Source organism: Rhizobium sp. RAF56 (assembly GCF_052113965.1).
GTDB lineage: Bacteria > Pseudomonadota > Alphaproteobacteria > Rhizobiales > Rhizobiaceae > Rhizobium.
Genome location: NZ_JBFRDU010000009.1, coordinates 1 through 187,247, shown reverse-complemented (window position 1 = coordinate 187,247; position 187,247 = coordinate 1). Strand labels below are relative to the sequence as shown.

Below are 187,247 nucleotides of genomic sequence, written 5' to 3'. Positions count from 1 at the left end.
ATGCAAGCCGGCGCGACAATGCTTCGGTGCAGCGAGACGAGGGGTTCATCTCAAGGGACCGGAAGTCCCGAAGAACGCCGAAGGCCACGCAAATGCGGAGCCGCAAGTATTCATATCAGTGAGGTTCCGCATTTGCGTGCGCCCTCCTGCGGAGGCTTTTTGAAAAACGCGGGAGGTGCGCAATCCTCCAGCGACCGTAAACCTGCGCGCTGCAGCTCCGAACGAGAAGCGCGAAATTACAGATGCGGGTTGCGTGGCCGGTATTTCCTCACCAGTTCCTGGTTGATCTCCTTGGCGCCGGGCATATTGGCGCTGAGGTATACGGGGGGATTGCCGGACTTTGCCAATTCCGCCGCGACATCCGCAAAGAGAGCATTGAGGATCGCGGCCCCGACGGCGGTCGATACCGGACCGGTCTTCAGCGCGCTTCCCGGCAGATCGACGACCGCATCGCCCGGCGGAAGGCCGTTGTCGAAAACGATGTCGGCGAGGTCGGCAAGCCGCGTGCGGCCGTTGGCGACCGCCGCGGAATAGGCGACCGATGTCAGGGCGATGACCGTGGCGCCGAGTTCGCGGCCGTATTGCGCCGCTTCGATGGGGGCGGCATTGACGCCGGAATTCGAGGCGATGATGAGTACGTCTCCGGCCTGGATGCCATAGCGTTCGAGCATCGGGCGCACCAGGCCGGTCGTGCGCTCGTAGACCGAACTCATCACCGCGCCCTCATGCAGCATCGTCGAGCCGGCGAGCACCGGAACGGTGATCGCGAGCCCGCCGGCGCGATAGTGCACCTCTTCAGCCAGCATATGCGAATGGCCGGTGCCGAAGACATAGACGCGCCTATCGGCACGCGCGGCCTCGACGATGACGGCCGACGCCCGTGCCAGCGGCTCGGCAAGCGCCTCGCTGAGGGCGGCAAGCCTTTCGATCAGGGCGGAGAAATAAGCATTCGTAATCGCGGTCATCGTCATTCTCCCTGCGGGCGGGACGTCAGCGTCATGCCGGCTCGCCACCGAGCCAGGTCGCCCTCGCCTCGATCGCGTCGTTGATGTGGACGAGGTCGGCACGCGCGCCGGGCGTCAGGTGTCCCCGGTCGGCAAGCCGCAGAAATCGCGCCGGATAAGCCGTCGCCATGCGCAGCGCCTCGGCAAGCGGCAATTCCAGAATGTTGACGCCGTAGCGGATGGTCGCGGCCATATCGACGTCGGAGCCGGCAAGCGTGCCGTCGTCGAGCACCAGCTTCGAACAATAGCCGCCGGCGCGCCGATAGACCGTCCGGCCGTTCAGCGTGAAGCTTTGAAGGTCCGTGCCGACCAGCGACATCGCGTCGGTGACGAAGAACAGGCGGCCCTCGCCGCGCTTGGCGCGCAGCGCCATGCGAAGCGCCCGCGGATCGACATGATGGCCATCGGCGATGATGCCGCACCAGACGGCGGGGTGATCGAGCGCCGCGCCGACGAGGCCCGGGGTGCGATGGCCGAGCTGGCTCATGGCGTTGAAGAGGTGCGTGACGCCGCGCGCGCCGGCATCGAAGCGTGCGTCCGCCGCTTCGGCCGTGCAGTCGGAATGCCCAAGGCTGACGATCACGCCGCCCTCGCTCAGTGCCTGAACCTGGCGCTCCGTCACCTGCTCGGCGGCCATCGTCACCAAGAGCACGCCGATCGCCTCGCGGGCACGGATGAACACCTTGACGTCGTTGTCCTCGACGGGCCGCATGAGCTGGGCGAGATGGGCGCCTTTGCGGGCTGGCGCCAGATGCGGGCCTTCGAGATGCAGGCCGACGACGCCGCGATTGCTTTTCACCGCCTCGGTTGCCGCCTCGATTGCCGCCGCGGACGCCGCCGCCACGTCGGTTATCAGGGTCGGCAGCAGCCCCGTCGTCCCGAAAGGCCGGTGGCCCTTGGCGATCGTGTACATGGCGTCGGGCGAGGGGCCGTCGTTCAGCATCCGCCCGCCGCCGCCGTTCACCTGCGCGTCGATGAAGCCGGGAGAGAGCACGCCGCCTTCGAGTTTGACGGTCTTGGCGCTTGCCGGGACGGCATTCAAGGCGGTGATCGCCTGAACGCGGCCGTTGCCGATGACGAGCGCGCTATCGTCGTGAAACCGGTCGCCGTCGAAAATGCGGGCGCCCGTGAAGACCGTATAGTCCATCACATGGTCTCCGTCACTTTAAGAAGGTTAGCCGGCTTATCGGGATCAAAGCCCTTGCGGCGCGTGACCTGTTCAATCACGCGATAGTAGCAAAGCAGCGAAACCAAGGGATCGATCAGCCCGTTGCCGGTGGAGGGCATGCGGGTGTTGATGCCGGCAAGCGGCGTCGTGGAGAAGGGTGCCGTGGTCGCACCGAGCTTCTGCAGGCGTTCGAGCGCCTGCACGTTGTTGTTCAGGGCAGCGTCGTCCGGAAGGAAGGCGACGATGGGGAAGCCGGGCTGAACGAGACGCATCGGTCCGTGCATCAGTTCGGCGAGCGAAAAAGCCTCCGCATGCAGACCGGCGGTCTCCTTGGCCTTCAGCGCCGCCTCGAGCGCGATCGCGAATGCCGGTCCGCGACCGGTGGTATAGAGCGAAGTGGCGCTGAAAAGCACGTCCTCTACCTCACGCGTATCGATGCCGCTCGTCGCCTCCAATGCGGTCGGGAGACCGGCGAGCGCGGATGCCAGCGCGCGGCTTCCGGATATGGCTGCCGTGACGCCTGAGAGAGCCGCGACCGATGCGATGAAGGATTTCGTCGCAGCGACGCTCTTTTCGGGTCCGGCGTTGAGGCCGATCACGATGTCCGCCTGCTTCGCAAGCGGGCTGTCGGTCACGTTGACGACGGCGATCGTCGTTGCCCCGCCGCGCTTGGCGGCATCCTGCAGGGCGACGATGTCGGGGCTGGCACCCGATTGGGAGACGGTGAAATGCACACCGTTCTTCAGGTGCAGCGAGGAGCCGTAGATCGAGGCGATCGAGGGGCCGATCGATGCGACCGGAACGCCGCAGGAGATTTCGAAGAGGTATTTGAAGAAAGTGGCCGCGTGGTCGGAGGATCCGCGCGCCGCCGTGGTTACCACCGAAGGCGCGGCCGCGGAAAAGAGCTTGGCTATTTCGTCGAAGGCAGGCTTTTCCTTGTCCAGCAGGGTTGCCACCACCTCAGGCGACTGGCCGGCTTCCATCAGCATCAGGGACTGGCTCATAAATCGTCTCCAACTTTCAATTCTGTCACGAAATCATAGGCGTCGCCGCGATAATGCGAACGTGTGTATTCGACGACGCGGTCGTCTTCGAGGCGCGAGACGCGCTCGATCAACAAAGCGGGCGCTCCGGCCTTGACGTTCAGCACGGCGGCCGAGGAGGCATCCAGCGTCACCGCCGTCAGCCGCTGCAGGGCGCGCACGGGCCGAAAGCCGTTTTCCGTCAGCGCATCATAGAGCGATCCCGTGTCGGCCGCATCAACTCCGAGGAATTTCGTCGGAATCAACGCCCGCTCGATCGCAAGCGGCAGGCCGTCGGCAAGCCGCAATCGGTCGAGACGCAGCACCGTCTCATCCGCGCCGAGGCCGAGGAGAAAGGATTCCTCCGGCGCCGGCCGCGCGACGCTGCGCGACAGCACCCTGGCAGACGGCGTCCGGCCGCGCGATCGCATATCGGCCGAGAACGAGGATAGCCGCCACAGGGACTGCTCGATGCGCTCGACGCGTTGCGAAACGAAGGTGCCGCTGCCGTGCCTCGATTCCAGCGCGCCCGCCGACATCAGGTCCCGGTAAGCGGTTCTCACCGTGACCCGTCCGACCTGCAGGGCTTCCGCGAGCTCGCGCTCCGGCGGCAGCGCCGCCCCGGGCTTCAAGAGCCCTTCCTCGATCAATCCGGTCAGCGCCAGCGCCAGCCGCTTGTAGAGCGGCCCGCTCATGGCCTCGCCCCTCAAGCCGCGACTGCCGAGTTCGGCGATCAGATTGGTTTTATCCATGGCTGTGAATTAGAACCTATTTGGAACCAGTTGGCAAGTATGACCACAGAAAAAGCCCCGCTCGTGGTGCCGGCTTAAACTGTTGACAAACTCCACCGGCTTACGGGACTGCGCCGCTATCCGCCGTCACCCCGGACTCGATCCGGGGTCCAGCGCGCGCAAGTCCTTGCGCGCAAAAGACTCTTTCGCGCCGCCGACGCGGCGCGGCTGGATCCCGGCTCAAGGCCGGGAAGACGGAGAGAACGGACGCGCTCGCAAAAAAAAAGACTGCTTTGTCAGCAAGCGACCTGGGCTCATGGAGCCCGGCTTAAAAGAGAATATGCTCAGCTTCGCGTGAATATGTAGTCCGTCTCCTGCCGCAGTACTTCGCCGGGACGCAGTACCGCTCTCGGGAAACCTTCATGGTTGATGGCATCAGGCCATACCTGGGTTTCGAGGCAGAAGCCGGCGAAGGGGCCGTATTTGCGGCCTTCGAGGCCGGGGACGGGAACGTTGAGTTTGAAGGCAGCGTAGAACTGGACGCCGGGCTCGGTGGTGCGCACCTCGAGCGCTACGCCGGAATTGACACTGCGGGCGAGCACCACGCTGCGCTTGGCTGTGCGCTCGCGCGACAGGCAGAAATTGTGGTCGTAGAGCGCCTGTTCGCCGTCATGGAAACGCTTCATCGGCGACATCTCCCGGAAGTCGAAGGCAGTGCCCTCGACGGGGCGCTCTTCGCCGGTCGGTATCTGCTGCTCGTCGGTCGGCAGATAGTGGTCGGCCGCAATCATCAGGTCGTGGCCGAGTGCCGTCTCCTCGCCGTCGAGATTGAAGTAGGCGTGCTGGCAGACGTTGGCGAGCGTCGGCTGATCGCTGATCGTCTCGTAGGTGACCGAGAGCTCGCCATCGCCGTGAACCCAATAGGTCGCCTGGATGGTGCAGTTGCCGGGATAGCCGGCGCGGCCGTCGGGATCGACGATCTTCAGGATGACGCGATCGGTGTCGTGCTCGACGATGGTCCAGTTGCGCTTGGCGACGTTGTCGCTGCCGCCATGCAGATGCGTGACGCCCTTTTCGTTGCGTTCCAGCTGATAGGCCTTGCCGTCGAGCGTGAAGCGTCCGCCGGCGATGCGGTTGGCGCAACGGCCGGGCGTGGCTCCGAAATAGGAGGAATGGTGCAGGTAGTCGTCGAAATTGTCGAAGCCGAGCGTCAACGGCGGCGCGTGCCCCGCAAGCCTGAGATCCTGGATGACCGCGCCCCAGCTAAGCACATGCGCGGTTAGCCCGCCGCCGGCGATCTTGACACGGTGCACCGTTTTGCCGTCCGCGGTCTTGCCGAATACTTCCCGTTCCAAAGTCGCCTTAGCCATCGCCGCTGTCCGTTCGTCGCTGAATACTGGATGGCAGACCCTGCCTCCATTTGTCGCAATCCGCAATCGCCTGAGGAAGAGAAATTCTGCCTGACAACGGGTCGCCCAACGCGGCTGCCCTCAGCGCGAAAGTTCCCGCGTCGCGCGCTCGAGCCCGCCGAGTGTCAGCGGATACATGCGCCCACCCAGGAGATTGCGGACGAGCGATATCGAGTTGGTGCCGCCCCAATAGTCCTCGGGAACCGGATTGAGCCAGACACAGCGGCGGAAATGATCGGTCACGCGATTGAGCCAGATGCCGCCCGCCTCAGGGCTCCAATGCTCGACCGAACCGCCGACATGGGTGATCTCGTAGGGGCTCATCGAGGCATCGCCGACAAATAAGACGCGATAGTCCGAACCGAAGGTGCGCACGAGGTCCGTGGTTGCGGTCACGTCGACGCGCCGGCGGCGATTGTCCTTCCATACGCCTTCGTAGATGCAATTGTGGAAGTAGAAATATTCCATATGCCGGAATTCGGACCGTGCGGCCGAAAAAAGCTCCTCGACGACGCGAATATGACCGTCCATCGAGCCGCCGACATCGAAAAACATCAGGAGTTTTACGGCGTTGCGCCGCTCCGGCCGGGTCTTGACGTCGAGATAGCCATGCTCGGCGGTCGAGCGGATCGTGCCTGAAAGATCCAGTTCGTCGGCGGCTCCCTCGCGCACCCAGCGACGCAGCCGCTTTAGCGCCACCTTGATATTGCGCGTTCCGAGCTCGACATTGTCGTCGAGGTTCTTGAAGTCGCGCCGGTCCCAGACTTTGACCGCGCGGCGGTGGCGGGAGGTCTCCTGGCCGATGCGCACGCCTTCGGGATTGTAGCCATGGGCGCCGAACGGCGATGTTCCAGCCGTGCCGATCCATTTCGATCCGCCTTGGTGGCGGCCCTTCTGCTCGGCGAGACGCTGCCGCAAGGCCTCCATCAGCTTGTCGAAGCCGCCGAGCGCCTCAATGAGCCTCTTCTCCTCGTCCGTCAGATGCTTCTCGGCGAGTTTGCGCAGCCAGTCTTCCGGGATCGGCACCGCTTCCGTCCCGGCGCCGCCGCCGATCGCCTCGACACCCCTAAAATAGGCGGCGAAGACCTGGTCGAAGCGATCGATGAAGCGCTCGTCCTTGACGAGCGTCGCGCGCGCCAGATAGTAGAACGCCTCGACATCGTCGTCGGCGATCCCTTTCTCCATTCCTTCCAGAAGCGACAGGAATTCCCGCAGCGTTACCGGGATCTTCGCTTCCTTCAGCTTTAGGAAGAAGGGGATGTACATGACGTCAGTCCCTGTCGGTGCCGATCTCTTCCAGGTCGTAGGGCGTGGTCTGGTAAATCTCGTTGATCCAGTTGCCGAAGAACAGATGCGCGTGGCTGCGCCAGCGATTTTGCGGCGGCAACTCCACGTCGTTGTGCGGGAAATAGTTGTGCGGCATCTTGATCGGCGTCCCCGCGTTCACGTCGCGGAAATACTCGTCGGCAAGCGACGTCGAGTCGTATTCGACGTGGTTGAACATGTAGAGCCGGTTGCAGGCCTGCTCCCGCACCAGGCAGGGGCCCATTTCGGTGGATTCCATCAGGATTTCGAGGCTCGGCTGCTTTTCGATGTCGGTACGGCGCACTTCCGTCCAGCGCGACACCGGAATGGCGAAATCGTCCGAAAAGCCGTTGAGGTAGACCGACGCCGGCTTGAGGTTCCTGTGCGTATAGACGCCAAAGGCTTTCTCCTTCAGCGTATGTTTCGGCACCCCATGGAAATGGTAGATTGCCGCCATCGCGCCCCAGCAGACGTTGAGCGTCGAGTGCACATTGGTCGCGGTCCAGTCGAAGATCTGCCGCATCTCGTCCCAGTAGCTCACCTCCTCGTAGTCGAGGAGCTCGATGGGGGCGCCGGTGATAATGAAGCCGTCGAACTTGCGGTGCCTGATTTCATCCCATGTCTGGTAGAAGGAGAGCAGATGATCCTCGGAAGTATTCTTGGCCTTGTGGCCGCCGATGCGCACCAGCGACAGTTCGACCTGTAGCGGCGAGGCGCCGACAAGGCGCGCCATCTGCACTTCGGTCTTGATCTTGTTCGGCATGAGATTGAGCAGGCCGATCTGCAGGGGCCGGATATCCTGACGGATCGCGACCGTTTCCGTCATCACCCGCACGCCCTCGTTGAGAAGGGTTTCGAAGGCGGGCAGCGTATCGGGAATCCTGATGGGCATGGCTATACTCGACAAATGCAAAAAACCGGCCGCGAAAAAATCGCTACCGGTCCGCACGCGGCCCTTTAGCGAGTTGTTTAACGTGGCTGCAAGCCGGCCGGCCAAATCACCACGGGCCTTAAATAGCGCCGGATTGGCGCAAAATCAACCGGGCGCGGGGAGCGGCTGTTACTGCCTGCGCGCCATGAAGGCGAGCCGCTCGAAGAGGTGCACATCCTGCTCGTTCTTGAGCAATGCGCCGTGCAGCTTCGGCAGCGCGTTTTTCGCGTCGGCGCCGAGCGTCAAAGGGTCGACATCGTCGGCGACCAGCAGCCGGATCCAGTCGAGCGCCTCCGAGGTCGACGGCTTCTTCTTCAGGCCCGGCACGTCGCGGATCTCGAAGAAGCGGGTCAGGGCGGCGCTGACCAGGGAACGCTTGATGCCGGGATAATGCACTTCCACGATCTGCGACAGCGTTTCGGCATCGGGAAAGCGGATGTAGTGAAAGAAGCAGCGGCGCAGGAATGCGTCCGGCAGTTCCTTCTCGTTGTTGGACGTGATGATGACGATGGGGCGATGGAGCGCGCGGATGGTTTCGTCCGTCTCGTAGACATGAAACTCCATCCGATCGAGTTCCTGCAGCAAATCATTCGGGAATTCGATATCCGCCTTATCAATCTCGTCTATCAGCAGTACGCATTTTTGGGGTGTCGTGAAGGCCTGCCAGAGCTTTCCTTTTCGGATATATTGGGACACGTCGTTGATTCGAGCGTCGCCGAGTTGGCTGTCGCGCAAGCGCGAGACTGCATCATACTCGTAGAGGCCCTGCTGGGCCTTGGTGGTCGATTTGACGGCCCATTCGATGAGGTCGAGGCCGAGGGCGGCGGCGACTTGGCGCGCGAGTTCCGTCTTGCCGGTTCCCGGTTCTCCCTTGACGAGGAGCGGACGCTCCAGCCGGATCGCGGCGTTGACGGCGACCATGAGATCCTTGTCGGCGATGTATTGAGACGTGCCTTTAAACTGCATTGGAAGGTTTTCCTAACGTTTGGGGCGCAAGCTAGCGATCTGAGGAGTACGGTTCAAGGGCTAAGAACCGCAGGCGCGGATGCGCTTCTGGGGGGCATGGATGGACATGCGGGTTGGCCATGAGTATGTGAGTGGGAGAGCGTTGCAGGAAAGCGTGATGGCCGTTGATACCAAAGGCAAGCCCGGCATTCTTAAAAGTGATCGCGTTGGTTACGATCTGAGTGTCTTATCTCGCCTGAAAATGATGTTCTCGGCCTTCTGGAATTCTCCCGTTCGCCTCAAGCTGATCGCACTGGTGGTCGCACTGCTGGCCGTCATTCTGTTGACGGCCTACGTCCAGGTGATGCTGAACGAATGGAACGCGCCGTTCTACGATTCACTGGCGCGACGCGACGGCTCCGAGTTCCTTCATCAGCTCGGCGTCTTCGGCATCATTGCCGGCTCGCTACTGGTCCTCAATGTGATCCAGGCCTGGTTCAACCAGATGGCAGCGCTCTACATGCGCGAAGGTCTGGTGCGCGATCTCGTCAATCAATGGCTGCAGGCCAAGCGCGCGCTCAGGCTCGCCGCCTCCGGCCTCATCGGCGTCAATCCCGACCAGCGCCTTCACGAAGATGCGCGGCTGCTGTCCGAGAGCACGACCGGGCTTGCCATCGGGCTCGTGCAGTCGACGATCCTGCTTGTCAGCTTCATCGGCGTGCTCTGGGAGCTGTCGAGCGGTTTCATCTTCCATCTTTACGGCAGAAGCTTTTCCATCCCCGGCTACATGGTCTGGGCGGCGATCCTCTACGCCGCGTCCGCGTCGTTCCTCAGCCAACTCGTCGGGCGCCGGCTCGTGCGGCTCAATGCCGATCGCTACTCCAAGGAGGCGGAGCTGCGCTTTTCGCTGATGCACGCCAGCGAGAACATGGCGGCAATCACGGTCGCGGGCGGCGAGGAAAACGAGCGCCGGCGCATCAATACCGATATCTCCTCCGTGCTGTCAGTCATTCGCCAGCTGGCGATCGCCAACACCAACCTGACCTGGGTGTCGGCAAGCTATGGCTGGATGGTGCTCGTCATCCCGATCCTGGTCGCCGCGCCCGCCTATTTCACTGGCGGCCTCACCTTCGGCCAGCTGATGATGGTGGTCGGGGCGTTCAACCAGGTGAACACCGCGCTTCGCTGGTATGTCGCGAATTTCGGGCCTATCGCCGAATGGCGTGCGACGCTGATGCGCGTGACCGACTTTCGCCAGGCGCTGCTGGAGATGGATACGGGTGCACAGCCTGCCAACACCATCGCCGTCGACCAGTCCGATCCCGGCAAGCTGACGCTTGAAGATCTCGTCGTTTCGACCAGGAGCACCGAGGATATCGCCGAAAACGGTTTCCGCATTCGCGAGGGAACCGTGACGATCAACGAAGGCGAGCGGATCATGGTCAACGGCGACCACGGCGTGAACAGGAAGCTTCTGTTCCAGGCGTTGGCCGGATTGTGGCGCTGCGGCAGCGGCAAGATCGACCTCCCTTCGAGAGAGAGCATGCTCTTCGTCCCGCACACCGCCTATGTGCCCGGCGGCACGTTGCGCGAGGCGGTGGCTTTCCCCGAGGATCTGAGCACCTATCCCGACGCGGACGTCGAAGCGGCGATAGAAAAGGTCGGCCTCGGACGCCTGAAGGGCAAGCTCGATACGCGTGCCCGCTGGGACCGTACGCTCGATGCCGACGAACAGAAGGCCGTCGCCTTTGCCCACGCGCTGCTCGCCCAGCCGCGCTGGATGATCCTCGACGAGACGCTGGAGGGCCTCGAGCCCGACATTCAGCAGCGCTTTGTTCAACTGCTTGCCGGCATGAAGAACACCACGACGATCTATATCGGACGTTCCGAAGCCTATCTTTCGGCTCTGTCGCCGCGCGTCCTGCATCTGCAGGCACTCGTCCCGCCACCTCCGGCGCCGCTTTCCTCCACCCGGCATACGCCGGCACAGACACCGTCGGCCGCCGGCAAGACCAAGCCGATGTCCATCTCCTCCTCCGCACCGCGCAGCCGCGCCGTGAGCGGGCGGCGCTGATCCAACTCGCACATCTTTGAAGCTGACCTGATCGCGCCTGCCCAAGAGGGCTATGCGCGAGGCTCAAATGTCGTCAGGCCGGCTGCGCGACGGGGTTCGAGCGGCGGTCGAGGGCGCCGCTCAGGATGGTGAGGGCAAGGGCGCCGCCGACCAGCAGGGCGCCGACCCAGGGCGTGGCGCCAAGGCCGAGCGGCGATTGCACCACGAGGCCGCCGATCCACGCGCCGCCGGCAATGCCGAGATTAAAGGCTGCAATGTTCAAGGCAGAGGCGACGTCGACCGCGGCGGGGCGGAACTGCCTCGCCAGCTGAACGACATAGAGCTGCAGGCCCGGCACGTTGGCGAACGAGAGGAAGCCGAGGGCAGCGAGCGTCGGGATGGCGAGCCATGGCGAGGGCGCGGTAATGCTGAAGAGGACGAGCACCAGCGCCTGCAGCAGAAACAACCCGGTCAGCGCCTTGACGGGGCTGCGGTTGGCCAGCCGGCCGCCGACGATGTTGCCGATCGCGATCGCGACGCCATAAAGCATCAGGATGAAGCTGACGGAGGATGCGGCAAAGCCGGTGATCTCCTGCAGCATCGATGCCAGGAAGGTGAAGGTGACGAAGGTGCCGCCGTAGCCGAGCGCGGTCATGGCAAAAACGATGAGCAGGCGACCGCTTCCGAGCACACGAACCTGCTCGATCATGCCCGCCGGCGGTGCCTTCTTCAGATTGTTCGGCAAGAGCAGGGCAATGCCCGCGAGCGCGACCATGCCGAGCCCTGCCACAGCGGCGAAGGTGGCGCGCCAGCCAAACGTCTGGCCGATGAACGTACCAAGTGGAACGCCGGTCACGATCGCGACGGTCAGGCCCATGAACATCATGGCGATCGCCGAAGCGCGGCGGTTCTGCGGCACGAGATCCGCGGCGATGGTGGAGCCCACGGAGAAGAAGACGCCATGCGCGAAGGCCGAGAGCACGCGGGCGACCAGCAACATGGGATATCCGGTGCTCAACGCCGCCATGCCGTTGCCGGCAATGAACAGGGCCATGAGGCCAAGCAACAGGCCCTTGCGCTCCAGATTGCCGGTCAGCGCCGTCAGCACCGGCGCGCCGAAGGTGACGCCGAGCGCATAGACGCTGACGATGAGGCCAGCGAGCGGCAGGGTGATGTGAAGATCGGAAGCAACGGTCGGCAGCAGGCCGACGATGACGAATTCCGTTGTCCCGATCGCATAGGCCGCGATGGTCAGCGCAAATAGCGCCGGCGGCATGGCAGACATATTTTTTCCGGCCATTCTCAGGCTCCTTGAAAGGATGGTTGAGCGCCCGGCGCTCGACCGGATCGTGCCGTCTATATGGCTCGCCGCGATTGGCTTGATAATGCCATGGAATGGAACGATACTCGTGAATGTATTTCACGAAGAGGATACAATCATGGACAACCGCGCAGGCGAGATGGAGATCTTTGTCGAGGCGGTGCGGCAAAAAAGCTTCGCCAACGCGGCACGAGCGCTGCAACTGTCGCCGTCGGCCGTCAGCAAGGTGGTCACGCGGCTTGAGGCGCGGCTCGGTGTGCGGCTGTTGATGCGCTCCACCCGTGCGCTGCAACTGACCGCGGAGGGGGATCTCTATCTCAGGCAAGCGGCCCGCATCCTCGAAGACATAGACGAGGCCGAGCGGATGGTGGCGTCAGGCGCCGCTGCCGTGCCGCGCGGGCTTCTCCGGGTAAGTTCGACCGTCGGCTTCGGTACGCGCCATGTCGTGCCGTTGGTGCCGGATTTTCTGGCGCGCTATCCGGAGATCCAGCTTGATCTGTCGCTGAGCGACGGCGTAATCGACCTCTTGGGCGAGCGTACGGACGTTGCCATCCGGGCGGGGTTGCTGCGCGATTCCGGGCTGAAAGCGCGAAAACTGACCGAAAATCGCCGGGTATTGGTCGCGTCTCCGGCCTATCTGGCCGCACGCGGCCGTCCGCAGCGGCCGCAGGACCTTGGGGACCACAATTGCCTCGGCTACAATTTCAGCCAGGCGCTCGGCCTATGGCCTTTCCGCGATCCTGACAGCGGTCAGCGGATCGAGGTGCCGGTGAGCGGCAATTTTCAGACCAACAACGGTGCGACGGTGCGCCAGCTCGCGCGCGCCGGCCTCGGCATAGCCCGCATCGGCCGCTTTCATGTCCAGCAGGATATCGAGGAGGGAAAGCTCATCGCGCTTCTGGAGGCATGGAAACCGGGGGACCGCGAGCCGATACACGCCGTGTTTCTCGGCCATGCCCACCTCGCGATGCGTATTCGCGCCTTTATCGATTTTCTGGTCGAACGGATACCGGCTCAGACCGGAGAGGATTGAGCCCGTCAAACAAAAACGCCCCGAACACGAGCGTTCGAGGCGTTTTGAAACAGCTGCGGTCTGTCGCGCGGATCAGTCCTTGGCGCGCTCGACGTAGGAATTGTCTTCCGTCATGATCACGACGCGGGTGCCGGCGTTGATGTGTGGCGGCACCATGGTGCGCACGCCGTTCGACAGCATGGCGGGCTTGTAAGACGAGGACGCGGTCTGGCCCTTGACGACCGGTTCCGTCTCCGTGATCTCAAGCGTGACGTGGCGCGGCAGTTCCATAGAGAGCGCAATGCCTTCATGCATCGAGAGGATGACGCTCATGCCTTCCTGCAGATAGGCCTTGTCATCGCCGACGGTGTCGGCGCCGACCGCGACCTGGTCGTAGTTCGCCGGGTTCATGAAGTGGAAGCCTTCGCCATCTTGATAGAGATACTGGAACGTGGTGTCCTCGACGAAAGCGCGCTCGACCTGTTCCGTGGTGCGCCAGCGCTCCGCCACCTTCACGCCGTCGACGATGCGGCGCATATCGACCTGGGTGACCGGGGTGCCCTTGCCGGGGTGAAAGTTCTGCGCGGTGAGGACGACGTAAAGCTTGCCGTCGACATCGAGAACGTTGCCCTTGCGGACGGAAGAGGCGATGACCTTGACCATAAGACTTCCTTGTAACTCTGCTTGCGGCGGCGTAGATGAGGCCTGAACATTCCCCCATAAGCGCGCGCGTGGTTTTTCCTTGGGGGCGGCACTAACCTAAAATCGCGGAAATAGCCAGCCTCGTGTTGGCGCTCGCGGCGAAGAAAGCTGCAATGACGGCAACGACGATAAAGGCATCTCCTTGGTGGACCCGCAGCGTCCATGCGGATCGACGCCCGTTCCTCATCGGCCGCAATGCCATCCAGGCGGCGCTGCGCGGCTACTTCGCCTCGCGCGATTTCGTCGAGGTGGACACCGCGACGCTGCAGGTCTCGCCCGGCAACGAGGCGCATCTCCACGCCTTCGCCACCGAAGCGCTGACCACGGACGGACGGCCGGCGCCGCTCTATCTCCACACCTCGCCGGAATTCGCCTGCAAGAAGCTGCTCGCCGCCGGCGAGACGCGCATCGCCTGCTTCGCCCATGTCTATCGCAACCGTGAGCGCGGGCCGTTGCATCACCCCGAATTCACCATGCTGGAATGGTATCGGGCCGGAGAGCCCTACGAGAAGCTGATGGCTGACTGCGCCGAGATCCTGGCGCTCGCCGCCGAGACCGCGGGCGCCAGGCAGCTGACCTATCGCGGCGCGACGACCGACCCGCTCCTTGAGCCGGAGCGGCTTAGTGTTGCCGCGGCCTTCGATCGCTATGCCGGTGTCGATCTCCTTTCCTCGGTTGCAGCCGACGGCACGACCGATCGTGACCATCTGGCGGCCGAGCTATCGCGGGTTGGCATGCGGGTTGCGGAAGACGACGGCTGGGCCGATCTTTTCAGCCGCGTGCTGGTCGAGAAGATCGAGCCGCATCTGGGTTTCGGTCGCCCGACCATCCTTGACGAATATCCGGTCTCGGAAGCGGCACTTGCCCGCCCCGCAGCCCATGACCGCCGTGTGGCCGAGCGTTTCGAGCTCTATGCCTGCGGCGTCGAGCTCGCCAATGCCTTCGGCGAGCTTACCAATTCGGTTGAGCAGCGCCGACGTTTCGAGATCGAAATGGCGGAAAAGGCGCGCATCTACGGCGAAATCTACCCGCTCGACGAGGATTTTCTGGCAGCGCTTGCCTCCATGCCTCAAGCGAGCGGTATCGCACTCGGCTTCGACCGGCTGGTGATGCTGGCGACCGGCGCTTCGCGCATCGATCAGGTGCTCTGGGCGCCCGTCGCGGAGACCGACCGATGAACGCTCGCCGCGCCATCCGCAGCGTCGAGGATATGCAGAAGGCAGGTCTTGTCGATGGCGCTTCGGTCGCGTCGCTCGACGCCGTCGCGGCGCGTTATGCGATCGCGCTGACGCCGACGGTGAGCCGGCTGATCGATCGCTCCGATCCGCACGATCCGATCGCCCGTCAGTTCGTACCCGACCCCGCCGAACTGCTGGTCGCTCCAGAAGAGCGCGCCGATCCGATAGGTGACGCAGCGCACAGCCCCGTCGAGGGCATCGTTCACCGTTATCCAGACCGTGTGCTCCTGAAGGCCGTGCATGTCTGTCCGGTCTATTGCCGCTTCTGCTTCCGCCGCGAAATGGTCGGGCCGCAGGGGCTCGGCACGCTGGACGAGGCCTCGCTTGCCGCTGCTTTCGACTATATCCGTCAGCATGACGAGATCTGGGAAGTGATCCTGACCGGCGGCGACCCGCTGATCCTCTCGCCCCGGCGGCTGGAACAGATGCTGCGGGAGCTGGCGTCCATCGATCACGTGAAGATCGTACGCTTCCATACGCGGGTGCCGGTGGTGGATCCTGAGAAGGTCGATGCCGCCCTGATCGATGCGTTGAAGGCGAGCGGCAAGACCACCTATGTGGCACTCCACGCCAATCACCCGCGCGAGTTGACGCCCGAGGCACGCGCGGCTTGCGGGCGGCTCGTCGATGCCGGCATCGTCATGGTTAGCCAATCGGTCCTGCTGAAAGGCGTCAACGACGATCCGGATGTGCTGGCATCGCTGATGCGTGCTTTCGTGGAGGCGCGGATCAAGCCCTACTATCTGCACCACCCCGACCTTGCACCCGGCACCAGCCATTTCCGTCTTTCCATCGAGGAAGGCCAGACGATCGTCTCGGCCCTGCGCGGCCGCATTTCCGGCCTCTGCCAGCCTGCCTACATCCTCGATATTCCCGGTGGGCATGGCAAAGCGGTGATTGGAGAAGGGTCTGTCCGGCAGATCGGCGAAGGCTGCTACTCCGTGTCGGACTATCGCGGTGGGCAGCACATCTATCCGCCGGTTGAATAGTGCCGCACGCATGGATCGCCTGTTCCATTGCGGGGCGCGTTAAATCGTATTCTAATTAAGCAGTTAGCGAAATATTCCACTTTCCTCGCTAGGAGAAGAGCCCGGACGCGGCGGCCAGCACGGTTGCCGAATGGGATCTGCAGCGAGGAATGTGGGAATGAACGAGACGATACGCGCCCTGTTGTCAAAACTCGGCGGATTGCCGATGCCTGTGGCCGATCTTGCTGATGATGCCGATCTCTACGCGGCTGGCCTTTCCTCCTTCGCTTCGGTCCAGCTCATGCTCGGCATCGAGGAAGCCTTCGACATCGAGTTCCCGGATAACCTTCTCAATCGCAAGTCCTTCGCCAGCGTCGCGGCCATCGAAAAGACGGTCGCCATTATCGTGGACGGCAGGAAGGTCGCCTGATGAACGTGGCGGTCGCGATCACGGAAGACAGCCTTTCGCTCCGTGCCGGCCGTGTCGCCGCCGTCGCGGGCGCACATGCGGACGCGGTCGATAGCGAGGGCCGATTTCCACACGAGGCGGTCGCGGCACTCAGGAAAGAGCGGCTGCTCTCGATCCAGATCCCGCCCGAACTCGGCGGCGAGGGCGCCTCGATCACGGTGATTGCCGAACTCTGCTCAATCCTGGCGCAGGCCTGCGCGGCCACCGCCATGGTCTTCGCGATGCATCAGATCAAGCTGTCGAGCCTTGTCGAGCATGGCGCCGACGCCGACTGGCACCCCGGCTTCATGCGGCGCATTTCCGCCGAACAGTTGCTGCTTGCCTCGGCGACGACCGAAGGCGGGATCGGCGGAAACCTCAGAAACAGCATCTGTGCCATTGTGGTCAACGGAGATCGCTGCCGGCTCGAAAAGGACGCCACCGTCATCTCCTATGGCGCGCATGCCGACGCGATCCTGATAACCTCGCGCAGCAATCCCGAAGCGGCTACCTCAGACCAGGTGCTGACGGTCTTTCTCAAGGACCAGTACAGCCTCACACGCACCGTCGAATGGGACACGCTCGGCATGCGCGGCACCTGCTCGGACGGCTTTCTGTTCAAGGGAGAGGCACCGGTCGCGCAGATCGTGCCAAAACCCTTTGCCGAGATTGCGGCGCAATCGATGCTAGCGGTCTCTCATCTTCTCTGGAGCGGCGTCTGGTATGGCATAGCGGCCGATGCTGTCGCCCGCGCGCAGGCCTTCGTGCGTGCAGCCGCGCGCAAGTCGCCCGGCGCTTCGCCACCAGGCGCGTTGCGGCTTGCGGAAGTATCGAGCCTGCTGCAAGTGGTGCGGTCGAATGTCGTGGCGGGCCTCAAGGCCTATGAGGAAGCCAAGGCTGACGCCGACCGGCTGTCCTCGATCGCCTTTGCGGTCGCGATGAACAACGTCAAGATCGCGTCCTCCGAAATGATCCTGCCGATCATCAACCACGCCATGCTGATGTGCGGCATCCTCGGCTACAAGAACGGCACGCCCTATAGTCTCGGGCGCCATCTGCGCGACGCCCATTCCGCGCAACTGATGATCTCCAACGATCGTATTCTCGGCCACACCTCGACGATGCTGCTCATTCACAAGCAAGACACTAGCCTACTGGGATAATCGCCATGGATATGCAGACTTCGTTCCTCGACCGCCTGTTCGACGCCGGTCTCCTGATCGACACCGGCGTCGACGGACTTTATGGCCGCAGCGGTCAGTTCGAGGATGTGATCGCTGCCTTCGAACGGCTGATCGATCGGTTTGCCGACGACAACGCCGAAGTCATCCGCTTCCCGCCAGGCATGAGCCGCGCCATCTTCGAAAAGAGCGGCTACATGAAGAGCTTTCCGCAGCTGGCCGGAACGGTGCACAGCTTCTGCGGCGGCGAGCTCGACCATATGAGCCTGTTGAAATGCATGGAGGTCGGCGACGACTGGACCAAGGACCAGAAGGCGACCGATATCGCGCTGACGCCCGCCGCCTGTTATCCGCTCTATCCGACGATTGCCAGACGCGGTCGTCTGCCGGCAACGGGCGGCCTCTTCGATCTGCAGTCCTATTGCTTCCGTCACGAGCCTTCCAAGGATCCCGCCCGGCAGCAGCTGTTTCGGATGCGCGAATATGTCTGCATGGGGACGGAAGAGCAGGTCACAGAGTTCCGCCAAAGCTGGATGGACCGCGGCGTAAAGATGATGGAGGCGGTCGGTCTTGATGTCGTCATCGACGTAGCCAACGATCCGTTCTTCGGCCGCGCCGGAAAAATGCTCGCAAACAACCAGCGCGACCAGAACCTCAAATTCGAGCTGTTGATCCCGATCACGTCAACTGCCCAGCCGTCCGCCTGCATGAGCTTCAACTACCACCAGGATGCCTTCGGCACGAAATGGGGCCTTGAGCTTGACGACGGCAGTGTCGCGCATACCGCCTGCGTCGGCTTCGGCCTGGAGCGCATCGCGCTCGCGCTCTTCCATCACCATGGGCTCGATGTGACGGAATGGCCGGTGGCGGCGCGCAAAGCCCTCTGGGGTTGATCGTGCCAATGCCGTCCGTCTTCGAAGGGCTTGATTCCGACGCCTATGTGCCGCATGCGCTGCATGCGAGCGAGCGCGCGTGGCCGGAAACCAATTGCTACGTCGATCTATGGATCGAGGTTCTGAACGTCTTGAGACTGCCGGCGGAGGCAATGCTTGCCTTCACGCTCACGCAGGACTTCGAGGGCGATCAGTTCACCTTCTTCAAGGTACCGCTCGAGGATCTCGAAGCGCTCTACGGCATTCGTTGCACGGAACTGGCGATCTATGACCGCCTGGAGCGGCACGTGGCCACGCAGATCGCCCGCGGCCGGCTTTGCCTCGTCGAGATGGATAGCTTCTTCATGCCGGACACGGCCGGCATCGGATACCGGCGCGAGCATGGCAAGACGACGGTCGCGATCAACCGGCTGGACATCGAAAGGCGCGAACTCGACTATTTCCACAATGGCGGCTTCTTTCGCCTGGGCGGAGAGGATTTCGAGGGACTGTTTGCGCTGAACCTGACGGCAGACGACGCGCCCTTTCTGCCATACACCGAGTTTGCGCGCTTTCCCGAGCGCCTGCCGGATATCGATCAGCAGCGAAAAACTGCCCGTCGTCTGCTCGGCGTCCATTTCGGGCGCCGCCCTCGGGCGAACCCGATCCGCGCCTTTGCGGAAATCTTTCCGGCGCAGGTGGAAGCCATCGCCGAACGGCCCTTCGGCTTCTTCCACAAGTATGCGTTCAATACGTTGCGCCAGCTCGGCGCCAATTTCGAGCTCGCCGCCAGCCATCTCGATTGGCTGGCGGAGGATTTCGCCACTGCAAGCGTCGAGGCGCGGCGCATATCGGATGCTGCCAAGTCGGTACAATTCCAGCTGGCGCGGGCGATCACCCGGCGAAAATTCGAGCCGTTGCAGACAGCCCTTGATCCGGCGGCGGATGCATGGGATGCCTTGATGGCCGACCTGAAGGGGCAGGCCTAGGCTGGGGAGGGCGAATGCAGCGACGTCTGGCAGGCATCGGCGCGCGGGAAACGCAACTCACCGATGGCTGGAACCTCGTGCTGACGGAGGCGGGCGCCTGCGCCCATCCGTCGTCGGTGGCCGCGCTATCCCAATTCCTGCCGGCGCCGGTGCCGGGAACGGTGGCGGAAGCGCTGGAAAAGGCGGGTTTGTTCGACCGCGAGAACCCCGAGCCGCTCGACGGCAAGGATGCCTGGTATCTCTGCCGGCTGTTCGACGAGGAGCCCGGTGAGGCGACCTTGCGTTTCCTGGGGCTTGCCACGCTCTGCGATGTTTTCCTTAACGGCGAAAAGATCCTGTCCACGGAAAGCATGTTCGAGGCGCATGACGTGGCCGTCTCCCTCTTGGGCGGCGATGAGCTTGCGCTCTGCTTTCGCGCACTTGCGCCGCGTCTGGCGGAACCGGGGCCGCGCGCCCGTTGGCGGCCGCAACTGATCACGCCGCAGGGTCTTCGTAACGTGCGGACCACGCTGCTCGGCTATATGCCGGGCTGGTGTCCGGAAATCCATGCGGTCGGACCATGGCGGCCAGTTTCGATACTGCGGCCGGGCGTGGCGGCGATCCACGACCTGTCCATCCGCTCCGACGTGACCGGGGAGGGAGAAGGGCGGCTCTACGCATCGCTCCATCTTAGTCAGGACGTCCATTCGCTCGTTCTTCGCTGCGGCGAGATCGAGCAGGAGTTCGAGCGGAACGGCGGCGGACAATACGTGGCGGTTGCCCGGCTGCCGGAGGTGCAGCGATGGTGGCCGCATACGCACGGTGAGCCCTATCTCTACGATGTGGCCATCGTCATCGACGGTGTTGCGTGCGACGTCGGGCGCATGGGCTTCCGCACGATCGCTGTCGACTACGGCGAAGACGGCAGCGATTTCGCGCTGATCGTCAACGGCGAGCGCATTTTCTGCCGCGGCGCGGTGTGGACGAGCGCGGACATCGTGCGGCTGCCGGGCGACAAGCAGGACTATGCCCGTTGGCTGACGTTGGCCGCCGAAGCCGGCATGAACATGCTCCGCATCGGCGGCACCATGGCCTATGAAACACCGGCCTTCTTTCAGCTCTGCGACGAGTTCGGCATCCTCGTCTGGCAGGATTTCATGTTCGCCAATTTCGACTATCCGAAAGCCGACAAGGGTTTCTTTGCGCACGTCGAAGCGGAGGTCACCCTGTTTCTTGCGCAAACGCGTCGCTCGCCGTCGCTTGCTGTCATCTGCGGCGGCAGTGAGATGTACCAGCAGGCGGCGATGTTCGGGCTTCCCGAGCGCTATTGGGCAAGCGCTGTCACCGAGGAAACCATTCCCGCTGTTGCGGCCGAGATGCGCCCGGACGCTGCCTATGTCGCCAATTCGCCGCTGGGCGGTGCCATGCCATTCTCTCCGAACGCAGGCGTGACGCATTACTACGGTGTCGGTGCCTATATGCGACCGATCGAGGATGCCCGCCGCGCCGATATCCGTTTTGCCGCCGAAGCGCTCGCCTTCGCCAATGTGCCGCAGGATCGTACTCTCGCCGCGCATCTGCCGGCCTCGACGATGAATAGTCCGCTATGGAAATCGCGGGTACCACGCGATCGCGGCGCGTCCTGGGATTTCGAGGACGTGCGCGATCACTATCTCAGCGAATTCTACGGTTTCGACCCGGCCCGCCTCAGGCGCGAGGATCCCGGTTTCTATCTCGATCTGTCGAGGGCTGTCAGCGGCGAGGTGATCGAGGCCGCCTACGGCGAGTGGAGACGCGCCGGCTCCGGCTGCAATGGAGCGCTCGTGTGGACGCTGCAGGACCTCCTGCCCGGCCCCGGCTGGGGCGTCATCGATTCGACCGGCGCGCCAAAGCCCGTCTGGTACGCGCTCCGCCGCGCCTTCCGTCCGCTGCAGCTTCTCTTCGTGGACGAAGGCACCAACGGGGTGGATGTCCATATCGTCAACGAGCATGATCGTTCGCTGGCGCTCGATCTCGATGTCGTCTGCCTGCGCGACGGCCGGCAGACTGTCGTGAGCGGGAGGCGCGAGCTGGTAATTTCGGCGAGAGCCAAGGAGAGGATCGCCTGCACCGATCTCTTCGGAGCCTTTTTCGACACCGGCTACGCCTTCCGCTTCGGTCCGCCTTCGCACGACGTCGTCGTCGGGCGGCTCAGGGCACGCGACACCGGCGCGCTGGTGGCCGAAGCCTTTCATTTTCCGCTCGGACGCGCGGCGGCATTTCATCCTGCCGAGTTGATGGCGACCGTATCCGGCGGCGATGGCGACTGGATGCTGGAACTGCAGACCGACCGTCTAGCGCAATCGGTGCATATCGACATCGAGGGATTCCGGCCGGAAGACGACTGGTTCCACCTTGCCCCCGGCATCGTCCGTCGCTTGAAGCTCTTGGCGCAGGGCGAGCGAAACGGTGCGCCGCCGTCCGGCCAGATCAGGACGCTTGGAAGCCGGCGTATCCTCGAGGTCTGACGGCGTCGTCCTCTGAGGTGGCCACAACGCGAGCGTGCTCGCCGCCGATGCTCAACGCCACCAGCCGGATTTCCTTGAAATAGACGTCCTGCGCATGCGGGGGCGTCAGATTGTGATCGGCGTCGCTAACAACGGTTACTCGCAGGTGGGGATAATTCTTCAGGCGGGCGCGTTCGCTGCCGAAATGCTTGCGGGCGTATTCCAGACCGATGTCCTCGGCGCTGTAGACTAACGATACGGGGACGTTGCGGGTGCCGAGCGTTCGGAAGCCGTCGACGATTGCCGCGTGCTCCCTCGACAGGAAAGGAAAGAGATCGAGCATGGGCCGGCATAGGTGCGACAAACGCCCTGCGAGCGATGTCATCACGTTCCGTCCGGCACCGGCCATATCGATCCTGCCGGAGATAAGACGCTGCAGCGTTTCACGTCTGAGAAGTTTCCGCCGGTAGGTCGCGAGCGAGCGCGGTACGCCGCGCAGGGTCATGTCCACCGATTGCGCCGGATCCCAATGAAAGGTCGGGGCGTTGGCCGCGACCAGGCCTCGGCAGCGGGCATCGTGGAGCGCGGATTGAAAAGCAAGATAGCCGCCGCTGCAGCGGCCCACCACGAAGGCAGGCAGGAGGTCGCGATCTTCGAGAAGCTGCAAAGCGTCCGCGACGTCCTGCAACTGGCTCTCCGCATAGAGAACCTGATCGGGCGCGCCCGGCCGCGGCGGGCTGTCGGCGACATTTGCGGTGTCGAAGCGAAGTGAAGCGATACCGTGGCGGGCAAGACGACGCGCCATCGTCACGGACGAACGCGCCCAGCCCGCGCTCCGGTCATAGGCGGTGGTCAGAAGGAGGGCGGTCGCACCGGTCGTTGGGCCGTCGGGCTGGCAGAGAACGCCGAATAGCCGGTCGTTGCCGCCAAATCGCAGAGGTGTTTCGCAGAAACCGTCACCGCGCACGGGCGCCGCCGAGGACTTCGAAATCGGCTTGCGCGCCGGTCCATCAGCATGGCGGGCAAGGACCGATCGAACCCAGTCAATGATCACCGCGCCCGCGTGACCGGGCATTTCGGCGGTCGTGGGGTTGGAAACGAGCCCGTCATAGCCTTCGTAAACCTCTTCCCGCACCTTTACGCCGACCGCCGTAAGCTTGCGTGCAAGGGTGGAATCGGTCGGACGTCCCGGGCGGGTCAGAACGAGGCTATCGGCTGCGGGGAAGCTTTCGCAAGTCATCAGGTCGAGCCGCCGGAGATCGGCTGCAACCGCATCCGGCATGACCAGACCCGCGACCGAGACCCCCTCTGACGATCGGCCATGGTCGCTCAGCCCAAGGCTCTCATCGATCATTTTCGACCAGAAGCCGAGTTCGCGAAGGTAGAGCCGGCCGGATGTGACGGGCGCAAGGAGCGCGATCCCCGCTACCCCCGGCAGGCGCGCGCCAGTCTCGACAGCGATGGCTCCGCCGAGCCCCTGGCCGACGAGAATGACACTCTCGCAGCCGGAGAGCGATTTCAGGTAGTCAGCAGCCGCGTCAGCGGTTTCGTGCCAAGCGGAAAGTCCCTCGCTGCCGCCCGTATCGAGGGCGTCGCCAGTGCCGATGTAGTCGAAACGGAGGCTGGGGATCCCCGCGTCGCTCAATTCTTCGGCGAGGATGCGCCAGAACTTGCGCGTGCACATTTCCTCGAATCCCCAAGGGCTCAAGAAGAGCACGGCGGTCCCCGAGGGCTTACCGGCCGCAGGCTTGAATAGGCCGACCGTGCCGGCAAAGGTAACCGGCAACGCTGCCGCCCTGCCGCAGATTGCGGACGTCTCTTCGTGGAAACGGTTCTGAAAAGCCATGGTGATCTCGCTCACGCTCGACGCGGCGCGAGGAGATCCAGCGCATGAATGGCGAACGGATGGGCCCGCTTCGGCAAGCGGCCGGCGATCTGTTGCAGGACGGCGATATCCTGTGGCGGAACGGCGCCGAAGAGCCTCAGAGCTGCGAGATAAGTGAGCGCACCGGCAAGGATTCCGCCGACAAGCCCCAAGCGCCCCGGCACCACGTGAACGAAGGCGTAGGCTGAGGCCGCGCAAAGGGCGGCGGCCGCGCCGACTTTCAGAATGGTGACGAGCATGCCACGCATGGAGCCTTCGAACTCCATGCGCCAGACGATCGCCGCGCACATGACGGTGAAGGCGACGAGCCGCACGAGAGCGGCGCCCTCGCCGCCATAGAGGGGGACGGCCGCGAAACACCCCACGACCATGATGACGCTTGCCAGCACGCCGATGACGGTGCGGTCGGTAATGCGCCCGATCGAATAGAGATACTGCGTCGAGATCTGCATGAGGACGTAGGGAGCCGCCGTCAGCGCCAGCAGCGCCACCATGTTTCCGCTCGGTTCGAAGGGCTTGCCGAAGATTGCGACCACCAATTCGCTTGCAATCGCCGCAAGTCCGAAACTCATCGGCAAGGTGATGTAGGAGAGGCTACGCACCACCCCCTCGAAGACGCTCACGGGCAGCCGGCCGGTCGCATGGGAATGGATCTGCTCGGAGTAATAGGGCAGCAGGCTGCCGCTCAGCTGCACCGGCAGCTGCAGGGCAAGATTGGCGATCGAAAGGCCGACGGCATAAAAGCCGACTGCTTCGACCCCCCAATATTTCTGCAGAAACACGAGTTCGATGCGGTTGAGGAAGATCGAACTGTTGATGAACTCCACCGACAGGATCAGGGAGGAGTGGACGAGGTAACCGAGCCCGACGCCGCAGGCCCGCTTTCTGGCGGCGGCGACACCCAGCGAATAGAGGAACATCGGCAGTCCGCCCGCCACATAGCCGGCGAGCGCCCCCGTCACGCCGAAGAGAAGCGCACCCGAGAGCACCGCCGCCAACTGCAAGAGCGAGCTTGCGACGGTGAGACGGAAAAACGCGGAAAGGCGTTGTTCGCCGATCAGGTAGTTCTTGGTGTATATCCCGAGCGACTGGGTAAGAAAGAGGAGCCCCGTGACCACCAGCACGGCTGGCGCATCGCCCGCCCAGTGCAGCCGTTCGGCCTCCCAGTAGTAGGCGGTGTAGCCCGCGAGCAACAGGATCGTCGAGACGATCGTCGGCTGCATCAGATAGGAGGCAAAGCCGCGCCGGTCCTCCGGTGAAAAGCCCTTGGCTTTCAGTTCGGGCAGGAGACGCAGCAGCGTGACGCCCGTTCCGAATTCCGCGACCAGCGCGCCTGTCGTGACCAGCCACAGAGAGAAGGCGATGATACCGCTCGCCTCCGGTCCGAGCAGGCGGGCGGCGATGATCGAGCAGGCAAATCCGGTCGCCAGCAGCGTCAAGCCCGCCGCCGCGTTCAACGCGGAATTCGCCATGATGTTCTTGGCCATTCGCCTGTTTGCCCAGTGCCAGTTTCGGATGGAGTGACTTCGCGAAACCCCTATCCGAGAAAGCTTAATGTTTGATCGATGGGACCGTTCAAGAGTTCGAGATGGCTCTTATGCTATATTAGGATTTCTTTGCTAAATGTGCGGCGTTGAATACGTCCAGAGGCCCCACGAGGCGTCCGGCGGGGCAGGGGAAATCGGGAATTGAATATCGTGCTCTTGGTCGCCTCGGCTCGAGGCGAGATGTGCGGCGTTGCCGACTACACAGAGCGGCTGGCTGCCGCGATGGGGGAGATCGGCGCCAATGTCCGCCTGGAGATGCTCGACCGCTGGTCGTTTTCGACAATGCGTGCGCTGCGCCGCCGTTACGGCGAGCCGCAGACGATCTTCCACATGCAATACCCGTCGCTGAAACTCGGGCGGTCGGTCGCACCGGGCCTTGTTCCTTTCATACTGCCGAACTCGTTTGTCACCTTGCATGAATTCGGGCTCTTCAACGTGCTGCGCAAACTGATCTTCGTCTTCCCGAGCTTCCTGTCGCGGCGCGTGATCTTTTCGAACGAAACCGAAAAGCACCTTTTCCAGCGCTATTTTCCTTTCTCCCGACGGCGCCTGTCGGTGCTTCCGATCGGCAACAACATTCCGCGTACGTTTGAGCCCGCGGCCGACAGGACGATGGAGCGCCTCGTCAATTTCGGACAGATCTCCCCCAACAAGGGCATCGAGTTCTTCCTCGAGACGGTCGCGCGGCTGCGCGCCTCGGGGTCGTCGATGCAGGTGGAAATGATCGGCGCGATGGTTGAGGCGGAAGCCGATTTCGCCGCCATGGTGAAGAACGCCGCCGCACTTCAGGGCATCCGTCTGAGGCTTAGTCTCTCACCCGCCGACGTTTCGGCAGCGCTCAGCCAGGCGACGCTGGCGCTCTTGCCTTTCACCGACGGCGTTTCGAACAAGCGCGGCTCGGCGCTTGCCTGCCTCGATCACGGTCTTTCAGTGCTGACCACGCATTCGCAGAAGACGCCCCCCTGGCTGGCGGATGTGACGCATGGCGTCGCCTCGCCGCAGGAGGCGGCCGTGCTCATCGAAAAGATTGTCGCTGGCGATATCGCCCGCTCGCGCTCCCCGGAGATCCTTGCAGCAGAACTCGGCGCTCGCGACTGGCGTCAGATCGCCCGGGAGCATCTGGCGCTCTACCAGGCCGCGCTTAGGCGGTGACGGCCATCTCCTGCCGCTCGCCAAGCACGGCGGCATAGACCTCGATGTAACGCTCTGCGACGCGCTCCCAGGCATACTTCTGCGTGCCGCGCGCCAGCCCTTCCCGCAGGTGGCCGCCATCCGTTTCAGCTTCCTGGAGACGGGCAAACGCCGTTTCGAGGGCGTCGGCCGCGACTGTCGCGCTGGAGAAGTCGGCAAGCAGGATGTCGTGGTGCGACTCCGCCAGTGCCTCATAGGCCTCGTTCGGATGAAGCACCGGCAGCAGGCCGGCGCTCATGGCCTCGACCGCGACCAGCCCAAACCCCTCGTAGGTGGAGGCAGAGGCGAAAAGCGAAGCCCGGGCGATCACGTTGCGAATGTTGGCGTTGTCGATCGACACATGTAGCGAGACATGACGGCTAAGGCCGCGTTCGGCGATCTCGCGCTCGAGCGTCTCTTGGTTCATGTCGGAGGCAGCGCCAATGATGTCGAGATGCCAGTCGGGATGGCGCGCCGACAGCACCTGCATGACTGCGAGCAGGCGATCGAGCCGCTTGTTAACCGAAAACCGCCCGATGGTGACGATCCGGCGCCGCGCGTCGAGAGCAGCACAGTTGGCGAATTTACCGATGTCGGCGCCATTCTCGATCAGTGTGGTGCGGCCGCCGGCAATCGTTGAAAACAGTCTCTGGTCGGGCAGGCTGCAGGAGATCAGGCGATTGTAAGCGAGAGCCGAAAGACGTGTCGCGGTCTGGAACCAGATCTTCTTGAGCGCGGCATATTTCGCCGTATGGAAAAAGCCGCCATGGGTGGTGGCGATCATCGGCCGGCCATGCAACGGCTTGCCCCAGGCGAGCGCATCGAAGAAAAAGTCGACGGCATGGACGTGTACGAGGTCGGCGTCGGAAAGGTGGCGGAAGATCCGCGGCGCAAGCGGATAGCGGCTCGGCCCCGACCAGGGGATGCGGACGATCTCGATGCCGTCGATTGTCTCGGTGGCATCGAGCCGGCCATCGGGAGAGGAAAACAGGCGGTCGAGCGTTACCACGCGGGCGCGATAGCCGCGAGCGACGAGCTCCCGGCAGAGATTGGCGACCACGTCCTCAAGGCCGCCCTTGTTCGGCAGGAACTGGCGCACGACATGGACGATCAGCGGGCTTTGGCCCTCCCGATCAGGCGTTTCGGATGTCCGCGCCTCCTGCAATGTCATCGCTCTTTCCTCGAGAAACGCCTGCACGATCGCATGAAAGGGTGGCGAGCGCGCGGCAATGCGCCTTGCCGGTCCACTACCGCAAGAAGAAACCACCAATACAGTTAAGGAGTTGCTAACAGTTGGCGCGGGTGCCTTGAGGCGGCAGCCAGCCGGCAGACGCCGGCCTTGAGCGGGCTTAGAAAGCCCGGAAGGTCAGGGTGGTCAGCGAGCGCACGATGCCCGGGATATTGGCAATGTTGTCGTTGATGAATTTGCCGATGTCCTGGCTCTCCTCGATATAGACTTTCAGCAGCAGGTCGTAGTTGCCGCTGGTGGAATAGAGCTCCGAGACCAGTTCCGTCTTGTAGATGGCGTCGGCAACCTCGTAGGTCTTGCCGGGGGCACATTGGAGTTGGACGAAAATGGGCTTCATGAGGGTATCCTGCAACGGTCGTGGCGCTTTCGGCGCATAATGATCGAAAGGCGGTTGCCCGCGCAAGTCATTCCGTCAGCTGGACGGGATGGGAGGCGGCTGCCTCGGCGACGATCCAGCTTCGAAAGGCGGTGAGCGGCGCATAGTCGAGCCGCTCTGTGGGGCAGGCGAGATAGTAGCGCTCCGCACTTTCCATCTCGTGGTCGACGGCGGTGACGAGTTCGCCGCGCCTGAGTTCTTCTTGAATGAGAAAGGTCGGCAGCAAGGCCACGCCGAGCCCGGCGGCCGCTGCCTGCGCGGCGGTCGCGAACTGATCGAACAGCATGCCATGCACGCTTCCGAAGGCGACGCCATTGCCGGCAAACCAGGTTTCCCAGGCATCCGGGCGGCTTGTCAGATGCAGAAGCGGCAGGCCGAGAATGTCGGCCGGTTCCTTGATGCCATGGGCTTGCCGGAAGGCGGGGCTGCAGGCCGGCACCGTACGCTCGGACATCAGGAAGGTGAGTTCGGCACCGGGCCACTGCGGATGGCCGAAATGTATGGCGGCATCGAGCGAGTCCAGCCTGAAATCGAACGGTGAAAGCCGCGTTGCAAGATTGATCGTGATCCCCTTGTTCGCGTCGAGAAACCTGGGGAGGCGCGGCGCCAGCCAGCGGGCGCCGAAGGTTGGCAGAATGGCGAGGTTCAGCGATCCGCCATGGGGATTGGCTCTCAGATTGAGCGACGCGCTGGAGATGCGCCGCAGCGCTTCGCGTATTTCGCGCGCGTAGCCGTCGCCGGCAAGCGTCAGGCGGATGGTTTGGCGCTCGCGCACGAAAAGTTCAACGCCGACCTGCTCCTCCAGCGCGCGGATCTGGCGGCTGACCGCGCTTTGCGTGAGATTGAGCTCCTTGGCAGCGATTGTGACGCTTCCGGTGCGCGCCGCCGCCTCGAAGGCGGCAAGCAGCGAGATGGACGGCAGAAATCGGCGTGGGGGCAGCATGGTCATTCCCTGATAGAATGAGCTATTGAGAAACCAAGCTTATTCACCCCCGTTTGGCGCTTGTAAAGAGGATGCTCGCGCGCGATGGGAATGAGATGGCGCTTAGAACCTCTCGCTTTGCGCGCTCTTTCACTGCTCGGCAGGCAGCGTTAGATTGCGAATTGCCGTACCAATGGATTGACCGATGCTGAACGACCCGCGCTCCCATGGCCTTTGGGAAAAAACCGCCCCGCAACCGCCGAAAACCAAGCCCCTGTCGGACGCAACGATAGCCGATGTGGTCATCGTCGGCGGCGGCTATACGGGTCTGTCTTCGGCGCTGCATCTGGCCGAGGCCGGAAAGAAGGTGGTGCTGCTCGAGGCCAACGAGATCGGCTTCGGTGGCGCGGGGCGCAATGTCGGCCTGATCAACGCCGGCATGTGGGTCATGCCGGACGATCTGCCGGGCGTGCTGGGTCCCGTCTACGGCGAACGCCTGCTCGACGTTCTCGGCAATGCGCCGCGCCTGGTGATGGCGCTGATCGAGAAGCACGGTATCGCCTGCGAGTTGGTGAAGAACGGTACGCTACACGTGGCCGTCGGCGAGACCGGCTTGAGAGAAATCGAGGACCGTGGCCGCCAATGGGCAAAGCGCGGCGCGCCGGTCACCGTGCTCGACGCCGCCGAGACGGCTCGCCGCGTCGGCAGCTCGGCCTATGCCGGTTCGCTTCTCGACCTGCGCGCCGGTACGCTGCAGCCGCTCGCCTATGCGCGTGGATTGGCGCATGCGGCCGTCAAGGCGGGGGTCACGATCCATACAGGCAGCCGCGTGACTGAAACCCGGCGCGACGCAAGCCGTTGGCAGGTCAAGACTGCCGGCGGCAGCGTCACCGCCGAGTGGATCATCGTTTCGACGGATGCCTACAGCACCGGCCCGTGGGCTCAGGTCCGCACCGAACAGGTGCATCTGCCCTACTTCAATTTCGCAACCGCGCCCCTCGGCGACAGGCTGACCCGCTCGATCTTGCCGAACCGCGAAGGTGTGTGGGACACGAAGGAAGTTCTTTCCTCCTTCCGCATGGACCAGGCCGGACGTCTGGTTTTCGGCAGCGTCGGTGCGCTCCGAAACACTGGTCTTGCCGTTCATCGGGGATGGGCGAAGCGCTCGCTGAAGAAGCTTTTCCCTGAGATCGGCAATGTCGAGTTCGAATGCGAATGGTATGGCAAGATCGGTATGACCACCGATGCCCTGCCGCGCTTCCACAAGTTCGCCCAGAATGTCGTCGGCTTCTCCGGCTATAACGGCCGCGGCATCGCGCCGGGCACGGTGTTCGGCAAGGCGCTCGCCGAACACATCCTCGGCCAGGTATCGGAAGAGGACCTGCCGCTGCCATTGACCGCCCCGCAGGAGCCGTCTTTCCGCAGCCTCAAGGAAATGTGGTACGAGGCAGGCGCACAGGTCGCCCACTTTGCCGGCGAGCGTTTCTAGCGCAATTCCAGGAAAAGCGTGACGCGGTTTTCCGTCGGGAATTGGCGAAAGCCGCGTTGTTCGCTCTCAGGCGACGGCAGCGGCGGGTTCGTCGAGCCAGCCACCGATGAAGCCGGCACGGGCAAGGCCGGCGCGCATGATGGGCGACTGCCGCATCAGGTCCCAGAGAAGACCGTTGCGGTCGTTCTCGATCATCATGACCAGCAATCCCTGGTCGATGCCGACCGAGCGGTCGTCGACCCAACCCTCGGGGCCGGGGCCCGCTACGCTCGGGTTGAAGCCTCCCGGGAAACGGCCGTCGAGCAAAAGGTTCGGATAGGCGGCAAGCAGCGCGCGCGTTCCGTCCAGAGCGGCCTGCCGGTCGTAGGGCAGGCAGGCAAGCGGGCACCAGGGCGCGATCGTTCCGTCATCCGGACCGAGCGGCGCGCCGCGTGCCGCATAGCCCAGCACCTTCGGACGGTGGTTGCGGCTGTGGCGTCCGCCGGTCGGGATCGGGCCGTCGCAAGCCGACAGCCCCCAGATATCGCGGCCATAGCCGACGAAGCGTCCGGGATTGCGCTCGGCGTAGTCGCGCTGCACGTCGATGGCGATCTGGGTATTGCTGAAATAGTCGGTGTTTCTTTCCGCCATGTAGCGGTCGTTGATGCCGCGAAAATCGATCCAGGCATGCGAGAACAGGTGAATGAAGAGCGGGCCGGCATAGAGGAAGGGCTGCTGCTTGTACATCATCCACGTATAGGTGGATGCAAAGGCATCATAGCTGGTCTTCGGTATCGGATGCGTGGGCGAGCCCAGCGCCAGGGTGTAAAGAAGAATTGCCTCGTCATAGCCCTGATAGCGCCAGCGCAGGAAACCGCTGCTCGGCTTCCAGCCCATGGAAATGGTCTCGCCTTTGTTGAGCGCCCAGCGCCAGTCGGCGCGCTCGTAAAGCACTGTCGCCTGCGCGCGGATATCGCTCTCGGTCTCGTCTTCGCCGGTGAAATAGGCGGCGGCCGCAAGCACGCCCATCAGGAGCAAGGCGGTGTCGATCATCGACAGTTCGCTGTTCCAGGCGCGGCGGCCGTGTTTCATGTCGAGGAAATGATAGTAGAAGCCGCGATAGCCGGTGGCATGCCGCTCCTGCCCCTGGTGGCTGTCGGCGAAGAAGTTGAGCGTGGTGGCGACACGGGCGGCGGCATCGGCTCGGCTGATCCAGCCGCGTTCGACGCCGACGGGGTAGCTGGAAAGCGCAAAGCCGACGGCAGCGATGCTGCAATGGCTGGTGCGGATCGACGTGTCGGCGACGAGACCGTTTTCAGGGTTCGTATACAGCAGAAAATAGTCGAAGGCCGCCTTCTGCAATCCGTCGATCAGTGACGCGTCCGCGTCGTTGTTGCGCTGGAGCATTGCAAACCCATCCATTCCGCACCCCCATGCCCTGCTCCGGTGCCGACTGCCCGGGCGTCCCGGCGGAACGCGCTAGCGACGCAGCAACTCACCGATTCTACGCATATTTCTCCCTCAAATCGATTCCGATTTAAGGGTTATACGCGAGCGGATACCGCAGCAAATCAGACACGTTTGATGCTGGCACGCATTGGTGGATGATTAATTAAGAAGAAAACGGGGCCATTTGTGGATAGAAATGCGGAAATCTACCCCTTTTTGTCAGAACGAGCCAAAAAGCGATCCGAGCACGATCACCGCCGCGAGCGCAATCAGCGCGCCGAGGATGCCGACGACGACGATATCGCGGTAGCTTTCGCGGTGCGTCGATCCGCAGACGGCAAGCAACGTCACTACCGCGCCGTTATGCGGAAGGCTGTCCAAAGTGCCAGAACCGATGACGGCGACGCGATGCAGGAGTTCGGGGTTCAGGCCGATTTCGGCGGCGCGTGCCATGTAGGTGCTGCCGAGCGCGTCGAGCGCAATCGTCAGTCCGCCGGAGGCCGATCCCGTCAGCGCCGCCAGGATGTTCGTGGCGACCGCGAGCGACACGAGCGGGCCGCCGCCGATGCCGAGCACCCAGTCCCGCACCGCCTCGAAAGCCGGCATGGCGGCCACAACCGCACCGAAGCCCACGAGGCTTGCGACGCTGACGGCCGGCAATACCGAGGCGTTGGCCCCGGCATCCATGGTTTCGCGGACCGTCGGAAGCCGCCGGTAGTTGAGCGCGAAGACGGTGACGATGGCAGCCGCAAGCGCGGTCACGACAGCCCAGACGCCGCCGACGGCCGAAAGCGTGGTTCCGCCCCAGCGCGGTTCGTTCAAGAAACCGACGTCGAGGCGAGGCAGGATGAAGAGGGACATGGCGAGGTTGACGATGACCACGACGATGAGGGGAAGGGCGGCGGCAAGGATTGAAGGCGCCGTGGCAGCATGGCCGCCGTGGGAAAGTTCGGCCGGGTCGAATTCACGCGCGGCGGTCGCCCGCTCGCGAAGTGCCTCGTTGCCGGCAAGGCTATCGGCGGAGGCAATAATGCCGTCGCCGAAATCCTCCCCCGCCTGTTTCGCCGTTGCTGCCTCGCGGGTGAGCCACCACATGCCGAACAGGATCATGATCGCCGAGGCGATGATGCCAAGGCCCGGAGCGGCAAACGGGGTGGTGCCGAAAAACGGCATCGGGATAGCGTTCTGGATCGACGGCGTTCCGGGCATGGCCGACATGGTGAAGGTCGACGTCCCGAGCACGATCGCGGCCGGCATCAGCCGGCGCGGGATGGCGGCGTCGCGAAACAGGGCTTCGGCCATCGGCGCCAGCACGAAGAAGGCGACGAACAGGCTGACACCGCCGTAGGTGACGAAGGCGCCGGCGAGCACGACGGCGAGGATCGCGCGCTCCTTGCCGAGCTTCTCGGTCATGAAGGCGGCGATGGCCGAGACCGAACCGCTCGCTTCCATAAGCTTGCCGAACAGTGCGCCCAGCAGGAAAAGCGGAAAGAACTGTGCGAAGAAACGCGCAGCGCTCGTCATGAAGGTTTGCGTCCAGTGGGCAAGCAACGGCTCGCCACCGAAGACGGCGGCGACCGCCGCGGCGGCCGGCGCGAGCAGCAGCACGCTCCATCCGCGGAACGCCAGCCAGATCAGGACGGCGAGCGCAAAGAGAATGCCGAGCAAGCCCATGCTCAGACCCCTTCCAGGAGCGTTTCGAGATCGAGCGAGGAGCGCGTTCCGAGATCGTCGGCATGCTCTTCGAGGAATGCCTCGGCCGACCGGCGGCCCTCGTCGCGCAGCAGCGACAGGAACGCCCACTCGGCATTGAGCTTCGAGGAATAGCCGAAGTCCAGCATGGCGTCGCTGGCAACGCGGTGGATGCGCATGGAGGCCCAGCGCATGCTTTCATCGTCGTCCGACCGCGCCACCCGGCGCAGCAGACCCATCATCCGGAGCTCCTTCAAGAGGACGGCATTGAAGGACACTTCATTCAGGCGGTTGAGGATGTCGCGAGCCGATCGCGGCGTGCCCGGCCGTTCGACAGGATTGATCTGGACGAGGATCGTATCCTTCGAATCGCATTCGCGGATCAACGGCGTCAGCGTCGGGTTGCCGGCATAGCCGCCATCCCAATAGGTGTCGCCGTCGATCTCGACCGCCTGGAACATCGTCGGCAGGCAAGCGGAGGCGAGCAGGACGTCGGGAGTGATCTCGGCGTTGCGGAAGATACGGCCGCGCCCGGTGCGTACATTTGTCGCGGTAATGAAGAGCTTGATCGGGCTTTCCGCCAGCTTCGTGAAATCGACCATGTCGGCGAGGATGGCACGGAGCGGATTGGAACCGCCGGGATTGAGGTCGTAAGGCGAAAACAGGCGCGCCGCCATATCCATGGCGACGAAGATCGGCGAGTTGTCGAGCGTCCAGCGCCCGAGCAGAACATCGAGCGGACCGCGTTGGAACGGGCTGTACTGGGCCGCCTCGGATACCTTTTTCCAAAAGCCTTCGAGCGCTTCGCGCGCGCCATCGGCGCCGTCAAGGGCGTGGCCATGGGCAAGCACCACCGCGTTCATCGCGCCCGCCGAGGTGCCCGAAATACCCTCGAGTCTCAGCCATTTCTCTTCGAGCAGACGATCGAGCACGCCCCATGTGAACGCGCCATGCGCGCCGCCGCCCTGAAGCGCGAGGTCGACCTTGAGGTCGTCACGCTGCTTGGTTTTCGCCTGCATGCCGTCACCCCGTCCGCCGATCTAGAGGATATCTCGCAACCGCAATATACACATCGCCCACCGCCACGAAAGCCCGACTGGTTCCGATTATGGGGGCGTCGATAGAAAGCGGAAAAGGAAGGCAGGGATCGTGCGCTCGGCCAGCAGCACGCAAAGAAATGAGAAAACGCCCCGAAAGGGCGTCTGCTAACGTCTTGAATTCTTAGGAAAATTGGAGCGGGCGAAGGGATTCGAACCCTCGACCCCAACCTTGGCAAGGTTGTGCTCTACCCCTGAGCTACACCCGCTCATTCCGCATCGGTCCGGGGTAGTGAAGTGGACCGTGGGTGCCACCTTGCGGCGACGGGCGCTATATGGCCTAACCATTTTTCAAATGCAACAGGGAAATGACGAAAGAGCGAAGAAAAATGCTCGACCCCCCTGTCGTGGCGCGGCATATCCCTGGAAATGTAAGGGCTTTCGGCCCGTATTCCCGGTGGCGATTGCAAAAAACCAGCGTGCGACGTATCAGGAAGCCCGCGTTTTTCAACACAGTGCGCAGTGAGTCGACCATGCTTGCACCAGATGAAACAGTTCGGCCGCCGAAGACCCGCGAGGATCTTTGCCGTTTTCTCGACGATCTCGGCATCAAGCACAGCACCAGGGATCACGCGCCGGTCTTTACCGTCGCGGAATCGGTGGCGCTGCGCGACGAGATCCCCGGCGGGCACACGAAAAACCTGTTCGTGAAGGACAAGAAGGATAATTTCTTCCTGCTGACGGTCGAGGAAAACGCCGCCGTCGACCTGAAGACGGTCCATGGCCTGATTGGTGCCGCGAGCAAGGTTTCCTTCGGCAAGCCGGAAAAGCTCTTGGAATTTCTGGGCGTCATTCCGGGTTCGGTCACCGCCTTCGGCGCGATCAACGACACGAGCAACAACGTCACCTTCGTGCTCGACGCGGATCTGATGGAGCATGAGATCGTCAACTGCCATCCGCTGACAAACGATGCCACGACATCGATCGCAGGCGCCGATCTCATCCGCTTCATGGAGGCGACGGGCCATACGCCGCTCGTCTTGAAAGTGACGGCTTGAGGCACGATTTTATGCGGCGGATGCGGATTTCGGTCAGCGGAACGCCCGAGAGAAATTATGGAGCGACGCGTGCGAAGGCATGCGCGATACTGTAGCCTAACCATCACCATATAGATCGGCACCGATCTCTATGCGCAAATTCAAACTGCTTAAGCGTCTTTTGCGCGGCAAACGCGCGGCGCTTCAGACAAGAAAATATGCCGGACAAGGCGGGAGATACTCATGAGCGGCTCAGACAACCCCTATCGCAGCTCTTTCGGCGGCCAGATGACGGCGAGCGCGAACTACGGCGCGGCGCCCGCGGCAGCGGAGGCAGGCTCCCCCATCAAGGACACGACAACGGCAACCTTTGCCCGCGATGTCATCGAGGAATCGCGCCGCCAGCCGGTGCTCGTGGATTTCTGGGCGCCTTGGTGCGGCCCGTGCAAGCAGCTGACGCCGGTGATCGAAAAGGTCGTCAACGAGGCGGGCGGCAGGGTGAAGCTTGTCAAGATGAACATCGACGACCATCCCTCGATCGCCGGCCAGCTTGGAATCCAGTCGATCCCGGCCGTCATCGCCTTCGTCGACGGCCGGCCGGCCGACGGCTTCATGGGCGCGGTGCCGGAAAGTCAGGTCCGGCAGTTCATCGACCGGCTCGCCGGCCCCGGTGGGGCTGGCGGCGACGAGGCCGAGCAGATCTCCGCCATCCTGGAAGAAGCGGGCACGCTTCTCGGTGGAGGCGACATCAACGGTGCCGCCGAGCTTTTCGGCGCGGTGCTGCAGGCGGATCCGGAAAATGCAAGCGCGCTCACCGGCATGGCCGAATGCATGATTGCCGCCGGGCAGAACCAGCGCGCCCGCGAAGCCCTCTCCGATCTGCCTGAAACGCTGGCGAAGGAACCGGGCATCCAGGCCGTCCTGAAAAAGCTCGACCAGATCGACGAAGCCCGCAAGCTTGGCGACCCCGTCGAACTCGAGCGCGAGCTCGTCAGCAATCCCGACGATCACGCCGCCCGGATAAAGCTTGCCAAGATCCGCAATGTCGAAGGCAAGCGTGACGAGGCGGCCGACCAGCTGCTGACCGTGATGCGCCGCGACCGTGGTTTCGACGATGACGGTGCGCGTCGCCAGCTGCTGGAGTTCTTCGAAGTCTGGGGCCCGAAGGATCCGGCAACCATTGCGGCGCGCCGACGTCTTTCCTCGATCCTGTTCTCTTGACGTTTAGGCATCGAAACCCTCTTGCGTTTTTGCAGGAAGGGGCCACATTTCGTCGAGGGGAGAACGCGTAAGGGGCGTGCGCGTGAAGCGTCACGAAAGCCGGGATTTTCGTTCATGCAGGTTGGCAATGCCCGATATCTCAAGCCGAACGATTTGCCTGAGTGCGTCGCCGTGTTTCCCCTGTCAGGCGCGCTTCTGCTTCCCGGCGGCCAGTTGCCGCTGAACATATTCGAGCCGCGCTATCTGACGATGTTCGATGCCGCAATCGCCGGCAACCGGCTGATCGGCATGGTTCAGCCGGCGCTTGGCGAGCCGCCGAACACGTCTAATTTGGCGCAGGTCGGTTGCCTGGGGCGGATCACCTCCTTCTCGGAGACCGGCGACGGCCGCTACATAACGTCGCTCACCGGCATCTGCCGCTTCCGTCTGATCGACGAGATGACCGGCCATAATGCTTATCGCACCTTCCGCATCGCTCCCTTCGTTTCCGACCTCAAATCGCGCGACGAAGAGGATACTGTCGACCGCGCGGCACTGCTTGGCGCGTTCAAGGCCTATCTTGAGGCCAACAAGCTTGAGGCGGACTGGGCGAGCGTGGAGCGCGCCAGCAACATGACGCTCGTCAACTCGCTGGCGATGATGGCGCCCTTCGAACCGGCTGAAAAGCAGGCCCTTCTCGAAGCGCCGGACCTGAAGACGCGGGCGGAGACCTTCATCGCGATCACGGAAATTGTGCTCGCCCGCTTCGGCGACACCGATTCCGTCCTGCAGTAGAACGCGCCATGGACGACACCGTCAGCAAGGTAGACCCGAAGCTTCTCGACTTGCTCGTCTGCCCGCTTTCCAAGGGACGGCTGACCTACGACCGCGAGAAAAACGAGCTGGTCTCGGAAAAGGCGCGTCTCGCCTATCCTATTCGCGATGGCATTCCGATCATGCTGATTTCCGAGGCCCGACGGCTGGACGACTGAGCAGGCTCCTGGGCGTCAGAGCAGATCGGCTTTTCTTTGAACCGCAGATCGGCTCCATCTTTTTGTTGTCACGCAATTCCGGACGGAAAACCGTTTCACACTTTTCCTGAAATTGCTTCAGATCGCTTCGCCGGAAAGCAGCCGCGGCTTGCCGTGGGCTGCGGTGCCCGCCGCCTGACTGATGAAATAGGACTTCAGGCGCGGCATGCGGTCGACGAGGCCCAGCCCTATGTCGCGCATCACGCGGATCGGGCCGACGTCGTTGGAAAACAGCCGGTTCAGCACGTCGGTGGTAACGCCCATCCGGAATGTGTCGAAGCGGCGCCAGGTCTGGTAGCGTTCAAGGATGTTGATCGAACCGAAGTCGAGGCCGAGACGGTCCGCTTCGACGATCGTTTCGGCGAGCGCCGCCACGTCCTTGAAACCGAGATTGAGGCCCTGACCCGAAATCGGGTGGATGCCGTGGGCGGCGTCGCCGGCAAGCGCGAAACGCGGTGCGACGAAATCGCGCGCCAGCGTCAGGCCGAGGGGAAACGCGCGGCGTTCGCTGGTTGCCCTCAACGCCCCAAGCTTGTGGCCGAAGCGCCGCTCCAATTCTTCTTCTAAGATAAGCTCGTCGGCGGAAACCAGGCGCTCGGCGTCGCCCGTCCTTTCCGTCCAGACGAGCGAGGAACGGTTGCCCTTGAGCGGCAGAATGGCGAAGGGGCCGGCGGGGAGGAAATGTTCTTCCGCGCAGCCCTCGTGCGGACGTTCGTGGTCGACGGTGGCGACGATGCCCGACTGACCGTAATCCCAGTTCACCGTCTTGATGCCGGCCATGTCGCGCAGCTTCGAGCGCACGCCGTCACAGGCCACCAGAAGCCGTGTCTCGACAGTGCTGCCATCGGAGAGCGACAACGCCACGGAGGCGTCGCTCGTGGTGAAACCGGTCGCGCTCAGGCCGTGGCGGATGGTGACGCCGAGCCGCTCGCAGGCGCCGCGCAACGCCCCGACCATCACTGCGTTCTCGATCATGTAAGCGAAGGGCTCGCCGTTTTCGACTTCGCCGTCGAAGGTGAGAAAAACCGGCCGCACCGGGTCGCCGGTGCGCGAATCCGTGACGATCATCCGGTTGATCGGCTGCGCTTCGCCGCGGATTTCTTCCCAGATGCCGAAAACCTCAAGCATCTTGACGGCCGCGGCGATGATCGCCGAGGCGCGCATGTCCTTTTTCCAGACGGTTTCGGGGGCGGCCTCGATCACCTCTACGTCAAGGTGCGGCGCTGCCTGCTTGACGGCGACAGCCGCGGCGAGGCCCACGTAACCGCCACCCACGACCAGCATGTCCTTCATCGCCTTGCCCCCAGTGTCTCTCGTCCAAAGTGTCCGTAAACCAATCGTGGTCTATATAGTGCATCACATTCACCGTTCATACCCGCCGGAGCACATTCGCAATGTCGTCAGAGAAGCCTAAGCCGACCGCCATGGAGCAGCTGATCCGGACGCTCGATCTCGAGCCGATCGAGGTCAATCTGTTCCGTGGCAACAGTCCGCAGGCCGGCTGGCAGCGGGTTTTCGGCGGCCAGGTCATCGGGCAGGCGCTCGTCGCCGCGCAGCGCACCGTCGATGGCGATCGTCATGTGCATTCGCTGCATGCCTATTTCATGCGGCCGGGCGATCCCTCGGTGCCGATCATCTATCAGGTGGAGCGCCTGCGCGACGGCGGCAGCTTCAGCACCCGCCGCGTTCTTGCGATCCAGCACGGCAAGGGCATCTTTGCCATGTCGGCGTCGTTTCAGCAGGACGAGCCGGGCTTCGATCACCAGATCCAGATGCCGAGCATTCCGGGGCCGGAAGAGTTACCGGGCGAGGACGAGGTCAAGGAGCGCTTTCTAGCCGACGCCCCGGCAGCGCTGCGCCGCTATTGGCAGAGCGACCGGGCGATCGAGATTCGCCCGCAATCCTTCACCCATTACATTTCGGACGCCAAGCTGGAGCCGCAGCAGAATATCTGGGTGCGGGCGACCGGTCCCGTGCCGGACGACCGCCTGACACAGGCCGCCGTCCTCGCCTACCTCTCGGACATGACGCTGCTCGATTCCTCGCTCTATGCGCATGGGACCTCGATCTTCGATCAGAACCTCCAGGTCGCAAGTCTCGACCACGCCATGTGGTTTCATCGTCCCGTCAAGCTCGACGACTGGCTGCTCTATGCCCAGGACAGTCCGAGCGCATCCGGGGCCCGCGGCATGACGCGCGGCAGCCTTTTCACCCGTTCGGGTGAACTCGTAGCCTCGGTTGCCCAGGAGGGTTTGATTCGGAAAAAGGCAAATGACCAATAAATGGTCAAATTTCTCGATATGCACAATATTTGAGCGGAAATTAGCTAATCCCCTGCCGTTTTTTTGGTAGCTGCAAATAATCCTATTATTTTTCAATGGCTTATGAAGCCATGCTGAATCTGGCACGCCCTTTGAATGTATAGATCGGGTCGCAGGCGCTTCGGGTGCCCGCCTCCGGGGACAGTCGGCTCTGCCGAGCATAAACAAAGGATGGGAACCAGATGAAAATTGTGATGGCCATAATCAAGCCGTTCAAGCTGGATGAGGTCCGAGAAGCCCTAACGGCGGTCGGCATCCAGGGCCTGACCGTGACCGAGGTTAAGGGCTACGGACGTCAGAAGGGTCATACCGAAATTTACCGTGGCACTGAATACGCGGTCAGCTTTCTGCCGAAGCTGAAGATCGAGGTCGCCGTCGGATCTGAAATCGTCGACAAGGCGGTCGAGGCCATCGCCGCCGCCGCCAAGACCGGGCAGATCGGGGACGGGAAGATTTTCGTCTATTCGCTGGAACACGCCGTACGCATCCGCACCGGCGAGACCGATGTAGAAGCACTTTGAAGCACGGCCGCTAAGGGAGACTTTGCCAATGTCATTTTCTAAACTTTCTTCCACCCTTGCCAAGGCGGGCGCCGTGTCGGCAGCTTTGCTTGCGCCGGTAGTGGCTTTCGCCCAGGAGGCGACGCCGGCTGCTGCTCCGGTGCCGGACAAGGGTGACGTCGCGTTCATGTATATCGCGACCCTGCTCGTGCTTCTGATGATCGTGCCCGGCCTGGCACTCTTCTATGGCGGCCTGATGCGCGCCAAGAACATGCTTTCGATCCTGATGCAGGTCACTATGATCGGCTGCGTCGTCATGCTGATCTGGGCGATCTACGGCTATTCCGTCGCCTTCGGCGGCGGCACAAACCCCTTCTGGGGCGGTCTAGGCAAGCTGTTCATGGCGGGTGTGACGCCGGCCAGCACGTCGGCGACCTTCACCAAGGGCGTCGTCATTCCGGAATATCTCTTCTTCCTGTTCCAGATGACCTTTGCCGCTATCACGCCCTGCCTGATCATCGGCGCCTTCGCCGAGCGCATCAAGTTCTCGGCGTCGGTGCTGTTCTGCTCGCTCTGGGTTACCTTCGTCTACTTCCCTGTCGCCCACATGGTCTGGGACGCCAGCGGCTATCTCTTCGGTCTCGGCGCGCTCGACTTCGCCGGCGGCACGGTCGTTCACATCAATGCGGGCGTCTCGGGTCTGATCGGTGCGATCATGGTCGGCAAGCGCACCGGCTTCGGCAAGGACATGATGGCTCCGCATTCGATGACCATGACGTTCATCGGCGCCGGGCTGCTGTGGGTCGGCTGGTTCGGCTTCAACGCCGGATCGAACCTAGAAGCTTCCGGCGGCGCCATGATCGCCACCGTCAACACCTTCCTCGCGACGGCCGCCGCGACGATCTCCTGGTCGCTGGTCGAAACGATGACCCGCGGCAAGGCCTCGATGCTCGGTGCCGCGTCGGGCATGATCGCCGGTCTCGTCGCCATTACGCCGGCATCGGGTATTGCCGGTTCGATGGGCGCGATCGTCATGGGTCTGCTCGTCTCGCCGATCTGCTACTTCTTCGTCTCGACGGTGAAGAACAAGTTCGGCTATGACGACACCGCCGACGTCTTCGGCGTTCACGGCATCGGCGGCATATTCGGCGCCCTGGCGACCGGCATTTTCGCAAGCGCCTCTCTCGGCGGCGTCGGCTATGTCGGGGAACAGACGATGGCCGGCCAGCTGAAGGTTCAGATCATTGCCGTCGTCGTCACCATCCTGTGGACCGGCATCGGCTCTTTGATCCTCTACAAGATCGTCGACATGGTCGTTGGCCTGCGCGTAACGGTCGAAGCCGAACGCCAGGGCCTCGATCTCTCGGCGCATGGCGAAGCTGCCTACCACGCCTGATAGCGGATCGCGGCGCCGGAACCCTCCGGCGTCGCTCAAGAACACCACGCGTTTCGAAAGAAGTGCCGATCTTGGCCCGGACCACTGGTCCGGGCTCTTTTGTTTTTATGGATCATCGCTGCTTTGCTTGTGCGCCGATTGTGCATGGTTAACATGGCATTAACCCTCCTCTGATTAGGTAGTGTCGACGTTTTGGGCGTCCGGCATAGCGCCGATTCGCCCGGCTCTCGGCAAAAGGCGGGCTGGACACTATGGGCAGAAGCAATTCCGCAGCGCTGGACGGTCGCTTCGATCGTTTCTCGCTCTCGGCATTCATGTGGCGGCAGATCATCGGCCTGGCTGGCTTCGCGCTGTTTGCGATGCTGGCGCTGGCCGTGGCGGCGCTCGCCACGTGGAACGTGATGGACCCCAGCTATTCCTATGCGACGGGCAACGCTCCCACCAACGTGCTGGGCTATCCCGGCGCTGCCTTCGCCGACATCGTCATGCAGTCGCTGGGGCTTGCGAGCGTACTTGCCTTGCTGCCGGTGGTCGCCTGGGCGCTCGCGCTGATCTCCGGCCGCCGTCTGCACCGCATCCCCGTCCGCCTTGCCGCCTGGGCCGGCGGCGCCATCGTCGCGGCGGCCGCGACCGGCTGCTTTCCGGCACCCGTCACCTGGCCGATCCCGAACGGTATCGGCGGTGTCGTCGGCGACATGATCCTGCGTTTTCCCGCCCTCTTCGTCGGTGCCTATCCGAGCGGTCTTTTCGGTATGGTGCTCGGAGTTGTCCTTTCGGTGCCGGCCATCTGGCTGATGCTCTTTGCCGCCAGCCTCGTCGGCCGAACCGTGGCGGATGAGAATGTCGATGACGAAGACGGCGAGGTGGTGCCGAGCCGCGCCCGCACCGTCGGCGAAGAGGAGGAGGACGACGAACCGAGCTTCCTCGCCTTCGGCGCACTGCTCCATGCCTGGTACAACACCAAGGCGCGTATGCGCCGCCTCTTCGGAATGCGGCCGCGCAAGCGCCACGATGCCTTTGACGCGCCCTACGACTTCAACGACGACGAGTTCGGCACGCTGAACGAACCTGTGCGGGCCAAGCAGCCCGTCGTCCGTGGCGAGCGCCTGGAGCCGTCGATGGACGGCCCTGCGTCCCGGCGCGCGATCTCGGCACCCTCCATCTCGGTTGATGACGACGATGAAGACGACGATCCGCCGTTCGACATGGATCGGAGGCCTGCCGACATCCTGCCTGACGACGATGACGAGGTTTGGGCGCCGCGTGCTGGGTCCGGGCGCTCGGCCGCGCATCGTCGCGTCGAGGCCGCCGCACCGCGCCCGAAGCCGGGGATCCGCTCCGAGCGCGAAGCGCAGACCTCCTTCATCCGCCCGCAAGGCTTCCAACTGCCGGCGGTGCATCTTCTTGCCGAGCCGCGGGCGATCGTCCGGGATTCGACGCTTTCGGCCGACGCGCTCGAGCAGAACGCCCGCATGCTGGAAGGCGTTCTCGAGGATTTCGGCGTTAAGGGCGAGATCATCCATGTGCGGCCCGGCCCCGTGGTCACACTGTACGAACTGGAACCGGCCCCCGGCATTAAATCCTCGCGCGTGATCGGCCTTGCCGATGATATCGCCCGTTCGATGAGCGCGATCGCCGCCCGCGTCGCCGTCGTTCCCGGCCGCAACGCCATCGGTATCGAACTGCCGAATGCCACCCGCGAAACCGTTTATCTGCGCGAACTCATCGCCAGCCGCGACTTCGAAGGCTCCAAGGCCAGGCTTGCCATGGCGCTCGGCAAGACCATCGGCGGCGAGCCTGTCATCGCCGATTTGGCCAAGATGCCGCATCTGCTCGTCGCCGGCACCACCGGCTCGGGCAAATCGGTCGCCATCAACACCATGATCCTGTCGCTGCTTTACCGCATGACGCCGGACCAGTGCCGCTTGATCATGATCGATCCGAAGATGCTGGAACTCTCCGTCTATGACGGCATCCCGCATCTGCTCTCACCCGTCGTCACCGATCCGAAGAAGGCCGTCGTCGCGCTGAAATGGACCGTGCGCGAGATGGAAGAGCGCTACAAGAAGATGTCGAAGATCGGTGTGCGCAACATCGACGGCTTCAATACGCGCGTCGAACAGGCGGTCGCCAAGGGCGAGGCGATTACCCGCACCGTCCAGACCGGTTTCGATCGGGAAACCGGCGAGGCGATGTACGAGACGGAAGAATTCGACCTGCGGCCGATGCCCTACATCGTGGTCATCATCGACGAGATGGCTGATCTGATGATGGTGGCCGGCAAGGACATCGAAGGCGCGGTGCAGCGCCTGGCGCAGATGGCGCGCGCCGCTGGCATTCACGTGATCATGGCAACCCAGCGTCCGTCGGTCGACGTCATCACCGGCACGATCAAGGCGAACTTCCCGACCCGCATCTCCTTCCAGGTCACCTCGAAGATCGACAGCCGCACCATCCTCGGCGAGCAGGGCGCCGAACAGCTTCTCGGCATGGGCGACATGCTCTATATGGCCGGCGGCGGGCGCATCCAGCGCGTCCACGGTCCCTTCGTCGCCGATGGCGAGGTGGAGGACATCGTCTCCTACCTCAAGACACAAGGCTCGCCGCAATATCTCGACGCGATCACCGCCGACGACGGCGACGACGACGAGGGTGGCGGCGGACCGGCGGGTATGGCCAATCTGTCCGACTCGGAGGATCCCTACGACCAGGCAGTCGCCATCGTGCTTCGCGACGGCAAGGCTTCCACGTCTTACGTCCAGCGTCGTCTCGGCATCGGCTACAACCGCGCGGCGTCGCTGATCGAGCGTATGGAACAGGAGGGCATCATCGGCCCCGCCAACCATGCCGGCAAACGGGAGATCCTGGTGCCGACCGAGGCCGATATCATCGAGCGCTAGGGGCCGGATGATTTTAGTTCGGATCATGATGTCGTCCGAACGCCGCGCATACTTTTCGGCATCGTGCCCCGTGAAAGCTCGGAACGGCATATCGGCGCCCTATATTCCCCAGAGACGGCGCGCCATGAAGACGCCGACTTTCGGCTCCATGGAGAGCGCATAAAAGGAGAATTTGATGAAAGACGACTACGCCGGCCATGTTGCGCAACCCATCGCTCGCCCGGCCATCACGCGGCGCCATTTTCTAAGTGTTTGTACGGCTGCGGCGGTTGTGAGCATTGCTCCCGTCGGCGCCCACGCCCAGGCGGCCGCAGCCGGCGCCGGCCTCGCCCAGGCGATCGCCGACCATTTCTCGTCGACACGGACCATGCAGGGCGAATTCGTGCAGTTCGGCCCGCGCGGCGAACAGACGAGCGGGCGATTCTTCATCCAGCGGCCGGGCAGGATGCGGTTCAACTATGACGCGCCCTCGCCGATGCGCGTGATTGCCGACGGCAGCAACGTCGTCGTTGGAAATATCGACCTCAAGACCTGGGACGTCTACCCGCTTTCGAAGACTCCGCTGACGCTGCTGCTCGCCAGCAAGATCGATCTCTCCGACAACATGGTCCGCAGCGTCAAGTCGGCGCCGGACCTGACGACCATCGTGCTCGGCAACCGCACGATCTTCGGCGATTCGCTGATCACCATGATGTTCGACAGCAAGACCTACGATCTTCGCCAATGGACGGTGACCGACAACCAGGGCAAGAACACGTCCGTCGTCATCAACAACGTCAGGACGAACGTCGCCTTCGACGAAAGCGTCTTCCGTATTCCCTATAACGATCTCAATATCCGCAGACGCTGAGACCCCCTCCCTTCCCCGCACGGTCGGTAGCGCAGCGCGCCATTCATTGCGCGCTGCAGACGCCGTCGCACCGCGAAATTCGCGCGGGGTCCTGCGTTTAAATCGGTTCCGATTTAAACGGTTATGCGCTAAAGCCTTGCCGGCTTTGGATGAAAAGGGGCACGGCATGGGATTCTCGATCGCGACCTGGAACATAAATTCGGTGCGCCTGCGCATGCCGATCGTGGAGCAGTTCCTGTTGCAGCACCGACCGGACATCCTCTGCCTACAGGAAACCAAGGTTCCGAACGAACTCTTTCCGCGCGCGCCCCTGAAGGCGCTCGGCTACGAACACATCATCATCCACGGCCAGAAAGGCTACCACGGCGTTGCCATCGCATCGCGCATTCCGCTGACCGAGGATCATCGTCAGGATTATTGCGGCGTGGGCGACGCCCGCCACATCTCGGCGCTCTGCGAGCACAACGGCCGACGCATCCGGCTCCATAACTTCTACGTGCCCGCAGGCGGCGACGAGCCGGATCGCGACATCAACCCGAAATTCGGCCACAAGCTCGATTTCATCGAGGAAATGAAGCGCCTGCGTGCCAATGCCGAGCCGAACACCTCCGCCATCCTGGTCGGCGACCTCAACATCGCGCCGCTGGAGCATGACGTCTGGTCGCACAAGCAGCTGCTCAGGATTGTCAGCCACACGCCGGTCGAGACCGATGGTTTGATCGAAGTGATGCAGCGCGGCGCCTGGCTCGATCTGATGCGCCAGCACACCCCGCCGAGCGAAAAGCTCTATACGTGGTGGAGCTACCGGGCGAAGGATTGGGAGGCGGCGGATCGCGGCCGCCGTCTCGACCACATCTGGTCTTCATCCGATCTCGGACCGCTGTTGCAGCGCATCGAGATCCTGAAGGCGGCTCGCGGCTGGGATCGCCCGTCAGACCACGTGCCGGTCGTCGCGCATTTCAATCTTTAGCCTGTTGAGGCTGCCCGCTCAGGAAAACCGGTAGAGCATCGTCGCCGCCTGCTTTGCCATGGCGGTGAAATTCTCGCGCACGCGGCTCTCGATGAGGCGTGCGGCGTCGGGGTATTCCTCGATTAGCCGATGGAAAAGCGTGCGCGTGATGCGGATGACGTCGGATTCCTCCAGCGCCACCGCCGTGAACTTTCGCTCGACCAGCGTGACAAGCGCGAGCTCCGAAAGCAGCGTTCCTTGCGTCGCGATCGCCGCGACCTTCGACAGTCCGGCGCCATCCAGCGTCGTCAGTTCGAAACTGCCGCGTGCCACCAGATAGGCGCATTCGGCCGGGGATTTTTCGCGGAACAGGGTTTGGCCGGCGGTGATATGGCGGCGATCGGCGCCGAAGGCGATCAGGCGCAACTGGTCGTCCTGCATGCCATGAAACAGAGGCAGCTGCGCCAGCAGGTTGATGTCGTCATTCAGCGCCATTCTGCCGCCCCGGTTACGGAAGGATCTTATAGCCGCCGTTTTCCGTCACCAGAATCTCGGCATTGGAGGGGTCGCGCTCGATCTTCTGGCGCAGGCGATAGACATGTGTCTCCAGAGTGTGCGTGGTGACACCGGAATTGTAGCCCCAGACTTCCTCGAGCAGCACGTCGCGCGTCACCACCTTCTGGTCGGCGCGGTAGAGATAGCGGATGATCGCCGCTTCCTTTTCCGTGAGGCGGATCTTTTGGCCGTCGTCGGTCGTCAGGAGCTTCTGGCTGGGTTTGAAGACATAGGGACCGACGGTGAAGGTCGCGTCCTCGCTCTGCTCGTGCTGGCGCAGCTGCGCGCGGATGCGGGCAAGCAGCACCGCAAACCGGAACGGCTTGGTGACGTAGTCGTTGGCGCCGGCCTCGAGGCCGAGGATGGTGTCGGAATCGGTATCGTGCCCGGTCAGCATGATGATCGGCGCCTTGAAGCCGCTCTTGCGCAAAAGCTTCACCGCCTCGCGGCCGTCCATGTCAGGCAACCCGACATCCATGATCAGGAGGTCGATCGTGGCGGAGCGGGCCGTCTGCAATCCCTTGGCGGCGGTCGTCTCCTGCAGGACGGAGAATTCTTCGTAGAGCGACAGCTGCTCGACCAGCATCTCGCGCAGGTCGTCGTCGTCATCCACCAGCAGCATAGTACGTGCAGTCATCAGGGTCAGGTCCTTACGCTTCCCACGATTTAAGTCCTACGCCAAATTATGGCTTTGGCAAGCCAAACGGCGCTCGGCGCGGTGTCATGCGGTTGAAACTGCTATGGTTTCAAAAATAATCACGCGCAAAGCAAAAACATGTGAGCAAAATGAAAAAGGCAAGGTGTGCTAACGCCGTCCAGCCCTTTGTCAATACAGTCCGCCGGGCGGGCTGCGTCCGTGTTCGCTGACGCTTCGACGTCCGCGGGGCTGACAATTCCTGAACGCGGTCCTATATCAACGCCGTCGGCCGTTCGTGCCGACGAGCGCGGCCCATCCCTCCCTTCACGCGTGAGCCGCCCCATCACTCAGATTCATTCGGAGAGAGATATTGAGCACTCAACCGACAATCACCTTCAATGACGGCAAGACCATCCCGCAAGTCGGCCTCGGCGTCTGGCAGACGGCAAACGAGATCGCCGCGCCGAGCGTGCGAGCCGCCATTGCCGCTGGCTACCGCCACGTCGATACGGCCGCGATCTACAACAACGAAGACGGTGTCGGCGAGGGTATCCGCACCTCCGGCGTTTCGCGCGGCGATATCTTCCTCACCACCAAGCTCTGGAACGATGCGCAGGGCTATGGTTCCACTCTGAAGGCCTTCGACGAAAGCCTGAAGCGCCTCGGCACCGACTATGTCGACCTCTACCTCATCCACTGGCCTTCGGCCCATCGCGGACTTTATCTCGACAGCTGGAAGGCGTTCCTGCGCTTGAAGGAGGAAGGTCGCGCGCGCTCGATCGGGGTTTCCAATTTCGGTGAGGCGCACCTCAAGCGGATCATCGACGAAACGGGGGTGACGCCGGTCTTGAACCAGATCGAGCTGCATCCCGATTTCCAGCAGCGGGCGCTGCGCGAACTGCATGACAGTCTCGGCATCAAGACGGAATCCTGGAGCCCGCTCGGCCAGGGCAAGCTGCTGACGAACCCGGTGATCGGCGCCATTGCCGCAAAGCATGGCCGAACTCCGGCGCAGGTCGTCATCCGCTGGCACATGGACAACGGTCTGATCGTCATCCCGAAGTCGATCACGCCGAGCCGCATCGAGGAAAACTTTGGGGTGTTCGACTTCAAGCTCGATGCCGAGGATATGGCGAAGGTCGACACGCTCGATTCCGCCGGCGCCCGCATCGGTCCCGATCCAGTGACCGCAGCGTTTTGATGTCTTGGGGGCGGCCAAGGGCCGCCCCTGCCTGGATTTGCACTAAACCAGCGATCCCGGCGTTACGAACCGCTCGAGATAGCCGCCGTTCGGCGCGATGTCCGCCCATCGCGGGGCTGAGAAGTCGATGACGGCGAGCCCGGCGGTCGGAAACTTCTCCGAGATCTTTTCCTGCGCCGCCGGGTCGCCCTCGCAGGCAAGCAGCAGCGCCAGATCCTCCAGGCCGGGATTGTGGCCGATCAACATGACCGTTTCGAAGGATGGTTCGACGGCATAGAGGATGTCGGCGATCCGGGCGCAGGATGCTTCATAGAGCCCGCTGACATCGCATTTGACGACGGAAGGGGGCAGCGCGTCGCGAACCAGCGACCATGTCTCCTGCGCGCGCCGCGCCGTCGATACCAAAACGAGGTCGGGCAGAAGATCGTTGTGCGCCAGGTAGGCGCCCATCACCGGCGCCGCCTTCCGCCCACGCCCGGCAAGGGGGCGGTCATGATCCGTCACCCCTTCCGGCCAGGCTGATTTCGCGTGGCGCAGGAGAATGAGGCGGCGCTTCGGGGCAGGCGATTCTTGGCTCATGGAAACCCCGGCACAATTCGGCTGCAGCGGTCAGGACGTCGCGCTCCGAGGAGAGCGGCCAGCGCGGCGAATCACGTTGTATGGGGAAATTATGTCCCTATGGGACCGTAGGGCGATACACGCCTATATTAGCTAGTCGCGCGATGTTTGGCGCTCCCTCCCTCAGGTCGAGGAAGGGAGCGACCCTGTTACTTCCACTCGCGGATATCGACGAAGTGGCCGGCGACGGCGGCGGCAGCGGCCATCGCGGGCGAAACGAGATGCGTGCGGCCCTTGAAGCCCTGGCGGCCTTCGAAGTTGCGGTTCGAGGTCGAAGCGCAGCGTTCGCCGGGCTTCAGGCGGTCGTCGTTCATCGCCAGGCACATGGAGCAGCCCGGCTCGCGCCAGTCGAAGCCGGCTTCCTTGAAGATCTTGTCGAGGCCTTCGGCTTCCGCCTGTTCCTTCACGAGGCCGGAGCCCGGAACGATCATCGCGTCGACGGTCGAGGCCACCTTCTTGCCTTCGACAACTTTGGCGACGGCCCGCAGGTCTTCGATACGACCATTGGTGCAGGAGCCGATGAAGACGCGGTCGATGTTGATCTCGGTCATCGGCGTGCCCGGCTTCAAGCCCATATAGTCGAGAGCGCGCCACTTGGACGAGCGCTTGGTCTCGTCGGTGATCTCGTCCGGGTTCGGGACGACGCCCTGAACGGAAACGACGTCTTCCGGCGAGGAGCCCCAGGAAACGATGGGGGGCAGTTCGGCGGCGTTCAGCGTCACGACGCGGTCGAAAAGCGCGCCTTCGTCTGTCGTCAGCGTCTTCCAGTAGGCGATCGCCTGCTCCAGCGCCTCGCCCTTCGGCGCGCGCGGCTTGCCCGTGATGTATTCGAAGGTGATCTCATCCGGGGCGATCAGGCCGGCGCGGGCGCCGCCTTCGATCGACATGTTGCAGATCGTCATGCGGCCTTCCATCGACAGCGCACGGATGGCTTCGCCGGCATATTCGATGACATAGCCGGTGCCGCCGGCGGTGCCGATTTCGCCGATGATCGCGAGAACGATGTCCTTGGCGGTGACGCCCGGCGGCAGCTGGCCGTCGACCTGCACCAGCATGTTCTTCGCCTTCTTCTGGATGAGCGTCTGTGTGGCAAGAACGTGCTCGACCTCGGACGTGCCGATGCCGTGGGCGAGCGAGCCGAAGGCGCCGTGCGTGGAGGTGTGGCTGTCGCCGCACACGATCGTCATGCCCGGCAGCGTGAAGCCTTGCTCGGGCCCGATGATGTGGACGATGCCCTGGCGTTTGTCGTTCTCGGAGTAGTATTCGACGCCGAATTCGGCCGCGTTCGTGGCGAGCTGCTCCACCTGGATGCGGCTCTCCTCGTTCTTGATGCCGAGGTGGCGGTCAGGCGAGGTCGGAACGTTGTGGTCGACGACGGCGAGCGTCTTTTCCGGGGCGCGAACCTTGCGGTGGGTCATGCGCAGGCCTTCGAAGGCCTGCGGCGACGTCACTTCGTGAACGAGGTGACGGTCGATGTAGAGAAGACAGGTGCCGTCGTCCTGTTGATCGACCAGATGGTCGTCCCAGATCTTGTCGTAGAGGGTACGGGGTGCGCTCATGGCTGCAAATCCATATTGGTAGTGTCGGGATATCGGAAATGACGGAACGGTCCGCCGGCCGCGGAAGGATCAGCTAAGTCGGCAGTTGAGCGCGCCCGAAATCATCGCAAAGAAACGGGCCGGCAGGCGCTTATGGTCCTGCAGCACGAAGGTTTCCCCGCCGGTGCACTTGAACTTCGATTCCATGGGGCCGCTATTATCAATTTTTCTTCCCGACGGCAATGCTTCCATTTCGTCGCAGCGCTAGCGCCGATGGGGAGAAACATTCTTGCGCATCCGCGCTTCGACCCGCCGCAGCACGAGCGAGAGGCCGATCGTCAGCACGAGATAGACATAGGCAACGATCGAATAGGTCTCGAAGAAGCGGAAGGATCCGGAGGCGTAGACCTTGCCCATCTGCGTGATGTCTGAGACACCCAGCACCGAGACCAGCGAACTATCCTTCACCATCGAGACGAAATCGTTCGAGAGAGGCGGAAAGATCACCCGGATCGCCTGCGGAAAAATGACGAGGCGAAAGCGCTGGTAGCGCGAGAGGCCGAGCGCCTTTGCCGCCTCGATCTGCCCGTGGTCGACGGATTGGATGCCTGCCCGGAAAATTTCGGCGATGAAGGCCGCATAACCGATCATCAATGCGATGATCGCGCGCCACATCAGCGAAAAGTCACGGACGACCATCGGCTGCACCCAGCCGCGATCGATGAGCGGGGCGGCAATCACGTTCGAAAGCGCGACGAAGGCCGGCGCGCCGACAAAAGCAACGTAGAAGAGCAGCACCAGCATCGGGATGCCGCGAATGACTTCGATGTAAAAGCGCGCGATCTGCCTAAGAGCGATGTGGTCGGATAGGCCGAGAAGTGCGATCGCCAACCCGAGGACGGTCGCGAGCAGGAAGGCGACGAGGGTTACGAAGACCGTGACGCCGACGCCGTTTACAACCGTCAGGAAGACCTGGGCGTAAATATCGTTTGCGACGATGACGGCGGCGATCGCGACCGCGAACAAGACAAGGGCGACCAGCCACCACGGGTAGTCGCCCTCGGATTGTCTAACCGGTGCCGGCTGCATTGCCATCAGCGCGAAGGCTCCGGACGGACTTGAAGCCCGCTCATTGGCCCATCTTGTAGTCGAGGAACCACTTCTTGTTCAGAGCGTCGAAGGTGCCGTCGGCTTTCAGCGACGCGATCGCGGCATTGACAGGCGCCACGAGCTCGGAGCCCTTCGGGAAGATGAAGCCGAAATCTTCGGTGCCGAGCGGTTCGCCGACCACCTTCAGCGCCCCGCTGGAGGCATCGACATAGCCCTTGGCGGCAACGCTGTCGGTCAGTACCAGATCGACGTCGCCGGCTTTCAGCGCCTGGACCGTGGCACCGAAGGTCTCGAACAGCTTGATGCGCGGATTCTGCTCGTTGCCGTCGAGGATTTCATAGACGGCGGTATAGAAGGGCGAGGTTCCCGGCTGCGCACCGATCAGGCCGTCCTTCAACGCGCCGAAGCTCTTGGCATCCGTGAAGCGCTTTTCGTCGGCGCGAACCAGCATGAACTGCTGCGAGCGCATGTAGGGGTCGGAGAAGTCAACCTTCTGTTTGCGGTCGTCCTTGATGGTGATGCCGGTCATGCCGATGTTGTACTGGTTGTCGGAGACGGCCTGGATCATCGCGTCCCAGCTGGTGTTCTGGTATTCGACCTTGAAGTTCAAGCGCTTGGCGATCTCGTTCATCGCGTCGTATTCCCAGCCGATCTGCTTGCCGGTCTTGGGGTCGACGAATTGCAGCGGCGGGTAGGCGTTCTCGGTGACAACGATTACCGCTTTGCCGCCGAGGTTCGGCAGGTCTGCCGCAAAGGCGGCGAACGGGGCAAGCACGAGGGCGGCGAGCCCGGCGAAAATAGTGCGGCGAAATAGCATGATGTTCCCCCAGATGACGCGATAGCATATTTTATAAGCACACTTTCATAGTTGAAAATGCGCGCGTCTGTCCATTGCCATGGCCGGAAAGAGGAAAACAGAAAAGGCGGCCCAAAGACCGCCTTTCCAGGAAAACATTTTTGCCAGAGGCGGCGAGCTTATTCGGCTACCGGTGCCTCGGCGGCTGCAGCTGCTGCTGCTTCCGCTGCTGCCTTTTCGGCGGCTTCGGCTGCTGCCTTCTCGGCTGCGAGCGCCTGAGCGGCTGCAACCTTTTCAGCTTCGATACGGGCCTTTTCCTCAGCAAGCGCCTGGCGCTCGGCGTCATTGAGCTTGCGGGCGCGGGTGCCGGTGTTCTCGACGATACGGGCAGACTTGCCGCGACGGTCGCGCAGGTAATAGAGCTTGGCGCGACGAACCTTACCGCGGCGAACGACTTCGACGCTTTCGATCATCGGCGAGTAGATCGGGAATACGCGCTCGACGCCTTCGCCGTAGGAGATCTTGCGAACGGTGAAGTTTTCCTGAAGGCCGCCGCCGCAACGGGCGATGCAGACGCCTTCATAGGCCTGAACGCGGGTACGGGTGCCTTCCGTGACCTTCACGTTGACGCGGACGGTGTCGCCCGGGGAAAATTCTGGAAGCGTGCGCTTGGCTTCGATCTTGGCGGCCTGTTCGGCCTCAAGCTGCTGAATGATGTTCATCGGTCTTACCTCAAGTTTTTCTGAAACAGCCAGAGCGCTCGGCAATGATCCCTCGGTCAAGCCTTGGGATGTGCCCGTCAGGGCGGAGCGGATTCGCCATTCTTTGTTTACTGGCAGACGGGCATGAGCCCATTTCCGCGTGCGCCAATACACGAAAGCCCAGGCCTTGTCATCCCTTAGCGCTGATTTTTATCCCCGAACAGCCCGGAATCTGGCGCTTTAGCCGCAAAAGACAAGCGCGAAGGCCGTCTATTTATCCGGTGCGTCCGGTTTTTCGAGAAGATCGGGACGCCGCTCCTTGGTCAGCCGGAGAGCCTCGTCCCGCTGCCACCGGGCGATGGCGCCGTGATTGCCTGATGTCAGCACCGCAGGAATTTCGAGGCCCTCCCATTCCTGTGGACGGGTGTAGTGCGGATATTCGAGCAAGCCACCCTCGAAGCTTTCGTTCAGGCCGGAAAGATCGTTGCCCATCACCCCCGGCAGGATGCGCACGATCGCGTCCAAAAGCGTCAACGCCGCCGGTTCGCCGCCGGACAGAATATAGTCGCCGATCGACACTTCCTCGAGATTGCGGGCATCGATCACCCTCTGGTCAACGCCCTCGAAGCGGCCGCAGACGATGATGACGCCGTGGCCGCTCGCGATCTCCCGCACGCGCTTTTGCGTGAGAGGTCGACCGCGCGGGCTCATCAGGAGGCGCGGTCGGTCATCGTCCGCGGAAGCGTGGTCGATGGCGCGGGCGAGCACGTCCGGCTTCAGCACCATTCCGGCCCCGCCGCCGGCCGGGGTATCGTCAACCGTGCGGTGCTTGTCGGTGGCGAAATCGCGGATCTGTAGGGTGTCGAGCGACCACTGGCCGCGCGCGAGCGCCTTGCCCGCCAGCGAATGGCTCAGATGGCCCGGAAACATCTCCGGGTAGAGGGTGAGAACCGTCGCCTTGAAGCTCATCTCATCACGTCTTTGGGCTGTCGGTTCCGCCCTGCTTGCCGCCGGCGTCGTCGGAGCTGTCGAGAAGGCCGGCCGCGAGTGGATCGACGACGATCCGTCCGTTCTCAAGATCGATCTCAAACACGGCTGCTTCGGAGAAGGGAATGAGCACGGGGCGCTTGCCGGGTCCCTTAAGCTCCAGAAGGTTGCCGGCGCCAAAATCGTAGACGCCGCTGATTACGCCGTAGGCGACGCCGTTATCGTCCACCGCTTCCAGACCTTCGAGGTCGGCATAGAAGAACTCGTCGTCATCAAGCTCCTCGTCAGGCAGGTTTTCCCGCTCGACGTAGAGTTCGAGGCCGTTCAATGCTTCGGCGGCATCGCGGTCATTGACGCCTCGAAAGCGGACGACGACGACATTCTTCGCTTCGCGTATCTCCAGCACCTCGAAGCTGCGGCCGTCCAAGCTGTGCAGGTGACCATAGTCGCCAAGCGCTGTCGGATCGGAGGTATAGGCGCGGGCGCGCACTTCGCCGCGAAGCCCCTGCGCTCCGCCGATCGTTGCCATCAAAATGGGGTTTTCGAGCTTTGTCATGGCCTGTCCACGAACTGAAAGATCAACATCGCCCTCTCATAGAGCAACCGCCGCAGATCGCAAACAAAAACACTGGCGCCTATGGTTGGCCGAACATTGCTCGTTATTTACAGCTCGCGAAGGTTGTAATATGTTGTGAGGCATATTTTGATGATTGCCAGTGCCGGAGACGTTTGAAGATGGCAGTTGCATTTGATAGTCTGGGCTACGCGCAGCGGCTGGAGGCTTCCGGCGTGCCGTCGCAACAGGCCGCTGGGCATGCGGGCGCCGCAAGGGATTTCATCATGGCCGAGCAGGTCACAAAGGCGGATATCGCGCTTGCGACGAAGGCCGATCTTGTTCTTATCGATCTCAAGATCGAGGCCTTGAAGGCGACCATTGATCGACAGACGCTCCAGATGACAGTTCGTCTCGGTGGCTTGATGGCTTTGGGCATCGCGGCCCTGGCGACTATTCAGAAGCTGGGTGGCTAGTACTCCAACCCTTTTCCCCTGCGTCATCGGCCGGCAAAGAAAATCCTCCGCATCTGACGATACGGAGGATCGAATGGGCATCGATGGGTGGCGCCGTGGCGCCGGCCCATCTGTGCCGGCCGAATTACTCGGCTGCAGCGTCGGCGGCGGCCTTCTGGGCCTTTTCGGCGGCGCGCTCCTGGGCCTTCTTGCCCGGCTTTGCCTTTACCGGGTTGCTCCTGGCTTCGCGCGTTGCAACGCCTGCTTCGTTGAGGAAGCGCAGGACGCGATCGGTCGGCTGGGCGCCGTTGTCGATCCAGTGCTTGATACGCTCGGCGTCGATTTCAACGCGCTTGGCGTCGTCCTTGGCAAGCATCGGGTTCCAGGAACCGAGCTTTTCCAGGAAACGGCCGTCGCGGGGCGAACGGGCGTCGGCAACGACGACGTGATAGTACGGGCGCTTCTTGGAGCCGCCGCGGGCGAGACGAATTTTCAGTGCCATGTTATTTCTCCTTAGGCTGTTCTGGACCGCTTCGTTGGGGCGGTATGGTTCATTTCGCGCTGCTTAAGTCCGCAGCGATCTGTTCATGGTGCCGGATGACTTCCTTGATGACGAAGTTCAGGAACTTCTCGGCGAAATCCGGATCCAGATTGGCGTCCTTTGCCAGGCGACGCAGACGCTCGATCTGGTATTCCTCGCGCGACGTGTCGGCCGGCGGCAGGTTGTATTTGGCCTTCAGCACGCCGACCTCTTTGGTGCAGCGGAAACGTTCGGCCAGCATGTGCACGAGGGCGGCGTCGATGTTGTCGATCGACTGGCGGTAGCCCGCGAGCTGGGTCTTTACATCGGGATCAATCATTCTTCTGGCGATCCTTCACTTCTTCTTCGGCAATCCGGGAAGCCCCGGGAAACCACCGCCCAGGCCCGGCAGCTTCGCGCCGCCAAGGCCCGGCAATCCACCGCCGCCACCAAGACCCGGCATTCCGCCGCCGGGCTTGAAGCCCGCGGCTTCAGCCTGCTTCTGAAGCGCCTCGAGCTGCTTGGGGTCGATGTTGGAGAGATCGGGCATGCCGCCCATGCCGCCGCCGAGGCCCCCAAGGCCCATTTTGCCGGCAAGGCCGCCCATCATCTGCTTCATCAGGCCGCCTTTGCCCTTGCCGCCCATCATCTTCATCATGTCCGCCATCTGGCGATGCATTTTGAGAAGCTTGTTGATGTCGGAGGCATCGGTGCCGGAGCCGCCGGCGATGCGCTTCTTGCGGGAATGCTTCAGCATGTCGGGATTGGCGCGCTCGGCCTTGGTCATCGAGGAGATGATGGCGAGCTGGCGCTTGAAGAGGCTGTCGTCGAGGCCGGCGGCCGCAATCTTGTCCTTCATGCCGGACATGCCAGGCATCATCCCCATGATGCCGCCCATGCCGCCCATCTTCTGCATCTGGCGCAGCTGGTCGGCGAGGTCGTTGAGGTCGAACTTGCCCTTGGCCATCTTGGCGGCCATGGCGGCCGCCTTTTCGGCGTCGATATTTTCCGCCGCCTTCTCGACCAGCGACACGATGTCGCCCATGCCGAGAATGCGGTCGGCGATGCGGCGGGGGTGGAATTCGTCGAGCTCACCCATCTTTTCGCCGACGCCGATCAACTTGATCGGCTTGCCGGTGACGGCGCGCATGGAAAGGGCCGCGCCACCGCGCCCGTCGCCATCCATGCGGGTGAGCACCAGGCCGGTGATGCCGACGCGTTCGTCGAAGTTGCGGGCGAGGTTGACGGCATCCTGGCCGGTCAGGCTGTCGGCGACCAGCAGGATTTCATGCGGGTTCGACTTCTTCTTGATGTCGAACATTTCGACCATCAAGGGTTCGTCGATATGCGTGCGGCCGGCGGTGTCGAGGATGACGACGTCATGGCCGCCGAGCTTGGCTGCCTGAACGGCGCGGGCGGCGATATCGGTCGGCGACTGGCCGGCGATGACCGGCAGCGTGTCGACGTTTGCCTGAACGCCGAGTTGGCGAAGCTGCTCCTGCGCGGCCGGGCGGCGCGTGTCGAGCGAGGCCATCAGGACCTTCTTCTTGTCGCGCGTCGTCAGCCGGTGGGCGATCTTCGCCGTCGTCGTCGTCTTACCCGAACCCTGCAAGCCGACCATCATGATCACGACGGGGGCCGCGGCATGGAGATCGACGCCGACGCCTTCGCCGCCGAGCATCTCGACGAGCTCGTCGTGGACGAGCTTGACGACCATCTGGCCGGGCTTGATCGACTTCAGGATTTCAGCGCCGACAGCTTTTTCACGCACGCGATCGGTGAAGGAGCGCACGACGTCCAGCGCCACGTCCGCTTCGAGCAGCGCACGGCGCACTTCGCGCAGGGCCGCCGCAACATCGGCTTCCGACAGCGCGCCACGGCCGGTCAGTCCATTCAAGATGGAACCAAGACGGTCCTGGAGGTTTTCAAACATCGGCTCTTCCTTGTCGCTTCGGGAGGTTTTCAGTGTCCGAAACGTTGTGCTTTTCCTTGACGAAAACAAGACGCAAAGCCAAAAAGCACCCGAGGGCGCATCGCGCTGTCGGGTGTTGACCTCCGGGATCTCTTTATACCTTATCGGGTCCCGGTCGGTGGCTAGGAGGCTTGAAGCTCGTCGCAGATCGCCGCGATAAACAGGACAAGCCTCTTAATGTCAAGCTAAAGTTGCCTGCAGCGGAAAAACGCGGACCTGCCTCACCATAGTTCAGCCCACCAAGAGCGGAGCGAATGTCAGAAACAAATTCCGGAAATCCATATTACCACGGCCCGATCTCCGATCATTTCGACGGCACGCGTTTCTATAACCCCGACGGCGTTGAACCCGGTGGTTTCCGTTCCCTGTTCAAATGGCAGTTCAGCGGCGAACGGTCGCGGTGGCCGAAAAGCGTTGCCAGCCCATTTCCGCCTGCAAAGCCCGCCCGCAAGATCGATGGCGACGAGCTTCGGGTGACCATGGTCGGCCACGCCTCTGTTCTCATTCAGGTCGCTGGCCTCAATATATTGACCGATCCCGTTTGGTCGAAACGCGCCAGCCCCTTTACCTTTGCCGGACCGAAGCGGGTCGTTCCGCCCGGTATCGGTTTCGACGATCTGCCGCCGATCGATCTCGTTTTGGTGACGCACAATCACTACGACCATCTCGATCTTGCGACACTGAAGCGGCTGCAAAGGAAGCACGCCCCGCGCATCGTCACGCCGCTCGGCAACGACGCGATCATCCGCCGTGTGCTTCCCAATTCTCGGATCACCATCATGGACTGGGGCGACGGTGTTGCGATTTCCAGGGATGTTCGGCTTGAGGCCGAGCCCTGCCATCACTGGTCGGCGCGCGGCATGCGCGACCGGCGCATGGCGCTTTGGGCCGCTTTCGTGTTTTCGACGCCGGCCGGCAAGATCTACCACGTCGGCGACACCGGCTATCACGCCGGTATCAATTATCGGGCGGCGCGTGAAAAGCACGGTGGGTTCCGGCTCGCCATCCTGCCCTTCGGCGCCTATGAGCCGCGCTGGTTCATGAAGGGGCAGCATCAAAACCCTGAAGAGGCGGTCAAAGGCATGCGGCTCTGCAATGCCGCATACGTCGCCGGCCACCACTTCGGCACTTTCCAGCTGACGGACGAGGCGATCGACGCACCGGTTGCGGCATTGGACGCGGCCCTGGCCGCCGAGGGCGTCGCGCCGGAGCGGTTCCGGGCTTTGCGGGCGGGCGAGGTGTTCGACGTGCCTGTCGCGTGACCTTTCGGCGCCCGCCGCCGCGCACAATCGTTCAAGACGTCGCGAAGAGGCTGCCCATAGGCTTCTCCTCACAACAGGAAGTATGCGATGGGCGGCGAATTTTCCGTGGGATCCGGACTATTGTGGCCGAGCTTGGCGCTCGCTCTCAAATCCGCGCTCGTCATGGGAAGTCCCGGCCCGGCGACGATGAGCGCGACCGCGGTCGGGGCGGCTTACGGTGTTCGCCGATCGCTGCCCTATGTCGGAGGGCTGATTGCGGGAACGGTCGCGGTCCTTCTTGTCGTGGCGACAGGCGTCTTCGCCATTCTTCTATCCATGCCGCTCCTGAACTCCGTTCTGGAAGCCGGATCTGTCCTTTATATTCTCTACCTCGCCTATCGGATCGCGACCGCGCCGCCACTGTCGGCATCCGAGGCGAAAGGCGTGCGGCCGTCTTTTTCGGCCGGGCTCCTGTTGGCGCTGGCGAACCCGAAAGCCTATATCGCCATTGCCGCCGTCTTTACCGGCGCAGCACGCGGCCTGCCGTCGTCGGCGATGGACGTGCTCGTCAGACTGGCCGTGCTCGGCATCATGATCGTGCTCATTCACCTGCTCTGGCTTTTCGCCGGCAGTTCGCTTTCGCGGCTTTTTCAAAGCCCGGCAAGCGCCCGCGTCATCAACCTGACCTTCGCCGCACTGCTGGTCGGGGCCACCCTGCTTCCGATGCTGTGATCCGCGGTGTGCTCGCGATGCACGGTTGCCTCGGTTCTTCAGGAAGTGTGAATAGGCACACTGGTAATTTCCCCCCATTTCCGCCATATACCGCGTGACAACCACGGAATGATCCCATGAGCAACACGGTCGAATTCGCGAAGATGAACGGGCTTGGCAACAAGATCCTCGTCGTCGACATGCGCGGGCGGCCGGACAAGGTGACGCCCTCGGCGGCGGTTGCGCTCAATGCCGATCCGGCGACCGCGTTCGACCAGATCATGGCCGTCCACGATCCGAAAGCCGGCGGCACGGATGCTTTCATCGATATCCTGAATTCCGATGGTTCCAGGGCGCAGGCCTGCGGCAACGGCACACGCTGTGTCGTGCAGGCGCTGAGCTCCGAGACCGGCAAGAAGGTGTTCACCTTCCAGACGGTCGCCGGCATTCTGAATGCGGTCGAGCATGAGGACGGCACGATTTCGGTGGACATGGGCAAGCCGGTCTTCGACTGGGACAAGATCCCGCTTGCGGAAGAATTTGCCGATACCAGCCGCATCGAATTGCAGATCGGGCCGATCGACGCGCCGGTTCTGCATTCGCCCTCGGTCGTCTCGATGGGCAATCCGCACGCGATCTTCTGGGTGACCAAGGACGTGATGTCTTACGACCTCGGGCGTTTCGGGCCGCTTCTCGAAAACCATCCGATGTTTCCGGAGCGTGCCAACATAACGCTGGCTGAGGTCACCTCTCAAAATTCGATCACCACGCGGACCTGGGAGCGGGGCGCGGGGCTGACGCTTGCCTGCGGCTCGGGCGCCTGCGCCACCGCCGTCAGCGCTGCCCGTACCGGTCGGACCGGACGTACCGTGACCATCAACGTCGCCAGCGCCAGGCCGCCGGGCGTCCTCACGATCGAATGGCGCGAGAGCGATGACCACGTCGTCATGACCGGCCCTGCCGAATGGGAATGGTCCGGCCGGCTTGACCCTGCAACGGGTGCCTTCGCACGCGACGAAGAGCAGGGGGCTCAGGCGCGGTGAGCGGGGTCGAGGTCATTACCTTCGGCTGCCGCCTCAACACCTATGAATCCGAAGTGATGCGGGCCGAGGCGGAAAAGGCTGGGCTCAACAATGCCGTTCTGATCAATACCTGCGCCGTCACTGGTGAAGCGGTGCGCCAGGCGCGCCACGCTATCCGTCGCGCGCGCCGCGACAATCCGCATGCCCGCATCATCGTCACCGGCTGCGCCGCCCAGACCGAAAAACACACCTTTGCCGACATGGCCGAGGTCGATGCGGTGCTCGGCAATGAGGAAAAGCTGAAAAGCGCGTCCTATCGGGCGCTGCCAGATTTCGGCGTTTCGGCGGAAGAGAAGCTGCGCGTCAACGACATCATGAGTGTCACGGCGACCGCGCCGCAGATGATCAGGCATATCGACGGGCACGTGCGCGCCTTCATCCAGGTGCAGAACGGTTGCGATCATCGCTGCACCTTCTGCATCATTCCCTATGGCCGCGGCAATTCCCGCTCGGTGCCGATGGGCGCGATCGTCGATCAGGCGCGCCGGCTGGTCGAAAGCGGCTATCGCGAGGTCGTGCTGACCGGCGTCGACGCCACCAGCTACGGCGCCGACCTGCCCGGCACGCCGACGCTCGGGCTTCTCGGCAAGACGCTGTTGAAGCAGATCCCGGAAATCCGAAGGCTGCGGCTTTCCTCGATCGACAGCATCGAGGTGGACAGCCACGTCATGGACCTGATTGCGGACGAGCCGCGTTTCATGCCGCATCTGCACCTTTCGTTGCAGCACGGCGACGATATGATCCTGAAGCGCATGAAACGGCGGCATCTGCGCGCCGACGCGCTGCGTTTCGTAAACGACGTGCGGCGGCTGCGGCCAGAGATGAGCTTCGGCGCCGATATGATCGCCGGCTTTCCGACGGAAACCGAAGAGATGTTTGCGAATACCGCAAGCCTTGCGGAGGAATGCGGGATCGCGCATCTGCACGTCTTCCCCTATAGCCCGCGCCCCGGCACACCCGCAGCCCGCATGCCGCAGCTCGACCGCGCGCTGGTGAAGGATCGCGCCGCGCGGCTTCGCGCCGTCGGGCAGAGGCTTAACCAGGCGCATCTCGACCGCATGGTCGGCACACGGCAATGGCTGCTGGTGGAAAACAACGGTCTGGCGCATACCGAAAACTTCACGCTGGTCACCGCGCCCGACCTCACGCCCCGCGAGCTTGTGCCGGTGACGATCACCGGCCACAATGGCAAGCACCTTCACATGCAACTTGCGGCCGCCGAAGCGGCCTGATTTCCCACGGATACTTCATGGCGCTCGGTTTCATCAAGAAAGTCTTCACCTTCGGCAAGGAAAGGTCGACCGATGTGCTGGCGCCGGAGCTCGTGGAAGAGCAGGTGCGCTTGCCTGAGGAACGCGTGGAACAGCCGCTGCGTCCCGAGGATATCGAGGCCGCCGAGGCTTTGGCGGCAAAAGCCGACCTTGAAGCAGACGCCGAGCCCGCGATCCTGCCGTCAGCCGGCCAGCTGAGCGATCTCGGCGTCGTGCCGCTTTCGCTTCTGGAGGCCGAAAGCGAGGAGATCCCCGCCTCTGTCCCCTTGGAAGATCTCCCGGAGGATGAGCCCTCCGTTGCGGATTTGAACGATCGGGCCGAGGAGCCTGCGCCGGAAAGCCCTGATGTCTCCGACGATCGGGGTGTTGCCGCACGTGCTGACCTCGAAGACGCAGGCGAGGCTACCGCTCAGCCTCTATCTCCCTCTGTGGAGGAGATTTCCGACAGGACAGAGCTCGACGAAGCGCCGCTCGCCCGGGCTCTGCCTAAGGGCTTTGCCACCGGCCCCGCGCCCGCGCCCGTCGCTGAAGCGCCGAAGCCGAAGCTTTCCTGGTTCCAGCGGCTGAAAGCCGGGCTGGCGCGGACCTCTTCGCAGCTGACCGGTCAGATCACCGCACTCTTTACCAAGCGGAAGCTCGACGAGGAGACGCTGCAGGAGTTGGAAGACCTGCTGATTCAGGCCGATCTCGGCGTCGAGACGGCGATGCGGGTCGCGGACACCCTTTCCTCAGAGCGCTACGGCAAGGACGTCACCGGCGAAGACGTCAGCCGCATCATGGCTTCCGAAATCGCCAAGGTTTTGAAACCCGTTGCAAAGCCGTTGCAGCTCGATCTTTCCCACAAGCCGCATGTCATCCTCGTGGTCGGCGTCAACGGCACCGGCAAGACGACAACCATCGGCAAGCTTGCGGCGAAGCTCTCCGGAGCCGGGCTGAAGGTCATGGTGGCGGCCGGCGATACGTTCCGCGCGGCGGCTATCGAGCAGCTGAAGATCTGGGCGGACCGGACGGGATCCGCGTTCATCGGCACGAAGCTGGGCGCCGATGCGGCTGGGCTTGCCTTCGACGCGTTCCAGCAGGCGAAGGCGATGAAAAGCGACGTGCTGATCATCGACACCGCAGGCCGCCTGCAAAACAAGACGGAACTGATGGCAGAGCTCGAAAAGATCGTGCGCGTTCTCGGAAAGCTCGATCCGGACGCTCCGCATACCGTGCTTCAGACGCTCGATGCCACGACGGGCCAGAACGCGCTCAATCAGGTCGAGATCTTCCGCAACGTCGCCGGCGTCAACGGGCTGATCATGACCAAGCTTGACGGAACGGCGCGCGGCGGCATTCTTGTCGCCATCTCGGCCAAGCACAAGCTGCCGGTCTACTTCATCGGCGTTGGCGAAGGTGTCGAGGATCTGGAGCCGTTCGAGGCCGACGAGTTTGCCGAGGCTATTGCCGGCCTCGCGCCCTCGTGATGCCGCGGCCATAGATAAGCCATCAAAAGCCCTTCAAGGGCGAAGAGTTTGAGTTTGCGAAGGTCAGAAATGCCGATGACGACGAGCGAAAGCGATATCACCCCGAGTGCCGCGGACCGCCACCACCCGATGCTGAAGCTGGCGCTGGAGCTGGGCCCCTTGCTCGTCTTCTTCTTCGCCAACCTGCGCGGGCCATGGTTGATCCAGATTTTTCCGGCGCTGTCGAACCTCGGGGGGCCGCTCTTCGTGGCGACCGCGTTGTTCATGGCCGCGACCGTGCTGTCGCTTGGCGTTTCCAAGTTCGTCCTTGGCCACCTGCCGGTCATGCCCTTCGTCTCGGGCATCGTCGTGCTGATTTTCGGCTCGCTCTCGATCTATTTGCAGAACGAGACCTTCATCAAGATGAAGCCGACCATCGTCAACGCGCTCTTCGGGGTCACGCTGCTCGGTGGGCTTGCCTTCGGGCGCTCGCTTCTCGGCTATGTGTTCAACGCCGCTTTCCAGCTCGATGCCGAGGGGTGGCGCAAGCTCACGGTTCGCTGGGGCATCTTCTTCCTCTTCCTCGCGGTCATGAACGAGGTCGTCTGGCGGAATTTCTCCGATGATTTCTGGGTCGCGTTCAAGGTATGGGGCACGATGCCGATCACGATCATCTTCACCTTGGCGCAGATGCCGCTGATCATGAAGCATAGCGTCTCGCCGGCGGCGGGCAGCGAGCCGTGACGTCGCTGCCGCAGGTCGAGGCGAGGAGCCGCAGCGCCAGCTATTGGATCGTTGCCTGCCTCGCCGTTCTGATCGCCCAGATCGTCGCCGAATACATGATGGGCCGCGTGCCGATCTGCACCTGCGGCTACATCAAGCTTTTTGAGCCGGTGGTCAATTCGAGCGGCAATTCCCAGCATCTCGCCGACTGGTATACGCCATCGCACATCATTCACGGCTTTTTGTTCTTCGGGCTGACGCACCTCCTCATGCGCGGCCGGCCGCTCTCCATGCGTCTCTTCTTTGCCATGCTGATCGAGAGCGGTTGGGAGCTTCTGGAAAACTCGCCGATCATCATCAACCGCTATCGCACGGCTACCATCTCGCTCGACTATTACGGCGACAGTATCCTGAATTCGGCGATGGACACGGTCTTCATGGTCCTCGGCTTCCTGTTCGCCTCACGTGCGCCGGTCGCGTTGACGGTGGCAATCGCGATCTTCTTCGAGCTGTTCACCGGTTGGCTGATCCGCGACAATCTGACGCTCAACGTGATCATGCTGGTCTGGCCGCTGGATGCGATCAAGGCTTGGCAGAGCGCGCTCTGAAAATCTAGAGCAAATCCAGGAAAAGTGTGACACGGTTTTCCGTGCGGAATTGCGTAAAAACAAGGTCTAGGAAACCGGCTTGGCCAATGCCTTGTCGATCGCGGGCATAAGGCCGTCGCGGATGCTCGTCTCGTCAAAAGGACCGACGCGCTTGTAGAGGATCGTGCCGTCGGCAGCGACGAGGTAGGATTCGGGGATACCGTAGACGCCCCAGTCGATCGCGGCGGTTCCCTTCGGATCGATGCCGATTGCCCTAAAGGGATTGCCGAGTTCGCCGAGAAAACGAAGGGCGTTTTCCGTCTGATCCTTGTAGTTGATGGCAACGATATTTATCCGGCTGTCTTTCGCCAGTTCCTTGAGAAGCGGATGCTCCTCGCGGCAGGGCACGCACCACGAGGCAAAGACGTTGACGAGCGTCAGCTTGCCGCGGATCGCCTCGTCGGTCAGGGCCGGCACGCTCGACCCTTCGAGCGGCGCGAGCCTGAGGGACGGCGCCTTCGATCCGATGAGCGCGGAGGGGATTTCGGAAATGTCCTTGCCGTGGAAATCCTGGTCATAGAGCATCTTTGCGGCAGTGGCGGCGATGCCGGCAAAGACAATCAGCGGCAGCAGCGCAAGCACATAGCGCCCGGCGCGGCGCGGAGGCGCGGTATCGTTTTTCTCTGTGGTCACTGTGCAGCGCCCTTGGGTGTCGAACGGCGTCGGATGCCGGCGGCTTCGAGTTCCGCGAGCTCCCTGCGGCGCAGGCGGCCATCAAGCCAGGTCCAGCCGATGACGGCGGCGACGAGGACGACGGCGAAACCATAGGAGCCGTATACATAAAAGGAATGGGTCATCGGCCTACTCCTCCCGCGCCGCCATACGGGCGGCGAGACGTCGCTGCGAGGCTACCCGACGGCGCCAGATCTCGTTACGCATCGCCATCAGATGCAGCGTGAAGAACAGCAGCGTAAAGGCGAGCGCCATGCTGAAGAGCGGCCAGAGGAATTCCGGGTCGATCGCCGAGCCCCCGGCGCGCAGGATGCTCGCCGGCTGATGCAGCGTGTTCCACCAATCGACGGAGAACTTGATGATCGGAATGTTGACGAAGCCGACGAGGATGAGCACCGCCGATACCCGCGCCGCCTTTGCCGGATCGTCCATGGCGCGATTGAGAGCGATCAGTCCGAGATACATCAGAAAGAGGACGAAGACGGAGGTGAGCCGCGCATCCCACACCCAGTAGGTGCCCCACATCGGCTTGCCCCAGAGGGAGCCGGTGACGAGTGCAAGCAAGGTGAAGGCCGCGCCGAGGGGGGCGGCGGCCTTGGCGGAAACGTCGGCCAGCGGATGACGCCAGACGAGGCTGCCGATCGCCGATATGCTCATGATGGTATAGCCCATCATCGACAGCCACGCGGCCGGCACATGCAGATACATGATGCGCACGGTATCGCCCTGCTGATAGTCGCCCTCGGTCGCGAAACAGAGATAGAGGCCGACCGCGAAGAGAACGGCGGTCGCGATCGCGAGCCAGGGGATCAGGCGCTCCGCCCAAGCCAGAAATCGCGTCGGATTGGCAAGGTCGGAAAATCGGGTGATGGATGGGCTGAGGTCGCTCATTGCGCTTCTTTATCCGGTTCTCCGCATGGCTGCAAATCGATCCTGCGTGAGAGGTCAATCCGTGGAGTTGCGGAGCGCGAGCGCTGCCGCCGCCGGGCCGATGACGGCAAAGAACAAGGTGAGAGCGGCGAGAAAGAGAAACGGCGGCAGAAACGGTGCCGGCCCCTCGACCGCCGCATAGGTAGCGCTCACGCCGAAGATCAGGACGGGGATCGCCAACGGCAGCACGAGGATCGACACCAGGAGCCCGCCGCGCGGCAACGCCACCGCGACAGCGGCGCCGACGGCGCCGATGAAGGTGATCGCGGGCGTGCCGACAAGCAGCGTCAGCGCGGTTACCCCCAGCCCCGTGCCGGACGTATTCATAAACAGCCCGACGAGCGGCGAGGCGATCACCAGCGGCAGGCCGGTCGCCGTCCAATGTGCGGCGCACTTGACGAGCACGGTCAACACAAGCGGCGTTTCCTGCATCAGCAGGAGATCGAGCGAGCCGTCGTCGCGCTCGGCCTGGAACAGGCGATCTAACCCGAGGAGGGCGGCCAGCAGCGCTCCAATCCAGACGATCGCCGGGCCAATGCGGGAAAGCAGTTTCAGGTCCGGTCCAACGCCGAAGGGAACGACCGCAACGACGGTCAGAAAGAACAGCACGCCGATCAGCGCCCCGCCGCCGGCGCGCACCGAGAGTTTCAGGTCGCGGAGGAAAAGGGCGATCATCGTGCGGAGCCTTTGCGTGGTATAGCTGGCGGCGATGGGCAAAGGTGGGCGACTCTACGGCGAAACCTCATCCCCATGTCTCCTGCTCGACGCCGGCGAACCCCGTCATCTGCAATTCCTTGACATTGTCGAGGCCGAGCGGCTGATGCGTCGCCGCCAGTACGATCCCGCCCGATTGCTGATGGGCGGAAATCAGGCTGGTGAGCAGATGGTCGGCGGCCGTGTCGAGTGCTGCCGTCGGCTCATCCAGGATCCAGATGGGGCGATGGGCGACGATAAGCTTGGCAAAGGCCATTCGACGCTGCTGCCCGGCGGAAAGATAGCCGAAGGGGAGGTGGGTGATGCCGGCAAGCCCGACCGCCTCGGCGGCGGCGTCGACGGAAATGCCGACGCCGGACGGGTCGTTGCCGAGAAAGGTCTTCCAGAAAGTAAGGTTTTCTGCAACCGTGAGTTCGGACTTCATGGCATTGCGATGGCCGAGGTAGTGGCTGGCCTCGCGAGGCGGGCGGTCCGATTCGCTGTCCGGCCCGACCAGGACGATGCGGCCCGTTTCGGGTCTCAACAGGCCTGCGACAACACGTAGCAATGTTGATTTTCCCGACCCGTTCCGGCCCCTCAAGACAAGCGCGTCGCCGGCCTCCAAGTCAAAGGAAACCTTAGCGAAAATCAGATCTTCCCCGCGCCGGGCGGAAAGGTTCTCCGCGCGTAGATGCATGAGCTGCTGGTTCCCCCGTTTTGATGTCGCCGCGGACCTCAAAAATTGCCTGTTATTTTTGGCTTCGTATGCTCTGGCAGTTTTTTACGAAATTATCTATAAGACCTGCAACCACGCCAGCGGCCGGCGTGAACTTCATCCTTGCGCCGAACTTGGGGTTGTTTCAATTCCACGTGCGGACAGCGGAAATGGTCGTACCCGCATCCTGATGTGCATGAAGTGCATGGGCGTTCGCACGACTGTGTTGGCTATCAGACGAAACGGGGTCTCTCGTGTCTAAATCTCTCGACAGTTTCAATTGCCGTTCCACGCTGACCGTGAACGGGAAGGATTATGTCTATTACAGCTTGCCGAAGGCGGAGGCCAATGGTCTCGCAGGCGTTTCCAAGCTTCCCTATTCCATGAAGGTGCTACTTGAGAACCTGCTGCGCTTCGAAGACGGCCAGTCGGTCACCAAGGACCACATTCTCTCCGTCGCGGAATGGTTGACGAACAAGGGTGCGGTCGAAAACGAGATCGCCTATCGCCCAGCGCGCGTGCTGATGCAGGACTTCACCGGCGTTCCTGCTGTCGTCGATCTTGCCGCGATGCGCGATGCCATGGTTTCGCTGGGCGGTGACCCGGAAAAGATCAACCCGCTCGTTCCCGTCGATCTCGTCATCGACCACTCGGTCATCGTCGACGAATTCGGCACGCCGCAGGCGTTCGCCCGGAACGTCGAGCTGGAATACCAGCGCAACGGCGAGCGCTACCGCTTTCTGAAGTGGGGCCAGCAGGCGTTCAAGAACTTCCGCGTCGTTCCTCCCGGCACGGGCATCTGTCATCAGGTGAATTTGGAATATCTCGGCCAGACGGTCTGGACGAAGGAAGAGGACGGCGAGACGATCGCCTATCCCGACACCTGCGTTGGCACCGACAGCCACACGACGATGATCAACGGTCTCGGCGTTCTCGGCTGGGGTGTCGGCGGTATCGAAGCGGAAGCCGCAATGCTCGGCCAGCCGGTCTCGATGCTCTTGCCTGAAGTGATCGGCTTCAAGCTCACCGGCAAGCTCAAGGAAGGCGTGACCGCGACCGACCTCGTGCTGACAGTCGTGCAGATGCTGCGCAAGAAGGGAGTCGTTTCGAAATTCGTCGAATTCTTCGGCCCGGGCATGGACAACATGCCGCTCGCCGACCGCGCCACCATCGGCAACATGGGTCCGGAATACGGCGCGACCTGTGGGTTCTTCCCGGTCGACGGCGAAACCATCAACTATCTCAACATGTCCGGCCGTACGAAGGATCGCATCGCGCTCGTCGAAGCCTATTCGAAGGCTCAAGGCATGTGGCGTGACGGCGACGGTTCCGAGATCGTCTTCACCGATACGCTGGATCTCGACCTCAACGACGTCGTGCCCTCGATGGCCGGCCCGAAGCGCCCGGAAGGCCGTATCGCGCTTGAAAACATCGCCACCGGTTTCGCCGGTTCGATGGACAGCGACTACAAGAAGCCGGGCCAGCTCTCCAACCGCTATGCCGTCGAAGGCACCGACTTCGATCTCGGCCATGGCGACGTGGCGATCGCCGCCATCACGTCCTGCACCAACACCTCCAACCCGTCGGTACTGATCGCCGCTGGCCTCCTGGCCCGCAACGCGGTCGCCAAGGGCCTGAAGACGAAGCCTTGGGTCAAGACCTCGCTCGCGCCGGGAAGCCAGGTGGTCGGTGAGTATCTTGCCAAGTCCGGCCTGCAGGCCGATCTCGACAAGCTCGGCTTCAACCTCGTCGGCTTCGGCTGCACGACCTGCATCGGCAATTCCGGCCCGCTGCCGGCGCCGATTTCGAAGACGATCAACGACAAGGGCCTCATCGTTTCAGGCGTGCTTTCGGGCAACCGTAACTTCGAAGGCCGCATTTCGCCGGATGTCCAGGCCAACTACCTGGCTTCCCCGCCGCTCGTCGTCGCCTACGCGCTTGCAGGTTCGGTCCAGAAGGACCTGACCAACGAGCCGATCGGAGAGGACCAGGACGGCAAGCCGGTCTACCTCAAGGACATCTGGCCGACCTCCAAGGAGGTCCAGGAATTCATCCTGAAGTACGTCACCCGCGAACTCTACGAGACGAAGTACGCCGACGTGTTCAAGGGCGATGAAAACTGGCAGGCGGTGCAGGTTCCTCCGGGCCAGACCTATGCCTGGGACGACGATTCGACCTATGTCCAGAACCCGCCCTATTTCGTTGGAATGGGCAAGAAGGGTTCGGGCACCTCGGACATCAAGGGCGCTCGCGTCCTCGGCCTCTTCGGCGACAAGATCACCACCGACCACATTTCGCCTGCCGGTTCGATCAAGGCGGCGTCGCCCGCCGGCGCATACCTGCTCGGCCACGACGTCGCCGTTGCCGACTTCAATCAGTACGGCACGCGCCGCGGCAACCATGAAGTGATGATGCGCGGCACGTTTGCCAACATCCGCATCCGCAACCACATGCTCGGGCCGAACGGCAAGGAAGGTGGCTACACCATCCACTATCCGTCCAAGGAAGAGATGTCGATCTACGACGCCGCCATGAAGTACAAGGCCGAAGGCGTGCCGCTCGTCATCTTCGCGGGTGTCGAATACGGCAACGGTTCGTCGCGTGACTGGGCTGCCAAGGGTACCAACCTGCTCGGCGTCAAGGCCGTGATCGCCCAGTCCTTCGAGCGTATCCACCGCTCGAACCTGGTCGGCATGGGCATCATCCCCTTCGTCTTCGAAGATGGCACGACCTGGGCAAGCCTCGATCTCAAGGGCGATGAAGTCGTGACCATCGAAGGCCTCGAAAACATCAAGCCGCGCGAGAAGAAGACGGCCAGGATCACCTACGGCGACGGCACCGTTAAGGACGTGCCGCTGCTGTCGCGCGTCGATACGCTCGACGAGGTGGTCTACCTCAACAACGGCGGCATTCTGCAGACCGTTCTGCGCGACCTCGCGGCCTAACAGGCGCGGATCCATCGAAATTGACGCCGCCGGGAAAGCTTCCCGGCGGCGTCTTGTTTTTCACGGCGATGTGTAGGCTCGCGGCGTGCGTCTCACCCCATCGTGACTTTGCCTCGCGGGCCGAACCCGTTATCTCTAGTTTCAGTCTTTCCAGGTTTGATAGTCTCAAGGAACTGGGGTTGGCGTTTGACCCCCGGATCGCGTGCGATCCGGGAAATAGTCGGGCGCCGGACAAGGCATTGCCGGATCTGCTCCGTGTCGATGGATGCGGCGGCAGGGCGATGCCGGATATCGAGGAATTTTGGTATGCGCATTCGATGGACGATAGCACTTTTGGCAGGACTCGCTTCGGCGGGGTCGGTGCTTGCGCAGGAACCCGCGAAACTCAGGGGCGTCGTCGAACTCTTCACGTCGCAGGGCTGCTCGTCCTGCCCGCCCGCCGATGCCGTTCTTCAGAAGCTGATCGGGCAGGGTGACGTGGTGGCGCTCGCCTATCACGTCGACTACTGGAACTACCTCGGCTGGCAAGATACGCTGAGTTCCAAGGACAACACCGAGCGACAGTACGCCTACGCGCGCACGCTCGGCCGCAGCAACGTCTACACGCCACAGGCGATCATCAACGGCCGCGATCATTTGAACGGCGCCGATCTCGGCGCCATCAATGTCAAGCTCGACCAGTTCCATCAGGACGGCAAGGGACTGACTGTCCCCGTGAGCGCTTCGGTCAAGGGTGACGAACTCGAAATCACGATCGGCAAGGGCGCGGGCAAGGCGAATGTCGTCGTCGCCTATTTCGACAAGCAGCAACTCGTCTCGGTCAAGAAGGGCGAGAATAGCGGCCAGCAGATAAGCTATCTGCACGCCGTTTCGGACATTGAAACCGTCGGCATGTGGGAAGGCCAGGCCATGACCGTTACGCTGCCGGCAAACGTCATGGACAAGACCGGGCGGGCGGGCATGGCCATACTTCTGCAGGAATCAAGCCCGAACGGCGATCCCGCAGGCATCATCGGTGCAACGGTGCTTACCATTGGCGGCGAGGGATAATGACATATTTCGCACCCGGACCGCACGGTCTGGTGGTTGCAGATTGTGGGCGGCCCGGCTGAGGCGCATTCGGGGCTGGGGTTAGGTCGATACGCCCCCGCCGGGCCATTTGGCGCGCTGGCGCCAACTGCGTCATCATAAGTCTCTTGGAAATGAGGCGCTGTTTTGACTGAATTGCGGCACTCACAAGAAAGCGGTCAGTCTTGCCGACGTAAGCGTGCGTCGGTCTTGCAATTTGCTGTCAGTGAGGCAAACTGTCACTCGCCTGTCATGAGCGGAGGCGTGGGAGATTGATGACTGAACAGCCGGAACGTCGAAACGGCGAAGACCGATTCGCCGATCACACGTCTTCCGTCATAGATCTCAGGGAATACAAGCAAAGCCGGGATCCGCTCCCCGTGACCTTCCATCGCCGGGAACTTGATGCCATCCTCTGGCTTTACGGTCGCATGGTCGGCGAAGGGCAATGGCGCGACTACGCCATCGATCACCTGAAGGAGAAGGCGGTCTTTTCCGTCTTCAAGCGTTCCGGCGAAATTCCGCTCTACCGCATCGAGAAGAATCCCAAGCTGGCGTCCAAACAGGGCGCCTTTTCAGTTATCAACACCAACGGCTTGATTCTGAAGCGCGGCCACGAGTTGAGCCAGGTGCTGAAGGTGTTCGACAAGGTGCTGAAACTCGTCGACAAATGAGCGATTCCAGGAACGCCCTAACCGGCATTCCGCCTGCGATGCCCTCAGCAAAAAGCGTTCATTCCGAAAACAGCGTGCCCGGATAGATGGTGGGATCAGGATCGGCGCCGTCGCCGAGCGCCTTCTGCATAAGCATGGTGTCGAGCCAACGGCCGTGCTTGTAACCGGCGCTCTTGATCGCGCCGATATCGGAGAAGCCCGCCGAGCGGTGGAGTGCCACGGATGCCGCTTCCGCTCCCCCGATGACGGCTACCATCTGGCGGAACCCGAGCGCGCTGCTGCGTTCGAGAAGCGCCGCGAGCAGCGCCTTGCCGACGCCCTGGCCGCGTGCGGAGGGTGCCAGATAAATCGAATCCTCCACGATCCAGCGATAGGCCGGCCGCGTTCGGAAGGCGCTTGCATAGGCGTAACCCAGGAGCGTGCCCGCAAGGTCGGCCGCAACGAGATAGGGATAGCCCTTATCGACGATCGCCCCGTAGCGCTTGCCCATCTCGGTCTCGTCCGGCGGCGTGATCTCGTAGCTCGCCGTGCCGGTCAGCACTGCCTCGCGATAGATGGCGGTGATCGACGCGATATCGGCGGGGCCGGCGTCTCGTAGGTGGAATGTCATGGAACGCTGTGCCTGGTCGAAAAAGGGGATGCCATGCGGCAACAAAAAAGGCGGCCGAAGCCGCCTTTTCCGTCGTCTCTTTGCCTCTTAGCCTTTGCGGTTGCCCATGAACTGCAGGAGGAACATGAAGAGGTTGATGAAGTCGAGGTAGAGCGTCAGGGCGCCCATGATTGCCTTGCGGCCGGCAACGGCAACGTCGTCGCCTTCGAAGTACATTTCCTTGATCTTCTGCGTGTCGTAGGCAGTCAGGCCCGCGAACACCAGGACGCCGATCGCCGAGATAGCGAACTGCATAGCCGAAGAGGCCAGGAAGATGTTGACGACCGAGGCGATGATCAGGCCGAACAGACCCATCATCAGGAACGAGCCCATCGCCGTCAGGTCGCGCTTGGTCGTGTAGCCGTAGAGCGACAGGCTACCGAAGGCCGCGGCCGTCACGAAGAAGGTCTGCACCACGCTCTGACCGGTATAGATCAGGAAGAGCGACGAGAGCGAAAGGCCGACCAGCGCCGCGTAAACCCAGAAGGTTGTCTGCGCTGCCTGCACGCTCATCGAATTGATGCGGAAGCTCAGGAAGAACACCATCCCCAGGGGGGCGAGGATAACCACCCACTTCAGCGGGCTCGTGTAGATTGCGGCGCCGAAGGCGGTCAGCTGACCGTCCTGGAAGGCGAAGGAGAAAGCGAGATAGGCGGCCAGGCCCGTGATCACGAGACCCAGAGCCATCAGGTTGTAAACCTTGAGCATATAGGCGCGAAGGCCTGCGTCTATCGCCGCGCCGGACTGCGCGCCCGCAGGGGTCGCCCGGTTGGGAAAATTACGAAAGTCAGCCATGTTTTCCTCTTTCAAGCTCCGGTGTGAATACGGTGTCGGGCAGACGTGACCCAGGCGCCGCTGCGGAGCTCCAGCATGCCTACCTCAGAATATGAGCCCTCAAAGCTCGGCGTACAAGACCCGAGCCACGGTGAAATGCGTTAAATCGGCGTAACATATGGCAATTTCGCCGGCGGGGTTAACGCAGACACCTCGTTCAAAGCTCGCGAAGCACCGGCGCCGCCTTCTGTCCGAGCACGCGCCACGTGCCGGCAAGCCCGATGCCGACAGTCAGGATGAGGGCGATTGCAAGCGTCGAGAGCGCCGGTCCGGGCAGGAAGGCGGATGGCAAGTGCATGATATGGCGAACAACATAGGTCGCCGCGGCGGCTCCCGCGAGCAAGGCGAAGACTGCCGTCGAGGCGCCGAGGATCAGGTACTCGTAGACGAATGCGCGGATCAGCGTTGCCCGTGTCGCGCCCAGCGTCTTCAAGACGACCGCGTCGTGCGCGCGGGCGCGGTTTCCAGCTGCAAGGGCGCCGGCAAGCACCAGCACGGAAGCTGCAAGCGCAATCGAGGCGGCGACGCGAATGGCCGTTGCGAGCTGGCCGACCAGGGTGTTGAAAACGTCGAGCGCATCCTTCACGCGGACGCTGGTGATCGTCGGGTAGGTATTGGTCACGCGCCTGAGGATCGTCGCTTCCGCGGCCGCCGTCGCCTCCGGCGCGGTCAAGGTCGCAAGCCAGGCATGCGGCGCGCCCTTGAAGGTATTCGGGGTGAAGATCATTACGAAATTGATCGACAGCGACTGCCAATCGACCTTGCGGAAATTGGCGATCTTCGCGGTGATGTTGCGGCCAAGAACGTTGACGGTCACGGTGTCGCCGAGCTTGAGGCCGAGCGCTTTTCCTTCCTCCTGCGAAAAGGAAACGAGCGGCTCTCCGGCATAGTCCTTGTCCCACCAGCCGCCCTCGGTAAGGCTGGCGTTCTCGGGCAGGCTTTCCGCATAGGTGATGCCGCGATCGCCGCGCAGCACCCAGCGGCCTTCCGGCGGCACGTCGCGCTTCGATACATCCTCGCCGTTGAAGGCGACGATGCGCCCGCGCAGCATCGGCACTTCCTCCAGCTTGCCGTCCGGCAACTCCGCGCGGACGAGATCGCGGAAGCCGTCGATCTGCGATTTCTGGATGTCGACGAAGAAGAAGTTCGGCGCGCGCTCGGCCATGCGGCCCGTCAGTTCCCGACGCATGTTGCCGTCGATCAGCATGATGGTCACGAGAAGCGCCAGCCCGAGACCGAGCGAGAGCACCACCGAGGCCGTCAGCGCTCCGGGCCGATGGATGTTTCCGATCGCGAGCCTGAGTGCCGGCGAGCGCACGCGCGGGCATGCCCGCGCCAGCCGCGCGACAAGAGCGGCGACCGCGCGCAGAACGACAAACGCGGCGGCGATCGCCACGACGAAGACGATGGCGATGAAGCGGTCGTAGGCGGTGAGGATGGCAAGAGCGGCAAGCGCTGCCACCACAAGGCCGGCGCAAATGAGATAAGGCCAGGAAGGCAGGCGGCGCATCTCGAAGCCCTGCTCGCGGAAGAGGGCTGTGGCCGGCACCTCACGGGCGTGCCCCAGCGGCAGCATTGCAAAACCGAGCGTCGTCAAGAGGCCGAAGAGCGCGGCAAGCAGGAGCTGTGCCGGATAAAGCTGTGGATCGGTCGCGATCGGCAGGAAGCGCGACATGAACTGTGCGGCGATTATCGGGGCTACCGCGCCGAGCACCAGCCCGGCAGCAATCCCTGCCATCGCGATGATCAGGATCTGCATGAGGTAGGTGGCGACGACGACAAAGGCCGGTGCTCCGAGGCATTTCAGGGCCGCGATCGTCGTCCGCTTGGCATCGAGAAATGCGCGGACGGCATTGCTGACGCCGACGCCGCCGACGATGAGCGCGGTCAGCCCGACCAGCGTAAGGAACTGCGAAAAGCGGTTGACGTTGTCGGCAAGCGCCGGTGCGGCCTTGTCGCTGGTGCGGATCGACCAGCCCGCCTGCGGAAAAGCCTTGTTCGCGCGGTCGTCGATGTCTTTCGTCTGAACCGCCGGCTCAGCCATGCGGACCTTATAGGAATGTTCGACGAGGCTGCCGGTCTGAACGAGGCCGGAGGCGGCAAGGGCATTCATGCTGACCAGAAGGCGCGGAGCGAAGGCAAAACCCTCCGAGATCGCGTCGGGCTCGCTCTTGATCGTGCCGGTAATGCGCACTCGCGCGCTGCCGAGGAGGATCGTGTCGCCGACTTTGAGATTCAGGCGGTCAAGAAGCAGCGGGGCCGCGACGGCGCCGTAGATCCCATCGACTTCCGAAATCAACGAGCCGAGCGGGCTTGTCGGTTCCGCCGCGAACGTCCCGTAAAGCGGGTAGGCGCCGTCGACCGCCTTCACCTCGACAAGCGCCTGGTCGCTGCCGTCGGGCAGGCGCGCCATGGAGCGAAGGTCGGTGGAGAGCGAGAGCGTGCCGAGACCCTTGAGGTAGGCGAATTCCTCGGGCGTTGCCTCGCGATTGTTGAGCGCGAAACGCACATCGCCGGCAAGCAGCGTCTGCCCCTGCGTCGCGATGGCATCGGTGATCGAGTGCGATATCGAGTTGACGGCGGCAATTGCCCCGGTGCCAAGCGCGATGCAGGTGAGGAAGATATAAAAGCCCTTCAGGCCGCCCCGCAGTTCGCGCAGCGCCAGGCGAAAGGCCAGCGAAAGCCGCGCGCCTGCGCGCCTCATGCGTTTGCCGTCCGGCCAAGATGGAGATCGGCGCTGTCGTTCTCGATCGTGCCGGAGCGCATGTGAACCTGCCGCGAGCAGCGTGCGGCAAGCGCCGCGTCGTGCGTGACGAGCAGCAACGTGCTTCCTCGCTCAGCCTGGCTGGCGAAGATGAGGTCGGCGATCTGTCGACCGGTTTCCGCATCCAGGTTGCCGGTCGGTTCGTCGGCGATGAGCAGCCCCGGGGCCGGTGCCAGCGCGCGCGCAATGGCGACGCGCTGCTGCTCGCCGCCCGAAAGCTGGCCCGGATAGTGGTTCAGGCGCTCTCCGAGGCCGACCGCTTCAAGCTCGCGCCGGGCAATCTCGAAAGCGTTGCCGACATTGGCGAGCTCGAGCGGCACCGCGACGTTTTCGAGCGCCGTCATGTTGGCGATCAGGTGGAAGGACTGGAAGATGATGCCGACATTGCGGCCGCGAAAGTCGGCGAGCGCGTCTTCGCTCAAACCGTTGAGCCCCGTGTCGCGGATGAGGATGTCGCCGCCGTCGAGCCGTTCAAGCCCGGCCAGCACCATCAGCAATGTCGATTTTCCGGAACCGGATGGGCCGAGGATGCCGACGGATTCGCCTTCGAAAACCGTGAGGTCCACGCCCTTCAGTACATGAACCGAAGCTGCGGCGCTGCCGAGCGTCAGATCCGCTTTCTTCAGCTCGACGATGGTTTTTGCCAATCCGATACGCCCTATATAGAATTTCACGACAGTGGCGGTCCGCGCGGCCCCGCAAGCCAATCTAGGGAATGCAGCATGCGTTTTAAAGTTGCCGCGCTTCAATTCGCCGTCATTGCGGTATTCACTCTTCTTGTCTTTCCGGCTGGGGCTGATGCCCGCACGGTTGCAATCGTCGGCCTTGGCGACAGTCTGATGGCGGGCTACCAGCTGCCGCCGGGCGACGGTTTTCCGGAGAAGCTTGGTGCCGCGCTCAAGGCCAAGGGGTTGGACGTCGCGGTCGCCAATGCCGGCGTTTCGGGCGATACCAGCGCCGACGGCCTTGCCCGCATCGACTGGTCCGTGCCGGACGGTACCGACGGTGTCATCCTTGAACTCGGCGCCAACGATGCGCTGCGGGGCATTGCCCCGGAAGAGACCGAGCGCAACCTCGACCAGATGATTAGCCGGCTGAAGGACAGGGGCATTGCCGTGCTCCTTGTGGGCATGCTTGCGCCGCCAAACATGGGGCAGGACTACGCAGCACGCTTCAATTCCCTCTATCGGCGGCTCGCCGACAAGTATTCGCTGCCGCTGTACCCCTTTTTCCTCGATGGAGTCGTGCTCCAGCCCGGCCTACAATTGGAGGATGGAATGCACCCGAGCAGCCGTGGCGTTGACGCCATGGTTGAGCGGTTCATGCCCTCCGCGGTCGATTTCATTGGGACGATTTCTTCTGCGACCAAATAGGGGCTTGCGCAGACTCGCATTGCATGATTCGCTCTTAGCATCTGCAAAAGATTCGGGGAGTGCTCGTATGCCGAGACTTTTTACCGCCCTCGAAATTCCGCGCCACGCGGCTCTCAGCCTCTCACTGCTGCGCGGTGGTCTTCCTGGAGCCCGGTGGATCGACGTAGAGAACTACCACATAACACTGCGCTTTATCGGTGACGTCGACGGCCGCACCGCGGACGAGATCGTCGACCGTCTCGATCGTATCGATCGGCCGGAGTTTCAGATCCGGCTTGACGGTATCGGCTCGTTCGGATCGAAAAAACCGCATTCGGTCTGGGCAGGCGTGACCACGACGCCGGAACTCTTCGCCCTCCAAGGGGAGATCGAGCGCCTCTGCCAGCGTCTCGGCCTGCCGTCGGATCCGCGCAAGTTCACCCCGCATGTGACGCTTGCGCGCCTGAAGTCCTCGCGTGTCGACGACGTCGTGCATTATCTTTCCGGCCGCGGCAATTTTCACACTCCGACCTTCACGGTTTCGCGCTTCGTTCTGCTGTCGTCGCGGGAATCGGTCGGTGGCGGGCCGTATCTCACCGAAGAGGTATTTCCGCTTCACGAGCCCCGCGTCTTCCCGCTCCCGGCAACCAACACCGAGCAGCCGGCAAAGAGCATGGCATAGACCGACTCGAAGCCTTCGGATCCGCCATAGTAGGGATCGGGCACGTCTCTCGTGCCTGATCGAGTGTAGGCGTCGAAGAGGTGGATCTTGCCGAGCGACGAAGCAGGTGAGCGGCTCCGGAGGTACTCCGGATTGTCCTTGTCCATCGCTAGAATGAGATCGAAGCTGGCGAAATCCCGATCGGTCACGCGTCGCGCGCGCTGCCCGGAAATGTCGATGCCGTGCCGGGTCGCGACCGCCACCGAGCGCCTATCCGGCGGACTTCCCTGATGCCATCCGCCCGTGCCGGCCGAATCGACATCGAATTCGTCCAGGCGCCCGGCTTTCTCCGCAATGTCCTTTAAAATACCCTCAGCCAAGGGCGAGCGGCAGATATTGCCGGCACAAACGAAGAGAATCCTAGTGCAGCCCATGCTAACCTTCCCGCCAGAGGAGTGACCATGGCATGAAATACGAAAAACTGGAAAGAGCGGCAATCGACGACAATCTGGCGGCGCTCGAGGGCTGGACTCTGAACGACGGCGCGACATCGATCGCAAAAACCTTCAAGTTCCGCAATTTCGTCGAGGCCTTCGGTTTCATGACGGAAAGCGCGCTGACCGCCGAGAAACTCAACCACCATCCCGAATGGTTCAACGTCTATTCCCGCGTCGATGTGACGCTTTCGACCCATGATGCCGGAGGGCTGACCGACTTCGATTTCCGGCTCGCCAAGGCGATGGACAAGGCCGCCGCGCGCCGCGCGGATTGAACAGCACCGCGCCCCCCTTATATGTGGACGGAATAGTCTCGGAGACGATTGGAATGGACGATATAAAGTTCGGTGAGATCCTGTTGCCTGGCGACGAAGATACGCAGGATCGGCGTGAACGGTCCGTGCGCAACAAGTTCTGGCCCACTTTTCGCCGCGCCGTGCGGCAGATTCCCTTCGCGCGCGAGGTCGTCGCCGGCTTCTATTGCGCGCTTGATCCGCAGACGCCGACACGGGTACGGGGGATCTTGCTTGCAGCACTTGCCTATTTCGTGATGCCCTTCGACGTCATTCCCGACATCTTCGCAGTGGTCGGCTACACCGACGACGTTGCCGTGTTGACCGCGGCCTTCGCGATGATCAACGGCCATATCCGCCCCCGGCACTTCGAGGCGGCCGACCGTGCGCTTGCCGACGAGCGCGACACCAGGAAAACCGTCTGATTGCCTGCCGTATCGTGGCTGGACGCGGAGGACTGCGCCGACGCGCGTCGCCTGCCAAACTCTTGCCCAATTCTTTCTGTCTTAAACTTCGCCTGCGAATGGTTTTTTTGCCATCCGCATCTTCCAATTTCCCCGACGCGTTCGGAGGCCGGGCGGTCGACATTGAGCTGGAACGGCACGGCTCGGGGCGGTGATCGCCATGTTGACGGTTTGGTAACCTGAATAAAGTCAAAATGAAGCAGCTTTGTACACGCCCGGCCCGTCTTTCGACATGGGCCCTGGATCGCAGAAATCGGCAGGAAACCATGTTCGCAAAGACAGTAGCAACCGCTCTAACCGTGATTTTGGCAACGGCCGGCGTTGCGTCCGCGCAGTCCAAGCCCAAGCCCAAGGCGGCAGCAGCCGCCGCGCCCGCCGCGCAGGCCGCACCGACACCGACGCTCATCAAGCAGTTCGGCGACTGGTACGCCTACTCCTACCAGTCCGCTAGCGGTAAGGTCTGCTATGTGCTTTCCGTCGCGAAATCCAAGATGCCCACGACGGGCGTGGATCACGGCGACAATTTCTTCATCGTCACCCAGCGCCCTGGCCAGAACATCTCCTACGAGCCGCAGGCAATGATGGGCTACACGCTCAAGGACAACTCGAAGATCAACGTCACGATCGATGCCAAGAGTTTCGTGATGTTCACCAAGGACAAGGCGGCTTGGCTCGAGAACGCGGCGCAGGAGCCGGCGCTGGTCTCCGCCATGAAGACCGGCCACTCGCTCGGCGTCAACGCGACCTCGAAGAAGGGCACCGCGACCTCCTACACCTATTCACTGTCGGGCATTTCCGCGGCGCTCAAGCAGATAGAAGCCTGCAAGTAAGGAGACCGCCACCGGATCGCGCCGATCGCGATTTCTCGGTTCCCGGCGGCAACATCATTGGAAGGCCGGCCTTCGGGTCGGCCTTCTCGCGTTTTCGAAGAGGGATGACTGCGGCCTAAAATAATGCTAAAGGCGCGCGGACTGCGGATGGCGGGCTCGATGTCGATGCCTCTCCGCGCCCTGAATTTTCTTAATCAGTGCCTTCTCCTCGCCCGCTCTGCCGGTTTTCCGGAAGCCGGCAGGCACGACGCTATGGAAGCTACGATGTCTCTGACCGATGCCATGACGATCGCCAAGCCAAAATCGGCGCCAAAGCCAGCCTTCGACTTCGATACGAAGCCGTCGCTGATCGGCTTGACACGCGAGGAAATGGCGGCGGCGCTCAAGGAAAAGGGCGTTTCCGACAAGCAGGTGAAGATGCGCGTCAGCCAGCTATGGAACTGGCTCTACGTGCGCGGCGTGTCGGACTTCGACGCGATGACCAACGTGGCAAAGGACATGCGTGAAATGCTCAAGGAGCATTTCACCATCGCGCGGCCGGAGATCGTCGAGGAGCAGATCTCCAACGACGGCACCCGTAAATGGCTGCTGCGTTTTCCGCCGCGCGGCGCCGGCCGTCCGGTCGAGATCGAGACGGTCTACATTCCCGAGGAGGGTCGCGGCACGCTTTGCATTTCGAGCCAGGTCGGCTGCACGCTCACCTGCTCCTTCTGTCACACCGGAACGCAGCGCCTGGTACGCAACCTGACGGCCGAGGAAATTCTGGCGCAGCTGCTGCTCGCGCGCGACCGGCTCGGCGATTTTCCGGATCGCGATACGCCGCTCGGCGCCATGGTGCCGGCGGAAGGCCGCAAGGTCAGCAACATCGTCATGATGGGAATGGGCGAGCCGCTCTACAATTTCGAGAGCGTCAAGACGGCGCTCCTGATCGCGACCGACGGCGACGGCCTGTCGCTTTCGAGGCGCCGCGTCACGCTGTCGACTTCCGGCGTCGTGCCGGAGATCTTCCGCACCGGTGACGAAATCGGCGTCATGCTGGCGATCTCCCTTCATGCCGTGCGCGACGATCTGCGCGACATCCTCGTTCCCATCAACAAAAAGTATCCGCTGAAGGAGCTGATCGACGCCTGCCGCGCCTATCCTGGTCTTTCGAATGCCCGCCGCATCACCTTCGAATATGTGATGCTGAAGGACGTCAACGACAGCCTCGAGGACGCCAAGGGCTTGGTCCAGCTGCTGAAGGGCGTGCCGGCCAAGATCAACCTCATTCCGTTCAACCCGTGGCCGGGCACGAACTACCAGTGTTCCGACTGGGAGCATATCGAGAAGTTCGCCGATTTCATCAATGCGGCCGGTTATGCCTCGCCGATCCGCACGCCGCGCGGCCGCGACATTCTCGCCGCCTGCGGCCAGCTGAAGTCGGAATCGGAACGCATGCGCAAGACCGAACGACTGGCCTTCGAAGCGATGATGATCGCCAACCACGGCGCCGACGATTGAGTTGCCTCGGCGGCCTTCTTCGCGCTCGCGCTACCTTGCGTGCGTGAAAAAGATCTTCATGGCGAAAAGTGAAAACACGCCGGCGAAGGTGTAGTCCATCCCGCGCATGACCCGGCGGTTTTTCTGCAGCCATGAGGCAAGCCAGTCCGCCGTCAGCACGACCAGCATGTTTACCGGCATCCCGACGAGGATGAAGAAGAACCCCAGGAACAGGAGTTTCTGGGTGACGGCCGGATCTCCCGCCGAGACGAACTGCGGCAGGAAGGTCATGAAGAAGATGATGACCTTGGGGTTCAGGAGATTCACCCAGAAGCCGGTGGAGATGTTCGCGAGCGGCGTGCCCTTGGCGCCCTCGACGCGGTTGACCGAAAGCGAGGAGCCGAAACGGATCGCCTGAATCGCCAGCCACAGAAGATAGGCCGCACCCCCAGTCTTGAGGATCATGAAGGCGGTCGGCGACGCGGTGATCAGCGCCGAGACGCCGAACGCGACGAGCATGGTGTGGACGACGATGCCGAGGCTTGTGCCGAGGACGATGAAGAGCGCTGGCTTTTTCCCCTGCGAGAGCGCGCGCCCGATCGAAAGCGTCATGTCGGGACCCGGTGTCATGGCGAGCAGCAGGCCGGCTGCGGAAAACGCGAGGAGGGTCGGCAGGCTTGGCAGGAAGTCCATGGTGCGCTCCGAAGGCATCGCGCCGGCCCAAAGCGCCGGCTCCTTGAGCCCCTGCTAGAGCAAGCGCCTTTCACCGGCCTTGGGATCTGCGGGGGACGGCGACGTTCTAGCCGGCTTTCGGCGAAATGCCAATCAATCCTTCTTGTCGAGGAAGGCCTTGAATTTGTCGGCGTAGTCCTTGTGCCAACGCGACAGGGGCGGCCGGTTCTCGATGATGTCGCCCATCGCCCAGGCCATGCGCCGCTCGTCGAGCGGGCGAGCGACGTCGTTGTCCGGGCAGAGAATGTAGAAATCGCCACGTTCCAGGCTCTCGATCATGAAGGCGACCGTCTGCTCCGGCGTCCAGGCGCCGGCGGGCTTTTCCGTATGCCCTCTCGTCAGCCCGGTGAAAACGAAACCGGGGATCAGCAGGTGGGCGGAAACCTTGCAGCCTTCCGTGTTGCGCAGCTCGTGCTCCAGCGCCTCGGTGAAGACTTTGACGCCTGCCTTGGAGACGTTGTAGGCGGGATTGCCGGGTGGGGTCGTGATGCCCTGCTTGGAGCCGGTGTTGATGATCATCGCCGGCTCGCCATGGGCGATCATGTTCGGGCCGAAGACGCGGGTGCCGTTGATGACGCCGAAGAGATTGACGCCGAGGAGCTGGTTCCAATCGGCCTCGGCGCTGAAGATGGAGCTGTCGGGGCCGACGCCGGCGTTGTTCATCAGAAGGTGCACGCGACCGAATTTCTGGATGACCGCGCGCTCGAGCGCTTCGAGGGCGCTTTTGTCGCTGACGTCGGTCTCGACCGCCATCACATGCTCCTCGCCGGCAATCTCGACCAGCGCATCGCGCGCCGCCGCCAGCCGGTCGCCGCCGAGATCGGCGATCACGATGCTCATGCCGCTGCGGGCCGCGTGCTTGGCGGCGGCAAGCCCGATGCCGGAAGCGCCGCCGGTGATGACGGCAACGTTGGACTTCTTGAAAATATGCTGAATATTCGTCACGGGAACTGCCCCTCCTCGGGCATTGTTCGGCTGCGCTCGAATATGGTAAAATCCGTTCTCAAGTCAAACCGCTAGGGACTGCGAATGACCAAGGTCACGACCGTTACCATTGACGACCAGCTGGACCATTTCATCGACGAGCAGGTAACGCATGGCCACTACGCTTCCCCGAGCGAAGTGGTGGACGCCGGCCTCAGGCTATTGCGCCATCAGGCCGAGCTCGAAGCGATCCGCGCCGCGATCGTCGAGGGCGAAGAGTCCGGCGAACCGCAGCCGTTTGATTTCGATGCTTTTATCGAGATGAAGCGGGCCTTGCGCGATCAACAATGAAGACACTGATTTTTTCGCCGAGGGCGGCGGATGATATCGATCGGATTTTCGACTACACCGCGGAGAAATGGGGTTCCCAGCAGGCCGAAGACTATACGCTCGGCATCCGCGATATCTGCCGCACTCTGTTGGATGGGGAACGACGCGGTAGAAAGATCGCTGGCTTGGGGTCCGCCTACCTCGCGCTTTCGTTCCAGTCGCATTTCATCATCTACAAAGCGACCGAGCGTAACCTCACGATCGTCCGCATCTTGCATCGGCAGATGAATATAGCCACCCATCTCTGAAGACCGCGCGCCCGCACTTTTCCTTGCGCCTAGCGATAATCTCGCTAAAAGTTCCGCGACCCGGCTCCGCGCCATCTCCCGCACGCATTCAAACGGACCCAATCATCATGGTATCGCAACCGCAAGTGAAGAAAGTCGTCCTCGCCTATTCCGGCGGCCTCGACACATCGATCATCCTGAAATGGCTGCAGACGGAACTCGGCGCCGAAGTCGTGACCTTCACCGCCGATCTCGGCCAGGGCGAGGAGCTTGAGCCGGCGCGCAAGAAGGCCGAGATGCTCGGCATCAAGGAAATCTACATCGAGGATGTGCGCGAGGAGTTCGTCCGCGACTTCGTGTTTCCGATGTTCCGCGCCAACGCGGTTTATGAGGGCGTCTACCTGCTCGGCACGTCGATCGCCCGCCCGCTGATCTCCAAGCACCTGATCGATATCGCCAGGAAGACCGGCGCCGACGCGATCGCCCACGGCGCGACAGGCAAGGGCAACGACCAGGTCCGCTTCGAGCTTTCCGCCTATGCGCTGAACCCCGATATCAAGATCATTGCCCCCTGGCGCGACTGGTCGTTCAAGAGCCGCACCGACCTTTTGGCCTTCGCCGAAGCGCACCAGATCCCGGTTGCCAAGGACAAGAAGGGCGAGGCGCCGTTCTCCGTCGACGCAAACCTCCTCCACTCGTCCTCCGAGGGCAAGGTTCTGGAAGATCCGTCGCAGGAGGCGCCAGAATACGTGCACATGCGCACCATTTCGCCGGAGGCCGCGCCCGACAAGGCGACGGTTATCAAGGTCGGTTTCGAGCGTGGTGACGCGGTTTCGATCAATGGCGAGCGCTTGAGCCCGGCGATGCTGCTTGCCAAGCTCAACGAATACGGCCGCGACAACGGCATCGGCCGCCTCGATCTTGTCGAAAACCGCTTCGTCGGCATGAAGTCGCGCGGCGTCTATGAGACGCCCGGCGGTACGATCCTGCTTACCGCGCACCGCGCCATGGAATCGATCACGCTCGACCGGGGTGCCGCGCACCTCAAGGATGAGCTGATGCCGCGCTATGCCGAGCTTATCTATTTCGGTTTCTGGTTCTCGCCGGAGCGCGAGATGCTGCAGGCGCTGATCGACAAGAGCCAGGAGCATGTCGAAGGCGAGGTGACGCTGAAGCTCTACAAGGGCAACGTCATGGTGACCGGCCGAGAGTCGCCGAAGTCGCTTTACTCCGACAAGCTAGTTACCTTCGAAGACGACCAGGGCGCCTACGACCAGAAGGACGCGGCGGGCTTCATCAAGCTCAACGCCCTGCGCCTGCGCACGCTCGCCAAGCGCAATCTCGGCGGCTGAGCCTTTGATGGAGAGTAACTCCGGCCCGGTGTTGCTCAACTACCCAATCCAAACCCGCCGTCGGTTTAGCCACCAGCGGCGGGTTTCGCTATTCCATACGCGCGGCAAGATGTCTCGCATGGTTGAAGCAGACGCCGCTCATGGCGGCGAGCATCGCAAAGCGCATGCTCGTGCGCCCTCAATCCTCTGCGGTTTTCAGCGCGGGATCGTCGACGGGATCACATTTTTGAAGGTTCTGACGGAAGCTCTTCAGCGCCCGCCGGACCTGTTCCTGTGCATCGCGGTCGAGCCCCTGCGTCGCTTCGCGCTGGACCGCGCCGATCTCGTGGCTGATGGCGGCGATCATTTCGTCGGCAGCGGGGGAAAGGTGGATACGCTTGGCGCGGCGGTCATTGGAATCAGCGTGACGCTCGATCAGGCCGCGGGCTTGCAGCTTGTCGAGGAAGGCGCTGACCGTCATCGGTTCGAGGCCCATGCGGCCGGCGATATCGAGCTGGCGGCTGCCGTTGACGGCCGCCACCTGGATCAGCGTGCGCGCCTCGCCGGCGGTAAGCCCGAGGCCCGCGGCCATGATGCGGCGCTCAAAGGCGGCGCGCATCAGCCGTGCGCAATCGGCAACCAGAAAGGCGAGGGAATCGGTGTCTAGTTTGGCAGTCATGGCTCTCCACCGTCCGTGCTGTCAGATCGACTTATGTCTACTTATTAAGTTCGTCTTACAATGACAATGAAATCTTCGCCAGCCGGAGCCGGCGGTCTTGACCGAGAAACCTGGGCGAATAGTCTGGCGCCAACATCCGTGGGACAAACATCATGACCCAGTCGCTCGCTATCGGCGCCTTCTTGGCCGCACTTTTCTACGTCCTCATCCCAGGTCCGGCGTTTCTGGCGTTGCTCGGCATCGGCGCAGGGCAGGGGCGCCGGGCAGGCGCGCTCTTCATGTGCGGCCATCTCGTCGGCGATCTCCTCTGGTCGACGCTGGCGTTGGTCGCGATCGTCGGCGCGCGCACCATCGGTACATTCGTTTTCGATGTGCTCGGTCTGGTCTGCGGGCTCTATCTGGCCTGGATCGGCTGGAACGCATTCAACGCGAAGCCGAGAAAGGGCGAGCAGCGGCTCGTCGTGGTGGAGCGCCCGTTCCGACGCGGGCTTGCATTCGGCGTGACCAATCCGAAGGGCTACCCCGTGGCGTTGGCGACCTTTACGGCGCTGGTTGCGGGCTCTGCCGGAGCGCTGAACGCCAGTGCGCTGCCGATGCTGCTGCTGATCGCGTTCATCGGCTTTCTCGTCGCCTACCTTATTCTCATCGCCTTTATCGGCGCGGGCTTCGTGCGTCGCGTCTACAGGGCGCATGAGCGGACGATCGTTCGCTGCTCGGGCATCCTGTTCATGGGATTTGCCGCGCAGGCGCTGTTGCATGCGACGCCGGGGCTGCTCGGCTGGCGAAGAGCCTGAGGGGCGTTAAGCCTCTAGGCAACCTCGCAGCCAAACATGTGGCTGTCGGGTGAGGTGTATTTTAGGGTGGCCCTGGCCTGCGACGCTGTCGCGGTATCATTCGTCCAGCCAAGGCCTTATATCGGTTTTAGTCTATTGCCGTCGAAAGGATTTTTTGCATGTCGTTGGGTTCCCAAGTCAATCCCGCCCTTGTCGAATGGACCGGCCATCAAGGATTGCCGCGCTTCGATGCGGTAGCCGATACCGATTTCGCACCGGCCTTCGAAGTGACCCTTGCTTCCCATGAGGCCGAAATCGACGCGATCGCCAACAATCCCGACGCGGCGACCTTCGAGAATACCATCGTCACGCTCGAACTGGCGGGCGAAGAGCTTTCGCGCGTGTCGTCGCTGTTCTGGAACCGGGCGGGGGCGCATACGAACGATACCATCCAGGCGCTGGAGCGCGAGATCGCGCCGAAAATGTCGCGGCATTATTCGAAGATCGGTATGAATGCGGCCCTCTTCGCCCGCATCGACGGTCTATGGCAGAACCGAGAAAGCCTCGGTCTTACGGGCGAGCAGCTGCGGGTGCTCGAGCGTCACTGGAAAGGTTTTGTGAAATCCGGCGCGAAGCTGGCCAAACCCGAGCAGGAACGGCTGGCGGCTATCAACGAGACGCTTGCCGGCCTCGGCGCCCGCTTCGGGCAGAATGTCCTTGCCGACGAAAAGAGCTGGGCGATGATCCTCGGAGGAGAAGAGGATCTCGCCGGCATCCCCGATTTTCTGCGCGATAGCATGGCGGCGGCCGCGCGCGAGCGCGGTGACGACGGAAAATATGCCGTCACCCTATCGCGCTCGATCATCGAGCCGTTCCTGACGTTCTCCGAGCGTCGCGATCTCCGCGAACAGGCTTTCCAGGCCTGGGTGGCGAGGGGACGAAACGGCGGCGAAACCGACAATCGCACCGTCGTTGCCGAAACGCTCAAGCTGCGTGCCGAAAAAGCAAAGCTTCTCGGCTACGCCAATTTCGCCGAGCTGAAGCTCGACAACACCATGGCGAAGACGCCGGAAGCCGTGAACGATCTGCTGCGCGCCGTCTGGGCGAAGGCGGTGGCGCGGACGCGACAAGAGGAGGCCGATATTTCCGCCCTCGTTGCCGAGGAAGGCCGCAACCACGATGTCATGCCATGGGATTGGCGCCATTACGCCGAAAAGATCCGCACCCGGAAATTCGACTTCTCCGAAACCGAATTGAAGCCCTATCTGCAGCTGGAAAACATTCTGGCCGCCTGCTTCGATGTCGCCGACCGCCTGTTCGGCCTGCGTGCCGTCGAAAAGAAGGGTGTGCCGGGCTTTCATCCCGATGCCCGCGTTTTCGAGATCCGCGATCGGTCGGACAAGCTCGTCGCCCTTTTCCTCGGCGACTACTTCGCACGATCGTCCAAACGCTCCGGCGCCTGGATGAGCTCGTTCCAAACGCAGCACCGGCTGAAGCTCAAGAACGGATCCGTCGGCGAATTGCCGATCATCTACAACGTCTGCAACTTCGCAAAGCCCGCCGACGGCAAGCCGGCCCTGCTCTCGCTCGATGATGCCCGCACCCTGTTCCACGAGTTCGGCCATGGCCTGCACGGCATGCTGTCGAACGTCACCTACCCATCCGTATCCGGTACCGGCGTGTCTCGCGACTTCGTCGAATTGCCGTCGCAGCTATACGAGCACTGGCTGACGGTGCCCGAAATCCTGAGGAAATACGCGGTCCATCACGAGACGGGCGCAGCGATGCCGCAGACCCTGCTCGACAAGGTGCTGGCGGCGCGGACCTTCAACGCCGGTTTCAATACGGTCGAATTCACGTCCTCGGCGCTCGTCGACATGGCTTTCCACACAAGAGATGCCGTAGAGGACCCGATGACGGTTCAGGCCGACGTGCTTGCCGAACTCGGCATGCCGCAATCGATCGTCATGCGCCACGCCACACCGCACTTCCAGCACGTCTTTGCCGGCGACGGCTACTCGGCGGGCTATTATTCCTACATGTGGTCGGAGGTGCTCGACGCCGACGCCTTCGCCGCCTTCGAGGAAACCGGCGACGCCTTCGATCGGCAAATGGCGGAAAAGCTGAAAGCCAACATCTATTCCGTCGGTGGTTCTGTTGATCCCGAGGATGCCTACAAGGCCTTCCGAGGAAAGCTCCCAAGCCCGGATGCGATGTTGCGCAAAAAGGGGCTCTCGACTTTCGAGGAGCTTTCCGGCGCCGACGCCTGAACGGCTTGAAGAAAACAATCGTTCAACGTTTCCGTCGCAATCGAGGCTGATTGCGGCGGCATTTGCTCGCCCCCCTTTCGCGAATGCAAAAAAAAGAGTAAGAGCGCGCCAAATGTAATTGGCGCACCTCCCGTTTCCAGCGCCCCAGCCTCAGAGATAAACAATATGTCACTTCGCAACATCGCGATCATCGCGCACGTTGACCATGGGAAAACGACCCTCGTCGACGAACTCCTGAAACAGTCCGGCTCCTTCCGCGAGAACCAGCGCGTTGCCGAACGCGTCATGGATTCCACCGACTTGGAAAAAGAGCGCGGCATCACGATTCTTGCCAAGGCCACCTCGGTCGAATGGAAGGGCGTGCGGATCAACATCGTCGACACCCCCGGCCACGCCGACTTCGGCGGTGAAGTCGAGCGTATTCTGTCGATGGTGGACGGCGCGATCGTTCTCGTCGATGCTTCGGAAGGCCCGATGCCGCAGACGAAGTTCGTCGTCGGCAAGGCATTGAAGGTTGGTCTGAAGCCGATCGTCGCGATCAACAAGATCGACCGTCCGGACGGCCGCCACGAGGAAGTCATCAACGAAGTCTTCGACCTCTTTGCGAACCTCGACGCGACCGACGAACAGCTCGATTTCCCGATCCTCTACGGTTCCGGCCGTGATGGCTGGATGAACGTCAACCCGGAAGGTCCGAAGGATCAGGGCCTGGCGCCGCTTCTCGATCTCGTGCTCCAGCATGTACCGGAGCCGACCGTCCACGAGGGCCCGTTCACGATGATCGGCACGATCCTCGAAGCCAACCCCTTCCTCGGCCGTATCATCACCGGCCGCATCAACTCCGGCTCGATCAAGCCGAACCAGGCCGTCAAGGTTCTGCACGCCGACGGCAAGACCATCGAAACCGGCCGCATCTCCAAGATCCTTGCGTTCCGTGGCATCGAGCGTCAGCCGATCGAGGAAGCGCATCAGGGCGACATCGTCGCGATCGCCGGCCTGTCCAAGGGAACGGTTGCAGACACCTTCTGCGATCCCTCGATCACCGAAGCTCTGCAGGCGCAGCCGATCGATCCGCCGACCGTCACCATGTCCTTCATCGTCAACGACAGCCCCTATGCAGGCACCGAAGGCGACAAGGTGACCTCGCGCGTCATCCGCGACCGCCTGCTCAAGGAAGCCGAAGGCAACGTCGCGCTGAAGATCGAGGAATCCTCCGAGAAGGACTCGTTCTTCGTCTCGGGCCGTGGCGAACTGCAGCTTGCCGTTCTCATCGAAACCATGCGCCGTGAAGGCTTCGAGCTTGCCGTTTCGCGTCCGCGCGTCGTCATGCATAAGGACGAGGCGACGGGCGAAATGCTCGAGCCGATCGAAGAAGTCGTCATCGACGTCGATGAAGAGCATTCGGGCATCGTCGTCCAGAAGATGTCGGAGCGGAAGGCCGAAATGGCGGAGCTGCGTCCGTCCGGCGGCAATCGCATTCGTCTGAAGTTCTTCGCGCCGACGCGCGGCCTGATCGGCTACCAGTCGGAACTCCTGACGGACACGCGCGGCACGGCCGTGATGAACCGTCTGTTCCATGACTACCAGCCGTACAAGGGCGAAATCGGCGGCCGCGTAAACGGCGTGCTGCTTTCGAACGACAACGGCGAAGCCGTCGCCTACGCCCTGTTCAACCTGGAAGACCGCGGTCCGATGATCATCGAGGCCGGCGAGAAGGTCTATGCCGGTATGATCATCGGCATCCATACCCGCGACAACGACCTCGAAGTCAACGTGCTGAAGGGCAAGAAGCTCACCAACATCCGCGCCGCCGGCAAGGACGAAGCCGTCAAGCTGACGCCGCCGATCCGCATGACGCTCGATCGCGCGCTGTCCTGGATCCAGGAAGACGAACTCGTCGAGGTGACGCCGAAGTCCATCCGCCTGCGCAAGATGTATCTCGATCCGAACGAGCGCAAGCGTTTCGAAAAGGCTAAATACGCCTGATCCCGGAAGCATTTTTCAAGCATCCAACCCCGGCCATTGTGCCGGGGTTTTTATTTGTGCGTTCGGTTTTGGGCCCCTTGTGACGATCCTTAAAAAAGCGTTAACTTTGGCGTGTCGTCCACATGTAAGGTCTGTGGGCAATGACCGTCCCGTAAGATTTACGGATGGTTAATTTGCTCCGGCGGGACCAGAGTAACCGCTATGAAAACACTGTCGATCGATGTCCGGCGTGCCGAGCCGCATGACGCCCCCGCCATCTCGGAGGTGCATCGTCTGGCGTGGCAGCAGGCCTACACAGGCATCATTCCCCATCGCGCGTTGAGGCAGATGATCGAACGGCGCAACGAGATCTGGTGGCGCAAGGCGACCAAGGGCCCTGCGACGCTTCTCGTCCTCGATGTCGCTGGAACGGTAGCCGGCTATGCAACGCTCGGCCTCAACCGGGCGCGGGCGCTGCCGCAGGAAGGCGAGATCTACGAACTCTACCTTCGGCCGGAATACCAGGGCATCGGGCTTGGCCGCCTTCTTTTCGGCGAAGCACGGCGGCTTTTGAAGTCGCTCGGCTGCAAGGGGATGGTCGTCTGGTGCCTCGAGGAAAACGAGAATGCCGATCGCTTCTATCGCGAGCACGGTGGCGTCGATTTCTGCGAGGGCGTCGAGGTGTTCGACAAGAAACAGCTGAAAAAAATCGGCTTCGTCTGGAACTGATCTTCCACGGATCTCAGGGGATCATGGCCGCCTGGCCGTGGCAGATACCCTCGGCGTCGATCAGCTGCCAGACCGTGACGCACTCGATCCAGAACCGCTTTCCCGATTTCGTGACGCGCACGCCGCGGTAGTCGTCGACAAACCCGTCCTCGGACACGCGTCGGAGGAATTCTTCCCGCTCCGTTCGCTCCGGGGCCTCGGCGGACAGGCGCGAGGGCAGCCCCGTCAATTCATCCCAGCTATAGTCGAAGCGCTGCTGAGCGGACTTGTTGCCGTAGATGAAGACCGGATCGCTTGCCGTGTCGTGCGCGAGAATCCCGAAAGGCGCCTCTTCATAGAGCCAGTTTGCTACGCAGCCGCGATCCATGCCGACGGGAGTGAGGGGCCGGTGACGAAGCCTCGAATAGCTCTCGGCCAGGAGCGTGGCGAAGTCGATGCTTTCATAGAGAGGTGCTGTCATGCCGCCCTGTCCCTGCCTTTTCCCTATCCGGCGAGGAAACCCAATTTCGCCCAGAATATATATTTAGTTTGCTACCGCATGCGCAGTCTTCATCGCAATCCTGCCGCAAGTCGCCAAAGCTTTGTTGCGTTGCGGCAGGATTGCGATTATCTGGCTGCCAGCAATCATCCTTTTTGGGGGTCCCACATGCGCATCGACGCGATTTCCATTGGCAACAACCCGCCGGAAGACGTCAACGTCATCGTTGAAGTTCCGGTCGGCGGTCATCCGATCAAGTATGAAATGGACAAGGAAGCCGGCACGCTGGTCGTCGACCGCTTCCTCTACACGCCGATGACCTATCCGGGCAACTACGGCTTCGTGCCGCATACGCTGTCCGAGGATGGCGATCCGATCGACGTGCTGATTGCCAGCACGCGGCCTCTGGTGCCGGGTTGCGTCATCAACGTCCGTCCGATCGGCGTTCTGATGATGGAAGACAATTCCGGCAAGGACGAGAAGATCATCGCGGTTCCTTCGCCGAAGCTGACGCTGCGCTACGAGAAGGTGAAGGAATATACCGATCTGCCGGAAATCACCGTGAAGCAGATCGAGCATTTCTTCGAACACTACAAGGACCTGGAGCCCGGCAAGTGGGTGAAGATCTACGGCTGGAAGGGCTCCAAGGAGGCCGGCGAGCTGATCCTCGAGGCGGTCGAGCGCGCCAAGGCGGAAAAGAAGGCCTGATCAGGCCTCCCGAAGCTTCTCTTCAAGTTTGATGAATACAGCCTCCGGATCGCCGTTGATCCGGAGGATTTTTTTTAAGCATCGTTGCCAGGCGGCGGTCACGCGACCAGCGGATAGACCGTGTTCCACATCAGCGAGCGCACGAAGAAAATGATCAGCAGAAGAATGATCGGCGAGATGTCGATACCGCCGAGATCGGGCAGAACGCGGCGGATCGGCCGCAGGAGCGGTTCCGTGACGTTGTATAAAAATCGGCCGACGGAATTGACGAACTGATTGTGGGAATTGATCACGTTGAAGGCATAAAGCCAGGAGAATATGGCGCTGCCGATCAGCACCCAGGTATAAAGATTCAAAGCCAGATCAATGGTTTGAAATAAGGCAAGCATGTCCGTCTCCAATTCGTGATTGACAGACATGTAGACATTGGCGAACTACCCGGCAAGTACTGTGTCCCAACGTCGACGGAATCATGTTTAACGGGCGTTTCGAGGCCCGCAAAACTCTAGTTTTCATCAGAAAGTTCCTCATGTCCTTTCAAGCCACCGGAGATCGTTTCGCCGCGTTCCGGCACGTCTCCTACCTTCGTTTCTTTTTTGCGCGGTTTCTCGTTTCCTTCGCGACCCAGATTATCAGCGTCTCCGTCGGCTGGCAGATGTACGACGCGACGCGAAACGCGGTCTATCTCGGCCTGATCGGCCTGGTGCAGTTCCTGCCGTCGCTGGTGCTGGTGCTGGTGACCGGGGCTGTGGCTGACCGCTATAACCGCCGCGCCATTGCAGCCATCTGCATCGTGCTGGCGACCGCATGCTCGGCGGCGCTGCTGTTCCTGACGGTGAGCGGCGCATTTTCGCCGCTGCCGGTGTTTTTGATTCTCGTCGTCTTCGGCATCGAGCGAGCCTTCATGGCGCCGGCCGTTGCATCGCTGGCTCCCAATCTCGTGCCGCCTGAGGATCTGCCGAACGCGGTGGCGTGGAATTCGTCCTCGTGGCAGACGGCGGCGATCCTCGGTCCGGTCGCGGGTGGCCTGCTCTATGGCGTCGGGCCGAGCGTCGCCTATTCGGTGGCGGTTGCCTTTTCCGCCGTCAGCGCCGTTCTCACCTTCATGATCGCAAAGCCGGCGCAGCGCACCTCGCATGCGGCAACCACATGGCACTCGATTCTCGCCGGCTATCGCTTTATCTGGTCGGAAAAGGTCGTCCTCGGCGCCATTTCGCTCGATCTTTTCGCGGTGCTCCTCGGCGGAGCCGTGGCGCTGATGCCGATCTATGCACGTGACATCCTGACGCTCGGCCCCTGGGGCCTAGGTCTTCTGCGCGGCGCGCCCGGGCTTGGCGCGATCGCCATGGCGGTATTCCTAGCCACCTATCCGCTCCGCCACCGCGCCGGCGTCTACATGTTCATCGGCGTTGCCCTCTTCGGGGTCGGCACCCTGATCTTCGGCATCTCGCATACGCCCTGGCTGTCGATGGCGGCGCTCGTCCTGATGGGCGCCTCGGACATGATCTCGGTCTATGTCCGCGAAACGCTGATTGCGCTCTGGACGCCGGATCATGTCCGCGGCCGCGTCAATGCGGTCAACATGGTCTTCGTCGGTGCGTCGAACGAGCTGGGCGAATTCCGTGCGGGCCTGATGGCGTGGGGCTTCGGCGCCGTGCCGGCGGTCGTCATCGGCGGCATCGGCACGCTTGTCGTGGCGCTCGTCTGGTCGCTCGGCTTCCCGCAACTGCGCAAGATCGACACCCTCGACGCGCCCGAGCGCGAAGGCGAGCCGCAACCGGCATAGATGATGGTGGATTAGAGAGCAATTCCAGGAAAAGTGTCACGCGGTTTTCCGTGCGGAATTGCGTGAAACAAACAGATAGAACGTTTACGCATTTCGAAGAAAGTCGGAAACGGTCTAGGCTGCCGCTGCCTGCTTTCCTTCGAAGACGATATCGAGGAAATCGGAGAGCCAGGCCTTGAGGGGCGCATCGAACAGCATGCGGCCTTCGAGATGCTCGCGCCCCTGCTGGGCGTTGGGCATGACGAAGCGGTGCGCTCCGTGGACCACCCAGCGCTGCATCATGGCTCGCGTCAGTTCCGCGTGAAACTGCAGCCCCCAGGCGTTGCGGCCGTAGCGGAAGGCCTGATTGGGGTAGGTGTCGCCCTTCGCCAGCAGTTCGGCGCCGCGTGGCAGGTCGAAACCCTCGCGATGGAAGTGATAGACCATGCGCGGCCAATGCATCAGCAATCGGCCGCGTTCGGTCGGATTTATCGGATACCAGCCGATTTCCGTTTTTCCGTCCTCGCGCGCCTGCACCTTGCCGCCGAGATGACGAACGAGCATCTGCGCGCCGAGGCAGATGCCGAGGAACGGCCGGTCTTCCTTGAGCGGTATGCGCAGCCAATCGACCTCCGCCTTCACATAGTCGAGCGGATCGTTCGCGCTCATCGGCCCGCCGAAAACGACGGCGCCGGCGTGGTCGGCAAGGGTCGAGGGCAGCGCTTCGCCGAGGACCGGACGACGCACGTCGAGCGAAAAGCCTTTCTCCAGCAGCATCTTGCCGACGCGGCCGTAGCTCGACCGTTCCTGGTGCAGCACGATGAGGATGGGGCCGCGTCCGGAAAGGCTCCGGCCCTCAATCGGCATCGCCGCTCTCCACCGTGGGCGATGGCGCGCGGGCAGCGGCCTCCTGGCGCTTCATGATCCGCTCGCGGCCGGAAACGCCGAGAAGGTCGGCGATGCGCCAGATCACGTGATCCTCCATCTCGCTACGCTCACCGTCGGCATAGACGATGTCCCAGAGGACGCCGACAAGCTCCAGCCGCTGCTGATTGTCGAGATGGCGCTTGAGATCCGAGGTGAAGCGAAAATAATCCACCGCTTCGCTCTCGGCTTCCTGGCCGGCGGCAATCAACTCGTCGAGCTGGCGGTCGTCGAGCCTGTACTGGTCCTTCAGCAGTTTGCGGACCTTTTTCTTTTCGCTTGCCTCCACCTTTCCGTCCGCTTCCATCACCTGGATGCAGAGCGCCGCGACCGCAATCCGCGGATCGTCGGGTGCGAAGCCAGACTTCGGACGGTCGGCGGTCAGCGTCTGGATGAATTGCTGAAAGCGTTCAAACATTAGGTTTCGATCTCAAAATAGGCGGAGCCGGTTCTTGGGTTCTGGCGGCGTATCGGCCTGGCGAACGCCGGGGTCATCAGGCAGGCCCCCGAAAAACGGCTTCGGGTCCTTTTTCGGGGCGTCTGCTGGTTTCGCCGCCGTCTCGACGCCGTTCTGCTCGCCGGTCTGCCGGGGCTTGGCCGGGCTCGGCTCGATGCTGATCAGCGCGTTCGGTGTCGCTTCGGCGTGAACCGGAGGCAGGGTCCGAAGGGCGGCGTCGACCGAAACGACCGTTCCGTCTTCCACCGGCCCTTCGATCTGCCCGAACGGAGCCTTCCATTCGAAGGCATCGAGCTTGCCGGTCACCGGCGAAATCGGCAGCCATTTGTCGGAAATCATGCCGTCCGCCATCCATGCGGGATCGCGCGGAGCCTTCAGCGCCTGTGCCATCCAGTGGCGGATGCGGCCCTGATCTCCCGTGTCGGCATCCTCGATGTCGGCAAGAAGCAGGAAAGCGCTTTCGCGCGGTTCGATACGGGCGGCGGCCTCCGCCTTGTCGCGCGCCTTGCTGTAGTCGCCGGCATCGAGGGCGGCGCGCGCGGCGACCTGCAGCGATTCGACATTGTTCGGCCGCAGCGTCTCCAGCCGCTCGGCGCGCTTCAGGCGATCGATCACCGAATCACCGCTGCGGGCGCGGACATAGGCACGACCGACTTCGGGATGCGGGTTTGTCTTCCAGGCCTCCTCCAGAATTCCGGAGGCCTTGCGGACCTTGTCTTCGCGAAACAGCGCCTTGGCGGCGGTCAGCACGGCGGGGATGAAATCAGCCTCAAGCCGTAGGGCATGCAGCGCATCGTCACGTGCGCCGGCCGGATCGGCTTCGAGCCTGTCGTTTGCGCGCGCCGTCAAAAGCACCGCGCGCAGCCGGTCGGCCTCGTCCTTGTCGATGACACGCGCGGCGCGCTGCTGATCGAGAAGCCGGATCGCATCGTCCCAGCGGCCGGCCTGGCTGCGATGCTCCAGCGTTGCCTCGGCCGCCCAGCGCAGATAGGGCGCCTTGTCCGCTGCCTTTTCCGCATATTGCTGCGCCGCTTCGGTTGCGCCGAGGCGCTTGGCTTCGAGATAGAGCCCGCGCAAGCCGAGTTCACGGGTCTCGGGATCGTTGGCCATCAGTTCGAATTTTTCACGCGCTTCGTCGTGCTTGCCCTCGATCAGGGCCGCCTGCGCTTCCAGAAGGTGGATCAGCGGTTCCTGGTCGACGCGGATCAGGCCACGGCTGCGCGCGGCCATCTTGCGGGCGAAGAGGGCGTTGCCGGCGCCGGCGGCGATCAGCCCGGTCGACAGCGCCTGGTATCCGCGATCGCGCTTGCGGGCGCGGAAATAGCGGGTGACGGATTGCGGCGAGGTCCAGATCGTGCGGAGCAGCCACCAGCCCACCATCACGGCCGCGACGATAGCGATCAACAGGCTCGCGGCAACGATCAGCTTGGTCTCATAGAGCTCGCCGCCCCAGACGAGCGACAGCTCGCCGGGCCTGTCCGCAAGCCAGGAGAAACCGTAGCCGAGCGCCAGAACAATTACGGCAAAAACGAGCAGTCTGATCATCATGCCTCCGTCCTCAGCTCTGCTTGCCTGTGTCGGCGATCGCCTTTGAGAGCGCGTCGCCGACGAGATCCTCGACACGAATGCGCGCGTCGAGCGACTGTTTGAATGCCGCCGAGGTCGACCTCGCGGCTTCGGGAAGGCTGTTCCATTCCGTCACCGCGCCGGGCAGGTCGCCGTTCTTGACCTTGTCTTCGAAGCGCGCCGCGATCGCCTCGACGCTGGTGCCCTCGACATTGCCGACCGGACGCACCTTGACCAGCGACTTGGCGCCCGACATCAGCCGTTCCGTCCAGCTCTCGTCGGCCTGCGGCGTTGCGGTCGCCTCGACGATGTCGGCCGCGACCTGCGGCACGCGGCGGATGAGATCGGCGCGCGAGGGTATGCCCGTGTCGGCAAAATTCTTGAGATCCCCGACGGCCGGATCGTCCGGCGAGATCTGGGCGAATGTGTCGAGCTCCGGACGGAAAGGCCCGCCGCGATCGATCGCGGCCTTCAGCCCGGCCGCCGCTATCGCGCGTGCCACGGCGGCTTCCTGGCTCGGGGCGCCAAGCCGCTTTTCGGCATCCTCGAGACGCTTGCCGATGTCGGCGCTCGCAACGGTCTGCGATTGCTGTGCCTGGGCGATGGCCGCCTTCAAGGCATCGACCTGACCGCGAAGTTCGATGATCTGCTGATCGGTAGCGGCATCGGATGCGGCGCCGGCCGTTGCCGTGTCGCCTGCGGGAGCCGGAGGGGGAGCGTTCTTGGCCGCCGCCTCGAGCGCTGCGACCCGGCCCTGAAGCGCTTCGTCGCTCTTTGGAGCCACGGCAAGCGACTTCACGCTCTGCTTCAGCCCGTCGATGTCGGCCGCAAAGGCTGCAACATCGGCAGTGTTGTCCTTCTGCGCGGCGCCTCCCGGAAGAAAGCCGGCGTACTGCATCGCGCCGGCGCAGGCGAGCGCCACGAGGCCACCGACGATCCCGGCTGCCACCAGCGCCGAGGTCTGGGCCTGACGCGGCCGGACTTCCTGAGGAATGGGGCGAGGGGCATCGCTTTGAAAGGCATCGGCCTGTTCCGCAGCTTTGGCGGCATCGGTCGCCCTTGCGCTCTCGTCTTCGGTCAGAGGCTCGCTTTCGGGCTCGATCGGTATCTCGGCGTCTGCTTCGGCGGCAAGTGAGGCCTCGGCTGCATCAATGCTTCGTTCCGGCATCGCCTCCGCGTCCGTTTGCCGAATGATTTCCGCCTCTACGGGTTCTCCCGTCAGCGGCGTCTCTGCGGTCTTCGGATGGCGCGGCGGTTTTTCCGATCCCATGGCGTCCTCATCTCATACTCGGCTACGAAGGTAGACAGTGAAGTCGAGGATGGAAAGGGGCTTGATTAAAATTGGAGCGGCGCGCTTTTGCCGATGAGACCGAGAAGGCACTCCTCCGTCGGCTTTGCCGCGACGATGGCCCGTGGCCGCAAAGCGGGCGGTACGGCAGCCGCGATCTGCTCCGACAGGCAGTAAAGGTGCATGGAACGAAGTGACGTTTCGAATTCCGGCAGGGCCAGCAAGCCGAAGAGCCGCGTGGTCGCATAGCTGGAATAGAGGAGGACGGCGTCGGTTTTTTGTTCGATGAAAAGGCGCCGGAGCACTTCCTCGGCGGGGTTCACATCCCGCATGCGGTAGGCTTCGACTGTGGTGACGGCGATCCCATGCTCCTGAAGCCGCGCCTCGAACCCTTCGGCACGAGGCCAGCCGGCAAGATAGGTGAGGGGGAGGCCAGCAAGGAGAGCCCGTTGTCGGTCGATCAGGTCCGCAAGTTCGCTGCCGTCGCCGTCCGAGCGGAAGGCGTTCGCAAAGCCGATCCCCGCCGCATGATCGGCGGTCGACCGGCCCACCGCGAAAAGCGGCCGCTGGAGATGCCGCGTAAGCTCGGAGCCTAGAGCTTCCAGCACGCGGATAGCCTCGGCGCTGGTGACGGCGAGCGCGCCCCTGGATTGGGCGAGCGCCCTCAGGGCCGCATCGAGGTCATGCACCGGCTCGGTCAAAGGCAGCAGAAGAGGTTCGTGTCCGAGGGCTGTGAGCTTACGCGCGGTGCGTTCGTTCGAATGCGCCGGACGGGTAAGGATCACGCGCATCGGCCGCTCAGCCCCAGTCCTCGAAGAAATCCGCGCCGGCCGCCTCGCGGATCGCGCGGCCGGCCTCCCTGCCAAGTGCTGCGCCATCGCGGCGGCTGCCATTGACGGTGATACTATGCTCCTTGCGGCCGTCGGGCGTCAGGATCATGCCGAAAAAGCGAAGCTGGTCGCCATCGCAAACGGCATAGCCGGCAATCGGCGTGCGGCAGGAGCCGTCGAGGGTCGCGAGAAAGCCCCGTTCGCAGGAAACCGCGTCGAAGGTCGGCTGGTCGTTCACCGCCGCGAGCAGCGTGTCTATGCGCTCGTCATCGATGCGGCTTTCGATGCAGATGGCGCCCTGGGCGGGTGCGGGCGGGAAATCCTGGGGATCGAGAATATCGGTCGCGATCTCCCCCCTGTTCAGGCGCTTCAAACCGGCAAGCGCCAGAAGCGTCGCGTCCACCTGGCCTTCCGCGAGTTTGCGCAGCCTCGTGTCCACCTGGCCGCGAAAGGTAACGACGTTGAGATCGGGGCGCAGACGCCGGACGAGGGCTTGCCGGCGCAGGGAGGACGAGCCGACGGTCGCGCCCTGCGGCAGGTCGATCAAGGTCCGCGCACTGTGGCCGACGACAGCGTCGCGAAAATCCTCGCGAGGCAGATAGGTGGAGAGATGAAGCCCATCAGGCAATTTCGTCGGCATGTCCTTGGCCGAATGCACGGCGAAATCCAGTTCGCCGGCGCTGAGCTTCGCTTCCAGTTCCTCGGTAAAAAGGCCCTTGCCGCCGATCTCGGCCAGCGACCGATCGGTGATGCGGTCGCCCTTGGTTGTCAGAGCCACGACCTCGAACATATCTTCCGGCAGGCCATGTGCCGCCATCAGGCGATCGCGGGCTTCGTAAGCCTGGGCGAGCGCCAGCAGGCTGCCGCGCGTGCCGATCCTGAAAGGTTTTGTTTGCATCCGCTTTGATCCGTTGTTACCGACAGTCCTCGTAAACAGGTTTCCACTTCACCGCAATTAGCGAACAGGTTCCATGGCGCCGCGGCTACGCATTCTTGGCATCGAAACGAGCTGCGACGAGACCGCCGCGGCGGTGGTCGAACGTGGCGAGAACGGCGGTTCGACCATACTCTCCGACGTGGTGCTGAGCCAGTTGGACGAGCACAGTGTCTATGGCGGCGTGGTGCCGGAGATTGCCGCGCGCGCCCATGTCGAGGCGCTCGACACGCTGATCGAAGAGGCGTTGACGCGCGCCAATGTCAGCCTCGCCGACATCGACGCGATTGCCGCGACCTCGGGGCCGGGCCTGATCGGCGGTCTGCTTGTCGGGCTGATGACGGGCAAGGCGATCGCGCGGGCGGTGAACAAGCCGCTCTATGCCATCAACCATCTCGAAGGCCATGCCCTGACGGCACGGCTGACGGACGGGCTTTCTTTCCCCTATCTCATGCTGCTGGTTTCCGGCGGTCACACGCAGTTGATCTTGGTGCGCGGCGTCGGGGTGTACGAGCGCTGGGGCACGACGATCGACGATGCGCTGGGCGAGGCCTTCGACAAGACGGCGAAGCTTCTCGGCCTACCCTATCCGGGCGGCCCCGCCGTCGAGCGCGCGGCGCGGAGCGGCAACCCCGATCGCTTTGACTTCCCCCGGCCGCTGGTTGGCGAAGCACGGCTTGATTTTTCGTTTTCGGGGCTGAAGACGGCCGTTCGCCAGGCGGCAAACTCCATTGCGCCCGTCACCGAGACCGACATCGCCGATATCTGCGCATCATTCCAAAGAGCGATCTCGCGCACGCTGAAGGACCGCATCGGACGCGGGCTGCAGCGCTTCAAACAGGAATTTCCGCCGCTTGCCGAAAAGCCGGCGCTTGTCGTTGCCGGCGGCGTTGCCGCCAACCTGGAGGTGCGCGGGACATTGCAGGCGCTCTGCGACGGCCAAGGGTTTCGCTTCATCGCGCCGCCGCTCAATCTTTGCACCGACAATGCGGTGATGATCGCCTGGGCGGGGCTGGAGCGCATGGCGACCGGCGCGCCGCCTGACGATCTCGACGTGCAGCCGCGTTCGCGCTGGCCGCTGGATGCCGCTGCTGCGGCTCTTATCGGTTCTGGAAAACGGGGAGCAAAGGCATGAGCGCCGCAGACCTTGACGCCAGCGAACGCATTGCCGTCATCGGCGCCGGCGCTTTCGGCACGGCCCTTGCAACGGTCATCGCCCTCAACGGCCGGGGTCAGGTAACGCTCGTCGGCCGCGATCCGGCGTTGATGGCGGACCTCATCTCCGAGGGAGTGCACGAAGCGGCGCTGCCGGGTATCCAACTGCCCGATTCGCTCCGCTATTCGGCTGAGCCGGAGGCGGTCGGCGATGCCACGATCGTGCTCTTCGCCATGCCGTCGCAGGCGCAGGCCGATGCCGCTCGCCAATACGGCGCCTATCTGTCGAAGGGTGCCGTCGTCGTCACCTGTGCCAAGGGTATCGACCGGGGAACCGGCAACCTCTTGAGCGAGATGTTGGAGCGGGAGCTTCCGGACCATCCGATCGCCGTCCTTTCAGGGCCAGGTTTTGCCGCGGACATCGCCAAGGGGCTGCCGACGGCGATGGTGATCGCGGCCGCCGACATTGCCATCGCTGAACGCCTGGCGCAGACGATTTCTAGCCGAACGTTCCGCCTCTACCCCTCCTCCGACCGCATCGGCGTCCAGCTCGGCGGGGCGTTGAAGAATGTGCTGGCAATCGCCTGCGGCATCGTCGAGGGCGCCGGCATCGGCGATTCGGCGCGAGCCGCGCTCATCAGCCGCGGCCTTGCCGAGATGTCGCGCCTGGTGGCGGCCAAGGGTGGCAAGGCGGAGACCGTGCGCGGTCTTTCCGGTCTTGGCGATCTCGTTCTGACCGCGACCAGCCATCAGTCACGCAACCTGCGCTTCGGCATCGCGCTCGGGCAAGGCGAGACGGCCGACCCCGCGCGCGGCGATCTCGTCGAAGGAGCCTTTGCCGCCTCGGTCGCGGCCACGCTTGCGGCAGCGCTCAACATCGAGATGCCGATAACCGATGCGGTATCGGCGATCGTCGACGGCAAGCTCGAGGTGGCGGCCGCCATAGACCAATTGATGAGCCGGCCGATCACCACGGAATAGCCGGTCGAACCATGAGGAGAGATTGAACAATGTTGTTTGCACTGCTCTGCAAAGACAAGCCCGGCCAGCTGGCCCTGAGGCTTGAGACCCGTCCCGCCCATGTCGAGCATCTGAACAGGCTCGATGCTGAGGGCACGCTGAAGATGGCCGGACCCTTCCTCGACGCCGACGGCAAGGCCTGCGGCAGCCTTGTCATCGTCAGCGCCGAAACGCTCGATGCGGCAAAGGCGCTTGCCGACGCCGATCCCTTCGCCAAGGTTGGCCTGTTCGAGAGCGTCGACATCAAGCCGTTCAACTGGGTCTTCAAGAATCCGGAGGCATGAGCATGGCCCATTGGCTCTACAAGTCCGAACCCCATGCCTGGTCCTGGGAAGCCCAGAAGCAAGCGGGAGAAAAGGGCACGGAGTGGACCGGCGTGCGCAACTATCAGGCCCGCAACAACATGCGTGCCATGAAGATCGGCGACAAGGGCTTCTTCTATCACTCCAACGACGGGCTGGAGATCGTCGGTATCGTCGAGGTGGCGGCTCTGTCCCATCCTGATTCGACCGCTGCCGGCGATGCACGTTGGGACTGCGTCGACATTCGCGCGGTCCGCGATGTGCCAAGGCCGGTGTCGCTGAAGGAAATCAAGGCCAGTCCGAAGCTGGCCAAGATGGCTTTGGTCACGTCAATGCGTCTTTCGGTGCAGCCCGTGACCGACGAGGAATATCTCGAAGTCTGCCGCATGGGCGGCCTCGACAATCCGCCACGCTGAGGCGACCGGCGTGAAGACCGATCCGGCGACCTTCATTCGCGCCAACACCTCTCTCATGGCGCCGCCGCATGTGCCCGAAATCCGTCTGCACCTGGCAAGCGAAGCCCACGATCTTTGGCTGAAGACGGAAGAAGAGATCGAGGAGATCGGTTTGCCTCCGCCGTTCTGGGCGTTTGCCTGGGCGGGCGGGCAGGGGCTTGCGCGCTACGTGCTCGACAATCCCGACCTTGTCGCCGGCAAGACCGTACTGGATTTTGCAAGCGGCTCCGGGCTGGTGGCGATCGCCGCGGTGCGCGCCGGGGCGAAAGAGGTCGTCTCCTGCGACGTCGACCCCTGGGCCGGAACGGCCATTTCCCTCAACGCCGCTGAAAATGACGTGCTGATCCGTTTCGTCGGAGAGGATCTCGTCGGCGGGCCGGTGGAGGCGGATGTCGTGCTTGCCGGCGACGTCTTTTACGATCGCGAATTTGCCGACAGGCTAAATCCCTGGTTCAGGGATCTGGCGCGTGCCGGCCTAACCGTCCTCGTCGGCGATCCCGGCCGGGCCTATCTGCCTAGGGAGCATCTGGCGTTTCGTGCGAGCTACGAAGTGCCCGTCACGCGCGCCCTGGAAGACAGCGAAGTGAAGAAGACGACGGTCTGGCAGTTTTCCGCCGGCTGACGGCTCTATCTTTTTGTTTTCACGCAATTCCGGACGGAAAGCCGTTTCACACTTTTCCTGGAACTACTCAGGGCCGAATGACGCAGACGCCCTGCTCGTGCGAACAAGGGTCGGCCATCGTCGCGACATGCACGACCTTGGCGTTCGGACGTGGTTGCTCGGCGAAGAGGGCCGGATTGGTGCCGTAGCCGCTCGAAGTCACGTAGGTGCCGCCGCCGGTGCGCAGCACCGAGTTGGCGCCGGCATAGTTGCCGACCTGATCATAGTCCGACTGATTGGTCGAAATGATCGTGACCGTGCTGCCCGCGTTTGCCACGGAGGATAGCTGCGGCCGCCAGCGCGGGCCGTAGACGTCGAAATTCACGCTGACATCGCCGCGATTGAAGAAGTCATTGCGGTTGCGATCGCGGTTGGCGAAGGATTTGCGACCGAAATTGTGGCGGTCGAAGGGAAGGCGATTGTCGGTGACGCCAAGCCCCCGTCGAAAATCGAACCGATGACGGTCGTTGAAACGCCCGAAGCCGCCGGACGCGAAATGCTGCTGCCGCATGAAGCTGCGTCCACCGTGGAAATCACCGGCGGCGGATGGAAGCGCGATCGCGACGGTGGCGGCCGCGAGGAGCATGGCCCCAGCTTTGACAAGGTGCGCAATCATCGCTTCACACTCCCTCAGGTTAACAAAATGTTAACGCCAGATTGCAGGAAAACGCGACGCAAGTCCACGCGAGACATGGGGAAAGCGACCAAATAGTTAATAGTGGCAACGAAGTAGTTATAATACACTCGGCTCGTAGATGTATCGCAGCACCACTTTGGCAACCCGAATCGATTAAATTCGGCACTCTTATCAATAGTTCTTGTCGTAAGGCATTTCCGTCATTAAACGTCGCCCATGATGCAGCGCACGCAAAGAATTTTGTCATTCGTGTGTTGCCCCGGGCCCCGCCCGAGATAAAGCGCATCGTAACGCCGCGAGGTTCTGATGGCGAACGTCACACAAAACCGGCCCTTGTCGCCGCACCTTCAAATCTACAAGCCTATTCCGACGATGGTCATGTCGATCCTGCACCGCATCACCGGCGGCGCGCTCTATTTCGGCACGCTCTTGGTTGCATGGTGGCTGATCGCCGCCGCGACCGGTCAGGCCTATTTCGAATGGGTCAACTGGATCCTCGGTACGATCCTCGGGCGGCTCGTGCTGTTCGGCTATACCTGGGCGCTCCTGCACCACATGCTTGGCGGTTTCCGCCATTTCATGTGGGACCTCGGTCATGGTTTCGGGAAGGAGTTCTCCACCAAGCTCGCCAAGGCCAATCTCGTCGGTTCGCTCTGTCTGACGGTTATCGTCTGGGCGATCGGCCTCGCCATCCGTTTCTGAAGGTATTCTTTCATGGATATGCGCACTCCCTTGGGCAAAGTCCGTGGCCTTGGCTCAGCCAAGTCCGGAACGGAGCACTTCTGGCGCCAGCGGCTGACCGCCGTCGCCAATGTGCCGCTCATCATTTTCTTCGTCATTTTTCTCATGATCTACGCCGGCGCGCCCTATGCCGACGTGGTTCACGCCCTGTCCAACCCCTTCGTGGCTGTGATCATGGGGCTAATGGTCATTTCCGGCGTCATTCACATGAAGCTCGGCATGCAGGTGATCATCGAGGACTATGTCCACGGCGAGTTCTTCAAGCTCGCCCTTCTCATGCTCAACACCTTCTTTGCGATCCTCGTGGCGGGGCTCTGTCTTTTCGCCATTCTGAAGATCGCGTTCGTAGGATAATTGCATCATGGCACCGAATTCACCCGCTCAGAACGGCAAGGCCTACAAATACGTCGACCACTCCTATGACGTGATCGTCGTCGGCGCCGGCGGCGCCGGCCTGCGCGCCACGCTCGGCATGGCCGAGCAGGGCTTCCGCACCGCCTGCATCACCAAGGTCTTCCCGACCCGCTCGCACACCGTTGCCGCCCAGGGCGGGATCGCCGCGTCGCTGCGCAACATGACGCCCGACAGCTGGCAGTGGCACCTCTACGACACCGTCAAGGGCTCCGACTGGCTCGGCGACGTCGATGCCATGCAGTATCTGACCATGGAAGCGCCGAAGGCGGTCTATGAGCTTGAGCACTACGGCGTTCCGTTCTCGCGCAACGAGGAAGGCAAGATCTACCAGCGTCCGTTCGGCGGTCACATGCAGAACTATGGAGAAGGCCCGCCGGTGCAGCGCACCTGCGCCGTCGCCGACCGCACCGGCCACGCCATCCTGCATACGCTCTACGGCCAGTCGCTGCGCAACAACGCCGAATTCTTCATCGAATATTTCGCGCTCGACCTGATCATGTCGGAAGACGGCAGCCGTTGCACCGGTGTCGTCGCCTGGTGTCTCGATGACGGCACGATCCATCGCTTCTCCGCCAAGATGGTGGTGCTGGCGACCGGCGGCTACGGCCGCGCCTATTTCTCGGCGACCTCCGCCCATACCTGCACCGGCGACGGCGGCGGTATGGTGGCCCGCGCCGGCCTGCCGTTGCAGGACATGGAGTTCGTTCAGTTCCACCCGACCGGCATCTATGGTTCCGGCTGTCTGATCACGGAAGGCGCGCGCGGCGAAGGCGGCTATCTCGTCAACTCCGAGGGCGAGCGCTTCATGGAGCGCTATGCGCCGTCCGCCAAGGACCTTGCCTCACGCGACGTCGTCTCGCGCTGCATGACGCTGGAAATCCGCGAAGGCCGGGGCGTCGGCAAGAACAAGGACCACATCTTCCTGCATCTCGACCACCTCGATCCGGCGGTCCTGCACGAGCGGCTGCCGGGCATCTCGGAATCGGCGAAGATCTTCGCCGGCGTCGATGTCACGCGCGAGCCGATCCCGGTTCTGCCGACCGTCCATTACAATATGGGTGGCATTCCGACGAACTATTGGGGCGAAGTACTGAACGCCGACAGCAGCAATCCGGAACGCGTCATTCCCGGCCTGATGGCCGTCGGTGAAGCGGGCTGTGCCTCCGTGCACGGTGCAAACCGCCTTGGCTCGAACTCGCTCATCGACCTCGTGGTCTTCGGCCGCGCCGCTGCAATCCGCGCCGGCGAGGTCATCGACCGCGCATCGCCGGTGCCGAACCTCAACGTTGCCGCCTGCGACAGGATCATGGATCGCTTCGATCGCCTGCGCCACGCAAGCGGTGGTACGCCGACGGCAGTGCTGCGCGAAAAGATGCAGCGCGCCATGCAGGAAGATGCCGCCGTGTTCCGTACGCAGGAATCGCTGGAATCCGGCTGCCGGCGCCTTTCGGCGATCTGGAAGGAACTTTCGGACGTCAAGGTCAGCGACCACTCGATGATCTGGAACTCGGATCTGGTCGAGACGCTCGAACTGCACAACCTCATGGCAAACGCGATCACCACGATCTACGGCGCCGAGGCCCGCAAGGAAAGCCGCGGCTCGCATGCCCGCGAAGACTACACGGAAGGCGCATTCGCCGGCCGCGACGACGTCAACTGGCGCAAGCATACGCTCGCCTGGGTCAACGACGCGGGCGACGTCAAGCTCGACTACCGCCCGGTCCACACCGAGCTGATCGCAGAGGGCATCGATCCCAAGAAGATCGCGCCCAAAGCTCGCGTCTATTGATCCCAAGAGGAACCGGACATGGTTGAACTCGCTCTCCCCAAGAACTCACAGATGCGCGAAGGCAAGGTCTGGCCGAAGCCGGCCGGTGCCAAGAACACGCGCGAATTCCGCGTTTATCGTTGGAACCCTGATGACGGTCAGAATCCGTCGATCGACACATTTTATGTCGATGTCGACAATTGCGGTCCGATGGTGCTCGATGCACTGCTCTACATCAAGGACAAGGTGGACCCGACGCTGACGCTGCGGCGTTCCTGTCGCGAGGGCATTTGCGGTTCCTGCGCGATGAACATCGACGGCACCAACACGCTCGCCTGCACCAAGGGCATGGACGAGATCAAGGGCACGGTGAAGATCTATCCGCTGCCGCACCTGCCGGTCGTCAAGGATCTGGTGCCGGACTTGAGCAATTTCTACGCCCAGCACCGCTCCATCGAACCCTGGCTGAAGACGGTCTCGCCGACGCCGGCCAAGGAATGGCAGCAGAGCCACGAGGATCGCCAGAAGCTCGACGGCCTCTACGAATGCATCCTGTGCGCATGCTGCTCGACCTCCTGTCCGAGCTACTGGTGGAATGGCGACCGCTACCTCGGTCCGGCCGTCCTGCTGCAGGCTTACCGCTGGCTGATCGACAGCCGAGACGAGGCAACCGGCGAACGCCTCGACAATCTCGAGGATCCCTTCCGACTCTATCGCTGCCACACGATCATGAACTGCGCGCAGACCTGCCCGAAGGGTCTGAACCCGGCCAAGGCGATCGCCGAAATCAAGAAGATGATGGTCGAGAGGCGCGTCTGACCGCACTCTCTTATATGCGAAGATACGAAGGCGGGCCCGAACGGGCGCGTCTTCGTGTCGCCGGACCGGCAAATGCGCTCAAGAACCTCGTCTACGCTCGTGAATCACTGAGCAGTTGCACAATTCTCATGTGTTACCGGTTGATTAACCATTGTCTTTTACGATAATTCCGCCTTGATTGCGCGCCAACTTCCATAGGCAAAGGCCGGAAATTTCAGGAGTATGAGGATGCGATTCAAATATGCGGCGACCGCAGCCGTCATGGGATTGGCGCTCGCCGGTTGCCAGCGCACTGCATATAACGACTCCAATCTCAGCTATTCGCCTCCTCCTTTGCAGGCGGCGCCGATGGGCTCGGTCCAGGCCGGACAGCTCCCGGATCCGACGGCATCGCAGTTCCCGGCCGCGCCGACAACGACGCCCGGCGCCGGCGCCATGGGGGACAATACCCAGCTCGCCTCCAACGCGATGGACGTCACCAAGGAATCCATGGTCGGCAGCTGGAAGGTCAACAGCAGCGGCAAGAGCTGTGACATGTTCCTGACGCTCACCAATCTCGGCAGCGGCTCGCGCGGCGGTACGCGCGGTTGCGTCGGCGAGCTGACGGCGATGGGTTCCTGGGAAGTTTCCGGCAAGCAGGTGGTGATCAAGGATCGCAACGGCGGCTCCCTCGGCACGCTCTACAAGACGGCCGACTCCCGCTTCGACGGCTCCACGGCCTCCGGCCAGTCGATCAGCCTCAGCCGATAGGGCGGCGGCCAACCGGCCGCGCTGTGCCACACAGGCGGATATCTCCCCATGCAGCCAATGCCGGACTATTCGATCAGCGTCAGCGAGCATCTAAAGACGCTGGCGGCGGCTGGCAAGCTGCAAGTGGATGCGGCGCAGATGGTGGTGGCGAAGAGCCTCGATCACGTTCTTTCTGAAATAAAGGAAAAGCAGCCGGCCGCGAAAGCCAGCGCGCTCGGGTGGCTGTTTGCCGCGCGAAAGAAGCCCGCGCACCGAGTCAAAGGCCTCTATATCCACGGCAGCGTCGGCCGCGGCAAGACCATGCTGATGGACATGTTCTTTGCCATGGCGCCCTCGGCGCGCAAGCGGCGGGCGCATTTTCATGAATTCATGGCCGACGTTCACAATCGCATCGCCGCCCATCGGCTGAAGTTCAAGAACGGCGAGACCAAGCAGGCCGATCCCGTGGCGCCGGTCGCGGCGGATCTTTTCGCCCAAGCTGAGCTGCTCTGCTTCGACGAGTTCACCGTCACTGATATCGCCGACGCCATGATCCTGTCGCGGCTGTTTTCCGAACTCTTCGCCCATGGCTGCGTCCTGATCGCCACTTCGAACGTGGAGCCGGACAATCTCTATCGCGACGGCCTCAACCGCGGCCTCTTCCTGCCCTTCGTCGATCTTCTCAAGAAGCATGTGGACGTCGTCACGCTGGACTCGCCGACCGACTACCGCATGGAAAAGCTGAACAGCCAGCCGGTCTACCTGACGCCGCTCGATCCCCGGACGGACATGGCGATGGACGCCTCCTGGGCGCAGGCGCTGCATGGACGCAAGGCGCAGCCGGCGGAGATTGCGATGAAGGGCCGCAAGATCCGCGTGCCGCTCGCAGCCGACCGGATGGCCCGCTTCAGCTTTGCCGACCTCTGCGACACGCCGCTCGGCGCTGCGGACTTTCTGGCGATCGCCGGGCGCTTCGATACGATTTTCCTCGATCACGTGCCGCAGCTCGGGCCGGAAAAGCGCAATCAGATCAAGCGTTTCATTATTCTGGTCGACGCCTTCTACGATCAAGGCATCCGCCTCTACGTTTCCGCGGCGGCGATGCCGGAGGACCTTCTTGTCGCGAAACGTGGCACGGAAGCCTTCGAATTCGACCGCACGGCCTCGCGTCTTTTTGAAATGCGCAGCGCTGAATATCTCGCCTCCACCCGTTCCAGGCGGGCCGCGGAGTAACGTTTTAGTGACAAGATAACTTACGTTTACGTAAGAAAATTCGCATCTAACCGATTGAAATTCCTCGTCGCAAAATTATTGTTTGCCATTTTTGACCGTTGGGGCTAAGCGATTGCGACGCTGGGCGGATGCTGCAAGGGCATTTGCAACGGATTTTGATCGCAAAGGATATAGCGAAAATGGCGCGCAACAAAATCGCACTTATTGGTTCTGGCATGATCGGCGGTACGCTTGCCCATCTCGCCGGCCTGAAGGAACTCGGCGATATCGTCCTGTTCGACATCGCCGACGGCATTCCCCAGGGCAAGGGCCTCGATATTGCCCAGTCCTCGCCGGTCGAAGGTTTCGACGCCAACCTGACGGGTGCCAGTGATTATTCCGCCATCGAAGGTGCTGATGTCTGCATCGTCACCGCCGGCGTGCCGCGCAAGCCCGGCATGAGCCGCGACGACCTCCTCGGCATCAACCTCAAGGTCATGGAACAGGTCGGCGCCGGCATCAAGAAGTATGCCCCGAATGCTTTCGTGATCTGCATCACCAACCCGCTCGACGCCATGGTCTGGGCTCTGCAGAAGTTCTCGGGCCTCCCGGCCAACAAGGTCGTCGGCATGGCTGGCGTGCTCGACTCGTCGCGCTTCCGCCTGTTCCTCGCCAAGGAATTCAACGTTTCCGTCCAGGACGTTTCCGCCTTCGTGCTCGGCGGCCACGGCGACACCATGGTGCCGCTGCCGCGCTACTCGACCGTCGGCGGCATTCCGCTTACCGACCTCGTCACCATGGGTTGGATCACCAAGGAACGCCTCGAAGAGATCGTCCAGCGCACCCGTGACGGCGGCGCCGAAATCGTTGGCCTCCTGAAGACCGGTTCGGCCTACTATGCCCCGGCCGCTTCCGCCATCGAAATGGCCGAAGCCTACATCAAGGACAAGAAGCGCGTGCTGCCCTGCGCCGCCCACCTCTCCGGCCAATACGGCGTGAAGGACATGTATGTCGGCGTGCCCACGGTCATCGGCGCCGGCGGCGTCGAGCGCATCATCGAGATCGACCTGAACAAGGCCGAGAAGGAAGCCTTCGACAAGTCTGTCGGCGCTGTCGCCGGCCTTTGCGAAGCTTGCGTCAATATCGCTCCTTCCCTGAAGTAATCGTCGCGTTCCAACAGGAATAGATTCCATGAACATTCATGAATATCAGGCCAAGGCTCTGCTGAAGGGCTACGGTGCACCGGTCGCGGAAGGCGTGGCTATCCTTAGGGTTGAGGAAGCGGAAGCCGCCGCCAAGTCGCTCCCCGGCCCGCTCTATGTGGTCAAGAGCCAGATCCACGCCGGCGGCCGCGGCAAGGGCAAGTTCAAGGAGCTTTCGCCGGAAGCCAAGGGCGGCGTTCGTCTTGCCAAGTCGATCGACGAAGTCGTCGCGCACTCCAGGGAAATGCTCGGCAATACCCTCGTGACGGCGCAGACCGGTGAAGCGGGCAAGCAGGTCAACCGCCTCTACATCGAAGACGGCGCCGACATCGCTCGCGAACTTTATTGCTCGCTGCTGGTCGATCGTTCGGTCGGCAAGGTCGCGTTCGTCGTTTCGACGGAAGGCGGCATGGACATCGAGGCCGTCGCTCACGACACGCCCGAGAAGATCCACACCATCGCCATCGATCCGGAAACCGGCGTGACGGCCGCCGACGTTGCGGCGATCTCGAAGGCCCTCGAACTGACCGGCGCTGCCGCTGAAGACGCTAAGTCGCTCTTCCCGGCGCTCTACAAGGCCTTCAACGAGAAGGACATGGCTCTCCTCGAAGTCAATCCGCTGATCGTCATGAAGGATGGCCACCTGCGCGTCCTCGACGCCAAGATGTCGTTCGACGGCAACGCGCTCTTCCGCCATGACGACGTCAAGGCGCTGCGCGACGAGACCGAGGAAGACGCCAAGGAAATCGAGGCCTCGAAGTGGGACCTCGCCTATGTCGCGCTCGACGGCAACATCGGCTGCATGGTCAACGGCGCGGGCCTTGCCATGGCGACCATGGACATCATCAAGCTTTACGGCAAAGAGCCGGCCAACTTCTGCGACGTCGGCGGCGGCGCCGGCAAGGACAAGGTGGCGGCGGCCTTCAAGATCATCACCGCTGACCCCAAGGTGGAAGGCATTCTCGTCAACATTTTCGGCGGCATCATGAAGTGCGATGTCATTGCCGAAGGCGTTGTCGCGGCCGTCCAGGAAGTCGGTCTGAAGGTTCCGCTCGTCGTGCGCCTCGAAGGCACCAATGTCGAGCTCGGCAAAAAGATCCTGAACGAGTCGGGTCTCGCGATCACGGCGGCTGACGACTTGGACGATGCGGCCAAGAAGATCGTCGCGGCGATCAACGGCTAATTTTGAAGGACCGGAAATAAATGTCCATTCTCGTTAACAAGAACACCAAGGTCCTCGTTCAGGGCCTGACCGGCAAGACCGGCACGTTCCACACCGAACAGGCGCTTGCCTATTACGGCACCCAGATGGTCGGCGGCATTCACCCGAAGAAGGGTGGAGAAACCTGGACCGGCTCGAAGGGCGAAAGCCTGCCGATCTATGCCACCGTTGCCGAAGCCAAGGAAAAGACCGGCGCCGACGCGTCCGTCATCTACGTTCCGCCGGCAGGCGCCGCCGACGCGATCATCGAGGCGATCGACGCGGAGATCCCGTTCATCACCTGCATCACCGAGGGCATCCCGGTCATGGACATGGTGCGCGTCAAGGCTCGCCTCGACCGCTCCAAGTCGCGACTGCTTGGGCCCAACTGCCCGGGCATCCTGACGCCGGAAGAGTGCAAGATCGGCATCATGCCGGGCTCGATCTTCCGCAAGGGCTCGGTCGGTATCGTTTCGCGCTCCGGCACGCTCACCTACGAAGCGGTGTTCCAGACCTCGAACGAGGGCCTCGGCCAGACGACGGCCGTCGGCATCGGCGGCGACCCGGTCAAGGGCACCGAGTTCATCGACGTGCTCGAAATGTTCCTCGCTGACGAAGCCACCCAGTCGATCATCATGATCGGCGAAATCGGTGGCTCTGCCGAGGAAGACGCGGCACAGTTCCTGAAGGACGAAGCCAAGAAGGGCCGCAGGAAGCCGATGGCCGGCTTCATCGCCGGTCGTACGGCGCCGAAGGGCCGCACGATGGGTCACGCCGGCGCTGTCGTTTCCGGCGGCAAGGGCGATGCCGAATCGAAGATCGCGGCGATGGAATCGGCAGGCATCCGCGTGTCGCCGTCGCCGGCGCGCCTCGGCAAGACGCTGGTCGAAGTCCTGAAGGGCTGATCGAAGATTTCTCCGGGCAGGGGCGCAACCCTGTCCTTGCCCGGCACACCTTTGATGCACTGCCGCCAGTCGGGCGGCATAGGCACATGCGGCGGTGGAACCGCCGGCAAACCAATCAAGCTGGGAGGCGGACAACGTCCGCATATCACCATGGCAAGGCAAGAAGCCAACGAGCAGTTTCAGATTACCTCGTTCCTCGACGGCGCCAACGCGGCCTATATCGAGCAGCTCTATGCGCGCTACGAGCAAGATCCGGCCTCGGTCTCGGCCGAATGGCAGTCCTTCTTCAAGGCGCTGGAAGACAGCCCGGAAGACGTGCGGCGCGCGGCCAAGGGCGCATCCTGGCAGCGCAAGAACTGGCCGATCGCGGCCGGCGGCGATCTCGTCAACGCGCTCGACGGCAACTGGGCCGTTGTCGAAAAGGCGATCGAAACCAAGGTGAAGGCCAAGGCTGAAGCTGCCGGCGTGCCGCTTGCCGCGGCCGATGTCTTGCAGGCGACGCGCGATTCCGTGCGCGCCATCATGATGATCCGCGCCTACCGCGCCCGCGGCCACCTGCACGCCAAGCTCGATCCGCTCGGCATCGCAGCCCCGGTCGAGGACTACAAGGAACTGTCGCCGGAAAACTACGGCTTCACCGCAGCCGACTACGACCGCAAGATCTTCATCGACAACGTGCTTGGCCTCGAATACGCGACCATCCGCGAGATGATCGAGATTCTCGAGCGCACCTACTGCTCGACGCTCGGCGTCGAGTTCATGCACATGTCCAACCCCGAGGAAAAGGCCTGGATTCAGGAGCGCATCGAGGGACCTGACAAGGGCGTTGCCTTCACCCCGGAAGGCAAGAAGGCGATCCTGCAGAAGGTGATCGAAGCGGAAGGCTACGAGCAGTTCCTTGACGTCAAGTTCAAGGGCACCAAGCGCTTCGGCCTCGACGGCGGTGAATCGCTGGTACCCGCGCTCGAGCAGATCCTCAAGCGCGGCGGCCATCTCGGCCTGAAGGAAGTCGTGTTCGGCATGGCCCACCGCGGTCGGTTGAACATTCTCAGCCAGGTCATGGCGAAGCCGCATCGCGCCATCTTCCACGAGTTCAAGGGCGGCTCCTACGCGCCTGACGACGTTGAGGGCTCGGGCGACGTGAAGTATCATCTCGGTGCTTCCTCCGACCGCGAGTTCGACGGCAACAAAGTGCACCTGTCGCTGACGGCGAACCCCTCGCACCTCGAAATCGTCGATCCGGTCGTCATGGGCAAGGCCCGCGCCAAGCAGGACATCGGCGCGACCCAGTGGGATGGCGACGTCATCCCGCTTTCCGAGCGCGCCAAGGTCATGCCGCTGCTCATCCATGGCGACGCGGCTTTCGCCGGTCAGGGCGTCATCGCCGAAATTCTCGGCCTTTCGGGCCTGCGCGGACATCGCGTCGCCGGCACGATGCACGTCATCATCAACAACCAGATCGGCTTCACCACCAATCCGGCTTACTCGCGCTCGTCGCCCTATCCGTCCGACGTCGCCAAGATGATCGAGGCGCCGATCTTCCACGTCAACGGCGACGATCCGGAAGCGGTCGTCTATGCGGCGAAGGTTGCGACCGAGTTCCGCATGAAATTCCACAAGCCGGTCGTGGTCGACATGTTCTGCTACCGCCGCTACGGCCACAACGAAGGCGACGAACCGTCCTTCACGCAGCCGAAGATGTACAAGGTCATCCGCGCCCACAAGACGGTGTTGCAGATATATTCCCAACGCCTGGTCGCCGAAGGGCATCTGACCGAGGGCGAAGTGGAGAAGATGAAGGCCGACTGGCGCGCCCATCTCGAACAGGAGTTCGAGGCCGGCCAGTCCTACAAGCCCAACAAGGCCGACTGGCTGGACGGCGAATGGTCCGGCCTGCGCACCGCTGACAACGCGGACGAACAGCGCCGCGGCAAGACCGGCTTCCCGATGAAGCAGCTGAAGGAAATCGGCCGCAAGCTGTCGGAAATCCCGGCCGGCTTCAATGCCCACCGCACCATCCAGCGCTTCATGGAAAACCGCGCCAACATGGTGCAGACGGGTGAAGGCATCGACTGGGCGATGGCGGAAGCGCTGGCCTTCGGTTCGCTCGTCAGCGACGGACACAAGATCCGTCTTTCGGGCCAGGATTGCGAACGCGGCACGTTCTCGCAGCGTCACTCGGTGCTCTACGATCAGGAGACCGAAGAGCGCTACATCCCGCTCGCCAACCTGTCGCCGACGCAGGCACGCTACGAAGTCATCAACTCGATGCTTTCGGAGGAGGCCGTACTTGGCTTCGAATACGGCTACTCTCTGGCCCGTCCGAACGCGTTGACCCTCTGGGAAGCCCAGTTCGGCGATTTTGCCAACGGCGCGCAGGTCGTCTTCGACCAGTTCATCTCGTCGGGCGAACGCAAGTGGCTGCGCATGTCCGGTCTCGTCTGCCTGCTGCCGCACGGCTATGAGGGCCAGGGACCGGAGCACTCCTCCGCCCGCCTCGAACGCTTCCTGCAGCTCTGCGCCGAAGACAACATGCAGGTCGCCAATGTCACGACGCCGGCTAACTACTTCCATATCCTGCGCCGCCAGCTGAAGCGCGACTTCCGCAAGCCGCTGATCCTGATGACGCCGAAATCGCTGCTGCGCCACAAGCGCGCGGTTTCCAGCCTGTCGGAAATGGCGGGGGACTCCTCCTTCCATCGCCTGCTGTGGGACGACGCCGAGGTCATCAAGGACGGCCCGATCAAGCTTCAGAAGGATTCGAAGATCCGCCGGGTCGTTCTCTGCTCGGGCAAGGTCTACTTCGATCTCCTGGAAGAACGCGAGAAGCGCGGCATCGACGATGTCTATCTCCTGCGCATCGAGCAGCTCTATCCGTTCCCGGCCAAGGCCCTCATCAACGAGCTCAGCCGCTTCCGCAACGCGGAGATGGTCTGGTGCCAGGAAGAGCCGAAGAACATGGGTGCCTGGTCCTTCATCGACCCCTATTTGGAATGGGTGCTTGCCCATATCGATGCGAAGTACCAGCGCGTCCGCTACACCGGCCGTCCGGCCGCCGCCTCCACGGCGACGGGTCTGATGTCCAAGCATCTGGCACAGCTTGCTGCATTCCTCGAGGATGCGCTCGGCGGATAAGGAGACGGCGCGATGGCATACTTTCATCTGAAATTGCTGCCGCCGCGCCAGACCTTTCCGCATGACGCGACCGAGGAGGAGACGGCGGCGATGCAGCGCCACGCCGCCTATTGGCGGCGCAATGCCGATACGGGGATGGCCATCGCGGTCGGCCCTGTCTTCGATCCCAGGGGTGCCTGGGGAATGGCGGTCATAGAGGCCGCCGACCCCGCCGCCGCAAAAGTCATAGCCGATGCCGATCCGGTCGTTCTCGCCGGCCTCGGCTTCCGGTACGAAATATCGCCGATACCCTCGCTCATCCTCCGGCCGTCCGCCGGAGCCGCCGTCTAACTCCACAACGACTTTCAATTCAGGATTTGAACAATGGCCACAGAAATTCGCGTTCCAACGCTCGGCGAATCCGTCAGTGAGGCGACCGTCGGCACCTGGTTCAAGAAGATCGGCGACGCCGTCAAGGTCGATGAGCCGCTTCTGGAACTGGAAACTGACAAGGTGACGATCGAAGTTCCCTCGCCGGTCTCCGGCACGCTTTCCGAAATCGTCGCCCAGGCGGGCGAAACGGTCGGTCTCGGCGCGCTGCTCGGCCAGCTCGCGGAAGGTGCCGCGGCCGCGGCTCCCGCCAAGGCGGCAGCGCCTGCGATGGCCGCCGCCGCTGCGGCACCGGCTGCCGCTGCGGCTGCACCTGCGTCCTCCATGCCGCCGGCGCCGGCCGCTGCGAAGCTGCTCGCGGAGAGCAACCTCCCGGCCGATCAGGTCGAAGGCAGTGGCAAGCGCGGCCAGGTGCTGAAGGGCGACGTCATCGCAGCGGTCGCAAAGGGCATTTCTGCCCCCGCCGCCGCCCCCGCCGCACCGGCTGCTCCCCGCGCGCCGACGGCCGTCGAGGACGCGCCGCGCGAAGAGCGCGTCAAGATGACCCGCCTGCGCCAGACGATCGCCAAGCGTCTCAAGGATGCGCAGAACACCGCCGCCATGCTCACCACCTACAACGAGGTGGACATGAGCGCGGTCATGAGCCTGCGCAACAAGTACAAGGACGTCTTCGAGAAGAAGCACGGCGTGAAGCTCGGCTTCATGGGCTTCTTCACCAAGGCCGTCACCCATGCGCTGAAGGAACTGCCGGCCGTCAACGCCGAGATCGACGGCACCGACATCATCTACAAGAACTACTGCCACATCGGCATGGCCGTCGGCACCGACAAGGGGCTCGTCGTTCCGATCATCCGCGATGCCGACCAGATGTCCATCGCCGAAGTCGAGAAGGATCTCGGCCGTCTGGCGAAGGCGGCGCGCGACGGCACGCTCGGCATGGCCGACATGCAGGGCGGCACCTTCACCATCACCAACGGCGGTGTCTACGGCTCGCTGATGTCCTCGCCGATCCTGAATGCGCCGCAGTCGGGCATTCTCGGCATGCACAAGATCCAGGATCGCCCGGTCGCCATCGGCGGCCAGGTCGTCATCCGCCCAATGATGTATCTGGCACTGTCCTACGATCACCGCATCGTCGACGGCAAGGAAGCGGTCACCTTCCTTGTGCGGGTCAAGGAAAGCCTGGAAGATCCGGAGCGTCTGGTCCTCGATCTCTAAGACCGATCGGGCCGCTTCGGGCGGCCCTTTCCATTCTCCCGAAAGCTCCCCGATGTCGCTGGATCTGGCCTTTCTTTTCTGCAGCGCGGCGCTGGTGTCGGCCATTCTGCCGGTGCATGCGCACGCCGCGGACTGCCGACAGGCAGACGCGATCTATGCGGACCGGGACGGCGCTTACGAATTGCGGTTTCAGCCGATCGGTTCGCAAACGGCCGCCGCCAGCAACCGGTTCACGATCGGTGTCGCGAATACCACTGTGATCATGGACGGATACGTCATGTCGTCAGAGGATCCGGAGCGGTCGAACGGTCTGTTGATGTTTCGATGCCCCGAGGGCGATGTGACTGGCGCCGATCTCGATGCCTGCACGGTCTGGCAGGGAATGGTTTACGGCGCGGACGCCAAAGGCGATTTCGCCAATCTTCCCGGTGAAGAGGCGGGCGCGGCCGAGCGCGTGCTTTTTGCCGGACTCGGCCCCGCCATCAGGGTCTCGTCCGTCTGGGGCAAGGGCAAGGCGACCGTCGCGCCCTGGGATCTATTAACTTTCAAAGGGTGTGCAAAATGAGCGATGCTCCCGTCCTTCTCGTTACTGGCGGCAGTCGCGGCATCGGTGCCGCGATCTCGCTGGGTGCCGCGCGCCAGGGCTGGCGTGTTGCCGTCAACTACGCGTCGAACCGGGCTGCGGCCGACGCCGTCGTCGCCGAAATCACCGCCGGCGGCGGCGAGGCAATCGCGATTGCCGGCGATGTCGGCAAGGCCGAGGATATCCCGGCAATCTTCGCAGCCGTCGAGCGGCATTTCGGCCGGCTCGACGGCCTCGTCAACAATGCAGGCATCGTCGATATGCCCGCCCGGATCGACGAGATGTCGGCCGAGCGGCTCGAGCGCATGTTCCGCATCAACCTCACCGGCTCGATCCTCTGCGCCGCGGAAGCCGTCCGCCGGCTGTCGAGCCGGCATGGCGGCAAGGGCGGCGTGATCGTCAATATTTCCTCGATGGCGGCGACCCTCGGTTCGGCGTCGCAGTATGTCGATTATGCCGCCTCCAAGGCCGCGATCGATACCTTCACCATCGGCCTGTCGCGCGAGGTGGCTTCCGAGGGTGTGCGGGTCAATGCGGTGAGGCCCGGCGTCATCGATACCGAAATCCATGCCTCCGGCGGCCTGCCGGATCGGGCTAGCGAGATGGCCGCGTCGATCCCCATGCAGCGGCCGGGTACCGCCGGCGAGGTTGCCGATGCCGTGCTCTATCTTCTTTCGCCCCAGGCTTCCTATATAACGGGCGCGATCCTCAATGTGAGCGGCGGACGCTGACGGCAGCGCAAGGGCAAACGCATGCAATATCTATTGGAATTTCTCGGCCTGATGGCCGTGTTCTCGATCTTCATCGTCATGCCAGGGGCAGATTTCGCCGTCGTTCTGCGCCAGAGCATCGTCTATGGCCGCCGCGCTGCGATGATGACCGGGTTCGGCATCGGCCTGTCGCTGTTATTCCACATCAGCTACACCGTCCTTGGGCTTGGCCTGATCGTCTCGAAATCGCTGATGATGTTCGGCCTGATCAAGTGGGCGGGCGTCGCGTATCTCGTCTACCTCGGCATCAAGTCATTTCGCGAACCGGGCTTCCAGGTGCACGAGATCGAGGAGACGTCCGCCGACCGCCCCCCTATTTCGGCCTGGCGCTGCCTTGCCACCGGCTTCGTCACCAATGCGCTGAACCCGAAAGCGGTGATCTTTTTCCTGTCGCTGTTTTCGACGCTGGTTCGCCACGACACCCCGTCGCTGATCCAGTTCGGCTACGGCCTCGGCATGGCTGCCGCGCTGGTTGCCTGGTTTTCGGCGGTCGCCACCTTCTTCACCGTCAAGCCGATCCGCGATCGTTTCATCGCCAGCGGCAAATGGTTCAATCGCATCACCGGAGCGGCGCTGGTCGGCTTCGGCTTTCGTTTGGCGCTCGCCCGCGCCGTCGATTAATCGGATAATCTCAAAAGGAAATAGACCCCATGTCCTATGATGTGATCGTGATCGGTACCGGCCCCGGCGGCTATGTCTGCGCCATCAAGGCGGCTCAGCTCGGTCTCAAGGTCGCCGTCGTCGAGAAGCGCACGACCTATGGCGGGACCTGCCTCAATATCGGCTGCATTCCCTCCAAGGCGCTGCTTCACGCCTCCGAAATGTTCCATCAGGCCGGTCACGGGCTCGATGCGCTCGGCGTCGAGGTTTCCGGCGCAAAGCTCAACCTTGGAAAGATGATGGCGCACAAGGACGCCACCGTGAAGGCCAACGTCGACGGCGTCGCCTTCCTCTTCAAGAAGAACAAGATCGATGCCATCCAGGGAACCGGCAGGATCGTCGCTGCCGGCAAGGTTTCGGTTACCAACGACAAGGGCGAAGTTCGCGAGATCGAAGGCAAGAGCATCGTCATCGCCACCGGCTCCGACGTCGCCGGCATTCCGGGTGTGAAGGTCGATATCGATGAAAAGGTCATCATATCCTCCACCGGCGGTATCGCGCTTGAGAAGGTTCCGGCGACGATGATCGTCGTCGGCGGCGGCGTGATCGGGCTGGAACTTGGTTCCGTCTGGTCGCGCCTCGGCGCGAAGGTCACGGTCGTCGAATATCTCGACACCATCCTCGGCGGCATGGACGGCGAAGTCGCCAAGCAGAGCCAGCGCCTGCTTGCCAAGCAAGGCCTGGACTTCCATCTCGGCGCCAAGGTTACGGGCGTCGAGAAGGCCGGCCATGGCGCCAAGGTTACCTTCGAGCCGGTCAAGGGCGGCGACAAGGTGGTGCTCGACGCCGAAGTTGTGCTGATCGCGACCGGCCGCAAGCCGTTCACCGAGGGCCTGGGACTTCAGGAGGCGGGTGTCGTTCTCGACAATCGCGGCCGCGTCGAGACCGACGGCCACTTCAAGACCAACGTTCCCGGCATCTATGCCATCGGCGACGTCGTCAAGGGCCCGATGCTGGCGCACAAGGCCGAGGACGAGGGCGTGGCGCTTGCCGAAATCCTCGCCGGCCAGGCGGGCCATGTGAACTACGACGTCATTCCGAGCGTCGTCTACACGCAGCCGGAAGTCGCCTCCGTCGGCAAGACCGAAGAGGAACTGAAGGCCGCGGGCGTCGCCTACAAGGCCGGCAAGTTCCCCTTCACCGCCAACGGCCGCGCCCGCGCGATGCAGGCGACCGACGGCTTCGTGAAGATCCTCGCCGACAAGGAGACCGACCGCGTCCTCGGCGGCCACATCGTCGGCTTCGGCGCCGGCGAGATGATCCACGAGATCGCCGTGCTGATGGAGTTCGGCGGCTCGTCGGAAGATCTCGGCCGCACCTGCCATGCGCACCCGACGATGTCGGAAGCGGTCAAGGAAGCGGCACTTGCGACGTTCGCCAAGCCGATCCACATGTGAGGAATGGAAGAGGGCGCCGAGCTTCGGCGCCTCCGTTTGTTGACAAAGCAGTCATTTTCGAGCGCGGTCCGTTCTCTCCGTCGTCCCGGCCTTGGGCCGGGATCCAGCCGCGCCGCGTCGGCGGGCGAAAGAGTCTTTTACGCGCAAAGACTTGCGCGCGCTGGACCCCGGATCGAGTCCGGGGTGACGGCGGATAGGGGTAGCAGATCCTCGGCACAAGCCGTGGCACAAGCCCGGGGATGACGCCGGGTGCGGTTGCGGACGCGCCAAAACGGCGTCGCGCCGAATGTGGCCGAACGCAAGGTGGGAAATGGCAGGCAGCCTGTCGGCTGTGGTGCATTTCGTCAGGTAGAAGCTGCCTGCCGATCGGTTGCGATGTTAGTGGGATACCCGAGGTGGAGGGTCCGAATTCCGCCTTCGGGATATCCCGATCACGAAGCCCTGTTGCACCGTGATCATCGCAGCCAACCATCATCGAACGCCGGATATCGACCCGCTGGTCAACCGGTTCGCGACCCGGCTTCCCTGTCCTTTGACCGCTTCAGGATAATCGCGTTGCCGACGACGGGGATGATTTTCGCCGAAGAATTTTATAAGCACCTGAAATCATTGAATTATAAAAAAATTTCAACTGATTTCATGCCCGTTGCCCAAAACTGTGGTATGGGCGGCTGCTCGCGCCGCAAGTGGAGCCAGTCTGCGGCTACGCAGAAGCCTTAAAGAGAAGGCAAAAGGCCGTTGCGGCCGAGCCAGCCACGGCCAATAGGCCGATTGCATCAGCTATCGTCAGTCGACGGCCGTCACCGTAAATCCCTGTTTGCGCAGGAGCTCGACGAGGCCCTGTTCGCCCGGCAGATGCAGGGCGCCGACCGCCATGAAGACGTTGCCGTTTGCCAGGATCGGCGCGGCGTGCTCGGCCATCACCTTGTTGCGGTCGAGGATGATGCGTTGCTCGAAGGCGGCATAGTCGCCGTCGTCGGTCGCTTCATCCGGAGACACCGTCTTCAGCATCGGCATCGTCGCGCCGATCTGGCCGGAAAGATAAAGGTCGGTCATGGTTTCGACGACATCCTTCATCTTGGTCCCGAGCTCCAGCGTCTGGATCAGCGATTTAAGATGGAACTCGACCGGCAGGTCGGCCATGGCCTGAAGCTGTTCGGTGAGCGTTTCCAGCCCTTTGACCTGCTTTCCGGCCTTGGCTGCCTCGACCGCCAGCTTCTGATCGAGGAACTGCGCGCCGCGGCCCTTGCGGGCGAGTTCGCAGGGCGGCAGCGCCACGACGCTTGCGATCATCCACGGCTGCATGCGCAGGACCGCGGCGAGCGGGATGCCGCGCTCCTTCAGGCCGGCTTCGAGCCGGGCGTTGTCCTCGGCCGAGAGAAACTTGCTGATGGTCGAGCCGTCCGAGAACATGGTGAGCTCGGGCTTGGCGAGCAGCGACATCGCCGCCTTCTTGTCATCGAGGATCTCGTCGGATTCGACGATGATAGTGCTCGCGGCCTGGTTGGCCTCCGGCGCGCCCTTCGGCATGGTCAGCACGCGCGGGTCGGTCACGTGCATGGTGCCAAGCAGCCAGGACGGCTTCAGGCCCGGTTTTTCGATCTTCCAGAATATGCTCTGGCCGTTCGGAACGGCAGCGGCTTCGGCCATCACGGCCGCGTATTTCGCCGGGTCGGAAAGCTTGAGTTCGGCAAGCAGGTTGACCCCACCGCAGGCATCGTCCGCGGCATGGGCGGCAGTCAGCGACAGCAGCGTCAGCAGAAGGCCGGCGGCAAGCGCCGCCGGCAGTGCCGCCACGGCAAGGAAGAGCGCGCCAGCGAGCTTGCTTGCCGTCATTGCCGTCACCTTTTCGCCGGGCACTGAAATCATGTCGGCTCTCCGAAGCCAGGGTTTTACCGCCACCGGTCTACATTGCCTCTGGCGCATATTTCCCTAAGGCGCAGGGTTAACGATCTATTGCGGCAGCGTTTGGTCAGGCGCGCGGATGCGCCCGATCATACACCTCAAGCAGCCGCGACGCATCGACGCCCGTATAGACCTGGGTGGTCGACAGGCTCGAATGGCCGAGCAGTTCCTGGATGGTGCGCAGGTCGCCGCCGCCGGCGAGCAGGTGCGTGGCGAAGGAGTGTCGCAGCGCATGCGGTGTCGCCGTGACCGGCAAGCCAAAGGCGCCGCGCAGCGTCTGCATGGCGCGCTGGATGATGCCTGGCTGCAGCTGGGCGCCGCGCGCCCCGCGAAAGAGCGGGCTGTCGCCCGCCAGATGATAGGGGCACAGCGCGCGGTAACGTTCGACCGCCTCGACGACGGCCGACAGCAGCGGCACGACACGGGTTTTGTTGCCCTTGCCGATGATGCGCATCGATGTGGCGCCGGCACGGATGGCGTCGGCGCGAAGGCCGAGCGCCTCGGAAATACGCAGGCCGCAGCCGTAAAGCAACGACAGGACCGCGGCGTCGCGTGCGGCGATCCAGGGCTCGTCGTGCAGCTGCGCGTCGTGGCTGACGACGGTCAGCGCCTGGCTGTCCGAGAGCGGCTTCGGCAGTGATTTCGGTTGCTTCGGCGAGCGCATGGCGCCGGCGCCGGCTGCGTTGACGAGGCCTTTGCGCTCCAGATGCCGCAGGAAGGAGCGCAGGCCGGCGAGATTGCGGCCAAGCGATCGGGCGCCGGTCCCCTCCTTGCGCCGGGCCGCGAGGAAGGCTCGGAAATCGACAGGCTTGAGGCTGTGGACATCCTTGATGGAGACCGGGCCCGCGAGGTGGCCGGTCAGGAAGGTGAGAAACTGCCGGGTGTCGCGCTCATAGGCGTCGAGCGTGTGCTCGGAGAGGCGCCGCTCCTGGCGCAGCGCGCTCAGCCACAGCTGGCGTTCGGCCATCAGGGCCGGCTCGCCGATGATCAGCAACTCGCCCACGTCGCCTCCTAGAGCCCTTGAATTCAGGATTGCATCTGCCACCTTGAGGGGAGGAAGGTTATGAAATCGCTAACGTCGTGCCACCGTCATGCTTCGATCATATTAAGCCGCGATAGACGAAGGCCAAACACTCGGGATACTCTATGGCGCGCCACGAACCGACCGCATTGGGACAGTTGGCAGAAACCATCGCCTTGGTATCCCAGGGCCAGCCCGGCCACATCGTCGATACGTTGATTGCCGAGCGCGGCCAGAGGATCGTGAAACATCCGGCCTGGCCGCTGCTGCGCCCGTTTCTCTATCTGCTGCTGCGCTATCGCGCGGCGATCGACTTTGCCGACGATATCGCCAACGTGCCCGGTTTCCAGTCGTTCGAATATATGAGCGATTTGCTGCGGCTCGACGTCCGGGTGACGAATGGCGAGCGCATCCCTTCTTCGGGAGGCTTCGTCTTGGTCTGCAATCACCCGACGGGGATTGCCGACGGCGTTGCGGTTTTCGACCTTCTCAAGGCGTGGCGGCCGGACATGATGTTCTTTGCCAACCGCGACGCGGTCCGCGTCAATCCCCGTTTCGCCGAGATGATCATCCCGGTCGAATGGCGCGAGGAATACAAGACCAAGCTCAAGGCTCGCGAGACGCTGAACCTCACCAACGCGGCGGTGCGTGAAGGCAAGGCGACGGTGCTGTTTCCCTCCGGCCGCATTGCCTATTGGGCGAACGGGCGGCTGAACGAGCGGCCGTGGAAGACATCGGCCGTCGGTCTGGCGCGCAAATACGATCTGCCGATCCTTCCGGTGCACATGTCGGCGCGCAATTCCGGCCTCTTCTACTGGTTCGCCAAATGGTCGACGGAGCTGCGCGACATGACTGTTTTCCACGAGCTTTTGAACAAGAAGGGCGACCGTTTCGACTTCCGCGTCGGTCACCTGATCCCGCCGGAGGACCTCGACGGCGACATCAATGCGGTGACGAAGGCGCTGGAGAAGCACACCGTCCACGACCTCCATGCCGACGAGGACGCACGGTTTCAACCGGTCGTCGAACGGACTGAAGGCCGGATGGCCGGCGCCCATTCATTTTGATGATCCGATGAGTTAAAGCGAAGTATGCAACTCCGCTCGATGTTTGCCCAGAATTATCGCTCCTTACGTTCGATCCGAATGGATCTTTGGGACACGACGCTTTTTCTCGGCGAGAATGGCGTCGGCAAATCAAATCTCTATCGCGCACTTCAACTGGTTCAGGCCGCGGTTGCAGGCCGGCTGGTGCATGAGCTCGCGATCGAGGGCGGTATGCTTTCCGTGCTCTGGTCTGGAACGCGGCGTGAAGCCGAGGGGCCGGCGAGGGTGCGGTTTGAAGTCGAGGTTCTTGATGAGGAACGTGCCATCACGTTCCGCTATAGGGTTGAAGTCGGCCTGCGCCCTCCAAAAGCCGCCGCCGGATTTCCGCTCGAGCCGCAGGTCAAGGCAGAGGAGCTAGTCGTCGACCACGGGCGCCGCCCGGTGACGATGATGAAGCGGGCAGGTCCTGCTATCTCCGTGCGCGATGCATCCGGCCGGATGCGGCAATATCCCGATCAGGCACTGACCTCGGAAACGGCGATCGCTCTGCTCGGCGATGCCGGGCACTTTCCTGAGGTCGCCGCCTTTCGGCGGGTCGTGGCCAACTGGCGGTTCTTCCATGGGTTTAGAACGGATCGGTTTTCGCCGCTTCGCCAACCGTGCCTTGCCGTGACTGGCCCGATGCTCGATGAGGACGGTGCGAACATGGCGGCCGTTTTCGCAACGCTCGTGCATACACGGGAGGATACGGTCGACCTCGATCGGATCGTTGCCGCGGCGCTCGGCGGCGCGCGCCTCGTTGTGCCGTTGCCCGGGGAGACCGCGGAATTTGGACTCTCGTTTCCAGATTTCCCGAACAGGGTATTCCAGGCGCGCGAGCTTTCCGACGGTCAGCTCCGCTTTCTTGGTCTTGCGGCGGCGCTCCTGTCCTATCGTCTGCCGCCCCTAGTCGCGCTCAACGAACCGGAGGCGAGCCTGCATCCGGATATGCTGCCGCCGCTTGCCGATATGATCGCGGAAGCGTCGAAAACGAGCCAGATCTGGATCGTTACCCACTCTACGCAGCTGGCGGAGGCGGTTCGTGAGCGGTGCGGTGTGCGGCCGCGCAAGGTGGTTCGCGAAAACGGCGCGACCTGGATCGAGGGTATGCGACTAACAGGCGTCATTGCCGGCGAAAGCGACGATGAAGACTAGGGTGCGGATTGACCAGCGCGCAATGCGATTGATGAGAGTTTGGTCGTCTCAGATAGCAGGCCGAAAGCATGTCGTATCCGGTAGCGACAGCCGAGATTGCCTTTCGAGGAACGGTTCAGTCGCCGACCTATTTGCGCCCGTCGGGCTATATGGCATTGTAGCCGGGCCTCGGGAGGGCGCTCCATGAATGATCCAGGGCAGTTCATTTCGCGATTTCGAGATGTCGTCACCAGCGATGCCGAGCTTCGCGCGGTGGTCGGTCAGCCGGTGGATCGTGCCATCGCCAAAGTCGTTCAGACCATTGACGATCACAGTCGCCAGTTCATCGCCCGCGCGCCTTTTGCCTTCGTTGCATCGGTTGGCGAAGATGGCATGGTCGATGTCTCGCCGAAGGGCGATCCCGCGGGGTTCGTCAAGGTTCTCGACGATCGAACGCTTGCCATCCCCGATCGGCTCGGAAACCGGCGGCTCGATACGTTGCGGAACGTTTTGCGGAATCCCAGCGTCGGTCTGATCTTCTTGATTCCGGGCGTTACCTATACGCTTCGCGTCAGCGGAACGGCGATCATCGTGCGCGATCTGGAGTTGCGCGAATCGATGGCGGTCAACGGCAAGCTTCCCGATCATGTGCTGGTTGTGGACGTCAGGCGGGTGCTTTCCCACTGCCCCAAATGCATGATCCGATCGGCGCTATGGGAGCCGGATGCCTGGCCGGACACGACCGATCTGCCGACATTCGCCGAGACATTGAAGGCACATGCGAAGCTCGCGGAATCAGCCGAAGAGGTTCAGGCGAGCGTCGACAAGGGAAATCGAGAGCGGCTGTATTAAACGCCGATCCCAGGCAAGTGAGTGTCCGGCGGGTTCCATTTTTTAGCGACTGCGGGCATGGTCTGGCGCGATGAGTAAAGATTCGCCCAGTCTGTTTGGCGCCCTGTTCGAGAATGCACCGGCAAACCGCCCGGTGCCCGTGCTGGTGCCGTTGCCGACGCCGACGCCCTATTCCTATGCGGTGCCTGATGGCATGGCCGTCGAGCCCGGTTCTATCGTGCAGGTGCCGCTCGGGCCCCGGCAGGTGATCGGCGTCGTCTGGGACGGCGGCGACGACGAAGGGGTCGATCCGAGGAAATTGCGGCCGATTACCCGCGTCTTCGATTGTCCGCCGCTCGGCCGGGAGATGCGCGATTTCGTCGACTGGGTGGCCGCCTATACGCTCTCGCCGCCGGGCCTGGTGGCGCGCATGGCGCTCAGGGCGCCGGCCGCCTTCGATGCCGAGCCGATGGTCGAGGGGCTGCGTTTCGTAGGTGGCGAGCCGGAGCGGCTGACGCCAGCCCGCACCCGCGTGATGGCAACGGCCGCTGACGGCGCGGCGTGGACGCGCGGCGGCCTTGCCAACGCGGCAGGCGTCTCGGTGAGCGTCGTCGACGGGCTCATCGCCCAAGGTATTTTTGAAACCGTCTTTCTGCCGCCGCCGCCCATCGTTGCAAGACCCGATCCAGCCTTCACCACCCCACGACTGGAAGGTCCCCAGCGCGCCGCGGCGGAAGAGCTTCTCGGCGCGGTCGAAGCCGGCGGCTTTTCCGTGTCGCTGATCGACGGCGTGACGGGATCGGGCAAGACCGAGGTCTATTTCGAGGCCATTGCCGAAACGCTGAGGCGCGGCAAGCAGGTGCTGATCCTGTTGCCCGAGATCGCGCTGACGGCGAGCTTTCTCGAGCGCTTCCAGAGCCGTTTCGGCGCCAAGCCCGCCGAATGGCATTCCGATCTCGCGCCCCGCATGCGTGAGAAGGTCTGGCGGCAGGCTGTTACCGGCGAGGTGCGTGTCGTTGCCGGGGCGCGATCGGCGCTGTTCTTGCCGTTCGAAGACCTTGGCCTCATCATCGTCGACGAAGAGCACGATCCCGCCTACAAGCAGGAAGACCGCGTCTTTTACAATGCCCGCGACATGGCGGTGGTGCGCGGCCGGATCGCCGATTTCCCGGTCGTCCTCGTCTCCGCCACTCCGTCAGTCGAAAGCCGTGTCAACGGCCAGAGCGGGCGCTACAGCACCATCCATATGCCGACACGCTACGGCGAGGCGGCGCTGCCGGATCTGCATCTCATCGACATGCGCCGGCATGCGCCTCAGCGCGGCGGCTTTCTCTCACCCGTCCTCCTGCGCGCCGTCGGCAAGACCGTGGAGCGCGGCCAGCAGGCGCTTCTCTTCCTGAACCGGCGCGGCTATGCGCCGTTAACGCTCTGCCGCGTCTGCGGTCATCGCTTCCAATGCCCGCAATGCTCTAGCTGGCTGGTCGAGCATCGCTTTCGCCATCAGCTGCAATGTCATCACTGCGGGCACAGCGAAAGGACGCCCGAGGCCTGTCCCGAGTGCGGGACGCTCGACCACCTCGTTGCCTGCGGGCCGGGCGTCGAGCGCATCGCCGAGGAGGTGGAGCAGCACTTTCCCGAAGCCCGCACCATCGTTCTCTCCTCCGATCTCATGGGCGGGGTGAAGCGGCTGCGGCTGGAGCTTGAAGCGATCGAGAAAGGCGAGGCGGATATCGTCATCGGCACGCAGCTTGTCGCCAAGGGCCACAATTTCCCGCTGATGACGCTGGTCGGCATCGTCGATGCCGATCTGGGGCTGGCGAACGGCGATCCGCGCGCGGCCGAACGCACCTTCCAGATGCTGTCCCAGGTGACCGGCCGCGCCGGCCGCACTGGATTGAAGAGCCATGGCCTGCTGCAGACCTATCAGCCGCAGCATCCCGTCATGCAGGCAATCGTGTCGGGCGACGCCGGCGCCTTTTACGAGCGTGAAATCGTCGAGCGGGAAAAAGCGGTCCTGCCTCCCTTCGGCCGGCTCGCTTCGATCATCGTCTCGGCGGAGACGCGCCAGGACGCCGAGACGCATGCGCGCGGCATGCGCAACGCCGCACCGCAGGTGCCTGGCATCGCCGTTCTCGGGCCTGCGGAAGCGCCGCTGGCGCTGGTGCGTGGGCGCCACCGCTTCCGCCTGTTGGTGCACGGAAAGCGCAGCTCGGACATGCAAGGCTTCTTGCGCGCCATGCTGGCGGGCGGGCCGAAGGAGCGTGGCTCCGTGCACGTGCAGCTCGATATCGATCCGCAGAGCTTTCTTTGAGGGGGGCAAAGCTTGAGGGATCAGCCCTCCGCGACCGCGAAAGCGCGAGCTGAAATAGGAACAGCTAAAGCCACATTTTCCTGAACGGGCGATCATGCGATAAGAGGCTGATTCACGGGCTGATTTGGGGGCGATCGATGGAGTTCTATTTTCCGACGGAACGCGGCGAGCAACTCGCTTACTGCGCAGCAGGCTTCACGGCGCTCGCCGGGCTCTTCATGATGTTTGCGCCGGGGCTTACGTTTCGTCTGTTCGGTCTGCAGCCAAAAGAGGGGCGGTTCGGAGCCCTGGCCGAGGCCCGCTCGACGATGGGTGGTTTCTATCTCGGCTTTGGTCTTGCGGCGATCTTTCTCGCCCAGCCGATGGTCTATCTGGCGCTCGGGGCGTCGTTCGCCGTGGCCGCCTTCGGGCGCATCCTGGCGATGATGTCGGATCGCGGCGGCGTCGTCAGGAACCTCATACTTCTGGTTGTGCAGATCGTTCTCGCGGCTCTACCGCTCCTTTATGCGCTCGGCTGGTTTGAGGGTTGACGCGCGCAGTATTTTAGCAGGTGATACCGGGCCTGCGGCGATAACTGCCGTTTTTGCCACTAGAAATTCATGGGAAAGGCGTATTCCGCCAATACGCGTGTTGCGAGTCTCAAGATCCTATGTTAGACGGACCCCGAATTTCGGATGAAGCAGGAGGCAGCTCTTGCTGATTTCTGGGGGAAATCAAAACGAATTCAAGGATATGTGGCATCCGCTCGCCGGAAGCTGAATTCTTGGATTGAAATCAGGGAAAAATGTGCCCGTGGCAGACGCATCCCAGCATAATTCTGGTGTCGCAGAACGATATGCCTCGTCGCTGTTCGATCTGGCCCTTAAGGAGGGTGCGGTCGACGCAGTTACCGCTGATCTCAATTCCTTCCAGTCGATGCTGGATGAAAGCGAAGACCTGAAGCGTTTCGTCGGCAGCCCGGTTTTTTCCGCAGAAGATCAATTGAAGGCCATCGACGCGCTTGTCGAAAAGGCCGGCATCGGCAGTTTCTTCGCGAACTTCCTCAGGGTCGTGGCGCGTAACCGCCGCCTCTTCGCCCTGCCGGGAATGATCAAGGCGTTCCGTGAGATTGCTGCCGCGCAACGTGGCGAAATTTCCGCCGAGGTGACCTCGGCTCATGCGCTGACTTCGGCGCAGGAAAACGAATTGAAGGTGGCACTGAAGGGCGTCACCGGCAAAGACGTGACGATCGACGTCACGGTTGATCCGTCAATTCTTGGCGGTCTGATCGTCAAGGTCGGGTCTCGTCAGATTGATACGTCTCTTCGTACCAAACTCTCTACCCTTAAGCTTGCATTGAAAGAGGTCGGCTGATGGATATCCGCGCCGCGGAAATTTCCGCAATTCTCAAAGACCAGATTAAAAATTTCGGCAAAGAGGCTCAGGTCTCGGAAGTCGGCCAGGTTCTCTCCGTCGGTGACGGCATTGCCCGCGTCTACGGTCTCGACAACGTCCAGGCGGGCGAAATGGTCGAGTTCCCGGGCGGCATCCGCGGCATGGCCTTGAACCTTGAGTCCGACAACGTCGGTGTCGTTATCTTCGGCTCCGACCGCGACATCAAGGAAGGCGACACCGTCAAGCGGACCGGCGCCATCGTTGACGTTCCCGTAGGTCCGGAACTACTCGGCCGCGTCGTCGACGCGCTCGGCAACCCGATCGACGGCAAGGGCCCGATCAATGCAACGCGCCGTTCGCGCGTTGACATCAAGGCTCCCGGCATCATTCCGCGCAAGTCGGTTCACGAGCCGATGTCGACCGGCCTCAAGGCCATCGACGCGCTGATCCCGGTCGGCCGCGGCCAGCGCGAGCTGGTCATCGGTGACCGCCAGACCGGCAAGACCGCGATCATTCTCGACGCGATCCTGAACCAGAAGGCCATCCACGATGCCGGCCCGGAGAGCGAAAAGCTGTACTGCGTCTACGTCGCTATCGGCCAGAAGCGTTCTACTGTCGCTCAGTTCGTCAAGGTGCTCGAAGAGCGCGGCGCACTGAAGTACTCCATCATTGTCGCCGCCACCGCTTCCGATCCGGCGCCGATGCAGTACCTGGCACCGTTTGCCGGCTGCACGATGGGCGAATATTTCCGCGACAACGGCATGCACGCCTTGATCGGTTACGACGACCTCTCCAAGCAGGCCGTCGCCTACCGTCAGATGTCGCTGCTGCTGCGCCGTCCGCCGGGCCGCGAAGCCTATCCGGGCGACGTTTTCTACCTCCACTCGCGCCTGCTCGAGCGTGCCGCGAAGATGAACGACGACCAGGGCGCCGGCTCGCTGACCGCTCTGCCGGTCATCGAAACGCAGGGCAACGACGTGTCGGCCTTCATTCCGACCAACGTGATCTCGATCACCGACGGCCAGATCTTCCTTGAAACCGACCTGTTCTACCAGGGCATCCGTCCGGCCGTTAACGTCGGTCTGTCGGTTTCCCGCGTTGGCTCGGCCGCGCAGATCAAGGCGATGAAGCAGGTTGCCGGCTCGATCAAGGGCGAACTTGCCCAGTATCGCGAAATGGCCGCCTTCGCTCAGTTCGGTTCGGACCTCGATGCCGCTACCCAGCGCCTGCTGAACCGTGGCGCGCGCCTGACGGAACTCCTGAAGCAGCCGCAGTTCTCGCCGCTGAAGACGGAAGAGCAGGTTGCGGTGATCTTCGCCGGCGTCAACGGCTACCTCGACAAGCTGCCCGTAAACCAGGTCGGCAAGTTCGAACAGGGCCTGCTCTCCTACCTCCGCTCGGAAGGCAAGGACATTCTCGACGCCATCCGCACGGAGAAGGCCATCAGCGACGGCACCAAGGGCAAGCTTCAGGCTGCAATTGACAGCTTCGCCAAGTCTTTCGCCTGATCGGACGGAACTAGGACGGACCAGGGATGCCTTCACTTAAGGATCTGAAAAACCGGATCGCCTCCGTCAAGGCGACGCAGAAGATCACCAAGGCGATGAAGATGGTCGCCGCGGCGAAGCTTCGGCGTGCGCAGGAGGCGGCCGAGGCCGCCCGGCCATACTCGCAGCGGATGGGCGTCGTGCTTTCGAACATCGCCCAGGCTGTGAGCGATGCCGACGGCGCGCCTCTGCTGATGACCGGCAACGGCAAGAACCAGGTGCACCTGCTCGTCGTCTGCACCGCGGAACGCGGCCTTTGCGGCGGCTTCAACTCGCAGATCGCCCGCTTTGCCCGCGATCATACCCGCAAGCTGCTCGCTGAAGGCAAGACGGTGAAGATCTTCACCGTCGGCAAGAAGGGTTTCGACATCCTTCGCCGCGAATTCGCTTCGCTGATCGTCGAGCGCAAGGAATTGCGCGAGGTCAAGAAGATCGGCTTCGAAAACGCGGACCTGATCGGCAAGCGCATCATCGAGATGTTCGAAGCCGAAGAGTTCGACGTTTGCACGCTGTTCTATTCGGAGTTCAAGTCCGTCATCTCGCAGATCCCGACCGCGCTGCAGCTCATTCCGGCTGCCGTTGGCGAGGTTTCCGCCCAGGATGAAGAGCATGCGAGCGCCGTTTACGAATATGAGCCGGATCCGGCTTCGATTCTCGCGGACCTGATCCCGCGCAACATCTCCGTCCAGGTCTTCCGCGCGCTTCTTGAGAACGTCGCCGGCGAGATGGGTGCCAAGATGAGCGCGATGGACAATGCGACGCGCAACGCTGGTGAGATGATCAACAAGCTGACGCTCAGCTACAACCGTCAGCGTCAGGCTCAGATCACCAAGGAATTGATTGAAATCATTTCGGGCGCGGAAGCGCTCTGAGGTTAGGAAAGAGGGTAAGAATATGGCTAAGGCAGCTACCCCCGCCGCAAAGGCAGTAGGTTCGGTCGGCAGAGTCATCCAGGTTATTGGCGCCGTCGTGGACGTGGCTTTCGAAGGTGAACTGCCGGCGATCCTGAACGCGCTTGAAACCAGCAACCAGGGCAACCGCCTTGTTCTGGAAGTCGCGCAGCACCTCGGCGAAAGCCAGGTTCGCACGATCGCCATGGACTCGACCGAAGGTCTCGTCCGCGGCCAGGTCGTCACCAACACCGGTGCTCCGATCTCGGTTCCGGTCGGGCCGGAAACGCTCGGCCGCATCATGAACGTCATCGGCGAACCGGTTGACGAAGCAGGCCCGCTGGTTACCGCCGGCAAGCGCTCTATCCACCAGGACGCCCCGTCCTACGTGGAGCAGTCCACGGAAGCACAGATCCTCGTCACCGGCATCAAGGTCGTCGACCTGCTCGCGCCTTACGCAAAGGGCGGCAAGATCGGCCTCTTCGGCGGCGCAGGCGTCGGCAAGACCGTTCTCATCATGGAACTGATCAACAACGTCGCCAAGGCGCACGGTGGTTACTCGGTATTCGCCGGCGTTGGTGAGCGTACCCGCGAAGGCAACGACCTCTATCACGAAATGATCGAGTCGGGCGTTAACAAGCTCGGCGGCGGCGAAGGCTCCAAGGCAGCGCTCGTCTACGGTCAGATGAACGAACCGCCGGGTGCGCGCGCCCGCGTCGCCCTGACGGGTCTGACGGTTGCTGAAAACTTCCGCGACCAGGGCCAGGACGTTCTGTTCTTCGTCGACAACATCTTCCGCTTCACGCAGGCAGGTTCCGAAGTGTCGGCTCTGCTCGGCCGTATTCCTTCGGCCGTCGGTTATCAGCCGACGCTTGCTACCGACATGGGTCAGATGCAGGAACGCATCACGACGACGACGACCGGTTCGATCACCTCGGTTCAGGCGATTTACGTTCCTGCCGACGACTTGACCGACCCGGCCCCGGCAACCTCGTTCGCCCACTTGGACGCAACGACCGTTCTGTCGCGTTCGATCGCCGAAAAGGGCATCTACCCGGCCGTCGATCCGCTCGACTCCACGTCGCGCATGCTCGACCCGATCGTTGTCGGCGAAGAGCACTACGAAGTGGCCCGTAAGGTTCAGTCGACGCTGCAGCGCTACAAGTCCCTGCAGGACATCATCGCCATCCTGGGCATGGATGAACTGTCCGAAGAGGACAAGATCGCCGTTGCCCGCGCCCGCAAGATCGAGCGCTTCCTGTCGCAGCCGTTCTTCGTCGCCGAAGTCTTCACCGGTTCGCCGGGCAAGCTGGTTGCGCTTGAAGACACGATCAAGGGCTTCAAGGGCCTGGTCAACGGCGAGTACGACCACCTTCCGGAAGCCGCTTTCTACATGGTCGGCTCGATCGAAGAAGCCGTCGAGAAGGCCAAGAAGCTTTCTGGCGCCTGATAAATGCGATTACCGACGGCGCGCGGGTTCTCCGTGCGCCGTTGTCTATTCCCGCAAAGACAATCGAGAAGTGACGGGTCATGGCTGACAATTTCAATTTCGAACTGGTGTCTCCGGAGCGCCTGCTTCTGTCGGAAATGGTAACCGAGGTTGTCATTCCGGCGAGCGAGGGCGAGATGACCGTCATGGCTCATCATGCTCCGACGATGACGACGATCAAGCCGGGCGTTGTCAGCGTTCGTTCTGCATCTGGAAAGCGCGACTTCGTCGTTTTCGGCGGCTTCGCCGACATCCTGCCGACGGGCTGCACGCTGCTTGCCGAATCGGCCGTTGCGGTCGAGGACCTGAACCGCGACGAGCTGACGATCCGTATCGACGCCGCCCGCGACGAGTTGCGCGATGCGCTTCATCACGAGCACAAGTCGCGCCTCGAACATTTCATCATGGAAATGTCGCACCTGCAGGGCATGCTGCACGAGCAGTGAGCGCTAAAGATATCGCGTCTCTGGAGCGGCCTTCGGGCCGCTTTTTTTATGCGCCGTTTTCGCTGTTTGTCGCTGAAAGCAGGCGCTGGTGCAGTTCCGCTGCCTCCGGCGATAGCGTTCGAAAACGCGGTGCTCCGAGATAGTAGCCGAAGCCGGTCTCGATCCGGTCCCCGCCGACGGTGGTGAGCGTGCCCGAACGCAGGTGCTCGTCGATCAGCCCGAGACTGCCGAGCGCAATTCCTTCCCCGCGCAACGCCGCCTCCACGGCCATGATATAGGTGGAAAAGGAAAGCCTCGGCTGCGGCAGCCTTGCCTTCAGCGGCTGCGGCAGACGGCCGAACCATTGCCGGAACGATATCCAGTGCGCGTTGAAGCGCTCGTAGTCGATAAGGTCGAGGCGGGATATGTCTTCGACGGTCAGCTGCCGAGGGTCGAGGCCGCGCTGCTCCAGGTATTCGGGGGAGGCGACCGGTACCAGCACTTCCTTCATCAGCAATGTCAGGTTCCAGCGCGGGTGCTCGCCGGTCGAATAGAGAATGACGAGGTCGTTGCTTTCGGAAGACAGTTCGCCCGGCGCATCCGTCGTCAGAAGGCGCACGGAGATGTTCGGGCTTTGCTTGCCGAAATCCCTCAGCCGCCGTCCGAGCCAGAGGTGTGAGACCGAACCGCTCGCGGCGATCGAGATGATCTGCGGCGCCCCGCCCCGGAACGGCTCGAGGCTCTCCTCAAGATATTCGAGCGTGGCGCGCACGCGCTGGAACAGACGTTCCCCATCCGCCGTCAGCGCCAGATTGCGGCCTCGCCGGGTGAAAAGGAGGGTACCGAGATGATCTTCCAGCCCCTTGATGCGCCGGCTGACGGCCGCCTGGGTGATATTCAGCTCGCGCCCGGCGCGGGAAAAGTTCATCGCGCGGCAGGCGGCGTCGAAAACGCGGAAGGCCTCGAGCGGGATCTTTTCAAGCATTTTCTCTCCATGATCTGAAGTCATGAATATGACTGAGAAATGCCCTTATTTGAAGAGCTGAGATTGTGATGCATCAATAGGTGCATCGTTATTTGCTTCGTCAGGTGCAGCTTTGGCCTACTCCGTTTCATCCATCCCCGAGATCCGCTTTGGTGAAGGCAGCTTCGACGGTCTTGCGGCCGCCGCTCAGTCGTTCGGAGGCGTCTCCACCGCCTGTCTGGTCATCGACAGCTTCCTTTCCCGCTCCGGTCTCGCCGACAAGGTAAAGGCCGAACTTTCGAACGTCGGCATCGCGACGCGGATCTATTCCGATTTCGCGGGCGAACCGAAGATCGCGCATGTGCGTGCCGCGGCGGAGGTCGCAACGGGCACTGAGATGGTGATCGGCATCGGCGGCGGCTCGGCGCTCGATATCGCGAAGATCGCGGCTTGCGCCGCCGCATCCGGCAAGGATCCGATGCACTATGCGCTTGCAGCCAATCCGCTTCCGAAAGATCCGCTGAAAAAGATCATGGTGCCGACCACCGCCGGCACGGGTTCGGAAACATCCGCGACCAACATCTTCGCCGGCCCGCAGGGCAAGAAACTCTGGATCTGGGGTGCGGAGACCAAAGCCGATCTCGTGATCCTCGATCCCGCGTTGACCAAGACGCTGCCGGCTAGCCTGACTGCCTGGTGCGGCCTGGATGCCTTCGTCCACGCCTTCGAAGCGGCGACCAACCGCAACACCCATCCCGGGGCGCAGTTTTATGCGCACAGGGCGCTGGGGCTGATTGCGGGTTCGCTGGAAAAGGCGGTCAGGGAGCCCGAGAATATCGAAGCCCGAGGCGCGGTTCTGCTCGGCTCGTGCCTTGCCGGTATTGCCATCGACAATTGCGGCACGGCGATCGCCCACAATATCAGTCATGCGCTGGCGGCGCTGGCGCCCGTGCATCACGGCCTTGCGACGGCGCTGGGCTTCGAGCTGACGCTGCCCTGGCTGGTCGAGGCGGATACGACAGAGCTTGACGCCGCTGCCCGGGCCTGTGGCCTTCAGGACGCCAGCGCTCTTCCCGGTTTCGTCTCCGTCCTCATGGATCGCTGCGGCATCGTCCGCGCTTTGCCGCCGGCTTTCGCGCTGTTCGCAGCCGATGAACTCGCGCTCGAAATGCGTGCACCGGAAAATCAGCCCATGCGGCGTTCGACGGTACGCGACGTGACGGATGCCGATATCGATCGGTTTGCAGCGCGCGTCATCGCGCTGGTGAAGGGAGCCTAGGATGAGCAAGGATTTCACGAGGGCTTATTGGGAAGGCGTTCTGGCTGACCTCAAGCCCGAGGGCCGTCATTTCATCGGCGGTGAATATCGGGCGGCCGCATCCGGCGCCACCTTCACCCGCATCCGCCCGATGGACGGCAAGCCGGGTGCCGCACTCGCGCGAGGCGATGCGGCCGATATCGACGCTGCCGTGGCCGCGGCACGCGCCGCCTTTGAGAGCGGTGTCTGGCGGAAAAAGGAGCCGCTGGAAAAGAAGAAGATCATGCTCAAATGGGCAGACCTGATCCGTGCGCATGGCGAGGAGCTTGCCATGCTCGAAACCCTCGACGTCGGCAAGCCGATCATGGCGTCGCTGAATGTGGACGTGCGGCTCTGCGCAGACGGCATCCAGTATTATGGCGAGATGATCGACAAGATGTACGACGAGGTCGCGCCGACGGGTCCGAACGCCCGCGCGATCGTCCGCAAGGTGCCGCTCGGTGTCATCGGCGCGATCACGCCGTGGAACTATCCGATGATCATCGACGCCTGGAAGCTCGGCCCGGCGATCGCCGCCGGCAACTCGGTCGTCCTGAAGCCCGCCGAGCAATCCTCGCTGTCGGCGATCCGGTTGGCCGCACTTGCGGTGGAAGCGGGTCTTCCGGCCGGCGTGTTCAACGTGGTGACCGGCTACGGCGAAGAGACCGGCAAGCCGCTGGCGCTGCATATGGATGTCGACATGATCGCCTTTACCGGCTCGACCGAGGTCGGCAAGCTGATCATGGGCTATGCCGCCCAGTCGAACGTCAAGCGCGTCGCCCTGGAGCTTGGCGGCAAATCGCCGCTCGTCGTCTTCGAGGACGCGGACCTCGATGCGGCCGCCGTCGCCGCCGCTTGGGGCTGCTTCTACAATGCCGGCGAAACCTGCCACGCCTCCACGCGCCTCATCGTGCATCGCTCGGTACAAGACAGGCTGATCGCCAAGATCGAGGCTGTCACGCGCTCCGACATCGCGCTCAAGCATCCGCTCGATCCTTCGTCCCAGATCGGGGCGCTGATCGAGGAGGAGCACATGAAGAAGGTGCTTTCGATGATCGCCGCCGGCGAGAAGGAAGGCGCGCGCCGCGCCTTCGGGGGCGAGCGGGTGATGAGCGAAACAGGCGGCTATTACATCTCGCCCGGTGTCTTCGTCGATATGACCAACGATATGAGCCTTGCTCGCCAGGAGATCTTCGGGCCGGTTCTTGCCGCCATTCCTTTCGATACCGAGGAACAGGCGCTGGAGATCGCCAACGATACGATCTATGGCCTCGCCGGCGCGGTCTTCACCAAGGACATGGATCGCGCGCATCGTTTCTCCGAGGCGATCCACGCGGGCACGGTCTGGATCAACACATACGACATGTCGAACTTCGCCACGCCCTTCGGCGGCTTCAAGCAATCCGGCTTCGGCCGCGATCGCTCGGTGCATGCGATCGACAAGTATTGTGACTATAAGACCATCTGGCAGCAGTTCGGCTGATATCGTGCCCGCGCGTAGCGGTGAATGCTGGAATCAAAGCCGGGGAGGGCGCATCATGAGCAAGATCGTATCCATCGAGATCACCCATCATCGTCTGCCGCTCGACCCGCCGTTCAAGGCGAGTTGGGACGGTCGCCCGCGCCGCCAGTTCGACGCAACGATCGTACGTGTGCGCGACGACGAAGGACGCGAGGGCATCGGCTCAGGCGATCTCATGAAGGGCTTCGAGGGACACGAGGACCTGTTCATCGGCGAGGACCCCCGACATCTGGAACGGCACTACGAGGTGCTGTCGCACATCAATTTCCACTATGGCCGCTGCTGGCCGATGGATCTGGCGCTCTGGGACCTTTCAGGCAAGATCACCGGCGAGCCTGTCTGGCGCATGCTGGGCGGCCGCGCCGGCCGCGTGCGGCTTTATGCCTCGTCCGGCGTCCTTCGCGACCCGGGCGCCATGGCCGAGCAGGCCGAGCGTTACGTCGGCGAGGGTTTTCCCGCGATGAAGGTGCGGTTCTCTTCGTCAGCGGGCGGCCGCACCAGCTGGCATGACGACGTCAAGGCGCTGGAGGCGATCCGCGCTCAGGTCGGCGACCGGCTGGAACTGATGGTCGACTGCAATCAGGGTTGGCGCATGCCCTGGGACACGACGCTTTCCTGGACCTTCAAGGACGCGCTGGCTGTCGCGAAGGAACTGGAACGGCTCGGCGTCTACTGGATGGAGGAGCCGCTCCACCGCTCCGACCGCCGGGGCATGAAGCGCCTGTCGGAAGCGACCAGCGTGCGTATCGCCGGCGGCGAGATGACGCGCGAGCTTTACGAATTCCGAGACATCATCGAGGAACGCGCCTTCGACGTCATCCAGCCGGATGTGGCGCTGGTCGGCGGCATCACCGGCTGCCGCCGACTGGTCTATCAGGCGCGCGAGGCCGGGATCATGTTCACGCCGCACTCCTGGACGAACGGTATCGGCGTTCTCGCCAACGCCCATCTGACGGCCGGCGTCGGCGATGCGCCGTTCCTCGAATATCCGTACGACAATCCGGAATGGAGCGAGGCGCGACGCGACTATCCGATGGCGGCGCCATTGAAGCACGCCTCCGGCTGGCTGGAACTCGGCGAGGCGCCGGGTCTCGGCGTCGTGCTCGACGAGGATCGCCTGAAGCGGACGCGGATTTAGCAGATCTGCTTTTCGTTAAATCGCAGATCCGCTCTATCTTTTTGTTTACGGCGCGACGTCAGTCGAATAGCGCGTTGGTGTAGAAGCTGGGGATGTCGGGCTTGTCCTTCAGTGCCGCGCCCTGTGCATCACACAAGATGCCATTGTCGAACAGGAAGTCGCAGATCGCCGCCATTTTCGCCGGGTCGATCGTGCCGACGGTGCCGTCGGCGGCGCGCAGATAGTTGCCGTCGATCAGCGCCTTCATCGAGGCCGCGACGAGTTCGATATTGGTGAGTGCGCCGCCGGAACCCTCGATCAGCAACCTCGTCGCCTCCTGGGGATGGTTGACGGCATCATCGTAGCCACGCCTGGTAGCCTTTATGAAGGCGCTTGCCTTCGCGGCATTGTTGGCGACGAAGGCATCATTGGAAACGATAAGCGTCGTCTGCTCGTCCGGCACGCCGTAGTCGGCGTAGCGGAAGCGGCGCAGCGCCCGCTTCTCGAGTTCGGCGGCAATGCCTTCCCAGGTGTAGACCTCGAGGGTGAAATCGACCGAGCCGTCGGCAAGCGCCTCGTAGGCCGAGGTGCCGAGTGTGATGGTGTTGAACTTACCCTCACCGCCGTCGGCGCGGATCATCGCGGAAACCAGCGCCTCCTCCCACGCGCTGCCGAAGCCGCCGTAGGTCTTGCCGTCAAGGTCCTTCGGCCGCTGGATATCCTTGCGGCTGTCGTTAAGAATGAGACGGCCGGTTTCCGTCTGCACGACGGCATAGACGCCCTTCAGCGGCGCGCCGGCGGCACGCTGGGCAAAGAGGCTGATCGGCCCGGCGATACCGAAATCGGCCACACCGTTGGCGACCAGCGTGCCGGCGCTAGTGTCGGTGTAGGGCATGATCTCCACGTTGATACCAGCTTCCTCGTAGAAGCCCTTGGCCTTGGCGACGTAAAGGCCGACGTGGTTGGTGTTCGGCGTCCAATCGAGCGCGACGGAAACCTTCGGGCGATCCGCGGCAAAGACCAGTCGCGGCGCAGGCAGGAGGGAGGCGAGCGCCAGGGAGAGTGTCCAGCGGCGGGTGAGAGGCAGCATGTCGTATCCTTTCAGCTGTTGGCGTGAAGCAGGGTTTCGAGGATGGCCGTTTCGATGGTGCGGGCCTCGGCCGAGCCCAGGTCGGCAAAACTGCGCGGCCGCGGCAGCGGCACGGTGAAGGAGGCGGCGATGCGGGCCGGACGCGGCGACAGCACGTAAATACGATCCGACAGGAACACCGCCTCGCGAACGTCATGGGTGATCAGCAGCGCCGTCCAGCGATGGCCCGTCCACATCTGCGACAGCCATTGCTGCATCTGCGCGCGCGTGATCGCATCGAGCGCGCCAAACGGTTCGTCGAAGAGCAGCATGTCTCGCGCCTGTACGACGGTGCGCAGGAGGGCGGCGCGCTGGCGCATGCCGCCCGAGAGCTGCGCGGGATAGTGCCGCTCGAACCCGGCAAGACCGAACGTTTCGAAATGCGGCAACACCCGGGCGCGGGCGGTATCGCGATCCAGGCCGGCGACCTCGAGGCCGAGCGTCGCATTGTCGAGAATGCACCGCCACGGCATCAAGGCGTCGCGTTGAGGCATGAAGGCGAAGGTCGCACCGCTTGTCGCAAGCGGCTGATCGGCGAAGCGAATCTCTCCGCTATCGGCTGTGTCCGCTCCCGTCAGCATGCGCAGGATCGTCGATTTTCCGGCGCCGGAGGGGCCGACAATGGTCACGAATTCGCCCTCCTCCTCATAAAGCGAAATCCCGTCGAGCACCGGGACGGAGCCGAAGGATTTGCGAATGTCGAGAAGCTCCAACCGTCGAGCGCTCATGGCCGATCCTTCGCGACATCGCGCCGCCACGGCATGAGGAGGTGGCCGGCGAGAACGGCGGCGGCAAAGAAGACGAGCGTCAGGCAGGCGCTCACCACTACCGCGGCGAGAACGAGGTCCGGGCGGAAGTTGTTCTTGGCGGCGAGCATATAGATGCCGAGCCCTTTGGCGGCGCCGGCATATTCGGCGAAGATCGCTCCCACGACCGCATAGGTGATGGAGATCCTCAGTCCCGCAAAGAAATAGGGCATCGAGGAGGGCAGGCGGGCAAGCAGGAAGATCCGCCAGCGGGTGGCCTTCATGGAAACGAGCAGCTCGTGGATATCCTTGTCGGTCGCCTCAAAGCCCTCGATGAGGGCGACCAGCATGGGAAAGAAGGTGACGAGCGACACGAGCAGGATCTTCGGCAAGAGGCCGAAACCGAACCACAGCGCGATCAGCGGAGCGATCGCGACCAGCGGCAACGTCTGACTGATCACGACCAGCGGGAACAGCGCGCGCCGGATCGCCGGAAGGAAGTCCATGGCGACCGCAAAGGCAAAGGCGACCGCCAGCGATGCTGAGAAGCCGGAAAGCGTGGCAACGACCGTCGGGCAGGTATTTTCCATGAGCGCCCGGCGGTTGAGCCAGCCCTGCGCCAACACCCGCGACGGTGACGGCAGCACGGAAGGCCGGATGCCCGAAAGGTCGGCATAGAGCTCCCAGACGAGTATGGTCAGAAGGACGGCGGCAATAGCCGGCAGCGTGCGGACGAGAGCGGCCCGGCCCGGAAGGTTCAAGGATACGAGGGAGAGGGACACCATGACGGCAGCGCTGGCGTCAGCGTTTCGTCGGGCTGTTCGCTGAGACGGTAATATCGAGCGTGACGTGACCTTCCGGCGGGCCGAAGTGGCAGAAGGCTTCCTGGAGCGTGGCGAAGATCGCGCCGGCGTCGCCGCGCAGCTTCGTGCAGAAATTCTTGGCACGGTCGAAGGTGCCCGACTGCTTCAGAAAATCGATGCAGCCGTAGATTTCGTCCATGTGGTTGCCGGTGCCGAGCACATAGAGCGAAAATTGCGCGGCGGTCGGCTGTCCGGTCACCGGCGTATTGGCGACTGATGCGATGGCTCTCGCGATGCGTTCGGAAAGCGGCGCTTTGATGCCATCGCCGATGCCGACGCCGCAGATCGGATCGTCCGGCTCGCCGGGGCAGCCCCGTGAGATTGCCGCGGACAGCACGCAGTGCTCGCCCGACCGGGCCGCGGCGACGAACAGGTCAGTCAAGGCCGGAAACAGCACCTCCGGCGGGCCGACCAGCAGGGTGGAAAGGTCATCCGTCTCGATGCGCAGCCGATCGCGATAGGGGTCGAGGCTCCCAACGGCATCGAGGATGATACCGACAAAATCGCGGGACATGGGATAGAGGGAAACTTGCGCGCCGGAAAACATCGAAACCTCGCTCCGCTGGCATTACCCAGATCAGCTTGAGGGTCCCAAGGTATGCACCTCGAATCTCAGCCCCGGCGATACGGAGCACCCCTGTTGAATGGTGCGGAAGCTACCATCGGTTTACGCAATAGCGCAATAGGCAAATTTTGCGAAATGTCGAGGCAGGAAAGGCGGGCGTCGGCTCCCCTGCTTTCAGGTCTCGGCTGCGTTCCTCTTTACGCGAGGCAATTTTATCGAAGAGATCAGATACGCCCCTCATGTATTTTCATGGTGAAGAACAGAAGATCTCGATCAACTCCTCGGGTCACGCTCGGCAGGAGATATAGTCGCATCTCAAAGCTCGACAGCGTCCTTGGCGCGTGAGGCGTGGCGCGTTGCGCTGCGGTGGCGCTCCAGTTCCCGCGCCCATACCATGACGGGGCGTTCCAAGAAGATATAGCTGGCGCTCGCCACCAGGATGATGATCGCGGTTGCCGCGATGCTCCAGACAGACCAGCCTGTCAGCATGCTTTCCGTGCCGATGCCGAAGGCGCCCGGGAAAAAGTGGACGAACGCGGATATGACCATGTCCTGCCAGATGTAGATGCCGAAGGAGACCGTCGCGATGAAGCGGGTGAGGGCGTTGTCGAGAAGCCGGCCGAGAAAAACCGAGCTCGGCAAGCTGCAAAGTGCAAGGGCGACGGCGGCCGGCAGGAGCGGAAACTTATAGGGAATGCCGAGCCAGCCGTAGCCTTCCCAGGCGCCCGCCGTGGAGTTGGCGAAGGCGGTCGCAATGCCGGCGAGCGCCAGCAAGCCCGCGGCGTCGTAACCGATCGACTTGCCGCGCGGGAGCAGCGTTCGGATGCCCGAGGCCAGTGCGCCGATCGCGAAAATCGCGAAGAAACCGATCGGATTGTAGCGCGGCATCCATTCCTTGGCGCCGCCTTGAATGCCGAACTGCCAGCCGCGTCCCGTCTCGTCGATGGGGACGAAGGTCGCGATCAGCCAATGGCCGAGGAGGGCTGTGGCGATCACAGCGAGCCAGGCGAGAAGCATCGCCATGCGACCTTTCAGGTGCGCACGCAGCTTGAACAGGAGCGCGAAGCCAAGCGGCAGGAGAAGGTAGCAGGTGGTCTCGAAAGGGATCGACCAGAGCGGTCCATCGCCCTGGACCGGGAAGAAGGTCCGCCAGTGCCACTGGCTCATCAGGAAGAAGCCGGCGACATAGCGAAGGATCAGCTCGCCGGTCAGGGGCAAGTCATAGATGGTGATGCTCAGGACGAAGCCGACCGTCAGCGCCGTCCAGAAGCCCGGCAGGATGCGCGCCGCGCGCCGCAAGGCATAGACCTTGAGCGATGGTGCCGGGACGCCTCTGTCTAGGGCTTCCCAGAAGGGGCGGGCAAGCAGAAAACCGCTGAGCACGAAGAACAGGGAAACGCCGTAGTTGCCGAAGCGGGCGGTCTCGAACGCTCGAAGCAGGCTCGGCGGCAATCTGTCGAGATCGAGCCTGAGGACGAGGTGATGAACAAGCACCATAAGGCACGCCAGCGCACGTATGAAATCGGCACCCGCCAGACGTTCGTTGCTGCTCATCCGCACTCCGCTCGAAATATATTGCCTGTGGTAGGACATCGCCCGAGAGCCGGCAAGAACCGTTTCATCAGGGCGACCGCGCGCCTGAAGTTGCATTTCCTTCGGTTTTCATTTGCCCTATTGTGACGGCAACGGCGCGGCCTCGCAGCAGCGCGTTTCCGCGGGGAGGTCGCGAGTGTTCCATCCGAAGCTGTTTGACCGGCGCAACGTCGTCGTTACCGGGGCGGGGCGGGGTATCGGCCTTGAGGTCGCCCGGCAGTTTCTCGATTGCGGCGCCCATGTCCTCGTCCATATCGGGCGAGGTGGCGAGCGGGATTTGCCCGACTTCCTGCTGATGGCGGAAGGCGAGCGGCGCGCCTTTCTCGTGCCGGCCGATTTTACGTCCGAGGAAGGAACGGCAGCCTTTGCGGCAACCGTCGGCGAGGTGTTCGACCGCGTCGACGTGCTGGTCAACAATGCCGGCACCATGCTCGGCCGGTTTCCTGCGGGAGAGCTGACGGACGAGCAATACGATCGCGTCGTGCAGCTCAACCAGACGTCGGTCGTGGAGATAACGCGTGCGTTGCTGCCGATGCTGAAAGCGTCCGGCGAGGCGGCGATCGTCAATACGGTCTCGATCTCGGCGTTGACGGGCGGCAGTCCCGGTTCTGCGATCTACTCCGCCTCGAAGGCGTTCGTCGCCACATATTCCAAGGCGCTGGCGCGTGAGTTGGCGCCGGATGGGATCAGGGTGAACTGCGTGTCGCCGGGCACGATCGCCACGGATTTTCACGAACGCTACTCGTCGAAGGACAAGCTGGAGCAGACACGCAAGAGCATCCCGCTGCAGCGGCTCGGCACGGCGGAAGATTGCGCGCCTACCTATCTCTTCCTCGCCGCGGCGCCGCTTTCCGGCTACATCACCGGACAGGTGATCGAAGTCAACGGCGGACAGTTGATCTGCTGACTGCCAACACTCTCAGCGCAAAAGTATTTCAGGCCTTTTACCCAATATTGGTCCGATGCGCGGCGACGCGGCGGAGTATATGTATTTGCTCATATTGCTTTAGAAGAGAATCATGTCCGCCTCTTTACCTTCGGCCGCCTCCACGGAACAACTCCTCATGCGGTGCCGCGACGCGAGCGCGGTTCTGAAGGCGCTTGGGCATGAGATACGGCTGTTGATCTTGTTTTTGCTCGCTGACGGCGAAATGACCGTCACCGAGCTTGAGGCACGCCTTGGCCTGCAGCAGGCGGTCGTGTCGCAGCATCTGGCGCGACTGCGTGTGGACCGGTTGGTCGATACACGACGGTCTGGCCGGCTGGCCTACTACAGCATTTCAAATCATGAGATCGCTTCGGTCGTCGCCTTGCTGCAGGGCACCTTTCTTAAAGGGCGGTATCCCGGCGCGGTGGAGCGATCTTAGAGCGTTTCCGTTAACGGGCGCCTTAACCGATTGTGTGCTAACTCTTCGGGCGGGAGAGAGACATGATCGACAAGCTGGAATTCTTTATCGCGCTGGCGAACGAGCGGCATTTCGGGCGGGCAGCCGAGGAGTGTGGCATCACACAGCCGACGCTGTCGGCGGCGATCCGGCAACTGGAAGATCAGCTTGGCGTCGTGCTCGTGCAGCGCGGGTCCCGCTTTCAGGGGCTGACACCGGAAGGGCAGCGCGTACTCGAATGGGCGCGGCGCATCGTCGGCGATGCGCGCACGATGCGTGAGGAAATGCGGGCCGCCCGCACCGGCCTTTCCGGTCATCTCCGTCTCGCCGTCATCCCGACCGCGCTCGCCATGGTTCCGAAGATCACCGCACCGTTTCAGGAGCGGCATCCCGATGTCACCTTCTCCGTAACCTCGCGCAATTCGCTGCAGGTGCTGGGAATGCTCGAAAACTTCGAGGTGGACGCCGGCATTACCTATCTGGAGAACGAGCCGCTGGGGCGGGTGACAGCCGTGCCGCTTTATGCCGAGCGCTATCACCTGATCACAGCCGCTGGCAGTCCGCTCTCCGATCGCAAGGAGGTCACCTGGACGGAGGTGGGCGACCTTCGGCTTTGTCTATTGACCGCCGACATGCAGAACCGCCGGATCATCAACCATCACCTCGCCGACGCCGGCGCGACGGTCAAGCCGACGCTTGAATCCAACTCGATGATCGTGCTGTTTTCCCATGTTCGCACCGGCCGCTGGGCCAGCATCATGCCGAAGAATGTTGCCAAATCCTTCGGATTTCCCGAGGAGATCCAGATGATTCCGATCGTCGAGCCGTCTGCCCACCATCTGGTCGGATTGGTCGCCACCCATCGCGAACCGTTCACGCCGCTCGTTTCAGCTTTGTTGCACGAGGCAAGAATTCTCGCAAAAGACGAGGATGATTGATAGAAGATCTCTATCGATCGACGGGACTGCACTATTGATTGCCGCCGCGTTCATTGCGATCCTGTGGTATAAGCAAGATGGCAAACCGCCCTCGTGGGACGGTGCTTTCTTTCGAAACAGTGCATGCTTTTGGGAGGACTGCCGATGAATGTAAACGTCCCCGCTGGCGAAACCGCCAAGCGGGCGCAGGCGGTTATAGATAGCCTGAAATCGCTCGAGGGTCCCCTGCTGCCGATCCTGCACGGGATCCAGGACGAATTCGGCTACGTTCCACAGGACGTCCTGCCGCTGATCGCTCTGGAACTCAACCTGTCGCGCGCCGAAGTGCACGGCGTCATATCCTTTTATCATGACTACCGCGATCATCCCACGGGGCGTCACGTGCTGAAGCTCTGTCGCGCCGAGGCCTGCCAGTCCATGGGCGCGGATAGGCTCGCTGCCCGCGTCAAGGAATTGCTGGGTATCGATTTCCACCAGACGACGTTGGACGGCAGCGTCACGCTGGAGCCGGTCTTCTGTCTCGGGCTCTGCGCTTGCGGTCCCTCGGCGATGCTCGACGGCGAACTGCATGCCAGACTGGATGACGCGGCGGTCGAAGCGCTGGTGGCGGAGGCGCGCCAATGACGGTGAAGATCTACGTCCCGCGCGACGCGGCTGCCATTGCTCTCGGTGCGGAGAAAGTCGCAGCGGCGCTCAGCCGCGAGATTGGCGCTCGCGGCATCGACGCGACGATCGTGCGGAACGGCTCGCGCGGCATGTTCTGGCTGGAGCCTCTGGTCGAAGTCGAAACGGCCGGCGGCCGGGTCGGCTACGGTCCGGTCAGGGCCGGCGATGTCGCGGCCCTTCTCGATGCCGGCCTTACGGCGGGCGGTGCCCATGAACTCTGTCTTGGAAAGGTCGAGGACCTTCCCTTCCTGAAAGAGCAGACCCGGCTGACCTTCGCGCGCTGCGGCGTCATCGATCCGCTGTCGCTTGCCGACTACAAGGCGCATGGCGGCCTCAGGGGGCTCGCGAAAGCCGTGGCGATGGCCTCTGGCGACATCGTCAGGCAAGTAACCGATTCAGGCCTGCGCGGCCGAGGCGGGGCGGGCTTCCCGACGGGGATCAAATGGAAGACCGTGCTGGACGCGCCGGGCGATCGCAAGTACATCGTCTGCAACGCCGACGAGGGCGACAGCGGCACCTTTGCCGATCGCATGATCATGGAAGGTGATCCCTTCGTGCTGATCGAGGGCATGGCGATCGCCGGCCTTGCAACCGGTGCGAAGAAAGGATTCATCTATACCCGCTCAGAGTATCCGCACGCGATCGCGGCGATGAGCGAGGCAATCGAAATCGCCCGGCAGGCCGGCATCCTCGGGGCCTCCGTCCTTGGCTCGGGCAAGACCTTCGACATGGAGGTCCGCACCGGCGCCGGCGCCTATGTCTGCGGTGAGGAAACCTCGCTACTGAACAGCCTGGAAGGCAAGCGCGGCGTCGTGCGGGCCAAGCCGCCGCTGCCGGCGCACAAGGGCCTGTTCGAGTGTCCGACGGTCATCAACAACGTCATCTCGCTCGCCTCGGTGCCGGTCATCATGGACGAGGGCGCCGCGCACTACCGCGACTTCGGCATGGGCCGGTCGCGTGGAACGATCCCGCTGCAGATCGCTGGCAACGTCAAGCACGGTGGTCTCTACGAGACCGCCTTCGGCCTGACCCTCGGCGAGATCGTCGACCGCATCGGCGGCGGCACGGCATCCGGCCGGCCGGTGAAGGCCGTGCAGGTCGGCGGCCCGCTCGGCGCCTATTTCCCGCGCGCCCTGTTCGACACGCCGTTCGATTACGAAGCCTTCGCCGCCAGGGACGGGCTGATCGGCCACGCCGGGCTCGTCGTCTTCGACGACACCGCCGACATGCTGAAGCAGGCGCGCTTCGCCATGGAGTTTTGCGCCATCGAAAGCTGCGGCAAGTGCACGCCCTGCCGCATAGGATCGACCCGCGGCGTCGAGGTGGTCGACAGGATCGCCGACGGCATCGAGCCGGAGAAGAACCGCGCGCTGCTCGGCGATCTCTGCAATACCATGAAATTCGGCTCGCTCTGTGCGCTCGGCGGCTTCACGCCCTATCCCGTCATGAGCGCCATGACGCATTTCCCAGAGGATTTCGTGCCGAGACCGATGGCGGAGGCGGCGGAATGATGATGGCAGCCTTTTCGAATTTGCCCCTCACCCTCGCGCGCCGGAATGTCCAAGTTATCGCAGGAGCGTTGCATGTCCCTCATCCATGAAATCGACTACGGAACGCCCGCCTCCCTGTCCGAAAAGCTGGTGACGCTGACGATCGACGGCAACGAGATCACCGTGCCCGAGGGCACATCGGTGATGCGCGCGTCGATGGAGGCCGGGATCGAGATCCCGAAGCTTTGCGCCACCGACATGATCGACGCCTTCGGCTCCTGCCGTCTATGCCTGGTCGAGGTCGAAGGCCGCGCCGGCACGCCCGCCTCCTGCACCACGCCGGTCGCCGCCGGCATGGTCGTCCACACCCAGACCGGCCGCCTCAAGGACATTCGCCGCGGGGTGATGGAGCTCTATATCTCGGATCATCCGCTCGACTGTCTGACGTGCGCTGCCAACGGCGATTGCGAACTGCAGGACATGGCGGGCGCTGTCGGCTTGCGCGACGTGCGCTACGGCTATGACGGCGAGAACCACGTCAAAGCCCGTAACAACGGCGAGATCAACGTCCAGTGGGCACCCAAGGACGAGTCGAACCCGTATTTCACTTTCGATCCGGCAAAATGCATCGTCTGCTCGCGCTGCGTACGCGCCTGCGAGGAAGTGCAGGGCACCTTTGCGCTCACCATCGAGGGGCGCGGCTTCGGTTCGCGCGTCTCGGCGGGCCTGCGTGACGACCAGTTCCTGTCCTCCGAATGCGTCTCCTGCGGCGCCTGCGTGCAGGCTTGCCCGACGGCGACGCTGACGGAGAAGTCCGTCATCGAAATCGGCCAGCCGGAACATTCGCTGGTGACGACCTGCGCCTATTGCGGCGTCGGATGCTCCTTCAAGGCGGAGATGCGTGGCGAGGAGCTCGTGCGCATGGTGCCGTGGAAGGATGGCCAGGCGAACCGTGGCCACTCCTGCGTCAAGGGCCGCTTCGCCTACGGCTATTCGACCCACAAGGACCGCATCCTCAATCCGATGGTCCGCGAGAAGATCAGCGATCCCTGGCGTGAAGTCAGCTGGGAAGAGGCGTTCTCCCATATCGCCACCGAGTTTCGCCGCATCCAGTACCAGTACGGCCGCGATTCCGTCGGCGGCATCACCTCGTCGCGCTGCACCAACGAAGAGACCTTCCTCGTGCAGAAGCTCGTGCGCGCCGGCTTCGGCAACAACAATGTCGATACCTGCGCCCGCGTTTGCCACTCGCCGACCGGTTATGGGTTAGGCCAGGCCTTCGGCACCTCCGCGGGCACGCAGAATTTCGACAGCGTCGAGCATTCCGACGTGGTCATCGTGATCGGCGCCAACCCGACGGACGGCCATCCGGTGTTCGGTTCGCGGCTGAAGAAGCGGCTGCGCCAGGGCGCCAAGCTGATCGTCATCGATCCGCGCCGCACCGATATCGTCCGCTCGCCGCATGTCGAGGCGTCCTTTCACCTGCCGCTGAAGCCCGGTACGAACGTCGCGGTCATGACGGCGCTTGCCCATGTCATCGTCACCGAAGGCCTGTTCGACGAAAAGTTCATTCGCGAACGCTGCGACTGGTCGGAATTCGAGGATTGGGCGGCGTTTGTCGCCGAGCCCGAGCATAGCCCCGAGGAAACCGAAAGGTTCACCGGTGTGCCGGCTGACGAGCTTCGAGGTGCTGCCCGGCTCTTCGCCACGGGCGGCAACGGCGCGATCTACTACGGTCTCGGCGTTACCGAGCACAGCCAGGGTTCGACCACCGTCATGGCGATCGCCAACCTTGCCATGGTAACCGGCAATATCGGCCGGCCGGGCGTCGGCGTGAACCCGCTGCGCGGCCAGAACAACGTCCAGGGCTCATGCGACATGGGGTCGTTCCCGCACGAGCTGCCCGGCTACCGGCACATCTCCGACGATGCGACACGCGACGTCTTCGAGAAGATGTGGGGCGTCAAGCTCAACAACGAGCCGGGCCTTCGCATCCCCAACATGCTCGATGCCGCCGTCGAAGGCACCTTCAAGGCGCTCTACATCCAGGGCGAGGATATCCTTCAATCCGACCCGGATACGAAGCATGTGGCGGCGGGCCTTGCCGCGATGGAATGCGTCGTCGTGCACGACCTTTTCCTCAATGAGACGGCAAACTACGCGCATGTCTTCCTGCCGGGCTCGACCTTCCTCGAAAAGGACGGCACCTTCACCAATGCCGAACGTCGCATCAATCGCGTGCGCAAGGTCATGACGCCGAAAAACGGCTATGCCGACTGGGAAGTCACCCAGAAGATGGCGCAGGCAATGGGGATGAACTGGAACTACAAGCACCCGTCCGAGATCATGGACGAGATTGCCGCCACCACGCCGAGCTTCGCGCTGGTGTCCTACGACTATCTCGAAAAGGTCGGCTCGGTGCAGTGGCCCTGCAACGAAGACCATCCGCTCGGCTCGCCGATCATGCACACCGATGGCTTCGTGCGTGGCAAGGGCAAGTTCATCCGCACTGAATATGTGGCGACCGACGAGCGCACCGGGCCGCGCTTCCCGCTGCTTTTGACCACCGGCCGCATTCTCAGCCACTACAACGTCGGCGCCCAGACCCGCCGCACCGACAACGTCGTCTGGCACCCGGAAGACCGGCTGGAAATTCATCCGCACGATGCCGAGCAGCGCGGCATCCGCGACGGCAACTGGATCAAGCTCGTCAGCCGCTCCGGCGACACGACGCTGCGCGCGCAGATCACCGACCGCGTGGCGCCGGGCGTGGTTTACACCACGTTCCACCACCCGACGACGCAGGCAAACGTCATCACCACCGACTACTCCGACTGGGCGACAAACTGCCCGGAGTACAAGGTGACGGCCGTCCAGGTCTCGCCCTCCAACGGGCCGACGGACTGGCAGGTCGAGTATGACGAGCAGGCGCGGCAGTCGCGCCGGATCGCTGGCAAGATGGAAGCTGCGGAGTGATGTTGAGCGTCTCTCGGCGATATACCCCCTCTGCCCTGCCGGGGATCTCCCCCACGAGGGGGAGATCAGCTGGGGGTGACCGCGAGTACCCATCTCCCCCCTTGTGGGGGAGATGTCACGAAGTGACAGAGGGGGGTTGTCTACCCCAGGACCGTATGACGCATTTCAAGACCACCGCTCATGCCGCTGAAACGGTTCGTCGCAACGGCCTCGTCCACGTGGGCTCGCGCATCGTGCCGGAGGAAGTGCCGATCGCCTTTTCCTATGGCGGCTCCGCCCATGCGGTGATGATGGGAACGCCTGACGATCTCGAAGATTTCGCCGTCGGCTTCAGCCTGACCGAGGGCATCATCAGCGCCGCGCAGGAGCTTTCGTCCGTTGAAATCGTCGAGGACGATCAGGGCATCGATGTCCAGGTGATGCTTGTCGACGATGCCGCGGATGCGCTGCGCCTTCGCCGGCGGCATATGGCGGGACCGGTCGGATGCGGTCTCTGCGGCATCGAGTCGATCGAGCAGGCGGTACGCAAGGTGCCGGATGTCTCTCATGTGGCGCTGGGGCTGTCGCATGCCGAGATCGTCGGCGCGGTGGGGCTTCTCAATGAAGCGCAGCTGCTGCATCGCGAGACGCGGGCGGTGCACGGGGCCGGGTTCTTCGTGAAGGATGCAGGCCTTGTCGCGGTTCGCGAGGATGTCGGTCGTCACAACGCGCTCGACAAGCTTTGCGGTGCCATCGTCCGCGCCGGGCGCCCGGGCGCTACGGGTGCCGTTGTCGTCACCAGCCGGCTGTCGGTCGAAATGGTGCAGAAGACGGCGATCCTCGGCAGCCCGATCCTGATCGCCATCTCCGCGCCGACAGCGCTTGCCATCCGCACCGCCGACGAAGCCGGCATGACGCTGGTGGCGCTGGTGCGCGGCGACGATTTCGAGATTTTCACCCATCCCCACCGCATCTCGCCGGGAACCATTGCCGATGTCGCATGAAAAGACCCAGGCCAAACTGATCTACATGGCCAACCAGATCGCCACCTTCTTCAGTTCGCAGCCGGAAAGCGGGGCGGCGATGGGTGTGGCGACCCACATCAACCGCTACTGGGAGCAGCGCATGCGGCGTCACCTCTTCGAGATCATCGATGCCGGCGGCAGCGAGCTGCACCCCTTGGTTCTCGAAGCGGCTGCCAAGATCCAGCGCCCCGATGCCGCCAGGCCGCCCGCAGCGCCCCAGGATGCCCCCTACGCGGACTGAAAGCGGCAAGACCGGTCCCATGGGCCGATCTCGCCGCTCCCTAGTCTAGAAAGCCGCCGCGGCGGTGCCGGGCGGCTTGGTCTCGTTGACGGTCTGTTCTGGCGTCGCTTAGACCGTTTCCGTTTTTCCTCGAAACACGGAAGCGTTCTATCTATTTGTATTTACGCAATTCCGGACGGAAAACCGCGTCGAACTTTTCCTCGATCTGCTTTAGGCGGCCAGTTCGTCGACGTCGCTTTCCCTGAACATCTTCGCCAGGTTGAGGAAGCAGATCATGCCGCTTTCCGTGGCGATGATGCCCTCGCAGTAGCTGCGGTCGAAGGAGGCCGTAACCTCCGGCACCGGCTGGACCTGGCTCTGGGAGATGGTCAGGATGTCGGAGACGCGGTCGACCAGCATGCCGATGACCATGTTGTGCACCTCGGCGACAACGATCGCGCTGCGCTCGTTGGCGACGGTGCTTTTCATGCCCAGCTTGAAGGCAAGATCGATAATCGGGATCACCGAACCGCGCAGGTTCATCACGCCGATGACGTCGGCGGGCGCATGCGGGATCGGCGTCGAGGGTGCCCAGCCGCGGATCTCGCGGATCGTCGTCGTCTTGACGCAGAATTCCTGTTCATGAAGCCGGAAGGCAATGATTTCGAGGGTGTCGCCGCTGAAACTGGTGGAATTGATCGTCGCCATGAAATGTCTTTCCAACTTCCCTGAACCGGTCAGCAGCGGAAAGCGCCACCATGGCACGAACGGCTTCTGCCCACGGACTATCCGCGCGCCGAAATCCTCATCGGTGACGCGTTTGGATAGACTGTAGTGCAAGAATATTGCCCAAATCTAAACCAGCGGAAGAGATTTGGGCATGTCGGTGGGTGAGCGGCCGAACGCGCCCACACCTGTAACGGAATTGCTCTACGCAAGGACCTTTTCGATGCGTTCGAGGGCCCAATCGACCTGGTCGCGGGTGATGATCAAGGGCGGTGCAAGACGGATCGTGTGACCGTGGGTGTCCTTGGCGAGGATGCCGAGGTCCTTGAGGCCGTAGCAATACTGGCGGGCGCCACCGGCTTCCGGCTCCAGTTCGATCGCCAGCATCAGGCCGCGGCCGCGAACCTCCTTGACGATGTTGGAGCGGATCGAGCGCAGGCCGTCGATGAAGTAGCTGCCCATTTCGGCCGCGTTCTCGATCATGCCCTCCTCGGTGAGCGCCTTGAGCGCCGCGCGCGCGACGGCGCAGGCGAGCGGGTTGCCGCCGAAGGTCGACCCGTGTTGGCCGGGCTGGAGGACGCCCAGAACTTCGCTGTTCGAAAGAACCGCGGAGACGGGATAAAAACCGCCCGAAAGCGCCTTGCCGATCAGGGTAACGTCGGCCTCGATGCCCTCGTGCTCTTCGGCAAGCAGCTTGCCGGTGCGGCCGAGCCCGGTCTGGATCTCGTCGAGGATCAGGGTGACGTTGTTCTTGGTGCAAAGCTCGCGGACGCGCTTGAAATAGCCGACCGGCGGGATGATCACCCCGGCCTCTCCCTGGATCGGCTCGACGAGCACGGCCACCGTGTTGGGGTTGATCGCGGCTGCCAGCGCGTCGGCATCGCCGAAGGCAATGACGCGGAAACCCGGCGTAAAGGGACCAAAGCCGGTGCGCGCGTCCGGGTCGGTCGAGAAGCTGACGATGCTCAGCGTCCGGCCGTGGAAGTTGTCGGAGCAGACGATGATCTCGGCCTGGTTTTCCGGCACGCCCTTGACCTCGTAGCCCCACTTTCGCACCGCCTTGATCGCGGTCTCCACGGCTTCCGCGCCCGAGTTCATCGGCAGGATCTTGTGTGAGCCGGTAAGCTTCGCGAGCTCCTCATAGAGGTGCGCCAGCTGGTCGTTGCGGAAGGCACGCGAGGTCAGCGTCAGCTTGCCTGCCTGCTCGACCATGGCGGCAAGGATCTTCGGGTGGCAATGACCCTGGTTGACGGCGGAGTAGGCCGACAGGCAGTCGAGATAGCGGTTGCCGTCGGCATCCCAGACGTAGACGCCTTCGCCGCGCGTAAGCACGACGTCGAGCGGCTTGTAGTTATGCGCGCCGAGGCGCTGTTCGGTGGCGATGAGATCGCTGGAGGCAGTCATGAATGTTCCCCTTTTTTGTTTTATGCCGCCCGCGTCGGGCGGTCGAAGATGCGTCGGCCGAAAAGGCTCGCCGTCAGTTCCACGAGAACACGGGCGCTCTTGCCGCGGTCGTCGAGGAAAGGATTGAGTTCGACGAGATCGAGCGAGGAGACGAGGCCACTGTCGGATAGCATTTCCATGATGAGATGGGCTTCGCGGAACGTCGCGCCGCCGGGCACCGTGGTGCCGACGCCCGGCGCGAGATCCGGATCGAGAAAGTCGACGTCGAGGCTGACGTGCAGCAGGCCGTTGACGGTGCTGACCGCCTCGAGCACGTCGTGCATGATCGAGGCGACGCCGCGTTCGTCGAGCGAGCGCATGTCGAAGACGTTGACGCCATGCTCACGGACAAGCCTGCGCTCTTCGGGATCGACCGAACGGATGCCCACCTGGTAGACCCGCTTGGGATCGACCATCGGCCGGTCGCTTGGAAGGATCGGGGAGAATTCGGCCAGCCCACAGAAGAAGGCGACCGGCATGCCATGCATGTTGCCCGACGGCGACGTCGCAGGTGAGTTGAAATCCGCGTGTGCATCAAGCCAGAGCACGAAAAGCGGGCGTCCGACATCGGCTGCGTAACGCGCCATCCCGGAAACGCTGCCCATGGCCAGCGCGTGGTCGCCGCCGAGGATGAGCGGAAATTTTCCGCTGCGCGCGACATCGTACACCGCGCCGCTGAGTTCACGCGTGAAGGCGGCGATCAATTGCAGGTTATTGGCGCTCGGATGGTGGGCGACGTCGCGCGCCGGCAGCGGCTTCAAGTCGCCTTCGTCGGTAACGGTGCAACCCATGTCGCGGAGCGTTGTGTCGATACCGGCGATGCGCAGCGCTGCCGGGCCCATGGCACAGCCGCGACGGCCGGACCCTTCTTCCAGCGGGACACCGATCAGGGCAATGGAGGTTGGATCGATAGTCATGGCAGGGGCTCCTCAGGATGGTTTTCGACGCGAATTATGTCTTACGGCGATGGCAGCAAAAAGATGGAAAAGTGCCGAAATTAGTCTACAATTATACAGATTGCATGCAGCCAGTTGACAGATTGAATAGCCATGGACGACCTTGACCGCGAGCTTCTCAGCGCCCTTCGCCACAATGCGCGAACGCCCGTTTCCTCGCTTGCCGCCGCAACCGGCGCGTCGAGGGCGACTGTCTCGGCACGCATCGATCGGCTCGTCGCCAACGGCACGATCACCTCCTTCACCATCCGCACCGGCCACGATCTCGGCGAGGCCGGTGTCCGTGCGATCGTGATGATCGAGGTACTGGGCCGCATGGCCGATCGCGTGGCCGATCAGCTTCGCGGCCTGCCGCAGGTGAGGGCGCTCCACAGCACCAACGGCAAATGGGATTTCATCGCCGAACTCGAGGATCGCGACCTCGCCGCTTTCGACGAGACGCTACGGCGCATCCGGCTGATCGACGGTATCAACACGACGGAGACGAACATTCTCCTGAAGACCACCAAGACCGGCTTCTAAGCCGGCTTCTAAAAGGCACCCTATCTCCCGAAACCGGTGCGCGCCTTCTGGAGACATGCGCTAATATTCCCGCTCGTAGACAATACCAGCTTCGCCGGCGCCATTCGAGCCCGCGGCGCCGCGCAGTTTCACGCCGCGGCCGACATCGAAGTTGATGATCGCCTTCGAGGAATTGTCCCCGCCCTGCTGCAGTTCGATATAGGTGCGTTTGTTGAGGTATTTGCCGGCGCTGACCTGCGCGCGTCCGCGCGCATCCGTCGTGATGTCGAGGTTGTCGATGCCGAGATGGCTGCGAAGTCCTTCGAACAGCGACGTCGAGCGGCCGCCCGCCAGCTGGCTCGCGGCGTCGGCGAGCTGTGCGATCTGCAGCGCCGACAGCCGCGACATCGACTGTCCGAAAATCAGCTGCGCCAGCACCTCGTCCTGCGGCAGGGCAGGCGACGAGGAGAAAGCGATCGTCGGATCGTTGGCAAGGCCGGTGACGCTGATCGTGATCGTCGTCGAGCCGACGACAGAGTTTGCGGCCATGTCGAGTGCCGGCGTCAGGTCGCCGGCGAAGGTGATTTTGCTCTTGTCGGTAAAATCGAGTCGGCGGCTGAGAATGGAGAGGCGCCCGCGGCGCATGGTGAAGCCGCCGGCAACGATCGGAGCCGACGCCGTGCCGCGGATCGTCACGCTGCCGCCGAGTTCGGCGTCGATGCCGCGCCCGCGCACGAAGATCTGCGATGGTGCGTCGACGCGCAGATCAAGCCCGAGCGTGGTCGATTTTTCGCGTGGGCCCTGCGGCTGGTTGCCGACCTGCGCAAGCACCGCCGCCGGCGCGTTGCGATGCTGGATGTTGAGCGCGGAAAGCGATGCGGGCAGCTTTTCCGGAACCGTGATCGAGGCTCTCGCGAGCTGCAGGGTTCCGCTGAGAACCGGAGCGGTAAGGAGCGGCCCGCGCACGTTCAGGGTGCCGCTGACGGTCGCGGTCACGAGCGTGCCGTCGACATAGGTCGCGCGGTCGAGACGGATACTGATGTCGGCCGGAAACCCGCTTGCCGGCTGGATGCCGACCGTGCCGCTCGCCGAGACGCTGCCGCCGGTCGCGAGCGTGCCCGAAAATCGCGAGATCGTCGCCTGCCGGCCGTCGAGCGTGATCGTGACGGCAAGGGCGTTCATCGCCATGTTGCGGCGCACGTCGACCAACCGCGTGCCGTCGGTGGTGATGGTACCGGTCACGAGGGGAGCGGCGGCGGTTCCGGCGATCTGCAGGTTGATCCGCGCCGAGCCGGTCATGTCGAAGCCCTGCGCCGCGAGCTGGCCGGCAAGAGCGGTGAAGGGCAAGGTGCCGTCGATCTTCATCGCCAGCGCCCGATCGCCTGATATCGCCACGTTGCCGCTGCCGTTCAGCGCCAGACCGCCGGCGCCTGTCAGATTGATGCCGTCGATGGTGACGCGGTTGTCGGCGAAGCGGCCGTTGGTGCGCAAGGCGAGCGCGCCAAGGCCCGCCGACCGCGTCTGGCTGGTGGCCGCATTCGCCCAATTGGCTTGAAAATCGACGACGGGTGCGGCGGGCTTGCCGGTGACCGAAACCGTGCCGGAGATCGTGCCGGCGGCATCGAGACCGGGCGCGAAGCTATTGGCGAGGCTTGCCGGGAGATCGGCAATTCTCGCATTGATCTTGAGCGTGTCGCCTGCCGTCCCGCTGACGACGACGGAGCCGCCGCCGGTGCGGATCGTCAGATTGTCGAGCGTCACGACGCCACCCTTGATGACGATCCTCGACGGCGCTGCAAGGCTGACGGGAATGGTGCGGGGCGTGGCCGCGAAACTGTTGAGGCTGACGACCGTCTGTCCGCCACCCGTTTCGACGTTCCCGGCCGCCGTCAGCGGCCGGCCGTCATAGGCGGCATTGAGGTCGAAATCGGTGCGGCTAGCCTGCTGCTTGAAGGTCAGCGCCAGGCCAGAAACGCGATTGTCGCCGGAAGCGATTTCCTGAGCCCGCACGGAGCCGTTGGCCGAGAAGGCCTTGAGATCGTCCACCGTCAACGCGATTTCCGGCTTGACGATGGCCAGATCGTCCCGGCGGATGCCGCTGCCGGTGGCGTTCAGCTTGAGCCCTATTCTCCCCTCGGTGTTCGTCAGGTCGACCGATCCCTTGAGGTCGCCCGAGGCCTTCTGTCCGCCGAGAGCGGCGAGCAGCCCGATATCCGGCAGGTCGAAGGTCAATGCGCCGATCGGTTCGAAGGCGGGCGAAAACTCGAGTTTGCCCTGAACGGTGTTCGCGCCGACTTTTGCCGAAAGGGCCGGCACGCTCGTGCGCCCGTCCTTCGACAGCGCGTCCGCTACAATGCTGATCGGCTTGCCGTCGATCGAGCCGCTGGCCTTCACGTTCCCCTGCGGCGCCTTGGGGTCGGCGGTGCCGGTGACGGCGATGTCGAGCGTGTCGAGCAGCTTTCCGGCGAGCTTGACGTTTACCGCCTTCAGGCTTGCATCGACGGCGGCGGCCGAGAGCGGACCCGTGGCCTTCAGCGTGAAGTCCGCCTGGCCGTCGGCATTGGCAAGCAGCTTTGAAAGGTTGAGGACGCGGCCGGAGAGGTCGGCGGCGATCGTCTTGTCTTCAAGCGCGACGTTGCCGCCGATTTCCAGCGTATCGGACTTGAGGCCGAAGTTCGAAAGCTTGAACTTGGCTGGAAGGGTGCTGGCGATCTGGCCCTCGAGCGCGATCGTCGAGGAAAACTTTCCGGCAAGCGCGTCGGGCAGCACGTCCGGCAGGACGAAAAGCTTGAAATTGCCGGTCAACGACTGCGATGCCAGGGTGTACTTGCCGTTGAGGGTGCCCCCGATACTCGCGCTTTCGAGCGCCGTGCCGTTGAAACCGACCGCGTCGGGAGAAAGCTGCAGCGGCGCAATCAGCGTCAGCGGCGCGCGCACGAGGCGATTGAGGTCCGGATTGGCGAAAGCGGTTTGGCCGACATCAAGCCTCACCTGCAACGGACCCGACCGGCCGGCGAGATCGAAGGTGTCGCTTCTCGCCGTCAGCGCGATCTTGTCCAGCTTGCCATCCGGCGTGCTTGCGCTGTCGAGCGCTGCCTTGGCATCGATCTTCACCGCCTTCGCGGCGCCGGTAAGCGCAAGATCGACCCGCGTTATCAGCGCGCGGGCTTCGCCGTTTTCAAGCGGCCAGCGGAAGTCGACCGGCCCGGCGGTGCCGATCAGATTGGCATTGAGGCTGTTGTTGCCGGCAGGGTCGAGCGTACCGGAGGCGGCAAGCACGAAGGCGCCGGTGGCCAGATTGCCGGTCTGGATGTCGATCTTGCCCTTGTCGTCGAAGGCGGTGGAGACGTCGACCGTCGTCTGGCCGGCAAAGAGCTGCCGGAAGGCAGGCGGCAGCAGCGACTGCACATCGCCGCCGCCCTTGACCGTGATGTGGTGCTGACTGTCCGCGGTCAGTTGATGGTGCCCTTCGACGGTCACGCGGGGCTGGCCGTCAAGGGCCGCCTGAAGCTTGCCCTTCCAATCGGAAAGCGGTCCTTCGCCGGTGACGTCCAAATTGAGCGCCGGCTCGTTCGGCAGCTTCAGCATCGAAGCCAGCATTCCGCCCTTGGGTTCAGCGAGCTGCGCCTTGAGACGCAGCCGGTTTTCCGCCGGCGCAAACGCGACGTCGGCGGTCAGCTTCGCATCGCTGACGTCCTGGCGATTGGCGTTGAGGATCAGGTCGACGCTGCGGCTGTCGGCGCGAAGGCTGCCGCTGGCGGTAAGCGCAAACTCACGCCCAGCCAGCGCCGCTCCAAGGCGAATGTCGGGCAGCTCGATCGTGCCGACCTCGATGGCGAGCGGCAGCGAAAAGCCGGTCGTCGCGGTCTCGGGTGCCGCGGGCTGTGCCTCGACCTTTGGCGCCTCCGGGGCGCGTTCGACGGCGAGCGAACCGGCCGCAACCCTGTCCGCATGGAAGCGGCCGCCCAGAAGCGCCGTCGGCGACCAGTCGACGGCAAGATCATGCAATTCGAGGAATACGCCCTTGCTGTCGGAAAGCGTGATTGCGCCTGCGCGCAGCCGCCCGCTAAGTAGTCCGGATGGTTCGCTGATGGCGATGATCCGGTCCGGCGTCGAGGCCATTCGCGCCACGGTATCGACCGCCAGCCGCGTGGCGGCGGGAGCAAACCCGATAACGAGGACCAGAGCGATCGCCAAAAGGATAGCAGCCGACAGCACGTAGGCGCTGATCCGGCCCAATCCTTTCAAAACTCGCTTCAAGATATCCATGGGGATGCTGTAAACCTCGTGGCGTCCTCCGTGACATCCTGCCGAAAAGGCGGCCTAGAAGGCCTGGCCAATACCGGCATAGATGCCATAGTCGGATCCCCCTTCGTATTTATTCAGGGGAACGGCGAAGTCCAGCCTAATCGGGCCAAATGGCGTCGCATATCTAAGTCCGAGGCCGACGCCGACGCGCACATCGGAAAAATCGGGGAAATTACTGTCGGTCACGCTGCCGGCATCGACGAAAGGCACGATGCCGATCGTGTCGGTGATGCGGAGCCGCGCTTCCAGTGAAGCCGTTACATAGGAGCGTCCGCCGAGCGCATCGCCTGCCGCATCGTAGACGGTGATTTCCTGGTAGCCGAAGCCACGCACCGAGCCGCCGCCGCCGGCATAGAAGCGCCGGGTGGTCGGCACGTCCTCGAGGTTGTCGGCGCCGAGCAGCGACCCGGCCGCAAGCTTGCCGGCAAAGACGACGTTGTCGCTCGACCCGAAAGCCTGATAGCCCGAGATCGATCCTTCGGCGGAGGTGAAGAAGGTGCCGTTCATCGCCTCGTAGCTCGGCTTCAGATCGACGGTGGCCCGATAGCCTTCGTGCGGGTCGAGCTTGTTGTCGCGTGTGTCGCGCACGTAGCTCAAGGGAATGGAGACCGTCAGGTACTCATGGTCGCCGAAGGCGTCGGTACTGTCTTCATACTGAACCTGTCCGCCACCCGACACGGTATCGTAATCCGTGATTTCGTAGGTAAGGCCCGCATCCGCGGTAATCGTGCTGGCATCGTAGCTGTCGGGATGCTCGGTCTTTGCCCTGAGGCTTGCATTGAAGGTTGCAGCGGGAAAGAAGGCGCCGGGTTTCGAAAACAGGATGCCGGCGCCGTAGTCGAGATTGCCGACATCGGTCGATTCGCCGAGCCGTGCGACGGAGGCTTCGAGCCGAAGCGATTCCGCCTGACCGAACAGATTGCGGTGACCCCAATAGCCCTGCAGGCCAAAGCCGTCGATCGTCGAATATTGTGCCCCGACACCGAAATAGCGGTGCTTGCCTTCCGAAACCTCGATGGTCATCGGAATGGTTCCGTTCGGCGCGAGCGCGTCCGCCTCGCGGATCGTCACGCTTGAAAAGACGCCGAGCCGCCGCAGCCGATCGCCGGCCTTGCGCAGTTCTTCCGGCGAGTAGGGCTTGCCTTCGTTTAGCCTTGAGTAGCGCCGGATGAATTCCGGGTCCACGCTCTTCTGGCCGGTGACGCCGACATTGCCGATCGGCGCGACGGGGCCGCTGACGACCTTGAGCGTCAGGTCCACCAGGTTCGTGTCGTGATCGGCAATGACGTCACGCTGCACGACCTTGGCGAGCGGTCGACCCTGATTGCGGAAATCCGCGACCATCTGGTCGCCGGCCTTGATGATGGCGATGGAGCTTGCGTCGCCGCCGCGCACCAACCCGTACTTTGCCGGATCGACGCGAGTAGCGTCACCCTGCAGCACGATCTTGCCGAGCTTGAAGACCGGTCCCGGGTTCACCCTCACCACGACCGCAACCGGCCTTGTGCGCGGGAAGGTCGGATTGGGCGGAAGCGCGTCGATATCCGTGCCGTTGAGCGTCACGGTCACCACGCCGCCGTAGCGGGCCTGCTCGTAGAGCGCGGCGAGAAGGCGGTCGCGATCGTCGCGCGCCTTGATGACGACGCCTAGATCGCCCGAAACCGGCTTGGCCTTTTCGGAAACCAGCATGGAACTGTTGGTCAGCGCCTTCTTGAGATCCTTGTCCGCATTGCCGGTGTCGAGCTCGACCGTGTAGCGCACGGGATCGATTACCTGTTCGGTCGGCTCCTCGCTGCCGAAGATATTGAGGCCGAAAAGCTTGAAGGCAAAGGCATGATGCGTCAGTACCGGGCTCAGCGCCGTCGCAGCTGCAACCGCTATGACGGTGCCTGCTCGCCGGTACGCAATACCAAATCTCGGGCCGGTTCGTCGTGTTCGCATACGCCGCTTTACGGTTTCATTGAGAGCGCCTCAGTCCTTGCGTTGTAAAGTCGCCAACGCGCGGGCACCATAGGGGCAAAGCAATCCCAAGTGTACCATTTTGAGATAGAGCCGCAGAAAAAGCCGTTAATATGATTAAAAAGTCCCGGATCTAAGGTCCGGGACTTGGGTCGTTCAGACGATTGAGGCTGGTTCAGCGCGGGCAGGCGTCGATGTAGCGGCGGCCGTAACGGTCACGGTAGTAGCACTGGCCGGGCTGCTCGGCGACATTGCCGATCAGCGCCCCGGTCAGCCCGCCGATGGCGCCGCCAACGGCTGCACCGCGCACGTCGTTGGTGATCGCGCCGCCGATGATGGCGCCGGAAGCCGCGCCGATGCCGGCGCCTTGCTGCGTCGGGGTGCAGCTCGCAATCGACAAGCCAGCCATCATGAGCACGAAAATCTTCTTCATTCAGTCTCTCCACATTGATAGGCCGGTTTCCCGGCGAAGACGGTCCCCAAGCAAACCCCTGCGGCGCCAAGGTTCCTCGGCACCACTGCCGTTGGAAAATATAGCGCGAAATGTGGTTGTCTACGGGTTTCTGCAATTTCATCGACAGCCGGGATGCCGGCTCGCGCGGAAGCTGATTTCCCTGAGGCAAAATGTATCGAACGCGTTTTGGGGTTCCACAGATTGTAAATCTGCCGCGATCGGTTATTTTTGTTTGGATTTATTCAAAAGTAAGGGCCTTTTGCCGCAGCGCCGCGGCAAGGGGTTGACGCGCAGTCCGGCAATCAGGAAAACGAGCCGACTGTTCTGGAGAGCATTATGGATTTTGAGGCTTACTTTAAGAGCGAGCTGGACGGGCTTCACGAGGAAGGCCGCTATCGTGTTTTTGCCGATATCGAGCGTCACCGCGGCAATTTTCCGCGCGCCACGCGCCACACGGCGGACGGCCCCAGGGAAGTGACCGTCTGGTGTTCGAACGACTATCTCGGCATGGGGCAGCATCCCAAGGTGATCGAGGCGATGAAAAACGCCATCGACCACTGTGGCGCGGGTGCGGGAGGCACCCGGAATATCTCTGGCACGACCCACTACCACGTTCTTCTCGAGCGCGAGCTTGCCGAGCTGCACGGCAAGGAATCGGCGCTGATCTTTACCTCGGGCTATGTTTCCAACTGGGCGGCGCTCGGCACGCTCGGCGCCAAGATCCCCGGCCTCGTCATTTTCTCCGACGCGCTGAACCATGCGTCCATGATCGAAGGCATCCGCCATGCCCGCTGCGAGCGCGTCATCTGGCGGCACAACGATCTCAACGACCTCGAAGCGAAGCTTGCCGCCGCCGATCCGAACGCGCCGAAGCTGATCGCCTTCGAGAGCGTCTATTCGATGGACGGCGACATCGCGCCGATCAAGGAAATCTGCGACCTAGCCGACAAGTACGGCGCGATGACCTACCTCGACGAGGTGCATGCGGTCGGCATGTACGGTCCGCGCGGTGGCGGCATCGCCGAGCGCGAAGGCCTGATGGACCGCCTGACGGTCATCGAGGGCACGCTCGGCAAGGCGTTCGGCGTCATGGGCGGCTATATTGCCGCGTCGGCCGCGCTCTGCGATTTCATCCGCTCGTTTTCGTCCGGCTTCATCTTCACGACGTCGCTGCCGCCGGCGCTTGTCGCCGGTGCGGTCGCTTCGATCCAGCACCTGAAGGTCAGCAGCTTCGAGCGTGCCCGCCATCAGGAACGCGTCCGCAAGCTCAGATCGCTACTCGATGCGAGCGGCATTCCGCATATGCGCAATCCGAGCCACATCGTGCCGGTGGTGGTCGCCGACGCTGCCAAGTGCAAGTGGATCTCGGACATATTGCTCGACAATTTCGATGTCTACGTTCAGCCGATCAACTATCCGACCGTGCCGAAGAAGACCGAGCGCCTGCGCTTCACCCCGACGCCGCTGCACAGCGACGCCGACATGGAGCATCTGGTCGAGGCGCTGCACTCGCTCTGGGCGCGCTGTGCGCTGGCGAGAGCGGTCGCTTAAGAACAGAACCGATTGATGGAGTGGCCGCTTATGCGGCCATTTCTTTGCGGGCGATGATCTCGCCGGCACGTCGGCGCGCCTCGGTATCCGCTGCAAACACCTCGTCCATGCCGCCTGCGCTGCCGAAGCCGGTCATGTCTTCCATAACCTGTTCGGCAATATCCGCCATCTCAAGGAAACCGATACGCCCGGCGCAGAATGCATGGAAGGCGATCTCCTCGCCGGCGTTCATGACGGCGCCCTGCAGGCCGCCACGTTCGAGCGCCGTTCGCGCAAGGCGCAACGCCGGAAAGCGCACCTCGTCCGGAGCCTCGAAATCCAGCCGGGCGAGCTTTGCGAAATCCAGCCGCTCGACATTGAGCGTCGGCCGGTTCGGATAGGTCAGCGCGTAGCCGATGGCGGTGCGCATGTCCGGAGAGCCGAGCTGGGCAAGCACCGAACCGTCCGTATAGCCGACCATGGAATGGATGACGGATTGAGGATGGATGACCACTTCAATTTGGCTGGGGTGGAGGTCGAAGAGGTGCTTTGCCTCGATCATCTCCAACGCCTTGTTGAACATCGAGGCGCTGCCAATCGATATTTTCAGACCCATGGACCAGTTGGGATGGGCGCGGGCGATTTCGGCCGTCACCCCCGCCATCTGCTCGCGCGTCCATGTTCTGAACGGCCCGCCGGACGCCGTCAGTATGATGCGCTCGACCGCGTGATGCTGGCCGTCCTCCAGCGATTGGAAGATGGCGCTGTGCTCGCTGTCGACCGGGATCAGCCGCCCGCCGCCGGCAGCCACGGCCTTGACAAAGAGTTCGCCCGCCGAAACCAGGCACTCCTTGTTGGCGAGCGCTATGTCGGCGCCGCGCCTTGCCGCGGCAAGGGTCGGTTCCAGTCCGGCCGTGCCGACGATGGCCGCCATCACCCAGTCAGACTGGCGGGCGCCAGCCTCGATCAGCGCCTCGCGCCCGGCGGCGGCTTCGATCCCGCTTCCGGCGAGCGCGTCCCTCAACGCGAAATACTGATCGTCGCTTGCGGTGACCGCGAGTTCGGCGCCGCAAGCCTTCGCCTGCTCGGCGAGGAGGCCGACATTGCTGTTTCCCGTGATGGCCACGACTTCGAACGCGTCGCGCCCGCCGAGCTGGTTCAAGACATCGAGTGTGTTTTGACCGATAGAGCCCGTCGCACCGAAGATGGTCAGCCGACGCGGCGCCGGTTTGCCGCTTGTCATCAGGTTGTCCGCGTTTCTTGCCGTCATGACGGCTCTATAGCGGATCGATTGGTGCAGCAAGAGCGCATTCTATCGGGAGCGCGGTCGCGGAGCCATTCTCCTCCCTCCCGCGGGAAATGAACGAATGCCGATACCGCGCGTTTGCGCTCTAGGATCGGTCAAGAGGAGGACTGAGCATGGTTTTCAAGGCACCAACCTTTCATGGCGGCGAACCGCAGATGGAGACCGACCATTCCACACGTGCGGCACTGGAAACCGCCGTCGCCAACGCGCTGGCAGTCGCCGGCGGTATCGACGCCTGTGACGTCACCGTTAGCGCTCAGGAGCAAGAGATTACGCTCGACGGTACGGTCGGCACGGCCGAGGAGGTCGCGCGCGCAACGCTTGTCGCCGAGGCGATCGAGGGCGTGCTCGCGGTGAGGAACCGGATTGTCGCCGCAGCCGGATAGAAGGGTTGTCTTCGATTGCGCCAGGGTCGTCCCCTAAGCTAGCGGAACTTTTCCGCGTCCGGCGCGTTTATTTTCTCCGCGGTTTGGAAAGGGCCAAAAAATGCAAAAGATCGGTCCGGCGACGAAGGCAGTTCTGATCCTTGCCTCGATGCTGCTTGCCGCCCCCGCTTCGGCGATGCCGGTGGTCTCCTTTGGGGCATCGACCCGCGGCGATGTCGTGATGATCGGAGGGCATCACTGCAACCGTGTCTCAGGCGGAGGACACCACAACAATCACGGCAATGACAGCTACTACGACGACCACGAAAACATGGGCGTTCTTTTCAAGTCGTTCGTAACGGGAACGCTGTTTGCGAGGTCGGACGAGGACGGAAAAAACAAGGACGCGCCGCCGCCGAAGCGGTTTTGAAGGCATAGCCCAAGAAGCATGACGGCTGCCGTCGAGCGGCAGCACGAAACCGCCACAAGATATCCCTTCCCATCGAACCGCTGATCTGCTGAGGCGAACTGCGTGGGAGCGGTCACCTACAACGGTTCATGAATAGCCTTTACATAAAGAATTGGCACCCAAACGAAACGGCGACAATGGCAAGCGGCAGCGCCAGCATCATAACCGCGCTTTGCCACTCCTCGTCTCTGCTCGTTGCGTGATTTCTGGCTTCCTGGCTCATTTCAGCTTCCCCCTTAGGGCGAGCCTAGCGAACTTTGAAGCGGCGTCTCTTCAAAATTGGTTTCCGGTCGTAACATTTCGACGCCGGCTATGAGGAGAGCACCGGCGCAAGCGAATTTGCCAGCACTCAAGATTTTGATTTTATTATATTAAATGGTCGTCCCGACGCGATTTGAACGCGTGACCCTCAGATTAGGAATCTGCTCCGAAGCCCTGCAAATCAAGGAGTCCCGAGCGCATGTTGCATCCATGTTGCTTTCAGGAGAGGAAGGCGTGCTCTGCCGCCGCCAGTTCATCGGCGTCATCAGCCTTCGGGAACAGGTGCGAGTAGCGATCCATGGTCAGCGCCACCGTCGAGTGGCCCATGCGCTCCTGAACGATCTTGGGCGTTAGCCCGAGGCCGCCATCTTCCTTCCGGTTGATGCACCAAGAGGCGAAGAAGTGCCGGAGCACATGCATTCCGGTGTATTTCGGCGCCAGGATGGGCATTCCCTTCTTGTCGACCTCACCTGACTCGATCGTCACGCCTGCAGCCATCCATGCCGGATGAAGACCGCGGCGCAGGATGTTATTCAGTTGCTCCACTTTCCCGGAACCGTTCGGAAACACCAGGTCGAGGACGATGACCTTTTCGCCTGCCTCGTCGAACTTCCCGGTCGTGCGCTTGGGGCAGATAAGCTTCCACTCTCGTAAGGCGTTCATGACCATCGGCGGCGCCGGGATTGTGCGCTCACCCGACAGGGATTTTGGTCGGCCGATGTCGTTGAACCTGTCGGCACGCTGATGCACCCGGATCTCTCTCTTCGCGAAGTCAATGTCCTGCCAGCGCAGTCCGCGCAGCTCTGACGCGCGCAGGCCGCAGAAGGTTGCCGTCAGGATCAACGGGCGCCAGCGGCCCTTCAACGCCCCAAGAAGCGCTTTCACGTCCTCTCGGGCTGGAATATCTACCGCGACCTTCAGGCGCCCCCTCTGGCGCTGCTCTTGGCGCTTCTCTCCGGAGCCGCGCTTGCCCTTCAGGTCCCGCACCACATTTCGCGCCACGAGGCCGCGTTCCTGCGCATCGGCAGTAAGCGTACCGAGGCTAACCAGCACCTTCTTGATCATCGATGGCGATCGATCTGCAGCGCGCAGTTCGTCCTCGAAAGCTCGGATTCTTGCAATGGATAAACCGGAGAGTTTAAGGGCGCCGATGAACGGAACGATGTGCATCCGTAGATGCCGCTCGTAGTCCATGATCGTGGCACGCTCGAGACCGTTGGCCTTCGCGCTAGCGATCCAGAGCTTGCCGGCAGCCTCGACGGTGGCGCTGGCGCTATCCGCGACGTGAACGCCTTCCCTAACCTCGACAGAGGCCGTAGCGGCGTATTGGTCCGCTTCCTTCTTCAGGCGGAATGTCTTCAGTCGGCGCTTGCCGGACATGTCGAGGTAGTCGACCACCCAGGCGGATTTCTGGACGCCCTTGGGTGTCGTCCATTCGCGTTTGCGGACTGACATGGCTTAGTCCTCGCGTTTCTTCAGAAGCTCGTCAGCTCTGTCTATCATCTTGTCGGCGTCCCTAATTTCCGGTCGTCCATTCTCAAGTATGGCGGTGTCTTTCGCGAACCTCACTATCCCCTCACTCGCCTCGGAAATCCGCTGCGCCATATCCAAGATTTCGGGGCTCGCGTTGAGTGACAAAATGATGGAGCAAAGGGACTTGATGATGCGGGCTTGCTGGATGTTCTGTGCATTGCCGGATTGCATCACGCCTTTGTAGTTCTCAAGCAAGTCGAATTGCGATTCCAGCAGCTTCGATCTGTTCGCATTCATCTTTCGCTCATCGGCGAGCATCCGGAGGAGTTCGCTGGCGTTCCGATCGGGAGATTCCAAAGCGGACTCGATATACGCGACGATCTCGGCATTCATTGATCGTCCGTTTCCTTCAGCCGCTTTTTTAACCCGTTCCTTGAGGTCGGCCTGCATTCGCAACCCGAAAGGGGGGATGTTGGCGAGAAGTTCTTTTACGTCGGCCATGGCTTCAATCTGTAGTCCGAAATTTATTGACAGCCACGGTTACAGTCTGTAGCTATAAATTGCAATGACTACAGACTGTAGTTACGCACTACCGCTAGTGGAGCAAAAACATGGCAAGAGCAGAAGCGTCGTTGGATTTGATTTGGGAGGTATCTGAGATCGCGAAGACTATCGGCCGCACTGAGCGACAAACCTTTCACTTGCTCAGTTCCGGTCAGTTGCCCGCCAAGAAGGTCGGTGGCCGCTGGGTAGCTGAGCGCGGCAAGCTCATCGCTTTCTTCATGGAGACGGCGGCATGAGCGGCACCAGCCCCGAAGTCGCTGCAGTCGTTACGATCAACGTCGATCGCCGGCCATTGGCCCGGACGCGGAGATGCGGGGTACGCGCTAACGGTCTGGGCTTCCCGGGGGGCGTTTCGGTCGATCTCCTGGAATCCTTCGTGGCCAAGCCACACGATGGAGCCGGGGCCGACTATGTCGCCCTTTTCCGTAAGCACTCGGATCAGCCGTTTGAGAGGAAAGGGCGCATCGCTGACCACAGGACGGTGATGAACATCTTTAACGACGCAAAGCCAGACCCGATGCAGCTTGATGCCCAGAGGCCCGAGACGACATGTAGCGCGCGGGCCGAAGCCGAGCGGACCCGGATTGAGTTCGACCAGGCCAAGTCGCAAGTTGCGGAACTGCAGGCGGCGCGCACCCTGGCGGAAATGGAGCTGGGCGCGATTAAGTCTGAGCTGGGCGCGCTCAATTCGAGTGCCGTCTGGCGCTTCATGTCGTCCGTTCGACGCCTCTCCAAGCATTATAGCCGCAAACTCCGAGAAAATCATTCTGGCGGCGGCGGGCATGGCCCCTGGCCACAGAGAGTGCGTACGTGGGCGGCGACAGAGCCAGGGGATGCAAAGCCGCGTGATGCTGGTGGGCCTAATCTCGCTGGGTGATGGCGGCTTCGAGGGCGCGCGCCGTTCTCTTCCCTTGTCCGGCAATCATCCGGCATCAATCCGGCAACCGTCCGCCGCCGGTCAGGATCATGCCGGCCAGGTCGAATGGCTGAAAGCGGCCGGCGCGACGAAAATCTTCCAGGAGAAGCGCTCTGGCGTGGACCGTGAGCGCGAAGAACTGAAAAGCTACCTCGCACTATGCACGTGAGGGCGACGCGCTCCTGGTGACGAAGCTGGACCGCCTGGCGCGATCGGCTGCGGACCTTTACGCGATCGTGCATATGCTGGAGGGCAAGTGCGTGGCGTTCAAGGTACTGACGTTGCATCAAACTAGTTGGCTGGATCGCACCGCTACGTGCCAGTGGATCTCCGCCGGCAACCGGCGGCGCCAAGTCCGGGCTTAATGCATGATTAGTAGTGCCATCAGAACCTAAATCTGGCGTGTCTACCAATTTTCTGTCGCGCCGTCATATACTCCAAAGAGCACCACCTCGACTTGCCGGGAGCGCAAGATTGCAGTTATGCCTCAGGTCTGTCGAATTCGGCTATGCGGAACGCTCGATTTCCTTCCGTGCCGCGCTGGAAATGAATGCCGAGCGGCTGAGGCCGCGCTTAGCGGCGGCTTCGTCGATCGCCTTGAGCGTTCCCGCCTCGAAGGTCAGATTGGCGCGTACCACTCGGGAATCGTCGTCGACCAAAGGCACACGCACGAGAAAACCGCCCTCCGCCAGCGCTGCCGCTATGTCTTCGCGCGTGCGAACCGCGTGCAAACTCGAGGGTTCGGGCAGGGCTTCGTCCTCCGCCCAAAGACGCAGGGCCTGGATGGCGTTGTCGACGATATCAGCTTCCTCGTCCGCAGCCGAAAAAACCGAGGGAAGATCGGGAAACGAAACGCCGAAAGCGCTGTCGCCTTCCTGTTCAACAAGAGCGTAGTAGGTGCGCATATCTTAGTCTCCGAAGTTACCGCTGGCTCTAAAACCAGCCTGCCTGCTTTGCGATGCTGCGCGCCGTTCCGGACGGCAGGTCTTTCTTGGGGTGGGGCACGATCACGATCTTTTCGCCCTTGCGGAACTTGTGGTGCGATCCGACGACGGACACCAGCTCGAAGCCTTCCGTCTTCAATCGCTTGATGATCTTGCCACTGTTGCGTTCCATGCTTGTCCTTTTTCGTGTGTATTTATTTACACACTGGAAATCCTTCGTCAAGTTGAAGTGCGTATTATTATGCGCATTCATCGATGCCGAGGCCGACACATGAGTGTTGCGATCGACGAGTTCGACACCCCTGAGGCGACGACGTCGCCCTTGTCCAAATCCACCGGTTCATCGGGGAGCGAAAAAAGGCAACGATGTTACGGTTCAGAACATGACGCATCGGAGAACATCGTCGTACGCCGCCTCGTGGCGCACAGAGGGTCTCTAACGAAGCAGCTTTCTATGACGACTTCGACTGGCATTGCCGACACTGAGGGGTTTCGTCGCAAGCGCACCCACTACTCTCTGACCGGCGCACCGACGACCTCCCGGATGACGGATCCGACCACACCGACGCCGGTGCGTTCTGATCGGCGGCGTTTTAGAAACCTGCCGGAGAGCTTCGTCTCCCTCATACGCGTTTCTCGGATCGTTCAGGCTCGCCGGCTTTCCAGACGCGAGCCGCAATAGCTGAGCAGCCCGCAGCGCTTGTCGCAGGCGGCATTGGCATTACCTCTGATGTTCGTGTAAGGTTACTGCTTGGAAGCAGCCGTGAAGAAGTCGTCGATCTGCTGATTAGGTCGTGCCGAAGAACGCGGATTTCCGAACTCCCCTTGCCATTCGTGATCGTTTGGGCGAAACCGTTCTTGAGCTAGCGAGAGAAAGAAGAGCAACGCACGCGGCGTTTTCGGGCTGGTGGTCTTGCACCCATCTTGATGTTTTTTGCCGCTGCTCATTGCGTTTCGGTACTAGCGATTCGGAAAGACGCCTTTGAATCGCAGCAAGTTTTGTACTAACTGCGCAAGGCCGAGATCAGATCCCTACTGTGCTCTTGTGGTGGGACGCTCAAGAACGCTCATTTAGGCTCTGAGATGTACGTTCCGCGTTGACAGAGCTGAGTTTCCCCATAGGTTGCGGGGACTTTCGTCGATGCGCTTCAACCGGAGCGCTCAGATCATGTATGTATGTGTATGGATTGGCCGTGAATACTTTTCTAACTGGTGTAAACCGACAGACAAACGTGATTCTTGCGCTTCTTGTTCGCGAGTTTCGATTAAGAAATAGCAAGCATGCGTTCCATCATCTATTTGATCTACTTCACGCTCTATTTTTCATTGTTACCCATTGGATTATATTTAAGTTCGCCGGAAGACACCTTATAATTGGCGATAGCCTTTTGACATGGATCACGACCGGGATCGCGCCTGTACTTTACTTCCGCGCAATTAGCATCCGAGCCGCCCAAGCAATTCCCGCTTCAAAGCCTCTCAGAGTCATCCCTTACATTAATCCCCTGGATGTCTGCATTGCCAAAATGGGCGTGGAAGTCCTTTCCTTCCTGGTTATATTCTTGTTTTTCTTCGTGGTGATATATGTATCCGGGGAGTCAAAAGACGCGGCCCCCTTTAACTACTTGCCGATCCTACAATCAATTTCTCTGATGACCATATTTGCATTTGGGGCGGGACTGGTTAACTCATTCATTGCTTCTGTTTTTCCACTGTGGACGATTGCTTGGAGCGCTCTTGCACGGGTTCAACTGTTCTTCAGTGCCGTCTTCTTCATCCCAGAGTTTCTGCCACCTAATTTTAGGAACCTGCTGTCATATAATCCGATGCTACATTTCGTTTCGCTATTCCGAACCGGATTCTATCAAGCTTACCCCAAGGATATGATTTCGTGGCCTTATATGCTGTACTGGACACTCGGCGTCACGTTTGTCGGCTTGGCACTAGAGCGCGTCCTAAAGGAAACCCGTCTCTGAGGCCGTTCATCCTTGAACATGTCCGTGCGGCATGAAAACAGCTTAAAACGCGATGTGAGTGTATATATATCAATGCCCCTTCCGGAAGATAACGTTCCATACTCGTCCATAGCCAAGGGTGCCGTCATCAAGTCGCCTGAGCTTATCGAGCATCCTGTAAGCATTGCACCCTCTTCGGAGATCCATGGTGGGTGCAAGATTGGTTCATTTCTCTTCCTGAACTTCCGCTCGGTCATCTACCCGAACGTCACTATAGGTCGCTTCTGCTCTATTGCGCGGAACTGTGAAGTCGGCGTGGCTCGGCATCCGACGCAATACCTGTCAACGCATAGCTTTCAATACAACAGCGTTCTTTTCCCCGATTTTCCAGGGTACTCCGAAAAGAAGTATTGTACCTGGCGCGCGCATCCAGAAACGACGATCGGTTCCGACGTGTGGTTGGGCGCCCAAGTCATTGTTGTAGCCGGAGCGAAGATCGGCCACGGAGCGGTAGTCGCGGCAAACGCTGTCGTCACCAAGGATGTGCCGCCGTATGCGGTTGTCGGCGGCACCCCAGCAAAACTGATCCGATATCGGTTCTCGGAAGATGTCATCGAAGGCCTCCTCGAAACAAAATGGTGGGATTTGCCCTACTCCGAAATTAAGAGCCTGCCCTTCGATGACCCTACTGCATGCGTTGAAATCCTGCGCGGCATTCGGTCCAAAACCGCCGCGCAGTGACGCTGGCTCCCGAGGGGCCGAGTTGGATTTTATGCTAATACGCTAGCTCTGGCGCTGCCACTGTTGACTCAATTGCGCCATAAATCGTAGATCCGCCGTACGCCAACTTTTAAGAAGTCCTTAAGCGATGTTAATTTCGATCATTATCCCCGTGAGGGTCAGCGATGCGCTCTTCCAGGGGCTACCTCGAATTGAGAAATTGCTGGCGTCAATTCCAAGAGAAGGCTTCGAGGCTGTTATTGTAGATTACGGAAGTAGCCGGCGCGAAGCCGAAGAGCTGCAGGCAATAGCGGATAAATTCTCTCATGCACGTAACATTCGCGTCGAAGCTGAGACTGAACCCTTCAGCGCCGGGATAGCACGTAACATCGGAGCTGAACACGCAATGGGTAGCGTCATCATGTTCAATGATGTCGACTGCATCGCCAGCCCCCACATGTATCGCCGAATTGCGGAAGAAGCGGAAGCGCGCCGCATCGACATCAACGTCTATGATTTCTTCTCCATCCCCATAGCCTTCACCACATACGAAGGCGCCGATGAATATACTAGGCTTCAGGCCGAAGATCCTCGTCGTGCCGACGCCCTGTTCCACTATCATATGATCCGCGGCGAAAAGCAGTTCGTGTTCATGATGGCCTACTCAGGCTCGACGATCGTCGTGAATAGGCTTCAATATCTCGCGATTGGCGGCACCAATCAGCAGTTCCACGGGCACGGAGCTGAAGACTTTGAGGTCAAGCTGCGCTTGGCGGGATATCGACCGATCGGGGTAAAACCGATCGACTATTACCACAACACTAAAGTCAACCAAATGCAGGATTATGTGGGCTTTCGATCCTACCTTGCCCTGTACGGCTATGAGATCGCTTTCCGAGGCATTTACATGGTTCATCTTTGGCATCCGTCACGTGTCAGCAAGAGCGTGACAGTTTCGCCGAGTTCTTCGGGTTACATGCAGACTGAGCGAAACTTCAGGCTCATGCGGCAGATGATGCGGGATTTCGATACGTCAGGGTCTCAGCCGGCCGCTTTGATGGATTGCGCCTCTGACAGAAAAACACTCGTTCTTTGCCGACCGAATTCAACCGCTCTCGAAACTCTTCGTCATGTCCTACCCCTTCTTGGTAGGTTTGACGTGGTTGATGAGGTCGTGTTCGAGAACGACGAGGCGTTCCTGGATACGATAAGGCGAGATGGCTTCACCAACGTTTTGCTGTTGAACCCTTATGGCAATCCTCACCGGCTTTCGCTCTACGAATCACTAAGACGGGAAGGCATCCCGTATTGGGTTCACGACAGAGGAGCGCTGCCGCACTCGTGGTTCTTTGACCCGTCCGGGTTCAATGCTGACAGCCCAAGCTACGCACCTAACAGATGGGATAGACCCTTGTCAGATGAGGAGCGGTCAGCGGTTCGCTCCTATATCCAGACAGTGAAGACTAAGGCGGATACGCTGGAAATAAATGGGCCGCCGAAATCCGCCTCACACTGGCGTAGCGTCTTCGGCATAGGCCCGCGGAAGGTGTTGTTTGTTCCCCTTCAAAGACCGAGCGACACCGTCACGCGATATTTCGGTGGCGCCGTTGGGGCTTACGAGAATTTTTACGACTGGATTGAGGATGTCGCCCTTCACCTCGATAGGTCGGAATGGGTGGTAGTCGTTAAGAAGCATCCCGCCGAGCTGATTAAGCCGAGTATTCAAGGTGTGATTTTTGCGCCGGACGATGCCCATGTGCACGATTTGATTGAGCTATCGGATGCTTCAATGATGCTCAACTCGGGCGTTGGGGTTCTTTCTCTCGCCTTTGGAAAGCCGGTAATCACATGTGGCGGGGCCTTCTACGCACACCACGGCCTAGCGGTCAATGCCAACTCAGTGGAGGAAGCGGTACGCCTCGTCCAAACCGGCGTCCCCATCGACAGAGCCAAGGTCGAAAGTTTCATCCATTATTTGGTTACGGAATTCTATTCATTTGGCGAAACAGTATATATCGAGCATGACAACGGCAGCAGCAAATTTCAGGCCGCGTCTAAGATTTCCTATCAAAGTGTGCGTGGCCTGACAGAGAAGCCAGTTTTGTTCGGAGGGATACCCGCAACGGCGTCCTTCGACAGCCTTGTCTATTCATCCTTCGGCGGCCCTGCGACAATGAAGCGCGCCAAAGAGAGTGAGCTAAAGGGGAGAGTCGAGAAGAAAACACCCCTGACAGCTCCGGCTCAGGCTCAGGCTGCAGTCGCCCCAAGCGTCTATGACGAACTCATCGCTAGCGCGCGCAAAGCTTGGAATGAATGCAGATATGCGGATGCTGCAAATTACAACACGAAAGCCGCAAATGAAAACCATGCCAAGGCGGTTCATCATTTGTGTGAGGCTGCGGAGGCCTGCATTCGCAACAACGACAAGAATGGGGCTGTCAATCGCCTGATGAAAGCCCTTACAATCGCTCCTGGCAACAAGGCAATTAAGAGACGTATTCGAGAATTGAACCGCCCAAAGTGGCTGTCTGCAATACTCAAGCCTCAACCGTTTCCGGTGAAAGCATAAATGCTGAAGCTCAAGAGACACCGTGCCGACCTAACTATTCCAGAGATCATTGCTTTTCTGAATCGGTGGAGGAGAAAGCGCCTATTTCTTTCCGTAGCGCTCTCTTCCCTTGCCTTGGGCATCGCTGCCTACGGCGTGGGGCTTTCGTTCCAGCTTCTCTTATCATGTGTGTAGTGGGCGTAATTACTGGCCTCATCGCAGCATACATGCACCTCACCCAGGAGAAATTTGCCCCTGACCCGATTGAGCCTGCAGGCCCAGAATATAGGACTGTGACCTCTGATGGTTGGGAATACTTCGTCTAGAACACCCGGTAAATTGGTGCCCCCGCCGAATAGATCTGGAGGCCGGAGACTTCGCGCCGGTTGCGGCCGTAATAGCTTGCTCCGCGGCGATGCCACATCCCGACGCTGCCAAGCCGCTTCCAGCGCAAGGCATTCCTGGTGTGTGGATCAATCACGCTGGTTGCGATCGCAGACCACTGGGAAGCAATAGCGGAATGATGATCGACAAACGGCCAGAGGCTAAACTGGCCGGATCAAACGAAGCCGAACAGCCAGGCTTGCGCAGCGCATCGCGGTCCTCGTCCCTTGCTATAACGAAGAGGTCACGATCGGAGCTGTCATCGACGATTTTCGTCGGACGCTCTCCGATACTAATATCTACGTTTTTGACAACAACTCCTCGGATAGGACCATTGCCTGCGCACGGGAGGCAGGCGCGATCGTCAACACGGTTCGGGAGCAGGGCAAGGGCAACGTCATAAGGCGCATGTTTGCTGACATAGAGGCGGATATCTACGTGCTAATCGATGGCGACGGAACATATGACGCGTGTGCAGCGCCGATCCTCATCGATGAACTGACAACGCTTGGATTGGACATGGTCGTAGCCAGCCGGACATCCGACGAGCGGGAGGCGTACCGGCCTGGACATAGATTTGGAAACTGGCTCCCGACCGCTTGCGTCATTGATGTGAACCTGTTTGGCGCAAGCCGGGCCGCCTTTTCGTCGCAACCCGACGGTCAGGCCAAGGGTCGTCATCTTCGTCCGGCGCCGCCTGGGAGGCGATCGGCCGCTCTGAAAGAGAATGGGTTGTGCAAAGTTTGAGTTGACCGCTTTCGATGGCGAGGCGACACTTCAATCGTTGGAAGGCAGGGGGAAACCAATGAACGAGCCAGACCGGTGGCGCCACATGGCATTCGCGCCGAAAGACGGCAGTCGGATCCTCGTCACGGTCCGTGCCTCAGAACAAGGGCCGGCGGAAGTTGATCTCGCCTACTGGTCAAATGGCGATCAGTTCGGCGCAGAGTGCTGGCGCGCTTCTGATTCCTCCCCCGGCCGCGTCATTGAATATACCGAGCCAGAGCTGAAGTGCTGGATGCCGATGCCATCGGCCAATCTCAACCGCGCCTCCATGCCCTCACCTTGGGAGGGCGACGACACTCAGCAACTCGACGGGTCGGGGATTTAACCACCTCGCGGCAATGGAATTTCGTAGAATTCGTGAACCATGCCGCCGCCGCCGAATTCGGTCTTGAATCGGTATAGGCTTTCGTTCAGAACGCGCCCACCTTCCTCGTTGCTAATGCCAAAATCGAAGTAGCGTATCCCTTGGCCAAGCGCACCCTCGATGGCTGCGTCAAATACGGCGTCTAGCGCGGAGAGCGCGTAGCCCATTTCGCTGGAGGCGATATATTGCACGTGCCAGACATTGGCCGACAGAAACATCAGGATACCCGCAACGACATCGTTCCCCGCTGTTGCGCAGCCGATCCGAATATGATCCGGAAAGCGCTCGGCAAGAAGAGTAATCTCCTCGAGCGAATGGACGGGCCGGGCAGCATGCTTGCGTGCAAGGTTGCCCTCTAGCACGTTCCAAAGCTCTGGCAGCAACGCGATCTCTCCGGAGATACTCACGGCGTTCTGCGCCTTTTTCAGGCTGCGCCGGCGTCGGTCTCCGAGCGGTCGGCGGTTGGAAAGATCAATGGCGGAGGACAGGTCGCATCGCGTGCGCCGGGCATTGAGCCGGAACAGCGCGTACAGGTCGTCCTGCGCCGGAACCGTGGCGTAACAGTGTGGCAGCGCCTTGTATAGCAGGCGGCTGAAGCCGCGCGACTGGTAGAAGGCGGCAATGTCTTCAAGTGTCGCCAGCATTCTTTCACCGGTCAGGCGGCCGTCATGAACCACGCCGCCATAGGTCGCGCCTGGATGACTAACGACGAGATCGGTTTCGTCGCGCGCGATCGCGGCAGGAAAGACGCCCACCAACCGTTCGGCATCGAAGATCAGTAGCGACATGTCCTTGAAACGGTCCCCATGATAGCTGAGAAATCTTCGGGTATGGAGGATGGTCGCATTTACGGCGCTGGCGCACCACTCATCCCAACGCGCCTCAACCGACGGGTCGTAAAGCCTGACGTCAAACCTACTCATGGCTGCAGTTCCGCGACGCCGAATCCGGTCCCGCCGAAATCGTTGCCGTTGTAAAAGCAGAATGTCCGGCCCCGATACTCCAGGATCGCGGAGTATTCGACCGCCTCGCTATCCCAACCTTCCACAGAGGTGGAAAGGTTCATCTCATCGTCTTTCCGAGTCCAAACGAGGCCGTCGGACGATATTGCATAACCGAGATAATAGACCCGCGGAAAGCGGCCCCGAACACTGTAAAACATACGGTAGCCGCTCGCATCGGCGATGACATAGGGCCGTCCGAAGCCGTGTTCCCTGTCGAGTTCGACTGTTAGCACGACGCGGCCTTCCTCGGGCCATGTGACGCCGTCGGGTGATTCCATATAACGGATGTCGTAGATGGGCATCGCCTTGCCCTCGATGTGTTCCCACTCGCTGCCGGCGACATACCACATGCGCACGCCGCCATCGTTGCGGGGCAGCACGAAGTTGCCGCAGCGGAAATACATTTCGGCGGGCGAGCGCTCGAGAATCGGTGTCGTCTTCACCTTTTCGAAGCTGTCGCCGTCGTCATGGCTGACAGCAAGGCCGGTCAGCAGCCGGTAGCGGATGTTGTGACACAGCTCGAAGCCGACGTAATACATCAACAGCCGGCCATCCGGCATACGCAGTACTGATGTCTGGAACACGCCATTGTCGTCGAACGCGCCGGGAACGCCGCAATCGAGCACCGGTTCAAGAGAGGTTTTCAACACTCGCAACGGGTTGGCGGGATCGACATCCACGTATCCGACACGTCCGATGTTGGTATCGTCCCGACACTGCACGAACAGCCGCAGCGCGCCATCCTCGCGTAGATGAGGCGTTGGGCAGCTTGCGTATTTGCGTGCCCACCAGCGTTCGCCGGATGGCGCCCACACAACCCCGTGTTTGGTCCAGCGCATTGGCTCAATTGTCCTTGAGCTTGAAGAAGCGGCGCGCAGGAATTTTCACCGGTTCGGCATTGTCGGTCTTGTAGAGCGCGTTTTCGGCAGTGTCTTTCATGATCGTCGCAGCCGGCCCTACCCAGTTGTCGGCACCGATCGAAAGATTGTTGGCGGCAGTCGCATTGACGCCAAGGAAGGAATTGGCGCCGACCGAAGTGAAGCCGGACAGGACCACATGCGAGGAAACGAAGCAATTGTCGCCGATACTGCTATGATGGCCGATGTGATTGCCGCTCCACAGCACCACGTTGTCGCCGATGGTTACGAAGGGCTGGACTGTGTTGTCCTCAAAAATAAAGCAATGTTCACCGAGTTTGACGTTCCGCCAAACGAAGGCGCGGCTGCTGACATAGCTGGCCGGTTGGTAGCCTCTAGCCTTCACTTCCTTGTAGAGGCGTGTCCGCAGTCGGTTCATCTGGGTGTAGACGAGCGCGGCATAGAACTCGGTCTCGGCCGGACTGAAATGCTGCTCGATTTCCTCTAGCGGCAGCACTGGCAGCCCGAATAGCTCAGACTTCTTCAGGTAGGCCGCCTCGACGGCAAACCCTACCACCTCGTACTGCGAATCATGCGTGAAATATTCGAAGGCGATTTCGGCGAAGGCGCTGTCACCGATGATGAACAGCTTTTTGGTTTTGCGCATGATAATTTCCTCCCGGATCGCCCCTCAGGGGCGCGAAATCAAGATGTCTTCGCGGCGGTTGGCCATCGGAAGCGATGAAGGCTGTGGAAGCACATAAGCGTCGAACCCTTGCAAGCGGGCGCGCTGAATAACGGCCATTACCACGGCATCGTCGATCTGATCGTGCTCAATCCTGTTGAACGTCGCGTCCGGCTTCTCTGCTGTCTTCATGAAGGCCTGATGGAATCGGATGCCACTGTCGCTGGCAAAAAAGCGCTTCCTCTTCGAGACGTTCGGAATATCGCCGATCAACATCTGACCGCTCGGCGAAAGCAGCGACAGCGATAGGTCGATAAACCGGAAAAACGAGACATCGACGATGATGTAGTGCAAGACGCTGTAGCAAAGAACGACGTCAAACTTGCCGCGATTGGCCTCGATGAACTCCGGGCAGTTCGGATACATCGCGGCCAGTTTTTCGATCCGGTCGCAAGAGGGCAGAAGATCGAGCATTTCCCGGCTGTCGATCAGCGTCAGGTTATGGTTGTGCCGCTCGCAAAGGTCGATCAGCATGTTGGGGATATCGCTACAACCCGGTCCGATATCCAGCACTTTGGCGGATGTCATGTGAAGATTGCTGAGCTTGCTGGTGATATCGGCGAAAATGGCCTCTTCACTGCCCTGACGGTAGGAATCGGGAAAGCCGATCTTTTCGTATTTCGACATCGACGTGTCCGAGGCGAATTTGCGGAATTCCTCGAAGCCGATATTGCTGAAGCCTGCGGGATCAGCCATGCGCCACCTGTTGGGTCAACGTCGCCGCATCGAAGGCATTGGCAGCCGCGATGACCTGCTCCACCTGCGCATCCGTCAAAGCCGGGCTCATCGGCAACGACAGGACTTCGTCATGCAAAGCCTCCGTCAACGGCAGGACGTGGCCTTTAAGGTCTTCGTGGTAGCACTCCTGTCGGTGCGGCGGGACGGGATAGTGGATCGCCGTCTGCACGCCGCATTCCTGCAAATGCAGCGCAAGGTGGTTGCGCGCCTCGCTGCGGATGACGAAAAGATGCCAGACATGGCTTTTCTCTTCGGCGCGAAGCGTCGGAAGGACGATGGCAGGATTGCGGATCTCGTTGAGATAGCGCGTGGCGATGTGCCGTCGAGCAGCGTTCTGCTCGTCGAGCAGCGGCAGTTTCACCCGCAGAAATGCGGCCTGCATCTCGTCCAGACGACTGTTGATGCCTTGATGAGTGTTGACGTATTTTCGCTCGGAGCCGTAGTTCCGCAACGAGCGTAGAAGCTTGGCGAGGTCGTCGTCCGTGGTTATGACGGCTCCGCCGTCGCCGAGCGCGCCTAGATTTTTGGTCGGATAGAAACTGAACCCGGCCGCATGGCCAAATGTGCCCGCCTGCTGCGAGCCAAGCAAGGCGCCGTGTGCCTGTGCGCAATCTTCCAGGAGCAGCAGCCCTTCATCCTCGCATACCGCAAGCAGTTCGGGCATTGGGCAAAGCTGGCCGTAAAGATGCACGGCCATCACGGCCTTAGGCTTTTGCGCAAGGGCGGATCGCAGTCCAGCTTCGGAGAGATTGAACGTCAGAGGATCAGGCTCGACCAGAATAGGCCGCAACCTGTTTTCCGTAATTGCGAGGATGCAGGCGATATAGGCATTCGCGGCAACCACAACGCCATCACCATCCTTGAGCCGTCCCTGCGCTTTCCATGCGCGCAGGGTTAGTACCAACGCGTCGAGACCGCTCGCGAGCCCGATGGTATGCGCAGCTCCCGTATAGCGTGAGAATTCTGACTCGAATGCCTCAACCTGATGGCCGAGCACATACCAGCCGCTATCGATCACGGTCCGGGCAGCCTTCGCGAGATCGTCGGCGAGGGGCGCGTCGACGGCTGACAGATCGAATGCCGGAACCGTCTTCATGCCCGCTTCCTGACCGAATCGATGAAAAGATTATAATCGCGGAAATAATCCGCTTCTGCATAGAATTCCGAAGCAAGCACTAGGCAGACGCCGCCGGAGGAGAAATTCTCGAGCTCACCCCAGGTCATCGGAGGAATATGCAGACCGTAATAGGCACGGTTGAGAGAAAAGCGCTCCGCCCGATGGCCGTTGTCCAGGATCACGTCGAAGCTGCCTGCAATTGCAATGACGAACTGATGAAGGTTGCGGTGCGCATGGCCGCCCCGATCCGCGCCGCCCGGAACGTCGTAAAGGTAGAAAACGCGCTTCACGTTGAAGGGCACATGGCGCGTCTCTTCGATGAAGGTCAGGTTGCCGCGCGCGTCGGGAATGCGCGGAAGATCAATGATCCGGCCGGGGGAATGGCTGTCACGTTCGCCGCTTGGCAGCGGCGCCATGTCGCGAGCCACCATTTCAGGCGAGGCCATTGCGGCATAGGTTTCCCGCAGCCGTTGTGCCAGCGGGGAATAGGCGAGCGCGCTCATGCGGCAACCTCCGTAAGGAGCCTTTCGAAGCGGGCGACATCGCCTGCGAGCTGGGGGAAGCGCGGCAGCCAATAGCTGTAATCGCGGATGAGGCTCTTGTAGGCCAGTGGATACATGCCCGCCGGCAAATGACCGGAAGCCTTGACCTGGTTGATGATGATTTCCCAATCCGTGATGCAATAGATGAAGTCCGGATTTGCGGCAGGATCCGAGTTTGATCCCTGGTGCTGTCGGAAATAAGAAAGCGTGGCCGGATGAGCGACGACATTGCCCTTGGACGCCAGATTAACCCAGGCGAACACGTCGCCTAGCCCGCGAGAGGTCACGTCGCCGAAATCGAGAAGCGAGCCCGTGGCCGCCGCCAACGCGTCGGTGCGTCGGAACATCACTGTCGAAAACTCGCCGATGAAATTCTTGGCATTTGCAGTCATCAACTGGATACATTCGGCGCCATCGATGATCTTGATGCCTCCTGAAATCTTCAGGACGTTGACGTTGCTGAGGATGTTGTTGTTCTCGTCGATCAGATCGCGTGGCGAGAAGGCAAGCGTCGTATTCTCCGCCTTGGTCGCTTCCAGCGCTTCGAGCAGATTCTGGACACAGAACGGATGAAGAATATCATCGTCGAGCAGGAACTTGATGTAATCTCCCTGCGCCAGGCTCATCAGCCGGATGACGTTCTTCTTGCTGCCCGGCTTGGGGTTACGGCTATACTTGACTCGCCCGGGAAATTTCTCGCAAATTCGCTCGATGTCATCTGTAGGGCAGTCGTCGGAGACGATGATCTCGATATCTGGAAACGTTTGCGCAATGGCGCTCGCCAAGCATAATTCGAAATGCCTCGGTTTGTACGATGGGATGCAAATGGAAACCCGCGGCATAGCTCACCTTGTGACGTCCCGCCGCAACGGCGGAGGAATGAAGGTAGATTCAAAGCTGTTAACCTTGCCCAAGGCTTTCGCTGCTTAACCGCGCCCGAGTGCCTTCACTCCACCTTGACCTGGCCGTCCATAAGAATGTCATCCGGGACGGGTTCGATAGCGGCTTCGCTGCTTTTCAAGGTGAAGATTTTCACATACCGACATTGAAGCGGCTTGAAGACGATCGCCGTTCACACTATGCCCCCGGCAGGCTCATACAGATGCCGAAAGTGCTTGATTAGATTATACTCCGCCGTTGATCCGAGGTGGCCCGATCCGAGCCGTCAGCTCCTTGGCGAGCACTTGCAGCCAGCAGACTGGGAGTTCAATAGCGGAAATCTAAAAAGCCATTTCAGCCGAAAAATGAGTCTGGCATCCTCCTGGAGAAGCTTGCCATCGATTTTTTCCCACCTCTTTTCCGTCTGCGCCCTCTTCTTCACGCCCTAAGAGCCTGACCGAAAAAGAATTGAGTGAAATCAGCCAGTTGTGATTCCCTTGGATTTGCTTAGGATTCGAGGAAACTGCAATGGGCTGGACTGATTTCACCCGTCGCCAATATGGCCGACGGACAGGGCGTTACGCAAGTGATCTGACG

At 62.3% G+C, this 187,247-nt stretch carries 186 protein-coding genes, 1 tRNA gene and 1 riboswitch; of the genes, 105 read left to right on the top strand and 82 right to left on the bottom strand.

Annotation, left to right across the window (positions count from 1 at the left end; genetic code table 11):
- Window positions 1-236 precede the first annotated feature (236 nt).
- The 8 genes from AB4048_RS10320 to AB4048_RS10285 form a co-directional block, all read right to left on the bottom strand.
- The gene (locus AB4048_RS10320; protein WP_442201854.1) at window positions 237-965 is read right to left on the bottom strand and encodes an SIS domain-containing protein; all 729 of its coding nucleotides are present in this window, start codon (window positions 963-965) and stop codon (window positions 237-239) included.
- Window positions 966-996: 31 nt separating this feature from the next.
- The gene (nagA, locus tag AB4048_RS10315) at window positions 997-2,151 is read right to left on the bottom strand and encodes an N-acetylglucosamine-6-phosphate deacetylase (RefSeq protein ID WP_442201853.1); all 1,155 of its coding nucleotides are present in this window, start codon (window positions 2,149-2,151) and stop codon (window positions 997-999) included.
- Window positions 2,151-3,176: an SIS domain-containing protein gene (locus AB4048_RS10310; RefSeq protein WP_442201852.1), complete on the bottom strand. Its 1,026-nt coding sequence runs from the start codon at window positions 3,174-3,176 to the stop codon at window positions 2,151-2,153. The genes nagA and AB4048_RS10310 overlap by 1 nt, the downstream gene beginning before the upstream one ends.
- Window positions 3,173-3,946 carry a GntR family transcriptional regulator gene (locus tag AB4048_RS10305; protein ID WP_442201851.1) on the bottom strand — a complete coding sequence of 258 codons (774 nt, stop codon included), beginning with the start codon at window positions 3,944-3,946 and terminating at the stop codon, window positions 3,173-3,175. The genes AB4048_RS10310 and AB4048_RS10305 overlap by 4 nt, the downstream gene beginning before the upstream one ends.
- Before the next feature lie 323 nt (window positions 3,947-4,269).
- Window positions 4,270-5,295: an aldose epimerase family protein gene (locus AB4048_RS10300; RefSeq protein ID WP_442201850.1), complete on the bottom strand. Its 1,026-nt coding sequence runs from the start codon at window positions 5,293-5,295 to the stop codon at window positions 4,270-4,272.
- Between the two features lie 120 nt (window positions 5,296-5,415).
- Window positions 5,416-6,600 carry a vWA domain-containing protein gene (locus AB4048_RS10295; RefSeq protein WP_442201849.1) on the bottom strand — a complete coding sequence of 395 codons (1,185 nt, stop codon included), beginning with the start codon at window positions 6,598-6,600 and terminating at the stop codon, window positions 5,416-5,418.
- 4 nt (window positions 6,601-6,604) lie between these two features.
- Window positions 6,605-7,531: a homoserine O-acetyltransferase MetA gene (gene metA, locus AB4048_RS10290; protein WP_442201848.1), complete on the bottom strand. Its 927-nt coding sequence runs from the start codon at window positions 7,529-7,531 to the stop codon at window positions 6,605-6,607.
- A 45-nt stretch (window positions 7,532-7,576) separates the two neighbouring features.
- A riboswitch (SAM riboswitch) is annotated at window positions 7,577-7,654 on the bottom strand.
- A 45-nt stretch (window positions 7,655-7,699) separates the two neighbouring features.
- Window positions 7,700-8,536, bottom strand: coding sequence for an AAA family ATPase (locus AB4048_RS10285; protein WP_442201847.1), 837 nt, complete (start codon window positions 8,534-8,536; stop codon window positions 7,700-7,702).
- Between the two features lie 157 nt (window positions 8,537-8,693).
- Here AB4048_RS10285 and AB4048_RS10280 point away from each other — a divergent pair, with 157 nt between their 5' ends.
- Window positions 8,694-10,589, top strand: a complete 1,896-nt coding sequence (locus tag AB4048_RS10280; RefSeq protein WP_442201846.1) for an ABC transporter ATP-binding protein/permease — start codon at window positions 8,694-8,696, stop codon at window positions 10,587-10,589.
- 73 nt (window positions 10,590-10,662) lie between these two features.
- On the opposite strand, the gene AB4048_RS10275 is transcribed toward AB4048_RS10280, so the two are convergent.
- Entirely contained in the window at window positions 10,663-11,844 is a 1,182-nt protein-coding gene (locus AB4048_RS10275) for an MFS transporter (RefSeq protein ID WP_442201863.1), read from the bottom strand.
- 163 nt (window positions 11,845-12,007) lie between these two features.
- Between AB4048_RS10275 and AB4048_RS10270 the strand changes: the two genes are divergently transcribed.
- Window positions 12,008-12,922, top strand: a complete 915-nt coding sequence (locus AB4048_RS10270; RefSeq protein ID WP_442201845.1) for a LysR family transcriptional regulator — start codon at window positions 12,008-12,010, stop codon at window positions 12,920-12,922.
- A 72-nt stretch (window positions 12,923-12,994) separates the two neighbouring features.
- Here the strand turns inward: AB4048_RS10270 and efp are convergent, their stop codons facing one another.
- On the bottom strand, window positions 12,995-13,564 hold the full coding sequence (gene efp, locus AB4048_RS10265; protein ID WP_442201844.1) for an elongation factor P: 570 nt from the start codon (window positions 13,562-13,564) through the stop codon (window positions 12,995-12,997).
- Window positions 13,565-13,716: 152 nt separating this feature from the next.
- Here efp and epmA point away from each other — a divergent pair, with 152 nt between their 5' ends.
- From epmA to AB4048_RS10230, 7 genes are all read left to right on the top strand, one after another.
- Complete coding sequence (gene epmA, locus AB4048_RS10260; RefSeq protein ID WP_442201843.1) at window positions 13,717-14,781, top strand: EF-P lysine aminoacylase EpmA; 1,065 nt, start codon at window positions 13,717-13,719, stop codon at window positions 14,779-14,781.
- Window positions 14,778-15,830, top strand: a complete 1,053-nt coding sequence (locus tag AB4048_RS10255; protein ID WP_442201842.1) for a lysine-2,3-aminomutase-like protein — start codon at window positions 14,778-14,780, stop codon at window positions 15,828-15,830. The genes epmA and AB4048_RS10255 overlap by 4 nt, the downstream gene beginning before the upstream one ends.
- A 157-nt stretch (window positions 15,831-15,987) precedes the next feature.
- Window positions 15,988-16,239, top strand: coding sequence for an acyl carrier protein (locus AB4048_RS10250; RefSeq protein WP_442201841.1), 252 nt, complete (start codon window positions 15,988-15,990; stop codon window positions 16,237-16,239).
- Complete coding sequence (locus AB4048_RS10245; RefSeq protein ID WP_442201840.1) at window positions 16,239-17,420, top strand: acyl-CoA dehydrogenase family protein; 1,182 nt, start codon at window positions 16,239-16,241, stop codon at window positions 17,418-17,420. Before AB4048_RS10250 ends, AB4048_RS10245 begins: the two co-directional genes overlap by 1 nt.
- 5 nt (window positions 17,421-17,425) lie before the next feature.
- Window positions 17,426-18,331: an amino acid--[acyl-carrier-protein] ligase gene (locus AB4048_RS10240; RefSeq protein ID WP_442201839.1), complete on the top strand. Its 906-nt coding sequence runs from the start codon at window positions 17,426-17,428 to the stop codon at window positions 18,329-18,331.
- An 8-nt stretch (window positions 18,332-18,339) separates the two neighbouring features.
- Entirely contained in the window at window positions 18,340-19,299 is a 960-nt protein-coding gene (locus AB4048_RS10235) for a DUF1839 family protein (protein WP_442201862.1), read from the top strand.
- Between the two features lie 14 nt (window positions 19,300-19,313).
- Window positions 19,314-21,785 (top strand): glycosyl hydrolase 2 galactose-binding domain-containing protein, encoded by a 2,472-nt coding sequence (locus AB4048_RS10230; protein ID WP_442201838.1) that lies wholly within the window; start codon window positions 19,314-19,316, stop codon window positions 21,783-21,785.
- Here AB4048_RS10230 and AB4048_RS10225 read toward each other — a convergent pair.
- Together AB4048_RS10225 and AB4048_RS10220 are read right to left on the bottom strand one after the other, a co-directional pair.
- A complete protein-coding gene (locus AB4048_RS10225) occupies window positions 21,748-23,610 on the bottom strand; it encodes an alpha/beta fold hydrolase (protein WP_442201837.1) in 1,863 nt (620 codons plus the stop codon). The two genes, AB4048_RS10230 and AB4048_RS10225, sit on opposite strands and share 38 nt — an antisense overlap.
- Window positions 23,611-23,621: 11 nt before the next feature.
- Window positions 23,622-25,136: a lipopolysaccharide biosynthesis protein gene (locus tag AB4048_RS10220; protein ID WP_442201836.1), complete on the bottom strand. Its 1,515-nt coding sequence runs from the start codon at window positions 25,134-25,136 to the stop codon at window positions 23,622-23,624.
- Between the two features lie 210 nt (window positions 25,137-25,346).
- On the opposite strand from AB4048_RS10220, the gene AB4048_RS10215 reads away from it, so the two are divergent.
- Window positions 25,347-26,348, top strand: coding sequence for a glycosyltransferase (locus AB4048_RS10215; RefSeq protein ID WP_442201861.1), 1,002 nt, complete (start codon window positions 25,347-25,349; stop codon window positions 26,346-26,348).
- Here AB4048_RS10215 and AB4048_RS10210 read toward each other — a convergent pair.
- The 3 genes from AB4048_RS10210 to AB4048_RS10200 form a co-directional block, all read right to left on the bottom strand.
- The gene (locus AB4048_RS10210) at window positions 26,338-27,537 is read right to left on the bottom strand and encodes a glycosyltransferase family 4 protein (protein WP_442201835.1); all 1,200 of its coding nucleotides are present in this window, start codon (window positions 27,535-27,537) and stop codon (window positions 26,338-26,340) included. The two genes, AB4048_RS10215 and AB4048_RS10210, sit on opposite strands and share 11 nt — an antisense overlap.
- Before the next feature lie 178 nt (window positions 27,538-27,715).
- A complete protein-coding gene (locus AB4048_RS10205) occupies window positions 27,716-27,952 on the bottom strand; it encodes an Lrp/AsnC ligand binding domain-containing protein (RefSeq protein WP_442201834.1) in 237 nt (78 codons plus the stop codon).
- A 67-nt stretch (window positions 27,953-28,019) separates the two neighbouring features.
- Window positions 28,020-28,940 carry a LysR family transcriptional regulator gene (locus tag AB4048_RS10200; protein WP_442201833.1) on the bottom strand — a complete coding sequence of 307 codons (921 nt, stop codon included), beginning with the start codon at window positions 28,938-28,940 and terminating at the stop codon, window positions 28,020-28,022.
- Window positions 28,941-29,118: 178 nt separating this feature from the next.
- Here AB4048_RS10200 and AB4048_RS10195 point away from each other — a divergent pair, with 178 nt between their 5' ends.
- Window positions 29,119-30,402 carry an NAD(P)/FAD-dependent oxidoreductase gene (locus tag AB4048_RS10195; protein ID WP_442201832.1) on the top strand — a complete coding sequence of 428 codons (1,284 nt, stop codon included), beginning with the start codon at window positions 29,119-29,121 and terminating at the stop codon, window positions 30,400-30,402.
- Window positions 30,403-30,468: 66 nt separating this feature from the next.
- Here the strand turns inward: AB4048_RS10195 and AB4048_RS10190 are convergent, their stop codons facing one another.
- From AB4048_RS10190 to AB4048_RS10175, 4 genes are all read right to left on the bottom strand, one after another.
- Window positions 30,469-31,788 (bottom strand): glucoamylase family protein, encoded by a 1,320-nt coding sequence (locus AB4048_RS10190; RefSeq protein ID WP_442201860.1) that lies wholly within the window; start codon window positions 31,786-31,788, stop codon window positions 30,469-30,471.
- A gap of 261 nt (window positions 31,789-32,049) precedes the next feature.
- Entirely contained in the window at window positions 32,050-33,504 is a 1,455-nt protein-coding gene (locus tag AB4048_RS10185; protein WP_442201831.1) for a GntP family permease, read from the bottom strand.
- A 2-nt stretch (window positions 33,505-33,506) separates the two neighbouring features.
- On the bottom strand, window positions 33,507-34,541 hold the full coding sequence (locus AB4048_RS10180; RefSeq protein ID WP_442201830.1) for a patatin-like phospholipase family protein: 1,035 nt from the start codon (window positions 34,539-34,541) through the stop codon (window positions 33,507-33,509).
- A gap of 212 nt (window positions 34,542-34,753) precedes the next feature.
- Window positions 34,754-34,828 (bottom strand) — tRNA-Gly (locus tag AB4048_RS10175).
- Window positions 34,829-35,092: 264 nt separating this feature from the next.
- On the opposite strand from AB4048_RS10175, the gene AB4048_RS10170 reads away from it, so the two are divergent.
- From AB4048_RS10170 to AB4048_RS10155, 4 genes are all read left to right on the top strand, one after another.
- Window positions 35,093-35,617: a prolyl-tRNA synthetase associated domain-containing protein gene (locus tag AB4048_RS10170; RefSeq protein ID WP_442201829.1), complete on the top strand. Its 525-nt coding sequence runs from the start codon at window positions 35,093-35,095 to the stop codon at window positions 35,615-35,617.
- Between the two features lie 222 nt (window positions 35,618-35,839).
- The gene (trxA, locus tag AB4048_RS10165) at window positions 35,840-36,817 is read left to right on the top strand and encodes a thioredoxin (protein ID WP_442201828.1); all 978 of its coding nucleotides are present in this window, start codon (window positions 35,840-35,842) and stop codon (window positions 36,815-36,817) included.
- A gap of 114 nt (window positions 36,818-36,931) precedes the next feature.
- On the top strand, window positions 36,932-37,591 hold the full coding sequence (locus AB4048_RS10160) for an LON peptidase substrate-binding domain-containing protein (protein WP_442201827.1): 660 nt from the start codon (window positions 36,932-36,934) through the stop codon (window positions 37,589-37,591).
- Between the two features lie 8 nt (window positions 37,592-37,599).
- Window positions 37,600-37,788: a Trm112 family protein gene (locus tag AB4048_RS10155; RefSeq protein ID WP_442201826.1), complete on the top strand. Its 189-nt coding sequence runs from the start codon at window positions 37,600-37,602 to the stop codon at window positions 37,786-37,788.
- A 117-nt stretch (window positions 37,789-37,905) separates the two neighbouring features.
- On the opposite strand, the gene AB4048_RS10150 is transcribed toward AB4048_RS10155, so the two are convergent.
- Complete coding sequence (locus AB4048_RS10150) at window positions 37,906-39,120, bottom strand: ubiquinone biosynthesis hydroxylase (protein WP_442201825.1); 1,215 nt, start codon at window positions 39,118-39,120, stop codon at window positions 37,906-37,908.
- A 101-nt stretch (window positions 39,121-39,221) separates the two neighbouring features.
- Here AB4048_RS10150 and tesB point away from each other — a divergent pair, with 101 nt between their 5' ends.
- From tesB to AB4048_RS10120, 6 genes are all read left to right on the top strand, one after another.
- The gene (gene tesB / locus AB4048_RS10145) at window positions 39,222-40,109 is read left to right on the top strand and encodes an acyl-CoA thioesterase II (RefSeq protein WP_442201824.1); all 888 of its coding nucleotides are present in this window, start codon (window positions 39,222-39,224) and stop codon (window positions 40,107-40,109) included.
- Window positions 40,110-40,330: 221 nt separating this feature from the next.
- Window positions 40,331-40,669 carry a P-II family nitrogen regulator gene (locus AB4048_RS10140; protein ID WP_442201823.1) on the top strand — a complete coding sequence of 113 codons (339 nt, stop codon included), beginning with the start codon at window positions 40,331-40,333 and terminating at the stop codon, window positions 40,667-40,669.
- 28 nt (window positions 40,670-40,697) lie between these two features.
- Window positions 40,698-42,044: an ammonium transporter gene (locus AB4048_RS10135; RefSeq protein ID WP_442201822.1), complete on the top strand. Its 1,347-nt coding sequence runs from the start codon at window positions 40,698-40,700 to the stop codon at window positions 42,042-42,044.
- Between the two features lie 251 nt (window positions 42,045-42,295).
- A complete protein-coding gene (locus AB4048_RS10130) occupies window positions 42,296-44,944 on the top strand; it encodes a DNA translocase FtsK 4TM domain-containing protein (protein WP_442201821.1) in 2,649 nt (882 codons plus the stop codon).
- 175 nt (window positions 44,945-45,119) lie between these two features.
- Entirely contained in the window at window positions 45,120-45,794 is a 675-nt protein-coding gene (locus AB4048_RS10125) for an outer membrane lipoprotein carrier protein LolA (protein ID WP_442201820.1), read from the top strand.
- Between the two features lie 166 nt (window positions 45,795-45,960).
- Window positions 45,961-46,764 carry an exodeoxyribonuclease III gene (locus AB4048_RS10120; protein ID WP_442201819.1) on the top strand — a complete coding sequence of 268 codons (804 nt, stop codon included), beginning with the start codon at window positions 45,961-45,963 and terminating at the stop codon, window positions 46,762-46,764.
- Window positions 46,765-46,782: 18 nt separating this feature from the next.
- Here the strand turns inward: AB4048_RS10120 and AB4048_RS10115 are convergent, their stop codons facing one another.
- Complete coding sequence (locus AB4048_RS10115; RefSeq protein WP_442201818.1) at window positions 46,783-47,238, bottom strand: cyclic nucleotide-binding domain-containing protein; 456 nt, start codon at window positions 47,236-47,238, stop codon at window positions 46,783-46,785.
- Window positions 47,239-47,251: 13 nt separating this feature from the next.
- Complete coding sequence (locus AB4048_RS10110; RefSeq protein WP_442201817.1) at window positions 47,252-47,935, bottom strand: response regulator transcription factor; 684 nt, start codon at window positions 47,933-47,935, stop codon at window positions 47,252-47,254.
- A gap of 370 nt (window positions 47,936-48,305) precedes the next feature.
- Between AB4048_RS10110 and AB4048_RS10105 the strand changes: the two genes are divergently transcribed.
- Complete coding sequence (locus AB4048_RS10105; protein WP_442201816.1) at window positions 48,306-49,136, top strand: aldo/keto reductase; 831 nt, start codon at window positions 48,306-48,308, stop codon at window positions 49,134-49,136.
- A gap of 42 nt (window positions 49,137-49,178) precedes the next feature.
- Here the strand turns inward: AB4048_RS10105 and AB4048_RS10100 are convergent, their stop codons facing one another.
- The 7 genes from AB4048_RS10100 to rimM form a co-directional block, all read right to left on the bottom strand.
- On the bottom strand, window positions 49,179-49,715 hold the full coding sequence (locus tag AB4048_RS10100; RefSeq protein ID WP_442201815.1) for a SixA phosphatase family protein: 537 nt from the start codon (window positions 49,713-49,715) through the stop codon (window positions 49,179-49,181).
- Between the two features lie 188 nt (window positions 49,716-49,903).
- Window positions 49,904-51,313 carry a 3-isopropylmalate dehydratase large subunit gene (leuC, locus tag AB4048_RS10095; protein WP_442201814.1) on the bottom strand — a complete coding sequence of 470 codons (1,410 nt, stop codon included), beginning with the start codon at window positions 51,311-51,313 and terminating at the stop codon, window positions 49,904-49,906.
- Between the two features lie 243 nt (window positions 51,314-51,556).
- On the bottom strand, window positions 51,557-52,387 hold the full coding sequence (locus tag AB4048_RS10090) for an amino acid ABC transporter permease (protein ID WP_442201813.1): 831 nt from the start codon (window positions 52,385-52,387) through the stop codon (window positions 51,557-51,559).
- Between the two features lie 34 nt (window positions 52,388-52,421).
- Window positions 52,422-53,219 (bottom strand): basic amino acid ABC transporter substrate-binding protein, encoded by a 798-nt coding sequence (locus AB4048_RS10085; protein WP_442201812.1) that lies wholly within the window; start codon window positions 53,217-53,219, stop codon window positions 52,422-52,424.
- Between the two features lie 158 nt (window positions 53,220-53,377).
- A complete protein-coding gene (gene rplS / locus AB4048_RS10080; RefSeq protein WP_442201811.1) occupies window positions 53,378-53,920 on the bottom strand; it encodes a 50S ribosomal protein L19 in 543 nt (180 codons plus the stop codon).
- Between the two features lie 249 nt (window positions 53,921-54,169).
- On the bottom strand, window positions 54,170-54,868 hold the full coding sequence (gene trmD, locus AB4048_RS10075; RefSeq protein WP_442201810.1) for a tRNA (guanosine(37)-N1)-methyltransferase TrmD: 699 nt from the start codon (window positions 54,866-54,868) through the stop codon (window positions 54,170-54,172).
- Window positions 54,869-54,872: 4 nt separating this feature from the next.
- The gene (rimM, locus tag AB4048_RS10070) at window positions 54,873-55,442 is read right to left on the bottom strand and encodes a ribosome maturation factor RimM (RefSeq protein WP_442201809.1); all 570 of its coding nucleotides are present in this window, start codon (window positions 55,440-55,442) and stop codon (window positions 54,873-54,875) included.
- 179 nt (window positions 55,443-55,621) lie between these two features.
- On the opposite strand from rimM, the gene AB4048_RS10065 reads away from it, so the two are divergent.
- Window positions 55,622-55,915: a hypothetical protein gene (locus AB4048_RS10065; RefSeq protein WP_442201808.1), complete on the top strand. Its 294-nt coding sequence runs from the start codon at window positions 55,622-55,624 to the stop codon at window positions 55,913-55,915.
- A gap of 124 nt (window positions 55,916-56,039) precedes the next feature.
- On the opposite strand, the gene rpsP is transcribed toward AB4048_RS10065, so the two are convergent.
- The 3 genes from rpsP to ffh are packed head-to-tail and all read right to left on the bottom strand — an operon-like array spanning window position 56,040 to window position 58,347.
- The gene (gene rpsP / locus AB4048_RS10060; protein ID WP_442201807.1) at window positions 56,040-56,396 is read right to left on the bottom strand and encodes a 30S ribosomal protein S16; all 357 of its coding nucleotides are present in this window, start codon (window positions 56,394-56,396) and stop codon (window positions 56,040-56,042) included.
- 49 nt (window positions 56,397-56,445) lie between these two features.
- Window positions 56,446-56,754 (bottom strand): chorismate mutase, encoded by a 309-nt coding sequence (locus AB4048_RS10055; RefSeq protein WP_442201806.1) that lies wholly within the window; start codon window positions 56,752-56,754, stop codon window positions 56,446-56,448.
- 15 nt (window positions 56,755-56,769) lie between these two features.
- Entirely contained in the window at window positions 56,770-58,347 is a 1,578-nt protein-coding gene (ffh, locus tag AB4048_RS10050; protein ID WP_442201805.1) for a signal recognition particle protein, read from the bottom strand.
- 293 nt (window positions 58,348-58,640) lie between these two features.
- On the opposite strand from ffh, the gene AB4048_RS10045 reads away from it, so the two are divergent.
- From AB4048_RS10045 to AB4048_RS10015, 7 genes are all read left to right on the top strand, one after another.
- Window positions 58,641-59,648: an MBL fold metallo-hydrolase gene (locus AB4048_RS10045; protein ID WP_442201804.1), complete on the top strand. Its 1,008-nt coding sequence runs from the start codon at window positions 58,641-58,643 to the stop codon at window positions 59,646-59,648.
- Between the two features lie 87 nt (window positions 59,649-59,735).
- Window positions 59,736-60,359 (top strand): LysE family translocator, encoded by a 624-nt coding sequence (locus tag AB4048_RS10040; protein WP_442201803.1) that lies wholly within the window; start codon window positions 59,736-59,738, stop codon window positions 60,357-60,359.
- A gap of 116 nt (window positions 60,360-60,475) precedes the next feature.
- Window positions 60,476-61,381 (top strand): diaminopimelate epimerase, encoded by a 906-nt coding sequence (gene dapF, locus AB4048_RS10035; protein WP_442201802.1) that lies wholly within the window; start codon window positions 60,476-60,478, stop codon window positions 61,379-61,381.
- Window positions 61,378-62,652: a tRNA (N(6)-L-threonylcarbamoyladenosine(37)-C(2))-methylthiotransferase MtaB gene (gene mtaB, locus AB4048_RS10030; RefSeq protein ID WP_442201801.1), complete on the top strand. Its 1,275-nt coding sequence runs from the start codon at window positions 61,378-61,380 to the stop codon at window positions 62,650-62,652. The genes dapF and mtaB overlap by 4 nt, the downstream gene beginning before the upstream one ends.
- A gap of 17 nt (window positions 62,653-62,669) precedes the next feature.
- On the top strand, window positions 62,670-64,157 hold the full coding sequence (ftsY, locus tag AB4048_RS10025; protein WP_442201800.1) for a signal recognition particle-docking protein FtsY: 1,488 nt from the start codon (window positions 62,670-62,672) through the stop codon (window positions 64,155-64,157).
- Window positions 64,158-64,232: 75 nt separating this feature from the next.
- Window positions 64,233-64,880, top strand: a complete 648-nt coding sequence (locus AB4048_RS10020; protein ID WP_442201799.1) for a septation protein A — start codon at window positions 64,233-64,235, stop codon at window positions 64,878-64,880.
- A gap of 5 nt (window positions 64,881-64,885) precedes the next feature.
- On the top strand, window positions 64,886-65,467 hold the full coding sequence (locus AB4048_RS10015; RefSeq protein WP_442201859.1) for a DUF2585 domain-containing protein: 582 nt from the start codon (window positions 64,886-64,888) through the stop codon (window positions 65,465-65,467).
- Window positions 65,468-65,533: 66 nt separating this feature from the next.
- Here AB4048_RS10015 and AB4048_RS10010 read toward each other — a convergent pair whose 3' ends face one another.
- The 5 genes from AB4048_RS10010 to ccmA form a co-directional block, all read right to left on the bottom strand.
- A complete protein-coding gene (locus tag AB4048_RS10010) occupies window positions 65,534-66,139 on the bottom strand; it encodes a DsbE family thiol:disulfide interchange protein (protein ID WP_442201798.1) in 606 nt (201 codons plus the stop codon).
- Window positions 66,136-66,303 carry a heme exporter protein CcmD gene (gene ccmD / locus AB4048_RS10005; RefSeq protein ID WP_442201797.1) on the bottom strand — a complete coding sequence of 56 codons (168 nt, stop codon included), beginning with the start codon at window positions 66,301-66,303 and terminating at the stop codon, window positions 66,136-66,138. Before ccmD ends, AB4048_RS10010 begins: the two co-directional genes overlap by 4 nt.
- A gap of 4 nt (window positions 66,304-66,307) precedes the next feature.
- A complete protein-coding gene (locus tag AB4048_RS10000; protein ID WP_442201796.1) occupies window positions 66,308-67,069 on the bottom strand; it encodes a heme ABC transporter permease in 762 nt (253 codons plus the stop codon).
- A 54-nt stretch (window positions 67,070-67,123) separates the two neighbouring features.
- Complete coding sequence (ccmB, locus tag AB4048_RS09995) at window positions 67,124-67,783, bottom strand: heme exporter protein CcmB (protein WP_442201795.1); 660 nt, start codon at window positions 67,781-67,783, stop codon at window positions 67,124-67,126.
- A 67-nt stretch (window positions 67,784-67,850) separates the two neighbouring features.
- Entirely contained in the window at window positions 67,851-68,498 is a 648-nt protein-coding gene (gene ccmA / locus AB4048_RS09990) for a heme ABC exporter ATP-binding protein CcmA (protein WP_442201794.1), read from the bottom strand.
- 272 nt (window positions 68,499-68,770) lie between these two features.
- Here ccmA and acnA point away from each other — a divergent pair, with 272 nt between their 5' ends.
- The 3 genes from acnA (at window position 68,771) to AB4048_RS09975 (ending at window position 73,203) form a co-directional block, all read left to right on the top strand.
- Complete coding sequence (gene acnA / locus AB4048_RS09985; RefSeq protein WP_442201793.1) at window positions 68,771-71,461, top strand: aconitate hydratase AcnA; 2,691 nt, start codon at window positions 68,771-68,773, stop codon at window positions 71,459-71,461.
- Between the two features lie 306 nt (window positions 71,462-71,767).
- Entirely contained in the window at window positions 71,768-72,511 is a 744-nt protein-coding gene (locus AB4048_RS09980; protein WP_442201792.1) for a DUF1223 domain-containing protein, read from the top strand.
- 293 nt (window positions 72,512-72,804) lie between these two features.
- Entirely contained in the window at window positions 72,805-73,203 is a 399-nt protein-coding gene (locus AB4048_RS09975) for a DUF2794 domain-containing protein (protein WP_442201791.1), read from the top strand.
- Between the two features lie 58 nt (window positions 73,204-73,261).
- On the opposite strand, the gene AB4048_RS09970 is transcribed toward AB4048_RS09975, so the two are convergent.
- The 4 genes from AB4048_RS09970 to AB4048_RS09955 form a co-directional block, all read right to left on the bottom strand.
- Entirely contained in the window at window positions 73,262-73,813 is a 552-nt protein-coding gene (locus AB4048_RS09970) for a GNAT family N-acetyltransferase (protein ID WP_442201790.1), read from the bottom strand.
- A gap of 87 nt (window positions 73,814-73,900) precedes the next feature.
- On the bottom strand, window positions 73,901-74,647 hold the full coding sequence (locus AB4048_RS09965) for a Bax inhibitor-1/YccA family protein (RefSeq protein ID WP_442201789.1): 747 nt from the start codon (window positions 74,645-74,647) through the stop codon (window positions 73,901-73,903).
- A 196-nt stretch (window positions 74,648-74,843) separates the two neighbouring features.
- A complete protein-coding gene (locus AB4048_RS09960; protein WP_442201788.1) occupies window positions 74,844-77,390 on the bottom strand; it encodes an ABC transporter permease in 2,547 nt (848 codons plus the stop codon).
- Window positions 77,387-78,097, bottom strand: a complete 711-nt coding sequence (locus tag AB4048_RS09955) for an ABC transporter ATP-binding protein (RefSeq protein ID WP_442201858.1) — start codon at window positions 78,095-78,097, stop codon at window positions 77,387-77,389. The genes AB4048_RS09960 and AB4048_RS09955 overlap by 4 nt, the downstream gene beginning before the upstream one ends.
- Before the next feature lie 75 nt (window positions 78,098-78,172).
- Here AB4048_RS09955 and AB4048_RS09950 point away from each other — a divergent pair, with 75 nt between their 5' ends.
- Both AB4048_RS09950 and thpR read left to right on the top strand, forming a co-directional pair.
- Window positions 78,173-78,823 carry an arylesterase gene (locus tag AB4048_RS09950; protein WP_442201787.1) on the top strand — a complete coding sequence of 217 codons (651 nt, stop codon included), beginning with the start codon at window positions 78,173-78,175 and terminating at the stop codon, window positions 78,821-78,823.
- Window positions 78,824-78,890: 67 nt separating this feature from the next.
- On the top strand, window positions 78,891-79,484 hold the full coding sequence (thpR, locus tag AB4048_RS09945; protein ID WP_442201786.1) for an RNA 2',3'-cyclic phosphodiesterase: 594 nt from the start codon (window positions 78,891-78,893) through the stop codon (window positions 79,482-79,484).
- Here the strand turns inward: thpR and AB4048_RS09940 are convergent.
- Window positions 79,418-79,897 (bottom strand): low molecular weight protein-tyrosine-phosphatase, encoded by a 480-nt coding sequence (locus tag AB4048_RS09940; protein WP_442201785.1) that lies wholly within the window; start codon window positions 79,895-79,897, stop codon window positions 79,418-79,420. The two genes, thpR and AB4048_RS09940, sit on opposite strands and share 67 nt — an antisense overlap.
- Before the next feature lie 32 nt (window positions 79,898-79,929).
- On the opposite strand from AB4048_RS09940, the gene AB4048_RS09935 reads away from it, so the two are divergent.
- From AB4048_RS09935 to rlmN, 4 genes are all read left to right on the top strand, one after another.
- On the top strand, window positions 79,930-80,235 hold the full coding sequence (locus tag AB4048_RS09935) for a 4a-hydroxytetrahydrobiopterin dehydratase (protein WP_442201784.1): 306 nt from the start codon (window positions 79,930-79,932) through the stop codon (window positions 80,233-80,235).
- 53 nt (window positions 80,236-80,288) lie between these two features.
- Window positions 80,289-80,678 carry a YkvA family protein gene (locus AB4048_RS09930; RefSeq protein ID WP_442201783.1) on the top strand — a complete coding sequence of 130 codons (390 nt, stop codon included), beginning with the start codon at window positions 80,289-80,291 and terminating at the stop codon, window positions 80,676-80,678.
- Between the two features lie 305 nt (window positions 80,679-80,983).
- A complete protein-coding gene (locus tag AB4048_RS09925; RefSeq protein WP_442201782.1) occupies window positions 80,984-81,547 on the top strand; it encodes an invasion associated locus B family protein in 564 nt (187 codons plus the stop codon).
- Window positions 81,548-81,811: 264 nt separating this feature from the next.
- On the top strand, window positions 81,812-83,047 hold the full coding sequence (gene rlmN, locus AB4048_RS09920; RefSeq protein ID WP_442201781.1) for a 23S rRNA (adenine(2503)-C(2))-methyltransferase RlmN: 1,236 nt from the start codon (window positions 81,812-81,814) through the stop codon (window positions 83,045-83,047).
- Between the two features lie 30 nt (window positions 83,048-83,077).
- On the opposite strand, the gene AB4048_RS09915 is transcribed toward rlmN, so the two are convergent.
- On the bottom strand, window positions 83,078-83,719 hold the full coding sequence (locus AB4048_RS09915; RefSeq protein ID WP_442201780.1) for a LysE family translocator: 642 nt from the start codon (window positions 83,717-83,719) through the stop codon (window positions 83,078-83,080).
- Window positions 83,720-83,851: 132 nt separating this feature from the next.
- Complete coding sequence (locus AB4048_RS09910) at window positions 83,852-84,703, bottom strand: SDR family NAD(P)-dependent oxidoreductase (RefSeq protein WP_442201779.1); 852 nt, start codon at window positions 84,701-84,703, stop codon at window positions 83,852-83,854.
- An 84-nt stretch (window positions 84,704-84,787) separates the two neighbouring features.
- On the opposite strand from AB4048_RS09910, the gene AB4048_RS09905 reads away from it, so the two are divergent.
- The 3 genes from AB4048_RS09905 (at window position 84,788) to AB4048_RS09895 (ending at window position 86,651) form a co-directional block, all read left to right on the top strand.
- Window positions 84,788-85,033 carry a type II toxin-antitoxin system ParD family antitoxin gene (locus AB4048_RS09905; protein ID WP_442201778.1) on the top strand — a complete coding sequence of 82 codons (246 nt, stop codon included), beginning with the start codon at window positions 84,788-84,790 and terminating at the stop codon, window positions 85,031-85,033.
- Complete coding sequence (locus AB4048_RS09900; RefSeq protein ID WP_442201777.1) at window positions 85,030-85,320, top strand: type II toxin-antitoxin system RelE/ParE family toxin; 291 nt, start codon at window positions 85,030-85,032, stop codon at window positions 85,318-85,320. Before AB4048_RS09905 ends, AB4048_RS09900 begins: the two co-directional genes overlap by 4 nt.
- Before the next feature lie 107 nt (window positions 85,321-85,427).
- Window positions 85,428-86,651, top strand: a complete 1,224-nt coding sequence (locus AB4048_RS09895; RefSeq protein WP_442201776.1) for an argininosuccinate synthase — start codon at window positions 85,428-85,430, stop codon at window positions 86,649-86,651.
- Window positions 86,652-86,829: 178 nt separating this feature from the next.
- On the opposite strand, the gene AB4048_RS09890 is transcribed toward AB4048_RS09895, so the two are convergent.
- On the bottom strand, window positions 86,830-87,309 hold the full coding sequence (locus tag AB4048_RS09890; RefSeq protein ID WP_442201775.1) for a MarR family winged helix-turn-helix transcriptional regulator: 480 nt from the start codon (window positions 87,307-87,309) through the stop codon (window positions 86,830-86,832).
- 152 nt (window positions 87,310-87,461) lie between these two features.
- Here AB4048_RS09890 and AB4048_RS09885 point away from each other — a divergent pair, with 152 nt between their 5' ends.
- From AB4048_RS09885 to AB4048_RS09870, 4 genes are all read left to right on the top strand, one after another.
- Entirely contained in the window at window positions 87,462-88,103 is a 642-nt protein-coding gene (locus AB4048_RS09885) for a LysE family translocator (protein ID WP_442201774.1), read from the top strand.
- A gap of 158 nt (window positions 88,104-88,261) precedes the next feature.
- Window positions 88,262-90,352 carry a M3 family metallopeptidase gene (locus AB4048_RS09880; RefSeq protein ID WP_442201773.1) on the top strand — a complete coding sequence of 697 codons (2,091 nt, stop codon included), beginning with the start codon at window positions 88,262-88,264 and terminating at the stop codon, window positions 90,350-90,352.
- Window positions 90,353-90,517: 165 nt separating this feature from the next.
- Complete coding sequence (gene typA, locus AB4048_RS09875) at window positions 90,518-92,338, top strand: translational GTPase TypA (RefSeq protein WP_442201772.1); 1,821 nt, start codon at window positions 90,518-90,520, stop codon at window positions 92,336-92,338.
- Between the two features lie 201 nt (window positions 92,339-92,539).
- On the top strand, window positions 92,540-93,046 hold the full coding sequence (locus AB4048_RS09870; protein WP_442201771.1) for a GNAT family N-acetyltransferase: 507 nt from the start codon (window positions 92,540-92,542) through the stop codon (window positions 93,044-93,046).
- Window positions 93,047-93,059: 13 nt separating this feature from the next.
- Here the strand turns inward: AB4048_RS09870 and AB4048_RS09865 are convergent, their stop codons facing one another.
- Window positions 93,060-93,506 (bottom strand): MEKHLA domain-containing protein, encoded by a 447-nt coding sequence (locus AB4048_RS09865; RefSeq protein WP_442201770.1) that lies wholly within the window; start codon window positions 93,504-93,506, stop codon window positions 93,060-93,062.
- Between the two features lie 186 nt (window positions 93,507-93,692).
- On the opposite strand from AB4048_RS09865, the gene ppa reads away from it, so the two are divergent.
- The gene (ppa, locus tag AB4048_RS09860) at window positions 93,693-94,232 is read left to right on the top strand and encodes an inorganic diphosphatase (RefSeq protein ID WP_442201769.1); all 540 of its coding nucleotides are present in this window, start codon (window positions 93,693-93,695) and stop codon (window positions 94,230-94,232) included.
- A 98-nt stretch (window positions 94,233-94,330) separates the two neighbouring features.
- On the opposite strand, the gene AB4048_RS09855 is transcribed toward ppa, so the two are convergent.
- Entirely contained in the window at window positions 94,331-94,651 is a 321-nt protein-coding gene (locus tag AB4048_RS09855; RefSeq protein WP_442201768.1) for a YggT family protein, read from the bottom strand.
- Window positions 94,652-94,761: 110 nt separating this feature from the next.
- Between AB4048_RS09855 and AB4048_RS09850 the strand changes: the two genes are divergently transcribed.
- Window positions 94,762-96,018 carry an MFS transporter gene (locus tag AB4048_RS09850; protein ID WP_442201767.1) on the top strand — a complete coding sequence of 419 codons (1,257 nt, stop codon included), beginning with the start codon at window positions 94,762-94,764 and terminating at the stop codon, window positions 96,016-96,018.
- 114 nt (window positions 96,019-96,132) lie between these two features.
- Here AB4048_RS09850 and AB4048_RS09845 read toward each other — a convergent pair whose 3' ends face one another.
- The 6 genes from AB4048_RS09845 to hemC form a co-directional block, all read right to left on the bottom strand.
- Window positions 96,133-96,864, bottom strand: a complete 732-nt coding sequence (locus AB4048_RS09845) for a glutamine amidotransferase (RefSeq protein WP_442201766.1) — start codon at window positions 96,862-96,864, stop codon at window positions 96,133-96,135.
- Complete coding sequence (locus AB4048_RS09840) at window positions 96,854-97,339, bottom strand: TerB family tellurite resistance protein (RefSeq protein WP_442201765.1); 486 nt, start codon at window positions 97,337-97,339, stop codon at window positions 96,854-96,856. The genes AB4048_RS09845 and AB4048_RS09840 overlap by 11 nt, the downstream gene beginning before the upstream one ends.
- Before the next feature lie 12 nt (window positions 97,340-97,351).
- Window positions 97,352-98,926, bottom strand: coding sequence for a heme biosynthesis protein HemY (locus tag AB4048_RS09835; RefSeq protein WP_442201764.1), 1,575 nt, complete (start codon window positions 98,924-98,926; stop codon window positions 97,352-97,354).
- 10 nt (window positions 98,927-98,936) lie between these two features.
- Window positions 98,937-100,214, bottom strand: a complete 1,278-nt coding sequence (locus tag AB4048_RS09830; RefSeq protein ID WP_442201763.1) for a COG4223 family protein — start codon at window positions 100,212-100,214, stop codon at window positions 98,937-98,939.
- Window positions 100,215-100,279: 65 nt separating this feature from the next.
- Window positions 100,280-101,023: a uroporphyrinogen-III synthase gene (locus AB4048_RS09825; protein ID WP_442201762.1), complete on the bottom strand. Its 744-nt coding sequence runs from the start codon at window positions 101,021-101,023 to the stop codon at window positions 100,280-100,282.
- A 7-nt stretch (window positions 101,024-101,030) separates the two neighbouring features.
- Window positions 101,031-101,960 (bottom strand): hydroxymethylbilane synthase, encoded by a 930-nt coding sequence (gene hemC, locus AB4048_RS09820; RefSeq protein WP_442201761.1) that lies wholly within the window; start codon window positions 101,958-101,960, stop codon window positions 101,031-101,033.
- Window positions 101,961-102,033: 73 nt separating this feature from the next.
- Between hemC and tsaD the strand changes: the two genes are divergently transcribed.
- From tsaD to AB4048_RS09795, 5 genes are read left to right on the top strand one after another with little or no spacing between them, the layout of a single operon-like run.
- Window positions 102,034-103,131, top strand: a complete 1,098-nt coding sequence (gene tsaD, locus AB4048_RS09815) for a tRNA (adenosine(37)-N6)-threonylcarbamoyltransferase complex transferase subunit TsaD (protein ID WP_442201760.1) — start codon at window positions 102,034-102,036, stop codon at window positions 103,129-103,131.
- A complete protein-coding gene (locus AB4048_RS09810) occupies window positions 103,128-104,132 on the top strand; it encodes an NAD(P)H-dependent glycerol-3-phosphate dehydrogenase (RefSeq protein ID WP_442201759.1) in 1,005 nt (334 codons plus the stop codon). Before tsaD ends, AB4048_RS09810 begins: the two co-directional genes overlap by 4 nt.
- Window positions 104,133-104,161: 29 nt before the next feature.
- Complete coding sequence (locus tag AB4048_RS09805) at window positions 104,162-104,455, top strand: YciI family protein (RefSeq protein ID WP_442201758.1); 294 nt, start codon at window positions 104,162-104,164, stop codon at window positions 104,453-104,455.
- 2 nt (window positions 104,456-104,457) lie between these two features.
- Window positions 104,458-104,889 (top strand): EVE domain-containing protein, encoded by a 432-nt coding sequence (locus AB4048_RS09800; protein ID WP_442201757.1) that lies wholly within the window; start codon window positions 104,458-104,460, stop codon window positions 104,887-104,889.
- 10 nt (window positions 104,890-104,899) lie between these two features.
- Window positions 104,900-105,550: a class I SAM-dependent methyltransferase gene (locus AB4048_RS09795; protein WP_442201756.1), complete on the top strand. Its 651-nt coding sequence runs from the start codon at window positions 104,900-104,902 to the stop codon at window positions 105,548-105,550.
- 67 nt (window positions 105,551-105,617) lie between these two features.
- Here AB4048_RS09795 and AB4048_RS09790 read toward each other — a convergent pair whose 3' ends face one another.
- Entirely contained in the window at window positions 105,618-106,205 is a 588-nt protein-coding gene (locus AB4048_RS09790) for a hypothetical protein (RefSeq protein ID WP_442201755.1), read from the bottom strand.
- A gap of 327 nt (window positions 106,206-106,532) precedes the next feature.
- Here AB4048_RS09790 and sdhC point away from each other — a divergent pair, with 327 nt between their 5' ends.
- The 17 genes from sdhC (at window position 106,533) to AB4048_RS09705 (ending at window position 124,069) form a co-directional block, all read left to right on the top strand.
- On the top strand, window positions 106,533-106,928 hold the full coding sequence (gene sdhC / locus AB4048_RS09785) for a succinate dehydrogenase, cytochrome b556 subunit (RefSeq protein WP_442201754.1): 396 nt from the start codon (window positions 106,533-106,535) through the stop codon (window positions 106,926-106,928).
- Window positions 106,929-106,940: 12 nt separating this feature from the next.
- A complete protein-coding gene (gene sdhD / locus AB4048_RS09780; protein ID WP_442201753.1) occupies window positions 106,941-107,321 on the top strand; it encodes a succinate dehydrogenase, hydrophobic membrane anchor protein in 381 nt (126 codons plus the stop codon).
- 7 nt (window positions 107,322-107,328) lie between these two features.
- Window positions 107,329-109,170, top strand: coding sequence for a succinate dehydrogenase flavoprotein subunit (gene sdhA, locus AB4048_RS09775; RefSeq protein ID WP_442201752.1), 1,842 nt, complete (start codon window positions 107,329-107,331; stop codon window positions 109,168-109,170).
- An 18-nt stretch (window positions 109,171-109,188) separates the two neighbouring features.
- Window positions 109,189-109,968 (top strand): succinate dehydrogenase iron-sulfur subunit, encoded by a 780-nt coding sequence (locus AB4048_RS09770; RefSeq protein WP_442201751.1) that lies wholly within the window; start codon window positions 109,189-109,191, stop codon window positions 109,966-109,968.
- Between the two features lie 228 nt (window positions 109,969-110,196).
- Entirely contained in the window at window positions 110,197-110,718 is a 522-nt protein-coding gene (locus tag AB4048_RS09765; protein ID WP_442201750.1) for a protease inhibitor Inh/omp19 family protein, read from the top strand.
- A 48-nt stretch (window positions 110,719-110,766) separates the two neighbouring features.
- On the top strand, window positions 110,767-111,930 hold the full coding sequence (gene zapE / locus AB4048_RS09760) for a cell division protein ZapE (protein ID WP_442201749.1): 1,164 nt from the start codon (window positions 110,767-110,769) through the stop codon (window positions 111,928-111,930).
- Between the two features lie 179 nt (window positions 111,931-112,109).
- On the top strand, window positions 112,110-113,072 hold the full coding sequence (gene mdh, locus AB4048_RS09755; protein WP_442201748.1) for a malate dehydrogenase: 963 nt from the start codon (window positions 112,110-112,112) through the stop codon (window positions 113,070-113,072).
- Window positions 113,073-113,100: 28 nt separating this feature from the next.
- A complete protein-coding gene (sucC, locus tag AB4048_RS09750) occupies window positions 113,101-114,294 on the top strand; it encodes an ADP-forming succinate--CoA ligase subunit beta (protein WP_442201747.1) in 1,194 nt (397 codons plus the stop codon).
- A gap of 20 nt (window positions 114,295-114,314) precedes the next feature.
- Entirely contained in the window at window positions 114,315-115,217 is a 903-nt protein-coding gene (sucD, locus tag AB4048_RS09745; RefSeq protein ID WP_442201746.1) for a succinate--CoA ligase subunit alpha, read from the top strand.
- A gap of 150 nt (window positions 115,218-115,367) precedes the next feature.
- Window positions 115,368-118,352 (top strand): 2-oxoglutarate dehydrogenase E1 component, encoded by a 2,985-nt coding sequence (locus AB4048_RS09740; protein ID WP_442201745.1) that lies wholly within the window; start codon window positions 115,368-115,370, stop codon window positions 118,350-118,352.
- Between the two features lie 12 nt (window positions 118,353-118,364).
- Entirely contained in the window at window positions 118,365-118,682 is a 318-nt protein-coding gene (locus AB4048_RS09735) for a YciI family protein (RefSeq protein ID WP_442201744.1), read from the top strand.
- A gap of 33 nt (window positions 118,683-118,715) precedes the next feature.
- Window positions 118,716-119,939: a 2-oxoglutarate dehydrogenase complex dihydrolipoyllysine-residue succinyltransferase gene (gene odhB, locus AB4048_RS09730; protein WP_442201743.1), complete on the top strand. Its 1,224-nt coding sequence runs from the start codon at window positions 118,716-118,718 to the stop codon at window positions 119,937-119,939.
- A gap of 52 nt (window positions 119,940-119,991) precedes the next feature.
- Window positions 119,992-120,504: a hypothetical protein gene (locus AB4048_RS09725; RefSeq protein ID WP_442201742.1), complete on the top strand. Its 513-nt coding sequence runs from the start codon at window positions 119,992-119,994 to the stop codon at window positions 120,502-120,504.
- A complete protein-coding gene (locus tag AB4048_RS09720; protein WP_442201741.1) occupies window positions 120,501-121,253 on the top strand; it encodes an SDR family oxidoreductase in 753 nt (250 codons plus the stop codon). Before AB4048_RS09725 ends, AB4048_RS09720 begins: the two co-directional genes overlap by 4 nt.
- Before the next feature lie 21 nt (window positions 121,254-121,274).
- Window positions 121,275-121,913, top strand: a complete 639-nt coding sequence (locus AB4048_RS09715; RefSeq protein ID WP_442201740.1) for a LysE family translocator — start codon at window positions 121,275-121,277, stop codon at window positions 121,911-121,913.
- 29 nt (window positions 121,914-121,942) lie between these two features.
- Window positions 121,943-123,349, top strand: a complete 1,407-nt coding sequence (gene lpdA, locus AB4048_RS09710; RefSeq protein ID WP_442201739.1) for a dihydrolipoyl dehydrogenase — start codon at window positions 121,943-121,945, stop codon at window positions 123,347-123,349.
- Window positions 123,350-123,793: 444 nt separating this feature from the next.
- Window positions 123,794-124,069 carry a hypothetical protein gene (locus AB4048_RS09705; protein WP_442201738.1) on the top strand — a complete coding sequence of 92 codons (276 nt, stop codon included), beginning with the start codon at window positions 123,794-123,796 and terminating at the stop codon, window positions 124,067-124,069.
- A 66-nt stretch (window positions 124,070-124,135) separates the two neighbouring features.
- Here the strand turns inward: AB4048_RS09705 and AB4048_RS09700 are convergent, their stop codons facing one another.
- Window positions 124,136-125,218, bottom strand: a complete 1,083-nt coding sequence (locus AB4048_RS09700; protein ID WP_442201737.1) for a TraB/GumN family protein — start codon at window positions 125,216-125,218, stop codon at window positions 124,136-124,138.
- Between the two features lie 103 nt (window positions 125,219-125,321).
- Window positions 125,322-126,257 (bottom strand): tyrosine recombinase XerC, encoded by a 936-nt coding sequence (locus AB4048_RS09695; RefSeq protein ID WP_442201736.1) that lies wholly within the window; start codon window positions 126,255-126,257, stop codon window positions 125,322-125,324.
- Between the two features lie 143 nt (window positions 126,258-126,400).
- Here AB4048_RS09695 and AB4048_RS09690 point away from each other — a divergent pair, with 143 nt between their 5' ends.
- From AB4048_RS09690 to AB4048_RS09645, 10 genes are all read left to right on the top strand, one after another.
- Complete coding sequence (locus tag AB4048_RS09690; protein ID WP_442201735.1) at window positions 126,401-127,342, top strand: GNAT family N-acetyltransferase; 942 nt, start codon at window positions 126,401-126,403, stop codon at window positions 127,340-127,342.
- A gap of 24 nt (window positions 127,343-127,366) precedes the next feature.
- Window positions 127,367-128,515 carry an AAA family ATPase gene (locus AB4048_RS09685; RefSeq protein ID WP_442201734.1) on the top strand — a complete coding sequence of 383 codons (1,149 nt, stop codon included), beginning with the start codon at window positions 127,367-127,369 and terminating at the stop codon, window positions 128,513-128,515.
- Between the two features lie 183 nt (window positions 128,516-128,698).
- Entirely contained in the window at window positions 128,699-129,346 is a 648-nt protein-coding gene (locus AB4048_RS09680; protein WP_442201733.1) for an MSMEG_1061 family FMN-dependent PPOX-type flavoprotein, read from the top strand.
- A gap of 70 nt (window positions 129,347-129,416) precedes the next feature.
- Window positions 129,417-131,636, top strand: a complete 2,220-nt coding sequence (locus AB4048_RS09675) for a primosomal protein N' (protein ID WP_442201732.1) — start codon at window positions 129,417-129,419, stop codon at window positions 131,634-131,636.
- A 137-nt stretch (window positions 131,637-131,773) separates the two neighbouring features.
- Complete coding sequence (locus AB4048_RS09670; RefSeq protein WP_442201731.1) at window positions 131,774-132,166, top strand: AGROH133_08824 family phage infection protein; 393 nt, start codon at window positions 131,774-131,776, stop codon at window positions 132,164-132,166.
- 256 nt (window positions 132,167-132,422) lie between these two features.
- On the top strand, window positions 132,423-132,989 hold the full coding sequence (locus AB4048_RS09665) for a F0F1 ATP synthase subunit delta (protein ID WP_442201730.1): 567 nt from the start codon (window positions 132,423-132,425) through the stop codon (window positions 132,987-132,989).
- Window positions 132,989-134,518, top strand: coding sequence for a F0F1 ATP synthase subunit alpha (gene atpA / locus AB4048_RS09660; protein WP_442201729.1), 1,530 nt, complete (start codon window positions 132,989-132,991; stop codon window positions 134,516-134,518). The genes AB4048_RS09665 and atpA overlap by 1 nt, the downstream gene beginning before the upstream one ends.
- A 26-nt stretch (window positions 134,519-134,544) precedes the next feature.
- Entirely contained in the window at window positions 134,545-135,429 is an 885-nt protein-coding gene (locus AB4048_RS09655) for a F0F1 ATP synthase subunit gamma (protein ID WP_442201728.1), read from the top strand.
- A gap of 22 nt (window positions 135,430-135,451) precedes the next feature.
- Window positions 135,452-136,897 carry a F0F1 ATP synthase subunit beta gene (gene atpD / locus AB4048_RS09650; RefSeq protein WP_442201727.1) on the top strand — a complete coding sequence of 482 codons (1,446 nt, stop codon included), beginning with the start codon at window positions 135,452-135,454 and terminating at the stop codon, window positions 136,895-136,897.
- 80 nt (window positions 136,898-136,977) lie between these two features.
- Window positions 136,978-137,382, top strand: a complete 405-nt coding sequence (locus AB4048_RS09645; protein ID WP_442201726.1) for a F0F1 ATP synthase subunit epsilon — start codon at window positions 136,978-136,980, stop codon at window positions 137,380-137,382.
- Between the two features lie 46 nt (window positions 137,383-137,428).
- Here the strand turns inward: AB4048_RS09645 and AB4048_RS09640 are convergent, their stop codons facing one another.
- Window positions 137,429-138,346: a LysR substrate-binding domain-containing protein gene (locus AB4048_RS09640; protein ID WP_442201725.1), complete on the bottom strand. Its 918-nt coding sequence runs from the start codon at window positions 138,344-138,346 to the stop codon at window positions 137,429-137,431.
- Between the two features lie 112 nt (window positions 138,347-138,458).
- Between AB4048_RS09640 and AB4048_RS09635 the strand changes: the two genes are divergently transcribed.
- From AB4048_RS09635 to AB4048_RS09625, 3 genes are read left to right on the top strand one after another with little or no spacing between them, the layout of a single operon-like run.
- Window positions 138,459-139,604 carry an iron-containing alcohol dehydrogenase gene (locus tag AB4048_RS09635; RefSeq protein WP_442201724.1) on the top strand — a complete coding sequence of 382 codons (1,146 nt, stop codon included), beginning with the start codon at window positions 138,459-138,461 and terminating at the stop codon, window positions 139,602-139,604.
- A 1-nt stretch (window position 139,605) separates the two neighbouring features.
- Window positions 139,606-141,105 carry an aldehyde dehydrogenase family protein gene (locus tag AB4048_RS09630; protein WP_442201723.1) on the top strand — a complete coding sequence of 500 codons (1,500 nt, stop codon included), beginning with the start codon at window positions 139,606-139,608 and terminating at the stop codon, window positions 141,103-141,105.
- A gap of 55 nt (window positions 141,106-141,160) precedes the next feature.
- Window positions 141,161-142,282: a mandelate racemase/muconate lactonizing enzyme family protein gene (locus AB4048_RS09625; protein WP_442201722.1), complete on the top strand. Its 1,122-nt coding sequence runs from the start codon at window positions 141,161-141,163 to the stop codon at window positions 142,280-142,282.
- A gap of 58 nt (window positions 142,283-142,340) precedes the next feature.
- On the opposite strand, the gene AB4048_RS09620 is transcribed toward AB4048_RS09625, so the two are convergent.
- The 5 genes from AB4048_RS09620 to AB4048_RS09600 all read right to left on the bottom strand — a co-directional run bounded on the left by AB4048_RS09620 (window position 142,341) and on the right by AB4048_RS09600 (window position 147,118).
- A complete protein-coding gene (locus tag AB4048_RS09620) occupies window positions 142,341-143,351 on the bottom strand; it encodes an ABC transporter substrate-binding protein (protein WP_442201721.1) in 1,011 nt (336 codons plus the stop codon).
- Between the two features lie 11 nt (window positions 143,352-143,362).
- Entirely contained in the window at window positions 143,363-144,118 is a 756-nt protein-coding gene (locus tag AB4048_RS09615; RefSeq protein ID WP_442201720.1) for an ABC transporter ATP-binding protein, read from the bottom strand.
- Window positions 144,115-144,921, bottom strand: a complete 807-nt coding sequence (locus AB4048_RS09610) for an ABC transporter permease (RefSeq protein WP_442201719.1) — start codon at window positions 144,919-144,921, stop codon at window positions 144,115-144,117. Before AB4048_RS09610 ends, AB4048_RS09615 begins: the two co-directional genes overlap by 4 nt.
- A 16-nt stretch (window positions 144,922-144,937) precedes the next feature.
- Complete coding sequence (locus AB4048_RS09605) at window positions 144,938-145,546, bottom strand: YkoF family thiamine/hydroxymethylpyrimidine-binding protein (RefSeq protein ID WP_442201718.1); 609 nt, start codon at window positions 145,544-145,546, stop codon at window positions 144,938-144,940.
- Between the two features lie 333 nt (window positions 145,547-145,879).
- Complete coding sequence (locus tag AB4048_RS09600) at window positions 145,880-147,118, bottom strand: acyltransferase family protein (protein WP_442201717.1); 1,239 nt, start codon at window positions 147,116-147,118, stop codon at window positions 145,880-145,882.
- A gap of 175 nt (window positions 147,119-147,293) precedes the next feature.
- On the opposite strand from AB4048_RS09600, the gene AB4048_RS09595 reads away from it, so the two are divergent.
- The 8 genes from AB4048_RS09595 (at window position 147,294) to AB4048_RS09560 (ending at window position 155,857) form a co-directional block, all read left to right on the top strand.
- The gene (locus AB4048_RS09595) at window positions 147,294-148,064 is read left to right on the top strand and encodes an SDR family NAD(P)-dependent oxidoreductase (protein ID WP_442201716.1); all 771 of its coding nucleotides are present in this window, start codon (window positions 147,294-147,296) and stop codon (window positions 148,062-148,064) included.
- Between the two features lie 112 nt (window positions 148,065-148,176).
- Window positions 148,177-148,524, top strand: coding sequence for an ArsR/SmtB family transcription factor (locus AB4048_RS09590; RefSeq protein ID WP_442201715.1), 348 nt, complete (start codon window positions 148,177-148,179; stop codon window positions 148,522-148,524).
- 62 nt (window positions 148,525-148,586) lie between these two features.
- Window positions 148,587-149,480, top strand: a complete 894-nt coding sequence (locus AB4048_RS09585; RefSeq protein ID WP_442201714.1) for a LysR family transcriptional regulator — start codon at window positions 148,587-148,589, stop codon at window positions 149,478-149,480.
- 144 nt (window positions 149,481-149,624) lie between these two features.
- Window positions 149,625-150,104: a formate dehydrogenase subunit gamma gene (locus AB4048_RS09580; RefSeq protein WP_442201713.1), complete on the top strand. Its 480-nt coding sequence runs from the start codon at window positions 149,625-149,627 to the stop codon at window positions 150,102-150,104.
- Window positions 150,101-151,657: a formate dehydrogenase beta subunit gene (locus AB4048_RS09575; protein ID WP_442201712.1), complete on the top strand. Its 1,557-nt coding sequence runs from the start codon at window positions 150,101-150,103 to the stop codon at window positions 151,655-151,657. The genes AB4048_RS09580 and AB4048_RS09575 overlap by 4 nt, the downstream gene beginning before the upstream one ends.
- Window positions 151,658-151,729: 72 nt before the next feature.
- A complete protein-coding gene (fdhF, locus tag AB4048_RS09570) occupies window positions 151,730-154,612 on the top strand; it encodes a formate dehydrogenase subunit alpha (protein ID WP_442201711.1) in 2,883 nt (960 codons plus the stop codon).
- 155 nt (window positions 154,613-154,767) lie between these two features.
- A complete protein-coding gene (gene fdhD / locus AB4048_RS09565; protein ID WP_442201710.1) occupies window positions 154,768-155,595 on the top strand; it encodes a formate dehydrogenase accessory sulfurtransferase FdhD in 828 nt (275 codons plus the stop codon).
- A complete protein-coding gene (locus tag AB4048_RS09560; RefSeq protein WP_442201709.1) occupies window positions 155,585-155,857 on the top strand; it encodes a formate dehydrogenase subunit delta in 273 nt (90 codons plus the stop codon). The genes fdhD and AB4048_RS09560 overlap by 11 nt, the downstream gene beginning before the upstream one ends.
- 210 nt (window positions 155,858-156,067) lie before the next feature.
- On the opposite strand, the gene AB4048_RS09555 is transcribed toward AB4048_RS09560, so the two are convergent.
- The 3 genes from AB4048_RS09555 to rocF form a co-directional block, all read right to left on the bottom strand.
- On the bottom strand, window positions 156,068-156,544 hold the full coding sequence (locus AB4048_RS09555; protein WP_442201708.1) for a chemotaxis protein CheW: 477 nt from the start codon (window positions 156,542-156,544) through the stop codon (window positions 156,068-156,070).
- Window positions 156,545-156,766: 222 nt separating this feature from the next.
- On the bottom strand, window positions 156,767-157,966 hold the full coding sequence (gene rocD / locus AB4048_RS09550) for an ornithine--oxo-acid transaminase (RefSeq protein ID WP_442201707.1): 1,200 nt from the start codon (window positions 157,964-157,966) through the stop codon (window positions 156,767-156,769).
- A gap of 20 nt (window positions 157,967-157,986) precedes the next feature.
- Window positions 157,987-158,922 carry an arginase gene (gene rocF / locus AB4048_RS09545; protein ID WP_442201706.1) on the bottom strand — a complete coding sequence of 312 codons (936 nt, stop codon included), beginning with the start codon at window positions 158,920-158,922 and terminating at the stop codon, window positions 157,987-157,989.
- A 132-nt stretch (window positions 158,923-159,054) separates the two neighbouring features.
- Between rocF and AB4048_RS09540 the strand changes: the two genes are divergently transcribed.
- Window positions 159,055-159,483, top strand: coding sequence for an Lrp/AsnC family transcriptional regulator (locus AB4048_RS09540; RefSeq protein ID WP_442201705.1), 429 nt, complete (start codon window positions 159,055-159,057; stop codon window positions 159,481-159,483).
- 60 nt (window positions 159,484-159,543) lie between these two features.
- Here the strand turns inward: AB4048_RS09540 and AB4048_RS09535 are convergent, their stop codons facing one another.
- The 3 genes from AB4048_RS09535 to AB4048_RS09525 all read right to left on the bottom strand — a co-directional run bounded on the left by AB4048_RS09535 (window position 159,544) and on the right by AB4048_RS09525 (window position 166,162).
- Entirely contained in the window at window positions 159,544-163,731 is a 4,188-nt protein-coding gene (locus AB4048_RS09535) for a translocation/assembly module TamB domain-containing protein (protein ID WP_442201704.1), read from the bottom strand.
- A gap of 54 nt (window positions 163,732-163,785) precedes the next feature.
- Window positions 163,786-165,711 carry an autotransporter assembly complex protein TamA gene (locus tag AB4048_RS09530; RefSeq protein WP_442201703.1) on the bottom strand — a complete coding sequence of 642 codons (1,926 nt, stop codon included), beginning with the start codon at window positions 165,709-165,711 and terminating at the stop codon, window positions 163,786-163,788.
- A 193-nt stretch (window positions 165,712-165,904) separates the two neighbouring features.
- Complete coding sequence (locus tag AB4048_RS09525) at window positions 165,905-166,162, bottom strand: YMGG-like glycine zipper-containing protein (RefSeq protein WP_442201702.1); 258 nt, start codon at window positions 166,160-166,162, stop codon at window positions 165,905-165,907.
- A gap of 357 nt (window positions 166,163-166,519) precedes the next feature.
- Between AB4048_RS09525 and hemA the strand changes: the two genes are divergently transcribed.
- The gene (gene hemA / locus AB4048_RS09520) at window positions 166,520-167,734 is read left to right on the top strand and encodes a 5-aminolevulinate synthase (protein ID WP_442201701.1); all 1,215 of its coding nucleotides are present in this window, start codon (window positions 166,520-166,522) and stop codon (window positions 167,732-167,734) included.
- A 28-nt stretch (window positions 167,735-167,762) separates the two neighbouring features.
- On the opposite strand, the gene dxr is transcribed toward hemA, so the two are convergent.
- Window positions 167,763-168,956, bottom strand: coding sequence for a 1-deoxy-D-xylulose-5-phosphate reductoisomerase (gene dxr, locus AB4048_RS09515; protein ID WP_442201857.1), 1,194 nt, complete (start codon window positions 168,954-168,956; stop codon window positions 167,763-167,765).
- A 176-nt stretch (window positions 168,957-169,132) separates the two neighbouring features.
- On the opposite strand from dxr, the gene AB4048_RS09510 reads away from it, so the two are divergent.
- Window positions 169,133-169,405, top strand: coding sequence for a BON domain-containing protein (locus AB4048_RS09510; protein ID WP_442201700.1), 273 nt, complete (start codon window positions 169,133-169,135; stop codon window positions 169,403-169,405).
- Window positions 169,406-169,505: 100 nt separating this feature from the next.
- Window positions 169,506-169,814 carry a hypothetical protein gene (locus AB4048_RS09505; protein WP_442201699.1) on the top strand — a complete coding sequence of 103 codons (309 nt, stop codon included), beginning with the start codon at window positions 169,506-169,508 and terminating at the stop codon, window positions 169,812-169,814.
- Between the two features lie 139 nt (window positions 169,815-169,953).
- On the opposite strand, the gene AB4048_RS09500 is transcribed toward AB4048_RS09505, so the two are convergent.
- From AB4048_RS09500 to AB4048_RS09490, 3 genes are all read right to left on the bottom strand, one after another.
- Window positions 169,954-170,076 (bottom strand): hypothetical protein, encoded by a 123-nt coding sequence (locus AB4048_RS09500; RefSeq protein ID WP_442201698.1) that lies wholly within the window; start codon window positions 170,074-170,076, stop codon window positions 169,954-169,956.
- Window positions 170,077-170,333: 257 nt separating this feature from the next.
- Entirely contained in the window at window positions 170,334-171,569 is a 1,236-nt protein-coding gene (locus tag AB4048_RS09495; RefSeq protein WP_442201697.1) for a tyrosine-type recombinase/integrase, read from the bottom strand.
- Between the two features lie 3 nt (window positions 171,570-171,572).
- Entirely contained in the window at window positions 171,573-172,088 is a 516-nt protein-coding gene (locus AB4048_RS09490) for an Arc family DNA-binding protein (protein ID WP_442201696.1), read from the bottom strand.
- Window positions 172,089-172,198: 110 nt separating this feature from the next.
- Here AB4048_RS09490 and AB4048_RS09485 point away from each other — a divergent pair, with 110 nt between their 5' ends.
- The 4 genes from AB4048_RS09485 to AB4048_RS09470 are packed head-to-tail and all read left to right on the top strand — an operon-like array spanning window position 172,199 to window position 173,432.
- Window positions 172,199-172,387 (top strand): DNA-binding protein, encoded by a 189-nt coding sequence (locus AB4048_RS09485; RefSeq protein ID WP_442201695.1) that lies wholly within the window; start codon window positions 172,199-172,201, stop codon window positions 172,385-172,387.
- Window positions 172,384-173,028 (top strand): hypothetical protein, encoded by a 645-nt coding sequence (locus AB4048_RS09480; RefSeq protein WP_442201694.1) that lies wholly within the window; start codon window positions 172,384-172,386, stop codon window positions 173,026-173,028. The genes AB4048_RS09485 and AB4048_RS09480 overlap by 4 nt, the downstream gene beginning before the upstream one ends.
- Window positions 172,997-173,236, top strand: coding sequence for a hypothetical protein (locus tag AB4048_RS09475; protein ID WP_442201693.1), 240 nt, complete (start codon window positions 172,997-172,999; stop codon window positions 173,234-173,236). Before AB4048_RS09480 ends, AB4048_RS09475 begins: the two co-directional genes overlap by 32 nt.
- A gap of 16 nt (window positions 173,237-173,252) precedes the next feature.
- Window positions 173,253-173,432, top strand: coding sequence for a hypothetical protein (locus tag AB4048_RS09470; protein ID WP_442201692.1), 180 nt, complete (start codon window positions 173,253-173,255; stop codon window positions 173,430-173,432).
- A 141-nt stretch (window positions 173,433-173,573) separates the two neighbouring features.
- Here AB4048_RS09470 and AB4048_RS09465 read toward each other — a convergent pair whose 3' ends face one another.
- Window positions 173,574-173,972 (bottom strand): type II toxin-antitoxin system HicB family antitoxin, encoded by a 399-nt coding sequence (locus AB4048_RS09465; protein WP_442201691.1) that lies wholly within the window; start codon window positions 173,970-173,972, stop codon window positions 173,574-173,576.
- Between the two features lie 28 nt (window positions 173,973-174,000).
- The gene (locus AB4048_RS09460) at window positions 174,001-174,183 is read right to left on the bottom strand and encodes a type II toxin-antitoxin system HicA family toxin (protein WP_442201690.1); all 183 of its coding nucleotides are present in this window, start codon (window positions 174,181-174,183) and stop codon (window positions 174,001-174,003) included.
- A 282-nt stretch (window positions 174,184-174,465) separates the two neighbouring features.
- Between AB4048_RS09460 and AB4048_RS09455 the strand changes: the two genes are divergently transcribed.
- Window positions 174,466-174,693, top strand: coding sequence for a hypothetical protein (locus tag AB4048_RS09455; protein WP_442201689.1), 228 nt, complete (start codon window positions 174,466-174,468; stop codon window positions 174,691-174,693).
- A 62-nt stretch (window positions 174,694-174,755) separates the two neighbouring features.
- Here AB4048_RS09455 and AB4048_RS09450 read toward each other — a convergent pair whose 3' ends face one another.
- Entirely contained in the window at window positions 174,756-174,959 is a 204-nt protein-coding gene (locus AB4048_RS09450) for a hypothetical protein (protein ID WP_442201688.1), read from the bottom strand.
- 245 nt (window positions 174,960-175,204) lie between these two features.
- Between AB4048_RS09450 and AB4048_RS09445 the strand changes: the two genes are divergently transcribed.
- The 5 genes from AB4048_RS09445 (at window position 175,205) to AB4048_RS09425 (ending at window position 180,729) form a co-directional block, all read left to right on the top strand.
- A complete protein-coding gene (locus tag AB4048_RS09445) occupies window positions 175,205-175,987 on the top strand; it encodes an ABC transporter permease (protein ID WP_442201687.1) in 783 nt (260 codons plus the stop codon).
- A gap of 18 nt (window positions 175,988-176,005) precedes the next feature.
- Window positions 176,006-176,707 carry a xenobiotic acyltransferase family protein gene (locus tag AB4048_RS09440; RefSeq protein WP_442201856.1) on the top strand — a complete coding sequence of 234 codons (702 nt, stop codon included), beginning with the start codon at window positions 176,006-176,008 and terminating at the stop codon, window positions 176,705-176,707.
- Between the two features lie 127 nt (window positions 176,708-176,834).
- On the top strand, window positions 176,835-179,255 hold the full coding sequence (locus tag AB4048_RS09435) for a glycosyltransferase (RefSeq protein ID WP_442201686.1): 2,421 nt from the start codon (window positions 176,835-176,837) through the stop codon (window positions 179,253-179,255).
- Window positions 179,256-179,792: 537 nt separating this feature from the next.
- Window positions 179,793-180,365 carry a glycosyltransferase family 2 protein gene (locus AB4048_RS09430; RefSeq protein WP_442201855.1) on the top strand — a complete coding sequence of 191 codons (573 nt, stop codon included), beginning with the start codon at window positions 179,793-179,795 and terminating at the stop codon, window positions 180,363-180,365.
- A 58-nt stretch (window positions 180,366-180,423) separates the two neighbouring features.
- A complete protein-coding gene (locus tag AB4048_RS09425) occupies window positions 180,424-180,729 on the top strand; it encodes a hypothetical protein (protein ID WP_442201685.1) in 306 nt (101 codons plus the stop codon).
- Here AB4048_RS09425 and AB4048_RS09420 read toward each other — a convergent pair.
- Genes AB4048_RS09420 through AB4048_RS09390 form a run of 7 tightly spaced genes read right to left on the bottom strand, consistent with a single transcriptional unit; the run spans window position 180,726 to window position 186,613 of the window.
- Window positions 180,726-181,691, bottom strand: coding sequence for a GNAT family N-acetyltransferase (locus AB4048_RS09420; protein WP_442201684.1), 966 nt, complete (start codon window positions 181,689-181,691; stop codon window positions 180,726-180,728). The two genes, AB4048_RS09425 and AB4048_RS09420, sit on opposite strands and share 4 nt — an antisense overlap.
- Window positions 181,688-182,611, bottom strand: a complete 924-nt coding sequence (locus AB4048_RS09415; protein ID WP_442201683.1) for a glucosyl hydrolase — start codon at window positions 182,609-182,611, stop codon at window positions 181,688-181,690. The genes AB4048_RS09420 and AB4048_RS09415 overlap by 4 nt, the downstream gene beginning before the upstream one ends.
- 4 nt (window positions 182,612-182,615) lie before the next feature.
- Window positions 182,616-183,296 (bottom strand): acetyltransferase, encoded by a 681-nt coding sequence (locus AB4048_RS09410; RefSeq protein ID WP_442201682.1) that lies wholly within the window; start codon window positions 183,294-183,296, stop codon window positions 182,616-182,618.
- 24 nt (window positions 183,297-183,320) lie between these two features.
- On the bottom strand, window positions 183,321-184,070 hold the full coding sequence (locus tag AB4048_RS09405) for a class I SAM-dependent methyltransferase (RefSeq protein WP_442201681.1): 750 nt from the start codon (window positions 184,068-184,070) through the stop codon (window positions 183,321-183,323).
- Complete coding sequence (locus tag AB4048_RS09400) at window positions 184,063-185,208, bottom strand: DegT/DnrJ/EryC1/StrS family aminotransferase (RefSeq protein WP_442201680.1); 1,146 nt, start codon at window positions 185,206-185,208, stop codon at window positions 184,063-184,065. Before AB4048_RS09400 ends, AB4048_RS09405 begins: the two co-directional genes overlap by 8 nt.
- On the bottom strand, window positions 185,205-185,732 hold the full coding sequence (locus AB4048_RS09395; RefSeq protein ID WP_442201679.1) for a sugar 3,4-ketoisomerase: 528 nt from the start codon (window positions 185,730-185,732) through the stop codon (window positions 185,205-185,207). The genes AB4048_RS09400 and AB4048_RS09395 overlap by 4 nt, the downstream gene beginning before the upstream one ends.
- The gene (locus tag AB4048_RS09390) at window positions 185,729-186,613 is read right to left on the bottom strand and encodes a glycosyltransferase (protein ID WP_442201678.1); all 885 of its coding nucleotides are present in this window, start codon (window positions 186,611-186,613) and stop codon (window positions 185,729-185,731) included. The genes AB4048_RS09395 and AB4048_RS09390 overlap by 4 nt, the downstream gene beginning before the upstream one ends.
- Window positions 186,614-187,247: the final 634 nt, after the last annotated feature.

Coding starts and splice junctions, on each gene's coding strand:
- AB4048_RS10320 (WP_442201854.1), bottom strand. CDS start 965: ATGACCGCGATTACGAATGCTTATTTCTCCGCCCTGATCGAAAGGCTT.
- nagA (WP_442201853.1), bottom strand. CDS start 2,151: ATGGACTATACGGTCTTCACGGGCGCCCGCATTTTCGACGGCGACCGG.
- AB4048_RS10310 (WP_442201852.1), bottom strand. CDS start 3,176: ATGAGCCAGTCCCTGATGCTGATGGAAGCCGGCCAGTCGCCTGAGGTG.
- AB4048_RS10305 (WP_442201851.1), bottom strand. CDS start 3,946: ATGGATAAAACCAATCTGATCGCCGAACTCGGCAGTCGCGGCTTGAGG.
- AB4048_RS10300 (WP_442201850.1), bottom strand. CDS start 5,295: ATGGCTAAGGCGACTTTGGAACGGGAAGTATTCGGCAAGACCGCGGAC.
- AB4048_RS10295 (WP_442201849.1), bottom strand. CDS start 6,600: ATGTACATCCCCTTCTTCCTAAAGCTGAAGGAAGCGAAGATCCCGGTA.
- metA (WP_442201848.1), bottom strand. CDS start 7,531: ATGCCCATCAGGATTCCCGATACGCTGCCCGCCTTCGAAACCCTTCTC.
- AB4048_RS10285 (WP_442201847.1), bottom strand. CDS start 8,536: ATGCAGTTTAAAGGCACGTCTCAATACATCGCCGACAAGGATCTCATG.
- AB4048_RS10280 (WP_442201846.1), top strand. CDS start 8,694: ATGGCCGTTGATACCAAAGGCAAGCCCGGCATTCTTAAAAGTGATCGC.
- AB4048_RS10275 (WP_442201863.1), bottom strand. CDS start 11,844: ATGCCGCCGGCGCTATTTGCGCTGACCATCGCGGCCTATGCGATCGGG.
- AB4048_RS10270 (WP_442201845.1), top strand. CDS start 12,008: ATGGACAACCGCGCAGGCGAGATGGAGATCTTTGTCGAGGCGGTGCGG.
- efp (WP_442201844.1), bottom strand. CDS start 13,564: ATGGTCAAGGTCATCGCCTCTTCCGTCCGCAAGGGCAACGTTCTCGAT.
- epmA (WP_442201843.1), top strand. CDS start 13,717: ATGACGGCAACGACGATAAAGGCATCTCCTTGGTGGACCCGCAGCGTC.
- AB4048_RS10255 (WP_442201842.1), top strand. CDS start 14,778: ATGAACGCTCGCCGCGCCATCCGCAGCGTCGAGGATATGCAGAAGGCA.
- AB4048_RS10250 (WP_442201841.1), top strand. CDS start 15,988: ATGAACGAGACGATACGCGCCCTGTTGTCAAAACTCGGCGGATTGCCG.
- AB4048_RS10245 (WP_442201840.1), top strand. CDS start 16,239: ATGAACGTGGCGGTCGCGATCACGGAAGACAGCCTTTCGCTCCGTGCC.
- AB4048_RS10240 (WP_442201839.1), top strand. CDS start 17,426: ATGGATATGCAGACTTCGTTCCTCGACCGCCTGTTCGACGCCGGTCTC.
- AB4048_RS10235 (WP_442201862.1), top strand. CDS start 18,340: ATGCCGTCCGTCTTCGAAGGGCTTGATTCCGACGCCTATGTGCCGCAT.
- AB4048_RS10230 (WP_442201838.1), top strand. CDS start 19,314: ATGCAGCGACGTCTGGCAGGCATCGGCGCGCGGGAAACGCAACTCACC.
- AB4048_RS10225 (WP_442201837.1), bottom strand. CDS start 23,610: ATGGCTTTTCAGAACCGTTTCCACGAAGAGACGTCCGCAATCTGCGGC.
- AB4048_RS10220 (WP_442201836.1), bottom strand. CDS start 25,136: ATGGCCAAGAACATCATGGCGAATTCCGCGTTGAACGCGGCGGCGGGC.
- AB4048_RS10210 (WP_442201835.1), bottom strand. CDS start 27,537: ATGACATTGCAGGAGGCGCGGACATCCGAAACGCCTGATCGGGAGGGC.
- AB4048_RS10205 (WP_442201834.1), bottom strand. CDS start 27,952: ATGAAGCCCATTTTCGTCCAACTCCAATGTGCCCCCGGCAAGACCTAC.
- AB4048_RS10200 (WP_442201833.1), bottom strand. CDS start 28,940: ATGACCATGCTGCCCCCACGCCGATTTCTGCCGTCCATCTCGCTGCTT.
- AB4048_RS10195 (WP_442201832.1), top strand. CDS start 29,119: ATGCTGAACGACCCGCGCTCCCATGGCCTTTGGGAAAAAACCGCCCCG.
- AB4048_RS10190 (WP_442201860.1), bottom strand. CDS start 31,788: ATGCTCCAGCGCAACAACGACGCGGACGCGTCACTGATCGACGGATTG.
- AB4048_RS10185 (WP_442201831.1), bottom strand. CDS start 33,504: ATGGGCTTGCTCGGCATTCTCTTTGCGCTCGCCGTCCTGATCTGGCTG.
- AB4048_RS10180 (WP_442201830.1), bottom strand. CDS start 34,541: ATGCAGGCGAAAACCAAGCAGCGTGACGACCTCAAGGTCGACCTCGCG.
- AB4048_RS10170 (WP_442201829.1), top strand. CDS start 35,093: ATGCTTGCACCAGATGAAACAGTTCGGCCGCCGAAGACCCGCGAGGAT.
- trxA (WP_442201828.1), top strand. CDS start 35,840: ATGAGCGGCTCAGACAACCCCTATCGCAGCTCTTTCGGCGGCCAGATG.
- AB4048_RS10160 (WP_442201827.1), top strand. CDS start 36,932: ATGCAGGTTGGCAATGCCCGATATCTCAAGCCGAACGATTTGCCTGAG.
- AB4048_RS10155 (WP_442201826.1), top strand. CDS start 37,600: ATGGACGACACCGTCAGCAAGGTAGACCCGAAGCTTCTCGACTTGCTC.
- AB4048_RS10150 (WP_442201825.1), bottom strand. CDS start 39,120: ATGAAGGACATGCTGGTCGTGGGTGGCGGTTACGTGGGCCTCGCCGCG.
- tesB (WP_442201824.1), top strand. CDS start 39,222: ATGTCGTCAGAGAAGCCTAAGCCGACCGCCATGGAGCAGCTGATCCGG.
- AB4048_RS10140 (WP_442201823.1), top strand. CDS start 40,331: ATGAAAATTGTGATGGCCATAATCAAGCCGTTCAAGCTGGATGAGGTC.
- AB4048_RS10135 (WP_442201822.1), top strand. CDS start 40,698: ATGTCATTTTCTAAACTTTCTTCCACCCTTGCCAAGGCGGGCGCCGTG.
- AB4048_RS10130 (WP_442201821.1), top strand. CDS start 42,296: ATGGGCAGAAGCAATTCCGCAGCGCTGGACGGTCGCTTCGATCGTTTC.
- AB4048_RS10125 (WP_442201820.1), top strand. CDS start 45,120: ATGAAAGACGACTACGCCGGCCATGTTGCGCAACCCATCGCTCGCCCG.
- AB4048_RS10120 (WP_442201819.1), top strand. CDS start 45,961: ATGGGATTCTCGATCGCGACCTGGAACATAAATTCGGTGCGCCTGCGC.
- AB4048_RS10115 (WP_442201818.1), bottom strand. CDS start 47,238: ATGGCGCTGAATGACGACATCAACCTGCTGGCGCAGCTGCCTCTGTTT.
- AB4048_RS10110 (WP_442201817.1), bottom strand. CDS start 47,935: ATGACTGCACGTACTATGCTGCTGGTGGATGACGACGACGACCTGCGC.
- AB4048_RS10100 (WP_442201815.1), bottom strand. CDS start 49,715: ATGAGCCAAGAATCGCCTGCCCCGAAGCGCCGCCTCATTCTCCTGCGC.
- leuC (WP_442201814.1), bottom strand. CDS start 51,313: ATGAGCGCACCCCGTACCCTCTACGACAAGATCTGGGACGACCATCTG.
- AB4048_RS10090 (WP_442201813.1), bottom strand. CDS start 52,387: ATGGCAATGCAGCCGGCACCGGTTAGACAATCCGAGGGCGACTACCCG.
- AB4048_RS10085 (WP_442201812.1), bottom strand. CDS start 53,219: ATGCTATTTCGCCGCACTATTTTCGCCGGGCTCGCCGCCCTCGTGCTT.
- rplS (WP_442201811.1), bottom strand. CDS start 53,920: ATGAACATCATTCAGCAGCTTGAGGCCGAACAGGCCGCCAAGATCGAA.
- trmD (WP_442201810.1), bottom strand. CDS start 54,868: ATGAGCTTCAAGGCGACGGTTCTCACCCTCTACCCGGAGATGTTTCCG.
- rimM (WP_442201809.1), bottom strand. CDS start 55,442: ATGACAAAGCTCGAAAACCCCATTTTGATGGCAACGATCGGCGGAGCG.
- AB4048_RS10065 (WP_442201808.1), top strand. CDS start 55,622: ATGGCAGTTGCATTTGATAGTCTGGGCTACGCGCAGCGGCTGGAGGCT.
- rpsP (WP_442201807.1), bottom strand. CDS start 56,396: ATGGCACTGAAAATTCGTCTCGCCCGCGGCGGCTCCAAGAAGCGCCCG.
- AB4048_RS10055 (WP_442201806.1), bottom strand. CDS start 56,754: ATGATTGATCCCGATGTAAAGACCCAGCTCGCGGGCTACCGCCAGTCG.
- ffh (WP_442201805.1), bottom strand. CDS start 58,347: ATGTTTGAAAACCTCCAGGACCGTCTTGGTTCCATCTTGAATGGACTG.
- AB4048_RS10045 (WP_442201804.1), top strand. CDS start 58,641: ATGTCAGAAACAAATTCCGGAAATCCATATTACCACGGCCCGATCTCC.
- AB4048_RS10040 (WP_442201803.1), top strand. CDS start 59,736: ATGGGCGGCGAATTTTCCGTGGGATCCGGACTATTGTGGCCGAGCTTG.
- dapF (WP_442201802.1), top strand. CDS start 60,476: ATGAGCAACACGGTCGAATTCGCGAAGATGAACGGGCTTGGCAACAAG.
- ftsY (WP_442201800.1), top strand. CDS start 62,670: ATGGCGCTCGGTTTCATCAAGAAAGTCTTCACCTTCGGCAAGGAAAGG.
- AB4048_RS10020 (WP_442201799.1), top strand. CDS start 64,233: ATGACGACGAGCGAAAGCGATATCACCCCGAGTGCCGCGGACCGCCAC.
- ccmD (WP_442201797.1), bottom strand. CDS start 66,303: ATGACCCATTCCTTTTATGTATACGGCTCCTATGGTTTCGCCGTCGTC.
- AB4048_RS10000 (WP_442201796.1), bottom strand. CDS start 67,069: ATGAGCGACCTCAGCCCATCCATCACCCGATTTTCCGACCTTGCCAAT.
- ccmB (WP_442201795.1), bottom strand. CDS start 67,783: ATGATCGCCCTTTTCCTCCGCGACCTGAAACTCTCGGTGCGCGCCGGC.
- ccmA (WP_442201794.1), bottom strand. CDS start 68,498: ATGCATCTACGCGCGGAGAACCTTTCCGCCCGGCGCGGGGAAGATCTG.
- AB4048_RS09980 (WP_442201792.1), top strand. CDS start 71,768: ATGCGCATTCGATGGACGATAGCACTTTTGGCAGGACTCGCTTCGGCG.
- AB4048_RS09975 (WP_442201791.1), top strand. CDS start 72,805: ATGACTGAACAGCCGGAACGTCGAAACGGCGAAGACCGATTCGCCGAT.
- AB4048_RS09970 (WP_442201790.1), bottom strand. CDS start 73,813: ATGACATTCCACCTACGAGACGCCGGCCCCGCCGATATCGCGTCGATC.
- AB4048_RS09965 (WP_442201789.1), bottom strand. CDS start 74,647: ATGGCTGACTTTCGTAATTTTCCCAACCGGGCGACCCCTGCGGGCGCG.
- AB4048_RS09960 (WP_442201788.1), bottom strand. CDS start 77,390: ATGAGGCGCGCAGGCGCGCGGCTTTCGCTGGCCTTTCGCCTGGCGCTG.
- AB4048_RS09950 (WP_442201787.1), top strand. CDS start 78,173: ATGCGTTTTAAAGTTGCCGCGCTTCAATTCGCCGTCATTGCGGTATTC.
- thpR (WP_442201786.1), top strand. CDS start 78,891: ATGCCGAGACTTTTTACCGCCCTCGAAATTCCGCGCCACGCGGCTCTC.
- AB4048_RS09940 (WP_442201785.1), bottom strand. CDS start 79,897: ATGGGCTGCACTAGGATTCTCTTCGTTTGTGCCGGCAATATCTGCCGC.
- AB4048_RS09935 (WP_442201784.1), top strand. CDS start 79,930: ATGAAATACGAAAAACTGGAAAGAGCGGCAATCGACGACAATCTGGCG.
- AB4048_RS09930 (WP_442201783.1), top strand. CDS start 80,289: ATGGACGATATAAAGTTCGGTGAGATCCTGTTGCCTGGCGACGAAGAT.
- AB4048_RS09925 (WP_442201782.1), top strand. CDS start 80,984: ATGTTCGCAAAGACAGTAGCAACCGCTCTAACCGTGATTTTGGCAACG.
- rlmN (WP_442201781.1), top strand. CDS start 81,812: ATGTCTCTGACCGATGCCATGACGATCGCCAAGCCAAAATCGGCGCCA.
- AB4048_RS09915 (WP_442201780.1), bottom strand. CDS start 83,719: ATGGACTTCCTGCCAAGCCTGCCGACCCTCCTCGCGTTTTCCGCAGCC.
- AB4048_RS09905 (WP_442201778.1), top strand. CDS start 84,788: ATGACCAAGGTCACGACCGTTACCATTGACGACCAGCTGGACCATTTC.
- AB4048_RS09900 (WP_442201777.1), top strand. CDS start 85,030: ATGAAGACACTGATTTTTTCGCCGAGGGCGGCGGATGATATCGATCGG.
- AB4048_RS09895 (WP_442201776.1), top strand. CDS start 85,428: ATGGTATCGCAACCGCAAGTGAAGAAAGTCGTCCTCGCCTATTCCGGC.
- AB4048_RS09890 (WP_442201775.1), bottom strand. CDS start 87,309: ATGACTGCCAAACTAGACACCGATTCCCTCGCCTTTCTGGTTGCCGAT.
- AB4048_RS09885 (WP_442201774.1), top strand. CDS start 87,462: ATGACCCAGTCGCTCGCTATCGGCGCCTTCTTGGCCGCACTTTTCTAC.
- AB4048_RS09880 (WP_442201773.1), top strand. CDS start 88,262: ATGTCGTTGGGTTCCCAAGTCAATCCCGCCCTTGTCGAATGGACCGGC.
- typA (WP_442201772.1), top strand. CDS start 90,518: ATGTCACTTCGCAACATCGCGATCATCGCGCACGTTGACCATGGGAAA.
- AB4048_RS09870 (WP_442201771.1), top strand. CDS start 92,540: ATGAAAACACTGTCGATCGATGTCCGGCGTGCCGAGCCGCATGACGCC.
- AB4048_RS09865 (WP_442201770.1), bottom strand. CDS start 93,506: ATGACAGCACCTCTCTATGAAAGCATCGACTTCGCCACGCTCCTGGCC.
- ppa (WP_442201769.1), top strand. CDS start 93,693: ATGCGCATCGACGCGATTTCCATTGGCAACAACCCGCCGGAAGACGTC.
- AB4048_RS09855 (WP_442201768.1), bottom strand. CDS start 94,651: ATGTCTGTCAATCACGAATTGGAGACGGACATGCTTGCCTTATTTCAA.
- AB4048_RS09850 (WP_442201767.1), top strand. CDS start 94,762: ATGTCCTTTCAAGCCACCGGAGATCGTTTCGCCGCGTTCCGGCACGTC.
- AB4048_RS09845 (WP_442201766.1), bottom strand. CDS start 96,864: ATGCCGATTGAGGGCCGGAGCCTTTCCGGACGCGGCCCCATCCTCATC.
- AB4048_RS09840 (WP_442201765.1), bottom strand. CDS start 97,339: ATGTTTGAACGCTTTCAGCAATTCATCCAGACGCTGACCGCCGACCGT.
- AB4048_RS09835 (WP_442201764.1), bottom strand. CDS start 98,926: ATGATGATCAGACTGCTCGTTTTTGCCGTAATTGTTCTGGCGCTCGGC.
- AB4048_RS09830 (WP_442201763.1), bottom strand. CDS start 100,214: ATGGGATCGGAAAAACCGCCGCGCCATCCGAAGACCGCAGAGACGCCG.
- AB4048_RS09825 (WP_442201762.1), bottom strand. CDS start 101,023: ATGCGCGTGATCCTTACCCGTCCGGCGCATTCGAACGAACGCACCGCG.
- hemC (WP_442201761.1), bottom strand. CDS start 101,960: ATGCAAACAAAACCTTTCAGGATCGGCACGCGCGGCAGCCTGCTGGCG.
- tsaD (WP_442201760.1), top strand. CDS start 102,034: ATGGCGCCGCGGCTACGCATTCTTGGCATCGAAACGAGCTGCGACGAG.
- AB4048_RS09810 (WP_442201759.1), top strand. CDS start 103,128: ATGAGCGCCGCAGACCTTGACGCCAGCGAACGCATTGCCGTCATCGGC.
- AB4048_RS09805 (WP_442201758.1), top strand. CDS start 104,162: ATGTTGTTTGCACTGCTCTGCAAAGACAAGCCCGGCCAGCTGGCCCTG.
- AB4048_RS09800 (WP_442201757.1), top strand. CDS start 104,458: ATGGCCCATTGGCTCTACAAGTCCGAACCCCATGCCTGGTCCTGGGAA.
- AB4048_RS09790 (WP_442201755.1), bottom strand. CDS start 106,205: ATGATTGCGCACCTTGTCAAAGCTGGGGCCATGCTCCTCGCGGCCGCC.
- sdhC (WP_442201754.1), top strand. CDS start 106,533: ATGGCGAACGTCACACAAAACCGGCCCTTGTCGCCGCACCTTCAAATC.
- sdhD (WP_442201753.1), top strand. CDS start 106,941: ATGGATATGCGCACTCCCTTGGGCAAAGTCCGTGGCCTTGGCTCAGCC.
- sdhA (WP_442201752.1), top strand. CDS start 107,329: ATGGCACCGAATTCACCCGCTCAGAACGGCAAGGCCTACAAATACGTC.
- AB4048_RS09770 (WP_442201751.1), top strand. CDS start 109,189: ATGGTTGAACTCGCTCTCCCCAAGAACTCACAGATGCGCGAAGGCAAG.
- AB4048_RS09765 (WP_442201750.1), top strand. CDS start 110,197: ATGCGATTCAAATATGCGGCGACCGCAGCCGTCATGGGATTGGCGCTC.
- zapE (WP_442201749.1), top strand. CDS start 110,767: ATGCAGCCAATGCCGGACTATTCGATCAGCGTCAGCGAGCATCTAAAG.
- mdh (WP_442201748.1), top strand. CDS start 112,110: ATGGCGCGCAACAAAATCGCACTTATTGGTTCTGGCATGATCGGCGGT.
- sucC (WP_442201747.1), top strand. CDS start 113,101: ATGAACATTCATGAATATCAGGCCAAGGCTCTGCTGAAGGGCTACGGT.
- sucD (WP_442201746.1), top strand. CDS start 114,315: ATGTCCATTCTCGTTAACAAGAACACCAAGGTCCTCGTTCAGGGCCTG.
- AB4048_RS09740 (WP_442201745.1), top strand. CDS start 115,368: ATGGCAAGGCAAGAAGCCAACGAGCAGTTTCAGATTACCTCGTTCCTC.
- AB4048_RS09735 (WP_442201744.1), top strand. CDS start 118,365: ATGGCATACTTTCATCTGAAATTGCTGCCGCCGCGCCAGACCTTTCCG.
- odhB (WP_442201743.1), top strand. CDS start 118,716: ATGGCCACAGAAATTCGCGTTCCAACGCTCGGCGAATCCGTCAGTGAG.
- AB4048_RS09725 (WP_442201742.1), top strand. CDS start 119,992: ATGTCGCTGGATCTGGCCTTTCTTTTCTGCAGCGCGGCGCTGGTGTCG.
- AB4048_RS09720 (WP_442201741.1), top strand. CDS start 120,501: ATGAGCGATGCTCCCGTCCTTCTCGTTACTGGCGGCAGTCGCGGCATC.
- AB4048_RS09715 (WP_442201740.1), top strand. CDS start 121,275: ATGCAATATCTATTGGAATTTCTCGGCCTGATGGCCGTGTTCTCGATC.
- lpdA (WP_442201739.1), top strand. CDS start 121,943: ATGTCCTATGATGTGATCGTGATCGGTACCGGCCCCGGCGGCTATGTC.
- AB4048_RS09700 (WP_442201737.1), bottom strand. CDS start 125,218: ATGATTTCAGTGCCCGGCGAAAAGGTGACGGCAATGACGGCAAGCAAG.
- AB4048_RS09690 (WP_442201735.1), top strand. CDS start 126,401: ATGGCGCGCCACGAACCGACCGCATTGGGACAGTTGGCAGAAACCATC.
- AB4048_RS09685 (WP_442201734.1), top strand. CDS start 127,367: ATGCAACTCCGCTCGATGTTTGCCCAGAATTATCGCTCCTTACGTTCG.
- AB4048_RS09680 (WP_442201733.1), top strand. CDS start 128,699: ATGAATGATCCAGGGCAGTTCATTTCGCGATTTCGAGATGTCGTCACC.
- AB4048_RS09675 (WP_442201732.1), top strand. CDS start 129,417: ATGAGTAAAGATTCGCCCAGTCTGTTTGGCGCCCTGTTCGAGAATGCA.
- AB4048_RS09670 (WP_442201731.1), top strand. CDS start 131,774: ATGGAGTTCTATTTTCCGACGGAACGCGGCGAGCAACTCGCTTACTGC.
- atpA (WP_442201729.1), top strand. CDS start 132,989: ATGGATATCCGCGCCGCGGAAATTTCCGCAATTCTCAAAGACCAGATT.
- AB4048_RS09655 (WP_442201728.1), top strand. CDS start 134,545: ATGCCTTCACTTAAGGATCTGAAAAACCGGATCGCCTCCGTCAAGGCG.
- atpD (WP_442201727.1), top strand. CDS start 135,452: ATGGCTAAGGCAGCTACCCCCGCCGCAAAGGCAGTAGGTTCGGTCGGC.
- AB4048_RS09645 (WP_442201726.1), top strand. CDS start 136,978: ATGGCTGACAATTTCAATTTCGAACTGGTGTCTCCGGAGCGCCTGCTT.
- AB4048_RS09640 (WP_442201725.1), bottom strand. CDS start 138,346: ATGCTTGAAAAGATCCCGCTCGAGGCCTTCCGCGTTTTCGACGCCGCC.
- AB4048_RS09630 (WP_442201723.1), top strand. CDS start 139,606: ATGAGCAAGGATTTCACGAGGGCTTATTGGGAAGGCGTTCTGGCTGAC.
- AB4048_RS09625 (WP_442201722.1), top strand. CDS start 141,161: ATGAGCAAGATCGTATCCATCGAGATCACCCATCATCGTCTGCCGCTC.
- AB4048_RS09620 (WP_442201721.1), bottom strand. CDS start 143,351: ATGCTGCCTCTCACCCGCCGCTGGACACTCTCCCTGGCGCTCGCCTCC.
- AB4048_RS09615 (WP_442201720.1), bottom strand. CDS start 144,118: ATGAGCGCTCGACGGTTGGAGCTTCTCGACATTCGCAAATCCTTCGGC.
- AB4048_RS09610 (WP_442201719.1), bottom strand. CDS start 144,921: ATGGTGTCCCTCTCCCTCGTATCCTTGAACCTTCCGGGCCGGGCCGCT.
- AB4048_RS09605 (WP_442201718.1), bottom strand. CDS start 145,546: ATGTTTTCCGGCGCGCAAGTTTCCCTCTATCCCATGTCCCGCGATTTT.
- AB4048_RS09600 (WP_442201717.1), bottom strand. CDS start 147,118: ATGAGCAGCAACGAACGTCTGGCGGGTGCCGATTTCATACGTGCGCTG.
- AB4048_RS09590 (WP_442201715.1), top strand. CDS start 148,177: ATGTCCGCCTCTTTACCTTCGGCCGCCTCCACGGAACAACTCCTCATG.
- AB4048_RS09585 (WP_442201714.1), top strand. CDS start 148,587: ATGATCGACAAGCTGGAATTCTTTATCGCGCTGGCGAACGAGCGGCAT.
- AB4048_RS09580 (WP_442201713.1), top strand. CDS start 149,625: ATGAATGTAAACGTCCCCGCTGGCGAAACCGCCAAGCGGGCGCAGGCG.
- AB4048_RS09575 (WP_442201712.1), top strand. CDS start 150,101: ATGACGGTGAAGATCTACGTCCCGCGCGACGCGGCTGCCATTGCTCTC.
- fdhF (WP_442201711.1), top strand. CDS start 151,730: ATGTCCCTCATCCATGAAATCGACTACGGAACGCCCGCCTCCCTGTCC.
- fdhD (WP_442201710.1), top strand. CDS start 154,768: ATGACGCATTTCAAGACCACCGCTCATGCCGCTGAAACGGTTCGTCGC.
- AB4048_RS09560 (WP_442201709.1), top strand. CDS start 155,585: ATGTCGCATGAAAAGACCCAGGCCAAACTGATCTACATGGCCAACCAG.
- AB4048_RS09555 (WP_442201708.1), bottom strand. CDS start 156,544: ATGGCGACGATCAATTCCACCAGTTTCAGCGGCGACACCCTCGAAATC.
- rocD (WP_442201707.1), bottom strand. CDS start 157,966: ATGACTGCCTCCAGCGATCTCATCGCCACCGAACAGCGCCTCGGCGCG.
- rocF (WP_442201706.1), bottom strand. CDS start 158,922: ATGACTATCGATCCAACCTCCATTGCCCTGATCGGTGTCCCGCTGGAA.
- AB4048_RS09540 (WP_442201705.1), top strand. CDS start 159,055: ATGGACGACCTTGACCGCGAGCTTCTCAGCGCCCTTCGCCACAATGCG.
- AB4048_RS09535 (WP_442201704.1), bottom strand. CDS start 163,731: ATGGATATCTTGAAGCGAGTTTTGAAAGGATTGGGCCGGATCAGCGCC.
- AB4048_RS09530 (WP_442201703.1), bottom strand. CDS start 165,711: ATGCGAACACGACGAACCGGCCCGAGATTTGGTATTGCGTACCGGCGA.
- AB4048_RS09525 (WP_442201702.1), bottom strand. CDS start 166,162: ATGAAGAAGATTTTCGTGCTCATGATGGCTGGCTTGTCGATTGCGAGC.
- hemA (WP_442201701.1), top strand. CDS start 166,520: ATGGATTTTGAGGCTTACTTTAAGAGCGAGCTGGACGGGCTTCACGAG.
- dxr (WP_442201857.1), bottom strand. CDS start 168,956: ATGACAAGCGGCAAACCGGCGCCGCGTCGGCTGACCATCTTCGGTGCG.
- AB4048_RS09510 (WP_442201700.1), top strand. CDS start 169,133: ATGGTTTTCAAGGCACCAACCTTTCATGGCGGCGAACCGCAGATGGAG.
- AB4048_RS09505 (WP_442201699.1), top strand. CDS start 169,506: ATGCAAAAGATCGGTCCGGCGACGAAGGCAGTTCTGATCCTTGCCTCG.
- AB4048_RS09500 (WP_442201698.1), bottom strand. CDS start 170,076: ATGAGCCAGGAAGCCAGAAATCACGCAACGAGCAGAGACGAGGAGTGG.
- AB4048_RS09495 (WP_442201697.1), bottom strand. CDS start 171,569: ATGTCAGTCCGCAAACGCGAATGGACGACACCCAAGGGCGTCCAGAAA.
- AB4048_RS09490 (WP_442201696.1), bottom strand. CDS start 172,088: ATGGCCGACGTAAAAGAACTTCTCGCCAACATCCCCCCTTTCGGGTTG.
- AB4048_RS09485 (WP_442201695.1), top strand. CDS start 172,199: ATGGCAAGAGCAGAAGCGTCGTTGGATTTGATTTGGGAGGTATCTGAG.
- AB4048_RS09480 (WP_442201694.1), top strand. CDS start 172,384: ATGAGCGGCACCAGCCCCGAAGTCGCTGCAGTCGTTACGATCAACGTC.
- AB4048_RS09465 (WP_442201691.1), bottom strand. CDS start 173,972: ATGCGCACCTACTACGCTCTTGTTGAACAGGAAGGCGACAGCGCTTTC.
- AB4048_RS09460 (WP_442201690.1), bottom strand. CDS start 174,183: ATGGAACGCAACAGTGGCAAGATCATCAAGCGATTGAAGACGGAAGGC.
- AB4048_RS09455 (WP_442201689.1), top strand. CDS start 174,466: ATGACGACTTCGACTGGCATTGCCGACACTGAGGGGTTTCGTCGCAAG.
- AB4048_RS09450 (WP_442201688.1), bottom strand. CDS start 174,959: ATGAGCAGCGGCAAAAAACATCAAGATGGGTGCAAGACCACCAGCCCG.
- AB4048_RS09440 (WP_442201856.1), top strand. CDS start 176,006: ATGTCCGTGCGGCATGAAAACAGCTTAAAACGCGATGTGAGTGTATAT.
- AB4048_RS09435 (WP_442201686.1), top strand. CDS start 176,835: ATGTTAATTTCGATCATTATCCCCGTGAGGGTCAGCGATGCGCTCTTC.
- AB4048_RS09425 (WP_442201685.1), top strand. CDS start 180,424: ATGAACGAGCCAGACCGGTGGCGCCACATGGCATTCGCGCCGAAAGAC.
- AB4048_RS09420 (WP_442201684.1), bottom strand. CDS start 181,691: ATGAGTAGGTTTGACGTCAGGCTTTACGACCCGTCGGTTGAGGCGCGT.
- AB4048_RS09415 (WP_442201683.1), bottom strand. CDS start 182,611: ATGCGCTGGACCAAACACGGGGTTGTGTGGGCGCCATCCGGCGAACGC.
- AB4048_RS09410 (WP_442201682.1), bottom strand. CDS start 183,296: ATGCGCAAAACCAAAAAGCTGTTCATCATCGGTGACAGCGCCTTCGCC.
- AB4048_RS09405 (WP_442201681.1), bottom strand. CDS start 184,070: ATGGCTGATCCCGCAGGCTTCAGCAATATCGGCTTCGAGGAATTCCGC.
- AB4048_RS09400 (WP_442201680.1), bottom strand. CDS start 185,208: ATGAAGACGGTTCCGGCATTCGATCTGTCAGCCGTCGACGCGCCCCTC.
- AB4048_RS09395 (WP_442201679.1), bottom strand. CDS start 185,732: ATGAGCGCGCTCGCCTATTCCCCGCTGGCACAACGGCTGCGGGAAACC.
- AB4048_RS09390 (WP_442201678.1), bottom strand. CDS start 186,613: ATGCCGCGGGTTTCCATTTGCATCCCATCGTACAAACCGAGGCATTTC.